At 65.3% G+C, this 225,096-nt stretch carries 219 protein-coding genes, 2 tRNA genes and 2 riboswitches (2 of these 223 running past the window's edge); of the genes, 112 read left to right on the top strand and 109 right to left on the bottom strand.

Going from position 1 to position 225,096, the window contains the following annotated elements:
- The 5 genes in view from AAE021_RS16100 to AAE021_RS16120 are tightly spaced (each overlapping or abutting the next) and all read right to left on the bottom strand, a layout consistent with a single transcriptional unit that may run on beyond the window.
- A protein-coding gene (locus tag AAE021_RS16100) for a D-sedoheptulose-7-phosphate isomerase (protein WP_425362412.1) crosses the window boundary here: on the bottom strand, positions 1-68 show its 5' portion. 604 nt of this gene lie to the left of the window's left edge; the window shows 68 of its 672 coding nt (coding positions 1-68); its start codon is at positions 66-68; its stop codon lies off the left edge, out of view.
- Entirely contained in the window at positions 65-1,333 is a 1,269-nt protein-coding gene (locus AAE021_RS16105; protein ID WP_342023304.1) for a glycosyltransferase, read from the bottom strand. The genes AAE021_RS16100 and AAE021_RS16105 overlap by 4 nt, the downstream gene beginning before the upstream one ends.
- Entirely contained in the window at positions 1,330-2,397 is a 1,068-nt protein-coding gene (locus AAE021_RS16110) for a glycosyltransferase (protein ID WP_342023305.1), read from the bottom strand. Before AAE021_RS16110 ends, AAE021_RS16105 begins: the two co-directional genes overlap by 4 nt.
- Positions 2,394-3,455: a glycosyltransferase family 9 protein gene (locus AAE021_RS16115; RefSeq protein ID WP_342023306.1), complete on the bottom strand. Its 1,062-nt coding sequence runs from the start codon at positions 3,453-3,455 to the stop codon at positions 2,394-2,396. Before AAE021_RS16115 ends, AAE021_RS16110 begins: the two co-directional genes overlap by 4 nt.
- Positions 3,452-3,988, bottom strand: coding sequence for an HAD family hydrolase (locus AAE021_RS16120; protein ID WP_342023307.1), 537 nt, complete (start codon positions 3,986-3,988; stop codon positions 3,452-3,454). The genes AAE021_RS16115 and AAE021_RS16120 overlap by 4 nt, the downstream gene beginning before the upstream one ends.
- Before the next feature lie 177 nt (positions 3,989-4,165).
- On the opposite strand from AAE021_RS16120, the gene AAE021_RS16125 reads away from it, so the two are divergent.
- Complete coding sequence (locus AAE021_RS16125; protein ID WP_342023308.1) at positions 4,166-5,149, top strand: glycosyltransferase family 9 protein; 984 nt, start codon at positions 4,166-4,168, stop codon at positions 5,147-5,149.
- An 18-nt stretch (positions 5,150-5,167) separates the two neighbouring features.
- Here the strand turns inward: AAE021_RS16125 and AAE021_RS16130 are convergent, their stop codons facing one another.
- From AAE021_RS16130 to AAE021_RS16150, 5 genes are all read right to left on the bottom strand, one after another.
- Positions 5,168-5,947 (bottom strand): sigma-70 family RNA polymerase sigma factor, encoded by a 780-nt coding sequence (locus tag AAE021_RS16130; protein ID WP_342023309.1) that lies wholly within the window; start codon positions 5,945-5,947, stop codon positions 5,168-5,170.
- Between the two features lie 209 nt (positions 5,948-6,156).
- Positions 6,157-6,624 (bottom strand): hypothetical protein, encoded by a 468-nt coding sequence (locus AAE021_RS16135; RefSeq protein WP_342023310.1) that lies wholly within the window; start codon positions 6,622-6,624, stop codon positions 6,157-6,159.
- A gap of 101 nt (positions 6,625-6,725) precedes the next feature.
- Positions 6,726-7,367 (bottom strand): hypothetical protein, encoded by a 642-nt coding sequence (locus AAE021_RS16140; RefSeq protein ID WP_342023311.1) that lies wholly within the window; start codon positions 7,365-7,367, stop codon positions 6,726-6,728.
- 182 nt (positions 7,368-7,549) lie between these two features.
- Positions 7,550-10,225 (bottom strand): hypothetical protein, encoded by a 2,676-nt coding sequence (locus AAE021_RS16145; RefSeq protein ID WP_342023312.1) that lies wholly within the window; start codon positions 10,223-10,225, stop codon positions 7,550-7,552.
- Positions 10,226-10,393: 168 nt separating this feature from the next.
- Complete coding sequence (locus AAE021_RS16150; RefSeq protein WP_342023313.1) at positions 10,394-10,960, bottom strand: CGNR zinc finger domain-containing protein; 567 nt, start codon at positions 10,958-10,960, stop codon at positions 10,394-10,396.
- Positions 10,961-11,068: 108 nt separating this feature from the next.
- Here AAE021_RS16150 and AAE021_RS16155 point away from each other — a divergent pair, with 108 nt between their 5' ends.
- On the top strand, positions 11,069-12,067 hold the full coding sequence (locus AAE021_RS16155) for a DMT family transporter (RefSeq protein ID WP_342023314.1): 999 nt from the start codon (positions 11,069-11,071) through the stop codon (positions 12,065-12,067).
- Between the two features lie 87 nt (positions 12,068-12,154).
- Here AAE021_RS16155 and AAE021_RS16160 read toward each other — a convergent pair whose 3' ends face one another.
- Entirely contained in the window at positions 12,155-13,723 is a 1,569-nt protein-coding gene (locus AAE021_RS16160; RefSeq protein ID WP_342023315.1) for a long-chain fatty acid--CoA ligase, read from the bottom strand.
- A gap of 406 nt (positions 13,724-14,129) precedes the next feature.
- Between AAE021_RS16160 and AAE021_RS16165 the strand changes: the two genes are divergently transcribed.
- Together AAE021_RS16165 and AAE021_RS16170 are read left to right on the top strand one after the other, a co-directional pair.
- Positions 14,130-15,632: a SulP family inorganic anion transporter gene (locus AAE021_RS16165; protein WP_342023316.1), complete on the top strand. Its 1,503-nt coding sequence runs from the start codon at positions 14,130-14,132 to the stop codon at positions 15,630-15,632.
- Between the two features lie 20 nt (positions 15,633-15,652).
- The gene (locus tag AAE021_RS16170; RefSeq protein ID WP_342023317.1) at positions 15,653-16,204 is read left to right on the top strand and encodes a methylated-DNA--[protein]-cysteine S-methyltransferase; all 552 of its coding nucleotides are present in this window, start codon (positions 15,653-15,655) and stop codon (positions 16,202-16,204) included.
- A gap of 71 nt (positions 16,205-16,275) precedes the next feature.
- On the opposite strand, the gene nagB is transcribed toward AAE021_RS16170, so the two are convergent.
- Positions 16,276-17,055: a glucosamine-6-phosphate deaminase gene (nagB, locus tag AAE021_RS16175; protein WP_342023318.1), complete on the bottom strand. Its 780-nt coding sequence runs from the start codon at positions 17,053-17,055 to the stop codon at positions 16,276-16,278.
- Positions 17,056-17,326: 271 nt separating this feature from the next.
- Here nagB and AAE021_RS16180 point away from each other — a divergent pair, with 271 nt between their 5' ends.
- The 9 genes from AAE021_RS16180 (at position 17,327) to AAE021_RS16220 (ending at position 26,195) form a co-directional block, all read left to right on the top strand.
- On the top strand, positions 17,327-18,361 hold the full coding sequence (locus AAE021_RS16180) for an ROK family transcriptional regulator (protein WP_342023319.1): 1,035 nt from the start codon (positions 17,327-17,329) through the stop codon (positions 18,359-18,361).
- Positions 18,358-19,341: an ROK family protein gene (locus AAE021_RS16185; RefSeq protein ID WP_342023320.1), complete on the top strand. Its 984-nt coding sequence runs from the start codon at positions 18,358-18,360 to the stop codon at positions 19,339-19,341. Before AAE021_RS16180 ends, AAE021_RS16185 begins: the two co-directional genes overlap by 4 nt.
- 53 nt (positions 19,342-19,394) lie before the next feature.
- On the top strand, positions 19,395-20,687 hold the full coding sequence (locus AAE021_RS16190) for an extracellular solute-binding protein (protein WP_342023321.1): 1,293 nt from the start codon (positions 19,395-19,397) through the stop codon (positions 20,685-20,687).
- A gap of 43 nt (positions 20,688-20,730) precedes the next feature.
- The gene (locus tag AAE021_RS16195) at positions 20,731-21,702 is read left to right on the top strand and encodes a sugar ABC transporter permease (protein WP_342023322.1); all 972 of its coding nucleotides are present in this window, start codon (positions 20,731-20,733) and stop codon (positions 21,700-21,702) included.
- On the top strand, positions 21,699-22,607 hold the full coding sequence (locus AAE021_RS16200) for a carbohydrate ABC transporter permease (protein WP_342023323.1): 909 nt from the start codon (positions 21,699-21,701) through the stop codon (positions 22,605-22,607). Before AAE021_RS16195 ends, AAE021_RS16200 begins: the two co-directional genes overlap by 4 nt.
- Positions 22,604-24,250, top strand: a complete 1,647-nt coding sequence (locus AAE021_RS16205; RefSeq protein ID WP_342023324.1) for a beta-N-acetylhexosaminidase — start codon at positions 22,604-22,606, stop codon at positions 24,248-24,250. Before AAE021_RS16200 ends, AAE021_RS16205 begins: the two co-directional genes overlap by 4 nt.
- Positions 24,251-24,367: 117 nt before the next feature.
- Entirely contained in the window at positions 24,368-24,877 is a 510-nt protein-coding gene (locus tag AAE021_RS16210; protein WP_342023325.1) for an RNA polymerase sigma factor, read from the top strand.
- Entirely contained in the window at positions 24,874-25,512 is a 639-nt protein-coding gene (locus tag AAE021_RS16215; RefSeq protein ID WP_342023326.1) for a methylated-DNA--[protein]-cysteine S-methyltransferase, read from the top strand. The genes AAE021_RS16210 and AAE021_RS16215 overlap by 4 nt, the downstream gene beginning before the upstream one ends.
- Positions 25,509-26,195, top strand: a complete 687-nt coding sequence (locus AAE021_RS16220; protein WP_342023327.1) for an alpha-ketoglutarate-dependent dioxygenase AlkB — start codon at positions 25,509-25,511, stop codon at positions 26,193-26,195. The genes AAE021_RS16215 and AAE021_RS16220 overlap by 4 nt, the downstream gene beginning before the upstream one ends.
- Positions 26,196-26,233: 38 nt before the next feature.
- Here AAE021_RS16220 and AAE021_RS16225 read toward each other — a convergent pair whose 3' ends face one another.
- Positions 26,234-26,617 carry a DUF1304 domain-containing protein gene (locus tag AAE021_RS16225; protein WP_342023328.1) on the bottom strand — a complete coding sequence of 128 codons (384 nt, stop codon included), beginning with the start codon at positions 26,615-26,617 and terminating at the stop codon, positions 26,234-26,236.
- Between the two features lie 191 nt (positions 26,618-26,808).
- On the opposite strand from AAE021_RS16225, the gene pstS reads away from it, so the two are divergent.
- The 3 genes from pstS to AAE021_RS16240 all read left to right on the top strand — a co-directional run bounded on the left by pstS (position 26,809) and on the right by AAE021_RS16240 (position 29,530).
- The gene (gene pstS / locus AAE021_RS16230) at positions 26,809-27,924 is read left to right on the top strand and encodes a phosphate ABC transporter substrate-binding protein PstS (RefSeq protein WP_342023329.1); all 1,116 of its coding nucleotides are present in this window, start codon (positions 26,809-26,811) and stop codon (positions 27,922-27,924) included.
- Between the two features lie 88 nt (positions 27,925-28,012).
- Entirely contained in the window at positions 28,013-28,213 is a 201-nt protein-coding gene (locus AAE021_RS16235; protein ID WP_342023330.1) for a hypothetical protein, read from the top strand.
- A 30-nt stretch (positions 28,214-28,243) separates the two neighbouring features.
- The gene (locus AAE021_RS16240) at positions 28,244-29,530 is read left to right on the top strand and encodes an AI-2E family transporter (protein ID WP_342023331.1); all 1,287 of its coding nucleotides are present in this window, start codon (positions 28,244-28,246) and stop codon (positions 29,528-29,530) included.
- A 138-nt stretch (positions 29,531-29,668) separates the two neighbouring features.
- Here the strand turns inward: AAE021_RS16240 and AAE021_RS16245 are convergent, their stop codons facing one another.
- Entirely contained in the window at positions 29,669-30,400 is a 732-nt protein-coding gene (locus AAE021_RS16245; RefSeq protein WP_342023332.1) for a GAF and ANTAR domain-containing protein, read from the bottom strand.
- 158 nt (positions 30,401-30,558) lie between these two features.
- Positions 30,559-31,515: a lantibiotic dehydratase C-terminal domain-containing protein gene (locus AAE021_RS16250; RefSeq protein ID WP_342023333.1), complete on the bottom strand. Its 957-nt coding sequence runs from the start codon at positions 31,513-31,515 to the stop codon at positions 30,559-30,561.
- A 603-nt stretch (positions 31,516-32,118) separates the two neighbouring features.
- On the opposite strand from AAE021_RS16250, the gene AAE021_RS16255 reads away from it, so the two are divergent.
- On the top strand, positions 32,119-32,619 hold the full coding sequence (locus AAE021_RS16255) for a hypothetical protein (RefSeq protein WP_342023334.1): 501 nt from the start codon (positions 32,119-32,121) through the stop codon (positions 32,617-32,619).
- Positions 32,620-32,766: 147 nt separating this feature from the next.
- Here AAE021_RS16255 and AAE021_RS16260 read toward each other — a convergent pair whose 3' ends face one another.
- Positions 32,767-34,041, bottom strand: a complete 1,275-nt coding sequence (locus tag AAE021_RS16260) for a multidrug effflux MFS transporter (RefSeq protein WP_342023335.1) — start codon at positions 34,039-34,041, stop codon at positions 32,767-32,769.
- Between the two features lie 84 nt (positions 34,042-34,125).
- On the opposite strand from AAE021_RS16260, the gene AAE021_RS16265 reads away from it, so the two are divergent.
- Positions 34,126-34,590 (top strand): MarR family winged helix-turn-helix transcriptional regulator, encoded by a 465-nt coding sequence (locus tag AAE021_RS16265; protein ID WP_342023336.1) that lies wholly within the window; start codon positions 34,126-34,128, stop codon positions 34,588-34,590.
- 3 nt (positions 34,591-34,593) lie between these two features.
- On the opposite strand, the gene AAE021_RS16270 is transcribed toward AAE021_RS16265, so the two are convergent.
- The 3 genes from AAE021_RS16270 to AAE021_RS16280 form a co-directional block, all read right to left on the bottom strand.
- Positions 34,594-35,067 (bottom strand): PGPGW domain-containing protein, encoded by a 474-nt coding sequence (locus AAE021_RS16270; protein ID WP_342023337.1) that lies wholly within the window; start codon positions 35,065-35,067, stop codon positions 34,594-34,596.
- Positions 35,068-35,160: 93 nt separating this feature from the next.
- On the bottom strand, positions 35,161-35,811 hold the full coding sequence (locus AAE021_RS16275; protein WP_342023338.1) for a hypothetical protein: 651 nt from the start codon (positions 35,809-35,811) through the stop codon (positions 35,161-35,163).
- Positions 35,812-35,900: 89 nt separating this feature from the next.
- A complete protein-coding gene (locus AAE021_RS16280; RefSeq protein WP_342023339.1) occupies positions 35,901-36,107 on the bottom strand; it encodes a hypothetical protein in 207 nt (68 codons plus the stop codon).
- Between the two features lie 577 nt (positions 36,108-36,684).
- Here AAE021_RS16280 and AAE021_RS16285 point away from each other — a divergent pair.
- The 4 genes from AAE021_RS16285 (at position 36,685) to AAE021_RS16300 (ending at position 42,550) form a co-directional block, all read left to right on the top strand.
- A complete protein-coding gene (locus AAE021_RS16285; RefSeq protein WP_342023340.1) occupies positions 36,685-37,512 on the top strand; it encodes an alpha/beta hydrolase in 828 nt (275 codons plus the stop codon).
- On the top strand, positions 37,499-39,136 hold the full coding sequence (locus AAE021_RS16290; protein WP_342023341.1) for a PAS domain-containing sensor histidine kinase: 1,638 nt from the start codon (positions 37,499-37,501) through the stop codon (positions 39,134-39,136). The genes AAE021_RS16285 and AAE021_RS16290 overlap by 14 nt, the downstream gene beginning before the upstream one ends.
- A 122-nt stretch (positions 39,137-39,258) precedes the next feature.
- The gene (locus tag AAE021_RS16295; RefSeq protein WP_342023342.1) at positions 39,259-39,912 is read left to right on the top strand and encodes a TetR/AcrR family transcriptional regulator; all 654 of its coding nucleotides are present in this window, start codon (positions 39,259-39,261) and stop codon (positions 39,910-39,912) included.
- A 46-nt stretch (positions 39,913-39,958) separates the two neighbouring features.
- Positions 39,959-42,550, top strand: a complete 2,592-nt coding sequence (locus AAE021_RS16300; RefSeq protein ID WP_342023343.1) for an MMPL family transporter — start codon at positions 39,959-39,961, stop codon at positions 42,548-42,550.
- Positions 42,551-42,687: 137 nt separating this feature from the next.
- On the opposite strand, the gene AAE021_RS16305 is transcribed toward AAE021_RS16300, so the two are convergent.
- Positions 42,688-43,167 carry a hypothetical protein gene (locus AAE021_RS16305; protein ID WP_342023344.1) on the bottom strand — a complete coding sequence of 160 codons (480 nt, stop codon included), beginning with the start codon at positions 43,165-43,167 and terminating at the stop codon, positions 42,688-42,690.
- A 216-nt stretch (positions 43,168-43,383) separates the two neighbouring features.
- On the opposite strand from AAE021_RS16305, the gene AAE021_RS16310 reads away from it, so the two are divergent.
- From AAE021_RS16310 to AAE021_RS16335, 6 genes are all read left to right on the top strand, one after another.
- The gene (locus AAE021_RS16310) at positions 43,384-44,361 is read left to right on the top strand and encodes an aldo/keto reductase (protein WP_342023345.1); all 978 of its coding nucleotides are present in this window, start codon (positions 43,384-43,386) and stop codon (positions 44,359-44,361) included.
- 203 nt (positions 44,362-44,564) lie between these two features.
- Entirely contained in the window at positions 44,565-45,473 is a 909-nt protein-coding gene (locus AAE021_RS16315; RefSeq protein WP_342023346.1) for a DUF2231 domain-containing protein, read from the top strand.
- A 23-nt stretch (positions 45,474-45,496) separates the two neighbouring features.
- Complete coding sequence (locus AAE021_RS16320; RefSeq protein ID WP_342023347.1) at positions 45,497-46,354, top strand: aminoglycoside phosphotransferase family protein; 858 nt, start codon at positions 45,497-45,499, stop codon at positions 46,352-46,354.
- A gap of 175 nt (positions 46,355-46,529) precedes the next feature.
- Positions 46,530-47,048: a GNAT family N-acetyltransferase gene (locus tag AAE021_RS16325; protein WP_342023348.1), complete on the top strand. Its 519-nt coding sequence runs from the start codon at positions 46,530-46,532 to the stop codon at positions 47,046-47,048.
- A gap of 78 nt (positions 47,049-47,126) precedes the next feature.
- Positions 47,127-47,495: a GntR family transcriptional regulator gene (locus AAE021_RS16330; RefSeq protein WP_342023349.1), complete on the top strand. Its 369-nt coding sequence runs from the start codon at positions 47,127-47,129 to the stop codon at positions 47,493-47,495.
- Complete coding sequence (locus AAE021_RS16335) at positions 47,492-48,493, top strand: hypothetical protein (RefSeq protein WP_342023350.1); 1,002 nt, start codon at positions 47,492-47,494, stop codon at positions 48,491-48,493. The genes AAE021_RS16330 and AAE021_RS16335 overlap by 4 nt, the downstream gene beginning before the upstream one ends.
- Before the next feature lie 25 nt (positions 48,494-48,518).
- On the opposite strand, the gene AAE021_RS16340 is transcribed toward AAE021_RS16335, so the two are convergent.
- On the bottom strand, positions 48,519-49,061 hold the full coding sequence (locus tag AAE021_RS16340; protein WP_342023351.1) for a GNAT family protein: 543 nt from the start codon (positions 49,059-49,061) through the stop codon (positions 48,519-48,521).
- A 64-nt stretch (positions 49,062-49,125) separates the two neighbouring features.
- Between AAE021_RS16340 and AAE021_RS16345 the strand changes: the two genes are divergently transcribed.
- From AAE021_RS16345 to AAE021_RS16355, 3 genes are all read left to right on the top strand, one after another.
- Complete coding sequence (locus tag AAE021_RS16345) at positions 49,126-49,947, top strand: DUF1295 domain-containing protein (RefSeq protein ID WP_342023352.1); 822 nt, start codon at positions 49,126-49,128, stop codon at positions 49,945-49,947.
- A 181-nt stretch (positions 49,948-50,128) separates the two neighbouring features.
- Positions 50,129-50,767: a TetR/AcrR family transcriptional regulator gene (locus AAE021_RS16350; protein ID WP_342023353.1), complete on the top strand. Its 639-nt coding sequence runs from the start codon at positions 50,129-50,131 to the stop codon at positions 50,765-50,767.
- A 108-nt stretch (positions 50,768-50,875) separates the two neighbouring features.
- Positions 50,876-51,499 (top strand): TetR/AcrR family transcriptional regulator, encoded by a 624-nt coding sequence (locus tag AAE021_RS16355; RefSeq protein ID WP_342023354.1) that lies wholly within the window; start codon positions 50,876-50,878, stop codon positions 51,497-51,499.
- Here the strand turns inward: AAE021_RS16355 and AAE021_RS16360 are convergent.
- Both AAE021_RS16360 and AAE021_RS16365 read right to left on the bottom strand, forming a co-directional pair.
- The gene (locus AAE021_RS16360; RefSeq protein WP_342023355.1) at positions 51,496-51,879 is read right to left on the bottom strand and encodes a DUF3021 domain-containing protein; all 384 of its coding nucleotides are present in this window, start codon (positions 51,877-51,879) and stop codon (positions 51,496-51,498) included. The two genes, AAE021_RS16355 and AAE021_RS16360, sit on opposite strands and share 4 nt — an antisense overlap.
- A gap of 94 nt (positions 51,880-51,973) precedes the next feature.
- Positions 51,974-52,047 (bottom strand) — tRNA-Met (locus tag AAE021_RS16365).
- A gap of 95 nt (positions 52,048-52,142) precedes the next feature.
- Between AAE021_RS16365 and AAE021_RS16370 the strand changes: the two genes are divergently transcribed.
- Entirely contained in the window at positions 52,143-53,027 is an 885-nt protein-coding gene (locus tag AAE021_RS16370; RefSeq protein ID WP_342023356.1) for a metal-dependent hydrolase, read from the top strand.
- A gap of 9 nt (positions 53,028-53,036) precedes the next feature.
- Here the strand turns inward: AAE021_RS16370 and AAE021_RS16375 are convergent, their stop codons facing one another.
- Positions 53,037-55,430: an excinuclease ABC subunit UvrA gene (locus AAE021_RS16375; RefSeq protein ID WP_342023357.1), complete on the bottom strand. Its 2,394-nt coding sequence runs from the start codon at positions 55,428-55,430 to the stop codon at positions 53,037-53,039.
- Between the two features lie 168 nt (positions 55,431-55,598).
- Here AAE021_RS16375 and AAE021_RS16380 point away from each other — a divergent pair, with 168 nt between their 5' ends.
- Positions 55,599-55,841 carry an acyl carrier protein gene (locus AAE021_RS16380; RefSeq protein WP_342023358.1) on the top strand — a complete coding sequence of 81 codons (243 nt, stop codon included), beginning with the start codon at positions 55,599-55,601 and terminating at the stop codon, positions 55,839-55,841.
- An 82-nt stretch (positions 55,842-55,923) separates the two neighbouring features.
- Here the strand turns inward: AAE021_RS16380 and AAE021_RS16385 are convergent, their stop codons facing one another.
- Positions 55,924-56,301, bottom strand: a complete 378-nt coding sequence (locus AAE021_RS16385) for a VOC family protein (RefSeq protein WP_342023359.1) — start codon at positions 56,299-56,301, stop codon at positions 55,924-55,926.
- Positions 56,302-56,316: 15 nt separating this feature from the next.
- Entirely contained in the window at positions 56,317-56,727 is a 411-nt protein-coding gene (locus AAE021_RS16390; RefSeq protein WP_342023360.1) for a VOC family protein, read from the bottom strand.
- A 137-nt stretch (positions 56,728-56,864) separates the two neighbouring features.
- On the opposite strand from AAE021_RS16390, the gene AAE021_RS16395 reads away from it, so the two are divergent.
- Positions 56,865-57,344, top strand: a complete 480-nt coding sequence (locus AAE021_RS16395) for a nucleoside deaminase (protein WP_342023361.1) — start codon at positions 56,865-56,867, stop codon at positions 57,342-57,344.
- Here AAE021_RS16395 and AAE021_RS16400 read toward each other — a convergent pair.
- On the bottom strand, positions 57,338-57,895 hold the full coding sequence (locus AAE021_RS16400) for a GNAT family N-acetyltransferase (RefSeq protein ID WP_342023362.1): 558 nt from the start codon (positions 57,893-57,895) through the stop codon (positions 57,338-57,340). The genes AAE021_RS16395 and AAE021_RS16400 overlap by 7 nt on opposite strands.
- Before the next feature lie 136 nt (positions 57,896-58,031).
- Between AAE021_RS16400 and rlmN the strand changes: the two genes are divergently transcribed.
- Positions 58,032-59,285, top strand: a complete 1,254-nt coding sequence (gene rlmN, locus AAE021_RS16405; protein WP_246173265.1) for a 23S rRNA (adenine(2503)-C(2))-methyltransferase RlmN — start codon at positions 58,032-58,034, stop codon at positions 59,283-59,285.
- Positions 59,286-59,366: 81 nt separating this feature from the next.
- On the opposite strand, the gene purB is transcribed toward rlmN, so the two are convergent.
- Positions 59,367-60,788, bottom strand: a complete 1,422-nt coding sequence (gene purB / locus AAE021_RS16410) for an adenylosuccinate lyase (protein WP_342023363.1) — start codon at positions 60,786-60,788, stop codon at positions 59,367-59,369.
- Between the two features lie 204 nt (positions 60,789-60,992).
- Here purB and AAE021_RS16415 point away from each other — a divergent pair, with 204 nt between their 5' ends.
- Both AAE021_RS16415 and AAE021_RS16420 read left to right on the top strand, forming a co-directional pair.
- Positions 60,993-61,268 carry a hypothetical protein gene (locus AAE021_RS16415; RefSeq protein ID WP_342023364.1) on the top strand — a complete coding sequence of 92 codons (276 nt, stop codon included), beginning with the start codon at positions 60,993-60,995 and terminating at the stop codon, positions 61,266-61,268.
- The gene (locus AAE021_RS16420; protein WP_342023365.1) at positions 61,265-62,713 is read left to right on the top strand and encodes a hypothetical protein; all 1,449 of its coding nucleotides are present in this window, start codon (positions 61,265-61,267) and stop codon (positions 62,711-62,713) included. The genes AAE021_RS16415 and AAE021_RS16420 overlap by 4 nt, the downstream gene beginning before the upstream one ends.
- A 43-nt stretch (positions 62,714-62,756) precedes the next feature.
- Here the strand turns inward: AAE021_RS16420 and AAE021_RS16425 are convergent, their stop codons facing one another.
- Positions 62,757-63,155: a phage holin family protein gene (locus tag AAE021_RS16425; RefSeq protein ID WP_342023366.1), complete on the bottom strand. Its 399-nt coding sequence runs from the start codon at positions 63,153-63,155 to the stop codon at positions 62,757-62,759.
- A 113-nt stretch (positions 63,156-63,268) separates the two neighbouring features.
- Here AAE021_RS16425 and AAE021_RS16430 point away from each other — a divergent pair, with 113 nt between their 5' ends.
- The 5 genes from AAE021_RS16430 to AAE021_RS16450 all read left to right on the top strand — a co-directional run bounded on the left by AAE021_RS16430 (position 63,269) and on the right by AAE021_RS16450 (position 68,755).
- On the top strand, positions 63,269-64,408 hold the full coding sequence (locus AAE021_RS16430) for a histidinol-phosphate transaminase (RefSeq protein ID WP_342023367.1): 1,140 nt from the start codon (positions 63,269-63,271) through the stop codon (positions 64,406-64,408).
- A gap of 144 nt (positions 64,409-64,552) precedes the next feature.
- Positions 64,553-65,761: a pyruvate dehydrogenase (acetyl-transferring) E1 component subunit alpha gene (gene pdhA, locus AAE021_RS16435; protein ID WP_425362413.1), complete on the top strand. Its 1,209-nt coding sequence runs from the start codon at positions 64,553-64,555 to the stop codon at positions 65,759-65,761.
- Positions 65,758-66,732, top strand: coding sequence for an alpha-ketoacid dehydrogenase subunit beta (locus tag AAE021_RS16440; RefSeq protein WP_342023368.1), 975 nt, complete (start codon positions 65,758-65,760; stop codon positions 66,730-66,732). Before pdhA ends, AAE021_RS16440 begins: the two co-directional genes overlap by 4 nt.
- A gap of 112 nt (positions 66,733-66,844) precedes the next feature.
- On the top strand, positions 66,845-68,431 hold the full coding sequence (locus AAE021_RS16445; RefSeq protein ID WP_342023369.1) for a 2-oxo acid dehydrogenase subunit E2: 1,587 nt from the start codon (positions 66,845-66,847) through the stop codon (positions 68,429-68,431).
- A gap of 114 nt (positions 68,432-68,545) precedes the next feature.
- Positions 68,546-68,755, top strand: a complete 210-nt coding sequence (locus tag AAE021_RS16450; RefSeq protein ID WP_342023370.1) for a hypothetical protein — start codon at positions 68,546-68,548, stop codon at positions 68,753-68,755.
- On the opposite strand, the gene AAE021_RS16455 is transcribed toward AAE021_RS16450, so the two are convergent.
- From AAE021_RS16455 to AAE021_RS16485, 7 genes are all read right to left on the bottom strand, one after another.
- Positions 68,752-70,044 (bottom strand): PLP-dependent aminotransferase family protein, encoded by a 1,293-nt coding sequence (locus tag AAE021_RS16455; protein WP_342023371.1) that lies wholly within the window; start codon positions 70,042-70,044, stop codon positions 68,752-68,754. The two genes, AAE021_RS16450 and AAE021_RS16455, sit on opposite strands and share 4 nt — an antisense overlap.
- A gap of 47 nt (positions 70,045-70,091) precedes the next feature.
- Positions 70,092-71,057 (bottom strand): helix-turn-helix transcriptional regulator, encoded by a 966-nt coding sequence (locus AAE021_RS16460; RefSeq protein ID WP_342023372.1) that lies wholly within the window; start codon positions 71,055-71,057, stop codon positions 70,092-70,094.
- 131 nt (positions 71,058-71,188) lie between these two features.
- Positions 71,189-71,656 (bottom strand): ribose-5-phosphate isomerase, encoded by a 468-nt coding sequence (locus AAE021_RS16465; protein WP_342025444.1) that lies wholly within the window; start codon positions 71,654-71,656, stop codon positions 71,189-71,191.
- A gap of 51 nt (positions 71,657-71,707) precedes the next feature.
- Positions 71,708-72,502 (bottom strand): triose-phosphate isomerase, encoded by a 795-nt coding sequence (locus AAE021_RS16470; RefSeq protein WP_342023373.1) that lies wholly within the window; start codon positions 72,500-72,502, stop codon positions 71,708-71,710.
- Entirely contained in the window at positions 72,499-74,247 is a 1,749-nt protein-coding gene (locus tag AAE021_RS16475; RefSeq protein WP_342023374.1) for a dihydroxyacetone kinase family protein, read from the bottom strand. The genes AAE021_RS16470 and AAE021_RS16475 overlap by 4 nt, the downstream gene beginning before the upstream one ends.
- 93 nt (positions 74,248-74,340) lie before the next feature.
- On the bottom strand, positions 74,341-75,297 hold the full coding sequence (locus AAE021_RS16480) for a 3-hydroxyacyl-CoA dehydrogenase family protein (protein ID WP_342025445.1): 957 nt from the start codon (positions 75,295-75,297) through the stop codon (positions 74,341-74,343).
- A gap of 224 nt (positions 75,298-75,521) precedes the next feature.
- Entirely contained in the window at positions 75,522-76,235 is a 714-nt protein-coding gene (locus tag AAE021_RS16485) for a GntR family transcriptional regulator (protein ID WP_342023375.1), read from the bottom strand.
- A gap of 268 nt (positions 76,236-76,503) precedes the next feature.
- Between AAE021_RS16485 and AAE021_RS16490 the strand changes: the two genes are divergently transcribed.
- The 5 genes from AAE021_RS16490 (at position 76,504) to AAE021_RS16510 (ending at position 81,345) form a co-directional block, all read left to right on the top strand.
- Complete coding sequence (locus AAE021_RS16490) at positions 76,504-77,922, top strand: GntP family permease (protein ID WP_342025446.1); 1,419 nt, start codon at positions 76,504-76,506, stop codon at positions 77,920-77,922.
- A 52-nt stretch (positions 77,923-77,974) separates the two neighbouring features.
- Positions 77,975-78,745: an SDR family NAD(P)-dependent oxidoreductase gene (locus tag AAE021_RS16495; RefSeq protein WP_342023376.1), complete on the top strand. Its 771-nt coding sequence runs from the start codon at positions 77,975-77,977 to the stop codon at positions 78,743-78,745.
- A 44-nt stretch (positions 78,746-78,789) separates the two neighbouring features.
- Positions 78,790-79,740: a sugar phosphate isomerase/epimerase family protein gene (locus AAE021_RS16500; protein WP_342023377.1), complete on the top strand. Its 951-nt coding sequence runs from the start codon at positions 78,790-78,792 to the stop codon at positions 79,738-79,740.
- 417 nt (positions 79,741-80,157) lie between these two features.
- On the top strand, positions 80,158-81,117 hold the full coding sequence (locus tag AAE021_RS16505; RefSeq protein WP_342023378.1) for a lantibiotic dehydratase C-terminal domain-containing protein: 960 nt from the start codon (positions 80,158-80,160) through the stop codon (positions 81,115-81,117).
- A 36-nt stretch (positions 81,118-81,153) separates the two neighbouring features.
- Positions 81,154-81,345 (top strand): hypothetical protein, encoded by a 192-nt coding sequence (locus tag AAE021_RS16510; RefSeq protein WP_170290178.1) that lies wholly within the window; start codon positions 81,154-81,156, stop codon positions 81,343-81,345.
- A 108-nt stretch (positions 81,346-81,453) separates the two neighbouring features.
- Here the strand turns inward: AAE021_RS16510 and AAE021_RS16515 are convergent, their stop codons facing one another.
- Positions 81,454-82,014, bottom strand: a complete 561-nt coding sequence (locus AAE021_RS16515; RefSeq protein ID WP_342023380.1) for an NADPH-dependent FMN reductase — start codon at positions 82,012-82,014, stop codon at positions 81,454-81,456.
- 105 nt (positions 82,015-82,119) lie between these two features.
- On the opposite strand from AAE021_RS16515, the gene AAE021_RS16520 reads away from it, so the two are divergent.
- A complete protein-coding gene (locus AAE021_RS16520) occupies positions 82,120-82,743 on the top strand; it encodes a helix-turn-helix domain-containing protein (RefSeq protein WP_342023381.1) in 624 nt (207 codons plus the stop codon).
- A gap of 94 nt (positions 82,744-82,837) precedes the next feature.
- On the top strand, positions 82,838-85,057 hold the full coding sequence (locus AAE021_RS16525; protein WP_342023382.1) for a catalase: 2,220 nt from the start codon (positions 82,838-82,840) through the stop codon (positions 85,055-85,057).
- 115 nt (positions 85,058-85,172) lie between these two features.
- On the opposite strand, the gene AAE021_RS16530 is transcribed toward AAE021_RS16525, so the two are convergent.
- Positions 85,173-85,595, bottom strand: coding sequence for a hypothetical protein (locus AAE021_RS16530; RefSeq protein WP_342023383.1), 423 nt, complete (start codon positions 85,593-85,595; stop codon positions 85,173-85,175).
- A 317-nt stretch (positions 85,596-85,912) separates the two neighbouring features.
- Between AAE021_RS16530 and AAE021_RS16535 the strand changes: the two genes are divergently transcribed.
- Positions 85,913-86,656: a GAF and ANTAR domain-containing protein gene (locus AAE021_RS16535; protein WP_342023384.1), complete on the top strand. Its 744-nt coding sequence runs from the start codon at positions 85,913-85,915 to the stop codon at positions 86,654-86,656.
- 56 nt (positions 86,657-86,712) lie between these two features.
- On the opposite strand, the gene ald is transcribed toward AAE021_RS16535, so the two are convergent.
- On the bottom strand, positions 86,713-87,831 hold the full coding sequence (gene ald, locus AAE021_RS16540; RefSeq protein WP_342023385.1) for an alanine dehydrogenase: 1,119 nt from the start codon (positions 87,829-87,831) through the stop codon (positions 86,713-86,715).
- Between the two features lie 89 nt (positions 87,832-87,920).
- The gene (locus AAE021_RS16545; protein WP_342023386.1) at positions 87,921-88,403 is read right to left on the bottom strand and encodes a helix-turn-helix domain-containing protein; all 483 of its coding nucleotides are present in this window, start codon (positions 88,401-88,403) and stop codon (positions 87,921-87,923) included.
- Between the two features lie 160 nt (positions 88,404-88,563).
- Here AAE021_RS16545 and AAE021_RS16550 point away from each other — a divergent pair, with 160 nt between their 5' ends.
- The gene (locus AAE021_RS16550; RefSeq protein ID WP_342023387.1) at positions 88,564-89,685 is read left to right on the top strand and encodes an alpha/beta hydrolase; all 1,122 of its coding nucleotides are present in this window, start codon (positions 88,564-88,566) and stop codon (positions 89,683-89,685) included.
- Here AAE021_RS16550 and AAE021_RS16555 read toward each other — a convergent pair.
- Genes AAE021_RS16555 through AAE021_RS16565 form a run of 3 tightly spaced genes read right to left on the bottom strand, consistent with a single transcriptional unit; the run spans position 89,663 to position 91,546 of the window.
- Positions 89,663-90,307 (bottom strand): hypothetical protein, encoded by a 645-nt coding sequence (locus AAE021_RS16555; protein ID WP_342023388.1) that lies wholly within the window; start codon positions 90,305-90,307, stop codon positions 89,663-89,665. The genes AAE021_RS16550 and AAE021_RS16555 overlap by 23 nt on opposite strands.
- A gap of 52 nt (positions 90,308-90,359) precedes the next feature.
- Entirely contained in the window at positions 90,360-90,920 is a 561-nt protein-coding gene (locus AAE021_RS16560; RefSeq protein ID WP_342023389.1) for a hypothetical protein, read from the bottom strand.
- Positions 90,911-91,546 (bottom strand): RNA polymerase sigma factor, encoded by a 636-nt coding sequence (locus tag AAE021_RS16565; protein WP_342023390.1) that lies wholly within the window; start codon positions 91,544-91,546, stop codon positions 90,911-90,913. The genes AAE021_RS16560 and AAE021_RS16565 overlap by 10 nt, the downstream gene beginning before the upstream one ends.
- Positions 91,547-91,856: 310 nt before the next feature.
- On the opposite strand from AAE021_RS16565, the gene AAE021_RS16570 reads away from it, so the two are divergent.
- The 6 genes from AAE021_RS16570 (at position 91,857) to AAE021_RS16595 (ending at position 95,037) form a co-directional block, all read left to right on the top strand.
- Positions 91,857-92,327 carry an Asp23/Gls24 family envelope stress response protein gene (locus tag AAE021_RS16570; RefSeq protein WP_342023391.1) on the top strand — a complete coding sequence of 157 codons (471 nt, stop codon included), beginning with the start codon at positions 91,857-91,859 and terminating at the stop codon, positions 92,325-92,327.
- A gap of 73 nt (positions 92,328-92,400) precedes the next feature.
- A complete protein-coding gene (locus tag AAE021_RS16575; protein ID WP_341394393.1) occupies positions 92,401-92,580 on the top strand; it encodes a hypothetical protein in 180 nt (59 codons plus the stop codon).
- Positions 92,577-92,996, top strand: a complete 420-nt coding sequence (locus AAE021_RS16580) for an Asp23/Gls24 family envelope stress response protein (RefSeq protein WP_342023392.1) — start codon at positions 92,577-92,579, stop codon at positions 92,994-92,996. The genes AAE021_RS16575 and AAE021_RS16580 overlap by 4 nt, the downstream gene beginning before the upstream one ends.
- A complete protein-coding gene (locus AAE021_RS16585) occupies positions 92,993-93,559 on the top strand; it encodes a DUF6286 domain-containing protein (RefSeq protein ID WP_342023393.1) in 567 nt (188 codons plus the stop codon). Before AAE021_RS16580 ends, AAE021_RS16585 begins: the two co-directional genes overlap by 4 nt.
- A gap of 25 nt (positions 93,560-93,584) precedes the next feature.
- Positions 93,585-94,184, top strand: a complete 600-nt coding sequence (locus AAE021_RS16590) for a hypothetical protein (protein WP_342023394.1) — start codon at positions 93,585-93,587, stop codon at positions 94,182-94,184.
- A 67-nt stretch (positions 94,185-94,251) separates the two neighbouring features.
- A complete protein-coding gene (locus tag AAE021_RS16595) occupies positions 94,252-95,037 on the top strand; it encodes an MBL fold metallo-hydrolase (protein WP_342023395.1) in 786 nt (261 codons plus the stop codon).
- Here AAE021_RS16595 and cycA read toward each other — a convergent pair.
- On the bottom strand, positions 95,034-96,542 hold the full coding sequence (gene cycA / locus AAE021_RS16600) for a D-serine/D-alanine/glycine transporter (protein ID WP_342023396.1): 1,509 nt from the start codon (positions 96,540-96,542) through the stop codon (positions 95,034-95,036). The genes AAE021_RS16595 and cycA overlap by 4 nt on opposite strands.
- 304 nt (positions 96,543-96,846) lie before the next feature.
- Positions 96,847-96,983: riboswitch (glycine riboswitch) on the top strand.
- A 151-nt stretch (positions 96,984-97,134) separates the two neighbouring features.
- Between cycA and gcvP the strand changes: the two genes are divergently transcribed.
- From gcvP to AAE021_RS16630, 6 genes are all read left to right on the top strand, one after another.
- Positions 97,135-100,029, top strand: coding sequence for an aminomethyl-transferring glycine dehydrogenase (gene gcvP, locus AAE021_RS16605; RefSeq protein WP_342023397.1), 2,895 nt, complete (start codon positions 97,135-97,137; stop codon positions 100,027-100,029).
- Positions 100,030-100,046: 17 nt separating this feature from the next.
- The gene (gcvT, locus tag AAE021_RS16610) at positions 100,047-101,180 is read left to right on the top strand and encodes a glycine cleavage system aminomethyltransferase GcvT (RefSeq protein ID WP_342023398.1); all 1,134 of its coding nucleotides are present in this window, start codon (positions 100,047-100,049) and stop codon (positions 101,178-101,180) included.
- Positions 101,181-101,386: 206 nt separating this feature from the next.
- Positions 101,387-101,764: a glycine cleavage system protein GcvH gene (gene gcvH, locus AAE021_RS16615; protein ID WP_342023399.1), complete on the top strand. Its 378-nt coding sequence runs from the start codon at positions 101,387-101,389 to the stop codon at positions 101,762-101,764.
- Positions 101,761-103,062 (top strand): serine hydroxymethyltransferase, encoded by a 1,302-nt coding sequence (gene glyA / locus AAE021_RS16620; protein ID WP_342023400.1) that lies wholly within the window; start codon positions 101,761-101,763, stop codon positions 103,060-103,062. The genes gcvH and glyA overlap by 4 nt, the downstream gene beginning before the upstream one ends.
- 9 nt (positions 103,063-103,071) lie before the next feature.
- Entirely contained in the window at positions 103,072-104,487 is a 1,416-nt protein-coding gene (locus AAE021_RS16625; RefSeq protein ID WP_342023401.1) for an L-serine ammonia-lyase, read from the top strand.
- Between the two features lie 131 nt (positions 104,488-104,618).
- A complete protein-coding gene (locus AAE021_RS16630) occupies positions 104,619-105,041 on the top strand; it encodes a ChaB family protein (RefSeq protein WP_342023402.1) in 423 nt (140 codons plus the stop codon).
- 45 nt (positions 105,042-105,086) lie between these two features.
- Here AAE021_RS16630 and AAE021_RS16635 read toward each other — a convergent pair whose 3' ends face one another.
- From AAE021_RS16635 to AAE021_RS16645, 3 genes are all read right to left on the bottom strand, one after another.
- Positions 105,087-105,917 carry a carbohydrate ABC transporter permease gene (locus tag AAE021_RS16635; RefSeq protein WP_342025447.1) on the bottom strand — a complete coding sequence of 277 codons (831 nt, stop codon included), beginning with the start codon at positions 105,915-105,917 and terminating at the stop codon, positions 105,087-105,089.
- A gap of 62 nt (positions 105,918-105,979) precedes the next feature.
- A complete protein-coding gene (locus AAE021_RS16640; RefSeq protein WP_342023403.1) occupies positions 105,980-106,924 on the bottom strand; it encodes a sugar ABC transporter permease in 945 nt (314 codons plus the stop codon).
- Positions 106,921-108,303, bottom strand: a complete 1,383-nt coding sequence (locus tag AAE021_RS16645; RefSeq protein ID WP_342023404.1) for a sugar ABC transporter substrate-binding protein — start codon at positions 108,301-108,303, stop codon at positions 106,921-106,923. The genes AAE021_RS16640 and AAE021_RS16645 overlap by 4 nt, the downstream gene beginning before the upstream one ends.
- 180 nt (positions 108,304-108,483) lie before the next feature.
- Between AAE021_RS16645 and AAE021_RS16650 the strand changes: the two genes are divergently transcribed.
- On the top strand, positions 108,484-109,368 hold the full coding sequence (locus tag AAE021_RS16650) for a sugar-binding transcriptional regulator (protein WP_342023405.1): 885 nt from the start codon (positions 108,484-108,486) through the stop codon (positions 109,366-109,368).
- Positions 109,369-109,392: 24 nt separating this feature from the next.
- On the opposite strand, the gene AAE021_RS16655 is transcribed toward AAE021_RS16650, so the two are convergent.
- A complete protein-coding gene (locus tag AAE021_RS16655) occupies positions 109,393-110,907 on the bottom strand; it encodes a mannitol dehydrogenase family protein (RefSeq protein WP_342023406.1) in 1,515 nt (504 codons plus the stop codon).
- 194 nt (positions 110,908-111,101) lie between these two features.
- Here AAE021_RS16655 and AAE021_RS16660 point away from each other — a divergent pair, with 194 nt between their 5' ends.
- The 3 genes from AAE021_RS16660 to AAE021_RS16670 all read left to right on the top strand — a co-directional run bounded on the left by AAE021_RS16660 (position 111,102) and on the right by AAE021_RS16670 (position 113,893).
- The gene (locus AAE021_RS16660; RefSeq protein WP_342023407.1) at positions 111,102-112,679 is read left to right on the top strand and encodes an alanine/glycine:cation symporter family protein; all 1,578 of its coding nucleotides are present in this window, start codon (positions 111,102-111,104) and stop codon (positions 112,677-112,679) included.
- A 98-nt stretch (positions 112,680-112,777) separates the two neighbouring features.
- Positions 112,778-112,951, top strand: coding sequence for a hypothetical protein (locus AAE021_RS16665; RefSeq protein ID WP_342023408.1), 174 nt, complete (start codon positions 112,778-112,780; stop codon positions 112,949-112,951).
- A 96-nt stretch (positions 112,952-113,047) separates the two neighbouring features.
- A complete protein-coding gene (locus AAE021_RS16670; RefSeq protein WP_342023409.1) occupies positions 113,048-113,893 on the top strand; it encodes a CoA ester lyase in 846 nt (281 codons plus the stop codon).
- A gap of 31 nt (positions 113,894-113,924) precedes the next feature.
- Here the strand turns inward: AAE021_RS16670 and AAE021_RS16675 are convergent, their stop codons facing one another.
- Complete coding sequence (locus AAE021_RS16675) at positions 113,925-114,506, bottom strand: dienelactone hydrolase family protein (protein ID WP_342023410.1); 582 nt, start codon at positions 114,504-114,506, stop codon at positions 113,925-113,927.
- A gap of 120 nt (positions 114,507-114,626) precedes the next feature.
- Between AAE021_RS16675 and AAE021_RS16680 the strand changes: the two genes are divergently transcribed.
- On the top strand, positions 114,627-115,013 hold the full coding sequence (locus AAE021_RS16680; protein WP_342023411.1) for a helix-turn-helix transcriptional regulator: 387 nt from the start codon (positions 114,627-114,629) through the stop codon (positions 115,011-115,013).
- An 18-nt stretch (positions 115,014-115,031) separates the two neighbouring features.
- On the opposite strand, the gene AAE021_RS16685 is transcribed toward AAE021_RS16680, so the two are convergent.
- From AAE021_RS16685 to AAE021_RS16700, 4 genes are all read right to left on the bottom strand, one after another.
- A complete protein-coding gene (locus tag AAE021_RS16685; RefSeq protein WP_342023412.1) occupies positions 115,032-115,619 on the bottom strand; it encodes a ClpP family protease in 588 nt (195 codons plus the stop codon).
- Positions 115,616-116,257 carry an ATP-dependent Clp protease proteolytic subunit gene (locus AAE021_RS16690; protein WP_342023413.1) on the bottom strand — a complete coding sequence of 214 codons (642 nt, stop codon included), beginning with the start codon at positions 116,255-116,257 and terminating at the stop codon, positions 115,616-115,618. Before AAE021_RS16690 ends, AAE021_RS16685 begins: the two co-directional genes overlap by 4 nt.
- A 77-nt stretch (positions 116,258-116,334) precedes the next feature.
- The gene (gene rraA / locus AAE021_RS16695; protein ID WP_342023414.1) at positions 116,335-116,802 is read right to left on the bottom strand and encodes a ribonuclease E activity regulator RraA; all 468 of its coding nucleotides are present in this window, start codon (positions 116,800-116,802) and stop codon (positions 116,335-116,337) included.
- 21 nt (positions 116,803-116,823) lie between these two features.
- Positions 116,824-117,396: a TetR/AcrR family transcriptional regulator gene (locus AAE021_RS16700; RefSeq protein ID WP_342023415.1), complete on the bottom strand. Its 573-nt coding sequence runs from the start codon at positions 117,394-117,396 to the stop codon at positions 116,824-116,826.
- Positions 117,397-117,504: 108 nt separating this feature from the next.
- On the opposite strand from AAE021_RS16700, the gene AAE021_RS16705 reads away from it, so the two are divergent.
- Positions 117,505-119,028 carry an MFS transporter gene (locus AAE021_RS16705; RefSeq protein WP_342023416.1) on the top strand — a complete coding sequence of 508 codons (1,524 nt, stop codon included), beginning with the start codon at positions 117,505-117,507 and terminating at the stop codon, positions 119,026-119,028.
- A 20-nt stretch (positions 119,029-119,048) separates the two neighbouring features.
- On the opposite strand, the gene AAE021_RS16710 is transcribed toward AAE021_RS16705, so the two are convergent.
- Positions 119,049-119,504 (bottom strand): universal stress protein, encoded by a 456-nt coding sequence (locus AAE021_RS16710; RefSeq protein WP_342023417.1) that lies wholly within the window; start codon positions 119,502-119,504, stop codon positions 119,049-119,051.
- A gap of 412 nt (positions 119,505-119,916) precedes the next feature.
- Here AAE021_RS16710 and AAE021_RS16715 point away from each other — a divergent pair, with 412 nt between their 5' ends.
- Positions 119,917-120,825, top strand: a complete 909-nt coding sequence (locus AAE021_RS16715) for an SDR family oxidoreductase (RefSeq protein ID WP_342023418.1) — start codon at positions 119,917-119,919, stop codon at positions 120,823-120,825.
- Positions 120,826-120,912: 87 nt separating this feature from the next.
- On the opposite strand, the gene AAE021_RS16720 is transcribed toward AAE021_RS16715, so the two are convergent.
- On the bottom strand, positions 120,913-121,920 hold the full coding sequence (locus tag AAE021_RS16720) for a hypothetical protein (protein WP_342023419.1): 1,008 nt from the start codon (positions 121,918-121,920) through the stop codon (positions 120,913-120,915).
- A gap of 141 nt (positions 121,921-122,061) precedes the next feature.
- On the opposite strand from AAE021_RS16720, the gene AAE021_RS16725 reads away from it, so the two are divergent.
- Positions 122,062-122,562: a DUF456 domain-containing protein gene (locus tag AAE021_RS16725; RefSeq protein ID WP_342023420.1), complete on the top strand. Its 501-nt coding sequence runs from the start codon at positions 122,062-122,064 to the stop codon at positions 122,560-122,562.
- Positions 122,563-122,568: 6 nt separating this feature from the next.
- Here the strand turns inward: AAE021_RS16725 and AAE021_RS16730 are convergent, their stop codons facing one another.
- Entirely contained in the window at positions 122,569-124,110 is a 1,542-nt protein-coding gene (locus AAE021_RS16730) for a S10 family peptidase (RefSeq protein WP_342023421.1), read from the bottom strand.
- A 138-nt stretch (positions 124,111-124,248) separates the two neighbouring features.
- Here AAE021_RS16730 and AAE021_RS16735 point away from each other — a divergent pair, with 138 nt between their 5' ends.
- The 11 genes from AAE021_RS16735 to AAE021_RS16785 all read left to right on the top strand — a co-directional run bounded on the left by AAE021_RS16735 (position 124,249) and on the right by AAE021_RS16785 (position 136,378).
- Entirely contained in the window at positions 124,249-124,923 is a 675-nt protein-coding gene (locus AAE021_RS16735; RefSeq protein WP_342023422.1) for a GntR family transcriptional regulator, read from the top strand.
- A 469-nt stretch (positions 124,924-125,392) separates the two neighbouring features.
- Positions 125,393-126,391: a TAXI family TRAP transporter solute-binding subunit gene (locus AAE021_RS16740; RefSeq protein ID WP_342023423.1), complete on the top strand. Its 999-nt coding sequence runs from the start codon at positions 125,393-125,395 to the stop codon at positions 126,389-126,391.
- A 5-nt stretch (positions 126,392-126,396) separates the two neighbouring features.
- The gene (locus AAE021_RS16745; protein WP_342023424.1) at positions 126,397-126,912 is read left to right on the top strand and encodes a hypothetical protein; all 516 of its coding nucleotides are present in this window, start codon (positions 126,397-126,399) and stop codon (positions 126,910-126,912) included.
- Positions 126,909-129,098 carry a TRAP transporter fused permease subunit gene (locus AAE021_RS16750; protein ID WP_342023425.1) on the top strand — a complete coding sequence of 730 codons (2,190 nt, stop codon included), beginning with the start codon at positions 126,909-126,911 and terminating at the stop codon, positions 129,096-129,098. Before AAE021_RS16745 ends, AAE021_RS16750 begins: the two co-directional genes overlap by 4 nt.
- Positions 129,099-129,143: 45 nt before the next feature.
- Positions 129,144-130,049 (top strand): dihydrodipicolinate synthase family protein, encoded by a 906-nt coding sequence (locus AAE021_RS16755; protein ID WP_342023426.1) that lies wholly within the window; start codon positions 129,144-129,146, stop codon positions 130,047-130,049.
- Positions 130,049-130,822 carry an SDR family oxidoreductase gene (locus AAE021_RS16760; protein WP_342023427.1) on the top strand — a complete coding sequence of 258 codons (774 nt, stop codon included), beginning with the start codon at positions 130,049-130,051 and terminating at the stop codon, positions 130,820-130,822. Before AAE021_RS16755 ends, AAE021_RS16760 begins: the two co-directional genes overlap by 1 nt.
- Positions 130,823-130,893: 71 nt before the next feature.
- A complete protein-coding gene (locus AAE021_RS16765) occupies positions 130,894-131,778 on the top strand; it encodes a fumarylacetoacetate hydrolase family protein (protein WP_342023428.1) in 885 nt (294 codons plus the stop codon).
- A gap of 28 nt (positions 131,779-131,806) precedes the next feature.
- Complete coding sequence (locus AAE021_RS16770; protein ID WP_342025448.1) at positions 131,807-133,000, top strand: CoA transferase; 1,194 nt, start codon at positions 131,807-131,809, stop codon at positions 132,998-133,000.
- Between the two features lie 5 nt (positions 133,001-133,005).
- On the top strand, positions 133,006-134,166 hold the full coding sequence (locus AAE021_RS16775) for an acyl-CoA dehydrogenase family protein (protein WP_342023429.1): 1,161 nt from the start codon (positions 133,006-133,008) through the stop codon (positions 134,164-134,166).
- Positions 134,167-134,170: 4 nt separating this feature from the next.
- Positions 134,171-135,379, top strand: a complete 1,209-nt coding sequence (lhgO, locus tag AAE021_RS16780; protein ID WP_342023430.1) for an L-2-hydroxyglutarate oxidase — start codon at positions 134,171-134,173, stop codon at positions 135,377-135,379.
- A 117-nt stretch (positions 135,380-135,496) separates the two neighbouring features.
- The gene (locus AAE021_RS16785; protein WP_342023431.1) at positions 135,497-136,378 is read left to right on the top strand and encodes a manganese catalase family protein; all 882 of its coding nucleotides are present in this window, start codon (positions 135,497-135,499) and stop codon (positions 136,376-136,378) included.
- 20 nt (positions 136,379-136,398) lie between these two features.
- On the opposite strand, the gene AAE021_RS16790 is transcribed toward AAE021_RS16785, so the two are convergent.
- The 4 genes from AAE021_RS16790 to AAE021_RS16805 form a co-directional block, all read right to left on the bottom strand.
- A complete protein-coding gene (locus AAE021_RS16790; RefSeq protein ID WP_342023432.1) occupies positions 136,399-136,773 on the bottom strand; it encodes a hypothetical protein in 375 nt (124 codons plus the stop codon).
- 11 nt (positions 136,774-136,784) lie between these two features.
- Positions 136,785-137,504 (bottom strand): GAF and ANTAR domain-containing protein, encoded by a 720-nt coding sequence (locus tag AAE021_RS16795; protein ID WP_342023433.1) that lies wholly within the window; start codon positions 137,502-137,504, stop codon positions 136,785-136,787.
- Positions 137,505-137,668: 164 nt separating this feature from the next.
- Entirely contained in the window at positions 137,669-137,917 is a 249-nt protein-coding gene (locus AAE021_RS16800; protein ID WP_342023434.1) for a hypothetical protein, read from the bottom strand.
- A gap of 198 nt (positions 137,918-138,115) precedes the next feature.
- Entirely contained in the window at positions 138,116-138,913 is a 798-nt protein-coding gene (locus AAE021_RS16805; protein WP_342023435.1) for an ANTAR domain-containing protein, read from the bottom strand.
- A 116-nt stretch (positions 138,914-139,029) separates the two neighbouring features.
- Here AAE021_RS16805 and AAE021_RS16810 point away from each other — a divergent pair, with 116 nt between their 5' ends.
- Both AAE021_RS16810 and AAE021_RS16815 read left to right on the top strand, forming a co-directional pair.
- Positions 139,030-139,911, top strand: coding sequence for a manganese catalase family protein (locus AAE021_RS16810; protein ID WP_342023436.1), 882 nt, complete (start codon positions 139,030-139,032; stop codon positions 139,909-139,911).
- Between the two features lie 63 nt (positions 139,912-139,974).
- The gene (locus tag AAE021_RS16815) at positions 139,975-141,132 is read left to right on the top strand and encodes a glycosyltransferase family 2 protein (protein WP_342023437.1); all 1,158 of its coding nucleotides are present in this window, start codon (positions 139,975-139,977) and stop codon (positions 141,130-141,132) included.
- On the opposite strand, the gene AAE021_RS16820 is transcribed toward AAE021_RS16815, so the two are convergent.
- Positions 141,015-142,544, bottom strand: coding sequence for a DHA2 family efflux MFS transporter permease subunit (locus AAE021_RS16820; RefSeq protein WP_342023438.1), 1,530 nt, complete (start codon positions 142,542-142,544; stop codon positions 141,015-141,017). The genes AAE021_RS16815 and AAE021_RS16820 overlap by 118 nt on opposite strands.
- 242 nt (positions 142,545-142,786) lie before the next feature.
- Here AAE021_RS16820 and AAE021_RS16825 point away from each other — a divergent pair, with 242 nt between their 5' ends.
- The gene (locus AAE021_RS16825; RefSeq protein WP_342023439.1) at positions 142,787-144,139 is read left to right on the top strand and encodes an MFS transporter; all 1,353 of its coding nucleotides are present in this window, start codon (positions 142,787-142,789) and stop codon (positions 144,137-144,139) included.
- Between the two features lie 49 nt (positions 144,140-144,188).
- Here the strand turns inward: AAE021_RS16825 and AAE021_RS16830 are convergent, their stop codons facing one another.
- Both AAE021_RS16830 and corA read right to left on the bottom strand, forming a co-directional pair.
- Positions 144,189-144,584 (bottom strand): META domain-containing protein, encoded by a 396-nt coding sequence (locus AAE021_RS16830; RefSeq protein WP_342023440.1) that lies wholly within the window; start codon positions 144,582-144,584, stop codon positions 144,189-144,191.
- Between the two features lie 32 nt (positions 144,585-144,616).
- Positions 144,617-145,612, bottom strand: a complete 996-nt coding sequence (corA, locus tag AAE021_RS16835; protein WP_342023441.1) for a magnesium/cobalt transporter CorA — start codon at positions 145,610-145,612, stop codon at positions 144,617-144,619.
- Positions 145,613-145,796: 184 nt separating this feature from the next.
- Here corA and AAE021_RS16840 point away from each other — a divergent pair, with 184 nt between their 5' ends.
- From AAE021_RS16840 to AAE021_RS16850, 3 genes are all read left to right on the top strand, one after another.
- Entirely contained in the window at positions 145,797-146,798 is a 1,002-nt protein-coding gene (locus AAE021_RS16840; RefSeq protein ID WP_342023443.1) for an acetamidase/formamidase family protein, read from the top strand.
- A 21-nt stretch (positions 146,799-146,819) separates the two neighbouring features.
- On the top strand, positions 146,820-147,581 hold the full coding sequence (locus AAE021_RS16845) for an SDR family oxidoreductase (protein WP_342023444.1): 762 nt from the start codon (positions 146,820-146,822) through the stop codon (positions 147,579-147,581).
- A 446-nt stretch (positions 147,582-148,027) separates the two neighbouring features.
- Entirely contained in the window at positions 148,028-148,231 is a 204-nt protein-coding gene (locus tag AAE021_RS16850) for a hypothetical protein (protein ID WP_342023445.1), read from the top strand.
- Between the two features lie 136 nt (positions 148,232-148,367).
- On the opposite strand, the gene AAE021_RS16855 is transcribed toward AAE021_RS16850, so the two are convergent.
- The 4 genes from AAE021_RS16855 to AAE021_RS16870 form a co-directional block, all read right to left on the bottom strand.
- Positions 148,368-151,178 carry a hypothetical protein gene (locus tag AAE021_RS16855; RefSeq protein WP_342023446.1) on the bottom strand — a complete coding sequence of 937 codons (2,811 nt, stop codon included), beginning with the start codon at positions 151,176-151,178 and terminating at the stop codon, positions 148,368-148,370.
- Between the two features lie 206 nt (positions 151,179-151,384).
- Positions 151,385-152,260, bottom strand: a complete 876-nt coding sequence (locus AAE021_RS16860) for a nucleotidyl transferase AbiEii/AbiGii toxin family protein (protein WP_342023447.1) — start codon at positions 152,258-152,260, stop codon at positions 151,385-151,387.
- Positions 152,257-153,576: a type IV toxin-antitoxin system AbiEi family antitoxin domain-containing protein gene (locus tag AAE021_RS16865; RefSeq protein ID WP_342023448.1), complete on the bottom strand. Its 1,320-nt coding sequence runs from the start codon at positions 153,574-153,576 to the stop codon at positions 152,257-152,259. Before AAE021_RS16865 ends, AAE021_RS16860 begins: the two co-directional genes overlap by 4 nt.
- 58 nt (positions 153,577-153,634) lie before the next feature.
- Complete coding sequence (locus tag AAE021_RS16870; RefSeq protein ID WP_342023449.1) at positions 153,635-156,184, bottom strand: hypothetical protein; 2,550 nt, start codon at positions 156,182-156,184, stop codon at positions 153,635-153,637.
- A gap of 310 nt (positions 156,185-156,494) precedes the next feature.
- On the opposite strand from AAE021_RS16870, the gene AAE021_RS16875 reads away from it, so the two are divergent.
- On the top strand, positions 156,495-157,007 hold the full coding sequence (locus AAE021_RS16875) for a GNAT family N-acetyltransferase (protein WP_342023450.1): 513 nt from the start codon (positions 156,495-156,497) through the stop codon (positions 157,005-157,007).
- Between the two features lie 85 nt (positions 157,008-157,092).
- Here the strand turns inward: AAE021_RS16875 and AAE021_RS16880 are convergent, their stop codons facing one another.
- Entirely contained in the window at positions 157,093-158,979 is a 1,887-nt protein-coding gene (locus AAE021_RS16880; protein ID WP_342023451.1) for a heavy metal translocating P-type ATPase, read from the bottom strand.
- 101 nt (positions 158,980-159,080) lie between these two features.
- Positions 159,081-159,305 carry a hypothetical protein gene (locus tag AAE021_RS16885; protein ID WP_342023452.1) on the bottom strand — a complete coding sequence of 75 codons (225 nt, stop codon included), beginning with the start codon at positions 159,303-159,305 and terminating at the stop codon, positions 159,081-159,083.
- A gap of 169 nt (positions 159,306-159,474) precedes the next feature.
- Between AAE021_RS16885 and AAE021_RS16890 the strand changes: the two genes are divergently transcribed.
- The gene (locus tag AAE021_RS16890) at positions 159,475-159,996 is read left to right on the top strand and encodes a mycothiol transferase (RefSeq protein ID WP_342023453.1); all 522 of its coding nucleotides are present in this window, start codon (positions 159,475-159,477) and stop codon (positions 159,994-159,996) included.
- Positions 159,997-160,007: 11 nt separating this feature from the next.
- Here AAE021_RS16890 and AAE021_RS16895 read toward each other — a convergent pair whose 3' ends face one another.
- A complete protein-coding gene (locus AAE021_RS16895; protein WP_342023454.1) occupies positions 160,008-160,427 on the bottom strand; it encodes a four-helix bundle copper-binding protein in 420 nt (139 codons plus the stop codon).
- Between the two features lie 223 nt (positions 160,428-160,650).
- Between AAE021_RS16895 and AAE021_RS16900 the strand changes: the two genes are divergently transcribed.
- A tRNA-Ala gene (locus AAE021_RS16900) sits at positions 160,651-160,723 on the top strand.
- Positions 160,724-160,800: 77 nt separating this feature from the next.
- On the opposite strand, the gene AAE021_RS16905 is transcribed toward AAE021_RS16900, so the two are convergent.
- From AAE021_RS16905 to AAE021_RS16950, 10 genes are all read right to left on the bottom strand, one after another.
- Entirely contained in the window at positions 160,801-161,568 is a 768-nt protein-coding gene (locus AAE021_RS16905; protein WP_342023455.1) for an amino acid ABC transporter ATP-binding protein, read from the bottom strand.
- A complete protein-coding gene (locus AAE021_RS16910; RefSeq protein ID WP_425362414.1) occupies positions 161,565-162,584 on the bottom strand; it encodes an amino acid ABC transporter permease in 1,020 nt (339 codons plus the stop codon). The genes AAE021_RS16905 and AAE021_RS16910 overlap by 4 nt, the downstream gene beginning before the upstream one ends.
- 6 nt (positions 162,585-162,590) lie before the next feature.
- The gene (locus AAE021_RS16915; RefSeq protein WP_342023456.1) at positions 162,591-163,502 is read right to left on the bottom strand and encodes an ABC transporter substrate-binding protein; all 912 of its coding nucleotides are present in this window, start codon (positions 163,500-163,502) and stop codon (positions 162,591-162,593) included.
- 213 nt (positions 163,503-163,715) lie between these two features.
- Complete coding sequence (gene arfB / locus AAE021_RS16920) at positions 163,716-164,138, bottom strand: alternative ribosome rescue aminoacyl-tRNA hydrolase ArfB (protein WP_342025450.1); 423 nt, start codon at positions 164,136-164,138, stop codon at positions 163,716-163,718.
- 49 nt (positions 164,139-164,187) lie between these two features.
- A complete protein-coding gene (locus AAE021_RS16925; protein ID WP_342023457.1) occupies positions 164,188-165,489 on the bottom strand; it encodes a Y-family DNA polymerase in 1,302 nt (433 codons plus the stop codon).
- Complete coding sequence (locus AAE021_RS16930) at positions 165,471-165,896, bottom strand: translesion error-prone DNA polymerase V autoproteolytic subunit (RefSeq protein WP_342023458.1); 426 nt, start codon at positions 165,894-165,896, stop codon at positions 165,471-165,473. Before AAE021_RS16930 ends, AAE021_RS16925 begins: the two co-directional genes overlap by 19 nt.
- 102 nt (positions 165,897-165,998) lie before the next feature.
- Positions 165,999-167,195 carry an ABC transporter permease gene (locus AAE021_RS16935; protein WP_342023459.1) on the bottom strand — a complete coding sequence of 399 codons (1,197 nt, stop codon included), beginning with the start codon at positions 167,193-167,195 and terminating at the stop codon, positions 165,999-166,001.
- A 128-nt stretch (positions 167,196-167,323) separates the two neighbouring features.
- Complete coding sequence (locus AAE021_RS16940) at positions 167,324-168,001, bottom strand: ABC transporter ATP-binding protein (RefSeq protein ID WP_342023460.1); 678 nt, start codon at positions 167,999-168,001, stop codon at positions 167,324-167,326.
- The gene (locus AAE021_RS16945; protein WP_342023461.1) at positions 167,998-169,599 is read right to left on the bottom strand and encodes a hypothetical protein; all 1,602 of its coding nucleotides are present in this window, start codon (positions 169,597-169,599) and stop codon (positions 167,998-168,000) included. The genes AAE021_RS16940 and AAE021_RS16945 overlap by 4 nt, the downstream gene beginning before the upstream one ends.
- Before the next feature lie 3 nt (positions 169,600-169,602).
- Complete coding sequence (locus tag AAE021_RS16950) at positions 169,603-170,580, bottom strand: hypothetical protein (protein WP_342023462.1); 978 nt, start codon at positions 170,578-170,580, stop codon at positions 169,603-169,605.
- A gap of 300 nt (positions 170,581-170,880) precedes the next feature.
- On the opposite strand from AAE021_RS16950, the gene AAE021_RS16955 reads away from it, so the two are divergent.
- From AAE021_RS16955 to AAE021_RS16965, 3 genes are all read left to right on the top strand, one after another.
- A complete protein-coding gene (locus AAE021_RS16955; RefSeq protein ID WP_342023463.1) occupies positions 170,881-171,819 on the top strand; it encodes an ABC transporter ATP-binding protein in 939 nt (312 codons plus the stop codon).
- Positions 171,816-173,459: a polyketide antibiotic transporter gene (locus AAE021_RS16960; RefSeq protein ID WP_342023464.1), complete on the top strand. Its 1,644-nt coding sequence runs from the start codon at positions 171,816-171,818 to the stop codon at positions 173,457-173,459. Before AAE021_RS16955 ends, AAE021_RS16960 begins: the two co-directional genes overlap by 4 nt.
- A 148-nt stretch (positions 173,460-173,607) precedes the next feature.
- Complete coding sequence (locus AAE021_RS16965; protein WP_342023465.1) at positions 173,608-174,753, top strand: glycerol dehydrogenase; 1,146 nt, start codon at positions 173,608-173,610, stop codon at positions 174,751-174,753.
- Positions 174,754-174,859: 106 nt separating this feature from the next.
- Here the strand turns inward: AAE021_RS16965 and AAE021_RS16970 are convergent, their stop codons facing one another.
- Positions 174,860-175,570, bottom strand: a complete 711-nt coding sequence (locus tag AAE021_RS16970) for a DUF6308 family protein (RefSeq protein WP_342023466.1) — start codon at positions 175,568-175,570, stop codon at positions 174,860-174,862.
- Between the two features lie 49 nt (positions 175,571-175,619).
- On the opposite strand from AAE021_RS16970, the gene AAE021_RS16975 reads away from it, so the two are divergent.
- Positions 175,620-176,165: a GNAT family protein gene (locus AAE021_RS16975; protein WP_342023467.1), complete on the top strand. Its 546-nt coding sequence runs from the start codon at positions 175,620-175,622 to the stop codon at positions 176,163-176,165.
- Positions 176,166-176,214: 49 nt separating this feature from the next.
- Here AAE021_RS16975 and AAE021_RS16980 read toward each other — a convergent pair whose 3' ends face one another.
- Positions 176,215-177,312, bottom strand: coding sequence for a tartrate dehydrogenase (locus AAE021_RS16980; RefSeq protein ID WP_342023468.1), 1,098 nt, complete (start codon positions 177,310-177,312; stop codon positions 176,215-176,217).
- Between the two features lie 247 nt (positions 177,313-177,559).
- Here AAE021_RS16980 and AAE021_RS16985 point away from each other — a divergent pair, with 247 nt between their 5' ends.
- Positions 177,560-178,495: an ABC transporter ATP-binding protein gene (locus tag AAE021_RS16985; RefSeq protein ID WP_342023469.1), complete on the top strand. Its 936-nt coding sequence runs from the start codon at positions 177,560-177,562 to the stop codon at positions 178,493-178,495.
- Positions 178,492-179,370 carry an ABC transporter permease gene (locus tag AAE021_RS16990; protein ID WP_342023470.1) on the top strand — a complete coding sequence of 293 codons (879 nt, stop codon included), beginning with the start codon at positions 178,492-178,494 and terminating at the stop codon, positions 179,368-179,370. Before AAE021_RS16985 ends, AAE021_RS16990 begins: the two co-directional genes overlap by 4 nt.
- Here AAE021_RS16990 and AAE021_RS16995 read toward each other — a convergent pair.
- On the bottom strand, positions 179,367-179,954 hold the full coding sequence (locus AAE021_RS16995) for a GNAT family protein (RefSeq protein WP_342023471.1): 588 nt from the start codon (positions 179,952-179,954) through the stop codon (positions 179,367-179,369). The two genes, AAE021_RS16990 and AAE021_RS16995, sit on opposite strands and share 4 nt — an antisense overlap.
- A 4-nt stretch (positions 179,955-179,958) precedes the next feature.
- Positions 179,959-180,486 carry a GNAT family protein gene (locus AAE021_RS17000; RefSeq protein WP_342023472.1) on the bottom strand — a complete coding sequence of 176 codons (528 nt, stop codon included), beginning with the start codon at positions 180,484-180,486 and terminating at the stop codon, positions 179,959-179,961.
- A gap of 48 nt (positions 180,487-180,534) precedes the next feature.
- Between AAE021_RS17000 and trxB the strand changes: the two genes are divergently transcribed.
- Positions 180,535-181,512: a thioredoxin-disulfide reductase gene (gene trxB, locus AAE021_RS17005; RefSeq protein ID WP_342023473.1), complete on the top strand. Its 978-nt coding sequence runs from the start codon at positions 180,535-180,537 to the stop codon at positions 181,510-181,512.
- Between the two features lie 39 nt (positions 181,513-181,551).
- Here trxB and AAE021_RS17010 read toward each other — a convergent pair whose 3' ends face one another.
- Positions 181,552-182,820 (bottom strand): Nramp family divalent metal transporter, encoded by a 1,269-nt coding sequence (locus tag AAE021_RS17010; protein WP_425362415.1) that lies wholly within the window; start codon positions 182,818-182,820, stop codon positions 181,552-181,554.
- A 322-nt stretch (positions 182,821-183,142) separates the two neighbouring features.
- Between AAE021_RS17010 and AAE021_RS17015 the strand changes: the two genes are divergently transcribed.
- The gene (locus tag AAE021_RS17015; protein WP_342023474.1) at positions 183,143-184,906 is read left to right on the top strand and encodes an HNH endonuclease signature motif containing protein; all 1,764 of its coding nucleotides are present in this window, start codon (positions 183,143-183,145) and stop codon (positions 184,904-184,906) included.
- Positions 184,907-185,043: 137 nt separating this feature from the next.
- On the opposite strand, the gene AAE021_RS17020 is transcribed toward AAE021_RS17015, so the two are convergent.
- Entirely contained in the window at positions 185,044-185,385 is a 342-nt protein-coding gene (locus tag AAE021_RS17020) for a PLD nuclease N-terminal domain-containing protein (protein WP_342023475.1), read from the bottom strand.
- 234 nt (positions 185,386-185,619) lie between these two features.
- Between AAE021_RS17020 and AAE021_RS17025 the strand changes: the two genes are divergently transcribed.
- Positions 185,620-186,093 carry a hypothetical protein gene (locus AAE021_RS17025; protein WP_342023476.1) on the top strand — a complete coding sequence of 158 codons (474 nt, stop codon included), beginning with the start codon at positions 185,620-185,622 and terminating at the stop codon, positions 186,091-186,093.
- Positions 186,094-186,162: 69 nt separating this feature from the next.
- Here the strand turns inward: AAE021_RS17025 and AAE021_RS17030 are convergent, their stop codons facing one another.
- The 8 genes from AAE021_RS17030 to AAE021_RS17065 all read right to left on the bottom strand — a co-directional run bounded on the left by AAE021_RS17030 (position 186,163) and on the right by AAE021_RS17065 (position 192,609).
- Complete coding sequence (locus AAE021_RS17030; RefSeq protein WP_342023477.1) at positions 186,163-186,534, bottom strand: DUF1622 domain-containing protein; 372 nt, start codon at positions 186,532-186,534, stop codon at positions 186,163-186,165.
- A gap of 123 nt (positions 186,535-186,657) precedes the next feature.
- On the bottom strand, positions 186,658-187,002 hold the full coding sequence (locus AAE021_RS17035; protein WP_342023478.1) for a hypothetical protein: 345 nt from the start codon (positions 187,000-187,002) through the stop codon (positions 186,658-186,660).
- Between the two features lie 82 nt (positions 187,003-187,084).
- On the bottom strand, positions 187,085-187,438 hold the full coding sequence (locus AAE021_RS17040) for a hypothetical protein (protein WP_342023479.1): 354 nt from the start codon (positions 187,436-187,438) through the stop codon (positions 187,085-187,087).
- A gap of 192 nt (positions 187,439-187,630) precedes the next feature.
- Entirely contained in the window at positions 187,631-188,635 is a 1,005-nt protein-coding gene (locus AAE021_RS17045) for a GAP family protein (RefSeq protein ID WP_342023480.1), read from the bottom strand.
- Between the two features lie 183 nt (positions 188,636-188,818).
- On the bottom strand, positions 188,819-190,282 hold the full coding sequence (locus AAE021_RS17050; RefSeq protein WP_342023481.1) for an amino acid permease: 1,464 nt from the start codon (positions 190,280-190,282) through the stop codon (positions 188,819-188,821).
- A gap of 130 nt (positions 190,283-190,412) precedes the next feature.
- Positions 190,413-190,799, bottom strand: coding sequence for a multidrug efflux SMR transporter (locus tag AAE021_RS17055; RefSeq protein ID WP_342023482.1), 387 nt, complete (start codon positions 190,797-190,799; stop codon positions 190,413-190,415).
- 2 nt (positions 190,800-190,801) lie between these two features.
- Positions 190,802-191,116, bottom strand: coding sequence for a multidrug efflux SMR transporter (locus AAE021_RS17060; protein ID WP_342023483.1), 315 nt, complete (start codon positions 191,114-191,116; stop codon positions 190,802-190,804).
- Between the two features lie 10 nt (positions 191,117-191,126).
- A riboswitch (guanidine-III (ykkC-III) riboswitch) is annotated at positions 191,127-191,191 on the bottom strand.
- A 95-nt stretch (positions 191,192-191,286) separates the two neighbouring features.
- Positions 191,287-192,609, bottom strand: a complete 1,323-nt coding sequence (locus tag AAE021_RS17065) for an MFS transporter (RefSeq protein ID WP_425362416.1) — start codon at positions 192,607-192,609, stop codon at positions 191,287-191,289.
- A gap of 393 nt (positions 192,610-193,002) precedes the next feature.
- Between AAE021_RS17065 and AAE021_RS17070 the strand changes: the two genes are divergently transcribed.
- The gene (locus AAE021_RS17070; protein ID WP_342023484.1) at positions 193,003-193,944 is read left to right on the top strand and encodes a LysR family transcriptional regulator; all 942 of its coding nucleotides are present in this window, start codon (positions 193,003-193,005) and stop codon (positions 193,942-193,944) included.
- A 56-nt stretch (positions 193,945-194,000) separates the two neighbouring features.
- On the opposite strand, the gene AAE021_RS17075 is transcribed toward AAE021_RS17070, so the two are convergent.
- Complete coding sequence (locus AAE021_RS17075) at positions 194,001-195,029, bottom strand: LacI family DNA-binding transcriptional regulator (RefSeq protein ID WP_342023485.1); 1,029 nt, start codon at positions 195,027-195,029, stop codon at positions 194,001-194,003.
- 162 nt (positions 195,030-195,191) lie between these two features.
- On the opposite strand from AAE021_RS17075, the gene AAE021_RS17080 reads away from it, so the two are divergent.
- From AAE021_RS17080 to AAE021_RS17090, 3 genes are all read left to right on the top strand, one after another.
- Positions 195,192-196,616 (top strand): Gfo/Idh/MocA family oxidoreductase, encoded by a 1,425-nt coding sequence (locus AAE021_RS17080; protein WP_342023486.1) that lies wholly within the window; start codon positions 195,192-195,194, stop codon positions 196,614-196,616.
- Positions 196,617-196,681: 65 nt separating this feature from the next.
- Positions 196,682-197,635, top strand: a complete 954-nt coding sequence (locus tag AAE021_RS17085) for an NAD(P)-dependent oxidoreductase (protein WP_342025452.1) — start codon at positions 196,682-196,684, stop codon at positions 197,633-197,635.
- Positions 197,632-198,714, top strand: coding sequence for a mandelate racemase/muconate lactonizing enzyme family protein (locus AAE021_RS17090; protein ID WP_342023487.1), 1,083 nt, complete (start codon positions 197,632-197,634; stop codon positions 198,712-198,714). Before AAE021_RS17085 ends, AAE021_RS17090 begins: the two co-directional genes overlap by 4 nt.
- 72 nt (positions 198,715-198,786) lie before the next feature.
- Here the strand turns inward: AAE021_RS17090 and AAE021_RS17095 are convergent, their stop codons facing one another.
- From AAE021_RS17095 to AAE021_RS17130, 8 genes are all read right to left on the bottom strand, one after another.
- Positions 198,787-199,896: a M24 family metallopeptidase gene (locus tag AAE021_RS17095; RefSeq protein WP_342023488.1), complete on the bottom strand. Its 1,110-nt coding sequence runs from the start codon at positions 199,894-199,896 to the stop codon at positions 198,787-198,789.
- Positions 199,893-201,947, bottom strand: a complete 2,055-nt coding sequence (locus AAE021_RS17100) for a DUF6807 family protein (protein ID WP_342023489.1) — start codon at positions 201,945-201,947, stop codon at positions 199,893-199,895. Before AAE021_RS17100 ends, AAE021_RS17095 begins: the two co-directional genes overlap by 4 nt.
- Positions 201,948-201,979: 32 nt before the next feature.
- A complete protein-coding gene (locus AAE021_RS17105; protein WP_342023490.1) occupies positions 201,980-203,179 on the bottom strand; it encodes an acetylesterase in 1,200 nt (399 codons plus the stop codon).
- Positions 203,180-203,330: 151 nt separating this feature from the next.
- The gene (locus tag AAE021_RS17110) at positions 203,331-204,635 is read right to left on the bottom strand and encodes an ABC transporter substrate-binding protein (protein WP_342023491.1); all 1,305 of its coding nucleotides are present in this window, start codon (positions 204,633-204,635) and stop codon (positions 203,331-203,333) included.
- A 131-nt stretch (positions 204,636-204,766) separates the two neighbouring features.
- On the bottom strand, positions 204,767-206,071 hold the full coding sequence (locus AAE021_RS17115) for an ABC transporter substrate-binding protein (RefSeq protein ID WP_342023492.1): 1,305 nt from the start codon (positions 206,069-206,071) through the stop codon (positions 204,767-204,769).
- 96 nt (positions 206,072-206,167) lie between these two features.
- A complete protein-coding gene (locus AAE021_RS17120; RefSeq protein WP_342023493.1) occupies positions 206,168-207,094 on the bottom strand; it encodes a carbohydrate ABC transporter permease in 927 nt (308 codons plus the stop codon).
- Entirely contained in the window at positions 207,084-208,028 is a 945-nt protein-coding gene (locus AAE021_RS17125) for a sugar ABC transporter permease (RefSeq protein ID WP_342023494.1), read from the bottom strand. Before AAE021_RS17125 ends, AAE021_RS17120 begins: the two co-directional genes overlap by 11 nt.
- Positions 208,029-208,262: 234 nt before the next feature.
- A complete protein-coding gene (locus tag AAE021_RS17130) occupies positions 208,263-209,321 on the bottom strand; it encodes a LacI family DNA-binding transcriptional regulator (protein ID WP_342023495.1) in 1,059 nt (352 codons plus the stop codon).
- 153 nt (positions 209,322-209,474) lie between these two features.
- Between AAE021_RS17130 and AAE021_RS17135 the strand changes: the two genes are divergently transcribed.
- The 5 genes from AAE021_RS17135 (at position 209,475) to AAE021_RS17155 (ending at position 215,069) form a co-directional block, all read left to right on the top strand.
- The gene (locus tag AAE021_RS17135; RefSeq protein WP_342023496.1) at positions 209,475-210,653 is read left to right on the top strand and encodes a Gfo/Idh/MocA family oxidoreductase; all 1,179 of its coding nucleotides are present in this window, start codon (positions 209,475-209,477) and stop codon (positions 210,651-210,653) included.
- Entirely contained in the window at positions 210,653-211,867 is a 1,215-nt protein-coding gene (locus tag AAE021_RS17140; protein ID WP_342023497.1) for a dihydrodipicolinate synthase family protein, read from the top strand. Before AAE021_RS17135 ends, AAE021_RS17140 begins: the two co-directional genes overlap by 1 nt.
- Complete coding sequence (locus AAE021_RS17145) at positions 211,864-212,709, top strand: sugar phosphate isomerase/epimerase family protein (RefSeq protein ID WP_342023498.1); 846 nt, start codon at positions 211,864-211,866, stop codon at positions 212,707-212,709. The genes AAE021_RS17140 and AAE021_RS17145 overlap by 4 nt, the downstream gene beginning before the upstream one ends.
- A 415-nt stretch (positions 212,710-213,124) precedes the next feature.
- Complete coding sequence (locus AAE021_RS17150; protein WP_342023499.1) at positions 213,125-214,003, top strand: NAD(P)H-binding protein; 879 nt, start codon at positions 213,125-213,127, stop codon at positions 214,001-214,003.
- A gap of 10 nt (positions 214,004-214,013) precedes the next feature.
- The gene (locus tag AAE021_RS17155) at positions 214,014-215,069 is read left to right on the top strand and encodes an FAD-dependent monooxygenase (protein ID WP_342023500.1); all 1,056 of its coding nucleotides are present in this window, start codon (positions 214,014-214,016) and stop codon (positions 215,067-215,069) included.
- Positions 215,070-215,082: 13 nt separating this feature from the next.
- On the opposite strand, the gene AAE021_RS17160 is transcribed toward AAE021_RS17155, so the two are convergent.
- On the bottom strand, positions 215,083-216,015 hold the full coding sequence (locus AAE021_RS17160; RefSeq protein ID WP_342023501.1) for an SMP-30/gluconolactonase/LRE family protein: 933 nt from the start codon (positions 216,013-216,015) through the stop codon (positions 215,083-215,085).
- 101 nt (positions 216,016-216,116) lie between these two features.
- Here AAE021_RS17160 and AAE021_RS17165 point away from each other — a divergent pair, with 101 nt between their 5' ends.
- Together AAE021_RS17165 and AAE021_RS17170 are read left to right on the top strand one after the other, a co-directional pair.
- Positions 216,117-216,416: a hypothetical protein gene (locus AAE021_RS17165; RefSeq protein ID WP_342023502.1), complete on the top strand. Its 300-nt coding sequence runs from the start codon at positions 216,117-216,119 to the stop codon at positions 216,414-216,416.
- Positions 216,417-216,752: 336 nt separating this feature from the next.
- Positions 216,753-218,111: an aromatic acid/H+ symport family MFS transporter gene (locus AAE021_RS17170; protein WP_342023503.1), complete on the top strand. Its 1,359-nt coding sequence runs from the start codon at positions 216,753-216,755 to the stop codon at positions 218,109-218,111.
- 217 nt (positions 218,112-218,328) lie between these two features.
- On the opposite strand, the gene AAE021_RS17175 is transcribed toward AAE021_RS17170, so the two are convergent.
- The 5 genes from AAE021_RS17175 to AAE021_RS17195 form a co-directional block, all read right to left on the bottom strand.
- Positions 218,329-220,731: a bifunctional salicylyl-CoA 5-hydroxylase/oxidoreductase gene (locus tag AAE021_RS17175; protein WP_342023504.1), complete on the bottom strand. Its 2,403-nt coding sequence runs from the start codon at positions 220,729-220,731 to the stop codon at positions 218,329-218,331.
- 36 nt (positions 220,732-220,767) lie between these two features.
- Positions 220,768-222,393 (bottom strand): AMP-binding protein, encoded by a 1,626-nt coding sequence (locus tag AAE021_RS17180; RefSeq protein WP_342023505.1) that lies wholly within the window; start codon positions 222,391-222,393, stop codon positions 220,768-220,770.
- A 34-nt stretch (positions 222,394-222,427) separates the two neighbouring features.
- Positions 222,428-223,297, bottom strand: coding sequence for an acyl-CoA thioesterase (locus tag AAE021_RS17185; protein WP_342023506.1), 870 nt, complete (start codon positions 223,295-223,297; stop codon positions 222,428-222,430).
- Positions 223,294-223,764: a cupin domain-containing protein gene (locus tag AAE021_RS17190; protein WP_342023507.1), complete on the bottom strand. Its 471-nt coding sequence runs from the start codon at positions 223,762-223,764 to the stop codon at positions 223,294-223,296. The genes AAE021_RS17185 and AAE021_RS17190 overlap by 4 nt, the downstream gene beginning before the upstream one ends.
- A gap of 78 nt (positions 223,765-223,842) precedes the next feature.
- On the bottom strand, positions 223,843-224,694 hold the full coding sequence (locus tag AAE021_RS17195; RefSeq protein ID WP_342023508.1) for a fumarylacetoacetate hydrolase family protein: 852 nt from the start codon (positions 224,692-224,694) through the stop codon (positions 223,843-223,845).
- Positions 224,695-224,889: 195 nt separating this feature from the next.
- Between AAE021_RS17195 and AAE021_RS17200 the strand changes: the two genes are divergently transcribed.
- Positions 224,890-225,096: the 5' portion of a RidA family protein gene (locus AAE021_RS17200; RefSeq protein ID WP_342023509.1), read on the top strand. The gene runs 195 nt beyond the window's last position; the window shows 207 of its 402 coding nt (coding positions 1-207); the start codon lies at positions 224,890-224,892; the stop codon falls past the right edge of the window.

The following is a 225,096-nucleotide window of genomic DNA, read 5'->3' on the forward strand; positions in this document are numbered from 1 at the left end:
CGGGCCGGCTGCCGGGTGTCAGCCACCAGGATGCCGGCCGCCGCGGTGTCCGGGATCTTAGGCTTCACAGTGCTTTCCCTCCCAACGGCTGGAGGCTGCCCTGCCGGACGGCCGACGTACTGTCGATGGCCACCTGGTAGGCCTTTTCGGTGTCTGCGGCCACCCTGTCCCAGGAGTATCGCGCCCGGGCCCGCTGCCGGCCGGCCGCACCCAAGCGGTGGGCGTACTCCGGGCTGCGCAGCAGTTCAGCCAGGGCTGCGGCCAGCGCCCGGGGGTCTCGCGGCGGCACGTGCAGCCCCGTTTTTCCATGAACGACGGTGTCAATCAGCCCGCCGACGGCTGACGCCACCACCGGAACGCCGCAGGCCATGGCCTCCAGCGGGACAATGCCGAACGGCTCGTACCAGGGCGCGCACACCACGGCGTCGGCGCTGCGGAGCACCGCAGGCATCTGTTCGCGCGGGACCTGTCCGCGCAGCACCACGCGGTCCGCCACGCCCAGGATGCGGGCCAGCGCCAACAGCCGCTGGGCTTCCGGATCGGACGCCATGCCGGCGGAGTCGGTGGCGCCGCCCACAATCAGCAGTTCGACGTCGTTCAGGCCCTTTTCCGCCAGCAGCGCCAGTGCCTGGACCGCCAAATCCACACCCTTGCGCGGCACAAGGCGGCCGACGGCGGCAATCCGGAAGCGCCGCCCCTTCGGCTCGGCCGGTCCGCCGGCTCCGAAAAGCTCCAGGTCCACACCGCAGGGGGCCACTGAAATCCGGCCCCCCGGCACGCCCATGGCCTTGAGCTCAAACACCTCGTCCGAGCAGGTGGCGATGACCCGGTCCGCCGTGCGGCCCACTGACGGTTCCAGCCAGGTGCGCTGCGGGGGACTGGTGTCCTCGGTCCCCTGATGGCGTTTTTTCACGGTGCCCAGGGCATGGAAGGTCTGCAGCACCGGGACGGGATACCCCGGGGCTTCGACCCGCCGGGCGGCTTCCAGCGCCGCGACTCCGGACATCCAAAAATGGGCGTGCACCACGTCCGGCGGAGCGGCGCCCCAATCAGCGGAAATGCCCTCGGCCAGTTCCCGCATGTACGGCAGCAGAAGATCCTTGGGCAGGGCACGGGCCGGTCCGGCGTCCACATGGACCACATCCAGTCCCTCGCACACCGGAACCACCCCGGGCAGGCCCGGGTCGTCGCGGCGGGTGTAGACCCGCACGGAATGCCCCCGCCGTGCCAGCGCCACTGAGAGTGCGGCCACGTGGACGTTCTGGCCGCCTGCATCCACGCCGCCCAGTGCGGCCAGCGGACTGGCGTGTTCGGACACCATTGATATTTTCACTGCATTCCCCCTCCGGCAGCTCCTGACAGTTCCGTTCGCCGCTGCAGCGGCAGTTCCCCGGTGGCCACCGGGTCGCTCAGCACGGGGAGCGTGCTGCCGCCCCGGGTGGTGATGTCGGACAGCGTGTTGTCCCACGCCGCCAGGAAAGCCGCCAGCCCGTAGTGCTCCAGCGCGAACTCCCGGGCGGCCATGCCCCGCGCCCGTGCTTCGCCCGGGTCGGCGAGCAGCTCGGCGGCCGTCTTCACCAAATCCGCAACATCCGCCGAGATCCGCCCGGCTTCCGGCGGAACAGCCCGGACGGCCTCGGTGGCGGCCAGCGCCAGGACCGGGAGTCCCAGGTGCATCGCTTCGAGCAGGGACAACCCCAGGGATGTCCAGCGCATGGGGTGGACATATGCGCGGCATCCGCTCAGTTCCGAGTGCAGCTCCTGCGCCGGCAGGTCTCCGCGGACCGTCAGCTCATCGCCGCCCAGGCCGGTGGCGGCGGCCAGCTCCCCGGTCCCCATTCCGAACACTTCCAGCCGGCCGGCGCGGGCAAAGCGGGGCAAAAGGTCGGTGCCGGTGACCCGCCAGCGACGCACGGGTTCATTGATCACCACGCCCAGATGCTCCCTCTCGCCGGTATACCGGTAGCCCGGGTCCGGAATGCCGTGCTCGATGACCCGCACGGGGGCACGTCCGCTGTCCCAGAACAGCTCGTTGAAGTGGGTCACGTGAACAATGGGGATGCTGCTTTGGTCCGCCAGCGGGTGGACGGAGGCCGGCACGCCGTCGCGGGGAGTGTTGTGTTCCAGGTACACGGCGGGCAGGTCCCTGCCGGGGCGCCGGCCCAGCAGGCGCTCGCAGGCCGCGATTTCCTCCGGGCGCTGGAGCACGACGGCGTCGATCCCGGCATCGCGCAGCTTCCCGGGCGCGCATTCAATGGCCGAGGCAGGCCATGTCCGTCCACCCCTGCCCAGTCCCCACGGACCGCCGTCGTCCGTGGCCGGCAGGATGTACTCGTGCTGTCCGCGGACGAATGCTTCCATCCAGCCGCCGTGCACATGCCAAAGCAGGATCCTCATGCAGTCCTCGTTTCTCTGCGCGTTCCCAGGGAAGTCACGCCGGTGGTCAAGCGATGCACGGCTTCCACCACCTGTTCCGGCGTCACGCCGGACAGGCAGGGGTGCCCGGGCACAGGGCAGTCGCGGGCGCGGCTGAGCCGGCAGGGGGCGTTCTGGTCGCCCAGCAGTTCCAGGGGAACCCGGTGCGGCGCCCACCGCACGGCCGGAACCACGGGGGCGAAAAGGCTCACCACGGGAGTTCCGACCGCCGCCGCCAGATGAGCCGGTCCAGTGTTGCCGACGACTACGGCCGAGGCTCCCGCAAGGACGCCGGCCAGAGTGCTCAGGTCGGTGCGTCCGCCCAGGTCCAGGCCGGCCACGCCCGCCACCGTGGCCGTGAGCCTGGTTTCTCCGGGCCCGCCGGTGACTACAACCCGGTATCCGGCCGCGGTCAGCAGCTCCACCGCGGCGGCGTGGTGCAGCGCCGGCCAGGCACGGGCGGGAACCGCGGCCCCGGGATGGACCACTACATAGGGGCCTTCACCCACCAGGTGCCGGACGTCGCCGGTGCCGCGCAGGCGCAGGCGTTTGTCGTCGTCGGCGGGGAGGCGGTAGCCGGCCGCCGCGGCGATCTGCAGGGCCCGCTCGGCTTCGGGCTGGTCCTCGGGAAAGTCCTCGCCGGGCCGTAGCCGGACATCCAGGAGGGAACCGGCATAGTCCACCGAGGCACCGGTGATCCGGGATACGCCGGCCAGGCGCAGCACCATGGCGAGGGGCAGCGGGGACTGGTGGAAGGAGGTCAGGATCACCGCTTCCTCGATCCCCGCGCCGCGGATGTCCTGTTCCAGGCTGTCGAGTGAGGCTTCGGCAACCGGTGGTGCCGGATCGCTGATCCAGGGTGCGTTCCAGGTGATGACGCTGTCCGCGCCGGGCAGGAGGCGGCCGGCGTCGGCGCCCCGGGGCCCGCAGAGCAGGATGACGCGGGTTTGCCCCCCTCCGGCAACGGCGCGCACGGCCGGACCTGCCAGCAGGACATCTCCGGCACTGTCCAGCCGGGCCACCAGGACGCCGCGTGTCACGGGCGGTCCAAAAGCAGTGCGACGGCGCCGGCCAGGTCCCGGGCCACCAGCGGTGCCGCGGCGGTCTCCTCGGGGCGGGTGACGGGTGTGGGGACCAGGACGGCGCGGGCACCCGCGGCTTCCGCCGCGGCCATGTCCGCACCAATGTCCCCGATCACGGCCACCTCGGCGGGCTGCAGTCCCAGCCGGGCGCAGGCGCTGTGAATCATACCCGGCTGCGGTTTGCGGCAGGCGCATCCGTCCCCGGGGCCGTGCGGGCATATTTCCCATACGTCGAAGCGGCCCAAGAGGTGTTGTATCCGGGAGTTGACGGCGGTCACCTGGGACGTTGTGAGCAGGCCGCGCGCAACCCCGGACTGGTTGGTGATGACGCCGGTCCGAATGCCGCGCCGGCGCAGCTTCCGCAGGACGGCGGCCGCCTGCGGAAAGGGATCAACGAGGGCTGGGTTGCCGTTGTAGGGGACATCACGGACCAGCGTTCCGTCACGGTCGAAGAGCACCGCGCGCGGCACGTCCATTTTCCAAGGTCCCATACGGAACTTTTTCCCCATCTGCATCGGACCTAAACACTTTTGCCCGTACTTCTTCTCCTTCTCCTCCTTCTTCTCCCCGCTTCGCTTAGCCTGCCGCCGGCACTCTGGCAGGATGATGACCACTCGGTCCGCGGCGGCGGACGGTTCGACGGCGGGAGGACTGGAATGGACGGTGGCATGGAAGGGGTCGGCGCTCTGGAACAGGACGGCGGTGTGGAACGGGACGGCGGGGGCCGGGATCGGCCGGAGCTCCTGGCCCTGAGGGCCCTGAAGCTGGGGGACCTGCTGGTGGCGGTTCCGGCGCTTCGGGCGCTGCGGCGGGCCTTTCCGGACCACCGCATTTCCTATGCGGCACAGGAGTGGCTGCTGCCGGTGGTGAAACTGGTGGGCAGTGTGGACGCGCTTCTGCCGCTGCACGGCCTGGACGTTCCCATTCCGCTGGAACCCGGACGGATTGACGTGGCAGTGAACCTGCACGGCAGCGGTCCGGAGAGCACCGGACGGCTTGAGGCGCTGATGCCGCGGCTCCTCCTCGGACACGCAGGGCCAGGGCTGGCCGGGCCGCAGTGGCGGGACGGCGTCCACGAGCGGGAGCGCTGGGCGGACCTCATGACCTGGCACGGAATCCCCGCCGATCCGCTGGACTATCTCCTGCTGCCTCCCTCCTCGCCCAGCCCGGCGCCGGATGCTGTGGTCATTCATGTGGGTGCTGCCTACGGCAGCAGGCTGTGGCCGGTGGAGCGCTTCGCCGCGGTGGCCGCCGAACTGCACCGGACCGGCCGGGACATACTGTTCACCGGCAGCGCCGGTGAACGCCCCAGGGCACTGGCGGTTGCTGACCTGGCGGGCATCCCCTCCGGTGCAGTTGCCGCCGGGAAGCTGGGACTTGACGAGTTTGCCGCCGCCGTGGCGGGAGCCTCGCTGGTGGTGTCCGCAGATACCGGTGCCGCCCATTTGGCCTCGGCGTATGCACGGCCGTCGGTGGTGATTTTCGGCCCGGCGCCCGTCGCGGAGTGGGGTCCGCCGGAGGGACCGCACATCGCCCTGACGGATGAGAGCCGGCGGCTGGGGGATACGTTCGCGGTGGAACCCGATCCGGCACTGCTGGCCGTTTCGGTGGAGGATGTGCTCGCGGCCGCCGAAAAACTGGATGTTCTCTAGGCGGTCCCGGGCCGTCAACTAGGCGCTCACAGCTTCGGGGCCCGCACCGGACTTCGCCGGCCGGCCAAGAATCTCGTGCTGAAGCTTGACCAGGATCCTGGCCAGTCGGCGCGACACCTGCATCTGGGTCATCCCCAGCCGCTCACCGATGACATGCTGCGGCTCCTCGTGAAAGTAACGGCGGAACAGGATGTCCCGTTCGCTGTCATCGAGCGTGCGGATGGCGGCCGCAAGAATCACCAGGTTTTCCGCCTGCTCCAGCCGGTTGTCGAGGCTTCCGTGGAACTCCGCCAAATTGCCGCCCTCAAAGGGAGCGTCCAGGGAGTCCGGCTGAAGGCTGCTCTGGCAGTTCAGCGCCTCGGATACCGTTTTTTCGTCCACTCCCAGCTCACTGGCGAGTTCCGGCACCGTGGGCTCCCGCACCAGCCGCTGGGTCAGGGCGGGATAGACCTTGGCAAGGGTGGTGCGCAGGTCCTGCACCTCCCGCGGCGGCCGTACCACCCAGGACAGGTCCCGCAGATAGCGCTTGATCTCGCCATGGATGGTTGGAACGGCAAAGGCCGGAAAGTGCCGCCCCACAGCGGGATCAAACCGCTGTACCGCCTTGATAAGCCCGATGTAGGCCACCTGGCGAAGGTCGGCGCGGTCGCGCCCCGGACCGCTGTAGGCCCCGGCAACGCTGTCGGCCAGGTCCCGGTGCGCCAGGATCAGTTCATGGTGGAGGGCCTGTTGCAGATCACCGCGGGCACTGCGTGCTTTCGTGAAATGGGCGAGGGAATCCAGCTCGGGAGGCGTCATGGGGCAGCATTTCGTCGTTCCTATGTAGCCCCCTGCTGGACTGCTACCTCAGGAAAACAGAAGTGCCCTTAGTAATCAAGGCTTGCGGCGTGAAAAACTCCAAAGGACGTCTTTACTTCTCCGCTGAGCAGAAGGTATACGAGAAGAAGTAGGGCGAAATGCAGCAGTTAGCGGCGCCGAACCGGCAGCAACTGGCGGCCGGCCGGGTGTCAACGACGCCGTGTGCGGCGTTTGCGGTGCGGTGTCTTGCGCGTCTGGGCCGGGGGCGAGGGCGGAGATGATGCTTCCGGCACCGCGACAGGGGATGCAGCAGTGAGGGAGTCGCTGCGCTCCGCCTGGTTTCCGGGGCCATCCAACATGCGGCCCAGCCCCGCCAGCTGGTCGGGTCCGCTGTCAGCGGCCGTTGCCGGGGCGGTCGCCGGATCGGCGGCGCCGGCCCGCACTCCGCCGCGTTTGAGCACCAGAACGGCGGCGGCACCGATAACGGCAAGGCCGGAAGCCAGCACCAGCATGAGCATGGTGTAGAACCACATAAGGGTAAGGCCGGGCGGGGCCGAAACCGGCGGAGTCAGGACGCCGGTGAGGCAAATGAGCCAGAACGCGGCGCAGCTGCCGACAATGATCCAGGCTGTCCGGGTTGGCAGGGAATACAGGAGGTTGTGCAGCTTCTGTTCCATGTGGGAGTCCTGGGAAGAGGCCGTGTTGCCGTCTGCTCGACGTCCCCAAGTCTAGGCAGCACCCGCGACGCCCGGACAGCTTATGCCCCCTTGTGGGGCCCTTATGGAGCGTTTGTCCCGAGGGGGGTTGCCGGACCGCTGGACTCCTCGACAATGACCTTGACTGCACCGGTGGGCTGCTGCTGGGCAACGGCATCGTTCAGCGGCTGGACCTGCTCGGCCGGGACCCGGACGTTGATGCTGCCGGTGCGCCCGTTTGTCGCCAGCCAGTGCAGCTGCACCTGCGGAGCCGCGTCGGTGCCGAGCCAGGCCTTGAAGGCATCCGCCGCTTCACGCAGCTGCTGGTCGCTGAATTCGGTCTTGGCGGGGATGGCTCCGGCGCCGGAGACCACTGCTTCGGCCTCCGGCGTGGTGACGGCGACGTGGAGCTGGCCGTCCTCAATCCACGCATCGGAATATTCGTCCCCCAGGTCAGTTTTCAGCTGGGCATGGAGCTGGAGGAGATCCGTCATTTGGTCTTCCGTCAGTGAGGTGGGGTCCGGGGCCGACGGCGTCGCTCCCGTATGTTCCGTTGGTTCAGGGCTGTTGGCTGACGTGCCGGCTGCGCTCTCCCCGGCGGTGTCCGGCGATTCGGGCGAGGACGAGGAGGCGGCATCCGGCGACTGCGCCGTCGGCGACGCGGCTTCCTGGCCGCAGCCGCCCAAGGCCAGCAGAGCCGCCAGCGAAAGGCCGGTAAGCGCCACCGGCACGGCGGGCCGACGTGGGGAAACCGGCCGGAAGCTTGTTGATAATGCGGTGCTGTCATTTGGTCGGAAGAGCGGGGCCATGGAGCCTCCTGATATCGGTCCAATACATGCACGTAATACCAAAGCGGGCCCCGGTACAAGACCAGGACCCGCTTCGGTTATGTCACGCTAGCTGCGGATTATGCATCCTGCATCTGGCGGCGGCGGTTGATCAGCAGGGCGCTGATTCCACCGGCGGTGAGCAGTGCGCCTGCTCCGGCGAACAGACCCATACCGGCTACACCGGTGTCGGGCAGGCCGTCACCGTTGTTGTCCGGCGCCGGGGTCGGCGTCGGAGTCGGGGTGGGGTTGCCCGGCTGAGGTGCCGGGGGCACCACCGGAGGAGCCTGCTCCTCAACTTCAACGGCAGTAACCGTGAAGTTCACCTGCGGAGACCATGCGGACTCTGCTCCGTTGAGGGTCTGGATCGAGCCGACTCCGTAGGTACCCGGAGCGAGGACCGGGAAGCCCGTGACCGTCCACTTGCCGGTGTCGGCAACGGTGGCCTTGAGCGTGGTCTCGCCGATGGTTACTGCTACCTCTGCGCCGGCGGTGCCGGTACCCGAGACGTCACTGGGGTTCTCGCCTTCAGTGAAGTCCTGGCCCTCGGTGATGGAGGTGATGGCCGGAGCCTCGAGGATAACGCTGAATGCAGCGGTGGCCTTGGGGGACTCAGACTTACCAGCGATGCCGTCCTGAGTTGCACTCACGGTGTATGCGCCGTAGGTGAGGGCCTCGTCGAGCTTGAGTTCCCATGTTCCGTCAGTGCCGACAGTGGCCGTACCGGTCTCTTCAACAGCAGCCAGCATGCCGGCAGTGTCTTCCTTGGCCTCTTCTGCGGTGTTGTTGCCGGTTACGGAGACGGTGACCTCAGCGCCTGCGTCGCCGGTGCCGGTGATGGTCGTGAGCGAGTCAGCGATCTGCGCACCATCTGCCGGGTTCGTGATGACCGGAGCTGCCAGCGGAGCTTCCTTGACGGTGAGCTCGTAGGAGACAGTCTTGGACTTGTTGAAGCCGTTGACAGCCTGGACCTTGAACTCCAGCTTTCCGTCTGCGGGAACGGTGGACGGAGCCGGGAAGCTCCAGGCGCCGTCTGCAACGTCAATGTTGACGGTGTCGTCGCCGCGGGTGAGCTTGACCGTGCTGCCGGCCGGAGCCGTACCGGTGATGGCCTCGCCCGTGAGAACGGTGCCCTTGTCCTCGTGCGAGGTCAGTTCCGGAGCAGCAACAAAGATCGCAACTGAATAACCCTTGAGGTAGGAGAGACCGTCGGAAAGCGAGGTGGAGAACATGCGCTCCACACCCTCGCGGACGCCGACGGCACTGTTGATGCCCATGGCGTTGTTACCCGAGATGGTTGATCCACCGGAGTCGCCCGGCTTAGCGTTCTCCGTCAGAGTCGACTCGAAACCGAAAACGCCGCGGATATCTTCCTCGGTGCCCTTGTGGCCACCCACGTAGAAATCACCGAGTGCGGTGACTTCACCGCAGCTCCAGCCGGTGGTGCGGCCGGACTTGCAGACTGGCGCGCCGATAACCGCATCCACGGTGCCGGTGATCTTGGTGGTTGCCGCGGTGAGATCCTTGGCGTCTTCCCACTGAGTGACCTCGGGCAACAGATCGAGTTCGCTGTTGATCTCGTTGATGACGGCAACATCTGTACCAACGTTGCCGCCGGTTTCCAGATCGATAGGTGAATTCTTCGCGCCGCCGAACTGGGAGAAACCCCAGGTGCCGAGCTCAGCAAGGAGGGCAGGATCATCCGTTCCGCTGGCCGGGTCGCCTGTGGGATCGGTGAGGAGTGCTTCAGTGACGTCGCCGTCCTGTGCACAGTGACCTGCAGTAATTACTGCGGCGTCGCCGTCTGCGTTGAAGCCGTTGAAACCAATGGAGCACAGTGCGGCCCCTTCGGGAACGGGGCTGGCGTAGCCCTGGCCGTTGACGACGTCTTCAACCGGAGTCGCCGTGCCCGATGCGTCCGCCACAGTCACATTGGCGTACTTTTTGGCGATGGCTTCGGCCGGAGATCCGGCGACCTCAGCCAGATTCTTCGCGAGAACGGAGTCCCCCAAAGTAGCCGCTTTATCGACACTGATGACGTAGCCCGAACCGTTCCACATGATGGACTGCAGGCCCTGCACACCGACGTTGGCAATGTAATCGGCGCGGATCTTTTCGATGTTCGCCCGGTAGTCTCCGGAGAGGCTGACCGGGGCTGCGGTTTCTTCCTCTGCAGCCGGCTCTTCGGCGGCTTCGGTAGCCTCGGCGCTCGGAGCGTCGGTGGCTTCCTCGGCGGGTGCCTCTGTTGGCTCGGCTTCTTCGGCGGGAGCCACCAGGGTGGCGTCCAGCTCGAGGGCCAGAGCCTCGAGGGCATCACCGGAACCGGTGATGACGATCTTCTCGTCTTCGATGGCGATGCCTACGAAGCCTTCGGTTGCCTGAAGCTCGGGAAGGGCATCCGCTGCCTTCTTGCCGAGCTCGCCGGCTGCTTCAAACTCTTCGACCGTCATGCCCAGGTCACGGAGGAGTGCCTCGGCCAGGCCGGGATCCACAGTTCCGGCTTCCTCGGAAGCCTCTGCCTCATCGGCAGCGGTCTCTTCCGGAGCAGCTTCCTCGGTGACGGTTTCGTCAACGGCGGGCTCGCTGGCCGGGGTCTCGGTGGCTGTGGTGACAGGTGCTTCAGTGGACGCGACGTCCGGCTCCCCTGTCGGTGAAGCAATGGCCGGGGAAGCAATGAATGCTCCGCTCACCGCCAGTGCTGTTGCGGCGCCTAGAGCGCCAACGCGTTTGTAAAACGCGCTCGTATTGTCCTGCATTGAAACCCCCATTTATGTGCTGGCACAGACCCCATCCCCACACTGGGCACAGGTGTACACCTGGCCGAAAAAATGCAGAGTCGAGACTGAGTGGAATGGCCGTCCACCAAGAAGGCAGACAAAGCTCACCCAGAGCATAGCCGCACGTGAGAAATCTAACAAGAGTACTTACTTGTTTCCGCTCACACCCCGGCGCAGATCCGCCTGTCTGTTCCGATACGAACGGACATGCTCCCTATTGGCGCAGTTTCCCGTGTCGCAGTAGCGCTTGGAGCGGTTCCTCGTCAGATCCAGGAGGACGGCGTCGCAATCCGCGGCAGCACAGGTTCCCAAGCGGTCAAGCTCCCCGCCGCGGAGGGCGTCGGCAAAGGCCATCGCCGCTTCGGTGGCCATTCGGTCCTCCAGTGGAGCCGCCGGCGAGGTGCAGTGCAGGTGCCAGTCCCATCCGTCATGGCGAACCACCTGGGGCAAGGCGCGGGCATTGCGCAGGAGCTGGTTGGCTCCGGCCGCAAGACTTTCCTCATCTGCGCTCCACAGCTGGTTCAAGCGGGCGCGCAGGTGGCGCACTGCCCGCAGTTCCCCCGAAGTGTGGGTGCGTGACCCGCTGAACCCCTGCTCGGTCAGGAATTCATCGAGGTCGCCGACTGTGAGAAGCCCGTCGACCTGGGCCACGCCAGTGTTGATCAAGGCGGCCACAGCCTGAAGGGCAATCTCCGTGTCATGTGTAAAAGCCATAATGACCCCTGACATCTTTGGAAAAAGTCTTTCCAGTGTAAGGCCCTATGGCACACAATGAACCTGACAGGTCCTCAGGGACAGGATCCGAATCCTCCAAGAGGTGCCATGAGACGCTCCGTGCAAAGCCCCCGCCCCCGGGAACGTAACCCCCTTGGCTCTTCCGGACAGGGAACATCCGCCCTGGCGGTGGCACTGCTCTCATCCGCGGTTTTTGGCCTCTCCGGATCCTTCGCCAAGTCCCTGTTGGAAACCGGCTGGACCTCCACCACCGCCGTCGCCGTGCGGATGGGTGGAGCTGCCCTGGTGCTGCTGGTTCCCGCTGTGATAGCCCTGCACGGCCGCTGGCACCAGGTGCGCGACAACTGGAAAACTTTACTGGCCTTCGGGTTTATCGGTGTGGCGGGCTGTCAGTTCTTTTACTTCAACGCGGTGGAGCGCCTGTCTGTTGGTGTGGCGCTGCTGCTGGAATTCCTCGCGCCGGTGCTGATGGTGCTGTGGATCTGGGCTTCGACGCGGCGCCGGCCCGGAGGAAAGACCATTGGTGGCGCGCTTGCCGCGATCGCAGGCCTGGTGCTGGTCCTGGACGTGACAGGTGACGTGCGGGTGGATCCGATTGGCGTGCTCTGGGGGTTGGCCGCCGCGGTATGCCTGGCCATCTACTTCTTTATCACCGCCCGGCAGAATGACTCCCTGCCCCCGCTGGTGCTGGCCACCGGAGGAATGCTTGTGGGAGCGGTAACCATGCTGCTGCTGGGTGCCACCGGGGTGCTGCCCACCGGGTTCAGCACCGACGACGTCGTGTTGGCAGGCTTTGTGACCTCCTGGTGGGTGCCGCTGGCCGGACTGGTGCTGTTGTCCACGGTGCTTGCCTACGTCACCGGAATTGTGGCGGCCCGCAGGCTGGGTTCACGCGTGGCGTCCTTCGTGTCCCTGACCGAAGTGCTCTTTGCTGTCCTCTGGGCGTGGCTGCTCCTTTCGGAACTGCCGCGTCCGATCCAGCTGGTTGGCGGCGCACTGATTGTCCTGGGTGTGATCCTGGTGCGCGCCGACAAACGGGCCGGCCTGCCGGGCGAAGTTTCGGTCGATCCCGGCCCCACCGCCTGAGCTCCACCGCCTAGTTCCACCGCCTGAGTCGCAGCGGCTGCGGCCCCGCAGGAGCGGTCCGGGCCGCCGCCGGCCGGGACCGCTGTCCTACCCCTGCGGCTCGGTCTGTTCCACCCGGTCCACGGGCGCCTCCGGAGCGGATCCGGCATCCACGCGGATCTCCCGCTTGAGGATTTTCCCGGTCGGACCCTTGGGCAGGGCATCGGTCAGGACCACCCGGCGCGGGTACTTGTAAGCCGCCAGCCGATCCTTGGCGAAGTCGCGGATCTCCCGCAGCAGCGACTCGCGGCCGGCGTCGTCCCCCGGCAGGATGTCCTCCTTGAGGCCCACCACTGCAACGATTTCCTCGCCGTGAAGTTCATCAGGCACGCCGATGACCGCTGCCTCGGCCACAGCCGGATGCTCGTACAGGACTTCTTCGACCTCCCGCGGATACACGTTGTAACCGCCGCGCAGGATGACGTCCTTTTTGCGGTCCACGATGTACAGGTTGCCCGCTTCGTCCGCACGGGCCAGATCCCCGCTGCGGAACCAGCCGTCCGGTATGGCGGCCTGCGTTGCTTCGGGGTTGTTCCAGTACCCCTTCATGACGCCCGTTCCGCGCACCGCCAGCTCCCCGACGTCGCCCACCGGCACTTCGGTCCCCTCCGGATCAACGATCCGCACCTCCATGCCCTCCACCGGCTTTCCGATGGAGCCTGCCATGCGGTCCGGCCCCGGAAGGTTGAAGGAGACCACCGGCGACGTTTCGGACAACCCGTAGCCTTCCAGCAGCTGGGTGCCGAACACCCGCTCGAATTCATGCAGAACCTCGAGGGGCATCGCCGAGCCGCCGGTGATGGCACCTCGGAGGGTGGACACATCGGTGGAGGACAGGTCGGGATGCCGCAGCATGCCCACATACATGGTGGGCACGCCCTCAAAGATGGTCACGCCGTCGCGCTCAATGATCTCCAGCGCCTTGCCGGCGTCAAACCGCGGAAGCAGGCTGATCGAGGCCCCCACCATGACCGCGGAGTTCAGCGCCGACGTCTGGCCGAAGACATGGAAAAACGGCAGGCCGCCGAAAATCACGTCGGATTCCAGGGTGTGCAGCAGGTTCCGCGAGATATCGGCATTGCTGCGCAGGTTGTTGTGCGTCAAGGCTGCACCCTTCGGGCGGCCGGTGGTTCCGGAGGTGTAGAGAATGACGGCGATGTCCTCGCCGTCCACTTCGGCAAGCCCCGGAGCCGGGTCCGTTTCAGCCAGCAGCTGCATAAACGCGCCGGAGTCCACGGGAATGACGGGGACACCGCCGGCCTCTTCGGCCCCGCCGAGTGCTTCGGCGAGGATGCCCTCCCAGGCGAAAACCAGCCGGGAGCCGGAATCGGAGAGGTGATAAGCCACCTCACGGGCCTTGAGCAGCGGATTCATGGGCACCACCACGGCGCCGTACCGAAGCACCCCGTAATACACGAACGCCATCTGCGGGATGTTGGGCATGATCAGCGCCACGCTTTCTCCGGGGGCGATGCCGCGGTCCCGCAACACTCCGGCCACCTTGGCGCTCATGGCGTCGAGCAGCGCATAGGTGATCCTGGTGTCGTCCAGTTTCAGGACCGTCCGGTCCGGAACCCGGGCCGCCGTGTCGGTGAGAATGCCGGCGAGGTTTTGCATGAAGATCTCCTTTGATCAGACATGGAACGAACGTTCAGCAGCAGGCGCCGGCTATGACCGGGCGGTGACCAGCATCACATACTGAGCGGTATGTATGCAGTGTAACCCCGGCCAGGCGCGTTCGGACGGGTGTTCGGTGGGAATTTCCCGCCCACCGCGTGCCACCAACTGATGAGGACAAACCGGAGGGTCTTCATCAGGGGGCCGGCCCGCCTGCGCGCCGTGCCGCCCCGCCCGCGCCCCGGTCCCTCCCGTTCATGGTCCCGCCTGCAGCTCAGCCCCGCACGCCGCCCGCCCCGGCTGCTGCGGATCAGGAGAGTAATCTGGAATCGGATTCTCCCGCAGCCCTCCGGGCGCCCCGCCGGCGGAGTGGATCCGCCCTTCGAAGAAGCCAAAGGAAACCTCCATGCCCTCCTCCGCGGCACCTGTCCTTACGCCTGCCGTCCGGCAGTCAGTGCTGGGCACCCTGAAGTCTCCGCGCCTGCTCAAGACGGAGGCGCTGGCCGGTTTGGTTGTGGCCCTCGCACTGATCCCGGAAGCGATCGCGTTCTCCGTCATTGCCGGGGTGGATCCCCGGGTGGGTCTGTTTGCCTCCTTCACGATGGCCGTCACCATTGCCTTCGTGGGCGGACGCCCGGCCATGATCTCCGCCGCCACCGGCGCCGTCGCGCTGGTCATCGCCCCGGTGGTGGCTGAACACGGCACCCGGTACCTGGTTCCCACCGTGATCCTGGCCGGTGTTTTCCAGATCCTGCTGGCCGTCGCCGGCGTTGCGAAGCTGATGCGGTTTATCCCGCGCTCGGTCATGGTCGGTTTCGTTAATGCCTTGGCCATCCTGGTGTTTTCCTCCCAGGTTCCCGAGCTGCTGGGCGTGCCATGGCTGGTGTATCCGATCACCGCCGTCGGGCTGTTTATTGTCTTCGGCCTGCCGAGGCTGACGACGGCGGTGCCCGCACCGCTGGTGGCCATTGTGGTCCTGACCGCCGCGGCCGTCCTCCTGGGCTGGAACGTGCCGACGGTGGGGGACAAGGGCGAGCTGCCCCAATCCCTGCCGGCACTGCTGTTTCCGGACATTCCGCTGACCATGGAGACCCTGCGGATCATCGCCCCGTACGCTGTGGCGATGGCGTTTGTGGGGCTGCTGGAATCACTGCTGACCGCCAAGCTGGTGGATGACATCACCGACACGCGCTCCTCCAAGGTCCGTGAGTCCTGGGGCCAGGGCGTGGCGAACATCGTCACCGGGTTCTTCGGCGGCATGGGCGGCTGCGCCGTTGTCGGGCAGACCATGATGAACGTGAAGGCCTCCGGCGCCCGCACCCGGATCTCCACCTTCCTCGCCGGCGTGTTCCTGCTGCTGCTGGTGGTGGTGCTCGGCGATGTGGTGGCCCTGATCCCCATGGCGGCGCTGGTGGCCGTGATGATCTACGTGTCCATCGCGACCTTCGACTGGCACAGCATCCGCCCGTCCACGCTGAAGCGCATGCCCAAATCGGAAACGTCGGTCATGGTCATTACCGTGGCCGTGGTGGTCCTGACGCACAACCTGGCCATCGGCGTCGGTGTGGGAGTGCTGGCCGCGATGGTGCTCTTCGCCCGCCGGGTAGCGCACTTTGTCACCGTCCGGCGAACGCTGGACGACGACGGCGCCGCCGTCACCTACGCGGTTACCGGCGAGTTGTTCTTCGCCTCCTCCAATGACCTCTACACGCAGTTCGAGTACGCACTGGACCCGGAGCGTGTGCTGATTGACATGAGCGGTTCCCACGTCTGGGATGCCTCCACCGTGGCGGCCCTGGATTCCATCACCGAGAAATACCGCACACACGGCAAAACGGTGCGGATCACCGGCCTGAACGAATCCTCCGAAACCATCCGGTCCCGGCTCAGCGGGCAGCTCGGCGGCTGAACGGGTTAGGCTCTTCGACCATGACCGCTGTCCACGCCGTAGTTCCATCGCCGATCGGCCTCCTGACCCTCGTGGCCGACGGTGGAGCGCTCACCGCGGTCTACATGGAAAACCACCAACGCGGTCCGGCCGCCGGAAGTCTCGGAACGGCGATTCTGCTGGACGCCTCCGCACCGGAACAGGCCCCGGCCGACAGCGCGGGCGGGGACGCCGCCGTCCTCCTCCGGACGCAGGTCCAGCTGGGCGAGTACTTTGCCGGCGAACGGCGGGCATTCGATCTGCCGCTGGCGCCGGTTGGCAATCCGTTCCGGCAGCGGGTCTGGTCACTGCTGCGCGAAATCCCGTACGGCCAGACGCGCTCTTACGGGGATCTGGCCCGGCAGCTGGGGGACCGGAACCTCGCGCAGGCGGTGGGGGCGGCCAACGCGCGCAACCCGATCTCGGTCATCGTGCCGTGCCACCGCGTGGTGGGATCGGCCGGCCAGCTCACCGGGTATGCCGGCGGGCTGGACCGCAAGCATTTCCTGCTGGGGCTGGAGGATCCGCGCCGGGTCCAGGACGCCCTGTTCTAATTCGCTGGCGTCATTCCACGCGCCGCGGATAAGCACTTCCGCTAGCCAGCGGTCGGCTTATGCTGCCACGGTCACAGGCCCTGCCACGCGGGTTTCCGCGTGAAGGTATCCAGATAGTACTCCCGATGGTTAAGCAGTGAAGCGGCAGCCTCGTCAATAATGACGGTGACGTGGGGATGGAGCTGGAGGGCCGAGGCCGGGCACACCGCCGCAACGGGCCCTTCCACTGCAGCGGCAACAGCCTCCGCCTTGGACTCGCCCACGGCCAGCAGCAGAAGGTGCCGGGCGCTGAGGATGGTCCCGAGGCCCTGGGTCAGCACATGGTCCGGAACAGCCTCACCGTCCTCGAAAAAGCGGGCGTTGTCCTGACGTGTCCCCTGAGTCAGGGTCTTTATCCTCGTCCGCGAAGCAAGCGAGGACATCGGCTCGTTGAAGCCAACGTGGCCGTCCGTACCGATCCCCAGAATCTGGATGTCCACGCCGCCCGATGCTTCGAGGACGTTTTCGTATCGCTCAGCTTCGGCTGCGAGATCCGCGGCAGTCCCCTTCAGTCCGTGCACGGCGTCTGCGCGGAAATCCACCCTGCCGGTGAATTCCCGTCGAATAACGGAGTGATATGACTGCGGATGCGTGGCCGGCAGGCCCACGTACTCGTCGAGAAGGAACGCCTTGGTGTTCGCGAAACTGAGGCCGCCGGTGCGGTGGCGCTCAATGAGTTCCTGATAGGTGGCCAGGGGCGTGAGCCCCGTGGCGAGCCCCAAGTTCGTGGGGCCGCTGCGGACCTGCTCCTCTATGGCGTCCGCTGCTTTCCCGGCGACATCCAGGTCGGTGGGAAGAATGATGATTTCCATGCGATAGCCACACTTTCAGCCGGGGTGTCAGGAAGGAGGACTGCTGGCCCGTCCGCGGGTGGATCGCTGGTTGTCAAACGTCCGGGCCGTCGGATCGCAGACATGTGAGGAAAAACACTTGCCAGGCGATAGTTAGTATAGTTTACTAACAAACATGACGAAAGTACCTGAAGGTGTCCTCAGCGCCGGTTCCGGAATCGGGACAGTCCCTTCGGACGGACGCGCAAGGAACCTTTCGGTAGTGCGTCAGACGCTCCACACACTGGGTGCAATGAGCCGCGCCGACCTCTCCCGCGCACTGGGCTTGACCCGCGTCACCGTGTCGGATCTGGTGTTGGACCTGATTGAACGCGGCCACGTCGTGGAGTTGGGGCATTCGGACAAAATCCGCCCCGGCAAACCGGGAATGCTGATTGATCTGAACCGCCGTGGACTGCAAATCGTTGGAATGGACCTCGCTGAGACCAGCGTGATGCGTGCCGCCGTCCTGGACCTTGACGGCAACATCGTTTCCCGGCTGGAGCGTTCTTTTACCGAGGAAAGCGGGGAGGCCTTAATCGGCCAAGTGCTGCAACTGGCCAGGGACGCCATGGCGCTGTCCACCGCCCCGCTGCTGGGGATTGGTGTTGGAACGCCGGGAATCGTCAGTCCTGAAGGCATCGTCGTCGAGGCCTCCAATCTGGGCTGGAAGAACGTCAACCTTCGCGACCTGCTGCAGGATCACACGGGTATGCCCGTGCTGGTGTCCAATGACGCAGCGGCGGCCGCCCACGCCGAGTACACCTTCGGCGACGGCGGCGACAACATGATCCTGGTGAAGATTGGCCGTGGCGTCGGCTCCGGAATTATCGTCGGAGGCGAGCGTGTCCGGGGTGCCCACTCCGGGGCCGGAGAAATCGGTCATGTAACTGTGGGCACTGATGGCGGCGCCCTCTGCAAGTGCGGGAAGACCGGCTGCCTGGAGACCTGGATGTCGGTTCCCAGCCTGGAGAAGAACCTGCGCGAGGCTGCGGGATCATCTGATCCGGAAGCATCCGCCCGCGCCATGCTGCAGGCCGCCGGGGACCGCCTGGCAGTGGCTCTCGCCCCCGTGGTCGGCGCCCTCGACCTTTCCGAAGTGGTCCTCAGCGGTCCGGCGCAACTTCTCGACGGAGTGCTGCTTGATGCCGCGCGCAGGACTCTGCTCTCCAGGCTGCTCCGGCAGGAGCCGGCGCCGGTGAGCGTCAGGCTTGCCGCGGACGCCCACGACATCGTTCTGCGTGGCGCCTCCGCGCTGGTACTCGGGAACCAGCTGGGTGTGGCATGAAACTTGGACTGGATATTGGCGGGACCAAAACAGCTGCAGCAGTACTGGGTGATGACGGCTCACTTGTAGTCCTGCGGACGGCACCCTCCGGGTACGGCGCGGAGGGCATCCTGCGTGTGGCATCCGCGTTAGCCCGGGATGCGGTGGCGGGAGCTGGTGGCCAGAGGATGGACTTTGTCGGCGCCTGCATGCCCGGACTTGTAGACCGGGAAAGCGGTGTCGTCCGCCATGCGGTCAACCTTGGCGTGGACTCGATCAACCTCGCAGCAGAGCTGGAGAGTGAGCTCGGCATGCCGGTCGTTGTCGAGAACGATGTGAAGGCCGCGGCTCTGGGCGCACATGGGATTGTCAGCGCCCGCGCCGGCGAACATCCAGCTGCCGGATCCAGCCATGGCCCGGAGTCAACGCTCGCATACCTGAACCTTGGCACCGGCATGGCGGCCGCCGTCGTCCTGAACGGTGAGGTCCTCCGCGGTGCGGACGGGATGCAGGGAGAAATCGGTCATTTTCCGGTCGGCGGAAAAGCTCTTTGCCCCTGCGGCCAGGTGGGTTGCCTTGAGACCCTTGCCTCAGGATCGGCGCTCTCCCGGATGTGGCCCAGGCCCAAGGACGCGGAGAAAGACCCCTTCGCCGCCGCCCTGTCGGGGGACGAGACGGCCCGGCGCGCTGCTTCTGAACTGTGCCGCGGCGTTGCCCTGGCGATCCAACTCCTCGCGCTTTCCACGGGAGCGGAGCGAATCCTCATCGGTGGGGGAATGGCCGCCCTGGGCGCCCCGCTGACAGAGGGAATCCGCAGCCACCTGAGGCGGCGGGCGCGTGGTTCCCGATTTGTGGAGTCCCTTGGCCTTCCGGAACGGTTTGAACTCTTCCCCTCCGACATCCCCCTCGCCGCCCTCGGCGCTGCTGCCCTGCCGCCGCACTCACGGGCACCAACGGCTGTGCCTGCCGGGCGACTATCGGCTCTCACCGCTATCCCCTGACCGGTAATCCCGCCGGCCAACCGTCAGCAATTCCACCCACCCTTGGAGGACTCTTGAAACTCGCACGCACCGTCGTGGCAGTCGCCCTGACCGCCCTCGCGCTCAGCTCCTGTGCCCCGCCCACCTCGAACAACGCAGCTGCCACTGAAGATGAAACCAGCGGAACAATCAGGGTCTGGCTTTTCTCCGAGGTGAACCAGGACCCCAAGTCCGCCGTGGTGGAAGAAGCCGTTACGGAATTCGAGGCTGCGCACAGCGGGGCTTCTGTCGACATTCAGTACATCCCGGTGGACAGCCGGGCGGAACGGTTCAAGGCTGCCTTCAATGATCCTTCCAGCGCGCCGGATGTTGCTGAATTCGGCAATACGGACCTGGCCAGCTATGTGGCTTCCGGCGGCCTGGCTGACGTAAGCGAAGACATCAAGAACTGGGACGAGTCCAAGGACCTGGACAGCAAGATTCTTGCCACCACTGAGGTGGACGGCAAGAACTACGGAGTGCCGTGGTTCGTTGGCGTCCGCGCCCTCTACTACCGCACGGACCTTCTGCAGCAGGCAGGCCTGGAGGTGCCCAAGACCCTGGATGAGGTGGAATCCGCTGCCCGCGCCATGCGGGCGGCCAACCCCAATATGCTGGGGATTTCCGTTGGTGGCGCGGCCCAGTTCGCGGCCATGCCCTACCTCTGGGCCCACGGTGGCAACATTGCAACCAAGGAAGGCGAAACGTTCGTCTCCGGCCTGGACTCGGCTGAATCCCGTGAAGGAGTGGCCGCCTACACCCGCCTCCTCCAAGACGATATTTGCCCCGCCCAGACCTGTGCTGAGTTCGGCGGCAATGCCAGCGTCCAGCAGTTTGTTGCCGGCACTTCTGCCATGACCATTGGCGGCGATTTCAACTACAAGGCTGTGGCGGAGAGCGCCATCAAGGACAACTTTGCCGTGGTGCCGCTCCCCGGCACCACCGAAGGAACCATTGCCCCCGCCTTTGCCGGCGGCAATAACCTGGGCGTCTTCAACAGCAGCACCCACCGCACACTTGCCACCGATTTCGTGAAGCTGCTGGCCAGCAAGAAATACCAGCAGAAGATGTTTGATGCCATGGGTAACCTGCCCACGTTCTCCGACGTCCAGGATGAAGTGGCATCGTCGAACCCGCAGGTGGCACCCTTCATCGAGACCCTCGGCGCCGGAACCAACTTTGTCCCGGTCACGGAAGCCTGGTCCACCATTGATGCCCAGGGCTTCTTCACCGGCATGTACCAGAAGATCGTTACCGGCAAAGCTGACGTGGAGACTGCGACCACCGAGGCTGCCAGTGCGATGAATGCAGCGTTCGGGTCCAAGTAATGAAAAATCCTCAATCCCTTAGGACTGCGCCGGGGTGGGCAGCATGACAGCCCTGGCCCCGGTGCAGGCCGGCGGCCAGCCGCTGAACACCCCAGAGCGAAAACTGGTTCGCCGCTCCACGTTCAAACGCCGGCTGGAGCCGTGGCTGTACCTGGCACCGGCGTTCATCGTGTTGATCGCGCTGTTGGGGTACCCCATCTTCCAGCTCATCAACATCTCGCTGTATGACTACCGTCAGGCCCAGGTCAGCGGCCAGGCACCGCTGCGGTTCACCGGCATGGAAAACTACCAGAAGCTCTTTGCCGACCCGCAGTTCTGGACGGTCCTGGGCAACACGGTGGTTTTTGCCACCGTCTGCGTGGTGCTCACCCTGCTGGTGGGCAGTGCGCTCGCGGTATTGGCCACCCGGCTCCGTCCCTGGGTCCGGACAACGCTGTTTGTCGTCTCCCTGGGGGCTTGGGCAACACCAGCCGTCACGGGAAGTGCCGTTTGGCTTTTCCTGTTCGAACCCACGCTCGGATTGGTCAACAAGACCCTTGTGTCCGTCGGCCTGACACAGTTTGCCGGCCACTCCTGGACTTACGACAAATGGTCCGGGTTTGGACTGGTGGCCAGCGAAGTGGTGTGGTGCTCGTTCCCGTTCGTGCTGATCACCGTATATGCGGGAATTCAGGCGATTCCCACCGAAGTCATTGAAGCAGCCCGCATCGATGGCGCAAGCATGCCGCGGATCGCCCGAAGCATCATGTTTCCCATGCTCCGTCCCATCGTCATGGTGGTGACCATCCAGTCGATTATTTGGAACTTCAAGATCTTCTCCCAGATTTACATCATGACCAACGGCGGAGGCATCGCCGGACAGAACCTGGTGCTGAACGTCTACGGATACCAGCAGGCGTTCGCAGCCAGCCTCTATGGACTTGGATCGGCTCTGGGCGTCATCATGACCGCCCTGCTGATGATCATTACCCTCGTGTACCTGCGCATCCTTAAGAGAACGGGCGAAGTACTGTGACCGCGATCGATATCTCCACCCGCAGTAACGAGGCATCCCCCGCAGTGCGCCAAAAGTTCCGTAAAAGCGGAAGGAAGCGTTTCGGCGCCGACGGCGCGGCCCTGGTTATCGCCTTGTGCGTCGCCTTTCCGCTGTTCTGGATGGTGCTATCTGCCCTGAAGCCCAAAACTGCGCTCGACTCGGGCGACGCGGCTCCGTTTACGTTGGAACCCTCCCTGGATTCCTTTATCCGGGTACTGTCCGTCAACAACTTCGCCCAGTACTTCCTCAACAGCGTCATCGTGGCCCTGACAGTGGTGGTCCTCTCCACCGTTCTGGCCTTTCTGGCAGCAGTTGCGCTGACCCGCTACGACTTCAAGATGCGCACCAAGCTCCTGATCATCATCCTGGTGTCGCAGATGGTGCCGGTGGAAGCCCTGACCATTCCGTTGTTCTTCCTGCTCCGGGACGCAGGCGGGGCGATCCCGCTGGTGGGCCTCAATCAACTGGGTTCACTGGTGCTGGTACACGTGTGTTTCAGCATTCCCTTCGCCATCTGGATGCTCCGCGGTTTCGTAGCCGCAGTGCCGGTGGAGATCGAGGAAGCGGCACGGCTGGACGGCGCCAGCAGCTTCCGGTTTGTCCGCTCGGTCCTCTTTCCGCTGGTTGCTCCCGGAGTGGTGGCATGCTCCGTTTTCTCCTTTATCTCCACCTGGAACGACTTTCTGTTCGCGAAGACTTTCATCATCTCCGCGCAGGAGAACCAAACGCTTCCCATGGCACTGTTGACCTTCTTTAAACCCGACCAAAACGATTGGGGTGCCATCATGGCCGGCTCCGTGATCATGACCATCCCGGTTCTGATCTTCTTCATTGCAGTGCAGCGCAAGCTGGTGTCCGGACTCGCCGGGGCGGTCAAGGGATGACGGCGCGAAGCCACAACCTGGTGCCCCAGCCGTGGACCGTCAAGGACGGCACCGGCGATCTTCAGCTCGGCTGCGCCACCACTCTGGGCTCTGATGCCGGGCTGGGCAGCGCGCGACGCTGGTTGGCCCGGGCGCTGGGTGCCGCTACCGGTTGGGATCTTCACCCTGCGCCGGCAGCAGACGCGACTATCCGCCTCCAGCTGGACCCGGAACTGGATGCCGAGGCGTACCGGCTGGACGTGGACACATCAGTGGTCATCCGTGCCGGGGGTCCGGCCGGGGCCTTCTACGCTGCGCAGACTCTCCTGCAGCTCATGGGGCCTGCGTCCTTCCGCCAAGCACCCGCAGTACCCTCGGGCCAAGCGGAAAAGCCGTGGAATGTCCCGCGGACGACTATCGAGGACCACCCCCGCTTCGGATACCGCGGCGCAATGCTTGACGTCGCCCGGCACTTCATGCCCAAAGAGGGCCTCCTGCGTTTCATCGAAGTGATGGCAATGCACAAGCTCAACATCCTGCAACTGCACCTCACCGATGACCAGGGGTGGCGGATCCAGATCCACCGCTATCCAAAGCTGACGGAGATCGGAGCGTGGCGCCGGGAATCCTCCCTTGGATCCTGGCGGACAGGTATCTACGACGCCCGCCCGCACGGCGGCTTCTACACCCAGGACGACCTGCGGGAAGTGGTGGCGTTCGCCGCGGAAAGGAACATCACGGTTATTCCGGAGGTGGACGTTCCCGGCCACAGCCAGGCTGCAATCGCGTCTTATCCGGAACTCGGCGCCGGCGGGACAGAGGTGGAAGTGTGGACCCGCTGGGGGGTCAGCGAAACGGTCTTGGAAGTTACCGACACATCGCTGGAGTTCTACCGGAACGTCCTTGACGAGGTGGTGGAGATCTTCCCGTCGCCATGGATTAGCCTGGGTGGCGATGAGGTGCCACTGACGCAATGGCAGGCCAGCTCCCAGGCGCACGGTAAGGCTGCCGAGCTGGGGCTGCCGGATGTTGCGGGGTTGCACAGCTGGTTCATTGGGCAGCTCGCCCTGCATCTCCAACAGCACGGACGTTCCACCTCGGTATGGGACGAAGTTGGAGACGGACAGCTGCCGCACGGAGCTCTCGTGACATCATGGCGGGGCTTCGAAGGCGGAATCGAGGCACTCCGAAAGGGCTACGATGTGGTCATGTGCCCTGAGCACCGCCTCTACCTGGACCACCGGCAGGCGGAGGGCGACGACGAACCCATACCGGTTGGGTTCGTGACCACGCTTCAATCCGTCTATGAGTTCGAGCCCCTCCCGCCGGAGGTCGAACAGGAATTTCCCGGACGGCTGCTGGGAGCCCAGGCCAATATCTGGACGGAGCAGCTGGACACGGCGAGGCGCGTGCAATATTCCGCGTATCCACGGTTGAGTGCCGCCGCTGAGGTCTTCTGGTCCCGCCCGGAGGACCGCGACTACCACGGGTTCTTGGCCCGGATTCAAGGAGGGCATTTGGCACGGCTGGACGCCCTGGGGGTGGAGTACCGGCCGTTGGACGGACCGCAGCCATGGCAGCAACGGCCCGGGGTGGAGGGCTGGAAACGCGACTACGAGGAAGAGCAGGCTGCGGTTGCAGGGGAGTCTGCAGGCAGCCTCTAGGAGCGCACCGCGAAACTCGTCGTGCCGAAGACGTGGAACCCGATAGCGGGTGAGAGCATGGGAGCGTAAACCGGCAGCTCACAAACCAGTTGCGCGAAACGTCTACCGGGTGTGGAAGTGAAACCGTTCGAAGCCATTGTCAGGGAGCACGGACCGGCCGTGCTGCGGGTCTGCCGTGCCGTGCTGGGCCCCCAGGACGCCGAGGACGCCTGGTCCGAGACATTCCTGGCCGCGCTGCGCGCATACCCCGGCCTTGATCCCGCCGCCAATGTCCAGGCGTGGCTGGTCACGATCGCCAAGCACAAGGCGATTGACCTCCACCGCGCGGCGGGGCGCCGGCCCGTTCCGGTCGCCGAGCTGCCGGAGGCCGCGGACGGGAACACCAGGGTCACCGGTGGATTCCGGAACGCACCAGCGGCTGTCAGCATCGAGGGGGATGATCCGCTGTGGGCGGCGTTAAAAACCCTTCCGCAGCGCCAGCGCGAAGCCCTGGCCTACCATCACCTTGGCGGTCTGCCCTACGCGGAGGTGGCGGTGCTGCTCGGCGGCACCGAGGCCGCATGCCGCCGGTCGGCCGCGGACGGCATGAAAAAACTGCGAGCCCTGAACCTGGAGGATTCCCGATGAGCGTGCCTCTTACGGAACAAACCCCGGACCAAATCCTGCCGCCGGGTCTGCTGTTCGCCCCGGATGGGGACGACGACGCCGTTTTGTCCCGCCTGCAGCGCCGTCTGGCCGCCGCGGCGGCGGACACCGGGATCCTGGACGTGGCCTACACGGTGGTCAACACGCCGGTGGGTGAACTGCTGCTGGCAGCCACCCCTGCCGGCCTGGTCCGGGTCGCCTTTGCCTGCGAGGACCACGACGCGGTGCTGGCCGCCCTTGCCGCACGCATCAGCCCGCGCATCCTCAATGCTCCGGACCGGCTCCGTGACGCCGCGGATCAGATCGGGGAGTACTTTGCCGGAACCCGCCGCCGCTTTGACCTGCCCCTGGACCTGCGGCTGACCGCCGGCTTCCGCCGCGCCGTCGTCGAGCACCTCCCGGACATTGGCTATGGATCCACAGCCAGCTACTCGGCGCTGGCGGCCCTGACCGGGAATCCCGGCGCGGTCCGCGCCGTCGGAACAGCCTGTGCGCTGAACCCGCTGCCCGTCGTCGTGCCCTGTCACCGGGTGGTGCGCTCGGACGGGACCACCGGAAACTACCGCGGGGGACCCGACGCCAAACGGCTGCTCCTGGATCTGGAGGCGGCAGCGTGACCGGCGCGCTTTTCCCACCCGCCAGGGCTGAGCTTGGCCCGGGAGCGGTCCATGTTCCCGGATGGCTTGATCCCGCCGCGCAGAGTGAAATTGTGGCGGCGTGCCGGCAGTGGGCCATTGGTCCGGTGCCAATGCGGGCCGCTGTCCTCCCCGGCGGGCATCCGATGTCCGTGCAGACGGTGTGTCTGGGCTGGCATTGGCAGCCCTACAAATACACCCGCACCGCCGACGACGCCGGGGGAGGGCGGGTTGCCGACGTCCCGGAGTGGCTGGTGCAGCTGGGGCGGCGGGCGCTGACCGAGGCCTACACCCTGCCCGGCGAGCCGGGCTACGCTCCCGACATCTGGAAGCCGGAGGACTACACGCCCGACACCGCGCTGATCAACTACTACGCGCACGGCGCCCACATGGGCATGCATCAGGACAAGGATGAGAAGTCCAGCGCTCCAGTGGTGTCGCTGAGCATCGGCGACACCTGCATATTCCGGTTCGGGAATACTTCAACCCGGACCCGCCCGTACACCGATGTTGAGCTGAATTCCGGGGACCTTTTCGTGTTCGGCGGGCCATCCCGGTTCGCCTATCACGGCGTCCCCAAAACATTGCCGGGCACAGCCGACCCGGACTCAGGCCTGCCCGCGGGACGGATTAACATCACCCTGCGGATGACCGGTTTGGCCTAGCCTCTCTCAGGCACCGGGCTTCTTAGGCACCGGGCGGTTCAGGCCCCGAGCAGGGTGAACGCGAGGCACACGGCGGGCGGACCGCCCTGGATAAGGGCCGGCCGGATCATGCTGCGGTTGCTGGCCGCCAGGACCAGGGCCGCCAGCACCATTGAAGCGGATGCAAAGCTCATCAGGGTCAGTCCGGCCACCCGGCTGCCGGCTGTCAGCAGGACCACACCCAACAGGACTCCCACGGCCAGGAACAGATTGTAGAAACCCTGGTTATAGGCCAGCGCCTGCGTGGAGGCGGCCTCCTGCGGTGTCGAAACCCGGAAAACCGCCATGGTTGCCGGCTCCGTCCAGCGCAGGGATTCCAGGATAAAAATGTAGAGGTGCACGGATGCGGCAATGACCGCGAAAACTGCTGCGGTGATGAGCATATTAACTCCTTATGCACCGGGTAGACCTCATCCTGTCACCCACTGTGCCCGCGGCCAAGGCTGGGCAGGCCTTTGAGTTGGCGGAGGACCGGGATCGGCGGCTAGCCTTGAAGAGGCGTCCGGTCTACCCTCCGGCGCCCCTCGGGCAGCCCGTCGTGCCCGCAGCCACAGTCCCCGGAAGGACCGCCTCCGTGCCCAAACCCCGTCCCGCACGCACCCTTGCCCTGGTTGCCGCCGCCGCCCTGGCACTGTCTGCCTGCGGCTCCGACTATCCGCTGGGCGATGAGCAGCGCCAGGCGGCGGAGAACAGCACCTCCACGCTGTCCGGGATTCTGTCCGGTTCCGGTTCCAGCGCCCAGGGGCCGGCCATGGATGCATGGATTGCCGGGTTCGGCGTCCTGCATCCAAACGTTCAGCTGCAGTACTCACCGGATGGCTCCGGTGCCGGCCGCAGCGCCCTGCTGGCAGGGGCAGTGCAGTTTGCCGGATCCGACGCCTATCTGCAGGACGAAGAGATCGCGGAGGCCAGGGAAGTGTGCGGTCCAGGCGGGGCCCTGGACATTCCCGCCTACATTTCGCCCATTGCCGTCGCCTTCAACCTCCCCGGCATCGACTCCCTCAACCTGGATGCAGCGACAATCGCAGCGATCTTCCGGGGCGAGATCAAGACCTGGAATGATCCGGCGATTGCCAGCCAGAACCCCGGAGTCGAGCTGCCGGACACTCCCGTCACAGCTGTCAGCCGCGCCGATGATTCCGGCACCACCGAGAACTTCACCGAATACCTGCATGAAGCGGCTCCGGATGAGTGGCCGGACGGCCCGTCGGGCACCTGGCCCGGCGGCCTGGCCGGTGAAAACGCGCAGGGAAACTCCGGCGTGGTCAGCACCGTGACCCGCACCGAGGGTGCCGTGACCTACGCCGATGATTCAGTTATTGACGACTCCATGGGCACCGCGAACCTGCTGGTGGGCGAGGAATACGTGCCAATCAGCGCCGATGGCGCGTCCATCGCCGTCGAGCAGGCAAAACGGGTCCCTGACCGTGCACCCCATGACATTGCCCTGCATCTGGACCGCACCACCACCGTCCCCGGGGCCTACCCACTGGTCCTTGTCTCCTATCAGATTTTCTGCAGCGCGTACGAGGATCCGGACACGGTTGAACTGGTGAAAACGTTCGGTGAATACGTGGTCAGCGACGAAGGGCAGGCGGCCTCTGAGGATGCCGCAAAGAGTGCTCCCATCCCGGGATCCCTTGCCGAGCAGGCCCGCGCTGCCATCGACAGCATCACCACGATGCCCTGACGGCAGCTGCTGCTTCCTGCAGAGTCCCCCTTGCGCGGCCCGGACAGCGGTGGCACCGTGGATCTACCGCAGATTTAAAGGGGGCGTTATGCAACCCATCCAGATTGAGCGCTGGTGGCCGTATCTCGACGCATCGGCCAAGACATGGTTACGGGAGAACCTCCGCGACGAGGGGATTCCGGGAAAGGTCCAGGACCGGATCGCCGAAGCGGGCGGCCCGGTGATGGAACCCATCCTCGAGGAACGGGACTGGGTTTTCATCGAAGGGCAGCCGCAGTTCGCTGAATAGTTCCCCTCACCCTTGAGGCAAGATGGAAGGGTGAACACGACCGAATCCGCACCCGCACCAGCCGCCGCCGGTCCCACCGGCCGTTACCCAGCGGAGGCGGGCGGGACCGGAACCTCGAGTCATCTCAAACCACGCGGAACTTTTGCCCGCGGATTGGCCGCATCCTCCGTCTGGGTGGCCCGGGGCCTGATTGTCCTGGCGGGCCTGGTGGTTCTCTGGTTCACCATCCGGTCCCTGTGGTCGATTGCGCTTCCCGGCCTTTTGGCCCTGCTCCTGTCCTCCATCCTGTGGCCGGTCAACCGCGTGATCCGCAAGGCGCTGCCCAAGGCCCTCGCCGCACTGATTTCGCTGGTGGGGCTGCTGGCCGCCATAGCAGCGGTGTCCACGCTCGTGCTGCCTTCCATTTCCTCGGGTTTCAAGGAACTGGTGGGCATGGCGGGGCGAAATCTGGAGGAGCTGACGGACTTTGTTGCCGGGCTGCCCTTCAGCGTCCAGGCGGTGGACTTCAACGAACTGCTCGACGCCGGTGTGGCTCAGCTGCGCGAGCACAGCAGCGACATTGTTTCCGGGATCACCGCAGGCCTGGGTACCGTCACCTCGGTCACCGTGGTGTTCCTGCTCACCCTGGTGTTCACTTTCTTCTGCCTCAAGGACGGGGATAAATTCCTGCCCTGGGCCAGCCGCTGGACCAATAACCGGGCGTTCGTCCACGCCGTGCGGGTGTCCGAGGAGGCTTGGCAGACCCTGTCGGCCTACATCCTGGCCCAGGCCACCGTTGCACTGGCCGACGCCGTCCTTATCGGCCTGGGCCTGCTGCTGCTGGATGTTCCCCTGGCGCTGGCACTGATGGTCCTGATCTTCTTCGCCAGCTTCATCCCCATTGTGGGCGCCGTGGGCACCGGAATCCTAGCCACCCTGGTGACGCTGGTGGCCCACGGCTGGGTGACGGCCCTGGTTGTCCTGGGCCTGGTGCTGGTGGTCCAGCAGCTCGAGTCGAACATCCTGCAGCCCTTCCTGGTGGGCAAAACGCTGAAGCTTCACCCCGCCGTCGTGCTGGGCTCGGTGACTGTGGGCAGCACTCTGTTCGGAATTGTTGGCGCTTTCCTTGCGGTCCCTGCCACCGCCGTCGCCATTGTGGTGCTGCGCTACCTGCGTGACCAGTCACTGACTTCGGCCAATGCCGCTGTTTCCGGAACGGTCCCCGAGTCGGACGACGAGTTTGAGCCGCCGTCCGGAGATGAGGCAGAGCTGCCGCAGCCGGTTCCAGCTGGGGGCCATCCGCCGGCGGGTGCGTCCCAGCCAAGCAGCGGTGTCTAGTCAGGCAGCGGCAAGGCAAAACAACGGGGCGCCTCCGGTGGTCTCACTTCCGGAAGCGCCCCTCGCGTTGCCCTATTAGTATTACCAATTGACCTGAAAGGATGCTGGCAACGGCCGCCTGCCACGGACGAACTCAGGCTATTCGGTGAAGTGAGTCTTGACCTTTGCCGTGGTCACGGACTCGACCACTCGTTCAGCCAGGCTCCGGAGTTTCACGTTCTGGTTGCTCGAAGCTCGGCGGAGGATGGAGAAGGCCTGCTCCTGGGTGCAGCGGTTCTGCCCGGCAACAATCCCCACTGCAACGTCAATTGCGGTTCTGGACTGCATGGCCGATCTCATATCATCATTTGTTTCCCGGTATCCGGCGATCTGGACGGCTACCCGAAGAGTGACCGCGGCTTCGGCGGCATAGTCCAGGACGCGGCGCACCAGGTCCTCGTCAAACGCCTCGGCATCCCTGGCGTACAAATCCAGGGCGGCTCCGCCGTCGTCGCCAATGATCAGGGGGACGGCCAAAACAGAGTAGTAGCCCCGATCCTGAACCGCATCGAAATACTCCGGCCACCGGGGGTCGGTGCGGGTGTCGGCAACCAGCGTCACATCACCCGTCAAGGCCGTATGCAGGCAGGGGCCGGCCCCGAAACCATACTGGACTTCATCCAATTCCTTGGCGGCGGCGCTGCTGCTGGCCACTGTTGCGCCGTGCCTCCCGCGCTTGAGGGTGATGCCGCAAAGGAGCTCGGACGTATCGCTGAAAACCTCCGCGGCGTGTCCGGCAAACGCCTCCAGGAACAGCTCCATGCTCTCTGTGCCGAGTATAAGCTGCTGAAGCTGCGCAGCCACTGAGGTCCCGCTGAGGATTGCCGTCATTAACCGAGTCTAGGCGTCTTTGCAAGGCCTGAACCGGGTTGCGGGCCGCCAATGTCCGGCCGCTGCCACCAGGCCTGACATCTCCGGCCGCAATGCCGGGTCACTGCGGCACCCGCGGCCGGTTCCGCACCAGGGGTCAGGTGTGGAACCGGCCCGGATTACTGGGGTGCCATCTTCAGGAAGTCTGCTTCCCGTTCCTTGCTCCAGGACCGTGCATAGAGCCCCAGCCCGGCCTCGTCGCGGACGGAGATGCCGAGGCGGTTCAGCATCAAGCGGCTTTGGTAAACCGTCAGCTGCTGAGCGCTGCGGCTTGCCCGTACTTTATCCGCCCTATACAGGTAGGTGTCGATCGCCCGGGACCAGCGCTTGCGCCAGTTATCCACAGCCGGTTCCGATGCGGTGGCGGCCATAAGGCGGTGTGCGGGAAGTATCCGGGGTGCCAGTTGGGACGTCAGCGCGTTACGCATGTGCGCGGCCTGCGGTCCGGAGGCGGCCGTGCAGCTGCGGAGATGGCTGTCCCAGTAGTAGTCCCAGGAGATGGCCCTGCGGTCCGCCCAGACCGGTGACCTGGGCCCGCGCATCATGGCGTAGCTGGCATCAAAGAGGAGCAGTGCCGCCAGGGAGGACCGGCTGTTGACCTTGGGAAAGCGTGAGGTTGCCCACGCCGCGAGGTCAGACGAGAGCTCGAAGACTTCCTCTGCCAGGGCAAGGCCGTCTGCGCCGCCGTACTTTGCCAAGTCCGATTCAGCCCGTGCGGATACCGGGCCGTAGTCCCAGCGGCTGGGAATCGGCTCTTCCCGGTATTCGGAAGTCTGCAGTTCCCCCAGATGTGGAACGGCTTGGTCCACAAGGGCCCGCATCAGGGATTCCAAGCGGTCCAGGACCCGGGGGGAGCCGAGAATGCGGACCTGGATAAAAGGATGTAAGGGGTCCATGCAGCGGGTATGAAACCATCGCTGCGCACCCCAAGAGCGGGCCTGGGCCGCCAGCGGAGTCACGACATCGCCAATGACTCCATCACATACGTCCTTTTCAGCGGGCTGGATGGTCAACGACCACCACTCTGTTCCCGTGGTTAGCGGCTTGGTGGGGTTTGCTGCAGCTAACTGGCTCATTGCGAGGTCCCTCCCGTTGGTGACGTGCCGACCGGTGACTTTCGGCAACGAAGAAATGAAAACCGAAGTGCTGTGCTGCCCTCAAGGCCGCGGGCTGGCGGACCGGAATCCGATGCGGCGGACCTGCGAAGACTGATTGTTGGGGGGAAAAATGTCATGGTCCGGCGGCCTTCTGCCGTGCGGGGTAGCCACCCGGCGGCAGTGGGTGAACTCGCACTCTGCCGCCATGAGATGGAGACTTGAAAGGTGTGCGGTGCTGATGCTGGCTCTTCCGGCGTCTGGGTGATGCCGTCAGGCTCATATACTTCCAGCAGACACGCCGTGAATACCAGAGGTTTACAGAAAACCCCTCGAAAACCGAGTTACTAGTTGCAACTGAAAGATTTTGGGGTATTGGTGGAGAGTGAGGCTCTTTCGGTTCAGTGCCGGGAAGCGTGGGGAGTTCACCTTTTCCCCACATCTTCGGCTGTACTCTGGCGGAGCGGACGGCAATGACCATAGAGTCTAATTCGTTGCCGACGGCGACAATCCATCGCCCTGGCGGAGCAGACCGGCCCGGGCAGCACCTGTCCCAATGACCGATCCACGGTCAGGGAAGGGCGAATGACAGATCACCTGTGGCCCGCTGAGGTCGCGGAACGGCTCCGCGAGTTCTTATCGGAGGCCTTCCCCGGCATACACTTCCAAGCTGTCCCGCTGGTTGCCTACGACATCGCCACCATTGACGTGGCGTGGACCGATGGGCCGTCCCTGCATGAGGTGGATCTCCTGGCGCTGGAATTTGTCCTGCGCATCCACCTGGACACCTGGGGGACGCCGGTCCAGTCGAGGATTGACCGCGTATCCAACCGACGAACGATGAGCCCCGTTGTCGAAGGAATGCTGCTGGAGGCGCTGGCGGCAGACATGGCGAGTGAGGTGCGCGAACTCGACATGGACCAGCTCTATTTACTGCCTCCAATCCTTGCCGCTTCGCGCTACCGTCCGGAAAAAGGCACCGTCCCCGAGTTCCTCGACCTTTTGTTCGAAGCAACCAGCTTCAGCATGGTGAGCCCGACCGGCAAACCGTCAAATCTCACCTGCACCTGCGCGTTGTGCGCGTGAGGCCCGGCCCGCAGACGGCGGCCTTCTGGGGGCGGGGTTGTCCTGCGGGCGGGATTAATGGCTGAAGACGGCTCTGTTTCCGGACGCAGAGCGTCCGGAAGCAGATGTCCCATGACTTGAAGGTGACTGGGGTGAGGGGATTGTTGGTTACGGGTGCAAAACCGGTTCGGCTGCCTTCCCGCGCAGCAGCTCGCCCTCCGGGCCTGCCGAAACGGCGGGCTTGCGGGTGAGGGTCAGGTAGGAAACTGCTGCCAGGACCGCAAACACGACCATGGTGATACCCATGGGCACCGCGGTGTCCTCTCCACCCAGGCCAACGATGGGAGCAACCGCAGCGGCCAGCACATACTGCAGGCAGCCCAGGAAGGCGGACCCCGTGCCGGCGTGGTGGCCGGCTTCGTCCAGGGCCAGTGCCGTCGCATTTCCGAAAATAAATCCGAGCGATCCCTGGAAGAGGGCAAACAGGACCAGCATGGGAACCATGGGGGTGGCATTGAGGGCGAAGGTCAGCAGTCCCGCGGCAGCCAGCACGGCCACAACCAACCCAATGGAGATCATGCGGCGGTAGGACACCCTGCCGGCCAGCGCCGCGGCAATAACGCTGACGATGGTGATGCAGAGTGCGTTCATAGCGAAGATCAGGGAGAACCGGGTCTCGGACAGGCCCATGATGTTCTGGATGATGAACGGTGAAGCGGAAATGTAGGCGAACAGCCCGGCAAAGGCAAAGCAGAAGGTCAGCAGGTATCCGGTGTAATTCCGGTTGCTGAGAACTACCTTGGCAACGTGCAGGGTGGTCTTGATTCCACCCTGGTTGCGGTCCCGGGCAGCCAGGGTTTCCCTGGCTCCGAAGACGGCCCATACGAAGAGAGCCAGAACCAGGACGGCAAGAACCCAGAACACGGCGCGCCATCCAGCTGTAGCGATAATTGCGCCGCCGGCCAGTGGAGCGATGACGGGGGCAACCACGCAGATGATCGTGAGCACGCCCAGAAGCTTGGCGGCGGCGGCACCCCGGGCGGTGTCGGAGACAATGGCGCGCGCGAGGACAACGCCGGCGGCGCCGCCCAGTCCCTGCAGGAAGCGAGCCGAGGCCAGAATCTCGACGTTGGGGGCAACCGCGCAGACCACGCTGGCTGCGGCGCAGACAAAGGTGCCGATCAGCAGGGGCTTGCGGCGACCGATGCCGTCAGAGAGCGGGCCGATGAAGAGCTGGCCCAGACCGAGCCCCACCAGGAAGGTCGTCATGGTGAGCTGGATGCCTGCTGCAGTGGTGCTCAGGTCTCCCGCCACGCCGGGGAAAGCCGGCAAGTACAGGTCAATGGACAGGGGTCCCACGGCCGTCAGCAGGGCCAAAAGGAGGATGAGTTGTCCGCTGGTGCGTTGCGCGGCGGATGGGGGTGTGGCGGTGGAATGGGGCATTGGAGCTTTCCTCGACGTGTCAGTGAGCCGTTAACTATATATATGAGAACATATGTATGTCAACATATGCGTTAGGATGGTCGCATGACGGAAGAAAGCGAAACAGCGGCCCGACGGCGGGAAGTGGCCGTTCTGCTTCGTGACCTCGCGTGGACCATCCACCGCAGGGTCCCGGATGTCACGGGCATAGATCCGCTGCCGTCCACGGAGCTGGCGGTGCTTAAGCACATTCTGGAAGCCCCCGGAATGACGGTTACTGAGCTTTCGCGGCGGATGGCGCTGAAACAGAGCAACACCAGCGCGGCTGTCCGTGTCCTGACGGAGCGCGGACTCGTCACGAGGGAAAGCAGTCCCTCCGACCGCCGGATCAGCCGGGTGGTTCCGACGGATGATGCGCTGGCGAAGGATGAGGCCATCGAGGATGCCTGGGCCGGTCCCATCCGCAGCGGACTCGCGGGGTTGAGTGAAGAGGAAGCTGAAGCCATGAATGCCGCTGCTTCGGCGCTGCAGTCACTCAATGCGCTTCTGCGCTCGAATCAGGGCGGCTGAGAGCTACCTCGGGTGCCGCTCGGTCCCTGCGGTCCGGCGGCCCCGGCCGCGGAACTTGCGGCAGCTGTAGATGATGAGGCTCAGGGCAATGAGGCCGGAGATGATTAGGCCGGTTCCGGTGCCCCAGCCGCCGGGAAGCCACAAGGCATCACTGTACGGCCACCAGCCCGGAGCCCTGGCCCAGACTCCCCAGACAACTCCCACCGCCATGATGGACATAGCCCCGATGATGCTGGCGCCGATCCGCGGCCAGGTCTGCACTCCCTTTTCCGCCGTTTCAAAGGCCTTCGCCCTGACGGGCCGCAGGAAGCGGCTGGCCCACCGGTAACGGAGCGAAAGCACCGCCAGTCCGGCCACCAGGGCCAGCAGTCCGGGGCCGGGAAGGATGAGGGCTGCCAGCCCGAGGACAATCAGCGTCCATCCAACGATCTCGATGCCGGTTCGCCGCAGCCATGGCGGGAGCGGGGGCATTTTCATGGATGCCCGTTGAGGTGCTCGTCCGCGGCTGCGCCGGCCGGGATGGCGACTGGGGGCGGTCTGTGGGGCGTTCCCGGAAGTATTGGCATAAAGTCAGTTGCCGAGTCCGGCCTTATCGACGCGGCGGTGGAAGCGCATGCCCGCAAGGCCTCCCAAGATGGCGCCGCCGAGAGCGACCAGGGCGGCAATTACTGCTGAAATGATGGCAGCCGCGGTGTTGTCTCCGGATAGCTGGGGGTATGTGTTGAGCTGGGCATTGATGTTGAGCTGGCTTCCGGCGATGGCGCCGATGACGGCCAGCACGACGGCAATGACGATGCCCCAGGCCCACACCGCCACTCCCTGTTTGACGCCGTTGAAGCGGGCCATGCGTCCGGCGACGTAACCGCCGCAGAAGTATGCAACGAAGAGGATCACCATCAGGATGATGACGCCTGCCAAGCCTGCCCCCTCCGGATTGGCGGTGGCCTCACCGGCTACGTCGACGTTGTTGGCGATCAGTGCTGCACCGAAGGCTGTGGCTATCGCACTCAGGAGAACAGTTGTTCCGGCGGCGGCGAGCCAGCCAAAGAAAGCCGAGCCGATCTTGACTCCGCCAAACTGTTCCTTTTGCCGGCCGACAATCTGTTCACGGCTTTCCGTGCCGCTGCCGGTGGTTTGATCTGCCCTCTGTTCGGGTTGGCCTGCCAAGCCCCGGTTTGGTTTGCGGGCTGGCTGTCCGGCCGCTCCTGCGCTGGTACTCATCAGAGTCTCCTTAGCTTCGCCTAATCTCAGATTTGGGAGACTGGACCCACAAAGACAGTGTACTTAGTAATTTTCCGAATTAGCTAGGCCTAGGACGAAGCCTCAGCATCGGAGGCGGGGCTGTCCTCGTCGGTCTCGAGGGCAGGCTGCTCCTCCCTCTCTTCCTCGCGTTCCTTGGACTTCGCCTCATTGATCAGGCGTGCGGTCACTTCGTCGTTGAATTCATCCCGCGTTCCGGCCAGGTTGTTGGTTGTGGCGTCGGCTCCGGGGTTGATGCTCTGGTCCTGGTTGCTCATGTGGTGCTCCTGTCCTGGGTAAACGGTCCGGTGGAAACCCCGCCCGAGTGGGGTCTTCGGTGTTCCCACCCTTGCATATTCGGTGCAAGCGGCGCACCCCGTTTTCACGCGTGCGGCACTGGGCCTGGGCACCGGACCGGAAAGGGAAGTGAAATGGAGCGAACCGCTGAGCGCCGTGCCGTTGGTCACACCCCCGGAGGGTTGCCCGCGGGCTTCCTTTTGGCAGCTTCCGGCTTATTTGCGTGCTGTGTCCCCGGCAGGGCGGGCAGTCGAACGGCAGGAGGCGCATTAACGGAAGGCTAAACCAGCACGGAAAGGACGGCTTTCGCGCTGTGAATAAGCGCAGTGGAAGTACTCCGCTCCTGGCCGCTGTTCCTTTTCTGTTAGATTTCGAAGGGAGTCACACAGCGCCGTAGCCTTCGTTCCCCCAGAACCGGTAACCGCCTGTTCGTCTTATCTTCAAAGGTCTCTCTCATGCTTGTTAATGTCTTTTTTTCTCAGGTTTCACGTCCATTCCGGACAGCAGTAATTCCCGGCGGTCCCCGCGCCGCCGCATCCGGCCGGATCTGAGGGCGGAGTGGAACAAGGAAACGTCCTGGTCCGGAATAATGTCCGCCTGCTGGGTCCAGCCAAAGGTCCGGTGCTGATGCTCGCTCAGGGTTTCGGCTGTGACCAGGTGGTGTGGCACCGGATTCTTCCCTTTCTGCGGGACTGCCGGATTGTCCTTTTCGACCATGCAGGGACGGGAGGTGCCGATTTAGCCGCCTATTCTTTCGAAAAATACTCCTCGCTGACCGGCTATCTGGATGATCTGACCGAAATCCTGGACGTCCTGGACCTGCGGGATGTGACGTTAGTGGGCCACACGGTGGCCGGAATGATGGGTATCTCCGCCGCTGCGGCCGGAAATCCCAGGATCAGCAGGTTGGTGCTCATCGGAACGTCTGCCTGTTACCGGAACGTCGTCGCCGATGGGTACATCGGTGGGCTGGCGGAGGGGGACATCAAACAGGTCCTGGACGCCGTCAGCATGAACTTCCCCCTGTGGGCGGCGGCCATGGCGCCGTCCATGATCGGACAGCCCGCCGGATCCGTCCTGACCGAAGAGTTCACTGCCAACATCTGCCGGCTGCAGCCGGAATACGTCCGTGACTTCCTGCAGGTATCGCTGCAAACGGACATCCGCCATCTGCTGCCCAACCTGCAGATCCCGGTTCTTTTGCTGCAGACGCCTGACGACCCGCTGACCCCTGCCTTCGCCGCCCGCTACCTCCACGAGCACCTGTCCAACAGTGTGACCCTCCATCTCCACGCCAAAGGCAACATGCCCCACGTCACTGCGCCCCGGGAAACCGCCGAGGCAGTTCTTCGCTATCTGTACAGCTCCACTCATGTCCTCCCCTGAACCGCGCAGGGAGGAAAAGCCAAACCACCACGGCCAGCCGTCTATCCACCTGGACTATGAAGCCCACTTCCATGCGTCCCCTTCGGGCTATTTGGTGGTGGAACCGGGCGGCAGGATCCTGGACATCAATGCGACCCTCGCACGCTGGCTGCGGCGCTCCCGCGAAGACGTCATCGGCTCAACGGTGCTTGATCTGATGCCGGCCGCCGATCGGGTGCTCTATTCCGCCTTCGCACTGCCGCAGCTGGGAGTTTCCGGCTCCTTTAATGAAATGGCGCTGAACCTCTCCGACGCGGACGGAGGTGTCCTTCCCATGCTTGTTTCGGGGGTCCGGGAACGCACGGGGGAGAGCACGGGGGAGAATACGGGGGAGAACGCCGGGGAGAACACCGGGGATGGAATCGACCGGCTGGTGTTTTTCAGTGCGCCCAAGCGCACCCGTTTTGAACGGGACCTGGCAGCGGCCCTGCAAAAGGCTGAGGCCTCGGAAGCCGCCAGAGTGCAGGCGGAGGAAGTCCTGCACGAGAAGCAGCGCGCCCTGGAGGAAAAGGACCGCACCCTGCAGGAGAACCTGAGAATCAGCCGGGAACGCGAGGTGCTGCTGGAAACGGTGCTTAACACCGCCGACGTCGGACTGCTGGTGGTGGACGGGGATGGCACCGCGATTCTGGCCAATTCACATTTGGAAAGCAGCTGGCACCGGGTTGCCAGCCGCCCCGGCGTACCGCTTGCCCCCGTGGAAGCATTCGGCGCGGACCGCGTTACGCCCATACCACCGGAAAGACTTCCGATTCCGCGGGCTGCAGCCGGTGAGACCTTTACCAACGAGGTGATGTGGGTTGGAACGGGTGAGGACCAGATGGCGGTGAGCGTTTCCGCCCGGCCGGTTCGCGGAATGGGCGAAGTCTTCGGCTCGGTCCTGTCCTTCTCCGATGTCACCCGGCTGGTGCGTGCAGTGGCCGCCCAGGATGATTTCGTGGCAAACGTTTCGCACGAACTGCGCACGCCGCTGACCTCGATCCTGGGTTACCTGGATTTGGCGCTGGATGCCGAGGAGCTGCCGGAGCATGTCAGCAGCGCGCTGTCCGTGGCCATGCGCAACGCTGAACGGCTCCTCGGACTGGTCTCGGATCTGTTGTCGGTGGCTTCGGGAACGAAAAAGCTGGAACCGAAAATGACCGATGTGGTGGAAATCGTGCGGGCCGGCGTCATTTCCGCTGCGCCGCGGGCGGCTGTCAGCGGCGTCGATATCACCGTGGATGTCCCCGTTTCCCTGCCGTGGGAGGTGGACCCCCAGCGAATGGCTCAGGTGGTCGACAACCTGCTGTCCAACGCCGTGAAATATTCGCCCGACGGCGGCACCATCGTGGTCCGCCTGCGGCACGACGGCGCGTCCCTCCTGCTCGAAGTGGAGGATACCGGCGTGGGGATGTCCAAGGACGAGCAGGAGAAAGTCTTCACCAAGTTTTTCCGTTCCCGCGCGGCGATTACCGCCGCAGTGCCGGGGGCGGGGCTGGGACTGGTCATTACCAAGAACATTGTCGAGCTGCACGGCGGGAGCCTGACCTTCCGCAGCAGCCTGGGGGAGGGGTCCGTCTTCACTGTCGTGCTCCCGGACGGATAATCGGATAACGGCGCCCGGATGCCCCTGCCCCGGCGGCGTCCGCCGCCTACGGCCAGCCCCAGCCCAACTGTCCCCAGCCCAACAAATTGCACTAAGTGCATGCCTGCACTTAGTGTAGAAACGTGCTTCAAGAACCCGCCATAGACCGACGCGCTGCCCTCAAGAACCGCCACCGGCAGGCAATCGTCGATGCTGCGGCTGCGCTGATGGACGAGCGGTCCGGCACTGACTTCACGGTGGAGGAGATCGCTGAACGCGCGGATGTTTCACGCCGCACCGTCTTCAACCATTTCGCCTCACTCGATGACGTGGTGGTGGAAGTGTGCAGCGGCGCCTTGGGTACTGTCATCGAAAGTCTGGCCAACGTCGACCTGGGCGACGGCACCAATGTCTCGACGATGGAGGAAATGGCGGACGTTCTCCGCGCCGCGGACCTGGTGGGGCCGCTGGCCTACCTGACCCGTGTGCTTGGACTTCCCCACGGCCAGCCCTCTCCGCGCCAGGCCCTGATGACTCTGCGCGTGTTCACGGAAGTCAGCAGCCTCCTCTCCGCTGCCATCCTGCTCCGCCGGCCGGGAGCGGACAGGCTTGCCCTGGACCTGCTGGTTGGATCCCTTGCCGGCGGTGTTGGGGTCCTCTATCACCACTGGGCCACGGAAACGGGCGCCATTGACACGCCCGGGTCACGCCAGGTCTGGTCCAGGCATCTTGAGCGGCTGATCCAATCCGTCCGGGACGGCCACTGCAACGAACCCCCGGCACAAGCCACCGCTTAGACCGACCAAACTTCATTTTTTCCTTCCCCTCCCTGTTAGGACTCTCATGGCTGAATTCCTCTACCGTCTAGGCCGGGCAGCAGCGCGCCGGGCGCGCACCGTGCTCGCGGTGTGGATAGCGGTGCTTGCGGTTGCTGGAGTAGCGTTCGCGCTCTTTGGCGGCACGCTTGCCACCGCATTTTCCATTCCCAATACGCCCACCACCCAGGTCACTGAGCGGCTGCAGGAAAAGCTTCCCCAGGCCTCCGGTGGATCAGGGTCAGTCATTGTCCAAACCGAGGACGGCTCCCGCTTCACGCAGGAACAGCAGCAGGAGATTTCCGCGCTGGTCACCAAGGCGGCGGAGGTCGACGGCGTGGAAAACGTCATCGACCCCTTCGCCACCGAGGCAGAGCGTGCCGCCCAGGCGCAGCAGCTGACTGAAGGCCAGGCGCAGATCGACGCCGGCCGTGCCCAGCTTGAGGAAGCCCGGGCACAGCTCGACGCGGGACAGGCCCAGCTTGATGCCGCCCGGACACAGGCTGAAGCCGCCGGTGCGCCGGCGGAAATGCTCGCCGGACTCGACGCGCAGCAGGCCCAGCTGGATGCCGGCCGCGCGGAACTGGAGGCAGGAGCCGCAGAGCTTGAAGCTCAGGCAGTGCCTGCCGAGCAGGGCGCCGAGCTGCTGGAGATGGCCAAGGAAATCCGTACGGTATCCGAAGACGGCAGCGCCGCAGTGGTGAACGTGGTCTTCAGCGAAACCCAGATGGAAATCACGCAGGAAACCAAGGACGCCCTCGTGGCGGCCTTCGAGGACTCCCCGATCGACGGCGTGAAAGTGAACTTCTCCGCGGACATCGCCGCCGCCGTCCCCAACCTCTTCGGGATTGGCGAGGTGGTGGGCCTGGTGGTCGCCGCCGTCGTTCTGGTGGTCATGCTTGGCAGCTTCATCGCCGCCGGCCTGCCCCTGCTGACTGCACTGATCGGCGTCGGCATTGGCGCCCTGGGCGCGCTGGCCTTCTCCGGCGTCGTCGAAATGGCCTCGATTACCCCCGTGCTGGGGCTGATGCTCGGCCTGGCCGTGGGCATTGACTACGCCCTCTTCATCGTCAACCGGCACCGGCGCCAGCTGAAGGCCGGTTACACCCTGCAGGAATCCATCGCGCTGGCCAACGGCACCTCCGGCAACGCCGTCGTGTTTGCCGGCGCCACGGTGTTCATTGCCCTGCTGGCTTTGAACGTCACCGGGATCCCGTTCCTGGGCCTGATGGGCACCGTGGGCGCGGCCTGCGTGGCCATCGCCGTACTGATCGCCGTCACGCTGACCCCAGCACTGCTGAAGATCGCCGGAATGCGCGTCCTCAGCCGCAAGGAACGCGCGGCCCTTGACGCCCACAACGCCGCCCATGCTGCTGCTGACGCTGCCGCCGGAAGCGGCCGTCCCGAAACGGTAAAGGCCAAGGCCATGGGGACCGGCCGTGCCGTCCTGACCGTGGTTGCCTCCATTGCTGCCCTGCTGCTCATTGCCATCCCGGCACTGGAACTGCGGCAGAATCTGCCGGACGGCTCGGCGGAAGCGCATGACTCCAGCCAGTACCAGGCCTACGCCGCCGTGTCCGAAAAGTTCGGCGAGGGACAGAACGGCACGCTGCTGGTGGTGGCCGAGCTGCCCGGTGAGCCCACCGAGGACGAAGCCCTGTCCGCGCAGGCGGAGATTGCCCGGACGCTCTTCGACCAGGAGGATGTGGCTGCGGTTGCTCCGATCGGTTCCTCCGAGGACCGGACCGTGTCCGCCTTCCAGGTCGTTCCGAAAGAGGGCCCCACCAGCGAATCGACGGAGGCCCTCGTGCACACGCTGCGCGACATGTCCCCGCTGAACGGTGAATACGAGATTGGCGTGGCCGGATCCGCCAGCGGCAACATCGACATCTCTGACAAGCTGTCCGACGCACTGCCGATCTACCTCGGCGTTGTGGTGGGTCTGTCGCTGCTGATTCTGATCCTGGTGTTCCGGTCCATCTTTGTGCCGGTGATCGCCACCCTCGGCTTCATCCTGTCCTACTTCGCGGCCCTTGGCGGCGTGGTGGCCATTTACCAGTGGGGCTGGCTCTCCGCCGTCTTTGGCGTGGAGACTCCCGGCCCGATCCTGAGCTTCCTGCCGACCATCCTGGTGGGCATCCTGTTTGGGCTGGCCATGGACTACATGCTGTTCCTGGGCTCGGGCATGCGCGAGGCGTACGCCCACGGCGCGCCGGCGCGCCTCGCCGTCGCACAGGGTGTCCGTGCGGGACGCTCGGTGGTTACGGCCGCCGCGATCATCATGGCCGCAGTGTTTGGCGGCTTCATCTTCTCGCACAGCACCATGATCCGGCCCATCGGCTTTGCGCTGGCGTTCGGTGTCCTTCTGGATGCCTTCGTGGTCCGCATGCTGCTGATCCCGGCGTTGATGCACCTGGCCGGGGACAAGGCCTGGTGGCTGCCGAAGTGGCTGGACCGGATCCTGCCGGACGTGGACGTTGAAGGCGCATCGCTGGAGCGCCGCCATCCGCACGCTGAGGCTGCGGCGGCCGAGGGCGAACCCGGCACTGAGGACGACGCTTCGGCGGAAGGTGGCGCCCACGGCGCGCATGACGCGCGTAATGGTGCTGCCACGCGCTGACGCCGCCGCAAAGGCGCTGACGCCGACGCGAGTCCGGCTGAACTGAAGGTGCCGCCTTTCTCCACACTGGAGGAGGGCGGCACCGCCCGTTAACCGTGGTTTACTCCTGGATTCCGGTGGGGGTTCCGGATGGGGTGCTATTTGCCGGCTGAAGTTTCCAGATGCGCCGTAATGCAGTCCAGGAGCTGGTCTGGTTCATTACAGGAAACCAGGACGGCAGTTTTCCCCGTCTCAATCCGCACCGACGGCCCACCCACCAAATACCCCGTGCCATCGGGCAGGATCCGCAGGCCCATGCCCTCCCTAAGGCCGGTCACCGGACCGGCGGTGACAGCTGTAATCTCCCGATAGGGGATCTCCGTGGCGAAAACCCCGGCCACCCGGATGCCGATGGCTTGCCCGCGGACGGAAACTTTGGCGCTCATCAGCAGGACGGGCACAAAAATGGCCGCAATCGCGGCTCCGGTGACCAGTGCAGCAGCTCCGCCTTCCAGGGCGCCAACCGCGCTTCCGCCCACGGCCGCAAATCCCAGGCCGCCCAGAATCATCCGGTATCGCGGCGGTATTGCTGTGCGGAACTCTGTCTTTGTTGTGGCTTCCCCCGGAGTCATGGCCACCAGCTTTCCATACGCCGGGTCCTGATCGAAGTGCGGTGCCTGCGGGCTTGGTCAATCCCGTTATCCCTCCACAGCCGGTTCTCCCGCCAAAGCCTTCGCGCCCCTCCCGCCCGGACGGGTGTCCTTCTAGCCTTGATCACAGGAAGCCGTACCGGATGCCTTCGCTGGACTCCGGAACCAGCCGCGGCACCCCGGAACAACCAGGAGGAGACGGTCATGCGCACAACCACGCTGGGAACCAACGGACCCGAGGTGGGCGTCATTGGGCTGGGCTGCATGGGCATGAGCTACGCCTATGACATGGATGCGGAGCACGACGACGGGACGTCCATCTCGGTGATCCGCGGCGCCATTGAACTGGGGGCCACTCTGATCGACACGGCTGATGTTTACGGGCCGTACACCAACGAGGAACTCGTGGGACGGGCGCTGCGGGACGGGTACCGGGAGCGTGCGGTGCTCTCCACAAAGGTGGGCCTGGAGGTCAGCACCGCACCCAAGGGAAGCGGCACCATGCCCGGCCTGACGCCCAACGGGCGCCCCGAACACATCCGGGAGTCCATCGACGGCAGCCTGCAGAGGCTGGGTACCGACCACGTTGACCTGTACCTGCTGCACCGGGTGGATCCGCAGGTTCCGCTGGAGGACTCCTGGGGCGCGATGGCCCAGACGGTGCAGGACGGCAAGGCCCGGGCCATCGGGCTGTCGGAAGCCGGCGTGGAGCAGATCCGGCTGGCGCAGGCGGTGCATCCGGTAACAGTGGTGCAGTCCGAGCTGTCGCTGTGGACCCGCGACCGGCTCGCCGACGTCGTGCCCTACTGCGAGGAACAGGGCATGGCGTTCCTGCCCTTTTCTCCGCTGGGACGCGGGTTCCTCACCGGACGGTTCACGTCCTTCGATGACCTGCCCGCGGGCGACATGCGGCGCAGGCTCCCGCGCTTCCAGCAGGAGAACATGCAGGCCAACCTGGCGATCGTTGAGCGGGTGCGCGACGTCGCGGAGCGGGTGGGTGCCACCCCGGCGCAGGTGGCACTGGCCTGGGTGGTGGCCCAGGGGCGGCGGGTGATCCCCATCCCGGGGACCAAGTCGCCAAAATACCTGCGCGAGAATGTGATGGCCGGGGACCTGGTGCTCAGCGATGAGGACCTGGTCATGCTGAACGGGGCGCCGGCGCCGGAGGGCAGCCGCTACTGAGACTCAGCGGGCCTGGAAAGCGCCCGACTGGCGGTACAGCGCGAAGAGCCGCAGCACCTCGATCGTCGGCGGATGGGTGGGCGCGGGCACCCGGGTCAGCGGAAAGAACCCGATCTCCGCGCCGCGGGTGCCTTTACTGTGGTGCCCGTCCGGCGGCGTGGCTACGCTATGGAGCAGTCAGCAGCCCCTCTGAGGAGAATGACATGCCACGTCTGCCTTTGGTCAGTACCGTCGACAAGCTTGAAGGCGCGGCATGGCTGGATCCCGCCGCCGGAACCGTGTCCCGCCTGGTTCGGAAGGCCCTGCCATGGCGGCGGGTCACGGATGCGCTGCACGGGGTCCCGCTGGGGCATCCGCTGCATCCGTTGATGGTGATCGTGCCGCTGGGAGCCTGGGTGTCCGCAGCCGTCCTGGACCTGCTGCCGGGCAACGAGCGGGCCGCCAAAACACTGGTGGGCCTGGGTGTGGTGACGGCGGTGCCTACCGCGCTGACCGGGGTTACCGATTTTTCCCAGCTGGACACTCCCCAGCAGCGGACCGGTGTGGTGCATCAGGGGGCCAACGCGGTTGCCACCGGGTTGTTCCTTGCTTCGTGGTTCGTCCGAAGCCAGGGAAACCACGGCCGCGGAAAGATCCTTTCCTTCGCCGGGCTGGGCATCTCAGGCATCGGCGGGTTCCTGGGCGGCCACCTCTCGTACCGTCAGGGAGCCGGTGTGAACCGCAATGAGGACCTGCCCGAGGAGGTGCAGGAGGGCTGGCATCCGCTGGGACCCGTGGACAGCTTTCCCCTTGGCCAGCTCAGGCGGGCCATGCTTGGCAGTGTTCCCCTGATGGTGCTGCGGCAGGCGGAGCAGGATGCCGGCGGCAGCCCGTCCTCACCGGACGTGTCGGTGCTGGCGGACACCTGTTCCCATTTGGGTGGCCCGCTGCACGAGGGGCATCTGCAGCAGGTCCGGGGAGAACTGTGTGTGGTGTGTCCCTGGCACGGCAGCACGTTTTCGGTCCGGCGCGGGGAAGTGATGCACGGGCCGGCCACCGCTCCGCAGCCGGTGTTCTCCACCCGGGTCCTGAACGGGCAGCTGGAGGTGAGCCTGACCGGAGCGCCGGAGTAGCCGGGCACCTGAGTGCCGACGCCATGGCTGTTTGGTCCGCCCTGCAGTCCGTCTGGCCGGACTTGGACTGGCGGCGGATGGAACTCCGGAGCGGCGCCTTCCACCAGGTTGCCGTGTTGGGGGAGACCACCGTTGTGCGCGTGGCATTCGGAGCCGGCCATGCCGAGCGGACCCGCACGGAAACGGCTAACTTGGCGGCCTTTGCCCAAGCGGGGCTGCCGTTCCACATCCCGGCGGTACTGTGCGAACCATTTCACGGGGATGGCTGGTCCGCTCAGGTCAACAGCTTTGTCCCGGGCGAGCATCGGCTGCTGGAACGCTGGGAAGCAGTCCGTGTTCCCCTGAAGCTGGTGCTGTCGGCCCTGGGGGAGATGGTTCCACCCGCCGGCCGCACCCTCCGCCCTGTGCGGCAGTGGTGCGGGGCAGGAGAATGGCCGGCCGTGGTGGCAGGGATCACCGCAGGACTGGCTCCCCGGGAGGCTCGGGCAGCAACAAAGGTGGTATCGCAGGTCCTGGCGGCCGAGGAAATGGTGCCTGCCGCCGTCGTGCACGGGGATTTTGGGCTGCACAATGTGCTCTGGTCGGGATCGGAGATTTCGGGGCTGGTGGATTTTGACAACGCATGCCTCGGAGACCCCGCAATGGACCTGGCGCCGCTGGTGGGTGCGTTCGGCGCCGCTGCCGTCATGGACATTGCCGGCCCTGAGCTGGTGGCACGCGCACAGCTGCACCGGGCATCGCTCTCGCTGCAGGTGGCTGCCGCGGGCCATCTGGCCGGTGATCATGAACTGCGGGAGTTCGCACTGGGTAACTTCAGCGACCGGTTCCGCCGCGGGACCCTCTATGATCCCGGACTGCGCCGGGGCGTCCCGGGACCATGAACCAGGGACCCCTGCCGGCCAGAGGTGGCCGACAGCGCCGGCGGAGGGTCAGTCCACCGGATGGGCACCTGGGTCCATTACCGTGGGGGCATGAAGAAGCTGCCCCTGTCACTGAGCGTTGCCGCGCCCGCCGGAGACCGGGTCTGCGGCCGTACATCGGATTCCCGGTAGCGGCATGCCGGCCCAGCACCTGAACTTCACGCTGAGGACGCCGGCCGCGGCGGATGCGCCGGCGCTCGCCGCCGTCCACCACCGCTGCTGGGTGGAAACATACACCGGACAGGTGGGCGGCAATTTCTGGAAAGATTTCACTGCTGCTTCCCTCGTTCCGATGTGGGAGCGCGCTGCCGCCAATGACAACCCGCTGCGCAGTGTTGCCATGGCCGAGACAGGCGGGGAAGTCGTGGGTCTGGCGCTGGCCGGGCCGTCGTCGGTCAGGGAACATCCGGCCTTCCCTCCGGTCCGCGAGCGTCAGCTGTTTATGCTCTATGTCCTTGCCGCCCACCACGGAACCGGTGCCGGACAGGCGCTCCTGGAAGCAGTGGTGGGGGAGGAGCCGTCCCAGCTGTGGGTGGCGGCGGAGAACCCGAGGGCGCAGGCCTTCTACCGGCGCAACGGATACCTGCCCGACGGCGCCCGGGTGGCCGGGAGCCCAACGGCGGAGGACATCCCGGTGCTCAGGATGGTTCGCTAAAGACGCGGCGGGCGGAACACGCCAGGGATCCCTCATTTACCTATTGTTATAGTTCAAACATAATAATAGGATGAGGCTATGTTGATCCGGCTGACCCCCTCCCACGACTCGCCGCTGCACGAGCAGATAGCAGGGTCCGTGAGGCAGGGAATTCTGGACGGATCACTGCGCAACGGGGAACGCCTTCCCGCTGCGAGGGACCTCGGGGAGTCACTCGGGGTAAGCCTGCACACCGTGCTGCACGCCTACCAAAACCTGCGCGATCAGGGGCTCATTGAGCTGCGGCGCGGACGGGGAGCGGTTGTCATTTCGCCGGCTCCCGCCGTCCGGGCGCACGCGCTGCACATCCTCGATGACGCCGCTTCGCAGCTGGCCGGACTCGGGCTGTCCACCGAAACGATCCTTGCCCTCTTCCGCCAACGTCTCGACAAGGAAACCTCCTCATGACGACGCACCAGCCAGACCGCCGTATCCCCGAGGACCCGGACCCTCGATTCTGGCTGGGGGTTTTCCTGCCGACTGCCGCTGCATTTTTTGCTGCCCTGGCGCTCGTTGCCGGCTGGAGTCCGCAGCTTCCCGCAGAGGTTGCGCAGCAGTGGGATTGGTCCACCGGGCAGGTCAGCACAGTGGGCCCGTTGTGGCTGATCGTGCTGTCCCTGGCCCTGCCTGCTGCGGCGGTGCTGTTTGTCCTCGCGGTGTTCAAATGGTCCGGCAAGCTGAACGGGTGGGGCCGCCGGCTCTCCGTTGCCCTTCCGGCAGGCATCGCCGTCTTCCTGTCCGCAGCACTCCCCGCGATGCTCAGTGGGCAGCTCGGGATCGCGGACCCGGCGCAGGCCCCGGATCCGCGGTCTGCAATGGCCCTCGCTGCTCTCCTGAGCGTCGGCTACGCGCTGCTCGCCGCTCTCATCGCCGGCAGCCGGCCGCTGGCGGCCCCGGATTCCGGCGGCACCCCGGTCCCGGCACTGGATCTGGCTCCGGGTGAACGCGCCGTATGGACCACCGCGGTCACCGCTTGGGTGTGCCTGCTGGGCGGCGGCATCCCGGGACTCACGCTGATCCTGCTTGGACTGTTCACCCCGCTGTGGGGGCTCACGGTGGCGGGAGCGGTTTTGCTGGTGCCCGCGGTGATTACCGGCCGTTGGAGAGTCACGGTGGATCACCGGGGACTGACCTGCACCACCCTGCTGGGGCTGGGCCGGTTCCACGTCCCGGCCGGGCCGGGGGCCACCGCCGAGGTGGTAAACGTCCGGGGGCTTTCCGAGTTCCTGGGGTGGGGAATCCGGGTTGGCGGAGCGGGCTCCGTGGGATTGATCTTCCGCAACGGCGAAGCCCTCCGGGTGTACGGGCGAGGCGGAAAGAGCCTGACCGTCACGGCACGGGATGCAGCGACGGCGGCGTCCCTCTTCACTGCAATGGCTTCCCGGGGCACCGCGGCGGGCCACTGACCACACAGAAGCGGCGGAACACTGGTTAGGGCAGCCGCAGCTCGATGCGCAGCAGTCCCGGGTCCGGATCCGTGGCCAGCCTGGCGTGGGTTTCCACATCGAAACGGTCGACGCCGTACCGCAGTTTTGCCCGCTGGATGCCTTCGGGCACAAAGCCGGCAGAACCCGCCACGCGGCAGGACGCCGCATTATTGGTGCGGTGCCCCAGTTCCAGCCGGTGCAGCTGCAGATCTCCGAACGCCCAGTGCGCCAGTGTGGCAAGGGCCTGCGACGCGAGGCCCCTCCCGCGCGCCTGCCCGGCCAGCCAGTAGTACGTCCAGGCGGTGCCGTGCCGACGGTCAATGCTGCTGATGCCGGCATTGCCCACAGCAACACCGTCCCATACGAGGGCCAGATTGCAGGCGCTGTCAACATCCCAGGCCAGCTCCTCGGCGATGATGCGCTCCGCGCCGGCGGCCGTGGCAGCATCCGCACCGAGCTGCCGCTCCAAGTCGGAACTGCCGCGGTAAGCCGCGGCCAGGGCGCCGGCGTCGGCGCTCTGCCAGGGCCGCAGGAAAACGGAAGTCATGCGCCGACGCTATCAGGAGGCCAGCAGCGTTCCGCGGCCGCGTGCGCGCGCGTAGTCTCCAAGGATGAACCCGGTCATGGTTTGCCTGTGGATTCTTGCCACTGTCACCGCCGGCACGTGGGTGCTGTCGCTCCTGACCCGCGAATACTCCTGGACCGACCGCATCTGGTCCCTGGTGCCGGCCGTCTACGTGTGGGTCTTTGCCGCGGCGTCGGGCTTCGACGGGCGCCTGCTGCTCATGGCGGTGCTGGTGACGCTCTGGGGAGCACGGCTGACGTTCAACTTTGCACGCAAGGGTGGGTACGCGCCGGGCGGCGAGGACTACCGGTGGGGCATCCTGAAAAAACGGATGAAACCGTGGCAATTTGCCGTCTTCAACCTCCTCTTTATCAGCATCTACCAGAACGCCATCATCTTCCTGATGACCCTTCCCGCCCTCACGGTGTATCAGAATCCCGGTCCGCTGACCGCCGGAGACTGGGCCCTGGCGGTCCTTTTTGCCGCAGCTCTGGCCGGGGAGACCATCGCTGACCAGCAGCAATGGGACTTTCACCGGTTCAAGGCCGCTGAGCAGGCGGCCGGGCGCACTCCGCACCCCGATTTCCTGCAGTCCGGGCTGTTCCGCTTTTCACGTCACCCCAATTTCTTTTTCGAGCAGGCGCAGTGGTGGCTGTTCTACGGCTTCGCCGTCACCGCCACCGGAACATGGCTCCACTGGACGGTCCTGGGGGCAGTGCTGCTGACACTGCTTTTTGCCGGATCCACGGTCTTCACCGAGAGTATCTCCCGCTCCCGGCATCCGGGTTACGCGCAGTATCAGCACCGCACATCGCCCATCATTCCGCTTCCTCCCCGGCACCGGGCGAGGACCGTTGAAGCCGGATAACCCCTGGATGGAAGGGCGTTACCCCGGGCCCGATTTGTGCCTCACCGGGGGGTCTCCGCTAGAGTCTCTTCTACAGGTGTTGAATAACCAAGAACACCATCCCAGCGGCGTCCCCCAGCGCCGCGCATGTGAGGACCCCGCTTCGGCGGGGTCCTTCCGTGTATCTGGGATGATGGAATCTATGCCAACACCGGAAACGCCACCGCACCCGGGCCGTCCGGCTCCGGATGAGCCGCGGACCGCGCGCACCCGGGAAGCACTTGAATCCGGTCTGTGGGAGCTGTTGCGGGACAGCGAGCTGTCCGAAATCAGCGTTGCCGCGCTGTGCCGGCAGGCGGGCGTGCACCGCACCACCTTCTACGGCCATCACCGCAGCATTTTCGAGTTCGCGGAATCCTTTTATGCCGACGCCGTGGACCGGCTGGGCGCCGTGGATGTGGATCTGGGCGGTGCGGGCCGGACCCGCGCGGAGGTGGGGCTCCTGTATGTGGATGCCGTCCGCCAGATCCTCCGGCACACCCGGGCGGAGCGGCGGGTCTACCGGGCACTGTTTTCCACCGGTTCCTTTCCCGGAGTTCTTGCTGATGGACTCCGGTGCCGTTTCCGCATTGCCCTGAAGGTCTGGGACGCACACGGGCTGGTGCCCGCTCTTGACCTGGATGTGGTGGCAGCCTTCCTGGGCGGCGCCTACGCGTCCTGGTTCGAACAGTGGGTTGCCGGGGAGGACGACGACGTCGAGGCCCAGCTGGCGACGCTGGTCCACCTGCTCCCGCCATGGTGGCCGCGGGACGGCTTCCCCGGGCGGTACAACAACGAGTAACCGGCAACCTGCTGCGTTTTTGGACGCCGGGCCTCGGAAGGGTCTCGCCCCGGCAAGGCCCCTCCGCGTGTCCGGGCCGACATTCCAAAGTGTCTGCAAAGATGAGTCATGCCTGGAACCACCAAGCCCCCGCGGCGCCTCCCGACCGATGAACCGCGGATGGCACGTACCCGGGAAGCGCTGGAAGCCGGTCTGTGGGAGCTGCTGCGGGATCATGAGCTGGCGGACATCAGCGTTGCGGCGCTTTGCCGGCAGGCCGCCGTCCACCGCACCACGTTCTACGGGCACTATCGAAACATCTTCGACTTTGCCGCGGCGGTGTACGCCGATCTCGTGGACCGGCTGGGAACCGTGGAACTGGACCAGCGCGGAACCGGCCGAACCGTCGCGGAGATCGGGGATCTGTACGTCGAGTCCATCCGTCAGATCCTGCAGCACACCAAGGCCGAGGAGCGGGTCTACCGGGCGCTCTTTCACACCGGGGCCTTCCTGGCAATCCTGGCCGAGCAGCTCAGGATGCGGATCCTCCTGGCACTGCATGTCTGGCAGGCCCACAAGGTGCCGCCCGACATAAACCTGGACACCACGGCCGCCTTTCTCAGCGGCGCCTACGCCTCCTGGTTCGAGGAGTGGGTTCTTAGTGACGACAACGACGTGGAGGCGCGCTTGGGCACCCTTCGGTATCTGCTGCCCGAGTGGTGGCCGCGGGACGGCTTCCCTCCGGCGCCCTAGACTGCTGTTTCCGCCCGGCGCTCCAGCCGGCTGAAGATCAGGAACAGCGTGCTCCACAGGACCGCCCCGACGGCCAGGAACATGCCGATCACCTTCAGGATGTCCACGGGCCCGTTGAGGGGAAACCAGCCGCTGAGGAACAGTGCCGGCAGCACCGTTAAGGCCATCACCGCGAAGTGCGCCACGGATTGCCGCCACAACGCCCAGCGCTCGATCCGGTAAATGGTTGCAGCCCCGGCCACTGCCCCGATAATCACCCCCATAGCCAGGGTGCTGCGGCCGTTCGCGGCATCCCCCTGGGCGTACAGTGCGCTTCCGATGGCGGTCATCGCCAGGACGGGAAGACCGGCCTGCAGGATGGCACGGCGTTTGAGACTCATGGCCACAGGCTACCTGCAGCCGGCACCGGACGGGAGAACCGGGCGGGCACACAAAAAATCCCGATCCGGGAACCGGATCGGGATTTTTCCTGAGTTGCGGGGGCAAGATTTGAACTTGCGACCTCTGGGTTATGAGCCCAGCGAGCTACCGAACTGCTCCACCCCGCGTCGTACTTAGAACTGTACCCCCATGTGAGCCCGGATGAAGAATCCAGTGACGGCTGTCACGATGCCAGGCCGAAATCAGTGGGTAGGGTGGGCTTGTGAGCCTGCCTACTGAACATACAACAGTCACCTATCCGTCCGGGGCCTTGGAATCCACCGGTACCGTCCTGCATGTCCAGGACATGCCCGACGGCGCCCGCGCGGTCCTGCTGGACACCACGGCGGTCCATCCCGTGGATGCCGGCTGGCCGGACCAGGGAGCGGACCGGGCCGTACTGAAGACCGCCGGGGGCGGCACGCACGAGGTGCAGGACGCCGTCGTCGCCGCCACTGATGGAACCGCACTGTTTATCGGCGCGGACATTCCGGTGAAGAAGGGCACCGAGGGGTGGGTCTTCACCGTCGCGCACATGCTTCCCGCCGACGCCGGGGTCAAGGAGGGGGACTCCGTGCGGATCGAGGTGGACGAGGCGTACCGGGCTGCGCTTTCCGCCGGGCACACCGCGTGCCATCTGGCTTCCCTGGCACTGAACCGGCAGCTCGCCGGGGCCTGGAAGAAGGACGTCCTGCCGGATGCCGCCGGCAATCCGAACTTTGACGCGCTGGCGATCGAGACCTCCACGATCACCGAACACGGTTCAACCGACGTGTACCGGCTGGGCAAGTCGCTGCGCCGGAAGGGTTTCCGTCCGGAGATCCTGCTGGATGACCTGCCGGCGGTCGAAGCCGGGATCAACGCGATTCTCGCCGATTGGACCGCCACCGGAGCCGAAGTGCGGATTGAGCGCGACGGCGACCGTCTGACGGACCTGCGGCGCTGGTGCGTGGACCTGCCCGAAGGAACGGTGAGCATCCCCTGCGGCGGAACCCATGCGGCCTCCCTCCAGGAAACCGGAGGCATCCAGGTCACCCTGACCGCTGTGGAGGGCGACGGTGCGGTGACCCTGACCATGGACACCATCTGCGTTTCTCCGGCCGGATAACCGGAACAGTCAGCTCCCCACGTAGGCGGCGAGGTGCTCACCGGTCAGGGTGGAGCGCCCCGCCACCAGATCCGCGGGGGTGCCTTCGAAAACGATGCTTCCGCCGTCGTGCCCGGCGCCCGGACCCAAATCGATAATCCAGTCCGCGTGCGCCATCACCGCCTGGTGGTGCTCGATGACGATCACCGATTTTCCGGAGTCCACCAGCCGGTCCAGCAGGCCAAGCAGCTGCGCCACGTCGGCCAGGTGCAGTCCGGTGGTGGGCTCGTCCAGGACATACACGCCGCCCTTTTCGGCCATTTGGGTGGCCAGCTTCAGGCGCTGCCGCTCGCCGCCGGAGAGCGTCGTGAGTGGCTGACCCAGATGCAGGTACCCGAGCCCGACGTCGGCCAGCCGGCCCAGGATTTTCTGCGCTGCCGGCAGGGAAGCGTCACCGGCATCGCTGCCGCTGAAAAAAGACTCAGCCTCCGTGACGGACATGCCGAGCACCTCGGCGATGTTCTTCCCGCCCAAGGTGTACTCCAGGACCGCTGCCTGGAACCGCTTGCCGCCGCACTCTTCGCAGGTGGATTCCACGGTGGCCATGACGCCCAGATCGGTGAAGATGACTCCCGCTCCGTTGCAGGCCGGGCATGCGCCCTCCGAATTGGAACTGAAGAGCGCCGGTTTGACGCCGTTTGCCTTGGCAAAGGCCTTGCGGATCGGCTCCAGCAGGCCGGTGTAGGTTGCGGGGTTGCTGCGCCGGGAGCCCTTAATGCCGCTCTGGTCAATCACCACGACGCCGTCCCGGCGCGCGACGGATCCATGAATCAGCGAACTCTTGCCGGAACCGGCCACTCCGGTCAGGACGCAGAACACCCCGAGTGGAATATCGACGTCGACGTCCCGCAGGTTGTTGGCGGCGGCGCCGCGCACCTCCAGTGCTCCGGAGGGCGCGCGGACTGTGTCCTTCAGGGTGGCACGGTCATCGAGGTGCCGCCCGGTGATGGTGCCACTGGCACGCAGGTCCGTTACGGTGCCCTCGAAACACACCGTCCCGCCTTCGGCGCCGGCGCCGGGGCCCAAATCGATGACGTGATCGGCAATGGCGATGGTCTCGGGTTTGTGCTCGACAACGAGCACGGTGTTGCCCTTGTCCCGCAGCTGCAGGAGGAGCCGGTTCATCCGCTGGATGTCATGCGGATGCAGGCCGATGGTCGGTTCGTCAAAAACGTAGGTGACGTCGGTTAAGGATGAGCCGAGGTGGCGGATCATCTTGGTCCGCTGTGATTCTCCGCCGGATAGTGTGCCGGAGGGCCGGCCAAGGCTGAGGTAGCCCAGCCCAATGGCGGCAAACGAGTCCAGCAGGTGCTGGAGCCCGGCCAGCAGCGGCGCCACCGACGGCTCCTTCAGTCCGCGGACCCATTCCGCCAGATCGGTGATCTGCAGGGAGCAGGCGTCGGCGATGTTCTTGCCGTTGATTTTCGAGGAGCGGGCTTCGGGGCTGAGCCGGGTGCCTTCACATTCGGGGCAGGTGGTGAACGTGACGGCGCGGTCCACGAAGGCCCGGATGTGCGGCTGCATCGCTTCCGGATCCTTGGACAGCATGGACTTTTGGATCTTCGGAATCAGGCCCTCGTACGTGATGTTGATGCCGTCGACCTTGATTTTGGTGGGTTCCTTGTACAGCAGGTCGTGCAGTTCGCGCTTGCCGAACTTGGCGATCGGCTTGTCCGGATCCAGGAAGCCGGTGCCCGTGTAAATCCGCCCGTACCAGCCGTCCATGCTGTAGCCGGGAATGGTGAGGGCTCCTTCGCGCAGTGTCTTGCTGTCGTCATACAGTGCGGACAAATCGAAATCGGTGACGGACCCCATGCCTTCACAGCGCGGACACATCCCGCCGAGCCGGTTGAAGGTGGCCTTTTCGGCCTTGCTCTTGCCCCCGCGCTCCACGGTGATGGCACCGGATGCCTTCACCGAGGGGACATTGAAGGAATAGGCGTTGGGAGATCCGATGGACGGTTTTCCGAGGCGGCTGAACAGGATGCGCAGCATCGCGTTGGCATCGGTCGCGGTTCCCACGGTGGAGCGGGGATTGGCGCCCATCCGCTCCTGGTCAACAATGATCGCCGTGGTCAGTCCCTCCAGCCGGTCCACCTCCGGGCGGGCCAGGTTCGGCATAAAACCCTGCACAAATGCACTGTAAGTTTCGTTGATCAGCCGCTGCGATTCCGCGGCAATGGTGCCGAACACCAGTGAGCTCTTACCTGAACCGGACACGCCGGTAAAGGCTGTGAGGCGGCGCTTCGGGATCTCCACGCTGATGTCCCTGAGGTTGTTTTCCCTGGCGCCCAGAACCCGGATGGCATCCTGCCGGTCCGCCGTGTGAAGGGCCTCCGCCGAAGTTTCGGTTGGTGTTGCCATGCTCTTTTGTCTCCATCCCTTGCACCGCCGGCCGTGACGGTATCTCTGATTCTCCGTCCCGCCCCGGCGGCGCACAACGCCTGTCCGCGGGCTGCGCCCACCGTTGTAGCCCGGGGATCCCGAGCGTACCCTGAAGGCGCTTTATCCCCATCCGATCGGAGGTGCACCATGGCAACGGGAGAGACCGGTTTTGACGATGTTTCCTTTGACCTGATTTCCGTGCAGTACCACTGCCTGAAAGCGGGCCACGATTACGGGCAGTATGTGCGGGATGCCCGCAATGCGGGAAAGGAAAACATCGCCGCATTCTTTGAGCAGATCATGGCGCAGGATTCAGAACGGGCCAAGCAGTGCCACGAATTCCTGAGGGAGCTGTCCGGTTCCGCGGAGTCCGGCCCGGCCATGTCCTAGGCTCGGCCGGATGCAGCTGTGCGGTTCGGGACGGTCCGGGCCGCGCAGCTGCTTTCGGTAACCGCCAGACGCAACTCCGCGCTCACAATCCGCTGTCCCCGCGGTCGCTGTCCAGGCACAGGAACTCCCAGGGGTGGCCGTCCGGATCGGTGGCTGTGCCGGAGTAGACCCCGTGCCTCCGCACCCGCGCCCGCGACGTGACAGCACCGCCTCCGGGTGCGCAGGCGGAGAGGATGTCATCCACGTCGGCACGGGTGGGAAAGGCCAGGGCCAGCCGGATGGCCGGCCCCAGGGGTTCGGGCACCAGCAGGAGCACAATGGCTGCCGAAATGTTCATGGCGGATCGTTCCGCCGAACTGAGTTTCTGGTTAAGGGAAAATCCCAGTTCCAGGTAGAAACCCGTGGACCGGTCCAGATTGGTGACCGGAAGGCGCGGATAGATGACCGGATACAAGCGCACCTCCCGTCCCTGTGGTCATTCCGGAATGGATGGATCCATCCAGAAGAACTCCCAAACGTGTCCGTCCGGGTCCGCGGCGGAACCCGAATACATGCCCGGCATTTGCTCTTTCGCCGGCTGGTACAGGGCGCCGCCGCCCTTGGCGCAGTTTGCGAGGAAGGTGTCCACCTCTTCGCGGCTGTCGCAGCTGACCGCGTTGAGCACCTCCTTGCCGGAGGAACCCAGATGCGGGGTGTCGCCTTCAGGGAGGAAGCCCTGAAAGAAATCCTGCCGGAGCAGCATCACTACAATGCTGTCAGAGATGACCACAGCCGTGCAGTCGTCGTTGCTGAATTGCCGGTTCTGCTCAAAACCCAGCCCCAGGTAGAACTCCGTCGCCTTGCGGAGATCGGAGACAGGCAGGTTGGGGAAAATCATGCGGGCCATGATGGCCTCCTTTCGATGAGGTGCTGCAGAGCCCGTGCAAGTGAGACCTGGATCACACTGTGTGCGCTCTTACATTAGACCTCAGCATGTCGGTGCTAGTCTCGTGACGCCTCATTCGAAGCTTCAAGGAGTTGCCGATGCCCACCACCGATGCAGATTTCCTGGCCCGCGCCCTGTCCCTGGCAACGGCCAACGTTGCCGACAACGGAGGTCCGTTTGGCGCCGTTATTGTCTCGGCTGACGGGCAGGCGTTTGACGGCGTCAACCGTGTTACGGCCGCCAACGATCCCACCGCGCACGCTGAAGTCAGTGCCATCCGCAACGCATGCGCGGCACTGGGGACTTTCAATCTCAGCGGAGCCGTCCTGTACACCAGCTGCGAACCGTGCCCGATGTGCCTCGCGGCCGCGCTGTGGGCCCGCGTGGAGCGGGTGGTGTTTGCCGCCAACCGGCACGATGCCGCCGGCGCGGGCTTTGACGATGCAGCGTTCTATGAATTCTTCGAAGTGCCGGCCCGCCGCAGCATGCTGCCCGTGGAACAGCTGGGCATCAATGAAGGCCAGGCCATGGCTCCGTTCAACGCGTGGAACGCCGCGGATCACCGCACCGATTACTGACAGCGGCTACTGATACCGGCGGACGGCGGCGCCCGGCGCCGGCCGAACGGTGCCTGCCGGCCCTGCACCGGGTTGTCGCCGATGCGCTTGGCAAAACAAACGGATTCCTCCCGTCCGGCATAGGGGCCGAAGTTCGGCACCACCGCATATCCGCCGTGTTCGTAAAAGCGGCGCCCGTCCGGCTGCGCTGATCCGGCCTCTGCCGTGACGACGTCGTAACCGGCGGCCCGCGCCCGATACTCCAGGGCCGTGAGGATGGCGGTGGCGACACCGGACCCCCGGGCGTAGGGCAGGACGTAGATGCGCTTGATTTCCGCGGCGCCGTCGTCAATCCGCCGCAGGCCGCCGCAGCCCAGCGGCTGCCCGGAACTCTTTTCATAGGCGACCAGGAACACCGCCGTGTCTTCGGCTGAGGGAGGCGACGGCTCGTGGTCCGTGGTGCCGAACCGGGAGTCGAGTTCGGACTGCTGGGCCGCGCGTAAATCGGCGCCCACCGGGTTGCTCCAGGGAACTTCACGGATGGTGAGGTTCGGCGGCTGGTCGGCAAGCATGGGAGACCTCCTGTGCGGTTACCCGGAGCGGGCTTTCCCCTCAACCTAGGGTCCGGCCGTTTCATTCGTGTTTCAGCGCCGTGGCCAGTTGGCTAACAGAAAGCAGAGCGGGCGGATGCATGCAAAAATGGAAGGGATGACTTCCCTCGATACTTCCTCCGCAACCCCGTCCAAGCCGGTCGGCACCTCCAAGGCGCAGCTGCAGGCGCGGAAGGCGCAGGTCCGCCCTGCCACGGAGGGCTGGGAACAGGCCAAGGAGCCGGACGGCCGTCCGCTGCTGCAGTTCAAGTCCCCGCGGGTTTCCCAGCCTCCGGTGCACCTTGCGGACCTGACCCTGCCCGAACGCCAGGCGAAGCTCAAGGAGCTGGGACTGCCGGCGTTCCGTGCGAAGCAGCTCTCGGTGCACTACTTCCAGCACTACACCACGGACCCCGAGGCCATGAGCGACCTCCCCAAGGAGCGCCGCGATGACCTGGTCAAGGAGATGTTCCCGACGCTGCTCACCGAGGTAAAGCGTCTGACCACCGACAACGGCGACACCATTAAGTTCCTGTGGCGCCTCTTCGACGGCTCCCTCGTGGAGTCCGTGCTGATGCGCTATCCCGGCCGCATCACGCTGTGTGTCTCCAGCCAGTGCGGCTGCGGCATGAACTGCCCGTTCTGCGCCACCGGCCAGGCCGGCCTGACCCGGAACATGTCCACCGCCGAAATCCTGGACCAGATTGTCCAGGCCAACCGCGTGATTAAGGAAGGCGGCCTGGGCGGTAAGCGCCGCGACGGCGGGCACGACGCCGAGCGCGTCACCAATATTGTCTTCATGGGCATGGGTGAGCCGCTGGCCAACTACAAGCGCGTCATGAACGCCGTGCACCGGATGGCCGCCGACGTACCCGAAGGCCTGGGGATGAGCGCCCGAAACATCACAGTGTCCACCGTGGGCCTGGTGCCGGCCATCAACAAGCTGGCCGAGGAAAACATCCCGGTCACCTTCGCCCTGAGCCTGCACGCCCCGGACGATGAACTGCGTGATGAGCTGATCCCGGTCAACAGCCGCTGGAAGGTGGACGAGGCCCTGGACGCCGCGTACAACTACTACCGCGTCACCGGACGGCGCGTATCGATCGAGTATGCGCTGATCAAGGACATGAACGACCATCCGTGGCGGGCCGACCTGCTGGCCAAGAAGCTCAACGCCCGCGGCCGCGGCTGGGTCCACGTGAACCCGATTCCGCTGAACCCCACTCCCGGTTCCATCTGGACCTCCCCGGAACCGCATGTCACGCGTGACTTCATCAACCACCTGATCGACGCCGGCATCCCCACCACGCTGCGCGATACCCGCGGCAAGGAAATCGACGGCGCCTGCGGCCAGCTGGCCGCCGCGGACTAGGGTCCGCCGGGCAATACGCAGAACGACGGCGGGAGGCCGGGTTTCAGAACCCGGCCTCCCGCCGTCGTTATCTGCTGGACGCTACTTGGTGACGTGATCCACCAGGGCATCGGCAATACCGATGTACTTGCCCGGAGTCAGGGCCAGCAGGCGCGCTTCGGCCTCGGCGGGAAGGCCCAGCCCGGAAACGAACTCGCGCATCCGTTCGGCGTCCACACGCTGCCCGCGGGTCAGGTCCTTCAGGCGTTCGTACGGGTTTTCCATGCCGGGGGCGCCGGCGATGGCCTCGGCGCGCATCACCATCTGGATGGCCTCGCCGAGCACCTCCCAGTTGGTGTCCAGATCCGCGGCCAGGACGTCGTCGGCCACGTCCAGGCGCTCAAGGCCCTTGGCCACGTTGGAAATTGCCAGCAGGGAGTGGCCAAAGGCAACGCCGATGTTGCGCTGCGACGACGAGTCAGTGAGGTCGCGCTGCCAGCGGGAGGTCACCAGGGTGGCGGCCAGGGTGTCCAGTAGGCCGTTGGAGATCTCCAGGTTAGCCTCGGCGTTCTCGAAGCGGATCGGGTTTACCTTATGCGGCATGGTGGATGAGCCGGTGGCGCCGGCCACCGGAATCTGCTTGAAGTAGCCAATGGAGATGTAGCTCCACACATCGGTGCAGAAGTTGTGCAGGATCCGGTTGAAACGGGCTATGTCGGCGTAGAGCTCGGCCTGCCAGTCGTGGGATTCGATCTGGGTGGTCAGGGGGTTCCAGGTCAGGCCCAGGCCCTCCACGAAGCTGCGGGAAACCTGCTGCCAGTCGGCACCGGGCACCGAGGCATAGTGCGCGGCGTAGGTGCCGGTGGCGCCGTTGATCTTGCCCAGATACTCGGTCTTTTCAATGCGGCGCAGCTGCCGGCCCAGGCGGTGGGCGGTGACGGCCAGTTCCTTGCCCAGCGTGGTGGGGGTGGCTGGCTGGCCGTGGGTGCGGGAGAGCATCGGAACGGCGCGGGTTTCCTCGGCCATGACGGTGATCCGGTCCACGAGGTCGTGGGCGGCGGGCAGCCACACGTTCTCCACGGCGCCCTTGACACCCAGGGCGTAGGAAAGGTTGTTCACGTCCTCGGACGTGCAGCCGAAGTGCACGAGTGCGGTCAGGCCCTCAATGCCGATCGCTTCCAGCCGACGGCCAATGTAGTACTCCACGGCCTTGACGTCGTGGACGGTGACCTGCTCGATCTCGGCCAGCTCGGTGATCGAGGCGCCGTCGAAGCCGGTGACGATCTCGCGCAGCTGTGCCTTCTGCTCCCCGCTGAGGGGAGAGGTTCCTGGAAGCACTGCGTTGGACGTGAGATGGATCAGCCACTCGACCTCAACGTGTGTCCGGTCGCGGTTCAGCGCGGCTTCGGAGAGATAGTCCACGAGCGGTGCCGTGGCGCCGCGGTAGCGGCCGTCCAGCGGGCCCAGCGCGATTGCGGGGGTGACGGATGCAAGGGGGACGCGGGGAGCAGCGGTTTCAGCCATGCGGCAATTCTTTCACGCTCCGGCGGCTTGTCCTGCTCTGTGACTTGTCCTCCCCGCTGGCTTGTCCTCCACAGCAGGGCCGTTGGCCTCCATGACCGAACTTTGTCCCCAGCCGAGCCGCAGCAGGGGCCGGAAACCGGGTGCGGGTGAAAGAACGGAGGAAACGGGAAGCACCGGGAGCACCAATCAGGAGGGGAAGAGCGGGTGGATGCGGTTGAAGCGAACCTGTCAGGCCTGTCGGAGGCCGCCGAGGGGCTGGACTACGTCCAGGCAGTGATTCTGGACCTGGACTCGGTCGAATCCGAGCTTCGGGCGCTGATGCGCATGGAGTGGCGCTCGGATGCTGCGGAAGAGTGTGCGGAGTACCTTCACGAGTGCGTTCGGCGTGTGGAACAGACCGTGGGGGAGTACCAAGCCGCAGCCGATCTCCTTGCCGATTACGCAACTGAAATACGCGCGGAAGCGGGGGCTCAACCATGAGCGTTGCGGCGGCGCCGCCCGCATCAGGTGACGGCGGGGGCATCAGCGTGAAGGGCGGTTCCCGGGGGCTGACAGTGGAGTACAGGGAGCTCCGGGCCGCGGGAGAGCAGCTGGAGCGAATCGCTGAACGCCTGAGGGACACGAGGACCCGCGGCGTGTTTATCTGCCTTCGGCTGTACGGGCTGCAGGGCGCCCCCGCCCTTCCCGCATCCGCCGGCAGGGCGGCGGATGCAGTGGATTCCGCCGCCCAGAGCCTGTCCCGGAATATCGCAGATCTCGAGGAAGCGGCAGCCTCCCTCCGGAAGGCCGTCGAAAACTACCTCGAGGTTGAAGGACGGCTGGAACAATCCATGAAGGCAGTGCCGGGCGCAGCCCCCCTGACCGCATTGATGTTCTGGAGTCTCGGAGGGTGGGGACGTCCGAGCCTGGCAGTGCCCGAACTGCTGGGACCGAGGCGTGACAGCTTGGCCGCCGGGTTGTTTGGCTTGCCCGGGCTTCTTGCGACGGCGGAGCTTCCTTCTCTTACGGTCAGCAAAGTTCCCGGCACTCACGGAAAGGTCACCGCGCCGAGGACGGCCTACGGGTTGCTGAAGCGTTCGCGCATCCTGCTGGAGGCCGACAGCAACGCGCACGTCGTCGAAATCCTGACCATTCACCAGGATGGTCAGGGCGTTCGGGTGGTCACGCTTCCCGGGACGGAGGGAGATCCCAGCCTGGAAGTGGGGGTAAACCCCTTCGATACCCTGGGCAATGCGGAGGCCCGGGCGCGGGACAGCCGGTATGTGGCCGACGCCGTCGCGGCGGCCCTGCGCCAGGCCGGAGCTTCGGCTGATGATGCCGTCATTCTGGTGGGCTACAGCCAGGGCGGGATCCACGCAGTGAACACCGGTGCGCGGCTGGCGGAGGACGGGGAATTCACCGTTGAAATGGTTCTGACTGCGGGAGCGCCGGCCGGTGACCGGAACGTCCCGGAGGGGATCAAGGTGCTGCACTTGGAGCACGGCCTGGATATGGTGCCAGGCCTGGATGGAAGCTCGAACCCGGATACCCCCGACCGCATTACGGTCACGGGGTCGGCGCCGGTGCCGGATGGCGGCGGACCACTGGGCCCCGCCCACGAACTCGACGTTTACCTGGAGATGGCAGCGCAGGCGGATGCCAGCAGTGATCCCTCACTGACCGAAATGCTGGGGCACCTGGCCCAAGTTATTGGTTCGGGCAGGGTAGCCGCGCGGAGTCTGTATAAATTCTCGCGGAAGTCCGGTGAAAAGCCGCCGCCCCGGCAGCCGGGCAGGCCGGTGCTCCCCGGAAACGGGCTGCCGCTGCCAAGCCCGGGGCAGGTGCCGCCGGTGCTGGTGAAACCCGTCGCGCCGGTTCTGGTTCCGCCTGCCCCACCGATCCCTGTTCCGCCTGTTGTGCCGCCAATTGGCCCCAGGGGATGGTGAGCAGCGGTGGGACCATGATGCCGGGTGCCGGAGGGAAGGGAAACTAGCGGCGGGTCCCCGTGAGTGATCCGGCCACCATGGACACCAGGCTGACGATGATGGACGCGAGGATGCCGGTCCAGAAGAAGCTGTCCACCCCGAACTCCACCGGGGTGTAGGTGCTGAGCCAGGAGGTGAGCATCAGCATGGCCGCGTTGATGATGATCGTGAAGAGACCCAGCGTCAGGATGGTCAACGGAAGGGACAGCAGCTTAACGACCGGGCGGACGAGGGCATTGACAAGACCGAAGATCAGTCCGATAAAAAGATAGGCAAGCACCAAGTCGAGAGTTGCGTCGCCGGTGACAGCACCCGCAGTTTCGGTGATGGTCAGTCCGGGCAGCAGCCAGCCCGCCACCCACAGTGCCAGGGCGTTGATGATGATCCGGATCAGAAAGCGCATGACACCATGCTGGCACAGGTCCCGGGCGGGAAGGCTCCGGCCGGGGTGTGTCTTCCAGGGCCTTGGCGGTGTCACACGTCACCCGGGTGGTTACGGCGATTAGGGTTAAGCACATGACGACTACCGAGAATGACATCAACGCCGCTGACGTTCCGGCGCCGGAGAACAGACCCCGCGGCGTAGTGGCCAGGCTGCCGCGCTACACGGCTGGAAAACCGCCAGTGGTCATCGAGGGACTCCAAAGCTACAAGCTGTCCTCCAACGAGAATCCGTACCCTCCGCTCCCGGCTGTGCTCGAAGCGATCAGCGGCCGGCAGGACATCAACCGCTACCCCGACCCGCTCTCCACGGCGCTGCGCATGGAGCTGGCCTCCTTCCTGGGCATCCCGGCGGATGACGTGGTCACCGGCGGGGGAAGCCTGGGGGTGCTGAACCAGCTTCTGGCAACCTTCGCGGGCCGGGATGAAAGCGGCATCCCGGACGAGGTCATCTACCCGTGGCGGTCCTTCGAGGCGTACCCCATCAGTGTTGGGCTGTCCGGCGCCGAAAGCGTCCAGGTGCCGCTGCTCGAGGACGGAACCCATGACCTTGACGCGATGGCGGCTGCCGTCACGGACCGCACCCGCGTGATCCTGCTGTGCACGCCGAATAATCCCACCGGCCCGGCTCTGACCGCTGCGCAGGTCGAAGACTTCCTGGGCCGGGTGCCCGCGGATGTGATTGTGGTGATTGATGAAGCCTACGAGGACTTTGTCCGGGATCCGGAGGCCGTCAACGGGATAGACATGTACCGCCGGTACCCCAATGTGGTGGTGCTGCGCACCTTCTCCAAGGGGGCGGGACTGGCCGGGCTGCGGGTGGGATACTCCGTTTCGCATCCGCCCATCACCGCCCACCTGCGGGTGGCCGCCGTGCCGTTTGCCGTGTCACAGCTTGCTGAAACAGCTGCAGTGGCCTCACTGCAGCATCACGGAGAACTTGTGGAAAGAATACAAGGACTGGTGAAGGAACGCTCACGGGTCGTTGATGGCTTGAAGGATCTCGGCTGGCGCATTCCGCAGGCCCAGGGGAACTTTGTTTGGCTTGCGCTGGGCGACGATACTCCCGAGTTTGCGGCCCTGGCGGAGCAGCAGGCCCTCGCCGTCCGTGCCTTCGGCAACGAGGGAGTGCGGGTAACCATCGGGGAGGAGGAAGCCAACACCCGGTTCCTCGCTCTATGTGCAACCTATACAAAGGGACCCCGCGTTTCCTAGCGTGTCATAAGTGCGGGTCGGGCCCCGGCCATCGTTAGGCTGAGGGAAGTAAGTTCCACATATATGCTTCCGGGGTGATCCATTCCCCGGCAGGAATATATCTAGCGCAGCTCGGTCAGGGAACTGGCCCGGCGAGGAGTAAGCATGGACCTCAAACATCTGCCTGCCCGGACGGTGGACGTTGATGCCCCGCGCCTGACCGGCCACGGCGTCACCGGCGCCGTGGAGGAAGCCGGCGCCGCCCTGAACGGCAGTGTCGCCATGGTGCAGCTGCTGACGCCGGAGGGGAAGCTTCTGGAGGACAGCACATACGGTGCCTACGCCGAACTGGGAGCCGATGAGCTGCGCGGGCTTTACCGGGACATGTTCACGATCCGCCGCTTTGACCAGGAGGCCACGGCCCTGCAGCGTCAGGGCGAGCTGGTGATGTGGGTTCCGATGACTGGCCAGGAAGGCGCCCAGATCGGTTCAGGCCGCGCCCTGCAGCCCCAGGACTACGTCTTCCCGACTTACCGCGAGCACGGAGTCGCGCTGACGCGCGGACTGGAACTGTCCCAGCTCCTGCGCAGGTTCCGCGGGATTTCGCATGGCGGATGGAACCCCACGGAAACCAATTTCCACCTCTACACGCTGGTCCTGGCCGCACAGCTGCCGCACGCCGTCGGCTACGCCATGGGGATGTCGCGGGATATCGCCGCGGATCCGCAGCTCCCCGGGGCAGCAACGGTGGCCTATTTCGGGGATGGCGCCAGCTCGGAGGGCGACGTCCACGAAGCCATGGTTTTCGCCGCATCCTATGATGCGCCCGTCGTCTTCTTCTGCCAGAACAATCACTGGGCCATTTCGGTGCCCACCGAGGTGCAGTCCCGCATCCCGCTCGCCAACCGCGCCAAGGGATACGGCTTCCCCGGAATCCGGGTGGACGGCAATGACGTGATCGCCGTGCAGACAGTAACCCGCTGGGCGCTGGAACATGCGCGGTCAGGGAAGGGACCGGTGCTCATCGAGGCGTTCACTTACCGGATGAGCGCCCACACCACCGCCGACGATCCCACCAAGTACCGCCTCAGCGCCGATGAGGAGGCTTGGGTTTCCCGGGATCCCCTGACCCGGCTGGAGAAGTACCTGCGCGCCGCCGGCCATGCCGATGACGCGTTCTTTGAGGCCCTGGCCAAGGAGGGCCAGGAGATGGCGGATAAGCTGCGCGAGGATGTGCTGGCGATGAAGGCGCCGGGCTTCGAAGACGCCTTCACTGACGTCTACGCCCAGGCACATCCGCTGGTCCAGGAGGAACTGGACTTCCACCGCCGGTACGAGGCCGGCTTTGCCGACTCCCAGGAGCCAACCGCATGAGCACCATGACCATGGCCAAGGCCATCAACGCCGGGCTGCGGGCCGGCCTGGACAACAACCCGAAATCACTGCTGATGGGTGAGGACATTGGTGATCTGGGTGGCGTATACCGGATTACCGAGGGGTTGAAGGCAGATTTTGGCGCCCACCGGGTCATGGACACTCCCTTGGCGGAGTCGGGCATCATCGGCACCGCCATCGGCCTCGCGCTTCGTGGTTACCGTCCGGTCTGTGAGATCCAGTTCGACGGCTTTGTGTTTCCCGGCTTCAACCAGATCACCACCCAGCTGGCCAAGATGCACTCCCGCAGTGAGGGCGCCCTCAGCGCCCCGGTGGTCATCCGCATTCCGTACGGCGGGGGCATCGGGTCCATCGAGCACCACTCCGAATCTCCGGAAGCATTGTTTGCCCACACCGCGGGCCTGCGCATCCTGACGCCGTCCAACCCACAGGACGCATATTGGATGATCCAGCAGGCCATGACCTGCCTGGACCCGGTGATCATTTTCGAACCCAAGCGCCGGTACTGGCTCAAGGGCGACGTTGATACCGAACAGCCAACCGGGGACCCCTTCTCCGCCCATGTGCTGCGCGAGGGCACTGACGCCACCATCGTGGCCTACGGGCCGCTGGTGCCGGTGGCCCTGGCCGCCGCCAAGGCAGCCGAGGAGGACGGCCGCAGTGTCGAGGTGGTGGACCTGCGCTCGATTTCCCCGATCGATTTTGACACGGTGACCGAATCGGTTAGGAAGACCGGCCGGCTGATCGTGGCCCACGAGGCTCCCACCTTCGGCGGCATCGGAGGCGAAATCGCGGCGCGGGTCACCGAGCGGGCCTTCCTCTCCTTGGAAGCTCCGGTCATCCGTGTCGGCGGTTTCCACATGCCCTATCCGGTGGCAAAGGTTGAAGAGCACTATCTGCCGGACATCGACAAGCTGATGGATGCATTGGACCGCTCCTTCGCCTATTAGCGGGCCCCGGCGCCGACCCTCCGGTCCGGCGCCGGGTTCCCCGTCCGTGAAGCGCGCCGCACCCCAGCTTCACGAACCTCCACAACCTGCCGCATCCAAAGATTGAGACGCCATGACTGAGAGAACATTCCACCTTCCCGACGTTGGAGAAGGCCTGACGGAGGCCGATATCGTCGAGTGGAAGGTTCAAATCGGAGACACGGTTGCCGTCAATGACGTCCTGGTCGAGATTGAAACCGCAAAGTCGTTGGTGGAACTGCCGTCGCCCTATGCAGGCACGGTCTCAAAATTGCTGGTCCGCGAAGGCGAGACCGTGGATGTGGGTTCGCCCATCATCGCTGTCAGCGCCGGTTCCGCAGCGGACGACGGCGGACAGCAGCCGGGCGCTCCCATGACTCCGGCGCCCGTCCCGGCTCCGGTACAGGACGATGAACAGCCCAGCGCCTCCCTCACAGGTACAGGCCCCAAAGCCGACGCCGTAAAGCGGCGGCCAAGGGTCAGCCGCCCGGATGCTGCTCCCGAAGCTGCAGCCTCCGGAAGCGAAGCAGCCAGCGCCCCCAGGAGTGAGGCCCCCGAGGCAGCAGCCCCGGCAGCCCCGGCAGCCCCGGCCGCACCCGCAGCTTCCAGCGCACCCATAACCTCCAGTGCGCCCACAGCTCCCAGCGCACCCGCCGAGCGTACTGCTCCCGGCGCACCCGCCGAGCGCACTGCTCCCGGCGCACCCGCCGAGCGCACTACTTCCAGCGCACCCGCCGAGCGCACTGCTCCCGGCGTAGCTGCCGCGGGCGCCGTCGTGCAGGACACCCTCAGCCGCCTGATCCAGCGGGTCCTGGCCAAACCGCCGGTGCGCAAGGCGGCCAAGGACCTGGGCATCAACCTTGCTGACGTGCCGGCAACCGGGGCCAGCGGCGAAGTGACCAAGCAGGACCTGATCAGCTACCAGGCACAGCGGGAATCCGAACAGGACTCGGCGGACACTTTCTGGGCCGGGCCTCAGCAGTCCCGGGATGACCGGATTGAACGGATTCCGGTCAAGGGAGTCCGGCGGGCCACCGCGAAGGCCATGGTGGAAAGTGCCTTCACCGCCCCGCACGTCAGTATTTTTGTGGATGTGGATGCTTCCCGCACCATGGAGTTCGTGAAGCGGCTCAAAGCATCACGCGATTTTGAGGGAATCAAGGTTTCTCCGCTGCTGATCCTGGCCAAGGCCGTGATCTGGGCGGCCGCCCGCAACCCGTCGGTCAACGCCACCTGGGCGGGCGATGAAATCCTGGTCAAGCACTACATGAACCTCGGCATTGCCGCGGCCACGCCCCGGGGCCTGATGGTGCCCAACATCAAGGACGCCCAGGATCTGTCCCTGAAGGAACTGGCGCTGGCGCTCAATGACCTGGCGGTCACCGCGCGCGCCGGAAAGACACCGCCCGCTGCCATGCGGGGCGGCACCCTCACGATCACCAACATCGGTGCGCTGGGAATCGACACCGGAACGCCCATCATCAATCCCGGCGAAGTGGCGATCGTCGCCTTCGGAACCATCAAGCAGAAGCCGTGGGTGCTCGACGGCGAAGTCATCCCGCGCTGGATCACCACCCTGGGCGGTTCCTTCGACCACCGCGTGGTGGACGGAGACCTCTCAGCACGGTTTATGGCAGACGTAGCCGCCATTCTTGAGGAACCCGCGCTGCTGCTCGAGTAGGCGGCGGACGACGGCGGCGAAGCCGGGGGCCGGGAAGCAATCCGCGGGTGCGGAGTGCCTCACCGGTGCCCGGCGCTGCGCTTCAGCCGCCGGTGACGATACGATCAGGGAACTATGACAAATCCCCGCGGTCCCCGGGACCACAGCGGAGCTCCGCGCGTTGACTGGAAGCGCACGCTGATTCTCCTGGCGGCAGCTTTCATCGTTTCGAGCCTGCTCATTATCCTGTTTCCGGACCTTGGCACCATCTGGCGCCTGCTGATCATCATCGCCCTGTTCGCCGTCGTCTTTCCCCTCCTGGAGCGGCGCAGGCGGGACCGCTAACCGGCTGCGGCGTCCAGGGCCCGGTGCAGCACCGGCGCCAGCCGCCGGACGCCTTCACGGATGTCCTCCTCCGACACGGCGCTGAACGCCAAACGAAGCTTGTTGGACGGTTCATCCGACGGGGTGAAGGCAGCCCCCGGAATGAACACGACACCGGCGTCGATGGCCTCGTAAAGCAGGGGATAGGTGTCCACGCCCTCCGGCATGGTCAGCCACACGAAGAACCCGCCGTCGGGCACCGTCCAGCTCACGCCGTCGGGCAGGTGTTCGGCCAGCGCCTGAAGCATCGCAGCGCACCGTGCCGCATACAGCACTCGGGAGTCGCGGATGTGCTGCATCCAGTCATAGTCCCGGAGATAGGCGGAAACCAGCATCTGCGTGAGGGGAGACGGACACAGGACCACTGCTTCGCAGGCAAGGTAGAAGCGGCGGTGCAGATGCTTGGGCACCAGCGCCCATCCCACGCGCACGCCGGGCGCAAAGATTTTTGAGAACGAGCCCAGATACAGGACGTCATGCGGATTTGCGGCACGCAGCGGCGTCAGCGGCCGCCCGTCAAAACGCAGCATTCCATAGGGATTGTCCTCGAGGACGAGGATATTCTCGCGGGCGCAGATGTCGACAATCCGCTGGCGCCGCCCGGCGGCAAGCGTGACACCGCTGGGGTTGTTGAAGCTGGGAATCGTGTACAGCATCTTGATCGGCTTTCCCTGCTCCCGCAGCGATGCGATCTTCTCCTCCAGCGCCTCGGGTATGAGCCCGTCACCGTCCATCGGAACGGACTGCAGATCCACCTCGTAAGCTTCGAAGGCGTTGAGCGCTCCCACATAGGTGGGGTCCTCGCAGAGAACCACGTCGCCGGGGTTGCAGAAGACCTTGGCGGCAACGTCCTGGGCTGACTGGGAGCCTGTGGTGATGACGACGTCGTCGGGATCGGCATCGAGGATTCCCTCAGCGGCCATGACTTCACACGCCTGGCGGCGCAGTTCCTCCATGCCCTGGCCGGCTCCGTACTGCAGGGACTCCAGGCCGTGCTCTGCGATGATGCGGCGGGCGGACTCGCCGAGCCCCTCGAGCGGCAGGGAGCGCAGCGAAGGGCTCCCGCCTGCCAGCGACACGAGCCCGGGCCGGATTGAAATGTCGAAGACATCCCGCACGGCCGACTGCTTGATGTGGAAGGCACGGTCCGAAAACAGCACCTCGTGCCGGTGGCTGGATGCGGCTGCCCGTTCCAGCGCCGTTTGGGTCTCCGCGGACTGGAGGCGCGCGGCGGTCTCCTCGAAAGTCATCCCCACATCCTAGCCCCACAAGTTCACTTGCAGGCAACATCCGTTGCCTAAATCCACCCCGCCCGGTGCGCTTTCACACCTGCCTGGAACCGGCTTTCCGCACCCAGATCCTCCAGCATCCTGGCAATATGGCGGCGGCAGGTCCGCACGCTGATGCCCAGCCGCCGGGCAATGACTTCATCCGACTGCCCGGCTGACAGTGCCCGAAGGATCGAGCGCTGGACACTGCCCAACTGCCCCGGCTGCGGTTCCTCGGCGAGGAACGGCTCGCCGAGTTCCCAGGCGAAGTCGAACATCCGCACGAACACATGGATCAGGTGGCGGTCATGGATGACCAGGCCCGCGCGGTCATCCGCGCAGCGCGCGCGCGGGACCACGGCAACCTTGCTGTCAAAAATCACGGCCCGGAGCGGCATGTGGGGCAGGGTGCGGAATTCACCGCCGGCGGCCGTCACGATCTCCACGGCCCTGCGGGTGGGGACGTGGTCCCGGATGCTGGAATGGTAAAGCGTCCGGCGCCGCACCCCCTGCTGCAGCATGTCGACATCTTTCTTGACGCTTTCCTCCTGCGCGTCCGCCGTGGCTCCCGGGCCGGGACGGGCCATCAGGACGCACTCGGAGGCGGCGCGGGCATATTCGATCAGGACGCTCATCACCTGGCCGGGGTCCTCCAGGACTTCAACGGACGCGTCCAGGGAGACCCGCCGGCTGGCTTCGGCAAAAACCGGCACCAGGGCCGCCAACTCACGCCGTTTGGCGCCGATCCGGGCCTTCAGGTCAAGGAGTGCGCGCTCGTCGGGGTCCACGAGCTCAGCCAGGGCAACGTCGGGGGACACCGCCGAGTAGCTGGCCCCATCAGAATTGATCTGCACCAACAGCCGGCGGTCCGTCAGCTGCGCGATGGCAGCTTCTATGGAGCGCGTGGTGAACCCGAGCGCTTCGGATGCTTGATCAACAGTCCATCCCGGGCTGCTGACAGCGTACCGGTACACAGCGAGGCATATATGGTCCACGGCGCCTGCTCCTCTCGACCCGTTGAGGCTACCTCATGCGCAGGCGTCCGGCGCATGCCTTGAAGGCCTGGCCGGGAAAACCCGTACCGCCCCCTGTGCAGGAGAGCGGTACGAGCGTCAGGCAGGGATGCTCACACGGTTTCATACCCGGTAATCGCGTCCACTTTGCCCGCCGAGGCACTGGCGGGATCGAAGACGTAACCGAGCCACTCTTTGGCGAGGCGGCGGGCCAGCTCGATGCCGACAACCCGCTGGCCCATGCACAGCACCTGGGCGTTGTTGCTGAGCACGGAGCGCTCCACCGAATAGGAATCATGGGCCGTCACGGCACGGATGCCGGGGACCTTGTTGGCCGAAATGGCCACACCCAGGCCCGTTCCGCAGATCAGCAGGGCACGGTCTGCCTCCCCTGCTGCCACCTTGCGGGCCGCGTCCACTGCGACGTGGGGGTAGGCGGTGTTTTCCGACTCGGAAACTCCCACGTCCACAACGCTTTCAACGCGGTCATCCGCCTCAAGGTCCCGGCGCAGGACCTCCTTGTAGTCAAATCCGGCGTCGTCTCCGCCGATGACAATCCGCAGTTTCCGGTTTTCACTCATCATGTCCTCAATTCCTTGCTGGCTGTTTCTGGTCTTGGCTCTCATGCTGGCTCAGTTGTTGGTCCGAACGTCCTGTGCCGGTCGGTTTCCGCTGCCCGTGGTTTCCGCGGCGATGTCCAGCAGACGCAGGTAACCGTCCACCTCCCAGGCGGCACGGCCCACGAACAGCCCGTCAACGTGCGGGATTCCGAGCAGTCCGGCTGCGTTGTCCGGCGCCACCGATCCGCCGTACAGAAGGCCCGCAACCTGTTCTCCCCAGGCTTCGGACAAGGCGGCAAACGGTTCGCGCAGTTCTTCGGGGTCAGCAGCGCGGCCGGCTGAACCGATGGACCAAATGGGTTCATAGGCAATCAGCACGCGGGACAGCTGCTCTTCACGCAGCCCTTCCAGTGCCCGGGCAACCTGCTGCAGGATAAAGCCGGAGGATCCGCCCGCGTCCTTGACCTCCGCGGGTTCCCCCACGCACAGCAGCGGAGTCAGCCCGTGCCGCAGGGCTGCGGCCACCTTGAGCCGGACTGTTTCATCAGTTTCCCCAAAGTTCCCGCGCCGCTCGGAGTGGCCAATCTCCACCAACCTCGCGCCGGCGTCGGCGACCTGGGGAACCGAGACCTCGCCGGTCCACGCGCCGTCGTCATCCCAATGGGCATTCTGCGCACCGAGCAGCACCCGGTCATCCCCGTTCAGGACCCCGGCCACGGCCGAAAGAGCAGTGGCCGGGGGGATGATGAAGGGCTGGACGGCACCAAGCTGCCGCCGGTCCAGGCCCTCGAGCAGCTCGGCGGCGTACCGCTTCGCCTCCGCGAGGGTCTTGTTCATTTTCCAGCTGGTGCCAACCCAGACGGTCACGGCTGCTCCGGAGTGCCGTCGGGGGAGGACGCGAGGAAAGTGCCCAAGGCGTCCATCAGGACCGAGAAGGAATATGCGCCCGGATCCGGGGTGCCCAGGCTCTTTTCGCCCAGGATGCGAGACCTGCCGCGGCGCGAGGTGATGTCCGCCGTGGCTTCGGCTGCTTCCCGGGCGACGGCGGCGGCCTTCTTGACCGCTCCCGCCACGTCTGCGCTGGAATCGAATTCCGCAGCGAGGGCATCGCGGAAGGGAAGGGCAGCGTCCACCATGGTCTTGTCGCCGGGCTGCGCTCCGCCGAGGCGGACGACGGCGTCGATGCCCGCGGACAGGGCCGCAACAATGTCGGGCGCCGAGACAGCGCGCTCGTCATCAAACACGCCGCCGGCCGCGGTCAGGGCCGCGCCCCAGAGTGCTCCGGATGTGCCGCCGGCTTCCTCGGACCAGGCGTCGCCGGCATGGAGCAGGACGGTCCGTGCGCCGGCGCCCTTGGCGGCCGCGCTGCTGCCGGCGGACGCCGCGCCCCTGGTTCCGTAGGCCATGCCCTGCCCGTGGTCGCCGTCGCCGGCCACTGCGTCCAGTCGGCCGAAATGCTCTTCGTGCTCCGCTGCGGTGTCGCGGAGCATCTCCAGCACCTGGACAATCCGGGCGGCGGAGTCCCGGGATTCGCCGGATGCCTCGGGAATCCGGTCTTCGCCGGGGGTGTGCACCGCGGTCCGGGGCGGTCCGGCCGGCAGGCCGGCGGCGGCACGGCGGAAAGCGGGTGTGTCGGCCGGGGCCAGCCACAGTTCCTCGAGTTCATCGTCGAGGAAGACGATGCTCAGGGACAGCCCGGCCATATTGAGGCTGGTGACATGCTCTCCGACCTCCGGGGCCACAACCGTGAGTCCCTTCTCGGCCAGCCGTTCGGCCACCCGACCGTAAACGACAAAGAGTTCCTCGTACTTGACGGTGCCCAGGCCGTTCAGCACCACGGCCACCCGGCCGCTGTAGGCGCCGTCGCTTTGTTCAGGTTCTTCCTCAAGGACGCCGTTCAGCAGGAGGTCGGCCACTTCCGCCGCTGTCCCCATGGGCACCTCGCGGATGCCCGGTTCGCCGTGGATCCCCAGCCCAATGGCCATTTCGCCGTCCGGTACATGGAACAGCGCCTCCCCGGCGCCGGGCAGGGTGCAGCCATCAAAGGCCACGCCAAATGAGCGGGTTGCGTCATTGGCCTTCCAGGCCACCCGCTCGGCCTCGTCAAGATCGGCTCCGGCGGCAATTGCGGCGCCGGCGATCTTGAAGACAACAAGGTCTCCGGCAATGCCGCGGCGGTCCCGGTGGGATTCCGCGGGACCTGAGGCAATGTCATCGGAAACCCGAATGATCCGAACATCAACTCCCTCGGCGCGCAGCTTTTCGGCTGCCTGGCCGAAGTGCAGGACATCGCCGGCATAGTTGCCGAAACCCAGAATCACTCCGCCGCCGTTCTCTGCGGAACGTGCCACGGAATAGACCTGGGAGGCGGAGGGGGAGGAAAAGATGTTGCCGCACGGCGCGCCGTGGGCGAGGCCGGGTCCGACCCACCCGGCAAAGGCCGGGTAGTGGCCGGACCCGCCGCCGATCACCAGGGCGGGCTGGTTCTCCGGGGTGTCGGTGGAGCGCACCACTCCGCCGTGGGCCAGCATCACGTGCTCCGGGTGGGCAGCGGCATATCCGCGCAGGGCATCGACGGCGAAGTCTGCGGGGTTGTTCAGGAGGTAGGTCATGTGTTCCAGCCTTGGTTGTCTGCGGTAACCGCCGGCATCGTCGTCAGCTTTGCCCGCCCGGCGGAACGGGCCTTACAGAGATGGAAACCGGGGTCAGCGGTTTTCCGGGGCGGCAGGGGCTTCCCCACGGCCCGCCTCTTCGGCCGGGCTGGGGCCGAGCTCCTTGAGCAGCTTGGACATGGCAACATACGCCTTGTTGCGGTAGGCCACAAGGTCCTGGGTTTTGTCAGCGGGGATGTCCAGGAACCCTGCGCCGGACTTCGTGCCAAGCTTTCCCGCATCGACAAGGTCCTTCAGGATTCCCGGGGTGGCGAAGCGTTCCGGGAAGGACGTCTGAAGGGACGCATAGCAGAAGGAGTACACGTCCAGGCCGGCCATGTCGGCGATGGCGAAAGGTCCGAAGAACGGAAGGCGGAAGCCAAAAGTGGTCCGGACCAGTGTGTCCACGTCCTCGGCGCTGGCAATGCCATCCTCGACCACCTGTGCGGCTTCGTGGAAAAGCGCGTACTGGAGCCGGTTGAGGACAAAGCCCGTAACATCTTTGACGACGGCCGCATGCTTGCCGGTCATGGCTACAATTTCCCGCGCGGTTTCAACGGTTTCCGCTGTGGTGCCGGCGTGCGGAATGACCTCGACGCCGGGAATGAAGGGCGCGGGGTTGGAAAAGTGCACTCCGAGGAAACGGCCCGAGTTGGATACGGCCTCCGCCAGGCTGGCAATCAAGATGGTTGAGGTGTTGGACCCGATGACGGCGTCCTGCGGTGCGGCGTCGCTGATCCGGCGCAGCGTGGCGTGCTTGATCTCGAGGATCTCGGGGACTGCCTCTTCGATGTAGGAGGCGTTGGCCACGGCTTCCTCGATGCTGGGAGCTGCCCACAGGTTGTCACGGAGCCGCTGCACGGCGTCCTCCGGGAACAGTCCGTCGGCTACAAACTGCTCCGCCTCGGTGAGGAGCCGCTCGAGGTTCTTTTCGGCCACTTCCTGCGACACATCGGACAGGGCAACCCGTGCCCCTCCGAGTGCGAGGACCTGCGCGATGCCTCCGCCCATGTATCCGGAACCTACTACGGCTACTGTTCGCTGTGTCACTGGCGAGTCCTCCGATGCACTGGTCAATGATGTCCCGGGCAGAGCGCCCGGAGCTATTTCATCTTTCCTATAGGATCATGCCCGGCGGTGGGTGTGATGTCAACCACTACGGCTGGCTGACTGTACTGAGTCACCTGGCGCGGGGGAGTCACCTGGCGTGGGGGACACCTGGCGCGGGAGGACAGCTAGCGCGGGGGTTGCGGCTCCGCGGCGCGGGATGCCTCGTGTTCACGTGCGGCGCGGTCCCGGACTCCGCACAGATGTGCAGCCATGGCCGCCTGCGCCTGAACCGCGTTGCCCTCGCGCATGGCGGCCAGAATCTCACCGTGCTCCCGGATGGCGCTGCCGGAGTCGCGGACACCTGTTCCGCCGAACAGGCGGAAACGGTGAACGTGCCCGCCCAGCGAGTTGTAGGCGCCGATCAGGAACTTGTTCCGGGTTTGTTCGGCAATCAGGTGGTGAAAACGCTCGTCGGCTTCCCAGTAGGAGCGGTAATCGGAGAACTGTGGGCCGTTGGGCGCCTGCTTGAGATCATCAATGGCGCGCTCGAGGTTCACTAGGAAGGGCTCGTCCGCCCGGACACATGCGACCTGGGCATTGTGCGGTTCGATCAGCAGCCGGGCATCCATCAAATCCAGCAGCTCGGTATGGCTGAGCATGGGCGCAACGCGGTAACCGCGCAGCGCGGCGCGTACCACCATCCCGGTGGCCTCGAGCCGGGCCAGGGCTTCCCGGACCGGAGTGGGGGAAACACCAAGGTCCCGAGCCGTTCCGTCAATGCTGAGCGGGTCCCCGGATTCCAGTTTCCCGTCCATGAGGCGGGCAAGAATCTCCGTGTACACCTGATCGGCCAGGACGCTGCGCTGTACCCATGCTCCACGCTCTGCATCAGCGCTCATGTTGCTCCTCTTACTCATTCTGCTGTGCATAAAGTCTCCCACAGCGGCGGGTTGGAGCCCTTGCCGAGCCTGCCTGAGGAGCCGAAGGGGTGCAACTCCCCGCACCTCGGTGGGCAATCCCCGCGGCCCCAAGCGGGCAACATCCCGCCATCAGGGGGATTCTGGACAGCTTCCAAATATCCTATAGGGTATAGCGAAAGTGGTGATGTGGCACCAGTCACACCCCTTGAAGGTATTCCCCGCGACCAAAGGTGTTCCTGCTATGTATATGCTTCCTGCCGCTGTCCCGGCGGAAACCCTCGTGCTGGCCGAACGGCCGTCCTGGGCCCTCATCTCCATTGCCGTTGCCGCCATTGCGGTGCTGCTGCTGCTGATTATCAAGCTGCGGGTCCACGCGTTCTTCGCCTTGATTATCATCAGCGTGCTCACGGCCCTGGCCGCCGGCATCGGTATCGGGGATGTCGTCACCGTTGTCGTCGCGGGCTTCAGCACCACGGTGGGAACCGTCGCCCTGCTCGTCGGTTTCGGCGCCGTCCTCGGCCGCCTGGTCGAGGTGTCCGGAGGTGCCCAGGTCCTGGCCGACGCGATGCTCCGCCGGTTCGGCGAGAAGCGGGCCCCGCTGGCTCTTTCCGTGGCCTCGCTGTTCTATGCCTTCCCGATTTTCCTTGACGCCGGCTTCATCGTGATGCTGCCGATCATCTACACCGTTGCCCGCCGCCTTGGCGGATCCTTCATGCTGTACGTGCTTCCCTCCATTGGCTCATTCCTGATGATGCACGCCCTGACGCCGCCGCACCCGGGGCCCACTGCCGCCGCGACAGTGATGGGGGCCGACGTCGGCATGGTTATCCTGGTTGCCCTGCTCGTGGGTCTTCCTGCGTGGTACCTCGCCGGCTACCGGCTGGCGCTGGTCATTGCCAAGCGCTACCCGAATATGCCGGTGCCGAGCCTGCTCGGCGAGGCGGACCTGGACGAGGACACGCCCCGCCCGGGTTTCTGGACCATCATCTTCGTCCTGCTGCTGCCGCTGTTCCTGATCTTCTTCAACACCTTGTTCAGCACGCTCGAAGCCGGCGGAACCGTGGACTCGGAGAACATCCTGTTCCAGCTGTCCCGGCTCGTCGGCAGCACCCCGATCGCCCTGCTGATTGCCGCCCTTGCCGCCATGTACCTGCTGTACATTCGCCCGCGCCGCGGACGCGGCTCCATTGGCAGCGCCCTCGAAGACCTCGTTGACAATGCGCTCGCCCCGGTCTGCTCCATCATCCTGATCACCGGCGCCGGCGGTGCCTTCGGCCGGGTCCTGACCGAAACCGGAATCGGCGGCACCATCGCGTCGGGGCTGGACGCCATGGGACTTCCCGTCATCCTGGCCGGATTCCTTGTCGCGATTGCCTTCCGTGTCGCCCAGGGTTCGGCAACCGTTGCTGCCACCACTGCCGGCTCGATCATGGCCCCGGCCGTCATGGAACTTGGCGTTTCAGGAGTTGGCCTGGCCGCCGTCGTCGTGGCCATCTGTGCAGGTTCCATCACCTTCTCCCACGTCAACGATTCCGGCTTCTGGCTGATCGGCAAGTTCTGCGGATTCGACACCGTCACCACCCTGAAGACCTGGACAGTGATCGGCACGGCGATCGGCTTCCTGTCCTTCGCCCTGGCCTGGGTTGTCTACGCCGTCGCCGCGTAACAGCCGCCCTGTCCTGATCTGATCCCGTTTCCAAAACCTGCAGGAGCTCAAAATGCCACCCTTCCCCGACCAGCGGACCGCCGTCGTTACCGGAGCCGGAGGTGAACGCGGCATCGGCCGCCACGTGGCCCGCCGCCTTGCCCGGGAGGGCTGGGCCCTCGCGGTGCTGGACGTCAACGCTGACGCCGTGATGTCCTTCGCCGAGGAACTGGGCGCGGCATCGCAGCAGCCGGTTCTCGGAATAGCGGTCGACGTCGCGGACCCCGCCTCGGTGGATGCAGCCTTCGCCCTGATCGATGCTCAACTGCCCCCGGTGCTCGCGCTGGTGAACCTCGCCGGCATTGCCAGTCCGCACACGCTGTTTGAACTGACCAAGGAGATCTGGACCAGCGTCATCGACGTTAATGCCACCGGCACGCTGCTGATGATGCAGGCGGCTGCCCGCCGCATGATCGACGGCGGGCATGGCGGGCGCATCGTGAATACCTCGTCCATCACTGCATACGACGGCGGGGGAACGTTCTCCAAAACCGGGTATGCCGCCGCAAAAGCCGCTGTCCTGGGCCTCACCCGGGGTGCCGCCCGCGAACTTGGACCCCACGGCATCACCTGTAACGCCATCGTCCCCGGACCCATCGACACCGACATCATGGGTGGTCCGCTCAGTGATGACCGCAAGGCCTCCATGTCCGGGGACATCCCGGTGCAGCGGGTCGGGCACCCGTCCGACGTTGCCGCCCTGGTTAATTTCCTCGTCGGAGCGGAGGCGGGCTTCATCAACGGCGGCTCATACTTCATCGACGGCGGCAAGCACATGGTGTGACTCCGCCGGACTTTCAGCATCCCAGCAAACGCAAGGAGAGATTCATGACCCACACACCCCAGACATGGCCCATCGGCGCCGCCCTGCTCAACTTCACCGGAGTGACGCCGGACGGCCGGGACCGGACCACCGCCGGGCCGGAGGCCTGGAAGCAGACCCTGCGCGAAGTGAGCCTGGCCGGCTTCGACCACGTGGACCTGACGGATTCCTGGGTTCGGGCGGGAGACCTGGACGCCGGCGGGCGCCGTCAGCTGCTGGAAACGGCACGCTCCTACGGGCTCGCGTTCAGTGATCTGGCCGTCACCCGCAAGAGCGTGATCACCCCCGATGAGGAGCAGGCGCAGCGGAACATTGCCTACACCAAGCGGACCATCGACGCCGCAGCGGACCTGGAGGCGCCCATGGTCTGCCTGGGGCTGCACGACCCCTTCACTCCCGAGCAGAAGGAGGCGACCTGGTTCTGGCTCGCGCAGGGCGCCGAGGATGAGGACACACCCCTGAACCGGGAGAAGGCGGCATCGCGGTTCCGTGAGCTGGGTGAGTACGCGGCCCAGCGTGGGGTTAGCCTGTCGCTGGAGATGTACGAGGGGACGTTCCTGGGCACGGCGGACAGCTCAGTGCAGCTCGTGAAGGCCGTGGACCTGCCCAATGTGGGCCTATGCCCCGATATCGGCAATATTGTCCGGCTGCACCGCCCCGTCGAGGACTGGCGCGAGATGCTGGTCAAGATGCTCCCGCACACAAACTACTGGCAGCTGAAAAACTACTTCAGGGATTTCGATCCCGCCACCGGAGCCTATGCCTCGGCGCCGGCGCCCCTTGCCCTGGGGTTCATCAACTACCGCGAAGCCATCGGCATGGCGCTGGAGGCCGGTTTTGAGGGTCCCATGTGCGTGGAGCACTACGGCGGCGACGGCCTGACGGTGACGGCCATGAACCGCGATTACATCCGGGACATCCTCCGCGCAAAGCTGCCCGAGGAACAGGCTGGCTGAGGCCGGCCGCGGCTCCGCGTAAAAGAAAAGCTGACATGACCGCTTAATGCCACTGTCCGGGTCCTCTCTGCAGGCGGCCGGAAAAGACCCTGCGCCTGCGCCGATCCCGGGGAATTGAACCTGCCGTGGCGGCAGCAGCCCCGGCATCAAGCGTGAAACGGGCCATGACAGGAACAGGGCAACGGAAACTGTAGACGGGGCCTTGCGGCCCGGGGGAAGCTTTCGGAGTCAATCAACCGCACAGGCTGGGGAACAGCCGCAGGTACAGGAGGGGAATAAAGATGACCAGCAAGGTTTGGGACTGGCTCTAAGAAATTGCCCTTCACAGGGGTAACACGCCACGAAATTGGACAACAGAAAACAGCAGGACCCGCCAGCGGCGGTAGCCAAGTCATAACCCCGGAAGGGACGTACGCCATGAGTCAGCTGACAGCGGTTCGAAACGCCTCACGAACCCGCTCAACCGCAAAATGGTGGACACTATCCTTCTACACCGGGGGCTTCGATGTAGCGGACGGCATCATTGGAGAACTGGTTACCCCGCTGGCGGCCCATGCTCAGGCCAACGGCGGCCAGCGCTGGTATTTCACGAGGTGCATGGAGCCGGCCAACGCTCACGTCCGGCTTCGGATTTTGGCCGAGCCGGAGCTTCTGGAGAAGCTGCAGTGCCTTCTCGGGGCGCTGAGGGAACAGGCCTCCGGCGTCATTGGGCACCTGGAGCTGGCTCAGGATTTCTCGGAACCGGTGGCGGACCGCATGAGCCCCGGTGGAACCGAACAGCAGAATCTGCGGGTGGAAGCCGATCTGGCGAAGTATGGCGGGGTTGAAGGACTTGCGCTCGCGGAAGAAGTTTTTGAGCTGTCTTCCGAACTTGGCGCATGGGCTGCCGTACGGTTCCCCAAGGCACAGAACAGGTGGGCCCTGGGGTCGCTGCTCCTGTTTGATTCGGCAAGAAGCATGATGAAGGGCCCGCGCTCGGCCAGCTGGCCGGACCGCCGGCGGGTCTCCTGGGATTACTACTGGGACAGCCACCTGCGCAGCTGTACCGCTGCCTTTGGTCCGCGTGCGGCAAGCGTGCGGCAAGCCATGACGGTTCAGGTGGCCGCAAAAGTCATGCCCGCCCAGCGCCTGATGGCTGCGACGGCGGCGGAATCGGCGGTGGAGAACTGGCGGCGCCGGTGGTTCCGGACCCTGGACACGTATTTGTACCGTGCGGACAAGGTGCGGCTCAGCCGCAGCGCCCAGCACCTAACGGTCTACCAGGCCCACATGCTCCTCAACCGCCTTGGGGTTTCGCTTCGGGAAGAGGCGGCGTTGGGACTCTATGCGCGCAGCTGGAGCACTGAGCGCGAAGCAGCACTGTCGGACCGGCGCTAGGCCGGACGAACGGACGGCACGAGGAAGGGAAGCCCTGTGGAACATCGCGACGAGCTGGTTGTGGCGGCGGACTCTGCGGATCTGTCGGAAGTGCTGGGGTGCTCCGAAGACGTCGTGGACGTGCTGCGGGGCCAGGGAGTGGTCGAATCCCACGGAGAGGTGTGGAACGTCGGCCCCGCACGGGATTATCTGCGGGACGCCGCGTGGGCCGGAGGTTTCTGGGACTAGCGCGTCCTCCGCAGCGGCCGTAAAAAAGTAGGGGAACGCCATCAGCAGCTGATGGCGTTCCCCTACTTTGTGCAGAGCCCTTGGTGCAGCGGCCGGTGCCGCGTGCGGTCAGGCTGCGGAGGGCGCGGCTTCTCCGGCAAGGGTGGACATGACCTCGCGGAGCTGCTCCACAACCTCGGCGTCGTCCTTGGGGTGAATTTCGGCGAAGCGCGTCACCGAGCCGCCGATGGACAGGCGGACGTCCTCGACAACACGCGCGCCGGCAATTCCCAGCGACTTGCGGGCATCGTCGTGAGCCCAGACTCCGCCGAACTGGCCAAACGCGGATCCGATAACGGCCGCAGGAGTGCCGGAAATGGCGCTCGTGCCGAAGGGGCGGGAAAGCCAATCGATGGCGTTTTTCAGGACTGCGGGCATGGTGCCGTTGTATTCCGGGCACACCAGCAGCAGGGCATCCGAGGAGGCCGCGGCTGCGCGCAGCTCCGCTGCGGCCTCAGGAACGGATCCGTCCACGTCAATGTCCTCGTTGTAGAACGGGATGTGGCCGATGCGGTCGAAGATGTTGATCTCCACGTCATCGCCGGACGCCAGTACGGCGGTTTCGGCAAGCTGGCGGTTAACGGAACCGGCGCGGAGGCTGCCGACCAGGGTCAGTACTTTGGTGCTCAAGAAAACTCCTCAGGGGGGCGCGCCCGAAGGGGCGCGGATGGTTCATCTATAACTCTAAACGGACTATGGTCCGGTTATATTCCCGGGCGGGTTAGACTGGCCGGCATGCAGGCGGGCACGCGGGGTGGAGAGATCGACGGCGGGGAGCGCCTTGACGCTGCCCGGAACAGGCGGCGGCTGCTGGAAACCGCTCTGGACATCGTGTCGGAACGGGGCGCCGACGCCCTGACCCTGGATGATCTGGCCCGCCGGGCGGGCGTCGGGAAGGGCACCATCTTCCGCCGCTTCGGCAGCCGCTCCGGATTGATGCAGGCGCTCCTCGACCACGCCCAGCGCGATTTTCAGCACAGCTACATGAGCGGGCCCGCTCCGCTGGGACCGGGAGCGCCTCCACTGGAACGTCTCCATGCTTTTGGCGGTGCGCGGATCCGGGGGCTGGAAATCACCGGGGAGCTGCGCCGTGCCGCCAGCGTGGATGAATTTACCCACTACCGCCACCCCACGCGCAGGCTGGAGCTCGCGCACCTCACCATGCTGTTGTCTGCGCTGCCGTCCGTCCGCGACCCGGAACTGACCGCCTATCAGCTGGAGTCCTTCCTGGACGCCGGACTGCTGCTGCATCTGCACCGGACAGCGGGGATGCCGCTGGAGCGCATCATCGCGGGCTGGCAGGGTCTTGTGGCCTCCGTGACCGGTTCCGCCTCGGCGGCCGGTTCAGCCGCGGAGTGAGGCCGAAGTGTCAGTAGGCTTACTAATTTAGTAGGGTGGGGAAACGGCCGCTGCAGTCCGGCGGTTCCCTCGTCCCGAAAATGATGGAGGCTACATGTCTGAGAAGAACGCATCCGCACCCGACCTGCCCATCCCGGGGGCGCCGGCACCGGCAGCCCCGGAGCTTGCAGAGCCCACGGAACCACGCGAGCCGCTGCCGCCCAAGCCGGACCAGGACGGGCCGGAAACGGTCTCACCGACAGGTGTTCCCACTGGAGCGCCGAAAGCCTCCAACGCCCAGAGCGGCCGCTACCTGACCACTGCGCAGGGCGTCCGGCTGCAGGACACGGACCATTCCCTGAAGGCAGGCCCCCGCGGTCCGGTGCTGCTGCAGGACCACCACCTGCGGGAAAAGATCACCCATTTTGACCATGAGCGCATTCCGGAGCGCGTGGTACACGCCCGCGGTGCGGCCGCCCACGGCGTCTTTGTGGCCAACGGTGCAGCCGAGGGCGTCACCCGGGCAGGATTCCTCGCCAAAGGTACGGAAACCCCGGTGTTTGTCCGTTTCTCCACGGTCCTGGGTTCCCGCGGCTCAGCTGACACCGTCCGCGACACCCGCGGCTTCAGCACCAAGTTCTACACGGATGAGGGCAACTACGACTTGGTTGCCAACAACATCCCGGTGTTCTTCATCCAGGACGCCATTAAGTTCCCCGACGTGATCCACGCCGGCAAGCCGCATCCGGACCGCGAAATTCCGCAGGCCCAGAGCGCCCACGACACCTTCTGGGACTTCGTTTCCCTGCACACCGAAGCCCAGCACCACACGATGTGGAACATGTCGGACCGCGGCATCCCGCGTTCCTACCGCACCATGGAAGGCTTTGGCGTCCACACCTTCCGCTTGGTCAACGCCAAGGGCGAGACCACGCTGGTGAAGTTCCATTGGAAGCCGCGTCAGGGCGTGCACTCCCTCGTGTGGGAAGAAGCGCAGATCATCAACGGCATGGACCCCGACTTCCACCGCCGCGATCTCGCCGACGCGATTGAAGCCGGCGCCTTCCCGCAGTGGGACCTTGGCATCCAGGTCTTCCCGGACACCGAGGAGGAAATGTTCGAGGGAATCGACCTGCTGGATCCCACCAAGCTGGTTCCCGAGGAGCTGGCCCCGGTCCAGATCATCGGCACCATGACCCTAAACGCCAATGTCACCAATTACTTTGCCGAAACCGAGCAGGTGGCCTTCCATCCGGGACACCTGGTGCCGGGCATCGACGTCACGAACGATCCGCTGCTGCAGGGCCGGCTGTTCTCCTACATCGATACGCAGCTGACCCGCCTGGGCGGTCCGAACTTCAGCCAGATTCCCATCAACCGCCCCCATGCTCCGGTCAATGACATGCTTCGGGACGGCTTCCACCAGGACGCCGACCATTCCGGCGTTGCACCGTACCAGCCCAACTCGCTCGACGGCGGCTGCCCCTTCATGGCCGGCGCGGACATGGGTGCCTTCATCGATGTTCCCGCCGAGGTTCCCGCAGCCCGGAAGGTGCGCGAAAACCCGGCCACCTTCGATGACCACTACAGCCAGGTCCGGATGTTCTTCCGCTCCCTGACCCCGGTGGAACAGGATCACGTGGTCCAGGCCTACACCTTTGAACTTGGCAAGTGCTACGAGGAGAACATCCGGCTGCGCCAGCTGCAGTCCCTGGCGAACATCGACGGGCGCCTTGCCGAGGAAGTGGCAACCGGCCTGGGCCTGGAAGCCCCGGCTCCCACTGTCGCCGTCGAAGACACCGAGCCCAGCCCGGCGCTGAGCCAGCTGGGCGGAACGTGGCCGGTGGCCGGCCGCATCGTTGGCGTGGTTGCCGACGAGGCCACGGATCTGGCTGCGCTCACCGAGGTGCTGGCCGCCATCGACGCCGAGGGCATGGTGCCGCTGGTGGTGGCACCGCACGCCGGCAAGCTGGGCGGTGAGGTGGCCATCCAGCGGACCTACCTGACGGCACGGTCCACGGAGTTCGACGCCGTGGTCGTGGCGGCTTCCGGTGCTGCGGCCACCGACGCCGTCGACAGCCTCGATGCCAAGGCGGGCAATCCCGAGGGCCACCCGTCACTCGATCCGCGCGTAACGCTGCTCCTGGCCGAGGCGTTCCGCCATGCCAAGGCCATCGGTGCCTGGGGCGACGGCGCTGCCGTCCTGCAGGCGGCGGGTCTTCCCATCGACGCACCCGGCGTCGTCGTGGGCAATGCCGCGGACGTGACAGCGGGCCTGACCGGCCTGCTGGGAGCGCACCGCGTCTGGGAGCGTTTCCCGACAGCGGCCGCCTAACCGGGCCGGCTGCCGCAACAGCGAAGGGGAGATTCCGGGTGCAGCACCCAGAATCTCCCCTTTTTCGTGGCCGGCCTGTGTTCACTGCTTTTCACTGCCGGTTTGTATTACCGTCCTACGCCCCGTCAGTTCCGGTGCGCGGAGGCGCCAGTGCCCGGATCAGGGCCGACAGCTCCCGGCGGAGGGCGTCATCATTGGCCCCGGCGAGGAGGCGGGCTTCAGCCTGTTCAGCCTGTGCCTGGATCCGGGCGCCGGAGGCGGTAATGGTCCACACGCCGGCGGGGGTGGAGGCAGCGTAACCGCAGCACTCCAAAGCCACGACGCAGTCGTGAACGCATCCGGGCTCCAAACCGGAGGCGCCGGACAGCGCAGCCACATCTGCGCACACGGATGAAAGCAAACCCAGGATTGCCGCGCGCTCATGGGTGAGGCGAAGCTCGGAAAGGGAGTCGTCGGTGGCCCGCTGGGTCACAAAGGCTGCCGCGGCCAGCAAGCGGGGAACGTATCCTGCATCGGCGGATGCCTGTTCAGGACTCAAATGCGCCATCCCGGCGGGGTCCACCCGGACGGAACCCCGTGGCCGGCGAAACTCTCACAGGCGGAGCATGTATAGCTCACCACTCCCGGTCCGTCATCGGCGGCGGGAGTGAAGGATTCAAAAATGAGGAAGTCGTCAACGCCGCATTGAAGGCAGACGGGACGGTGAACTGCGGACTCCATGGATATCCTCTGCTAAAAATGGTGCGCAGAAAGACAGGGCCGCGTCTTGACCGTGAAGTTTTTATCGTAATATCGAACGGCACACCAGACAATTCCGGGCGGGACCACCATCGCCGGAGCCAGGGCGGGGAAAACATGCAAGACCGGAAAACAGAAGCTGAAACTGCCCCATGGGCGCAGCTGCAGGACCTGCTGGTCCATCATGAAGACGTGCAGGACTTCCTCCGGGCACTCGCTGGGCTGACGGCGTCGTCCCTGTCCATCCGCGGGACCACATATTGCGGCATCACCTTCCAAAACTCGCGGGATCACCGGTTCACCGTGGCAAGCAGCGACCGGGAAGCGCTGCAGATGGATGAGATTCAGTACGAGTTCGGCGACGGACCGTGCCTGGAGGCCATCCGGATCCAGGATGAGGTGCATGTCGGCAACGCCGCTGAAGACCAGCGCTGGCCGGAATACATGGAGTCCATCAGGGATTACGGCATCCGGTCGATGTATTCAGTTCCGCTGGAGCTGGGCGGACAGGCCAAGGCGGCGATGAACCTCTATGCCAAGGACCCGGATGTCTTCGACGAAGAGTTCCGCCGGGTGGCCCGGACATATGCCGCTGAGGCTTCCCATGCCCTCTTGCTGGCGGTGCGCATTTCCCAGCATGCTGCCACCGTTGAGGATCTCCAGGCCGTGCTTGCGTCCCGCACCGACATCGACCTTGCGGTGGGGATCATCATGGGGCAGAACCGCTGCACGCAGCAGGAGGCGTTCGACACCCTGCGCCGGGCTTCCAACGGCCGGAACGTCAAGCTCAGGGACCTGGCCGCAGAGATTGTCGGACGCCTGAACGGGGAGCCGGGAACCACCCACTTCGCCGCAGGCTGACGCCCTGACGCCCTGACACCGGGTGGTGGCAAGCCGCCGCCACCCGGCCGGGTCCGCTAAGCGGGCACCAGTTCCGTCCAGTCCCCGGCGAGCTCCAATCCGTGTGCCTGGGAAACGGATGCGTGTGCAACTCTTCCGCCGGCAATGTTCAGGCCGCGGGCCAGTGCCGCCGATGAGCTGAAGGCGCCGCGGACGCCGCGGTCCGCCAGGGCGGCGGCGTAGGGAAGCGTGACGTTGGTCAGTGCGTAGGTGGAGGTGTTCGGTACGGCGCCGGGCATGTTGGCCACGCAGTAAAACAGGGAACCGTGGACCCGGTATGTCGGGTCCTGATGCGTGGTGGGGCGGGTGTCCTCAAAGCACCCGCCCTGGTCCACTGCGATGTCCACCAGGACGCTGCCGTGCTTCATCCGGGACACCATCTCGTTGCTCACGAGTTTGGGTGCACGGGCACCGGGGATGAGCACCGAGCCGATCACCAGGTCGGCGTCGAGCATGGCCCGTTCAATCTCGAAGGCGTTGGACGCCACGGTCCTGATGCGTCCGGCGTACTGTGCGTCGAGCTGGCGCAGCCGGTCAATGTTGATATCCAGGACGGAGACATCGGCGTGGGAGCCAACGGCAGCGGCCACCGCGTTGGTGCCGGCCACTCCGGCGCCGAGCACCACGACTTTTGCGGGGCGGACGCCGGGCACTCCGCCAATCAGCAGTCCGGGACCGCCCGCCGGAGATGTCAGGCACTGCGCGCCCACCTGCACCGACAGCCGGCCGGCCACTTCAGACATGGGTGCCAGCAGCGGCAGCAGGCGCCCCTCCTGCACCGTTTCATAGGCGATGGCCGTCATCCCGGATTCCATCAGGGCCCGGGTCAGCTCGGGGGCCGCAGCAAGGTGCAAATAGGTGAAGAGCACCAGGTCCGGCCGGAAGTACCGGTATTCGGACGGGATCGGTTCCTTCACCTTCAGGATGAGTGATGCCTCATTCCAGACGTCGTCGGCGGAATCGAGGATGCGGGCGCCGGCGGCGGCGTACTCGGCGTCGCTGATGCTTGAGCCGGTGCCGGCCCCGGCCTCAATGAGCACCGTGTGTCCGCGCGTAGTGAACTCATGGACTCCGGAAGCCGTGATGGCGACACGAAACTCGTTGTTCTTGATTTCCTTGGGGATACCGATGATCACAGCTGGCTCCAAAACAATCGCAGGCCGGCGGGATCTCCACCGGGTTCCCACCAGCATAGGGGAGTGACGCCGCTCACTGCTCCGGCAGGTCAGCCCTGCTGTCCGCGGGCGGATTTGGCCTGCTGCTCTTCCAGCCACGCCTCGACGTCGGACAGGCGGATACGGCGGTGGGTGCCGCGGTATTCGACGGGAATGATGCCGGCATCGGTCAGGTTCCGCAGGTACGTGTGTGAAATTCCCGCGGCGGCTGCAGCCTGCGACGTCGTCAGGAGGGGCACGTTCGAGCCGTTGCGGGCGGTGGGTTCACGGGTTCCTGCTGCTGCGGGAGCCACCTTCGCGGCAGGAACGCCGGCGGGAGGCGTGTCCGGTCCTGCGGCGCCGGAGGATACGGAGATGGCCTCCCCGCGGCCCAGCCGGGCCAGCACATCAAGGACGGCGTCGCGCGCCGCGGAGGGCAGGCGCAGCGCCGTCCCGTCGACAAAAACCGTGACATCCCCGGCGGAAAGGGCGCGGGCCAGGGCCCGTACTTCCTGGGCCGGAAGAGCAGGGGTGTGGTGAGGGCTCTGGGTCATGCTGCCATCTTGCCAAAGATCCGCGGATCAGGGTGCATGCGCCGGTGGAGTGCGCCCCGTGCCCGCTCCCGACCCGCCGTGTTGACCGGGGAAGCAGCCGCACGCAAGCATGGGGAGTAACTGTCCGGGCTTCCGCCCGCAGGCAGGTGAAGGGAATTCAGTGCCAGACGCAGAACAGGCCGCAGACGGCGGGCCGGCCGGATGGTGCCCGGACATTCTCGGGACCGGATACGAGCAGCTGACCCTCGAACTTCCCGGCGGCGCTCCGGCCACCTTGGTCCGTTACACGCCGGCCCCGGCCCCGGGCGCAGCCACGGCAGACGTTCTCTACGTGCACGGATGGTCGGATTACTTTTTCCAACGGGAACTGGCGGAGTACTGGGCCAACAGCGGCGCCCGCTTCTACGCCCTGGACCTGCACAACTACGGCCGAAGCCTGCGGCCGGGCCAAAGCCCCGGCTACGTGAGTGACCTGTCGGAGTACGACGACGACATCGCCGCCGCGCTCGCCGCGATGGGACAACCACCGCCCGCACAGCCACAGCCGGCACAGTCAGCACCGCCACCGCCCGCACAGGTACCGCCCGGGCAGCCCGCCGCCGCTCCCGCGGATTCCACCGGACGGCGGCCGCTGATCCTGGTCGGCCACTCCACGGGCGGGCTGACGCTGAGCCTGTGGGCCGCCCGGTTTCCCTTTGCGGCGTCCGCGCTGGTGCTCAACAGCCCCTGGCTGGAATTCCAGGCCACGGAGCTGGGCCGGCGTGTCATATCACCGCTGATCGGGCTGGAAGCGCAGCGCCGTCCGCTGGCACCCCTGCCTCCCGTTGACGTGGGCAATTATTCGCGGGCGGTGTTTTCGGCCTTCGGTGGGGAATGGACCTACAACCTCGAATGGCGCCCGCTCCGGGGGTTTCCCGTCACCCTGGCCTTCCTTAACGCGGTCTTCCGCGCCCAGGCTTCGGTGGCGGATGGACTTGGCCTCGAGATCCCGGTGCTGGTGCTGCTGTCGGACAAAAGCTATCTGCAGCCCCGATGGTCGGCCGATGCGGGCACGTCCGACGTCGCGCTGGACGTCAACGTGGTGGCCCACCGGGCACTGTCCCTGGGATCCACCGTGACCGTTGCCCGGATAACCAACGCCATGCACGACGTTTTCCTGTCCGCAGCCCCGGTCCGGCACCGGGCTTATGCCGCGATCGACCGGTGGCGCGGCGGATATGCCCCCGCCGTTCGCCGTCAACCCCGCGCGCCTGCGGCGGTCAGGCGTCAGCGGCGCGCATAAAGGTCAGGACATCCGCCGTGGGGCTCCACCCCTGCCGGCCGTACCAAAGGGCGGACTTGGGCAGCGCCGGCATCAGGATCATCGGCGCGTCCCGGGCGGCAGCTTCTCCGGCCAGGGCGGCAAGCACCGCGGATTCCATCGTGTGGTCAGGGTCCGCCCGCCGAATGTCCAGGCCGCCGAAGACGGCGAATCCGCGGACCGGCGCCATCCGGCCCAGTGCCACAACGTCCCCAAACGCCCTGATCTCCACCACGGAGCAGCTTTCCGTTAACGTCATCGTCAAATCTGCGTCCTCGGGCAGCTGTGGAGCCTGGGGCAGGTCCGAAGGGTAGGCGGACAGCAGTGCGAGCCGGGACAGCGGGGAAAGGTCCTGCCGGGCGGCAAAGGACTGTGCTGTTTCAGCGTCATCCGTCACCATCGTCAAGCGGGCACCCCGCCGGCCAGCCACCTCGGCTGCTGCCCGGGGCGTGTCCCGGCCGGGCCAGGTGACAACATACTGCGGGGGGTCCAGTCCCCGTGACGGCGCCATTTTCACGGCATCACCGTCCTGCGTGCTGGACAGCCCGCGCACCGCCGCCCACGCCGAAACCCATTGGGTAAAATCGCTCTGCCAGGATCCCAAGGGTCACCGTCCGCTGCGCAGGGGCACGGGCCGGGGTGCCAGCCTCCGCGCGTCAGTCATCGTAAAGGTCCTCCACCGTCAGGTGGACCGTTTGCGGGACGATACCCACGGATTCAGCCACCGCGGCGCGGATGTTTCGGCGCAGGAAATCCATGGTGCGGCAAATGTCCACGCCGGGCGCCACGGCGGTGCGCAAATGGATCCGCAGGCCCGCGCCGCCGTCGGGGACCACATCAATGCGGCAGCGGCGGGCGCGGACCCCGCCCACATCACGGGCCGCGTCCCGCACGACGGCGGCGAGGGCCGACTCGCTGATTTCCGCGGTGCCAAACACGTTTCCCGGAACCGGCATCCGTGCACCGGATCCGCTCTGGCGTCCGGCGACTTCCAGGACCTTTCGCTTCAATCCGCGCGGCGGACGGAACGCCGGGTGCCGCAGGTCGTGTTCGCGCAGTGCTGCGGTGGCAGCGTGCAGCGGTTCCAGCCGGCTCCTGGCCTGCCGGCACTCCCCGCATTGGAGAGTGTGCGGATCCGGAGGGAGGCCCATCCCCTGCCACACACGGGTGAGGGTGCGTCCGCAGGCCAGCGCGGGCTGCGGGTTCTCTAGTGCCATGGGGTCATTGCCTCCGCCAGTTTTTCCCTTGCCCGTGCCAGCCGTCCCCGCACAGTAACCGGGCTGATGCCCAGTGCGGCGCCAATTTCCGCATAACTTTGATCATGTAGTTCGCGCAGCAGCCAGCATGCACGCTGTCCGGGGGGAAGCTCGGCCAGGGCGCGGGACAGGCACTCGAGTTCGGCCGTGATTTCCGCGGAGTGGTGCGGATCCCCGGATGGCACCGCAAGCGCCGGCCACAGCCAGCCGGCGTCCATGCTCGCCTCAGGGTGGGCGGAACGCCGGCGCAGGATGTCGAGGCAGCGGTTCGTGGCCGTCCGGTACACCCAGCCGCCGAAGGCACTGGAGCGGTCCAGCCCCGGAAGCGCGCGCCATCCGGCCGTCAGGGTGTCCTGGACAACGTCCTCCGCCTCGCCCCGGTCATTGAGCATGCGGTAGGCCAACCGAAACAACCGCCCCTGATACGTCTCCACCAAATACTCAAAGGCGGACAGGTCTCCGTCCTGGGCCCGTGCAACGATGCCGGCTTCGTCCAGGCCCTCCGCCGGGGCGGCGGGACCCGGCCACGCCCGCGTCCGGGACTGAGGAAAGCTGCCGGACTCTTCCGGCGATTCGGCCGTGGCCATGGGCGCCCCTGTCCGGTCCGGCTGAAGCCGGCCCGTCTCCAATATTGCAGACGCTCCAGTTCCGCGGAACACTTCCCGTCCACGGCCGGCCCGGGAAGGCGAACTTTGCCGATGGGCGTGACGATTGCGTGCCGGCAGCGTCATTAATCCCGTACGAGAACTTCGTGCGGCCCCGGCGGGGCCGGGTTCCCAGCAGGAGACGAGCGCCATGGCAGATGCCCAAAAACCATCAGGATCATCCACCGGTTCAGTGCCGGCGGCTTCAGCTCCGCCGCCGCAGGGCAGACCGCCCGTCGGAAGGACCGGGAGCGTGGAGGCGAGCCCCGTAACCACCGCCGGCGGCGCGGATCCGGTGCGGAAATCAGGTCCGCTGCACACCCCGCACGGCGACACCACCATTGAGGAAACAGTGGTGCAGAAGCTGGCCGGCATGGCGACGCGGGAAGTGCCCGGAGTCTATGCCATGGGAAACGCGGCCCGCCGCGCGTTCAGTTCCATGACCGACCGCATTCCCGGGTCCCAAACGAACGCCAGCAACGGCGTCAGCGTGGAGAAGGGGGAACGGCAGGCGGCCATCGACGTGAGCATCGTGGTCGAGTACGGATACTCGATTGTCGAGATCAGCCAAAACATCCGCCGCAACGTCATCCGGTCCGTGGAAAATGCCACCGGACTGGAAGTGCTCGAGGTCAACGTCAACGTCACCGATGTGCATTTGCCGGAAGAAGACTCCGGTGAGGACGAGGACCAGGCCCGCAAACCGTCGGGCCGGCTGGACTAGGGGCGCCCGGAGAAATAGCCATCTGCCGGACGGCGGTGTCGAGCCGCCGGCGGCTTTACTGAAGGAGAACTCCATGTCCGCAACAAAATGGTGCTTGGCGGTAGGTCTGGTCCTGGGAATCGTGCTGGCTTTCGGAGGCTGGTATGCCTTCCTGCTGGCAGTGCTGTTCGGCCTGATTGGGCTGCTGGTGGGCTTGGCAGCCGACGGGAAACTTGACCTTCAGTCGATGTTCGGCAGAGCGTCGAGCAGATGAGCGCACCCGGGATTGAAGGTACCCGCCCGCCTGCGGGCCGGCGGCCCCTCCGCGATGTCGGGGACCGGGGCGCAACAGCTCTGTCCCGAAAAGTCCTCGAGAAGATCGCGGGCCAGGTAGCGAAGGACGAGACGTTCGCGGGAGGCAGCTCCGGCGGATTCCTGGGAATCGGTGCCCAGCCGGATGTGTCGGCGCGGCCAAAAACCGACGTTGAACTGGCCGGCAACATCGCATCACTCCGAATAGAAGTTGGACTGCCGTACCCGGTGCCGATCCGCCAAGCGGCTGATCAGCTGAGGGACCGGATTTCACACCGGATCACGGAACTGACGGGTGTGGAGGTGCGCCAGGTGGATGTGAGCGTTTCCTGGTTGTGGCCCGGCACTCCCGATGACGGCCGGCGGAGGCTGCAGTGAACGGCGGACCTCCGGTTTCCCTGCGTCCGCGGCCAAGCCGTGCCGTGCCGTCGATCATCTGCGGCCTGATCCTGCTGGCAGCCGGGGTTCTGCTGGTGTGGGCGGCGGTCGCCCGGCTGACCTTGGACCAATGGCCACCTTTTTTCACCGCGGTATCCGACTGGCTTGCGTCACTGAGCTGGAACAGCACGGGAAGCTGGACCGCGGGCATCATCCTCGTTCTGGCCGGGGTGGTGCTGTTGCTGACCGTTCTGATCCCCGGCCGGTTCCACTCGCTGCCCCTGCAGCTGGAGCATCCCGGGGAAGTGGCCGGGACAAGCCAAGCCGTGATGTCCCGCCGGGCCGCTGCGCGTCTGGCCGCGGCAACCTGTGAACACATAGACGGCGTGTCCTCGGCCTCCGCAACGGCGTCGGACCGCGAGATCCGGGTCATCGTCAACACTGCTCTGCGGGATACGGCGGATCTGCAGCACTGGGTCACGGACGGCGTCCGGTCACGGCTTCAGGCTTCGGGGCTGGACCCCGTTCCAGCTGTGTCCGTCTTCATCAGATCCAGCAGGTAACGCACTCACTACGGAAAGGTAAACCATGCGGCAGCACCCCGGCACAACCAACCGCGTGTGGCTGGCCATTCTTGGCCTGCTGTGTTTGGCAGCGGGTATCTGGGCCCTGCTGCTGGCCACCGGAACAGTGGGCCCGGCGGCGGATCCGGTTCTGGGCGGCCCTCCGGAGGCCGTCACCGGGCCGGACTACGCCCCCGTCGTCGCCCTGATCGCAGGACTGCTGCTGGGCCTGCTGGGCCTGTGGTGGATCCTGGCCCAGATTCCGCGCAGCCTCGCTTCCGGGCCGTTTCGGCTGCAGGAGGACGCCGCCCGGGGCATCACGGTGTGCGATCCGTCCGTCCTGGCGTCCGCCGTGCAGCACGAGACTGAACAGATCCCGGGGGTAGTGGGGGCATCGGCCATGCTGCGGGGATCAGCCGAGGAACCTGACCTGACGCTGAAGGTGACGGTGAACGCCCGCGCCGATATCAGGGCTGTGCTCGACCGGATCCAGGGCACAGTGGTGCCGAATCTCGCCGGATCCCTGGAAACACCGCTGCACAGCTTGGGGGTCCACCTTGAAGCCAGCAACAAGCCGGCTTTGGGCGGAAGCACTGTCAGCTCCACCGGAACCGTGGTTTATTAGGGCCCATGCCACGTGAATCCCAAGGGCCGGGCGCAGCCTTTCCGGCCCCCGCCGAAGTGCTTCCGGTGTGCGTCACCTGCGGAACCCAGTACTCCGCGCCGCGCTCCAACTGCCCCATTGCGACGACGAGCGCCAGTACATGCCCGTCACCGGCCAGGCCTGGACCACCCTGGAGAAGCTGCGCGGACCGTCGCACCGCGGCAGCATGCACGCCCAGGGGCCCGGAGTGCTGGGCATCGGCTGCGAGCCGGCCTTCGCCATCGGACAGCGTCCACTGCTGGTCAAGGCCGCCGGCGGGAATATTCTCTGGGACTGCCAGGCGTACCTGGACGATGAACTTGCCGCGCTCATCCGTGCCGAGGGAGGTATCCGGGCGATCGCCGTCAGCCATCCGCACTTCTACACCACCATGGTGGAATGGGCGCACGAATTTGACGCCCCCGTGTACCTGCACGCAGCGGACCGGCAGTGGGTGGGGCGGGAGGACGCTGCCCTGGAGTTCTGGGACGGGAACAGCCGGAGCATCGGCGCGGACCTGACGCTGTACCGGGCCGGCGTGCACTTTCCGGGTGGCACCGTGCTGCACTGGACCGGTGATCCGGAGGGCGCCGGCGTCCTTTTCACCGGCGACATCGTCAACGTCATTCCGGACCGCACCCACGTGTCCTTCCTCTACAGCTACCCGAACCAGATCCCGGAACGCCCGGCGGTGGTGGAGGAAGCCGCCGCGCGGCTGGAACGGCTGCGGTACGGGCGGCTTTACGGCGGCTGGTGGGACCGGATTCTTCCGCACGGTGCGGACCGCATCGTCCAGGAGTCAGCGGCCCGCTACCTCGCCTTTACCCGGGGCTAGCGGACCAGCTCGGCACGCTCCGCGGCCACCATGGCCTTGTGCTCGGCCACCCGGGCCTGGTGCAGCGGGGTCCGGCGCAGGAAGGCGTAGACCACGCCCAGCAGGGCAAACCAGATTGGCGTGACCAGCAGCGCCTGCAGCGTGTCAGGCTGCGTGGTCAGGGCCCAGAGCAGGAATCCGAAGAACGCGAGCACCACGTAAACCATCACCACGCCGCCGGGCATCTTGAAGGATGACGCCTCGTGCAGCTGCGGCCGGCGGCGCCGGTACACCAGGTAGCTGGCCAGGATGATCGTCCAGACAAACATGAAGCACAGTGCGGAAATGGTGCTGACGAGGGTGAACGCGGCGCTGACCGACTCGCCCGCGTACAGCAGCACAACGCCCGCCAGCAGGAAGGTGCAGGAGAAGAACAGGGCGTTCTGCGGCACTTTGCGCCGCGACAGGCGGCCGAACGCCTTGGGGGCATCGCCGTCGTGCGCCAAACCGAAAACCATGCGCGAGGTGGAATATATCCCGGAATTCGCTGATGACGCCGCGGACGTCAGGACCACGAAGTTCACGACGGCGGCTGCCGCACCCAGTCCCGCGAGGGCGAACATGCCCACGAACGGGCTCTCGTCCGCGCTGAACCTGTCCCAGGGAACCACGGAAATGAGCACCACCAGGGCGCCTACATAGAAGAGCATGATGCGCAGCGGGATGGAGTTGATGGCCCGGGGAAGGTTCTTCTCCGGATCCTTCGTTTCAGCCGCCGCGGTACCCACCAGTTCAATGCCCACGAAGGCGAACACGGCAATCTGGAAACCGGCCACGAACCCCATCGGGCCCGTGGGGAAGAGCCCGCCGTGCGCCCAGAGGTTGTCGAACCCGGCGACATCGTTGTCACCGGACGTAAAGCGGGTGAAGATCATGACCAGGCCCACCACGATCAGCGTGACGATCGCCAGGATCTTGATCAGGGCAAACCAGAACTCAGCCTCGCCGAAGGCCTTCACGCTGGGCAGATTCAGGGCCAGCAGCACCAGGATGCAGGCCAGAGCCGGGATCCACAGCGGCGCGTCGCCCCACCAGAAGGTCACATAGTGGGAAATGGCCACCACATCCGCTATTCCGGTGACCACCCAGCAGAACCAATAGGTCCACCCGGTAAAGAACCCCGCCCAGGGACCCAGCAGGTCCGCGGAGAAGTCGCTGAAGGACTTGTACTTCAGATTCGACAGCAGGAGTTCGCCCATGGCCCGCATGACGAAGAACAGCATGAAGCCGATGATCATGTAGACGAAAATCACCGACGGTCCGGCCACGGAAATGGTCTTTCCCGACCCCATGAACAGGCCGGTTCCAATCGCGCCGCCGATGGCCAGGAGCTGGATATGGCGGTTGGACAGCGAACGGGAGAGTTCCGGCTCCGAGGAGCTTGGAGCTCCGGCCGGTGTCTTCCCCGCTAAAGGCGCCGGGGAGGGGGAAGGAGCAGGGGAGGGGCTGGTCGTACGGTCGGGCATGGGGCTCTTTCTCAGTAGACACCAGCCGGCGCTCGTGACGCCGCGCGAAGCCGGAACGGGCCTTCCGATGGAGGCCCCCTGAGGTTGTTGGCGCCACCGCCGACATTCAAGTTTGGAAGCCGGGCGCGGATGATGTCAATTTGGCGCCACTGCGGTCGACGCACGGCATACTGGCCCCTTAATGTGCGTCACCCCGGCGCGGAGTCCGGCGTCACAGAGGTGCGGGGCCACCGTCACTCTCTTGATGAGGCACCGGGCACAAGGTAGGGTCACTGGTGGAAATACACAAGTGAATACGCCTTTATCAGCCGTGGCGGGAGAGTTCCGCACCGTGCAGCCGTATATTGCAGTTCCAACTGCAGCCATGACACTGCACCGGCGGGCGCCGTAGGAGCAAACCCTCCCCGGGAATCTCTCAGGCCCCTGTACCGCCACAGCGAGGCAACTCTGGAAAGCAGCCGGCGCGCCATTGCGCGCAAGCTCACCGACGGTGCAAGCGGGGCCACCCCCGCGGAATCTCTCAGGTCCAATACAGAGCGGGGAGGACGCAACCTTCGTTGGCGTACCCCGTCTGACTTTCCTGGAGCCCTTCATGACTGCTGATTTGTCCACTGCCCAAACCGCCATCACCGACAACGATGCCGCTGGTGCCGCCGCGTTTGTTGACCGTCATATTGGTGCCCGTGCCGGGTCGGCCGCCGCGATGCTCAAGGCCGTCGGATATGACTCCCTGGATGCCCTTGCGGATATGGCCGTGCCCGCCGCCATCCGCCAGGGGCACCCCCTGATCCTTGACCCGGCCCGTTCGGAAGAGGAAACACTGGCGCAGCTGCGCTCCATTGCCGGCAGGAACAAGACCGCCGTGCAGATGATCGGCCAGGGCTACTACGGCACGCACACCCCGCCGGTGATCCTGCGCAACGTCGTGGAGGACCCCGCCTGGTACACCGCCTACACCCCGTACCAGCCCGAAATCTCCCAGGGGCGCCTTGAGGCGCTGTTGAACTTCCAGACCATGGTCCAGGACCTCACCGCCCTGCCCATCGCCAACGCCTCACTGCTGGATGAAGCCACCGCGGTGGCTGAGGCGGTGCTGCTCATGCGCCGCTCCAACAAGTCCAAGTCCAACGGCGCCATCGTCCTGGACTCCGAGGCACTTCCCCAGACCATCGCCGTGGTCAAGGGCCGGGCCAAGGCCCTGGGTTTTGACGTGATCGTCGCAGACCTCGCCAACGGACTGCCCGACGGCGAGGTCACCGGTCTCGTTCTGCAGCAGCCGGGCGTCTCCGGCGTGGTCCGCAACCAGGCCGCACTGATCGCAGAAGCAAAGGACCGCGGGGCCCTCGTCACCGTCGCCGCGGACCTGCTGGCCCTGACCCTGATCACCCCTCCCGGTGAGCAGGGCGCGGACATCGCCGTCGGCTCCGTCCAGCGCTTCGGCGTTCCGCTGTTCTTCGGCGGCCCGCACGCCGCGTACATGGCGGTCCGCAAGGGCCTGGAGCGCTCGCTGCCCGGCCGCCTGGTGGGCGTCTCCAAGGACTCCGCCGGCACCCCCGCCTACCGGTTGGCGCTGCAGACCCGTGAGCAGCACATTCGCCGCGAGAAGGCCACGTCCAACATCTGCACCGCGCAGGCGCTGCTGGCCATCGTGGCCTCCATGTACGCGGTGTACCACGGCCCGCAGGGACTGACCGCGATTGCCCGCCGCGCCCATAACTCAGCGCGGTCCCTGGCCGCCGCACTGACAGGTGCCGGGATCGAGCTGCTGCACGGGTCCTTCTTCGACACGGTTACCGCGCGCGTCCCGGGCAAGGCCGCCGACGTCGTGGCCGCCGCCGAGGCACGCGGCATCAACCTGCGCTCCATTGATGCGGACACTGTGGGCATTTCCTGCGACGAAACCACCACGCCCGCCGTGCTGGCCGACGTCGCGGCCGCTTTCGGTGTTCCCGCCGGAGCCGTGGCTTCCGCGGCAGGTCCCGCCGAGGGCTTTGAGCTGGCAGCCGACCTGCTGCGCAGCTCAGAGTTCATGACCCACCCGGTGTTCCACACGCACCGCTCCGAAACCCAGATGCTGCGCTACCTGCGCCGCCTCTCGGACCGGGACCTGGCCCTGGACCGCACCATGATTCCGCTGGGCTCGTGCACCATGAAGCTCAACGCCACCGCCGAAATGCAGGCCATGACCTGGCCCGAGTTCGCCTCCATCCATCCCTTTGCCCCGGATTCCCAGACCGAGGGCTGGCGGGAACTGATCGGTGACCTGGAGGCCAAGCTGGCCACCATCACCGGCTATGACAAGGTGTCCATCCAGCCCAACGCCGGCTCCCAGGGCGAACTGGCCGGCCTGCTCGCCATCCGCGGCTACCACCACTCCCGCGGGGACGAGCAGCGCACCGTCTGCCTGATTCCGGCATCGGCCCATGGCACCAACGCCGCGTCCGCCGTCCTGGCCGGCATGAAGGTGGTGGTGGTGGCAACCGCCTCCGACGGCGCCATTGACCACGCGGACCTGCGCGCCAAGATCGACGCGCACCGCGAGAACCTCGCCGCGATCATGATCACCTACCCCTCCACCCATGGCGTGTTCGACGACGACGTCCGCGACGTCTGCGACGCCGTCCACGAAGCCGGCGGCCAGGTCTACATTGACGGCGCCAACCTCAACGCGCTCGTCGGCCTGGCCCAGCCGGGCGACTTCGGCGGCGACGTCTCGCACCTGAACCTGCACAAGACCTTCTGCATCCCGCACGGCGGCGGCGGTCCCGGCGTCGGCCCGGTGGCCGTGAAGTCCCACCTGGCACCGTTCCTGCCCGGCGATGCCGCCACCTGGACCGAAGGCGAGGACATCCCGGTGTCCGCATCGCGCTTTGGATCCGCCGGCGTCCTGCCGATCTCCTGGGCCTACGTGAACCTGATGGGTGGCGAAGGCCTGACCGAAGCCACCAAGAGCGCGCTGCTGTCGGCCAACTACGTCGCCGCGCGGCTCAACGAGTACTTCCCGGTTCTCTACACGGGCAAGGGTGGACTCGTGGCGCACGAGTGCATCCTGGACCTGCGCGAGCTGACGGCCCGCACCGGCGTCAGCGCCGAAGACGTGGCCAAGCGTCTGGTCGACTACGGTTTCCACGCCCCCACGCTGTCCTTCCCGGTGGCCGGAACCCTGATGGTCGAGCCCACCGAGTCCGAGGACCTGGGCGAAATTGACCGCTTCATCGACGCCATGATCGCCATCCGCGCCGAAATCGACCAGGTGGCCGCCGGCGACTTCTCCCTGGAGGAGAGCCCGCTGCGCAACGCGCCGCACACCGCCGTCGTCGTGGCCGGAAACGAATGGGACCGCGTCTACCCGCGCGAGCAGGCGGCCTTCCCGATGAAGAGCCAGCGGATGGACAAGTACTTCCCGCCGGTGGGCCGGATTGACGGCGCCGCCGGCGACCGCAACCTCATCTGCTCCTGCCCGCCCATCGAAGACTTCGAAAACTAGAGCGCAAGGGATCCACCATGACTGAGAAATTCACCGCGCTCTACGAAGAGCACAAACGCCTCGGCGCCTCCTTCACCGACTTCGGCGGCTGGCAAATGCCGCTGAAATACAGCTCGGAACTGGCCGAACACCATGCGGTCCGCAAGGCTGCCGGCCTCTTTGACCTCTCCCACATGGGCGAAGTCGAGGTCACCGGCCCGGACGCCGGCGCCTTCCTGGATTACGCCCTCACCGGCAAGCTGTCCGCCGTGAAGCTTGGCCGGGCCAAGTACTCGCTGATCACCAACGAGGCCGGCGGGATCATTGATGACCTCATCAGCTACCGGCTCGCCGACGACTCCTATCTGGTGGTGCCCAACGCCGGCAACGCGCCGGTGGTGGCCGCGGAACTGGCCGCCCGCGCGTCGGGCTTTGACGTCCGGGTGCACGATGCCTCTGCCGACACATCGCTGGTTGCCGTGCAGGGCCCGAATGCCGAGGCCATTGTCCTGTCACTGGTTCCGGCGGCCCAGGCCGAGAAGGTGACCGGAATGAAGTACTACGCGGCGGACACCGTGGACCTGGCCGTGGGCAGCGAGGCGGGGGAGCGCACGCTGAATTTGCTGCTGGCCCGCACCGGGTACACCGGCGAAGACGGCTTCGAGATTTACGTCCCGAACGACGACGCCGCCGCCCTGTGGGGTGCGCTGCTCGCCGCCGGCGCGGACTCGGGCCTGATTCCCGCCGGCCTGGCCTGCCGGGATTCGCTCCGGCTGGAGGCCGGCATGCCGCTGTACGGCAACGAGCTCTCGCTGGACCTGGATCCCTACGCCGCGGGCCTTGGCCCTGTCGTCGCGCTGTCCAAGGAAGGCGACTTTGTGGGCCGCGCCGCCCTGGAAGCCAAGAAGGAGCAGGCTCCGGCCCGCCGCCTGGTGGGGCTGAAGGGGACCGGCCGCCGTGCCGGCCGCTCGCACTACCCGGTGCTGAGGGACGGTGCAGTGATCGGTGAAGTCACCTCCGGTGCTCCGAGTCCCACGCTCGGCTACCCGGTTGCCCTCGCCTACGTCGACGCCGCCTTCACTGAGCCGGGCACCACCGTTGACGTTGACCTCCGCGGCAAGCCCGAACCTTTCGAGGTCGTCTCCCTCCCGTTCTACAAACGCGAAAAATAGCGCTAGCCGCTTAACCTTGGTGGCATTTGGGTGACGTCGCTGGGCGGCTGCGATATTCCTTTAGTCCCGCATCGCCGAGCGAGGAACGAGCGAGGTGTCTAAGGGACGTTGGAATACCGCCGCCGCTCCCAACGCACGCGGCCCACGCAGCAACCTAGACTTTGAACTAAACCGAAGCATGCAGCAGATCTAGAAAGGCACACCCCATGAGCAAAGTTGATGCAGGACTCCGCTATTCCGCTGAACACGAGTGGGTGGACGGCGCCAGCCCCATGAAGGTCGGCATCTCCGCCGTGGCCGCCGACGCGCTCGGCGACGTGGTGTACGTGGACCTGCCCGAGGTCGGCACCGTGATCACCGCGGGCGAAACCTGCGGTGAAGTTGAATCCACCAAGTCCGTGTCGGACCTGTACGCACCGGTCTCGGGCGAAATCGTGGAGATCAACCAGGAGGCCATCGACAACCCGGCCCTGCTGAACGAGGACCCGTACGGCGCCGGCTGGCTCTTCACGGTCAACACCACCTCAGAGGGCGCCCTGCTCAGCGCCGAGGAGTACGCAGAGAAGAACGGCGGCGAGCTGTGACCGATTACCTGAACTCCCACCTCGCGCAGATTGATCCGGAGGTGGCGGAGCAGATCGACAACGAGCGCCGCCGCCAGCAGTCCGGCCTGGAAATGATCGCTTCCGAGAACCACACTTCCGTGGCTGTCATGGAATCCCAGGGCTCGGTGCTGACCAACAAGTACGCCGAGGGTTACCCGGGCCGGCGCTACTACGGCGGCTGCGAGTACGTGGACGTCATTGAGCAGCTCGCAATTGACCGGGCCAAGGACCTCTTCGGCGCGGGCTTCGCCAACGTGCAGCCGCACTCCGGCGCGCAGGCCAACGCCTCCGTCATGCACGCCCTGATCCGTCCGGGCGACACCATTCTGGGCCTGTCCCTGGCACACGGCGGACACCTCACCCACGGCATGAAGATCAACTTCTCCGGCCGGCTGTACAACGTGGTGCCGTACAACGTTGCCGAAGACACCCAGCGGATCGACATGGCCGAGGTGGAACGTCTGGCACAGGAGCACCAGCCCAAGCTGATCGTCGCCGGCTGGTCCGCCTACGCCCGGCAGCTGGACTTCGCCGAGTTCCGCCGCATTGCCGACTCCGTGGGCGCCTACCTGATGGTGGACATGGCCCACTTCGCCGGCCTCGTGGCCGCCGGGCTGCACCCCAGCCCGGTCCCGCACGCCCACGTGGTCACCTCCACCACGCACAAGACCCTGGCCGGTCCGCGCGGCGGCATCATCCTCTCCAACGACGCCGACATCGCGAAGAAGATCAACTCCGCTGTCTTCCCCGGCCAGCAGGGCGGCCCGCTGGAACACGTTATTGCCGGCAAGGCCACGGCCTTCAAGATCGCGGCAACGCCGGAGTTCAAGGAGCGCCAGGAGCGCACCCTGGCCGGCGCGCGGATCCTGGCCGAGCGCCTGCTCGCCGACGACGTCGCCGCCAAGGGCATTTCCGTGATCTCCGGCGGCACCGACGTGCACCTGGTGCTGGTGGACCTGCGCAACGCCGCCCTCAACGGGCAGGAAGGCGAGGACCGTCTGGCGCAGATCGACATCACCGTCAACCGCAACGCGGTTCCGTTTGATCCCCGCCCGCCGATGGTGACCTCCGGCCTGCGGATCGGCACCCCTGCCCTGGCGACCCGCGGGTTCGGCGAGGACGCATTCCGCGAGGTGGCTGACATCATTGCGCTGGCGCTCATTGCCGGCGAAGACGATGACCTGTCGCCGCTGAAGGACCGCGTTTCCGCGCTGGCCTCCGCGCATCCGCTGTACACCGGGGTTGCCGACCTGGCCTCCTCACCGGCGCACGTTTAAGGAATCCCATTGGCTGTCGGCGTTTTTGACCTGTTCTCCGTAGGCATCGGCCCATCGAGCTCACACACAGTGGGCCCGATGCGGGCCGCTGCCGTTTTTGCGGGCGAGCTGGTTGACGCCGGCGTCCTGTCCGCCGTGGCCGGCCTCCGCGTTGACCTGTACGGGTCGCTCGCGGCGACCGGCCGCGGCCACGGCACCATGACCGCGGTCCTGCTGGGGCTCGAAGGTTTTGCCCCGGAAAAAATCCTCCCCGAGGAGGTTGAAGAACGCCTCGCCGCCATCGAGGCAACCCGGAAACTGCGCCTGTGTTCGCAGGTCCCCGGTGCCGACTCCCGGATCCTGGAATACGGCGAAGCGGACATTGTCCTGCACCCGCTCACCGTGCTGCCGCGGCACACCAACGGGATGAAGTTCGCCGCCTCGGGCGTCGACGGCACGGTGCTGCACGAGGCCACGTTCTTCTCCGTGGGCGGCGGCTTTATTGTCCGCGACGGCGAGGAGGACGCCGCCCGGGAGGAACTGGAGTCCACCAAGGCGGCACTGCCGTTTCCGTTCCGCACCGCCGTCGGGCTCCTGCGGCACTGCACTGACAACGGGCTCAGCATCAGCGAAGTCATGCTGGCCAATGAAAAAGCGTCCCGCACCGAGCCTGACATTCGCTCTGGACTGCTGCACATCCGCGACGTCATGGAGGAGTGCAAAAACTCGGCGATCGCGCGCACCGGCCTGCTCCCGGGCGGGCTGAAGGTCCGCCGGCGGGCACCGGCCTGGCACACCCGGCTTCGCGCCGAAGACCCGGACCGGGACCCGAAGTTCTGGCAGGAATGGGTGAACCTCGTGGCGCTGGCCGTCAACGAGGAAAACGCCTCCGGGGGCCGCGTGGTCACCGCACCCACCAACGGTGCGGCCGGCATCATTCCCGCCGTCATGTTCTATGCCACGCACTACGGCCCGGGCATGGACACCGCCACGCAGGAGCAGAAGGACGACGTCGTCGTGCGCTTCCTGCTCACGGCCGGCGCCGTGGGGGTCCTGTACAAGGAGCAGGCCTCCATCTCCGGTGCGGAGGTGGGCTGCCAGGGCGAGGTGGGATCAGCGTCCTCGATGGCCGCCGCCGGGCTGGCTGAAATCCTGGGCGGCACGCCTGAGCAGGTGGAAAACGCCGCCGAAATCGCCATGGAACACAACCTGGGCCTGACCTGCGATCCGATCGGCGGCCTGGTGCAGGTGCCCTGCATCGAACGCAACGCCATCGGCGCCGCCAAAGCCGTCAACGCCGCCAAAATGGCGCTGTGGGGCGACGGCGACCACCGTGTTTCGCTGGATGAGGTCATTGTGACCATGCGGGAAACCGGCCGCGACATGAGTTCCAAGTACAAGGAAACCGCGCTCGGCGGCCTCGCCGTGAACGTGGTGGAGTGCTGACTTTCGGCACCGGGACGGGTTGAGCCGGAATCGCTCCTTTGATAGACAGTAAGTGCCCTTAGCAAAGGCACCTGCTGTTTCTGTCTTCCGATGCCGGCGAGTCCGGCCGCAACTTACGGAAAGGATGCGTCATGCCCAAGACCGGCAAGAATGATTCCGCCAAGAAGAGTGAACTGCCCTCAACGCTGCAGCGGTCCGGGAAGTTGGCCCAGGATACCTTCGCGAAGACCTACGATTCTGCCGTTGAGGAGTACGGCGACGGGGAACGCGCGGCCCGGACGGCCTACGCCGCCCTGAAGCACACGCATGAAAAGGTGGGCGATCACTGGGAGCCCAAGGAAGAATCCGGGCCCTCCGATGCCAAGGCGGCAGGGGGCCGGAACTCTTCCGGGGACACGGCCGGCGGAGTGGATGCCAATGCCTCCAAGGAGCACCTGTATGAGGTCGCATCAAAGCTGGACATCTCCGGACGCTCCACCATGAACAAGGACGAACTGGTGAAGGCCATCCAAAAGGCCAACGAGAAGGAAACCCGCAAAGCCCGCGAAGGCTAGGCCTGCGCCGGACTCCCTGCCCGGATGGTCTCCGCTACTTCCCCGCTACTTCACCGCGCCCATCGACAGGCCGCGCACCAGCTGCTTCTGGGCCACCCATCCCGCGATCACCACCGGCAGCGATGCGAGGACCGAGGCCGCTGACAGCTGGGCCAGGTACAGGCCCTCGCTGGTCATTTGCGAGACCAGGAACACCGGCACCGTGGCGGACCGTGCGGCCGTGAGGTTCAGGGCGAAGAAGAATTCGTTCCAGGCGAAGATGACGCAGATCAGGGCTGTGGCGGCCAGGCCGGGGGCGACCATGGGCATCAGCACCCGCCACAGGGTTTTCAGCAGGCCTGCGCCGTCCATCTGTGCCGCTTCCAGCACCTCTCCGGGCACCTCCTGGAAGAAGGAGCGCATCATCCACACGGCGATGGGCAGGTTCATGGAGGTGTAAAGGACCACCAGGGTCCAAATGTTGTCCAGGACTTTCAGCTGGCCCGCAATGACGTAGATGGGCATGATGACGGCGACGACGGGGAGCATGCGGGTGGAAATGAAGAAGAACAGCACGTCCTGCGTCTTTTTGACCGGCCGGATGCTGAGGGCGTAGGAGGCCGGCACCGCCATGATCACCACCAGGATCGTGGAAACGCCGGTGGCGATCATCGAGTTCACGAAGTATGAACCCGCCCCCGCGTCCAGCACGGCCCGATACTGGTCCAGGGTGGGGGAGAAAAAGAACGTGGGAGGATTCGACGCCGCCGCAGACTCCTGCTTGAACGATGTGAGCACCATCCACAGCACCGGGGAGAAGAACCCGATGGCGATGATCCAGGTCAGTGCCGTCAGCAGTGACCCGCCGGTCCGGGACCGACCGCGGCGTGCCGGCACCGGTGATTTGCTTGCGGGAGGGGTGCTTCCGGTGGAAGCCGATTCTGTCTGCGTGGCCACGGCTAGTCCTTTACGTCGAAGCTGCGGAAGATCAGGCGGAGGGCGAAGGTGGCCACGATGATCGTGGCAATAACCACCACTACGCCCATGGCGGCGGCCTGCCCGATGTCGAAGCCCAGGAACGCCCGCTGGTAGATGTAGAAGGGCAGGTTGGCGCTGGCCGTGCCGGGACCGCCCGCCGTCATGAGGTAGATCTGGTCGAAGGTGTTCACCACGTAAATGGCGCCGAGCAGGATGCCCAGTTCAATGTAGCGGCGCAGCTGCGGAAGGGTGACGGAGATGAACGTCCGCCACCAGCCGGCGCCGTCCACCTGGGCCGCTTCCAGCACATCCTTGGGTTGGGCCTGCAGGCCGGCCAGGACCAGCAGCATCATGAACGGCGTCCACTGCCACACCAGGGACATCAGGATGGAGGCAATCGGGTGGGTGGACGTCCAGTCCACCGGCGAAATGCCCACCAGTCCAATCAGCCAGTTCAGCAGGCCGTAGCTGGGGTTCAGGATGGACACGGACCACAGCAGGGAACCGGCCACCGGCATGATCAGGAACGGAGTGATGAGCAGGGTCCGGACCACGCCGCGCCCGGCAAAGGACCGGTCCAGCAGCAGGGCAAAGACAATCCCGAGGAGCATGGCGAAAAAGACGCAGCCCAGCGTGAAGATCACGCTGTTCAGCGCGGCCTGCCGGAAGGTGGAATCAGCGAAGATCTCCACGTAGTTGCCCAGCCCCACAAACCTGTCGCCCTCGGGGTTGAGCAGGTTCCAGTTCTGCAGGGAATACCAAATGGTGAACAGGAAGGGCACCTGGGTCACTATCAGGGTGAAGACCAGAGCCGGCAGCAGTGGTCCCCGCCGCCGCCAGCCCTCTGCGCGGGAGATGCCCCGGGACTGGCGCTGTTCGGCGCCGCGGCGCACCTTCTGGTGGTGCTTGTCTACCAGGCTGGTCATTGGTTTTCTCCTGACTGGTAGCTTTCCGCGACGGTTTCGGCGTAGCGCTGCGATTGTTCCAGTGCTTCGGCCACTGTTTTTTGTCCGGCAATGGCGGCGGATATCTGCTGCGCCACCCGGGTGCCGAGGTCCTGGAACTCGGGGATCCCGACAAACTGCAGGCCGGGGTACGGAACTCCGCCCACCATGCTGGTTTCCTGGGATGCACCGGCCATGGCCGACAGCGTGGGTTCGGCGTAGTTTTCCGCCACTTCGGCATATTCGGGAATCTCATAGGTGGACAGCCGGCTGCCCGGCGGGACACGTTCCCAACTGATTTCCTCGCCCACCAGCTTGATGTAGTCCTTGTTGGTCATCCAAGAGATGAAGTCCCAGGCGGCATCCTTCTTCTGGCTCGTTTCGGGAATCGCCAGCGACCAGCTGTACAGCCAGCCGGAGGATTCCGTTTCCTCCACCGGGGCCTGGGCGTAACCGGTTTTTCCCACCACCAGCGATGATGCGGGGTCCTCCACTGAGGAGACCATGGAGGTTGCGTCGTACCACATGGCCGCGGTGCCCTGGCTGTACTGGGTCAGGCAGTCGCCGAATCCGCTGGTGGCCGCCCCCGGCTGGCCTGACGTGCGGACCAGGTCCACGTAATCGGTCACGGCGGCCTCCACCTCCGGCGAATCCAGCGTGGCGTTCCAGTCCTCATCAAACCAGCCTCCGCCGTAGGTGTTCATCATGGTGCTCAGCGGTGCCATCACCTCGCCCCAGCCGGCCAAGCCCCGCAGGCAGATGCCGGAGAAGCCGTTGTCCGGGTCATGCAGCCGCTCCGCGAAATTTGCCACATCCTCCCAGGTGGGCCGCTCAGGCATCACCAGGCCCTCCGCCTCGAAAATATCCTCGCGGTAGGCGAGGAAGGAGGATTCGCCGTAGAACGGAACGGAATACAGGTCCCCCTCGTAGCTCAGGGCCTCACGGATGTTGGGAACAAAGTCATCCGGATCGTAGCCTTCGGTGGAGTCGGCGTACTCCTGCAGGTTGGTGATCCACCCGTTTTCGGCCCACATGGGCGTCTCATAGTTGGAGATCATGACGACGTCGAACTCGCCGCCGCCCGTGGCCACGGACGCCGTGATCTTGGCCCTGGCCTCGTTCTCCGGCAGGGAGACAAAGCGGGCGTCAACGTCGGGATACTGCTCGCGGAAATTATCCTCGAGGGAAATGGCGTCAGTCATCTGCGGGTTGGAAACGATGGCCACCACTATTTCCTCGGGCCCCGCCGCGCTGTCGCCGCCGCACCCGGAGAGTGCAAGGGCAAGCGCCGCCACTGAGGCTGCCGCGGCTTTGCGGCCGGCCCGTCGAGTGCGGACCGAGCCGCTGCGTCCAAGTCTCATACGTCACCCTTGCTCATGTGAGAACTGCCTTGCGCTCATTTGTGGAGTAACTGTAAGCAGATAGACTCAAATGAGCAAACCGTAAACGTCTTAATCGAGAAGGGTCAGGGTCAGGTCATCGCTGCGACAGACTGGTCCCACGAGGAACTCCTGGCCCGGATTGGCCGGGATTATTACCTCTTGCACCACTCCAAGGTGGAGATTGCCCGCGCCTACGGAATTTCACGATTCCAGGTGGCGCGGCACTTGGAAGAGGCCCTGGCCCTGGGCATTGTGCACATTGATGTGCACTTTCCCGCTCCGGGTTCGGGGGTCGAGCCGGGCCGGCTGGCGGACATCCTCGGCGTCGAACACGTCAGAATCACTCCCACCGGCGCTGATGACCTGACTACCCGTGAAGCCATGGCCCACAGGGCTGCCGCGGAACTGATGGCAGTGGCATTCCCCAATGCCACGCTCGGTATTTCCTGGTCCCGCACCCTGGATCTCGCGGCCCGGCACGTGACGGACCTGCCTCCGTCCAACATCGTCCAGCTGGCCGGGGCGCTTCCGGTTCCCGGAAGCGGCAACTCCCTGGAGCTCATTCAGAGCCTGGGCAGGCACCCCGGGGTTAAGACATGGCCGCTGTGGGCTCCGCTGGTCGTGGAGAATGCTGACACTGCGGAGAGCCTGCGCCGGCAGCCGGAAATCGCGGACACGCTGGGCCGCGCAGACGGGCTGGACGCCGCCGTCGTTGCCGTAGGTGCATGGATGCCCGGACTGTCGACGGTCTGGAACAGGGTGGATAACCGGCTGCGGCTGCAGGCTGCCCGGGCCGGCGCCGTCGCCGAATGTTCCGGCCGGCTGCTCGACGCGGCCGGGCAGCCCGTCAACTCCGAACTGGAGGACCGTGTCCTGGCGGTAACGGTGTCCCAGCTGCAGCACACGCCCAAGGTGGTGGCCGTGGCCCAGGGCGCCGCCCGCGCTGACGCCGTCCGCGCGGTGCTGAAGGCCGGGTTCGTCACCACTCTGCTGGTGGACGAGGAGCTGGCGGCCGCACTGTCCGGCGAGGCCGGGACGGTCTAGCGGCCCGCGCGAACCTGCGGCGGCCTACCGGTCCGGGTCCGTGGCCCAGTCCGTGTCCGTGGCCGGGTCCGTGACCAGGGACTGGACGGTGGCCCGGGCGCCGTCGTCGTGCAGGGTGTCCAGCGCGCCCGTGTAGGCGCGGACAAAGCGGTCATTGGAAGCCAAGTCGCCGAACAGCTCCCGGTTGGAGACAAAGGCCAGCGGCTCTTCCCGGTTGTGCGCGGCTGCCGCCATCAGGGGCTCCCGCAGCCGGTCCACAACAGTGATGGGTTCGCCCTGCTCATCGATGCCTTCGGCATACCGGGCCCAGCTCGCAACGATGGCGGCGGAGCGGTGGATCTCGCCGCCGGCAGCCAGGTTCTCGCGGATCACCGGCAGCAGCCACTTGGGAATCCGGTCCGAGCTCTCGGCGCACAGCCGGGCGAGCGTGTCACGGACGTATTCGTTGGAGAACCGCTCAATCAGCTTGTGCTTGTAGCCGGCCAGGTCCACACCGGGCAGCGGCTTGAGCGTTGGCGTGGCCTCCTTGTCCATGTAATCCAGCAGGAACCTGGCGAACAGCGGGTCCTGGCACACCTCGTGCGCGTACCGGTAGCCGGCAAGGTAGCCGAAATAGCACAGGCCCTGGTGGCTGGCGTTGAGCAGGCGCAGCTTCATGAGTTCATAGGGTTCGACGTCGTCCACCACCTGGACGCCCACCTCGTCAAAGGCCGGACGCCCGAGCGGGAATTCATCCTCCAGCACCCACTGCTCAAAGTCCTCGCACACCACCGGCCAGGCGTCCTCCACCCCGAAGTCCTCCGCCACCATGGCCCGGTCCCCGTCAGTGGTAACGGGCGTGATCCGGTCCACCATGGAGTTGGGGAAGGCGACATTCTCCTGCACCCATTGGCCAAGTTCCGGATCCCGGAGGCGTGCAAAGGCCGTGAACATTTTGGCGGCAACGTCTCCGTTGCCCTGGATGTTGTCGCAGGACATAACCGTGAACGGCGGCAGGCCGCGGTCCCGGCGCCGCACGAGGGCCTCGGTGACAAGCCCGAACACTGTGGATGGAACCGCCCCGGGAGCCAGATCGGCCGCTACGGCGGGGTTGTCGGCGTCGAATTCACCGGTGACATGGTGGAAGTTGTACCCGCCCTCAGTGATGCTCAGGGAGACAATCCGCGTCCCGGGCGCCGCCATCTTTTCGATCACGGCTTCCGGATCCTCCGGTGCCAGGAGGTATTCGATGATGGAGCCGATCACCCGGCCCTCCCGGATGCCGTCAGGGTTCTTGACCACCAGCGTGTACAGGCAGTCCTGGTTTTCCATCACCGTTTTCATGGCCGCATCGGCAGGCAGGACTCCCACTCCGCAGATGCCCCAGTCACTTGCGCCGCCGGCGTTCATCAGGCGGTCCACGTACATGGCCTGGTGTGCGCGGTGGAATCCGCCCACGCCAAAGTGGACAATTCCGACGGTGATGTTCGACCGGTCATAGGACGGGACGGACAGGTTTGGGGAGAGGCCGGACAAAGTGGCGGCACTGAGTTTGCTCATGATCACACCTGGGGACGGGGCGGATAGGTGCGGATAAATCTAGCATGTGAGCGCCGCGGTGCCGATCATATGAGCGCACTCCGCGAAGTCCGTCCGGCACGCTGCCAAGGGTGTGATTTGGATTACATCCATCGTTAAGTAAGGCTGGCTCTATTCATTCGGCAGCAGACTTACTACTCACCGGGGATTGAATAATGAACACAGCACGGGCAGTTGTTCCCATGGCACCGGCATCCGAGGAGGTTGGCTGGCTCGGATCCGTGGATTCCGCAATCAACTCCGTGTTTGAGCCGATCTCGGACCTTTTCAACGCAGTCGTGTTTTTCCCTGTCACCATCGGCGATCTCAGTTTTCCGATTGTTGTCGCGTGGCTCATCGTGGCCGGCGTGGTTTTCACCTTCTACTTTGGCTTCATCCAGTTCCGCGGATTGAGGGTCGCCGCGCAGGTGGTCCGCGGAAAATTCTCCTCCAAGGATGATCCGGGTGAAGTGCCGCATTTCCAGGCCCTCACCTCCGCCCTGTCCGGCACGGTGGGGCTGGGTAACATCGCCGGTGTTGGTGCGGCCATGGCCCTGGGCGGACCGGGCGCAACGTTCTGGATGATCCTTGCCGGGCTGCTGGGCATGGCCTCAAAGTTCGCGGAATGCACGCTCGGCGTGAAGTACCGCGAGGTCCATGAAGACGGCTCCATCAGCGGCGGTCCCTTCAAGTACCTGCCGGTGGCCTTTAGGCGGCTGGGCCGGTGGCCGGCCAGGATCCTCACCGGGACCTTTGCGGTGGCCATCCTGATTTTTGGAATTGCCGGCGGCAATATGTTCCAGGCCAACCAAACGTTCGCGCAGATCCAGAATGTCACCGGCGGTGACGACGGCCTGCTCGGCAGTGCCGGGGCTGCTCTGATATTCGGACTGGTGCTGGCTGCCATGGTGGCAGTGGTCATCCTTGGCGGGATCAAATCCATTGGCGCCACCACCTCCAAACTGGTGCCGGCCATGGGCGGCGTCTACATCCTGGCCTGCCTGTTTGTCATCATCGTCAACTTCGAGAACGTTCCGGCAGCGTTCGGAGCCATTGTGGAGGGCGCCTTCCGGCCTGAGGGTTTTGCCGGTGGCATTCTCGGCGTGATGATCGTCGGCTTCCAGCGCGCGTCCTTCTCGAACGAAGCCGGAGTCGGATCCGCCGCCATCGCCCACTCGGCGGTCAAGACCCGCCGTCCGGTCAGCGAAGGATTCGTGGCGCTCTTCGAGCCGCTCGTGGACACCGTCCTTATCTGCACCATGACCGCACTGGCCATCATCATGGCGTCCACCCCGAGCCTGCAGGCAGGCATTGACCAGGTGCAGGGCGGCGGGGATGCGCCCGACGGCGTGATCCTCACCTCCGACGCCTTCGCCACCGTCCTGCCATGGTTCCCGGTTGTCCTCTCCATCGCCGTCGCGCTCTTCGCATACTCCACCCTGATCACGTGGTCCTACTACGGGCTGAAGTCCTGGGAATACCTCTTTGGTCGCGGCCGGCGCCGGGAAATCGCCTATAAGGTCATCTTCCTGACCTTCACCGTGGCGGGCTGCGTGCTCTCCTTCAGCCAGGTCATCAGCTTCGCCGACGCCGCGCTGTTTGTCTGCGCGTTCGTGAACCTGCTCGGCGTGTACCTGCTGCTGCCGGTTATCAAGCGGGAAATGAAGGAATACCTGGCGGACCGCAGGAGCGGCAAGCTGGAGCTGCTCGGCATAGATGAGCAGGACATCAAGGACGCAGCCCCTGCCGGTTGAGTTCCGCCGGTCCCGGCCTCAGGGCCTCCTGAGCCGCCGCGAGTCAATACCCGTGTAGCCTCGGAGCAACGTGCCGGGCAACAGTGGGGGACATCATCATGGCTGCATCTGGAATTGGTGTGATTTTCGGTCTTCTCTACTTTCTGGCCGTGGCCGCGGTGGCGGTCCTGGTGGTGTGGGCGCTGGTGCTGCTGATCATCTTCCTGAGGCTGCTGATCGCTGAAATGCGCGCTGCCGCGGGTTCGGCCGGAAGTCCCGGCCTCCCCGGCTAGGCCGCGGCGCCCACGGGCGGAACCGGGCAGGTGACGGTCGACACAATCCGGCTGTCCCATTTTAGGAACCGCCGCCGTGAAAGTAGTGTCTTATCCATGGCCCCCTTTCGAAACAGCCGCGCCGCGTCGCTGCCCGCAAAACTGTCCCGTTCCTGGCTGCTTGCATCTGCGGCAAACGAAGCGAATTTTGCTCCCGCGCTGGTGTCCGAAGCGGACTCAGTGGTGTTCGACATGGAAGATGCAGTTCCCGCAGCCGGCAAGGCGGAGGCCCGCGAACGCGTCGTTGAAGCCCTCTCCACCGGCATGACCGCCTGGGTGCGCGTCAACGGCATCGAAACCGACTACTGGGCTGATGACCTGGCCGCACTGTCTAAGGCTCCGGGCCTGCGCGGCGTCATGCTGGCAATGACCGAAAAGCCTGAACAGGTGACCCACACCGCCATGCGGCTGCAGGCCGGCACCCCGGTCCTCGCCCTGGTGGAGTCCGCCCTGGGCATCGAGAACGCGACGGCGATTGCCTCCGCTCCCGGCACCTTCCGCCTCGCCTTCGGCGTCGGCGACTTCCGCCGCGACACCGGCGCCTCCGACGATCCGATGGCGCTGGCCTACGCCCGTTCCAAGCTGGTGGTTGCCTCCCGCGTCGGCCAGCTGCCCGGTCCCATTGACGGCCCCACCGTTGGCGCCCTGGGCGAGAAGCTGCTTGAAGCCTGCAAGGTCACCCAGTCCATGGGCATGACCGGCAAGCTGTGCCTGATGCCCGACGCCGCCGACACCATCAACCAAGGGCTGTCGCCGAGCGAGTCGGAAGTCCAGTGGGCCCATGAACTGCTCGAAGCGCACGCCGCCGGCGCAGTGGTGGGAGACGGTTCCTACCTGCCGCGCCTGGCGCGCGCGCAGAAAATCTCATCGCTGGCAGACTCCTACGGACTCTGGAACGCCTAAGAGCTGCAGGACGCCGGGCGCTGCTGCGGTCTTATGCGTCCGTCCGGGCCAGTAATTCCAGCACCCGCGCCGTGAGCGCGGGTGCTGCTGTTTCGTCGTAGTCATCCAAGCTGATGTCGGCGAACAGGTGGGAGCTGCCCGGGTAGAGGAACAGCTCCGCTTCCGCAGTGGTGTCCATCAGGTTCTCCGCGGCGGCGAGGTCTCCCTCATCCACGAAAATGGGATCTTTGTCCATGCCGTGAATCTGCACGGGAACACCCGCGGGCCAGGAATCCGCAAAGACGCCGAGCGGAACGCAGGAGCTGACCAGCACGGCGCCGCGGGCGCCGGGCCGGGTCTGCGCCAGCCGCTGGGCCGGCAGGACGCCGAGGGAGAATCCGATGTAGACCATCCCCGGCGGAAAGCGTCCGGCAATCCGCACTCCGGCGTCCTCCAGTTCCTGAAAACCGACCTCTTCGGCGTAAGCCATGCCGTCGGCAAGCTCGGGAAAAGTCCGCCCGTCAAAGAGGTCGGGGACGGTGACGGTATGCCCGGCTTCACGCAGCACATCGGCAAAGGCATCCATGCCGGGCGTCAGCCCCAGGACGTGGTGGAACATCAGGACATTGGCCACGGGAGTGCTCCTAGCGCGCTGTGAAATAGCAGTCCGGCCCATCATATGAGTCAGCATCTGCTTCCTCTGCTCACAGCAGAGACCCTGTTGCCGGCCGGCATCTCCGTTTTACGATCAAGCATGGCTGACATCGCTGCATTCAGAGTTTCAGAACCGGTGCGTGACCGTGACGCCGGTGTGGACGCACCCCGCACACCGCCGGAGCCCCTGTGGCGGGAGGTCCTCGGTGAGCTGCTGAGACGGCTCCGTCACAACCGCGGTATGACGCTGGGAGAAATCGCCGCTCGGGCCGGCCTCTCCCCGCAGTACCTCTCGGAGATCGAGCGGGGACTCAAGGAACCCTCGAGCGAAATGATCGAGGCCGTTGCCGGTGCCCTTGGCGTCAAGCTGGTTGACCTGACCCTGGCCGTAGCTGAAACGCTGATCCTTGCCAGCGGCAGCGCAACTGCTGTGCAGGCGCCGGCCAGCCCCGCCGTCGGCCGCGGTTCCTTTACCCTGGCTGCCTGAAAAACCCGGGCCCGCGGCTCAGGCTTTATCAATGACATGGTCAATCAGCCCGTAGTCCCTGGCTGCCGCCGCAGTGAAGAGCCGGTCGCGGTCGGTGTCCGCACGCAGCGCCGAAACGCTCTGACCGGAGTGCCGGGAGAGGATGGCCTCCATGTCCGAACGGACGCGCACCAGCTCGTCAGCCTGCAAAATCAGGTCGGGTATGGTGCCGCGGCCCTGCGCCGCGGGCTGGTGAAGAACAATCCGTGCGTGCGGCAGGGCAGCGCGCTTTCCTTCGGCGCCGGCGGCGAGCAGCACGGCGCCGACGGCGACGGCCTGGCCAACAACGGTGGTCGCGACGTCCGGGCGGATAAAGCGAATCGTGTCATACACGGCGAGCATGGCACTGGGATCGCCGCCCTCACAGTTGATGTACAGGTCAATGTCGGAATCGGGCGAGGCCGAGTGCAGGTACAGCAGCTGGGCGATCAGGGCGTTCGCCACTCCGGCGTCAAGGGGCGTGCCAAGGTAGACAATCCGCTCCGTGAGCAGATGCGAGTAAATGTCCATGATCCGTTCGCCGCGCGGATGCTGCGCGATCACGTTGGGGATGGTGTAACTGCTCATCGGACCTCCTCCGCAATGGCGGGCGCGGCGGCGCGGCCGAATCCCGCGGCCACCCGGTGCCGGGGCCGGAAATCGTCAAAGCCCTGCACAATGGAATCGACAAACCCGTAATCCAGCGCCTCCCGGGCCGTGTACCAGTGATCATGCAGCGAGTCCTCGAAAATCCGCTCCACCGGTTGTCCGGTGTCTTCGGAAATGAGCCGCAGCACGGTGTCCCGGGTGTGCCGCAGGTCATCGGCCTGCAGCTCAATGTCGACGGCGGTGCCCGCAATGCCGGCCGATCCCTGGTGCATCAGGATGCGGGCATGCGGCAGTGCCCGGCGCTTGCCGTGCGTTCCGGCGGAGAGCAGGAACTGGCCGGCGGAGCACGCGATGCCAAACGCCAGGGTTGAGACATCATTCGGGATCGTCCGCATAAGGTCGCGGATGGCCAGCATCGCCGGGACGGAACCTCCGGGGGAGTGGATCCACAGGGCTATGTCGGTCAGCGGGTCCTCCGCGGCCAGACTGATGAGCTGCGCGGCGAGCAGCGTTCCATTGTCGTCATCCAGCGGACCGTCCAAAACCAGGACGCGGCGCTCGTAGAATTCCCGGCGGATGCTTTCGGTGAACAGCGGTGTTTTCTCGGAATCATTCATGACTCCACCGTGCTCCCGGAATCCGCTGCCGGATAGACGGATCTGCCGGCAGCGGATCCGCCCTCAGCAGCGCGGGATCAGCGCTCGACCAGGATGCCGTCGCCGTCGGCGTAGAGAACGGCACCGGGCCGGAAGGCTACACCGCCAAATTCCACGGTGACGTCCACTTCTCCGGCGGAGTCCTTGGCGCTCTTGCGCGGGTTGGAACCCAGGGCCTTCACTCCCAGCGGCAGCCCGGCTATTGCACCACGGTCGCGGATGGCGCCGTTGATGACGACGCCGGCCCACCCGTTGGCCACCGCAGCCCCGGCGATCATGTCCCCCATGAGGGCGCTGTTCAGCGACCCGCCGCCGTCCACCACAAGCACCGCGCCGTCGCCGGGGGAGTTCAGGGTGGACTTGACCAGCCCGTTGTCCTCCATGCACCGGATGGTGCGGATGGGCCCGGTGAAGGCGGTATGGCCGCCAAGGTTCTGAAACTGCAGGGGCACGGACGCGAGGTTCTCGCCGTGCTGGTCGTAAAGGTCTGCTGTGCTGATGTCCATGGCCCTACTCTGGCACAGGCCTCAGCTCGAGCGTTGCAGGGATGCTGCGTGGGCCTTGAGGACTTCCACCACCTCCAGCAGCTCTGCCACGGATTCCGCGGTTGACGTGCTCTTTTCCCGCGGCCAGCCGCCGGCGAGGCCCTGGTTGTAATACAGTCCGTCGCCCAGGAGCAGGATGGCGCGCGCGATGGCCGGATTGCCGACCTCCCCGAGAATCAGCTGCATCCAGTTGTGGTGGATCCGTTCCAGCATTGCCGATGCCTCAGGGTCCGAGGCCTGGGCCAGGCGGACGACGCCGATCAGCGCGCGGTCCAGTGCGCTGCCCACGTACACGGACTCGCGGACCAGGTACCGGGCCGGGCCCTCGGGGTCCGCGCTCATCGCCTTCATATCGATGTCCGCCAGTTCCCCCAGCCTGGTGATGAGGGCGGCGGCCAGGGCTTCCTTGTTCTTGAAGTGATACAGCAGCCCGCCTTTGGACACGCCGGCCAGCGCGATAACGGCGTCCATTGTGGCGCCGCGGGGACCTTCATTGATCAGCAGCTCCTCATAGGCGAAGAGGATGCGGTCCCGGGTGGAAGTGTGCTCAGGCATACGTTTACGCTACGCCATCTATTGCTGTACAGTCTAGACGGTACAGTAAGCGAACGGACTCGATCCGCACCTGCTGACACACCCCAACGATGAGCGAAGGAGACAGCTGTGCCCGCGGTACAGGAAGCACCCCACATCCAACGAGCCGGCCGGCGTGAATGGCTGGGACTGGCTGTGCTCATGCTGCCGGTGCTGCTGATTTCCGTCGACAACACCGTCCTGAGCTTTGCCATCCCGTCTCTGTCGCGCGCCCTGGCGCCGAGCGGCACCGAGCTGCTGTGGATCGTGGACATCTACGCCCTGGTGCTCGCCGGACTGTTGGTTCCGATGGGTGCCCTGGGCGACCGCATCGGCCGGCGGCGGCTGCTGCTGATCGGCAGCGCCGGCTTTGGTTTGGTCTCCGCCGCAGCGGCGTTTGTGCCCTCCGCCGAAGCCCTGATTGGCGCCCGCGCACTGCTCGGCCTGTTCGGCGCAATGCTGATGCCGGCCACGCTGTCCCTGATCCGGAACATCTTCACGGTTCCGTCCCAGCGGAGGATCGCCATTGCCGTCTGGGCCGCGGGCTTCTCCGGCGGCGCGGCACTGGGGCCCATTGTCGGCGGACTGCTGCTGGAGCACTTCTGGTGGGGCTCGGTGTTCCTGCTGTCCGTTCCGGTGCTGATTCCGCTGCTGGTCCTGGGCCCGGTGCTGCTGCCCGAATCACGCGACCCCAACCCCGGCCCGGTGGACGTGTGGAGCATCCTGCTGGTCATGGCCGCCATGTTCCCGGTGGTTTACGGCATCAAGGCGATTTCGACGTCGGGGGTTGGCGCCGAGTCGCTGCTGCCGATCGCCGTCGGGCTGGTGTTCGGCATCCTCTTTGTCCGCCGCCAGCTCCGCCGTCTGCATCCGATGCTGGATGTGCGATTGTTCCGCAATCCCACCTTCAGCGGCTCCATCGGCGCCAACCTGCTCAGCGTCTTTTCCCTGGTCGGGTTCATCTTCTTCCTGTCCCAGCACCTGCAGCTGGTGCTGGAAAAGTCTCCGCAGCAGGCCGGGCTGATCATGCTGCCGGGGCTGCTGCTGACCATCATTGCCGGACTGGCGGTGGTGCGCGTGGTTCGGCACGTACGGCCCGGCTACATTATTGCCGGCGGCCTGCTCCTGAATGCGGTGGGCTACACCATCATCCTGATGACCGGAGGCGGCGGCGTGGGTGAGCTCATGCTGGCTTTCATGGTGCTCGGCCTGGGGGTCGGCGCTGCGGAAACCATCTCCAATGACCTCATCCTCTCGTCCGTGCCCCCCACCAAGGCCGGCGCCGCCTCGGCGATCTCCGAGACCGCCTATGAAGTCGGTGCGGTCCTGGGCACGGCGGTGCTTGGCAGCATCCTGACGGCCGACTACCGGAACGGCGTGGTGCTGCCCGCCGGGCTCACCCCGGCCGACGCCGAAGCCGCCTCCGAAACCCTGGGCGGAGCCGTCGAAGCGGCCCAGCGGCTGCCGGAAGGTGCTGCCCAGCAGCTGCTGGAATCCGCCCGGGCGGCCTTTGACTCCGGCGTGTTCACCACGTCGTTTATTGGCGTGGTCCTGATGGTGGTTGCCGCCGCCGGTGCGCTCATTATCCTGCGGCGGGCCTCCGCGGACAGCTGACCTGCGACAGTTCTTCCAACCTAGGAGGGTTCTTCGGATTCTCCGCGGTGCACGATGAGGACGGGGCAGCGGGCGTGGGCGGCCAGGACCGAGCTGACGGAGCCGAGCAGCAGCCCGGCGAACCCGCCCCGCCCCCGGTTTCCCACCACGAGCATTTCCGCTCCCCGGCTGGCCTCAATCAGCAGTTCCACCGCCCGGCCCACCAGCGGAGTCTGCGTCAGGTCCGGCGGAATCGCGGAGCCGAATGCTTCCTCCAGCACCTCGGCCATGATGTGTTCGGCCTCCACCTGGGGGGACCAGACGTCGGTGGGGACGGGGGCGGTCAGGGAAACGGCCTGCTCCCACACCGTGACCACCTGCAGCGGGCAGCCGAGAACCGCAGCCAGCCGCTGGGCTTTCCACAGGGCTTCAATGGACAGCCGGGACCCGTCCACGCCCACGACTATCCGCTTGCGGTCCTCATCGGGTGTGCTCATTTGCTCATCCGTTCTCTCGGGATTAACTCTCATCCTGCCCGTCATGGGGTCCGTGGGGGAGGGGCGGCACCGCGCCCGGCGCTGATTAGAGGCATTTCCGTGCCGGCAGCCCTGTCCGCTCCTGCCTGGACCGGGGACCGGAGGCGCCCGCTGGGTAGACTCGTGGAACTATGCGAACCATGAATAAGTACCGAACCGTCATTGTCTGGCTCCTGATTATCGCGCTGGTTGCCAGCGTCAGCGTGGGCTTCCTCAGCATGCTGTTCTAGCCGCCGCGACACGGAACTTGAGGCAGCAAGCCCCTCCGGTCTAGGATAGTAAGCATACTTACGCTTGTTGCTTCCGGCGGGAATCCGCCCGCCCGGGACGGGCGTACCGCATGCAGAATGACCTACCGAAAGTGGGAAACTCCATGACCAACGGCAGCACCAATGACCAGTACACCTTCCAGAACCCGGTGGACCGCTTCCCGACGATTACGCCGCCGAAGCAGGACCAGCCGGAGCCCGGCCTGGACGCGGACCTGGAGCCGAAGACGGACCGCGGTGAGGAGTCCTACCGCGGCACCGGCCGCCTGGAAGGGCGCAAAGCGCTCATTACCGGAGCCGACTCCGGCATCGGCGCGGCCGTGGCCATCGCCTACGCCCGTGAGGGTGCCGACGTCGCACTGGCTTACCTGCCCGAGGAAGAAGAGGACGCACAGGAAATTGTCCGCCTCATTGAGGCCGCCGGCCGCAAGGCCGTGGCGCTTCCCGGTGACGTCCGCGACGCCGCATACTGCGCGCAGCTGGTGTCCGACGCCGTCGAGGCCCTGGGCGGGCTGGACATCCTGGTGAACAACGCGGGCAAGCAGGTTGCCGTGGAAAACCTCGAGGACCTCTCCGACGAGCAGCTCGATGACACGTTCAAGACCAACATCTACGCGTTCTTCCGCATCACCAAGGCCGCGCTGCCGCACCTGCCGGCCGGCTCCAGCATCATCAACACCACATCAATCCAGGCCTACAACCCGTCGCCCTTCCTGCTGGACTATGCCAGCACCAAGGCCGCCATCAACAACTTCACCAAGGGCCTGGCCCAGCAGCTGGCGCCCAAGGGCATCCGCGTCAACGCGGTGGCTCCGGGACCGTTCTGGACGCCGCTGCAGGTATCCGACGGCCAGCCCAAGGAGATGCTGCCTGAGTTCGGCAAGGACACCCCGCTGGGCCGCGCCGGCCAGCCGACCGAGCTCGCTCCGGCCTACGTTTTCCTGGCGTCGCCCGAATCCAGCTACGTCATCGGCGAAACGCTGAACGTCAACGGCGGCACTCCCTCGCCGTAAAGGTAAACCCCACCAGCAGGCTGGCCCGCACACTTACGAAAAGTGTGCGGGCCGGCCTGTTTGTGCGTGGCGAGTGGCGCGGGACGGCTAGGCGCGGACGTCGGCCTCGCTGTAATCCGCCCGGTCGATGCGGCGGTGATAGCGCATGCCGGCCAAGCCGCCGAGCAGCGCACCGATCAGCGTTGCCGCCAGCGTGGCGGCAATGGCGAGCCAGGTTACGGCGGTTGCTCCGTCAAGGTCCTCCGGCAGCGGCGCAACGGTGTTCAGCTGGTTGATGCTGCGGATATCGTCGCCGAAGATTAGTCCCAGCACCACCACAACCACTCCGGCGATCAGGGCCCAGAGCCATACCGCCAGACCCTGCTTCAGGCCATTGAAGCGAGCCATCCGGCCGGCCACATAGCCGCCCGCGAAGTATGCGAGCAGGAGGACGACCAGCAGGATGACCGTGCCGATGATCCCTGCACTCTGGTTAGCCATCGCCTGATCAAGGGACTGGCCCAGGTCATTGTCGGTGGAGAAGTCGACGGCGGCACCAATGGCTGCGGCCAGCGCCGAGAGGAGGACCACCATGCCGGTGGCGGTCAGCCAGCCGAAAAAGGCAGCTCCGAACTTCATGCCGCCGAACCGCTCCTTTTCCATGGCCAGCAGGGCCTCGCGGTTGGCCTTGCCGGGCAGTGCCGTGCGGCTGTGATCGGCAGTGCCGCTGCCCGTTGCGGAATCCTCATCAAATCCGCGGCCAGCGCGGGAATCGGTGGTGTCGTAGTCTGGCCCCGGATCCTTCGTGGCGCTGACCGGCAGCGTGCGGGTGGAGCCGTCGTCGTCGTGCTGCTGATCGCCGGACCGCCGCTGGTCGGGCTGCTGCTGGTCGGGCTGCTGGTCGCCGGGAGCTGCTCCCGCGGCGGTTGCGCCGGCCGCGGAGCCAGTGTCGGCGCGTCCGGTCCCGGAGGGGATGACCTGCGTTTCGTCGGCCGTGGGAGTCCTGGCGGAGCGGTCACGCAGCCGGCCGCCGTCCGGTCCCACGGGATTGCCGGCGTTGTCGCTGGGGCCGTTGGGTGCTCCGGGCCGGCCGTTGTTGCCTGGGTCGGTGCTCATCTGTCTCTCCTGATGCCGTTGGGTGCAGACCGGGGTCGCCGCTCTGTAAGCAACCTTAGTATCGGTACCGGGGGATTGGCGACAGCTGCGCCACCGCCGTGCCGCGGCCGGTCACCGCGGTCCGGATGGAAGACTGGGTGCATGGACCCCGACATCATCATTACCGTCATCGCTGCGCTGGCCATAGCCGTGGGCATGACGGGAATAGTCATTCCGGTCCTGCCGGGCAGCATCCTCATTATCGCCGCGCTGCTCGGGTGGGCCCTGGGCCTGCAGAGTGCAGCTGCGTGGTGGGCTTTTGGCGTGGGTGCCGCACTGGCGCTGTGCGGCCTGCTGGCCAGTGCGGTGCTGACCGGACGGCGGCTGAAACAACGCCAAGTTCCCAACACCTCGGTCATGGCCGGGGTGGCGGTGGGAATTGTCGGGATGTTCCTGATTCCCGTGGTCGGCCTTATTGTGGGGTTCGCCGCAGGGCTGCTGCTGAGCGAGTTCCTTCGCCGGCGCAGCCTGCCGGAGGCATGGTCAGCCAGCTATGCGGCGCTGAAGGCCATGGGAGTGGGCATCCTGGTGGAGCTGGCGCTCGCCTTCGCCGCCGGCACCGTGTTTGTCGGCGGGATCTGGTGGCACTTCGCCGCCCGCTAGCTGCGGTCAGCCGGCGGTGACAAACCCGCTCAGTGCGGCCAGCTGGTCCAGCCGGCACTGCGGTTTCAGGTACATCATGTGCCCGGCCTCGTGATAGTGGTGCGAGAACCGAGCCCGCGCGCCATCATCCAACCTCATGTGCGCCCAGACGTATTCGGCGGCAAAATGGGGCGTCGCGCCGTCGTGGTACCCATAGTCCACATGAATCCGCAGTGATGGGTTGTGGGCCAGGAGCCGTTCCAATGTGCCGGTGACATCCACCGGCACCCCCTCAAAACTCTTGTAGCTCCACGGCTGCACCCGGCCGGTGAGGATCTCGTACGGCAGGTCGTTCTCATAACCGAGCTCAGCCCGCACATAGTGGTTCACGGCCGCCGAATAGGGTCCGTTGATGGCGCGCAGGCTGGGATCATCCCAGTTGGTCGATTCCTGCTGGTCCGCCGGCGGAGCCGTGAACCGGCCGTCGATCCGACCCACCACCAGATTCTGCTCCCGCAGCAGCTCGGCGGAGAACTGGGCATAGTCCCAGCGCAGGTTGGTGCGCCGGATAAACCCGGGGTCCAGCGTGGTGATGGCAGCCAGCCGGCCGACGGCGGCGTCGAACTCGTCCGTGCCCAGCCGCGCTCCCTGCGTGAGGGCGTAGCCAAACTCCCGGCCCGCGTACTCCTCGGCTTCGCGCACCACGTCAGCTAGTTCACGGTCCCCGTGCCGGCCGTGGAAATGTGCAATGGCTGCATACGTGGGCAGATGAAGGGCATAGGGCGTGTCGCGGCCGGGGGCGAAATTCAGCGTCGCCATGTTCAGGACCGTGGAGATCAGCCCGAGTCCGTTCACTGCCATGCCGTACGCGTCGAACAGTCGACCGGCGACAGCGACGGCGCGGAGCGTCCCGTAGGACTCTCCCACCAGGTACTTGGGGCTCAGCCAGCGGTTATTGCGGGTGGTCCACAGCCGGATCACCTCGGCCACGAGGTCGCGGTCCGCTTCGAAGCCATGGAATTCGCCGGACTCGGTGCCGTCAACCACCCGGGAAAACCCGGTGTTCACGGGATCGATCATCACCAGGTCCGCATGCTGCAGCAGCGTTTCCGGGTTGTCCGTCAATCCGAACGGAGGAGGGGTCAGTGACCCCACGTCTCCGGAATCCACCATGCGCGGCCCCAGCAGGCCCATGTGGAGCCACACCGAGGATGAGCCCGGCCCGCCATTGAAGGCAAAGACCACCGGCCGCCGGTTGGCCGGGTTTGGCACGGCTGAGCCACTGTCCGCAGGGCCGTTACCCGCTGAGCCGCCGCCCGCCGGGTCCGGTGCCGGGGTCGAAGGCTGCTGGTCGGCGGTGTAGGCCACCAGAAAGATCTCGGCCTTGGGCCGGAATCCGTTGGCCTTGCCGTCCTTGGTTTCCTCGGTGCGCAGCACCATGCGTCCGGTGGTGGTGGTGTAGTGCAGACCGGAGGGCAGTGTATGGCTGCGGACAACAAAATCGTCGGTGGCCTTTTCGCCGGAGGTGGGCTGGTGTTCGCCGTCCCGGGGCTGATCATCTTGGGGCATCCGGGTAGTCTAGCGACTCCTTTGAGTGGTCCCCGCCACAAGGGCCCTGAACTCCCTGCGGGATCGGGCGGGTCGGGAGGCCCCCGCGGTTCGGGCTAGGATTTGCGGTGTGAGCGCATATCCAGCGCGGGAGTGCCCGTGACCGATGGTTCGGATAACGGGCAGGCGCGCCCTCCGACGGCTCAGGCCTTTGTCCTGACCCAGCTTCGCCGGGCCATCAGCGCGGGTGAATTTGTGCCGGGCCAGCCCCTGCGCCAAGACGCCCTGGCCAAACGGTTCGGGGTGAGCCGGGTCCCGCTGCGCGAGGCCTTCAAGGTGCTCGAAAGCGAAGGCCAGGTGGTCTACGAACCCCACCGCGGACACAAGGTTGCCACCCTGTCCCTGGATGACCTGCTGGAGGTTTACCGCCTGCGGCAGCTGCTGGAAACCGAAGCGGCCCGCTCCGCTCTGAAGACGGTTCCTTCCCCCGGCGTCCTGCAGGCACTGCACCACGCCGCCGCCGAGGTTGAAGCCGCATCGGCCGCGGGGGACCTGCTGCGGATGACCGAAGCAAACCGCCGTTTCCACTTTGTCCTGGTGGAGGCCGCGGGCATGCCGCGGCTGGACCGGATTGTGCAGGTGCTGTGGGACGCCACCGAGGCTTACCGCTTTGTGTACTACGGAGTGGAAAGCAACCGGGAGCGGGTGGAGCGTGAACACCTGCTGATTATTGACGCCTTTGAGCAGCAGGATACTGCCCGCCTGATACGGCTCCTGGACGAGCACCGGGAACACGCCGTTGAGGCCCTGCGCGCCTTTCTCGAGGCCCGCTAAGCACCGTTGGCCCAGGCTGTGGCCGACCGCGGAAACCGCTTAATGTGACATGGGTTACATTAAGCGTGGAAATTGGATACAGTCTCCAAATGATCCCGGAAAACCAGCAGTGTTGCTGGTCACCGCTACTGCCCTGCACCCGGCGCAGCGGCACGCGTACCTCGGACGGCAGCACTGCTGCGCCGTACTGCGGCACGCTTGACGCGCCCGGCCCACCGGCGTTGGGTCAGATAATAATTCCGCCCCAACTAGCAGCCGCCGGTTCCCGACCCCGCACAAACAGCCGGGCGGATCGGCTTCCCCGCAGCACAAACGCTTCGCTCAGCACCACCCTCCGTTCCTCCTGAACCCGCTCCTCCTGCTCCAGCACCTCCTGAACCTGCTCCTCCTGCTCCAGCACAGCACCGCACCGCACCCGCTCCACCAGCACTGCATCCGCACCCCTGTGAACCTACCCAAGGAGAAATCCATGAGTTCCATCAACCGGAACTGGCTGCGCGCAGGCGCCGCAGTCCTTTTGGCACCAGCACTCCTCCTCTCCGCCTGCGGCAGCCCCGACACCTCCGGAGACTCCGGTGCCGGCGCCGACGGCAGCGGCGGCACCCTGTCCATTGCCACCGGCGGAACCGGCGGCGTTTACTACCCCCTTGGCGGTGGTTTCGCCACGGTCATCCGCGAGAACATCGACGGCTACGACGCCACGGTCCAGGAGACCAACGCATCGGTGGACAACGTCCTGCTGATCGCCAACGGATCGGCCCAGATTGCCTTCTCGGTGGGCGACGTGGTGTCCGACGCTGTGGAAGGCGTGGGGGAATTCGAGGGCAAGCCGCAGGAGATCTGCTCGCTGGGCAACATCTACAACAACTACCTCCAGGCCGTCACCGTTGACGGAACCGGCATCACCACGGCTGAGCAGCTGGAGGGCAAGGTGGTCTCCGTGGGCGCCCCGGGCTCCGCCACCGAAGTCGGTGCCCTGCGCATTCTCGAGGCCGCCGGCGTCGATCCGGACAGCGTGGAGCGCCGCCAGCTCGGCGTCGCGGAAACCGTGGCCGCCCTGCGCGACGGAACCATCGACGCCGGATTCTGGTCCGGCGGGCTGCCCACCGGCGCGCTGATCGACCTGGCCAGCGACGGCGACATGGTCCTGCTGCCCATCGGCCAGTACGCCGAAACCATGGCGGATTCCTACGGTGAGTACTACCTGGCCGAGGAAATTCCGGCCAACACGTACGAAGGCCAGACCGAAGCAGTCCAGGCCATCGCATCACCGAACCTGCTGGTCGCCAGCCCCAAGATGGACGAGCAGCTGCAGCAGGACATCGCGGCAGCGCTGTTCGACAACGTAGAAGAGCTGGAGAAGGTCCACCCCTCGGCGAAGGAAATGGATGCCTCCACCGCCGGAGACGTCTCCTACGTCGATACCTGCCCCGGCGCTAAGACCTACTTCGACCAGGCGGGAAGCTAGGCACCATGCGCCGGCCGGCCGCCGTCGTCCTGGTGCTGGGCCTGCTCGGAGCCGGAGCCGCCGCGGGAATCGCGGCGGCTGCCGGCCAGCAGGACCGCCCTGCTGAGTGGACCCTGAGCATCAGCAACGACGACGGCGAGCTGGCCGCGGTGCCCGTTGACGGCGGCTCCTTTGCGCTCAGCTACCGGAACTCCATTTACGGAACCGTGGCCGAGGAACGCTACGACATCCAGCCCGGGGGCAGCTATCTGCTGGTGCAGCTTGCCGCCGACCAACTGGCCGTACTGGAAGAGTATTACGCCGTTCCCGGGGCTCCGGAACCTGCGCAATCCGGGGACCGGAGAAGCTGGGTCGCAGCACCGGACCCCTCGCACCCCGCCGCCTTCACCCGGCTCTCCGTCGCCGCGACGGACCTCGGCCGGCGAACGGTCCACGCTGACGGCGCACCTCCGCTGGAACTGTGGACGCTGGTCGATGACGGCGATCCCTTCGTGACGCTAGAACTCAAGGAGAACCCATGAACAAGCGAGAACGCGGCAACGGCGCCGTCCAGGCCCGGGGCGGCACCGCCCGGCGCACCACGGATGACCCGCTTCGCCGGTCCGAGCAGCTCGGCCATGAGGGCGACGACGAAATCGTCAACCCCCTCGAACGCGGAAGCGTGGTTGACGAAGAGGCCCTGATTGCCGAATTCGAAGCGGAAAAACCTGCCCGGCAGCTCAGCGGCGTTCCCGCCACCGTCATCAAGGCCCTCGGAGTGGGGCTGTCCCTGTTTGCGCTGTACTGGGTGTTCCGCCCGATGCCCACCCAGTTCTATCTGCCGATGTTCCTGGGGCTGGGGCTGGCCATGACCTTCCTCGTGTACCGAGGCTGGGGCCGGTCCGAAAAGGCCAAGGAACAGGGCCGCTCCGATAACCCGCACATTGCGGACTGGCTGCTGGCAGTCATTGCCCTGGTTCCGTTTGTCTACATTGCCTCCGATTGGGACGGGTTTTTCCGCCGGGCCATCACCCCCACGTACCTGGACCTGTTCATGGGGATCATCGCCATCCTGGTTACCCTGGAAGCATCCCGGCGCACGGTCGGCATCCTGGTTCCGCTGGTGGTGCTGGCCTTCTTCGCCTATGCCTCCTTCGGCAGCATGGTGCCCGCGCCCTTCAACACGTCGGACTTCAGCTGGATCCGCCTGGTGGGCCACAACGTCATGGGAACGCAGGGCCTCTTCGGGGTGCCCACCGACGTGGCGGCGTCGTACATCATCCTCTTCACCATTTACGGCGCCGTGCTTGCCTCCTCCGGCGCCACCAAGTTCTTTATTGACCTCTCCTTCTCGGCCTTCGGGCAGTCCAAGTCAGGTCCGGGCCGGACCGTAACCCTGGCCGGGTTCCTCCTGGGCACCGTGTCGGGATCCGGCGTGGCCACCACGGTGACGCTTGGCGGTATTTCCTGGCCGCTCCTGCGCAAAGCCGGATACCCGAAGGAGCACGGCGGCGCCATCCTGGCCGCGGCCGGCATCGGAGCCATCATGTCCCCGCCCACGCTGGGCGCTGCGGCGTTCATCATCGCGGCGCTGCTGGGCGTGTCCTACCTGCAGGTCCTCATCTGGGCGACCATTCCCACGCTGCTGTACTACTTCGGCATCATCCTGGCCATCGAGATGGACGCCCGCCGGTTCAAGACCAAGGCGGTGGACTTCGAGGTCAAGCCGATCGGGCGGCTCCTGCTGCGCTTCGGATACCACTTCAGCTCCCTGGCCGCGATTGTGGTGTTCATGATGATGGGCATGACGCCCTTCCGCGCCGTCGTTTATGCCACCGGGCTGGCCTTCGTGCTGAGCTTCCTGGACAAGCAGTCATGGATGACCCCGCGGCGCATCTGGGATGCCCTGGCCGCCGGCGCCACCGGCGCGCTGTCCGTCATCCCGGTCATGGCCGCCGCCGGACTGATCGTTGGCGTGATGACCCTGACCGGGCTGGGCCTGAAGCTGGCGAACATCATCGTGGACTTCGCCGGAGGCAGCCTGCTGCTGACCGCGGTGTTCTCCGCGATCTCGGTGACCCTGCTCGGACTGGCCGTTCCCGTAACCGCCAGCTTCATCATCTCCTGGGTCATCATCGGGCCGGCGCTGCAGGACGTTGGTGTTCCGGCCTTCGCCGCGGCCATGTTCATCTTCTACTACTCAGTCCTCAGCGAAGTTTCTCCGCCCACTGCGCTGTCCCCGTTCGCGGCGTCGGCGATCACGGGCGGCAAGCCGATCCAAACCATGTGGCTGACGTGGCGCTACACGCTCTCGGCGTTCCTGGTCCCGTTCATCTTCGTGATGTCAGGACCCGGCATCGGACTCCTGATGCAGGGTGGGCCGGCCACGGTCCTGCTCGCGCTCGCCGTTTCCCTCGTGGCCGTTGCCGCACTGGCGGTGGCCACCGGCGGCTGGCTGTTTGGGCTGGCCCGCTGGCCCGAGCGCGTGCTGCTGGGCCTGGGTTCGCTGCCGATGCTGGTCATGGAACCGATGTACATCGGAATCGGCCTGGGCATCATCGGTGTCGGCGTCCTGGTGCACCTGATCGGGCTGCGGTCCCGGGGGGACGATCCGGAGGCGCCGCAGCGCGAGCGTGCCGGCACGCCGCCGGCCGCCGTCGTACGCCGGGGCAGCCACAAGGCCCCTGCGCCGCCTGCCCCGCTGGCTCCGCCCGCCGCGGAACTGTAGAAGCACCGCTGAACTGTGGAACCATCCCCGAAAGGATTCCCGCCCATGACCGCTCTTCCTCCGCCCCTGTCACCCGGGCTGTGGGGCGTGCTCGCCACGCCGTTCACCGGCAGCAGCTGTGCCGTGGACACCGATTCGCTGCGCCGGGAAGTGCAGCTGTACACCGGGTTGGGTGCTGCCGGAATGGTGGTGCTGGGCGTCTTCGGGGAGGGTGCCGCGCTCAGCTCGGATGAACAGGAACTGACCGTCCGCACCGCCGCCAGCGCCGCCGGAACAACTCCGCTGGTGGTGGGACTATCAGCGCGCAGCACCGCACCGGCCCTGGAACAGGCGGCCGTCGCCTGCCGTGCGGCAGGCAACAACCTGGCAGCACTGATGGTGCAGGCCAACAGTTCCAACCCGGACATGTTAACCGCGCACCTGACCGCCATCCACAACGCCACCGGAGCCGGCATTGTCCTGCAGGATTACCCGGTGGCATCCGGGGTGACGGTCAGCGCGGATCAGATCCTCGCCGTCGTCGAGCGGTGTCCCTTCATTACCGCGGTGAAATCCGAGGCGCCGCCCACAGCCGTTGCCATAGCCCGGCTGACCCGGGGCACAACGGTGCCGGTATTCGGCGGGCTGGGCGGCGTGGGGCTGCTGGACGAGCTGGCGGCGGGTGCCGCCGGAGCCATGACCGGTTTCTCGCATCCGGAGGGCCTGCTGGCGGCTCTGGACGCTTTTGGAAGTGGCGGCTTTGACCAGGCCCGGGCCGCCTTTGCGCCGTGGCTGCCGCTGGCGAACTTTGAGGCCCAGCCCGGTGTGGGCCTTGCCCTGCGCAAGGAGGTGCTGCGCCGGCGCGGAATTATCGACGAAGCGCTCGTGCGCCCGCCGGCGCCAAAACTGCCGCCTGAACTGGCCGCACTCATCGACGGCCACCTGGCCGCAGTCCGAACGGAGACCGTCTGATGGATCTGGGTTTAGCGGGAAAAAATGTCCTTATTCCGGGATCAAGCTCCGGAATCGGGCTGGCAATCGCCCGTGCGCTCGGCGGTGAGGGCGCAAACGTGGTCCTGGCCGCCAGGCGCCGGGAGACTGTGGAAGCCGAAGCCGCCCGGCTGCCGTCCGCCGTCGGCCTCCATGTGGACCTGACCAGCGATGGTGCCCCCGAGGATCTGGTCCGCCGCGCCGAGGAAGCCTTTGGCCCGGTGGACGTGCTCGTCCTGAACAGCGGCGGCCCACCGCCCGGCGGTGCCGCGGACATGAGCGCCGAGCAGGCCGCCGCAGCCGTCAACCAGCTGCTGCTCCAGCACATCCGGCTGACATCCCTCGTGCTGCCGGGCATGCGCCGCCGCGGCTGGGGACGGATCATCGCCGTGGGATCCTCCGGGGTGCAGCAGCCGCTGCCCAACCTGGCGCTGTCCAACATGGCCCGTGCCGGACTGGCCGGGTATCTGAAGACGCTGGCAGCCGAAGTGGCGGGGGACGGCGTGACCGTGAACATGGTCCTGCCCGGACGGATCGACACGGACCGGGTGGCATCCCTGGACGCAGCGGCCGCGGGCCGGTCCGGGAAGCAGCCCGATGAGGTCCGGGCAGCATCCGAAGCCGCCATCCCCGCCGGACGCTACGGGCGGCCGGAGGAATTCGCCGCCGTCGTGGCCTTCCTGGCGGGCAACCCGGCGTCCTATGTCACCGGCGAGCAAATCCGCTGCGACGGCGGCATGGTCCGCTCCTACTAGCCATCCCGGCGGAGGCGCTCCGCCCGGCACTCCTGATGACCCGCACTGATGATCCCGAAAGGACAGCTTCGATGAACTCCCGCATCCTGGAACTGTGTTCGATCCATGAAGCAACCTCCACCTTTGAACACCCGCAGGAGGCTGCCGCCGCCGTGCATCCGGAGCGCGGGGTTGCCCTGGTCCGTAACCTGCTGCCGGGGTTCACCGGGGATCTGCTGGCGGTGCTCACCGGTGATCTTCTCGATGATTTGGAAGAAGCCGCCGGGAAGGCGGACGACGGCGTCTTCACCGACCCGGCATCCGTCACCTTCGGCGCCCCGTACCGGCACCCACGCATGCTGTGGGGCATCGGGCTGAACTACGTGGAGCACGCATCGGACCTGTCCGAGGCAGTTCCCGATGAACCGGCGTCCTTCATCAAGGGCGACCACACCGTGATCGGCCCCGGTGAAGCCATCCCCATCCCGGAGCAGAGCAACCGCACCACCGCGGAGGCGGAAGTGGGCGTGGTAATCGGCCGGTACTGCCGCAACGTGGAACCCGACGACGCGCTGTCCTACGCGGCAGGTTTGGTCCCGGTCCTGGACCAGACGGCGGAGGACATCCTGGAGCGCAACCCGCGCTTCCTCACCCGGTCCAAGAACTTCCCCGGCTTCTTTTCGTTTGGGCCGCGGATTGTTCCGCTCGGAACAGCCGTGGGGGATGGGTCTCTGGGAGACATGGTGGTGTCCACCGTTATCAACGGGGAGGTGCTGTGCACCAACTCCGTTTCCCACATGCGCTACGACCCGGCGTTCCTGATCAGCTTTCACAGCAAGGTCATGCCGCTTTATCCGGGAGACATTATTTCCACGGGAACTCCGGGCGCCATCCGGATCCAGCCCGGAGACACCGCCGAATGCCGCGTGAGCGGTCTGCCGGCGCTGTCCAATCCGGTGACCGGCTCAGCCCAGTAGTTCCACAGCAAGGAGATCTCCATTGACCATGAACCCCAAGGCCCCGGACCCCGGTCCGGCCGGTCCGCTGCATGGCCTGAAAATTGCCGACTTTTCCCGCGTCCTCGCCGGACCGTACGCATCCATGATGCTGGCCGATTTCGGCGCTGACGTCATCAAGGTGGAAAGCCCCGCCGGAGACGACACCCGGTCCTGGGTTCCGCCGGTGGACGAGCACGGGGTGGGCACCTATTTTTCCAGCGTCAACCGCAACAAGCGGTCCGTGGTGTGTGACCTGCGCACGGAGGAGGGGCTTGCCGCGGCCAGGGAAACCGCGCTCGCCGCCGACGTCGTCGTGGAGAATTTCCGCCCCGGCGTCATGGAGCGGTTCGGGCTGGACTATGAATCGCTGCGCAAACACCGGCCCGGCCTTATCTACTGCTCCATCACCGGTTTTGGCGGAACCGGTGGTGCACACCTGCCCGGTTATGACCTGCTGGTCCAGGCCGTGGGCGGGCTGATGAGTGTCACCGGAACCCGCGACGCCGAACCCAGCAAGGTGGGCGTGGCCCTAGTGGATGTGGTCACTGGACAGAACGCGGTGGTGGGCATCCTGGCCGCGCTGCGCTCCCGGGAGGAAACCGGGGCCGGCCAGCTGGTTGAGGTCAATCTGCTCTCCTCGCTCCTGTCGGCGCTGGTGAACCAGGCATCGAGCACCCTGGCCACCGGTGAACCGCCGCAGCGGATGGGCAATGCGCATCCCAGCATTGCTCCCTACGAAACCCTCGATACAGCCGACGGCCCGCTGGCCGTAGCCGTGGGAACGGACCGCCAGTTTGAGGCCCTGACCCGGCTGCTCGGCGTCCCGGAACTGGCGGTGGATGAACGCTTCCGGACCAACGTGGTCCGGGTGGCCAACCGGGCCGAACTCAAGGATCTGCTCGAGGGCCGGCTGCGCCGAAAGCCGGCGGCAGGCTGGGCGGCCATCCTCAATGAGCAGGGTGTTCCCGCCGGCAAGGTCAACACCATCTCCGAGGCGCTGCAGCTCGCCGGGGACCTGGGCCTGGATCCCGTGGTCAGCATCACCGATCCCGCAAGCGGACGGACCAGCCGGCAGGTGGCCAACCCCATCAGGCTGTCCGCCACGCCCGCCGGCTACCGCCTCCCGCCGCCCGGACTCGGCGAGCACCCCAACGCACGTTTTGACAGTGTGGCCCTGGCCGCCGCTCCTACCCGAAAGTGAAGACCATGACCGACAGCACCGATCTCCTGGATATCGATTCCCTCCTCAGCGCCGGGGAACTGGCCCTGCGCGGCCGTGTGCGGGCCTTCGTGGACGCCGAGATCCGCCCCAACATTGCGCGCTGGTATGACAACGCGGAATTCCCGCTGGAAATCGTTCCGCACATGGCGGAGCTGGGGCTGCTGGGCATGCACCTGCAGGGCTATGGCTGCCCCGGACGGAGCTCAGTGGAGTACGGGTTGGCGGCCCTGGAGCTGGAGGCGGGGGATTCGGGGCTGCGCACTTTCGTCTCCGTGCAGGGATCGCTGGCCATGAGTGCCATCCACAAGCATGGTTCCGAGGAACAGAAAAATGAATGGCTGCCGCGCATGGCTGCCGGAACCGCCATTGGCTGCTTCGCGCTGACCGAACCGACGGCGGGATCCGATCCCGGCAACATGCTCACCTACGCCAGGCGCGACGGAGATGACTGGATCATCAACGGCGCCAAGCGCTGGATCGGCCTGGCCTCTGTCGCCCAGGTGGCAGTGGTGTGGGCAATGACCGACGACGGCGTCCGCGGCTTTGTGGTGCCAACCGACACCCCGGGCTTCAAAGCCACGGCCATTACGCAGAAACTGTCGATGCGCGCCTCCATCCAGTGCGACATCGAAATCACCGACCTGCGCCTGCCCGGAAGCGCCATGCTGCCCAAGGCGAAAGGACTGCGCGGGCCGTTCGAATGCCTGAACGAAGCGCGCTACGGCATCATCTGGGGAGCCATGGGCGCCGCCCGGGACAGCTACGAGGCTGCACTGGGGTACGCCACGGAACGCCTGCAGTTCGAAAAGCCGCTGGCCGGATACCAGCTCACGCAGGAGAAGCTGGTGAACATGGCGCTGGAAATCAACAAGGGAACCCTCATGGCCCTGCAGATTGGACGGCTCAAGGATGCCGGACGGCTCCAAAAACACCAGATTTCCGTAGGCAAGCTCAACAACTGCCGCGAAGCAATCGCCATTTGCCGGGAAGCGCGCACCATTCTGGGCGGCAACGGCATCACGCTGGACTACTCGCCGCTTCGGCACGCGAACAACCTGGAATCAGTGCGTACCTATGAAGGCACCGATGAGGTCCATCTGCTGATCCTGGGCCAGCACATCACGGGCATCCCGGCGTTCCGGTAACGGGATGAGTTCTCCTGTTTCAGGCAACCGGGTCATCATCGCCGGTGCGGGCATTGTCGGGCTGGCCACTGCCTATGAACTGGGCCGTCGCGGTTACCGCGTTACGGTGCTGGACAAAGAAGGGTCGGCAGCCGTCCACCAGACCGGCAACAACTCCGGCGTCATTCACTCCGGGCTTTACTACGCCCCCGGCAGCCTGAAGGCGACGCTGGGCACGGCCGGCGCCGCATCGATGAAGGAGTTCGCGCAGGCCCATGGCGTGGACGTCGAGATCACCGGCAAACTCGTTGTCGCGACCAAGGAAAGCCAGCTGCCCGCGCTGAAAGAGCTTCTTCGCCGCGGAATCCAGAACGGAGTCCCGTGCCGCCTCATTGACCCGGATGAAGCCCGCAGCTATGAACCCCATGTCCAGTGCGTCGCGGCGCTCCGGGTCGAGACCACCGGCATCGTGGACTACCGGGGTGTTTGCGCTGTGCTGATGCGGCTGATCAGGGAGGCCGGCGGCGAGATCCGCTTCAACAGCGAGGTCAGGGGAGTGCGGTCGGACGCCTCGGGAGTGAGCGTGGAAACGACGTCGGGCACTCACCGCGCCCACGGCTTCGTCAACTGCGCCGGGCTCCACAGCGACCGCATCGCCCGGCTCGCCGGGCTTCGGCCCGATGTCCGGATCATTCCGTTCCGCGGCGAATACTTTGAACTCGCGCCGGAGCTGGAGCACCTGGTGAACGGGCTGATCTATCCTGTCCCGGACCCTGCCTTTCCGTTCCTGGGCGTCCATCTCACCAAGATGACCACCGGTGCGGTACATGCGGGGCCGAATGCCATTTTCGCCTTTGCGCGCGAAGGCTACAGCTGGCTGAACATCAATCCCCGGGATCTGGTGGACAGTGCGGCCTGGCCGGGGCTTTGGCGGCTGGGGGCTAAATTCTGGCGGGTGGGTTTATCGGAGACGGCGCGGTCCTTGTCACGCCGCCGGTTCCTCGCCGGACTGCGGGAACTGGTCCCGGCGCTGCCGGACGACTGCCTCGTACCGGCCCATGCCGGGGTCCGCGCCCAAGCCCTGCGGCGCGACGGAACCCTGGTGGACGACTTTCTCTACGAGCGGGCACCGCGTCAAATCCATGTCCTGAACTCGCCGTCGCCGGCGGCCACTGCGGGACTGGAGATCGGCCGCCTGATCGCCGATGAGCTGGAAAAGGAAATTGATAAGTAGGCTGATTACTCTTCCATGGGCAGGGTCATCCGGACTACCTTGGGCAGACGTGCACTGGCTTGCCGGCCCCTGACGGAGGCGCGGAACCGGGTGCTCCAATCCCTCCCGGAGGTACTTATGTTTTTCCACAAGCAGGAACTTCAATTCAAGTCCACCCCGGACCAGCCGGATGCCGTCTACGCCCGCAAACTCCAGGAAGTCCTGGGCGGGCAGTACGGCGAAATCACGGTGGCCCTGCAGTACGGATTCCAGGCCTGGAACTCGCACGTTCCCGGCAAATACCGCGATCTGCTCTTTGGGATCGGCGCCGAGGAAATGGGCCATGTGGAGATGCTGGCCACCATGATTGCCCAGCTGCTGGAGAAAGCGCCGCTGGGAATTACCTCTGACGCACTGCAGGACGATCCCACAGTCGCGGCTGTGGTTGGCGGCATGGACGTCCAGCATGCCATCGTGGCCGGCGCCGGCGCCCGCGCCGTGGATTCCAACGGGAACCCCTGGCAGGGCAGCTACATCACCGCCAGCGGCAACCTGCTGGCGGACTTCACCGCCAACGCGAATGCGGAAATGCAGGGCCGCGTGCAGGTGGCCCGGCTCTACCATATGACCGATGACCACGGCGTCCGGGACCTGCTGTCGTTCCTGCTGGCGCGCGACACCATGCACCAGAATCAATGGACCACCGCGGCGCTGGAACTGCAGGCTGAGGGTGCTGAGCAGCTCCCCGTCCCCTCCAACTTCCCGCTGAACAAGGAATACCGCGAGGTTTCCTACCAGTACCTGAACTTCTCGGACGGCAAAGCGGCGTCCGAGGGATCCTGGGCCTCCGGACCCACGCCGGATGGACACGGCGAGTTCAGCTACCACGACGGACCGACGACGTCGGCTCCCATGCCGCCACCCACCCGTCCCGATGCCCGCTACTACGGCACCACCGATCTGCCGAATGTGGTGGAAAAGACGGCCGGTGCGGTCCAGGACAAGCTAAACAAGGAGTAGGGAGCCGCTGCCGGCCTGGATCATTCCTGGTCCGGGCCGGCATCCCTGCGTGGACGCCGGGATTCTTCCCCGCTCGGCCCGTGCCGGTCCCGGGGCGCATTGGACCCCTGTTCGCGGTTGTTGTTCCGGCTGCCCAGATCGTCGTCGTCGCAGTACGGGGCACGCAGCCGGGGCGGCAGATCGTCAATAAGTTCGTTGGCGGCGTGGGCGAGGATGTCACGCTGCAGCGGGGGTAGGGAAAATGACCCATTAAGGTAGGCATCCACTTCATATTCGCCTGCCTCACCACCGATGCTGAAGTACTTCATCCACAGCTGCGAAGTCTCGATGCCCGCCTGGGATAACGCCTCCCTCAGCCGCCTGCGCTGTTCCGGCTCCACCGCATCAAAGCCCATTGTCCCCGTCCTTAGCCCTGGTGCTTTCCACTGCCCGAGACAACAGAGCCTGCAGCGGTACGGAGGGTTACCCTGTTGCTGCGAGCGATCTCGAGAAGCCGTGCCATTGATTCATCCTCGCCCAGTCCTTCACGTTCCATCAGGATGCCGCGGGCGAAAGCAACGTTGTCGCGGCTGGCGATGGCATCCTTCAACTGCTGGCTGAGCCGGCGGGGGGCTTGAGAGGACTGAACATTGGCCAGCAGAGTGGCGGCCGGTCCGGCAAAGAGCGTCAGCAGGCGTTCGCTGCGTGCGTCAAAAGCGCCGGGTTTGTCCGAGTACACCTTGATTGCCCCCACCGATTCGGTCCGGAAGACCAGGGGCGCGCTGAGAACTGACCGCAGCCCCAAGTCGGCTGCCCGGGGACTCCAGCGGCTCCACCGGTTCTCGGTGGTCACATCGTTGGTGCGCACCGTCCCGGTGGTTGCCCAGGCCGTGATGCACGGTCCCTCGCCGAGTTGATATTGCAGGGCGTCGGCCTGCTTCACAATCTCATCGGTCGCCCCCCAGCTGGTACGCCGCCCCTGCTCGTCCATTAGCGAAACGCCGGCCCCCAAGGTGCCGGGAATGGACTCCTTGGCCGCATCAGCCAGAAGATCCACCGCTTTGCTGACGGTTTCCTCGCTCAGCAGGAGGCCCTGAATGCGGGCAAAAGTTGTGGATAATTCTTCGAGCGGAAGGTCGGCAGTCATGCTGGGCCTCGCATTCGTTTCGGGGCCAGTGCATGCCGGTCCGGCGGGGGCCGCTTGAGGGGAGACAAGATCCGTGCCGCGGCTCGGATATATACCCGATACTACACACGATGGCGGGTGTTTGACCCGTCAATCAGCGGCACAGCGCAGCCCCCGCGCTGCCGCTATGCGGGCCGTTCCAAAACTTCCGGTCCGTTTGCCCGCTCCCGAAGCGCATCGTGCAAGGCGTTGTACCAATCCGCGGCTTCCATCGACGGATAGTCCGAGTCCAGCTGCTCATAGACGCGGCTAATGAGTCCCTGAAGCGTGCCGGTGGACAACAACGCGAGGCCCTGGGTGTCCGTTGGATCGGTTGGCAGGCCCAGCGAAGTCAGCTGGTTCGGGTCAAAGGGCTTGTAATAGCGGATCCTCATCCCCTTGCCTCGCTCTCGGCCAAGCCGGGCATGCGGCGCCAAAAAAATGCAGTCGTGTGTCCCATGATTTTTCCAACCCAAGGCTAGGTGGTGGAAAGCGTGGCGCACTTCTGGACCGCCCATTAACCCTAGTCGCCGCAGGGGCTGGCCACAATCCCTTTTACTCTGATTTATCGGGGTGGGCTGCGCGGCACCTGCTCAGGGACTGAAGTGCGTTTCGGCGACGGATCCCCCCACCGTTGCAACGATGTTTGCCGCGAGGTCCCTCAGTTTGAGATTTCTTCGGCTGGACGCGGAACGGAGCATTGTGAAGGCCTCGTGCTGGGAGCACCTGTTCTGGCCCATGATGATTCCCAGTGCCTGGTCAATCACCGTCCGCGATTCCAGGGCCGCCCTCAGATCGTGAGCTGTGTCCGCAAGCCCGTAAAACCGAACCGCGAGGCGGAGGGAGGGCTCAGCCCGCCGGGCAAAGTCCTCGATGCCCCGCAAAACGGGGCCATCAAAGTCTCCGGCCCGCGTTGAGTGAAGGAGGAGCCCGGAACCAACATCCGGGAAGAGATCGAAGGGGGCATAGGCAACCGCGGCAGCACCGTGCCGGCGGGCCAAATCAGCGTACTCCGGCCAGGGGGAACCAGGTCCGAGGTCAGCGGCATGGACGCCGACCCGCAGGTTTGCGCCGGGAAACTGCGCGCCGGGAAGGCTTGGCGTGTCCCAGGCAGTGAGCTGCAGCTGCCCCAGCAGGCGGGCACGGTGGTCGCTGAATCCGGTGCTGGCCGGCCGGCGGCCAGGCACTATCGTGATACCGCAGCCAACCTCATTCCCGGCGGCTGCGAAGTGCCGTGCGGCCAGCGTTGTGAACGCCTCGAGGAATTCCCCCAAGTCGGCGCTGTCCAGTATCAGGCGCGGCAGCTCATCAGCGGTAAGGGCATCAAACGCCGCCGCAGGTGCCGGCCGCCGACCTGGATCTGTGGATGAAACCCCGGGACTGCGTTTCATGGCGACCATCCTAATAGAAAGCTTGCTGATAAGTCAGCCCTTAAGTTATTTTGCTGGCACCAGACGAGGTCCCTTCAGCGGGACCGTGTAGGCACAAACGTCACCGGAGGTGCAGATTGTTCTTTCACAAACAGGAGCTCCAGTTCAAGGCCACGCCTGAAAAACCCGACGCAGTCTATGCCCGGAAGCTCCAGGAAGTCCTGGGTGGCCAGTACGGTGAAATCACAGTGGCCATGCAGTATGGCTTCCAAGCCTGGAACTCGCACATCCCGGGCAAATACCGCGACCTGCTGTACGGGATCGGCGCGGAGGAAATGGGCCACGTGGAGATGCTGGCCATCATGATCGCCCAGCTCCTGGAGAAGGCACCGCTGGGCATTACCGAGGACGCAGTGCAGTCCGACCCGACGGTAGCCGCCGTGGTGGGCGGCATGGATGTCCAGCAGGCCATTGTGGCTGGGGCCGGAGCACGCCCGGTGGACTCCAACGGAAATCCCTGGCAGGGCAGCTACATCACCGCCAGCGGCAACCTTCTGGCGGACTTCACGGCCAATGCCAACGCGGAAATGCAGGGCAGGCTCCAAGTGGCCCGGCTCTATCACATGACGGATGATCACGGCGTGCGGGACATGCTCTCGTTCCTGCTGGCACGGGACACCATGCATCAGAACCAGTGGCTGGCAGCGGCGAAGGAACTGCAGGCTGAGGGCGCCGAATCACTGCCCGTGCCCTCCAACTTCCCGATCAGGAAGGAAGAACGCTCCGTGTCTTACCAGTACCTGAACTTCTCTGACGGCAAGGCGGCGTCCGAGGGATCCTGGGCCTCCGGACCCACGCCGGATGGACACGGCGAGTTCAGCTACCACGACGGACCGACGACGTCGGCTCCCATGCCGCCGCCCACCCGTCCCGATGCGCGCTACTACGGCACCACTGATCTGCCGAACGTGGTGGAAAAGATGGCCGGGAGCGTCCAGGACAAGCTGCACAAGGAATAGCGGTTACCGGTTCCGCGGCCGTCCCTTCACGGCGGCCGCGGAACCGCTGCGGAGGAGTGGACGGTGAACCAAGGCAGTTGGAAGAACGGTGCGCGTCCTGCCGGGTTGCCCCCGGCTGCGCCCGAATCGTGCCCGGCCACGCCGCGTCGTTCGGACGCCGCCTACATTCTGCCGCTGAAATGGACCGACGACACGGAGCTGAACGGTCTCTGCGCCTACCTGGAGGAACTCACACGGTGGCTCCCCGTCCTTGTTGTTGACGGCTCCCCGCCTGATCTCTTTGCGGCCCACGCCCGGGCCTTTCCGCCCGCAGTGCGCCACTTCAGGCCCTGTCGGCTGGGGTACGCCAACGGAAAGGTGGAGGGCGTCCTGACGGGTGTGCAGCTAAGCGGGCACGAATTTCTCGTCATTGCCGACGACGACGTCCGCTACACCCGGGACGCGCTGGAACGTGCGGTGTCGCTGCTCGGCGGGGCCGACGTCGTCCGCCCCCAGAACTACTTTCCTGCTCCGTTGCCCTGGCACGCCCGCTGGGACACGGCCCGGACCCTGCTCAACCGGGCCTTCGGATCGGACTATCCCGGAACGCTCGCCCTGCGGCGGTCAACGCTGCTGGCCGCCGGCGGATACAGCGGGGACGTACTGTTCGAGAACCTCGAGTTGCTGCGGACCATCCGCGCAGCGGGAGGCCGCGAGGTCCGGGCCGATAATCTGTTCGTGGCCAGGATCCCGTGTTCGGCCAGGCACTTTTGGCGCCAGCGGGTGCGGCAGGCCTACGACGATTTTGCTCAGCCCGCACGCCTGGCCGCTGAACTGGTGCTGCTGCCGGTGATACTGCTGTCGCTGCGGAAGCCGGCACGGCTGGCGATGCTCGCCGGGGCTGCCGTCCTTGCGGCGGAAGCGGGCCGCAGGCGCGCCGGCGGCTCCAGCGTCTTTCACGCCGACGCCGCGCTCTGGGCCCCGCTGTGGGCACTGGAACGCGCGGTCTGCGTATGGTTCGCGGTGGGCTGGCGCCTGCGCGGCGGCATTCCCTACAGCGGGACGCGCCTGCGCACGGCGGGGCACTCGCTGCGCCGGATCCGCCGTCACCTTCCTGAACCGGATTACCGGCTGCGGGCAGGATTCTCGGTTGCGTTCCCTGTCCCCGATCCCGCTTCGGTCCCGGTCGCGGGAGCGGAGACGCGGGATGCCGGAAGTGTTCCCTCGTGGGGACGTGCGTAAAAGAGCGCTGCGGCCAGGCCGATCAGAATCACGGCGCCGGGCAGGTACAGGGACTGGCCCATGGCCGTCGCATAACCGGCGGCCAGCGACTCCGGCAGGGCACCGCCGGAAGGCTCTCCGCTCTCCACGCCCGCACCCAGCTGTGCCGAGAGGCGGGACTGCATCATGGCGGCAATCGCGCTGCTGCCGATAACTGCGCCAAACTGGCGTGTGGTGTTGTAGACGCCGGAGCCGGCTCCGGCGACGGCGGGAGCAAGATTGCGGGTGGCGGTCAGCGACACCGGCGACCAGATGCAGGAATTGGCCAGGCCCATCAGTGCGACGGGCAGCATCAGCAGCCAGTATGGCGTATCCGGTGTCAGGATACTCCCGAGCCAGAACAGGGATACGGACAGGGCAGCGAAGCCGGCGATGGCCATGAACTTCGGGTTGCTTCGCTGGGCCATTTTGCCCGCAAGCGGCGCCAGGACACCCGAAAGCACCGCCATGGGTGTCAGCAGCAGGGCAGCCTGCGTGGGGGAGAGGCCTCGGACGGTCTGCGCGTAAAGGATCAGCGGCAGGGAGAATGCCGTAATGGCGAACCCCATCGCGGTGATGGAAGCGTTGGCGAGGGAGAAATTGCGGTCCCGGAACAAACTCAGCGGCAGGAGCGGTTCGCTGCGGTTCAGGCGCTGCCAGAGAACAAAGAGTGCCAGCAGGACGAGGCCCGTGATGATCAGCGACCAGACGGACAGCGGGCCGGTGATGGTGCCCCAGTTGTAGGATTCACCCTCCTGGATGCCGAACACGAGGCAGAACATTCCGGCAGCGCTGAGGAAGACGCCAAGCAGATCAAACCGGTGCACGGCCGTGGGGAGCTTCGGCACGAGGCGGAAGGCCAGGATGAATCCGACAATTCCCACCGGGACATTGATGAAGAAGATCCATTCCCAGCCCAGTGTGTCCACCAGGACCCCGCCGAGGACCGGCCCCACCAGGGTGGCCATACCCGCCGTCGCGCCCCATAACCCCAGTGCGGTGCCGCGGTTCTGCGGCGGGAAAATCCGGGTGATCACCGACATCGTCTGGGGCGTCATCAGCGCTGCACCGAGGCCCTGGATGACCCGGGCCAGAATCAGCATGTCGACCGATTCGGCAAAACCGCACCAGGCGCTGGAACCGGTGAAGACCACCAGCCCCACCAAGTAAATGCGCCGCGGCCCGAAACGGTCGCCGAGCCGGCCGGTGACCAGCAGCGGCACTGCATAGGCCAGGAGGTAGGCGCTGATGACCCAGATGACCTTGTCGATGTCGGCGTCCAAGTCGGCCATGATGGCCGGGGTCGCCACGTTCACGATCGTGGAATCGACAAGGATCATGAAAAAGCCGATGACGAGCGACCACAGGGCGGGCCAGGGTTTGATGTTGTCCACGGGAACCGTTCAGTGCGGGGGAGGGGGCGGGAAGGGGGAGGAAGACCGAATCCCATTCTGGACTGCTTTTCCCACCCTTCCAACCCCTTTCCCCTAGCGTGCCGCGCCGCTGTGGACGTGCTGCCTTCGCTGGTGCCGGGCAGCAAACGCCGTTCCAGCCCCTGCTGCTGTGATCCGGGCCGCGTTGGGTGTATTTTGGCCGCAGGCAGCACCGGCCTACCTCAGACAACAATGGAGTTTTCATGAGTAATTACACTGCCGCGCAGCCTCACGACCGGATGACTCGGGAGGAACGGAAGGTCCTCGCCGGCACCCTGGTGGGCACCACCATCGAGTGGTACGACTTTTTCATTTACGCGCAGGCGGCCGGGCTTGTCCTTGCCGCCCTCTACTTCGGCCCGGTCAGCGAAGGCCCGTTGGGTCAGGTGGTCTCCTTCGCAACCATCGGCATCAGTTTCCTCTTCCGCCCACTGGGCGCCGTCGTCGCCGGCCACCTCGGCGACAGGCTGGGCCGGAAGAAGATGCTGGTCTTCACCCTTCTGATGATGGGAGCCTCCACGGCCCTGATCGGGCTGGTGCCCACCTACGCCCAGATCGGCGTCGCCGCGCCCATCCTGCTGGTCCTGCTGCGCATCCTGCAGGGCTTTTCCGCCGGCGGGGAATGGGGCGGCGCCGCCCTGCTGTCGGTGGAGCACGCCCCGGTGAACAAACGCGGACTCTTCGGCGCGTACCCGCAAATTGGGGTTCCGATCGGGATGATCCTGGCAACCTTCGTGATGTACGTGCTGAGCACGAGCCTCAGCGAGGAGCAGTTCCTGTCCTGGGGCTGGCGGATTCCGTTCCTGTTCTCGGTGGTGCTGATCGGCGTCGGGTACTTTATCCGCCGCTCCGTGGCTGAAAGCCCGGTCTTCAAGGAAATCCAGGAGCGCAGGAAGGAATCCTCGGCACCGCTGGCGCAGCTGTTCAAGCACAACACCCGGGAAGTGGTCCTGAGCGCCCTGATCTTTATTGCCAACAACGCGGCCGGGTATCTGGTCATCGCTTTTTTTGCTTCCTATGCCACGGGAAAGCCCGACGCCGGCGGGCTGGGAATGGACCGGCCATCGGTGTTGCTGGCCACCACGCTGGGATCGTTCGGCTGGCTGATCTTCACGCTCTACGGCGGGATCCTCTCCGACCGGATCGGCCGGATCCGTACCTTCCAGATTGGTTATGCCTGGGTGTTCCTGTGGTCGGTCCCGATGTTCCTGCTGATCGACACCACCAACATTGTCCTGTTTGCGGTGGCGATTTTTGTCCTGACCATCGGCCTGGGCCTGTCCTACGGACCGCAGTCGGCCATGTATGCGGAGATGTTCCCGGCCCGGGTGCGGTACTCGGGCGTGTCCATCGGGTACGCACTCGGGGCCATCCTGGGCGGGGCGTTCGCGCCAACCATTGCGCAGGCGCTGTTGAACGAGACCGGCTGGTCTCCGTCCATCGGCATTTACATCATGGTGCTGTGCGTGATCTCGTTTACCGCTGTGTCCATGGTCAAGGAAACCAAGGGAACGGACCTGCACGTGGAAGCGGTCCAGAAGCAGGGGCGCGCCTGATCCATTTGACCGGCCGGGCTCTCGTCCGGCCGGTTAGGGCAGCCGGCACCTAGCGCTGGAGGGTGCCGATCGGGTCACCGTTGCCGTTGAACAGGGCCAGCGTGTCGCCGTCGATTTCGGCGGTGGCGGCAGCGGACAGCCAGGTGTCCACCCCCTGGCATGCCATCAGAGTGGAGGCCATATCCTTCAGGGTCACTGCCGCGCCGTCCTGAGTCCAAAACCCCATCAGGCGGTTGCAGCCGTCAGTCCCGCTAACCCGGCCGTCGGAAGCGAAGTCCAGCGAGGGGGCACTGGAATTATCCGTGTCGCCCCAACTGCCCTCCACCGAGGGCGTCCCGGAGCCAGGGCTGTCAGCGCAGGACACCAAAGCAACCACCGCCAGCAGGGCCGCTGCCAGCCGGAGGGCGCCGGGCAACCGCCGGCCCAAGGGTGCCCTTGAACGCATGATGACCGTCCTGTTCTTTTCCGGTGAAAAGGCTAAAGCCACTTGTTCCGTTTGAAGGTGACGTACAGCGCCGCACCCATAACCACCATAGCCACCAGCGCCAGCGGATAGCCCCACTCCCAGGCCAGCTCAGGCATGTGCTCAAAGTTCATGCCGTAAATGGTTCCCACCAGGGTGGGGGCAAAAAGAATGGCAGCCCAGGAGGAGATCCGCTTGACCTGTTCGTTCTGCTCAATGCTGGTTTCCGCCAGCCGGTTGGAGGCCAGCGTGGAGGCCAGATTCAGGGCGTTCTCCAGCAGCGCGCGGTAGGCATTGACCCGGTCGATCAGCCGCAGGACGTGGTCCAGCACGTCGCCGAGGTTGTCCCGCAGCTCGGCGGGAACACCAAACTGGTCCGCGTTGCGCTGCAGGGCTCCCACCACGCCCTCCAGCGGGGACAGCGCCCGCTGGAACTGGATGACCTCCCGGGACAGTTCATAGATGCGGCGTGACACCTCCACGTCGCCGCCAAAGAGCTGATCCTCGATTTCGTCAATGTCATTCTCCAATCCGGCGGCCACCGGCGCGTATTCATCCACCACCTGGTCCAGCACCGCGTACAGCACGGCGTGCGGGCCAAGGGCCAGCAGGTCCGGTTCCTGTTCCAGCCGTTTGCGCACACGCCCCAGGTCCGGAGACTCGGCGTGGCGGACGGTGACAACAAAGTTGGGGCCGACAAAAACGTGCAGTTCACCGAACTCCACCCGCTCCACGTCGTCGAGATAGCGCGCCGGGCGCAGCACCGCAAACAGGGTGTCGTCGTAATGCTCCAGCTTGGCCCGCTGATGTCCCGCCAGAGCATCTTCCACCGTCAGCAGGTTCAGGCCGAACTCCTCCGCGACGGCCAGCAGCTCGACGTCGTCCGGCCGGTACAGGCCAATCCACGCCATCCCACCGGAGGTGCGCGTCAGTTCGAAGGTCTCGTCGAGGTTGTCCGGAGTGTGCTGCCGCTTACCGTCCACATACACGCCGTTGTCGATCAAGGTCATGGACGTCCCCTAGCTGGTTGCGCTGCTCGCGGCCGCGGCGGTGTCCGGACCGTTGTCCATTATCCCTCCCGCCGGCAGCGGGTTGGCGACCCGGTGGGCGTGCGGAGTGGCCGGAGGTCCACTTGTGGCTGACCGGTGGTAAGCGAGCCTGTTGTTTGCGAGCCAGCGCCGATAGGATCCCGGCATGGAATCCGTGGAATACAGGCCCCGCCGTGACCAGCTGGTTTATACGTTCGGAGGAGTTGCTCCGGTGCTGCGGATAAAACCGGGCACGGCACTGAAGTTGTGGTCCGAGGATGCCTTCAACAATGCGCTGACATCAATAGAGGACATTTCCAGCGAAAAGGTAAATCTCAACTTCGTGAATCCGCAGACCGGCCCCTTCTATGTGGAGGGGGCTGAGCCCGGGGATACGCTGGCCCTGCATATCGTGGATCTGACTCCTGCACGCAGTTACGGCGCGTCAGCCACCATTCCCTTTTTCGGCGGTCTGACAAGTACCGACCGGACGGCTTTCCTGCAGGATCCGCTGCCGGACACCACCTGGATTTACCACGTTGACTCCGCGAACCAGACGGTGGGTTTCTCGGCCCGGTTCGGGGACTTTGAGATTGCCCTTCCCCTTGAACCGATGCTCGGCACCGTGGGTGTCGCACCGCCGGGCGGGGAGGTGCGGTCCTCGCTGGTGCCGGAGCGATTCGGCGGCAACATGGACTCTCCGGAGGTCAAGGCAGGGACAACGGTCTATCTCGGGGTGAACCAGGAAGGTGCCCTGTTCTCGGTTGGGGACGGCCACTACCGCCAGGGCGAAGGGGAAGCGTGCGGCACCGCCGTCGAAGGCGCGATGAATTCCACGATCATCGTGGAACTGATCAAGGGTGGAGCCCCGGCCTGGCCGCGGCTGGAGACCGACTCCGAGTGGATGGCGGTGGGATCCTCGCGTCCCATGGAGGACTCGTGGCGGATTGGACAGGTGGAAATGGTCCGCTGGTTTGGTGAGCTCTTTGGCCTCCACCAGATGGACGCCTACCAGTTGCTGACCCAGACTGCCCTTGCCCCGATCGCCAATGCGGTTGACGCCAATTACAGCGTGGTGGTCAAGGCGCGAAAAGCGCTCTTTCCTCCGGCCGACGCCTACGCGGGTCTGCACGCCGACCTCCGCCGCCGCAGCGCCGAACTGATCTAACACCGAACCGGAAGGTACGTCATGGACCTGCAGCTGACTGGAAAAACCGCCCTTGTTACCGGAGGTACGCGGGGAATTGGCCGGGCCATCGTGGAAACGTTCCTGGCGGAGGGCGCCAACGTGGCTTTCTGCGCGCGCAGCGCTGAGCAGGTGGCGGAGGCCGAGGAGATCCTGTCGGCTGTGGGACCGCGCGTGGAGGGAACGGCCGTGGATATGGCAGACGCCGACGCCGTGGCACGGTGGGTGGACGGCGTGGCCGAACGCTTTACCGGAATTGACGCCGTGGTCAGCAACGTCAGCGCCCTGGCCATCGATGACTCCGATGCGGGATGGCAGGCCTCGCTCGAAGTGGATCTGCTGGGAACAGTACGCCTGATGAAGGCGGCGCTTCCGCATGTCCAGGGCAGTTCCTCTCCCTCCCTGGTGGCCATATCCAGCGTCTCCGGCCGGGAAGTGGACTTCACCTCCGGACCCTACGGAACGGTGAAGTCAGCGCTCATCGCGTACATGGCCGGCCTGGCTTTCCAGCTGGCGGACCAGGGCATCCGGGCCAACACCGTGTCGCCAGGGAATACTTATCACGACGGCGGTGTCTGGCAGAGCATCGAGGCCAACAACCCCGAACTCTTCGCGGAGTCCATGGGGCTGAACCCCACCGGGCGGATGGGGGTGCCGCAGGAAGTGGCCGACGCCGTCGTCTTCCTCTCCAGCCCTGTCTCCAGCCGAACAACCGGCGCCAATCTCCTGGTGGACGGCGGACTTTCGCGCGGCATCCAGTTCTAGGCGCTGACTCCCTGGGTACTGGTTTCATGTGAACGGAACTCGCAACGGCAGTACGAAACGGTCAGGAGAATTTCGTTGTCCCTAGAGGCGAAGGGGCAGCAGCGCGTCTCAATGGGGGCACCGCTATTTGAGCATGGCCAGTTATCTGCCTTCAGCTGTCGGATGCAGGGAGCCAGCCCAGCTATTCCAGTACTGGGCGGTTTGGCTCTCCTGACGAATCACGTGCTCGGGCGCCGCGCGCTCAGCGGACCAGAAGATGAGCTGATAGCTGTCGAGGGGCTCCCCTGATTCAAAGGTAGTGTCGGCTGCGCGGCCTGAGTCCATTCCCTTTGCCGAGTACCGGACGCGGTAGGTGCCAGGTACTAGATCGATTGGATATGAGGCCTGCCCTGCCCACTCCTCCAGGAGCATCACCGCCGCGCGGCTGGATGCTAGATGCCTATATCTTGAGCGAAGTCGAGAGTGTGACGGAGGTTTACCAGTGGATAGGAGAAAACGCTCATGGACGCCGATTTGAGCTCTTCGTTGAGACGCAGGAGGAGCCCCTGGGTCCTTTCACCAGCCCACGCAAGAGCGACCTCATCCGGCTGGCCGGAAGCAACCCCAACGCTGAGGAAGCGGTCAACATCGCCACTTTGCTCACCAGCTGAGGAGACGCTGAGGCCAACCTTTTTCATCGCTCAACCGCGCACACTGAGGGATCGGCTACGACACTAGGCAGTCGGCCACGAAACTGTCCTGAAGTTCCTCCTGTGTCAAACAAGGGGGTCTACCCGCCAGCATGGCCTAGAAACTGAAGTCCAAACTTGAACGGTCGATCGCTCGATGACTGACTAATTGCAAAAATTCCATGCAGATGACGTCAGAGACCATCACGTCGGTACCAGAACTCATACGCGCGATGTCGACAATCCGAAGCATCGCCGGTGACTCATTGATTTTTTCCAACAGTGACGCAGAGAGCGTCGGCGGACCGAGCAGGAGAAGTCGGCCTCCATCCCCATCCATAACTGCCGCAGCACGCAATCCGTCTTTGAAGTCACTGAGTAGCGCTGCCTCATCATCATCCAACTCTTCGAAGTCATCTGCAGAGGCCACCTGCTGTTCGACCGTCGCGAAGTGGTGTGAAAGGGATGTGATGACCGTCTCGACGAATCCATCGGTCGCGGGCGCAAGCCCACTCGCTCTTTCGGCCGCCTCGAGCGAAGGCAAAATCTGTCGGCAGAACGCGGGAATCGGTCCGGTGAAAGTATCTGCCCACATGCGCATTGTTGCAATGCTCCGTACCCGAATAGAGCCTCCGCCGCCGAGGTTCGCCCGAAAAATCTCTTTTACCGACGTTGTTAGTACAAAGTTCTCCTTTGTCGCCCGGTTGAGGACATCGAACAGGTCGAACCGGACCCCATAGCGGCCTAGCACCCTGATTGCCTCATTGAGCAACTTATTCCTGAACTGAGGAAGGGATGACGCGAGCCCGTAAATTAACATGTCGGCCGCCAACCTGGCACCAGGAAGGGTCATTTGGTTTGCGAGATCTCTAGTATCTAGGTCCCTAACGATCCCCATCACGTCGTTCCGGAGGTGTGGCCGTTCTTTGAAAAGTCTTCCGACGGCAAAGAGCCATACATTGCGCCAATGAGCGCTCGGCGCGAGTTCCCATAGACGCTTGATGATTAGTTCCTCAGGCGCATCCAGAAGATACCTTGACGCTGTGAACTCTTGAAAGCTCCTGATTTCATATCCCCAACGGTCCGGAGAAGCCTCGACCAACAACACAAGGCGATGGGTTGCCAGAGATACGATATCGGAAGCCTTCGTCAACGCTTCACCCGTAGAATAGGTCTGGACTTCTTCGAAATATTTGGCAGCCATCGCCTCTAGTTCGGCTTTGGTTATATGAATGTCTGCTTTTCCAGCAGACTCAGAATCACTTTGCAGGCGAGCACCAACAACATTGTGGATGGCAGAGATCTCTGCGCTTAGGCCCGTCATCTTCTCACCCAAACGGCCCTCTTTATTGGACTCCCGACGCAGAACCGTGTCGTAATAGCTCTCGAACAATTCATGGCGAGTGGTGGGGGCCTTGACCTGGTCCCGCATAAGAGAGGTCATGATGCTGACCTGAAGCGGGGTATTTAGAAGAGCTGCAGTAGCGGCGTCTTCGGCCGAAACAGTCAACCGTTTGAGAACGTCCCTCGCAGTGTCTTCGTCCTCAGGGAAACGAGCGGCGACGAGTTTTTCTGCGTATGAGAGCGCCTGAGGCTTCTCCAATGAAATTAGTTTATATTCTCCATGCCCCAACATCTCCAAGTCACGTTCGTAACCCTGCTCGCGAGTTGTGGCCAGTATGTACACGTCAGCCTTTGCCTGCGCAATGTCCGTTGTGAAGTCAGAAATTTTTTCCAGCAGGTTCGACCGCGTCAGCGCGTCTGGCACCTCATCCAACCCATCGAGCACTACAACCCACGGCCACTTAACCAGCCAAGACTGCAGCTGGTGTGCTGTGATATTAGTTGAAGTCCGCTCAGTCACGAGCTGAGCGATATAACGCAGCATGGAGATATCCCTCGCGCCAGAGAGCTCCTGGCTGTACTGGTTAAGCCTTAGATAAATTGGCCAACGATGCATCGTTGGCAGGCTGAACCCTATGGCGCTGAAATGCCTCTCCAGAGCCACCATGTTCTGTTGGGTTTGCTTACTCTGACCGCTGATCGAGCCTTTTAGGAGTGCCAGCCGGTATGCCTGGCAGATCATCTGAGTGATCGTAGATTTTCCTTGCCCTGGTCCTCCCACAATGACTGAGCTGTTATCGTCGGTATTTTTCGTCAGAACATGGTTGCCTGCTTGGATAAGGGTCTCCCCTACTGATAAGACATCGTCGGATTGTAGGTCTTGGGAAACTCGGCGCGCGGGTAGGTCGATTCCGATGTCAGATATTTTCTCTGATTCTGGACCGTCCCCTGCCCGTGTCAGACGCACATTGGCCTGTGACACCAATTCTTTCGCAACGAAGTTTTGAAGGATGGCGAAATCATCGGCCTTCTGAGCGCTGTAATGGTCAGTTAGTGTTGCGATGAGGTCACCGGTTGTAACCAAGCCCAGGTACGTTTGCCTCACACCTGGGTGATCATCCAAGAGCCTGGAGATGTGAGCCGCATGCCAGACCTTCCAGTCCTTCAAGCCAAGCGTTTCTGCGTGGCTTTTCATCTTCTCTGTTACTTGGTCGATGCCTCCGCGTTGAGGAACTCCACTCAAATCGACGTTAGTGATGATGAGAAGATTGTCCGGTTTCTGCCCCCGGTTGGAATCTTCATCCATCCAGTCGTTAACTTCTAGCTGGATCTGCTTTAGCAGCCAGGGGACATCCTTCATGCCTCCCGGCGACTTGTGCTTTGCCTGAGCGACCGAGTACCCGGTCCATGATTCCTCCGGACCAGATTCGTAAGGGAGTGGTAGTGATCCTTTGTAGATCCATTCACGACCACCATCGGAGCCACGACCGAAGCTGTCTCCGCCAGATCCAAACTCTGCGCTACAAAGAGCGACTGCCATCTGTTCGAAGTTAGTCGAGCCCATTCTGACCAGGTCATAATCCATACGTCGATGCTACGTGCACGTTGTACTCTGTTTTGCCGCACTGCATCAGCCACAATGCATGGCCACTCTGCGGTTCTTCTTGCCGACCGAGTAAACCTGAGCCGCGGGGAGGGACCCTCTACCGTGCTACTCCCATTCACTCCTTGAGCAGGAAATTCCCCAGCCCCCAGAGCACGAACGACCCCTTTTGAATCCCTCGTGAAGCGTTAGGAATTTCGTCCCGCTGCAACGATACGCGGAATGTATTCATCGTTGAGCCATTTGATGGCGCCGCCGACTGTTGGAAGCACTACTTGTTCCAGGCCGAGGGCCGCATCGGCGTATAGAGTCTCCCACTCCTTAGTAGAGACGGCGTGGGCTGGCCACTCGTGTTGGCGTCGGAATCGGAAGAGCCTTTCCACCGTCTCGGCCACCAAGACGTCGTCGGCAAGATCTTCCATCAGCTGCAGGTCGACCAGATCGTGAGCCCGCTGGCTGCCCGGTTCGGTACAGGCATGCAGTTTCTGTGAGACTTGATGGTGGAGGGGAAGTACAGGCACGGGGTTCGGCTGGGGGAGCCCCAAGGCCACGAAGGTCTCGACCAATTCCGCGGAGAGTGCTGTCTCCGTGAGTTCTTCGGTTGCCTCAAGTTCGTCGAAGCCGACTTCAAGCTCCACAGTCGTGAAAGGCTTCTTCCGATACTGCAGTTTCACGGCAAAAGGCCGCATGACGTAGGCGGCGGGCACGCTCGCTGGCGCGCGAGGGATACCTGAAATTACCGCGCCAGTGAAGTCTCCCCAGCCGGAGTTAAGATTCTCTCGTAACTGCTCCTCGAACTCCTTCATGTTCCCACGAAAGGCTGTGTCCAGGTCCGGAGTTTGACGGGTGAGGTTCTCGCCGAGCCGTAGCTTCAGACCAGTGCCGCCCTTCACAGCCGATGGCGGTAACATCTGGCACACCACCAGGTTGGCTACCAAGGACTTGAGCTTGCCAACGGTGGATCTCTCAGCCCTTGCCCGCTCTGCGATATTTCTCTCTAAATACCGGACATTCTTGGGAGGAATGATTTCTTCAGGCTGATTTTCTTCGAGTGGTGTGCTCAAGATGTCTCTAATTCTCTAATGACGCGGGTTGCGGCTGCTGAGTCGAGTAAACCATGTTGTTCCGCCTTCCGAGCCGCATCGACCAAGCGTTCAGTCATGATTCGTCCTCGTGAACCCAATAATGCGCTTTCCACACTCATCGCCGGGATTCCATCAATGTAGTCCCGGACTCCGAGAGGCAGTTTCCGTTGTTCAATCACGACGGTGTTCGGGAGCCGGCTACGAACCCGCCGAGGAGTTGCAACCCTGATTTTGCGGAGGTTGACCTGACCCAGCCCGTAGGCCGCGAGCACCGACTCGTCGGCGAGTACTGCCCCTTCTCCCCCGAGAGCGACAGCTTCAGCGAACTCGGCGAGGTTGTTCGAAGGAGCTTCGATCATCCGATAAACGCCATGCCCGATCCGTCGTAGAGCCCCACGTGCGGTGAGCTTCCGGAGCTCGACGGGCGGGACTCCTGCTTCCCTTGCATCGGCTACTGTTATGACGCCATGGGTGTCGTAGGCAATTTCCCTCAGGGTCTGCCGGTAAGAACTATTCGATCTCATGTCAAAAGCGTACCGTTTTCGGTACGCTTTTGCCATCACCGCGACCATCGTGGCCGTCACCCTCGTGACGACCGTAGTTCCGTTCGGAACCTTCAGGGTCTCTGCCAAGCGGGAATTTGTAGGTCCAGACTCCGTATCCGCGTTGTAGTTAGACGCCCAGTGCACAGGCAGTGACGTTGGCGTTCCAACCACACAGTGAGGATTTTTTCCCGAGGTATCTACGCCCGTCGTGTACAGCGAATACCTGCCGCGTTCACGGACGAACTTCTCCAACTCGCCAAGCTGTTGGTCCCAAAGTTCACGCTCTCTTTCCAACTTTGGGACTGTCAGCCATCCAGGCACCCTGTCATCCAAATAGTCCTTCCGGGATTCGAGGAGTTTTCCGGCCCGGTACCGGCCGCGTTGGCTTTGCAGGAAGCTGTACAGCGAGCTTTCCCTCTCGAGGTATCCGCGGGGGAAGGTTACATAGACCTGTCGGAAGTCCATCAGGTCGGCGGCCCGTTCTTCCCCTGTGGGCTTCGGCTTCTTCAGACCGCCCGGCGGCAGGGCCGACTGCTCATGGACCATGAGCCGCTGCCCGAACAGTTCGGGGTGATGGATGATCCAGGTGCGGACTTGGTCGTAGACCTTCCGGTACGGCACCCGGCGCAGCACGGCGATGCGCCACGGATCCAGGCCCTTGGTCCACATATAGAACCACTCTTCACGGGACCAGTGCTGCGGGGTCCAGGACTCCGGGTCGGCGGGATCCAAGGTTGACTTACTGGTCATAACCGGAGTCAACCAAGGACAACCGATCCTGGGCCGCTGGTCACCGGCATTCTGGGGACTAGGCCTCGCGTTCGGCGTCGAGCAGGGCTTGGGCGCGCCAGGCATCATCGGCATCGCGCACCGAAAGCACCGAGACCAGGTATTCGAACCTGCGGATCTGATCCGTGTAATCCGGGCCGAGACGCTGGGCCAACGGGCGGGACGCGAGTTCCTCGGCCATCCGCCAAGCCACGGCCAAGGCACTTTCGAAGAGCCGTTGGTCGCTATCGGCCGCCAGCGGTGCTGAACCCTGATCCGCCATGAACACCGCGTTGAGCCGTGAATCGTCCAGCCCCATCGTCAAAGCCTCCAGATCCTTGCGGACCGTGCGCAGCCTGGCAGCGTCCTTGCCGAAGCGGCCGAGACGCATGGACATGCTGCCGCCGTAGCGCAGCACCTGGTAACCGATGAACAGGACAATCCCGAAGATCGGGATCAGGAACAGGATTAGGCCGTCCGAGGTGGAGGAAATCCCCCACGTGTAGCCGTTCCACTTCTGGGCTTTCGAAATTGCTTCCAGAGCATCGGACACCGATTCCACGGGCTTACTAATGAAGAATTCGCTGGTATCCCAGTTGAATCGACCCATCCGGCGGGCATCTGCGTAGTAGACCTCCGAACTTAACCACGCGGGCACCGTTGTGTACCCGTTATCAAAGAAATAGACGGGCACCACCGCCTGCCCGGGGAGCAGTTCCCCGGTACTCTCGTCAACCAAATGGGGGTATTGGGCCTTGAGTTTCCACATGGTTTCCAGCAGATGGCTGGCGTCGACGCGATGGCTCGCGAAGGGATCCTGCGGGTCGTACTTCCGGGAATTCACCTCAGGGTCCATGCTGAGCAGCAGGTCGTCCTCCGCGTCACCGGCAACCACCGTCACTTCGACGTCTTCAAGGAAATTGTCTTCTACGTTGCGGCGGATCTTTTCCACATCGAACCTGCTGTCGTCCGGATCTACGTGCAACGCCTTTAGCGGCCGGTTTCCGGTTGGCAAATTTCCAGTACCTTCATCGATGGCGAAAGTGACAATCAGGCTTAGGACTAGAGCGGCGAACGCCAGGGCGATTCCAGCCAGCACCTTCGCGCCCTGACCGATGCCTTTGCGAAGTTTGGGATTCACCGGGAGCTTGCGCTGTGTCTGTTCGGGAGCAGCATCATCGAATTCAGGGAGCCTGCCGAAAACTTCGCGGGCCATGGCATTCGCCTCGTCCAGCGCAGTCAGGGAACGGCGGGACCCCTGGGGTGTCAGGCCGAGGCTCAGGCGCAACACGCTCAGGTCTTCGGTGGGCCTTGGGATCACGGCAGGACGCGCCGGCATGCGGCGCAGCCTGCGCCGGGGCAGCATATGGCGCAGCTTTCGGGAGAGGGTCTGCCCTTGGCGTTTAAGTCCGCGCTCCGCCCGTTCCCAGGCACGCACGGCAGGCTCGGCACCGCCGGTCGTGCCGGCGCCGGCCTCAAGGAGCGAGTCCAGCGCGGATTCGAGGCTGGTGATGACTTGGGGCTCGACGGCGCCGGCAGGGGCGGCGCGCAGGCGCGTCAACAGTTCCCTGGCGGCGAATGCCAGAGGTGCGCTCAGCCGCTGGAAAGTAGTTTCACCACTGCCGAAATCTCCAATGACGGAGCCGGCCCCCATCACTGCATCGGCTGCTGCCACCAAGTCCGAGACTTGGGTTTCGAATTCTTCCACCTTTTTGGCGGTCCGCGCTGTCATGCCGCTGCTGCGCGCCCGCACAGCAGCAACAACTTTTTTCTCGGTGCGGGCCAAGTCCAAAGACGCATCACGCACCTTGGTCCACGCTTCGGTGAACCCGGCCGGGCGCTGTTCCGGATCGATGGTGCGGTAGGTGACTTCCAGAGCCTCGAGATCCAAGACCACCCCGGCCAGACGGCGTTGAGCGGCGGTCAGCCGACGGAAGCGGGCTTCCCACTTAGAGCGGCGCTTCAAAGCTAGTGACATGGCGAACGCCGTCAGCACCAACCCAAGGACGGTACCCATGAGCCATGGCCAGATTGATTGCTCAGGCGCGTCGGAGAGCTGCAAGGAGGCTTCCTGTGCCGCGGCGATCACGGCCAGCGGGCCGTGGCCCAGCCCGACATTAACCTGGTAGGCATCGTGGACTTCCTCGACGGCGGTGCGGTTTTGAGCCGGATCATCGAAGACCGGGCGGATTCCCACCTTGCCGACGGCCTGTACCTGCCTGACCGTGTCGTAGGGGGCGCGTTCCTTGTTGGGTACCGGGAGTTGGGTACTCAGCAGGATATCGGTGCCCGGATCAAGGTTCCCCTGCTGTTCCTCAGGGCTCAAGGTCCGGTCGGTGACCACGAGGGTAAGCGGCTGCCAGGAAGCAACCGGTTCATCAAGCGCCGCTTCGACCGTTTCCTGGGAGATATTCCACGGTTGCTGGCCCTCAACAACGATCTTGACCTCGGAGGCCGGTTGCATCGTGGTGACCACGAGCCCGGAGGTTCCGACGACCAAGGTGGCAACCCCGAGGAGGATCGGAATCCAAGGCAGACCGAAGTCCGGCCTGATACGGGAACGGACCAGCTGTTTACTTTTGCGGCTCATGGACTCAATCCGGGGTGCTTGGATGGGAACCAGCCAATCCTAACGACAATTCATTAATTGCCCGGACGAGAATTACCCATGCCCAGCTTTTGGAAACCTCAGAACTGTTGCTATCTCTGTTTCAACGCTTGACCGCTCCGAATTCGAGATAAACCTGACGAGGATACAAACAAACGTCCCCGTTAGTACTTTCCTGCACCTTGGAGGAGGTCAGTGCAGCACGGTCTTTGGCTGTCCAGCTGAACACGATCTGGCGGTAGTCGAGCCCTGTTCGGACAGGTTGTCGGATTGGTAGTGGCACACTACGAGGATGATCAGAACCTTGAACTTGCCAGCCACTCTGAATGCCAAGGGCCGGGACTTCACTCTGCGGAGAGCTTCCGAAGATGATCTCGAATCACTCATGCTTCTACTCGCCGATGATCCGATTAGCGCTAATCGAGGTGACAAGGCTTTGACCTCTGATGCTCCCGCATACCGTTCTGCTCTGACGGCGATCATCGAAGATCCATCCAACGAGCTCATCGTTGTCGTCGACGATGAGGACGAGCTTCTGGCGACCATGCAGCTGACCCGAATTCCGGGAATGGCAAGACGCGGTGCGACTCGGCTTCTTGTCGAGGCAGTTAGAGTGCGAAGCGACAACAGGTCAAGCGGGGTAGGATCCGCGATGATGTGCTGGGTTACCGGCACAGCAGCACCCCTGATCGAGGCTGATCTCGTGCAACTCACCTCTGACGAGGCGCGGCACGACGCGCACCGCTTTTATGAACGCCTGGGATTTGTTGGGACGCATCGCGGATTCAAGTACAAAGTGGGGTGAGGTCGCCTCCCCACGGACGCGACGTGCGAATAAGGATGGTCGGTGGTCCGCCTACACCTGGAAAAGCCTTGGCCGCCGTTCTTCCCTAGGCACTGGGTTCGGGAACTTTGCGGGACTCCGGCGGAACAGCGGCAGCCGGCGCCGCGCTTCTTCCGCCGCCCAGCGCCCGCAGCGCGTTCAGGATGGCGGCCAGATCCACCAGCTCCTGGGTCAGGGCGCCGGCGACGGCGGGAATGAACCCGAAAGCCGCCGTGAGCATCAGCGCGACGCTGAGGCTGATGCCCAGCCAGATGCTGCCCAGGGCCACGCGCATGGTCCGCCTGCCGATGTCGACGGCGTCCGCCACCTTCGAGATGTCATCGGCAACGATCACGGCGTCGGCCGACTCTCCGGCCGCTGTGGATCCGCGCGCACCCATGGCAATGCCGACGTCGGCGGCCGCCAGCACCGGCGCGTCATTCACGCCGTCGCCCACCATGATCACCGGCCGCTGCGGCATGGCCGCCACCAGCCTGACCTTGTCCTCCGGCAGCAGCTCGGCATGAACGGTCCCGATGCCCAGCACGGCGGCCGTGCTTTCCGCTGACGCCCGGCCGTCGCCGGTGAGCATGACAGGACGGGCCAGCCCCAGCCCGGCCAGACGGTCCAGGGTGGCGCGGGCGTTTTCCCGCGGGGTGTCGCTCAGGGCCAGGATGCCGGCGAAACGTCCGTCAACTCCGACGTACACCATGAGCTGCCCAGCGGCCGGTGCGGTCACCGTGCCGGAAACCGCCGCGGCCACAAACCGCTGTTTGCCCACCAGCACGGTGCGGCCGTTGACCTGTGCCAGCACCCCGTTGGTGGCCACCTCGGATGCGGAGTCAGCCGGGCTCAGGGTCAGGCCGCGCTCCACGGCCGCAGCCTGCACGGCGGCGGCGAGCACATGGGAGGAATATTGCTCGGCCGAGGCAGCGAGCTGCAGCACCTCATCGGCGGAGAACGGTGGCTCGGGGTTCACGGCCACCAGCCGGGGCCTGCCGTAGGTCAGGGTGCCGGTCTTGTCGAAGGCAACGCTGCGGGCCCGGGCCAGCTGCTGCAGGGTGGCCCCGCCCTTGACGATGATGCCGTTGCGCGCGGACCGGCTCATGCCGCCCAAAAAAGCCACCGGGGCAGCAATGAGCAGCGGGCAGGGGGTGGCCAGGACCAGCACCTCGGCGAATCGCACCGGATCGCCGCTGAGGAGCCAGGCGGCCCCGGCGATGACCAGCGACACGGCGGTGAACGGAACCGCGAACCGGTCCGCCAGCCGGACCACCGGTGCCCTGGACTCCGATGCTTCGCGGACCAGGGCCACAATCCGCTGGTACTGGCTGTTCGCCGTCGTCGCCGTGGCACGGATGCGCACAGCCTGTGACCCGTTCACCGAACCGCTCAGCACGTTCTCTCCGGCAGTGCGCGTGACCGGCAGGGATTCACCGGTCAGTGACGATTCATCAAAGGACGCTTCGGCGCTGAGCAGCACGCCGTCCACGGGAACCAGCTCCGCGGGTTTGACGAGCAGAACGTCTCCGGCGGCGACGTCGTCCGCGGGAATGTCGGTGGGTGTCCCGCTCCCGGCATCGAGCCGGTGCGCCGTCTGCGGTGTCCGTTCCAGCAGGGCATCGAGTTCGCTGCGGGCGCGTCTGCCCGCATAGTCTTCCAGCGCCTGTCCGCCGGAGAGCATCAGCACAATGATCAGGGCGGCAACGTACTCGCCCACCGCCACTGTGGCGAGGATGGCGAGCACGGCCAGGACATCTAGCCCCCAGTGGCCCTGCCGGATGTCGCGGACCATGCCGACGGCAGTGCGGGCGGCAATGACCAGGGCATACCCGGAGGCAGTCCAGGCGGCGGCGGTGGGAAATCCGGTTCCCAGCAGCACGGCAACCGCAAGCCCGACGACGACGGTCGCGGCCACCTCCGGATACGTCCGCACCAACGAGAGCCTCTTCATGCTTTTGTTATAGGCCTGTCTGGAGGCCTTTGCCAGCAAGTGAAAGCTTGCCTAACTCCGGGTCGGGCTGGGTTGCAGTCCCCCCGCGCGGGAGTGGGCGGTTACGGCATCCGGCGCCGGCTGAGCAGGCCGGACATGAGGAACGCCAGGCCGATGGCCAGCGGCCACCAGCTGTACATGCTGAGTGTCTCGCCCAGGAAGGCCACCACCAGCACGCCGAGCATGACGCTGATAATCAGGACCATGCCCACGACAATCCGAACCCTCCCGCGGTTGGGTGACGGCAGGGGCGGAAGCCAGGGAGGACGCTCGTCAGTCCAGCTCATCTGGCAATTTTAGGGCCGCAGGCCACGGATGGAACCCGGCCGCGGCTGGTTCTTTCCCCGGGAACCGAGTCGGCCCCTCTGCCCTTTCCCGGCGGTGCGGAGCGTGAAAGGATGACGGCGATCCCGTCCGCAATGCGGCGCCGGAACGCGACCTATGGAGATAACCAGCATGGAACAGAGTGACCTGATTATTGATGCCTTTGGCCGTCTGCCCCAGGCGGTGCGCGGGGCTGTGCACGGACTGGATGCCGCAGCCCTGAACCACCGTCCCTATCCGGCGGGGAATTCCATCTCCTGGCTGATTTGGCACCTGGCCCGGAGCGAGGATGCCCAGGTTGCGCCCCTGGCCGGACATGAGCAGGCGTGGACCGCCGAAGGCTGGTACAAGCGGGTCGGCTTACCGTTTGCGGTGGATGACACGGGGTATGGGCATGATTCCGAGCAGGTTGCCCTCGTTCAGGTGCAGTCGGCAGAAGTGCTGTTGGGCTATTACGAGGCGGTGCATTCGCGGACCGCCGCCTTCGTCTCCGGGGTGAGCGGCAGCGATCTGGACCAGGTGGTGGACACGGCGTGGGATCCGCCCGTCACCCTGGGCGTCCGGCTGGTCAGTGTCCTGGCCGATGGGCTGGAGCACGCCGGTCAGGCGGCCTACCTGCGCGGCATGGTTCTGGCGGTGGGCACGGGCACATAGCCGGCCGGCATCTAGCCGCGTTCCATAACCACCAGCAGTTCCTCACACATGGCGGCGCAGCGGCGGCAGGTCTCGGCGCAGATCCGGCAGTGGCCGTGCTCGGATGCATGCTGCTCGCACTCTTCGGCGCACTGGTGGCATGCAGCGGCGCAGGCGCGCAACAAGGCCGCCGTGCTTCCGTCATATCCGCTGTACCGGGTTCCGGTGCGTGCCACGGTGGCGCCGGTGGCTGCGCAGATGTCCGCGCAGTTCAGGTCCTTGCGGATGCATTCCACCATGTCCCCGAGCATGTCTTCGCTCAGGCACGCGTCGGCACAGGCGTTGCAGACCTGCACGCAGTCAAAGCATGCGATAACGCAGGTGGACACCGCCAACAGATCCGTTCCGGCGCCGTCGGGCCGTTCGCTGAGCATATCTTCGATGAGGGACATGGCACTGCTCCTTTTCGCCTGCGGAATAGAGGTGCTGTTCCGGCCGGCGGCGTGCCTGTGGCCGGGCTGTCAGGATAGCCCGGGGTACGGTTCCGGAGGCAGGGTCGGGAGCCGGTTCGAGGCTTGAGTGCACAGGTTTGGCAGCTGCGATTTGCGCCGGGGCATGGGCGCGGGTCTAGAATCGGGGTTAGCTCTCCGGAGCCGCCCGGCTGGTGCCGGGGAAGGGGCTTTAGCTCAGTTGGTAGAGCGTTTCGTTCGCAATGAAAAGGTCAGGGGTTCGATTCCCCTAAGCTCCACAGGAATAAGGAAAAGCCGAAGGCTGCCCCACCAATAGGTGGGGCAGCCTTTTGCATAACGTCCGTGAGAGTTACACCTACAGCACCTTGGAAAGAAATGCCTGGGTGCGTTCGTGCTGGGGCGCTGTCAGAACCTGTTGCGGGTTCCCGGCTTCCACCACAACTCCGACGTCCATGAAGACCAAAGAATCGGCCACCTCGCGGGCAAAACCCATCTCGTGGGTAACCACGATCATGGTCATTCCGGTTGATGCGAGTTCCTTCATGACGTCCAGGACCTCTCCGACGAGTTCCGGGTCAAGGGCGCTGGTGGGTTCATCGAACAGCATGAGCTTCGGTTCCATGGCAAGGGCACGGGCAATGGCCACGCGCTGCTGCTGGCCGCCCGAGAGGTGCGCCGGATAATAGTCGGCCTTGTCCCCAAGCCCTACCCGGTCCAGCAATTCCACCGCCTGGCGGGTCGCAGCCGCCTTGGACAGACGCTTGACCCGCATGGGTGCCAACGCAATATTTTCCAGGGCAGTGAGGTGCGGAAAGAGGTTGAACCGCTGGAATACCATGCCGATGTCCCGGCGCTGGTAGGAGGCTTCGGCAGGTCGAAGCTCGTAGAGCTTGTCACCCTTCTGCCGGTAGCCAACGAGCTTTCCCTCGACGGAAAGCCGGCCGGCATCAATCTGTTCGAGGTGGTTGATGCAACGCAGGAAAGTGGACTTGCCGGACCCGCTTGGCCCCACGATGCACAGGACCTCTCCGGCGTGGACGGTCAGGCTGATGCTGCGCAGGACAACATTGCTGCCGAAGCTCTTGGACACGCGGTCCGCGTGAACCATTGGGGTGCCGGTCATCCGTTGCCTCCTATTCCTTTGCCGGGGGGCGTTTCGAGGGCAACGGCGGCTCCGCCGCCGGCCGGAGTTCCGGCACCAGGGGCGGCGGCGCGGGATGCCCCGCGCACCGCGGTCCTCTCAGTGCGGCGGCCGCTTCCGCGTGAGAAACGCTTCTCAATGAAGTGCTGGCCGACCATGAGCACCGAGGTGAAGAGCAGGTACCAGATTGAAGCGACAATGAGCAGCGGGACCGGAGTGAAAGTAACCGCCGAGATGCCCCGCGATACTCCGTAAAGGTCGACGCTCAGTGGAATTGCGGCGACCAGGGACGTGGTTTTCAGCATCGAGATAACCTCGTTGCCTGTGGGCGGAACAATGACCTTCATTGCTTGCGGAATAACCACAAAGCGCATTGTTTGCGCCCAGGACAGGGCCAGCGCCTTCGATGCTTCCTCCTGTCCGTCATCAACTGAGAGCAGCCCGGCACGGACGATTTCGGACATGTACGCCGCCTCATTCAGTGCCAGTCCGATAACAGCCGTCACGAAAAGATTGGTGAAAACGCCGTTGTTGACCGTGATCCACGGATCCATGAAAGGGATTCCTATGGTGAACACGGGGTAGATCAGGGCGACGATTCCCCAGAACACCAACTGTACGTAGACGGGCGTGCCGCGGAAGATCCATAGATACAGCCAAGCGATATTCCGGACAACGGGGTTTGGGGAAAGGCGCATGATGGCCAGCAGCAGTCCCAGCAGAATTGCTGCCGCCATCGAGTACACAGTCAGCTGCAGGGTGGTCAGGGCGGCCTGACTGATGCGCTGGTCGAAGAGATACTTGCCAACCTCGGACCATCCGTACTGTTCACGCTGGGCGGCGTCGATAATGAAGATGCCCAGCGCGATGACAAGGGCCACCGCGGCAATGTTCCTCCACGGGTGGCGCAACGGAATGGCCCGCAGCTGCGCGCCGTCCGGATAATCGGATTCCGCCGTGGCCCGGCCATCTGTTGATCCGCTCAGGGGCGGCGTCACAGTCTGCTAGCCTGCCGCAGCGACATTGAGTGTGGCTGTTTCGACCCCGCCGCTTTCAACGCCCCATACGGAAAGAATCTCGTTGTAGGTGCCGTCGTCGATAAGGGCTTGAAGTGCCTTCTGCAGGACCGGTGTCAGCTCGGACCCCTTCGCCATGGGGATTCCATAGGGTGCAACCTCGGACGGATCACCGGCGGTCTGCAGTTTCCCCTCACTTTTGGAAATGGCGTAAAGCGTCACGGGCGAGTCCGCACTCATGGCGTCGACCTGGCCGATGACCAGCGCATTGGTCGCCTGGTCCTGGGAGTCATAACGGAAGATCTCGATCGCCGCGTTCCCGGCATCTGTGCAGGCCTTGGACTTGGCCGGCACCTCGTGGGTGTCCTCGTAGGTGGTCGCCTGAACCGCAACCCGAAGTCCGCACGAGTTGTCGGGGTCAACGTCCTTCCCCTCCGGTGACGCCCACTGGATGCCTGCCGAGTAATAGTTGATGAAGTCGGCCTGCTTTTCCCGTTCGATGGTATCCGTGAAGGAAGACATGCCCATATCGGCTTTTCCGCCATTTACGGAGGGAATAATGTTGTCAAAGGTTCCGATGTCGAAATTCACGCTCAACCCCAGAGACTGGCCCAAGGCATTAGTCAGGTCCACGGACCAGCCCGCGGGATCCCCCTCCGGATTTTTGAACTCGTTAGGGGGGTAGTTGTTGGCCATGCCGACATTAAGCACTCCGGCCGCCTTGATGTCTTCCGGCAACATTGCCGCCAGCTCTTCGTTCTTCTCGACGGAGATAGTTTCTCCGTCCGTGCTGCCGGTTCCCCCGGTGGGTGACTCTGCGGCACTGTTGTCGACGCAGCCCGTTAGCAACAGGCCTGCGGTGAGTGCGGTTAGCGCGGTGAGTGTGTAGGTGGCACGCATAATTGGTCCTCGGTTTGAAGTGGACTGAATAATTCATGGCGTGCTTTTGACCGGGTTAATGCGAGTTTTCTTAATATCTGGGGGGTACCGGTCTTAGGAAAGCGATCCTAGCCCACTTTTGCGGTGCCGCTGCCGGGGCGAATACTCGAATCCATGGATATCCCCTGGCAATTGGGGTCCAACCACCGTTCGGGTCCAGGCGGTGCTGTCCGCTTAGTCAGCGCTGGGGCGCTGCCGCTGCTGTTTTGTTGCTGACCGCTGCTTTTTGGCATCGAGGCGCCGAAAGTTCGAACCCCGCGTCCGTTTGGTCTTCCTGCGCAGGGCAGCCTCGGGAGCCAGACCATCCGCCACCAACTCAGCGAGCTTGGTCAGGGCTATTTCCCGGTTGCGCAGCTGTGAACGCTGCTCCGATGCCGTCACCGTCACCACGCCGTCGATCAGGCGACGCTGCAGGCGGGTAAGCAGCAGTTCCCGCTGGTTGTCGGACAGGACCGCCGATTCGGCGATGTTCCAGGACACCGAGGCGCGGCTGTCGGAGGTGTTCACATGCTGGCCGCCCGGCCCCGAGGAGCGGGAAAAGCGCCAGCTCAATTCCGACGCCGGGATCGTGAGCGCGGGTGAGACCAACAAATCCATATCTCCAGCGTCCCACGGCTCGGCTGCGAGCCCCTCCATCAGAGGGATATTAGACCGCCTTCACCACGGGCAGGTCCGACCACTCGGTGGTGAAGCGGGGCGAGGCGAAGTTCCGGGCCATCGTCCAGTCGGGTTTGGCGGAGGCCATTCCGGCCAATCCCAGGCCGATACTGGCGGCACCGTACTTGTCCGTGACCTGCGCCAGCAGCGGTCCGATGTCCGGCTGCTCCGGGCCGGCGTCAAAGAGGTCAAACACCGGCTCTGCCCCGGCTGGGGACAGGCCGGTGAGCATGATGCCGGCCTTGGCGTAGGGAGCGCCCTCCACCACCTGCGGGTCCATGGTCGTGATGGCCGCCCGCGTGAGCAGCAGGGGATCGGCGGTGGGCCGCTCCAGCCGCACTGTCGCCGAGGGGGAGGACGGCGCCGTCGTACTAAACCGGGAGGTGGCAGCGAAAACCGTCATCACGGTGGCGAGCTGGCCCTCCTTCGCCAGCCGGATGGCCGCTTTTTGCGCGTAGAGGCTCATGACCTGCCGCATGGAGTCGCGGGTGGTGACCGGCGTCGCGAAGCTGCGCGAAAAGAGCACCTGCTGCTTGTCCGCGGATTCGGTTTCCATCGGGATGCACGCGGTCCCGTTCAGCTCCAGCACGGTCCGTTGCAGGACCACGGAGAACTTCGCGCGGATCAGAGTGGGATCGGCGTCGCGCAGGTCCGCAATTGTGTGGATGCCCAGCGCGTTCAGCCGGGTTCCGTTGCGCGCGCCCACGCCCCACAGTCCGGTGACGGGAACCCGGGACATGATGGTGTCGACGGCGGCGGGGCCGAGGGTGTCAAGGTTGCAGACCCCGCCCAGGTGGGGATTCTGCTTGGCAATCCGGTTGGCGAACTTGGCCAGGGTTTTTGTGCTGCCGATGCCCACGCAGACCGGCAGGCCGATGTTCCGCGCCACCGCCGCCCGAATCTCGGTTCCGCGGCTGCGCAGCTGTTCGTCGGTTCCGAACAGGTGCAGGAAGCACTCATCGATGGAATAGATTTCCTGCTCCGAGGAAAACCGCGCCAGCAGCTGCATCACCCGCGAACTCAGGTCTCCGTACAGCTCGTAGTTGCTGGAGCGCTGCACCAGGCCCAGCTTCGGAGCCGCCTCGGCCAGCTTGAACCACGGCTCCCCGGTCTTGATGCCCAGGGCCTTGGCCTCGTCGGAGCGCGCCACCACGCAGCCGTCATTGTTGGAGAGCACCACCACGGGAATGCCGGCCAGCTTCGGATCGAAGACGCGCTCGCAGGAGACATAGAAGCTGTTGACGTCCACCAGGGCGAAACGCTGCTGTTCAGCTAGACGTGGTGCAGGCACCGGGTCACCACGCCCCATACGGACAGTTCGGCCGGATCCGGCACGGGAATATCGGTCGAACCGGGGCTGTCGGCATGCAGGAAGATTCCGTGTCCGGTGAGCAGCAGGCGCCGGATGGTCAGTTCACCGTTCAGGACGGCGACGACGACGGATCCGTCCTTGGGCGTCAGGGACCGGTCCACGATAATCTCGTCACCGTCGCTGATGCCGGCGCCGTCCATGGCGTCGCCGGAGACCCGCATGATGAAGGTGGACGTGGCATCCCGGATCAGGTGCCGGTTCAGGTCTATCCCGGCGTCGTAATAATCCTGGGCCGGGGAGGCGAAGCCGGCCGGCAGAGTGGACCGGTTTGCAGCGGCCTCCCCGCCCCCGGAGCGCGGGGAAGGGTTCGCGGAAAAGACTGCCATGACCCGCCTCTCCTAGAACACACTTTCGAATGCCTTCAGGTTAGCACCGTGCCCCCGAGGGCAGCGGACGCCCGGCCGGGGATCTTCGGGACAGCGGCGGTTCTATGATCCGCGCAGGGCGGCGACGGGTTCAATCCGGGTGGCTCTCCGCGCCGGGAAGCTGCCGGCGGCCAGCCCCACCAGCGCTCCCAGCAGCGCCCCTCCGCAGGCCACCAGCGGATTAACGACGGGGATCCACTGCTGGGACGCCGAGATCGCGATGACGGCGAAAACTCCCGTGGCCGCGCCAAGGATTCCTCCGAGGAGGCCGACGATGACGGACTCGGTGACAAACTGCGCGGCAATTTGGCGGCCGGTCGCTCCGATGGCCCGACGCAGCCCAATTTCTCCGGTGCGCTCCATGACGGAGAGCATGGTGACGTTCGCGATCCCCACGCCACCGGCGAGAAGGACCACTACGGAGAGGACAACAAAAATCAGGTTGACGTCGGCTTGGACATTATCCGCAAGCTGGGACCGCCCCCGGGGCGCAGCAACGTCGATCTGCTCGGGCGCATCAGGGGAGAGGGCAAGGGCGGCCTGCTCCGCAATCTGGGGACCCGCACCGATGACGATGCGGCTCTGGAGTTCTCCCGGTGCGCTGAGGCCAAAATCAGCGCGCGCCGCCCCGGTGGAAATGACCACGCTGTCGAGAAGCTCGGGCCGCTGCTGGACATCGCCGAAGACGCCGACGACGGCGTAGGGCAGGCCGTCGATAAAGATGGACGGTTGCGAATCAACACGGGTGATGCCCAGCCGGTCGGCGAGCCTGTCGCCCAGGACAGCCACGCGGTCGCGCCTTTGGTCATGTCCCTGGTCGAAGAGGCGGCCGTGGCGGACCTTTCCCTCGAGCGTCTCAACGAGCCCGGACGAAGCGGCAAATACCCGCGGTGGTGCGCTGATGGGTGCCGAAGGATCGTTGACGGGCACCGCGGTCACTGTGCCTTCGCGGAGTTTCACTTCAGTGACCAGAGCCGCCTGCTCAATTCCAGCGAGGCGCTCCATCCGGTCCACGGCGTCCCAGGGAAGCGACGCTGTGGCAACACTGTTGCCGTCAGCGTTCCGGGCCTCCGCAGGGGACGCGACTATCTGGGTGGCAGCGAAGGAATCGAACTGCCTGGCCAGTTGGCCCGCAGTGGTCTGGGCGAACCCCAGCGTTGCCACCAGTGCGCCGATGCCCAGGACGGTCCCTGCCAGGGTCATCAGGAGCCGTCCGGGCCGGGTGCCGAAATCCGACGTCGCTTCGGTCAACAGGTCCATAAAGCTGAACCGGTCGGAGGCCGGTACGGAGCGGAGAAGCTCGGGCTGTTCCCCGCCGTCCGGGAGGCCGGGCCGGCCATCGGGGGAAGGGGAGCTAACCGGGGCCGGGCGTCGTCGTCTCTGTCCTCTCATGCGGGCAAGCCCACCCGTCCGTCAGCGATGCGGACGCAGTGGGCGGCGCGCTGAGCCACGGCTTGGTCGTGGGTGATGATGACCAGCGCGAGACCATCGGTGACGAGGTCTTCGAACAATTCCATGACGTCCTGCGTGGTGCCCCCGTCGAGGTTGCCGGTCGGCTCGTCCGCCAGGAGCACGCTGGGGCGGGTGACGACGGCGCGGGCCACGGCAACCCGCTGGCGCTCGCCGCCGGAGAGTGTTCCGGGCAGGAAACCGATGCGGTGGCCCAGGCCCACGCGGAGGAGTGCTTCCCGTGCCCTCTCCACCCGTTCACCACGAGGGGTTCCGCTGTAGAGCATGGGCATCATGACGTTCTCCAGGACCGACCGGCGCGGCAGGAGGTGGAAAGCCTGGAAAACGAATCCGATGCGCTGGGCCCGGACGGCGGCACGGGTGTCCTCGTCGAGGTCGCCAGTGAGGTGCCCGTCAAACCGGTATTCGCCCACGCTGGGCCGGTCCAGCAGGCCCAGGATATTGAGCATCGTGGACTTGCCCGATCCGCTCGGTCCCACAATCGACACGTAGTCACCCTGCTGCACGGAGAGGTTGATGCCCTTCAGCGCCTGCACTTCCGGCGGGCCGGGAAAAGACCGGGTGACATCACGCAGTTCCAGGAGGGGCTGGTTCACTTACCCACCACAACCAGATCGCCTTCGGCCAGTTCCCCCTCAACCGGGGTCACTTCCACCGCGCCCGGCGTGGCCAGGCCGCTGCGGACGACGACGAGCCGGGTGGCCGCCGCTTCGCCGTCACGGGGATCACCTTCAGCAACTTCCACCCGGGTCTCGCCGCCCGGGCCGGCGGTGAGGGCCGCATAGGGGACGGACAAAACCTCGCCGTCCGAGGCGCCGACGGCGATCGACACCCGAACGTTGGAGCCCTGCAGCTCCTGGATCTGCTCCGGGGACAACGGATCCGGCTGCAGCTGGACGTTCCAGCGCTGGGAGTCCCCTTCCCCCGGCGTCACGGCCGTGATGGTCGCTGAATGGGCGGTGCCGTCCGGCAGGTCAAAGGTCGCGGTGTCTCCGGCTTTGAGCAGGCGGGCATCCGCTTCAGCGGCGGAGCCGGACAACCCCAGAGTGGCACCTGACACGGTCATGGCTGAACCTTCGAGGATGGAACCCCGCTGAGTGGTGATGGCGTCAACGCGCCGGGGAAGATCAGCCAGGTACAGCACCTCACCCGCCGGCAGAGTGGGCAGAGCAGCCTGCTCGGCCCGGCCCAGGTCCTCCTGCGCCTGTGCAAGCTGCGCGGCTGCTGCGTCAACGGCAGCCCGCTGAGGAGTATCGGTGCGGTCGGCGCCGACCTGCTGCCGGCGCAGTTCCGCAAGTCCGAGGGCATCAACCAGGCCTGCGATCTGCAGCGGATCCTGGGGCTTGGCCTGCCGGGCTGCCGCAAGCTCACGCTGTGCGCTGCTGACTGCGTTGTCGGCTTCCCGGATTTCCACCGGCGTGGCACCAACCGGCGTGGCTGCAAGATCGCTTTGGGCGGACAACAGTCCCTGCTCGGCCGCCCGGACCGACTCCTGCGCCCCGCGGAGCATATCCGCGCTTCCGTCCTCGGCTGCGGGCACGGAGTACCCCGCTGCGGCATACAGGGTGGATACGGCAGCGGCAGCGTCCAGGCCGAAGACGGGGTCCGCCGGATCGCCGGCATCAATCCCCACGGTTCGGACAGCTGTCTTGAACTGGGCAACATCGGGGCCGGAAACTCCAAAGTACAGGGTGCGGTAGGCCGGCAGCTCGCCGGGCAGCACGATGACGGGCCGGCCCGCAACCTCAAGGGCTATCGAAAGGCCCTTAAATTCCGTGCCCGCTTCCGGCACCTGGCCGGTGACCACGGCAGGACCGGAAATCGAAGTGGTGTCGATGCGTACTTCGACGGGATCGGCGTAGGCAACTTCGCCGCGGATGGTCACGTCGTTGCTGAGCTGTCCGTAGTTAACGGGGACTGTCACCAGGCCGGGCTCCGGCGGTGCCGCGGCGCCGGCTGCATCGGCAGGGGAGAACAGGAACCTTCCGACCAGGAGGCCGGCGACCAGGCTCAGAACGGCAGCGGCAGTCACAATCCACAGCGTCCGGTTGCGCTGGAAGAGCGCGCCGGCTGCTGCCCGCAGCGACGGCCCGGCTGCAGCTTTCCGGGGCTCCTGCCCGTCTGTTTCCTCCAGGAGCAGGCCCAAGCCGACGGCGTCGTCCGCCGTAGGTGCGGAGCGGTTACGTCCAGGCATCAATCAGTTTCCCTGCTCAGCATCAGCCCGGAATGCTTCCAGTTCAGCCTTGTGATCATCGATGAACTGCTGCTCAAGCTTGAACTGCACGCTTTCCATGGTGTCCTGGTAATCGGTCTCTTCGCGGCAGTCGAGATCAACGAGGGCGAGTTCGATTTCTTCCTCTGCCACAGCGTCCATCGCCGCCTCGTCCACGGAACCGGAATCGTCGTACATCGTATTCATCTTGTCGCTGATACTGCTCCGCGCGTCATTCTGCACCGAGAACCCCGGCTGCCCGGCGTCGGCCATGCAGGCGGACCACTCGGCATCAACATCGACGAGCTCCGGGTCAGCCATCATGTCTTCATACAGGGTGTTCATTGCATCGATGAGGGGCTGGTGTTCCTCCGAGGAGTAGGGGTCCTCTCCGCTGATTTCATTCTCAGACCAGCCGTAGCACCCGGCGGTGGTCCAATCCCACTCGATGACTTCGCCCTCGGCCGGCATGTCCGCCTCATCGGGCATCGGGCCGTTCAAAGCCTCATAAAAAGCCGTTTGTTCCGATTCGGACAAACTCGCAACGTAGTCGGCGTTGAGATCCACGTATTCAGTGGCTTCAGCGGTCGGCTGATCGTCCGAGCCCGGGTAGTTGATCATTCCGTATCCGTACTGCGCGACCCATTCCCGGGAATCAGGTTTATAGTCGTCGACCGACCCCATGGAAAAGGAGACATCCTGCACATTGGGCGTGTATTCGAAGCCCTCCTCGGACATGCACTGAGCCACCAGGTCTTCGCGCTTCCGCTCCCGCTCCGCGTACTCCTTCTCCTGCTCCTCGGGACTCATATCGCTGCCGTATACCGAGGACATGAATTCCGTCAGGGGCGACTCTTTTGCCGCCGGTTCGGCAGAGTCGTCAGCTTGGCTGCAGCCGCCCAGCAGGAAGGCGGCAGCAATAGAAGCGGCAAGGAGCGCTGAGGCGCGCTGGGAATATGGCACGGAGAACCTCTTTTGAAGGGGCGGGCGTTTCTAGGGGCGGGTTGTGAGCCTTCCGGGCCACGTATGTCAAAGAATGCCCTACCCCGACTCGAAATAGGCTGTGGGCCTATAACATTTCAATTTCATCTGCGCGCGTCCCCGAGGAAGCAGGAATTGCGGGTTGGTGTTCCTATGGGAGCGCGGCTGGATCATGGCGCACCTCCTCGAGGATGTTCTCGGCATGTAATGCACCTCGCAACGCATGGATGTACCGTCTGGTACATCGACGCCTGAAGTGTCCCCACCACCCGGAGCTCTGCGATGAACCAGCTCGCCATCGAAACCGTCAACCTCGTCAAGACGTTTGGCCCCACCCGGGCCCTGGACGGCTTCTCGCTGGCCGTCGAAGCAGGGCAGGTGGCCGGTTTCCTGGGACCGAACGGGGCCGGGAAGTCCACAGCCATCCGGGTGCTTCTTGGTGTCCTGCGCGCCGACGCCGGCACGGCACGCGTCCTCGGCGCCGATCCCTGGTCCGACGCCGTCGCCGTCCACCGGCGAATCGCGTACGTTCCCGGAGACACCAGCCTTTGGCCCAACCTCACCGGCGGCGAAGCGATCGACATCTTCACCCGGCTGCACAATGGAGGCGGCCGCAGCAGCAAGGGGAAAGGGCGCAGCAGCATCCGGCGCGCTGAGCTGCTGGAACGCTTCGAACTGGATCCCACCAAAAAGGCCCGCACCTATTCCAAGGGCAACCGGCAAAAAGTTGCCCTGGTGGCGGCGCTGGCGTCCGACGCCGAACTGTTCCTCCTAGATGAGCCCACCTCCGGGCTGGATCCGCTGATGGAGGCAGTCTTCACTGACGAGATCCGTGCCCTCCGGGATCAGGGCCGCACCGTTCTGCTTTCCAGCCACATCCTGGCTGAGGTGGAAAAACTCTGCGACACGGTAACCATCATCCGTGCCGGACGCGACGTCGAAACCGGCACTCTTTCTCAGCTGCGGCACCTGACGCGTTCCGCCGTCACCGCGACGACGACGGCGGATCCTGCAGCGCTCTTAGCTGCGGAGGGCGTGCACAACCTCAGCGTCGAGGACCGATACCTGCGCTTCGACGTCGACAACGCCCGCGTCAATGAGGTGCTGCTGCTCCTGGCCCGCGCCGGGGTCGAGAACCTGACCATCACGCCGCCGTCGCTGGAGGAACTGTTCCTGCGCCACTACGGTGATGCGGGAGCGGTGGAAGAGGCGGCACAATGAGCACCGCCGTCGCGCACAGTGGGACCGCCGAGCAACACGCCACCACCCCCTGGGCTGCCACCGGAGGGCTGCTGCGCCTGAACCTGCGCCTGGACCGGATCCGCATCCTGGTGTGGACCGCCGCCGTGGGTCTCGGCGTCGCCGGTTCCATGGCCACTTTCGAGACCACCTATACGACGCCTGAATCACTGCAGGCCCGGGCCAGCCTGCTGGCCAACCCTGCGACCGTCATGATGACCGGACCGGCGTTCGGGCTCCAGGACTACACGTTTGGTGCCATGGTGGCCAATGAGCTGTCGCTGTACCTCTATCTGGCCGCGGCCATCATGAGCATCCTCCTCGTGGTGCGGCACACGCGCGGCGAGGAGGAATCCGGGCGGATGGAAATGCTGCGCGCCCAGCCGGTGGGACGCTTTGCCTCGGCTGCTGCCGCCGTCACCACCGTTGCCATCGCCAATGCCGCAGTGGGAACGGCCACCGCCGCAGCCCTTGCGGGTTTCGGGCTGGAGGCCGCCAGTTCCCTGGCCCTCGGTGCCGGCACAGCGCTCACCGGTTTGGTGTTCGCCGGTGTCGCCGCGGTGGCGGCACAGCTGACCGAACACGCCCGCGGGGCGGTGGGCATGGCCATGGCGGTGCTGGCCGCAGCCTTCCTGGTCCGCGGAATCGGTGACGTCATCAACAACCAGGGTTCCTGGCTGTCCTGGTTCTCGCCCTTTGCCTGGGCGCAGCAAACCCGTCTCTATGTTGACCTGCGCTGGTGGCCGCTCGCGGTCTCCGTGGTGGTGACCGCCGGGCTCCTGCTGCTGGCCGTGCTGCTGGCCGGACGGCGGGACCTGGGTGCCGGACTGCGTGCGCCGAAGCCCGGTCCCGCTGCGGCTCCCCGGTCCCTGCTTTCCCCGGCCGGACTGGCGAACCGGCTGCTGCGCGGTTCCTTCACGGTCTGGACGGCGTCGGCGTTTCTGTTTGCCGCGGCTTTCGGCACACTGGCCAACTCACTGGAGGATTCCTTTGCCGACATCCCTGAACTGGCGGAGTGGATCACGGTGGATCTGGCGAACCTGACCACCAGCTTCGCCTCCGCCATCCTCTCGTTCCTGATGGTGGCTCCGCTGATTTTCAGTGTCACCGCGGTGCTTCGGCTCCGCGCCGAGGAGGATGCCGGCCGCGCGGAACAAATGCTGGTGACCGGCAGCTCACGGTCCGGGCTGTTCGCCGGCTGGCTGGCAGTGGTGGCGCTGCAGACCGTCGCCATGACGGTGCTGGTTGGACTCGGTACGGGACTGGGTGTGACCGCCGGTACCGGTGACGCCGGGTGGGCCGGGGACCTGGCAGTGGCCTCGCTTGCCTACCTCCCGGCAATCGCCCTGGTGGCGGCCATCGCCGTCGCACTCTTCGGGCTTGCCCCGCGGATCACGGCGCTGGCCTGGGCTGTGGTGGTGTGGACGGCGATCGTGCTGTTTCTGGGATCGCTGCTTGGCCTGCCCGAGTGGGCCATGGACCTTTCCCCGCTGACGCACGTATCGCTGGTTCCCAGCGCCGAACCGGACCCCGCACCGCTGGTGATCATGAGCGCTTTTGCCGCGGTGCTCGTGGCGGCCGGATTTGCGGGGTTCCGCGGCCGGGATGTCGGTTCCGCCTGAGGATCACCTGCGTGCGGCGGCCCCGCGGCTGCAGCCGTAGGCGTCCCGGGCTCCAGCCCGCGGGACCCTAGCCGTTCTCCGGCACCGCCGCCTACGCTGAAGTCCGGCGGCACTGCAGCCGTCCCCCGACGTGGACCAGGAGCTCAACATGAAGCAGGCACCAGTTCGTACCGTGATCAGTCCCGGCCGCTACGTCCAGGGGGTGGGGGCGATTCACCGCCTGGGTGAGTTCCTGGCACAGATTGGCACGAAGCCACTGTTGGTGGCCGACGACGTCGTCTGGGGTTTCGTGGGCCACGACGTAACCCGCTCGCTGCAGGTGCAGGAACTGCCGGTAACCCGGGAAGTCTTCAACGGCATCCCCACCGCCGCGGAGATCGACCGCCTGACCCAGGCCATTCGAACAGCGGAAGCCGATGTTGTGGTGGGTGTTGGCGGCGGCAGCACCATTGATGCGTGCAAGGCTGCCGGGGATGCGGCCGGGATCCGTTGGGCATCCGTGCCGACGGTTGCATCAACCGACGCGCCCACCTCCGCCCTCGCCGTCGTCTACACCGCCGACGGCGCGTTCGAGGAGTACCGGTTCTTTTCCCGCAACCCGGATTTGGTGCTGGTGGACTCACAGATTGTGGCCAATGCGCCGGCGTCGTTCCTCGCCCATGGGGTGGGGGATGCGCTTGCCACCTGGCTCGAAGCGCGGGCTACGGCAGCGTCCTTCTCCCTGACCATGGCCGGTGGGCTTCCGACTGAGACCGGCACTGCCCTGGCCCGGTTGAGCTGGGACGTGCTGTGGGAATTCGCGCTGCCGGCGCTGGATGCGGCCCGGGACCATGTGGTGACGCCGGCATTGGAGAAGGTCATAGAAGCGAACACCCTGCTCTCAGGCCTTGGTTTTGAATCCGGGGGACTGGCGGCAGCGCACGCCATCCACAACGGGCTGACCGCGGCGCCGCAGACGCACGGACTTGCCCACGGGCAGAAGGTGAACATCGGGTCCTTGACGCAGCTGGTGCTTGAAGGCGCTCCAACCGCAGATTTCAGGGATTTCGTCGAGTTCACCACCCGGGTGGGCCTGCCGAACACGCTGACCGAAGTGGGCCTGTCCGTGGACGACGCGCGGGAGCTGGATTTGGTTGCTGAGGCCTCCACCGTGCCGGGTGAAACCATGAAGTCCATGCCGTTCGACGTCGGTCCCGGCGACGTGGTGGCGGCCCTGAAATCCATCGAACGGTTCTCGCGGCGGGTGCGGCGGGAAGCGGGCCTCCCCGAGCCCGTTCCGTACAAGGCGCATTAAGGCTGCTGCTTTTTGGTGCCCCGGGTCCGGCACCTTCATATTTCCGTGACCATCTGTCAATCAAGCTTTGCTGCAGTGACTGCCCGGCGTTCAGCTTGGGGCCAGCTCAGGTTTCGAGGTCCTCGGCCTGCGGCTCGAAACCCTGCCGCTTGCCGTGCATCCACAGCACGATGTCCAGCTCCCGCAGGTCCGTAATCGGCTCGGTGATCCCGGACTTGGCACGGATCTCGGCCAGCCGCTCGGCCAGCACGCCGTCGGCATAGGACGTGTGCCAGTAAAGCCACTGATCCTTCGGGCCGGGGACCGCCGTCACCCGCCGGATGATGGAGTCATACACGGGGATCAGCCGCGGCCTCTTCCGGGCCATGATCTTACTGGTGGTGCTCGGACCGACTCCCCACCCGGCGTCGTCAGCCTTGCCGCGGAGCAGATTCCACAACTGGCGGGCAGGGCTGTCAACGCCCAGGTCCCGCACCGGATCGGCGTCGGGCAGGTCCACGTCGGCGGGGATCTGGGCCAGGAGATCCGAGATCTCCTTCGCCCGGGTCTCCAAAACGGCGATGGCGGTCCGGGGCGGAATCTTTACCGACCGGAAGGAGGCGGCCACCAGGTCATCGGCGGTAATCCGGTTCACCGTTTCAGGGGCATCCCCGCCGCCGGCCCAGGAATCAAACCGTGAGCTGCTGCGGACCAGTCCGGTGCGCGGCATAGTCTCGGTAAAGAAGTCCCGCAGATTCTGCGCCGCTGTATCAACGGTGATTTCGCCCGTCGAAATAACGCGTTTCATGGTTCCCCCGTCGGTGGGTCGGAAAGTCATAAAGCAGGTGTTGTTTCCACACCCTACTGTCGTTCCCTAGAGTTCGACCATGCCCATATCCTTCACTCCCCTGGCCAATTCCGAGCAGGACACCAGTGACCTGGTGGAGTTCCTGACAACCAACCGGTTTCCGTTCCATGTGCTGCCCCGGCATTCGGAGGAGTCAGCGCGTCAGTCCGTGGCCAGCGGTCGCTTCTGGTCCACCGAATCCCTCGGTTATTGGGTTAACGACGACGGCTCCCGGATTGGGCTGGTGGTCCTGGACGATCTCGAGGATGACACCCCCATGTTTGATTTACGGCTGGCCGAGGAGTTCCGCGGCAAAGGCCTAGGGCCGAAGGTGCTTACCGCGCTGTGCGCCATGGTGTTTGACCAGTTCCCGGAGCCGGTGCGGTTTGAGGGCCAAACGAGGGAGGACAACATTGCCATGCGCAAGACTTTCCTCCGCGCCGGATTCCTGAAGGAAGCCCACTACCGCCTGGGCTGGCCCACCGCAGACGGAACCAGGGTTGCATCGGTGGCCTACGCCATTCTGCGCCAGGACTGGGAGAACAACCACACCACGTATTTTGAATGGGATGACCTGCCGGCCTGAAAAGCAGGGGCCAAACGCGGTTCAGGACCGGGCGGAGACTGGCGGGCATCTACCCTGCGTCAACCCTGGTGTTCAGGGCGGCGATGATCGCGTCGGTGACCTCGGCCGTGTTGGACTCCCCGCCAATATCGCGGGTGAGATGGCCGGAGGCCGTTGCGGCCTCGACAGCTGCCTCCACTCGGCGGGCCTGTTCGGGGAGCCCGAAGTGGTCCAGCATCAGGGCGGCGCTGGCGATCGCGCCGATGGGGTTGCAGATGCCCATGCCGGCAATGTCCGGGGCGGTGCCGTGGACCGGCTCGAACATGCTGGGGAACCGGCGCTCGGGATTCAGGTTGGCGCTGGCCGCCAGGCCCAGGCTTCCGGCCAGGGCCGATCCGAGGTCCGAGAGGATGTCGGCGTTCAGGTTTGAGGCCACGACGACGGACAGGTCCTCGGGCTTCAGTACGAACTTGGCGCTCATGGCGTCCACCAGGACGCTTTCGGTCTGCACATCGGGGTAGTCGGCGGCGACCCGCTGGAAAACCTCGTCCCACAGCACCATGCCGTATTGCTGGGCGTTGGATTTGGTCACCGAGGAAACTTTCCTGACGGTGCGGGTGCGGGCCAGATCGAAGGCGAACCGCATAATGCGTTCGCAGCCTTTCTCGGTGAAGAGGGCGGTCTGCAGGGCAACTTCGTTACCCGGCCCGCGGCCGCTCAGGTTCCGGCCGCCGATCCCCGCGTATTCGCCCTCGCTGTTTTCCCGCACCACAATCCAGTCGAGTTCGGTGTCATCGGCCTTGCGGAGCGGAGACTGGACCCCGGGGAGGAACTTCACCGGGCGGATATTGGCCCACTGGTCAAAGTTCTGGGTGATGTTCAGGCGCAGGCCCCACAGGCTGACGTGGTCCGGGACGTTTTCCCATCCCACAGCGCCGAAGTAGATGGCGTCGAAGTCCTGCAGGATCTCCAGCCCTTTCGGATCCATCATGACGCCGTGCTCGGCGTAGTACTCACATCCCCACGGAAATTCGCTCCAGCTGAAGCCAAATTTGTCGCCGGACTGTTCGGCAAGACTATCCAGGACCCGGCGTCCGGCGGCTACCACCTCCTTGCCCACGCCGTCGGCCGGTATTGAGGCGATCCGAAAAACCCGAGTCTCGTCCATGCGCCTGTCCCTTCAGAATATTCTCTGCACCTGCGGCTTGGGCTCAATTAGACCGGCCGGCCACTGGACCTGTCCAAGGTTTCCTCTGCATCTGGTCAATAGGAGAAAGCTATGGATCCGGACCATCTGACAGGGTCATATTGCTTCGGCCTATGCGAACCGGGGTGTCTGCTGCCGTCTACAGAACGGCGCCGATAGACTCGCCCCAACTAACCCGGCCACGCAGGCCGAGAAAATTGGGGAAATCTTGAGTGCGAGCACGGGAACGGCCATCTCTGTCCGGGGATTGACCAAAAAATACGGGGCCACCACCGCCGTCGACGACCTGTCCTTTGACGTTCAATCCGGCAGCGTCTTCGCTTTCCTGGGGACTAACGGCGCCGGCAAATCCACCACCATTTCCTGCCTGACCACCGTCATTCCCTTTAATTCCGGTGAAGCCTCCGTTGACGGCGACGACGTCCGGACCGCCGGCGGAGCCGTCCGGAAGAATATAGGGGTGGTTTTTCAAGACTCCGTGCTGGACCCGCTGCTCACCGGCCGGGAGAACCTGCGGACACGCGCCCGGTTCTACGCCGCCGATGCCCGGGCCAACGAGGCCCGGATTACGGAGCTGAGCGCGCTGATTGGCCTCGATGAGTTTGTGGACCGACCCTACGGCACGTATTCCGGTGGCCAGCGTCGGCGCGTGGACATCGCGCGCGCACTGCTGCACTCGCCGTCGATCCTCTTTCTTGACGAACCCACCGCCGGCCTGGACCCCGCCAGCCGCGCGCTGGTGTGGTTCACCATCCGCGAGCTGCGGGACCGGCACGGCCTCACCGTCTTCCTGACCACGCACTACATGGAGGAAACCGAGGAAGCGGACCGGGTCTGCATCATTGAACGCGGCCGGATCATCGCCGACGGCACTCCCGCGCAGCTGCGCGCCCAGCACAGCAGCTCAATCCTCAGCATCACCACCGACAACCGCCCGGCGCTGCTGGAGCTGGCCGCGGAGGAGGGTGCCGGGATCCGGGATGAGGACGACGGCGGCGTGGTGCGGCTGGTGGCCGGCGACGCAGCCACGGCTCTCCGAATCTTGAACCGGCACGGCGGCCACGTCCTGGACTTCGAGTTCCGCCATGGCACCATGGATGACGTTTTCCTCGCCCTGACCGGCCGCGAGGGGGAAGCGGCATGAGCGTGGTCCTCACCCTGATGTCCCGCAACCTCCGCCTGTTTTTCCGCGACCGGCTGGGTGTGTTCTTTTCGCTGCTGTCGGCACTGATTCTGTTTCTGCTCTACACGCTCTTCCTCGGCAGCGGGCAGGTTGATGACCTGCAAGAATCCTTCCCCGGTGCCACCGAAGAAGAGGTCAAGGGATTTGTGGACACCTGGATGTTTGCCGGCATTGTCGGCATCACCTCCATCACCACCGGTCTGGGCGCCATGAACGTCTTTGTGGAGGATTCGGCGTCGGGCCGGTTCCGTGACTTCCTGGTATCGCCGATCCGCCGCGAAAAACTGATCCTCGGCTACCTGCTGTCGGCCGGCGTCGTTGCCCTGATCATGACCACAGTGGTGCTGATCATCAGCCTCGTGTACCTCTATCTGGTGGACGGGGTCAGCTTCGAGCCGGGGCAGATCGCCACCGTGTATGGCTTTTTGGCACTGAGCTGTCTGGCTTTCGCGGCGCTGAGTGCCTTTGTGGTGTCGTTTGTGCGCACCGCCGGGGCCTATTCCGCGCTGTCCACCATTGTGGGAACGATCCTGGGCTTCCTTGCCGGCGCCTATATTCCGGTCGGCGCGCTGCCCGACGGCGTCCGGGCAGTCATCAACGCGCTGCCGTTTATGCAGGCGTCAGTGCCGGTCCGGCAGGAAATGACGGCTGACTCCCTGCAGGCCATGGCAGGTGACCAGCCCGGCGCCGTGGCCGAACTGCAGGAGCTTTTCGGCATCACCGCATCCATGGGGGACTGGGACATCAGCAACGGCTACGTCGTGGCTGTCCTGAGCGTTATGGCTGTGGTCTTTACCCTGCTGGCTGCCCTGCAGATCCGCCGCCGCATCGCCTAGGGCCGCGGGTCAGTCGCGAGCATTGCCATGCTGATGGCATCCACCCACTCACCGTCCCACTGCAGCGCGTCGCGTTGCCGGCCCTCGGTGGTGAAGCCCGCCTTTTCGTACGCACGCTGCGCCCGCGGATTGAAGGCGAAAACCTCCAGTGCCACCCGGTGCAGGCCCAGATCATCAAACGCGTGTGCGACGACGGCGCGGGTCGCCTCAGTGCCGTACCCCTGGCCCAGCACTTCAGCTGGCGCCAGCGCGATCCGGAAGCCGACTGACTCGTTGTCCGGGTCCAAATCGTTCAGGACCACTTCGCCCAGGTACCGCTCTTTCCGGTGGTGTTCCTCCGGGTGCTGGTCGTCAGCCAGCCGGATGACGGCCCAGTCGGCGCGGTCGTGCTGCCCGGCCAGTCCGGCGAGCCAGGCGCGGATCTGGTCTGGAGTGAATTCCGCGTGGGTTCCGGTCAGGCGCGTGGCTTCCGGATCCTGCAGGGACGCCCAGGCGCCGTCGAAATGCTCCGGCCCCAGCGGTTCCAGGCGCAGCCGCTCGGTGGTCAGAGTGGCCTGGTCGGCGAAGAGGTTTTCGGAAATCACCGGGTCAGCCTAGCCGAAGGGCCAGCTCAAAGATGATTTCCAGGCCGTCCTCCTCATCCCACTGCGTGCCTTTTTCCTCGAATCCGTACTGCAGCACGAGGTTCAGCGACGCTTCATTGTCCGGGCTGATGGTCGCCCGCACGGTGCTGACTGCCGGTTCACGGTTGGCCCGGGCAAGCATCAGTTCCAGCGCTGCTCGGGCATACCCGCGGCGGCGCAGAGCGGGATCCACGGAGTACCCCAGCTCAACCATCCCGGCCGCATCCGGCGGACCATGGAATCCGGCACAGCCCACCGCCAGTCCGCTGGCACTGTCCACAATCGCTCCGGTGACCCAGCCGGCGTCGTCGGGCGCTGTGGCCAGCTGCAGGCTGCGGATTTTCCACACGGCTTGCCGGTCTGCGGAAAAATGCGGCGTCAGGGGTACGGGGGAGTGCTGGTTGGCGGTGGCCAGGTCCCCGGAGGCGAGGGCGTCAATGGCAGCCAGCGGCAGCTGCATCAGCTCGACGGCGGGAAGGGGGAGGGTAGTCACCGCTCAAGTATGCCCTCACACTGGAAACCAACCGGAAGGAGCGCTTTTATGAGCACTGATCAGGTCATCATCATCGGCTCCGGTCCGGCCGGTTACACGGCAGCCGTTTATGCCGCCCGGGCCGGGCTCACCCCGCGGGTCCTGGCCGGTTCGGTCACCGCCGGAGGGGCCCTGATGAACACCACCGAGGTGGAAAACTTTCCCGGCTTCCCGGACGGCATCCAGGGCCCGGACCTGATGGATAACCTGCGCAAGCAGGCAGAAAAGTTCGGCGCCGTGGTCCAGTACGACGACGTCGTGTCAGTGGAGCTGGGCGGTCACATCAAGCGGGTGGAAACCGGGGGCGGCGGCAAATACAAGGCGCGCAGCGTCATTCTGGCGACCGGCTCCGCCTACAAGGAACTGGGGCTGCCGGAAGAGAAACGGCTCAACGGCCGCGGCATTTCCTGGTGTGCCACCTGCGACGGATTTTTCTTCCGCAACCAGGACGTCCTTGTGGTGGGAGGCGGGGATTCGGCCATGGAGGAGGCGCTGTTCCTGAGCCGGTTTGGCAAAACGGTCACGGTGATTGTGCGGCGCGGCGAGCTGCGGGCCTCCCGGATTATGGCGATGCGGGCCAAAAGCCACGAGAAAATCCGGTTTGAGTGGAACAGCGAGGTGACCGCCGTGCACGGCACGGACAAGGCCACGGGTGTGACCCTCACCGATACGGTCACGGGAGAAAAACGGGAGCTGCACGCCGACGGCATCTTTGTTGCCATTGGACATGTTCCGCGCACGGAACTGCTGCACGGACAGGTGGATCTGGACCCGGAGGGCTACATTTCCGTGGCCGCACCCACCACCGCCACGTCCGCCGACGGCGTTTTTGCCTGCGGCGACGCCGTGGACCACCGCTACCGGCAGGCCATCACGGCCGCCGGCACCGGCTGTGCAGCGGCCCTCGACGCCGAACGCTACCTTGCCACGCTGCAGGATGCGGACAGCATCGCAACGGCACTCGTTGAAGGATCCCTGAAGGATTGAGGAGCCTTCGGGGCTGGCCGGCGGGCGGCAGCGGGGAAGCTAAGCTGCCCCGCTGAAGGTCAGCACCAGCAGCGTGATGTTCAGGCCCACCAGAAGCAGCGCGACCACCACGCCCAGCGCCGTCGTCCACCAGCGGTTGCAGTAGACCCCCATGAGGTCTTTGCGGGATGTGAGCCAAACCAGTGGAATCAGGGCAAACGGAATGCCGAAGGACAGGATGACCTGACTCAGGACCAGCGCCCAGGTGGGATCGATGCCGGCAGCAAGGATCAGCAGCGCCGGAATCAGTGTGATCAGCCGGCGCAGGAGCATCGGAATGCGGATCCTTAGCAGGCCCTGCATGATTTCGGCTCCGGCATAGGCGCCTACCGACGTCGACGCCAGGCCCGAAGCGAGAAGCCCCACCGCAAAAAGGGTTGCGACGGCGGCACCCAGCGATGCGGCGATCGCGGCGTGGGCGCCCTCAAGGGTGTCGGTGCCATCCACTCCCTGCAGGGAGCTGGCGGCCAGCAGCAGAATAGCCAGGTTCACCGTTCCCGCGACGGCCAGTGCAATCGTCACGTCCCAGCGGGTTGCGCGGATCAGCATGGGAGTGGTCAGGCTGGCGCTGCGGTCCGGGAACCGGTCGCGGGTCAGGGCCGAATGCGCATAGATTGCGTGCGGCATGACGGTGGCGCCGAGAATGGACGCCGCCAACAGCACGGATTCGCTGCCCTCGAAGCGCGGGACCAGCCCGCCCGCCAGTGCGCCGGCGTCGGGCGGCGAAATGACGACCCCGGCGGTGAAGCCGACGGCGATGATCGCCATCATGGACACGATCACGTATTCAAAAGTCCGGTGCCGGCCGCTGCCCTGCAGGCCCAGCACGGCCAGGGAAACCACGCCGGTGATGACTCCGCCAAGCAGCAGCGGCAGGTCAAACAGCAGCCAGAGGGCCACGGCTCCGCCGATGACTTCGGCCACGTCGGTGGCCATGGCCACCAGTTCTGCCTGGAGCCAGTACAGCCGCCGCGCCGACTTACGGCCTATCCGCTCTCCCAGGAGCTGGGGCAGGGACTTTCCGGTGACCAGCCCCAGCTTGGCGGAGAGGTACTGGATGAGCCAGGCCATGGTGTTTGCGGCAACCACTACCCAAACCAGCAGGTAGCCAAAGCGGGCCCCTGCGGTCATGTTACTGGCGACGTTTCCCGGATCAAGGTAGGCGACTCCGGCCACCAGGGCCGGTCCGAGCATCCATAGCAGTCGCTTTGGTGCGGGTGTATTAGGCGGGGATCCTGCGGACTCCAGGATGGTCATGTCGCGGCTCATGACAGCAACGTAACACGAAAGTTCGGGTGCCCGAACATTAAAGGCCGATCCGGCGAACATTCTGGCGGAAATTGATCGCGGGCGTTCTCATCCTGTCCTCCCCACCAGCCACATCTGGGTCGGCGCACCAATCCGTAGAGGTCTTTCGCACCGACCCGACGGACCCTCGACAACAGCATCTGAGTCCGACATCCGCACAGGGCCGGCCCAGGTAGTTGGGCGGAAAAGTAGGGTATTTGAATCACCCGGGAAGGGCCGGTTTAGGGCCGTTTCGGCCTGTTTTGGAGCCGGAAACGTCAGTGCCGGGTGAAAGCCTGAAGACATGGATCAGAACGGATCTTTTCCCGGCAAGACTGCCGGCAGCGGACAGGACGCAGTGGGCCTTGGACAGGACGCAGTGGCCAGTGGACAGGGCGCAGCCGCCAGGCAGACGGCACTCAGCCTGTCAATTTACGCTGCTGATCCTGTTGCTGCCCGGGATGTTCCTTCGCCCGTTCCTGTTCCTTCCGTTCCGGGTTCTGCGGTTGATCCTGCGGTTCCGGGGTCCGATGCTCCGGTGACCGGTACCGGTCACCGGGACGGGTTGACCGGGTCCCTGGCCCTGCAAGCTGTGGAGTCCCTGACCCAGGACCAGGCCGGGGCCGTCCTGTCCCGCCTGGATCACCTGATCCGGTGGGCGCAGGCCCAGCAGGCCAAAACACTGACCCGCATACAGGTCCTGTTCCGGGATGAATACCTGAAGGACACCGGCCTGCTCGATCCCGGTCTGGCGTTCAGCCTCGCCGCGGAGGAAGCAGCAGCCATCTTGCACGTACCCACGAACACCGCCATGATGCTCATGAGCGAGGCCGGAACCCTGTGCACCACCCACACCGCCACCCTGCACACCCTGGAAACCGGGCACATCAGTTACGGACACGTCCAGACCATCGTGGATCAGTCCCAGAACATCCCGCCCGCCGAACTGCCCGGCTTCGAGGCCCGGCTGCTGGGCCTGGCCCCGGAGCAAACCCACACCCAGTTCCGGGTCCGGGCCAGGCAGCTGCGGGAAACCACGTATCCGGAAACCATCGTGGTGCGTCAGCGCAGTGCTTTTGACCGGCGCCGGGTAACCCTGCAGCCCGAGTGCGACGGGATGTCCTGGCTCTCGGCACTGCTGCCGGCCCAGAAAGCGCAGGCGTTTTTCCACCAGCTCAGCCTCGCCGCCCGCGGCGAGCAGGCCGCCGGAGACCCGCGCACGGTGGATCAGCTGCGGGCGGACATCATGGACAGCCTCCTCGAGGGCCACAACGACCCGGAGGACCACGAGGACCGCGAAGAGGCGGACCAACATGATGAGGCGGGCGGCCGCGGGAGCCACCGGACAGGCAGCCACAACCAGGGACGGACGCGTGCTCGGGCCCGGGCCCGGGCCCGGGCCCGGACAGAGATCCTGGTCCTGATTAGCGCCGAAACCCTCTTCGGCGCCGACGAACAACCCGCCGAACTGCACGGCTACGGACCCATCAGCCCGGTCACGGCACGAAAGATGGCCCGGGACGCTGCGAAATGGACACCGGTGGAGCGGGACCCGGAAACCGAAGAGTTCCTGCGGATCGGCCGGAAACGGAAAGTACCGGATCGCCTCAAGCAGGTGCTGCGGGTCCGGGACGGGACCTGCCGGTTCCCGGGCTGCCGGACCAACGCGGTCATTTCCGAAATCGACCACACCACACCCTGGGCCCAGGGCGGGGCCACCGATCATGACAATTTGGAGCATTTATGCCGGCGGCACCACATGTTCAAAACCAAAGGCTTCTGGAAAGCCTGCCAACCCAGCCCGGGAATCATTGAATGGACCTCTCCGGGAGGACGCAAGTACCGCACCGAACCCCACCTCACCCTGAATTCTGCCAGCGTGGGTCCAGTAGGTAGCGTGGGTGCGGTAGGTAGCTCGGGCGGTGCAGGAGCGGTTAGTAGCTTGGGCGACGTGTGTGAAGCGGGAGCTCTGAAATCTGCGAACTCGGTGGATTCCCAGGGCACCGCAAGCACCGCAATCTCCACAAGCGACCCAGACGACTATGGAGACGACCCGCCGCCCTTCTAGGGCGACCAAAACCCTTCAAGCTCTTCTCAACAGCCTGACCCGTCTCAACAGCCTGACCCGTCTAAACAGTCAAGCGCCTCTGACAGCCTGCCTTCTAAATACTAAATATGCTGGCTCTTCTAGATGCCCCCGCCTGTCTAGATACCCTCACTCTTGCGGACGCGTTGCACGGAGGGGAGTTGGCCGGTATTTCCGCCGGCCGCCGTCTTGCCCGTTTCCGCTGTGCCTGGTTCGGTCTGCGGGTGCCCGGCCAACCCGCCGTCGTCGCGGTGGGCCGTGTTGTATCGATGGGACGCAGCCAGCCATAACACGGAGCCGACGATGGGCAGCAGAATTACCACCGCTGCCCAGAGGCGACGGGAAGAAGGGGAAACCCAGCCTGAATTGGCAATGCTGAAGAGCGCACCCAGCGCCAGAGTGATGTACAAAATCACAGAGGTACACACCAGGGGAGCCCACATAAGGTATTCGATAGGCATAGGGCAAACCTTGCTCCTTCTTCATGAACAGAGGCCAAACAAGCGATGAAGGGGAATCACCACCCCAGCGGGCGCATCCCCTGTCTGTGCTTTAACCCCGCCAGTCCAGAATAGGATCTGCTGCCACGTCAGCACCTCATACCCAGTGATGACATCTCGAGCCGCCGCCTCCACCTTCCGCAGGGTGCAGGGCGGAATGCATGCAGTCATGAGGCCGAACCATAGTGTGTAGGCATGAGTACCATCGCACGCCCATCCGGCCTCCACCCAAGCACAATCTTCCGCGGTGCGGTGGCAGCTCTGAGCATCCCCATGGCGCTGGTGGTCCCCCTGTGGATTACGGCGGGACGCACCCTTTTTGGTGTCGAGGGACCGCTGGTGGTGATCTTCACGGCCACGGTGGGACCACTTCTGGCAGTGCTCCTGCTGGTTTCAGCTGTTCGCATCACGGTCGCCGCAACCCGGCGCCGAACCTTCGGCGCACCGCTGCGGACGTCCTTCCTGCTGTTGGGCACTTGGCTGGCCGGCGGTGCGTTTGGGTTCCTGGTGCCCGACGTCGGTGGCCCACCCGGGAGGGAAGGCTCGGTTATGTCGGTGCTGCTGGGCGAAGAGGTAGTGGGGATGTCGGCAGCGCTGGCCAACCCGACGGGGATTCTCACGCTGGGTCTGAGCGTGTGCCTGATAGTCGTGTCCCGGCGGAATGCGTAAGGGCCGCTAACTGATTCCTCCCGCCGGACCTTAGCCGCCCGTCCGCACCTCAACCGCCCGAACCGCACCTCAACCAGGCGGGGCAGGGGAGATTCCGGATGTTCCGCGTGACTGCCAGGGCAGCCTGCCCGTAACCTCCAGCTGCAGCGTGTAGCTGAGGAAGGTTCGGATCAGGACGATGAGGGCCAGTACGCCCAGCGATTCAAAAGTGGGAGTAACGGCAACGGTGCGGATAATGTCTGCGGCCACCAGCAGCTCCAAGCCCAGAAGGATGGATCTGCCCAGCTGCTGCCGGTAGGGCTCGTACACCGGTTGCCCGGTGCGGCGCAGGAGTGTGCGGACAACGGACACCGTGGCAATCACGGCACCGGCAATAATCACCGCCACCCCTGCCAAATCCACAATTTCCCCGGCGACCTCGATGATGCCCTTGAATTCCATTCAGTGCTCCACTCCAGGGGTGTAACTGCTGGATCCTGCGGGCGCTCCGCCCTCCCTCCATAAGCCTGCGCGGTGCGCATCATGTCAAGGAAATGCAGGCCGCGGAACTGCAGACGTGGACACTTACGCAGCGAAGGGCATGGCTGCAGCAGTTTCCGGGTAGTAGAAGGACCAGTCGTCATAAGGGTCCTGCCACGCCGAATCATCCCGGCGTATACGCTGCACAGCCACCGCCGGAACCCAGCGGTTGTGTGCGCGCCCGCCGTCGTCGATCCAGTGCAGAAGGACCGCGGTGCGCGTCCACGCTGCCGCCTTCCCGTCAATAACTGACGACGGCGTGCGGCACCGGACGTAGGGCTCGCGGCGGTACGGGGCGTGCGTGATTGTCCCAGGAGGGCGGGAGGCAACCGGGCCGGAGGCAGCAGGCAGGGAGATAACCGGCGGGACCGGCGGGGATGCAGGAGGCATGGGATAACCATGCCGCGCGGCTCTGACACTTTGGACCGTCCCGCTGGGGACGGCTCAGATCAGGTGGCCAGATCCCGTCAGATCAGGAGGCCAGATCCCGCCATTTCGCGGCGGCCTTGTTGGACAGCGCGACACTGTGGTCCGCAACCCGGCGCGGAACCAGGCGGATCACGGGTGCCAGCTCCGAGAAGCTTGGGCGGGCCGCTTCACGCTCGGGAAGCTTGGTGTCGGAAGGGCGGTTAGCCACGAGATAGAAAACGGAGACCGTGGCGACCAGCAGGGAAATGAGCGTTAGGACACCCAGCCCGTACAGAGCCAGCAGGGCATACACGGGGGACTCAAAGAGGCTGGCAATGAAGTTGGCGCTGCCCAGCAGCAGCCACAGCCAGAACACCGCCACGATCACCAGCATGGTGCGACCGCGACGGAAAAGCATTGCGGATTTCTTCCGCGCAATAGGCACTTCTTGAGACTCCCCGCCCATTTCTATTCCCCCAGCTACCGGACCAGCCCAGCAGGTCCTCAAGCAGATAATAGCTCCTTTATGCGGGAATCTTACTCACCGGTGCGCCGGAAAATACTGTGTCGCCGCACGAACGACTAATTTGAACGTAAGATTCGGTCCCCGTCATCCGCTAAAGACGTGTCCGGCGGTGTTGATAACCAGCACCACACCCAGAATCCCCGTCACCCAGGACAACGTGTTGGTGGATGTCCGGCTCAGGAAGCCGTCCAGTTTTTTCAGGACTGGATCCACCCGCCGGGCAGCGGTCAAACGCGCGGCCAGAAGCACCAGCGCGGGTGCAATCATGAGCGTGCAATAGGCCGCGAGGACGACGCCGGGGAGGGGCCAGGCCAGGTCGGCCGTGCTGATCAAACCGATGGCGCCCAGATAAGGCAGCATGGTGGCGAGCTCGAGGGTGGCAGCCGCAAGAGCCAGGCCGACCAGGGCTGCGGCCCCACCACTTTGAGAGTCGGAGCCCACCGCCCGGTACCGCCATCGAGCGAGCCGCCCCGAGGGAAGGGTGCCTGCCGCGGTCCCGGCGGCAGCAGGGCCGTCGCCGCTAACTCCGTGCTGTATGCCAGAATCGGGTCCCGGAACACTACCTGCACCCTTCGGAACGCTGCCAACACCGCCCGGAACACTGCCTACACCCTTCGGAACGCTGCCAACACCGCCCGGAACACTGCCAGCAATGTTCGGAACGCTGCCAACACCGTTTGGAACACTGCCAGCCCGGCCTGGAAAATCGGCACCGGAGCCATTGGCTCCCGGCTGGTCAGCCAGGGTTGGCATTTGCGCCGGAACCCGGGCGGCCTTCTCCCGTTTTGCCTTGGCCTCGAGCTGGAAGCTCCATGCCAGCAGGGCTATGCCAGCGCCGAGCAGGAGGACGGAGAACCCGCGTGATTCAAAGAACGTTCCATAGTTTTCGACGACAAAGCCGGCGCCGAACAGGATGGCCAGCCCTGCCGCAAAGTAGAAAACCGCCACTGTCGTTAGAAACAGCAGTATCCGGCCGGGACGCAGCCTGCCCGGAGCCAGCAGCAGCCAGACCGGAATGAGCAGCGTGCCAAAGCTGGTGGAGTCCACGAGCGCGAGGACGGCCAAAGCACCAAAATGAGCAAGTTCCATGGCAGCAACAGTAGGAGGCCGCATCATCGCCGTCGTCCGCCGAAAGGAGGATCCAGGGTGGAGCGGGACGTCCGAACGGACCACTTCAGGGGTGTCCCATGACAGCTTGCGGCTGCGCCTCCGGTGACGGGAGGGCGGGTGCGGACCGAGACATGGGCCGCGCCCGGTGACGTTGCCCGGCGGCTACGCAGTGCCCGTCGCGGGCGGCGGGGCGAGCCGTGGGCTTCCCGGGTTCAGCAGCGAATGCCGCCGTCCGTAGAACCAGTAGATCAAGAGCCCAATGACGAGCCAGACGCCGAAGCGCAGCCACGTTTCCCAGTGCAGCTGCAGCATCAGGAACCCGGAGGAGAGCACGCCAAAGGCCGGAATCCACGGCATCAACGGCAGGCGGAACTCACGGGGTGCATCGGGCTGGCGGTAGCGCAGGACGATGACGGCAACGCTCACCACTACGAAGGCCGCGAGGATGCCGATGTTCGTGAGGTCGGCGACGGCCCGGATGGGAAAGACACCAGCGAGCAGAGCTGAGGCAATGCCGGCTATCCAGGTCACCCGCTGCGGAGTGTCACGCCGGTCGGTGCCGGAGAACCAGCCGGGCAGCAGCCCGTCGCGGCTCATCGAGAACCAGACGCGGGTAACTCCCAGAAGGAATGTCAGCATGACAGTGAGGATGGACAGTACGGCAAAGGCCGAAATCACCGTGGCGATGACCGGCAGTCCGACGGATTGGAAGGCGGAGGCAAACCCGGCGGTGGGGCTGATGTCGGTGTATTTCTGCATGCCGGTCAGGACCAGTGTGGCCAGGATGTACAGCACCATGGCCACACCGAGCGACAGCAGGATCGCCTTGGGCATGTGCTTCTTGCCGTCGGTGGCCTCCTCGGCGGCCGTACTCATGGCGTCGTATCCAAACACCGCAAAAAACACAGTGGCAGCGCCGGTGAACACCGCACCGAAGCCATTGGGCAGGAACGGCGAGTAGTTCTCCGGATTGATATAGAAGAAGCCAAGACCCACGATGAACAGGATCAGCACCACTTTGATGGCCACCGCCACGAGCTCAAACCGGCCAAAGGTCTTGGTGCCGCGGCTCAGGATCCAGGTGATGAACAGGCAGACCACCAGGGCTGGGACATTGATGACGCCGCCCTCCACGGTGTCTCCCGTGCCCTGCATCCAGGCCGGAACATTGATGCCGATGCCGGCCATGAACTCAGTGAAATAGCCGGAAATGCCGATGGCGACCACCGCCACAATGGCCGTGTATTCCAGCAGCAGATCCCAGCCGATAAACCAGCCGATGATCTCGCCCAGGGCCACGTACCCGTAGGTGTAGGCCGAGCCGGCGCGTGGAACCATACCTGCAAACTCGGCGTAGGACAGGGCTGCAGCCGCGCTGGCGAGGCCAGCGATCAGGAAGGAAATCAGTACGCCGGGCCCGACGCCGGGGGCATCAGGCCCGCCGTTGGCCACCAGGCCGGCGAGGGTAAAGATGCCGATGCCGATAATGCCGCCAACGCCGATGGCAGTGAGCTGCCACAGGCCAAGGCTTTTGAAGAGCTTATTGCCGGTTGTTTCGTCTTCCACCTCGTCGATGGGCTTGCGCCGGAAAAGGGAAGAGGAGGACGAGCTTTCTGCCGTGGCCATGGGAGGCTCCGATCGTCGCTGCCGGTGTACCTGGGGTCACCGGAGCGTCACGCCGGCGACCAGAGCAGTATCGTCCCGGTTAAACCCCCTTGGAAAGAGCCGCCGCAAAAAGAGCAGGCAGGGGGTGCTCCTATTGTCCGGTTTCGGGCTCCGCCGGGGACTGCCCGCCGTCGGCGTCTTCTTGTCCCTGAGCCTTGGCGGGCGATTCAACGAACTTCAATCCGACCACGCAGCCGATGATGCCGGCCAGGAAGAGGATTTTCAGCAGGCCGGGTTGTTCGTTGCCGAAGACCATGGCGTAGGCCACGGTGAGCACCGCGCCCAGCCCGGTCCACACCGCGTAGGCGGTGGATATGGGAATGAAGTTCATGGCGTAGGAGAGACCCACCATGGAAAGAATGCCGGCGGCGAGGAAGATCAGGGACGGCACAAGAACCGTGAAGCCTGCCGAAGCGTCCAGGGCGGTTGCCCACACGGCTTCCAGGACGGCGCTGAGGAGCAAAACAATCCACGGCATGCTTAGCCCACCACTTTCAGGCCGACGACGCAGCCAACCACACCGAGCAGCAGCAGGACCTTGATGACCGTGGCTTTCTCACCGCCGAACAGCATTGCGTACGCGGCGGTCAGGACGGCGCCGATCCCCACCCACACGGCGTATGCGGTGCCCACCGGGATGGACTGCATGGCGACGGCGAGGCCGGCCATGCTGAGAACGATGCCCGCGGCGAAAATGACGGTGGGCCAGAGGCGCCGAAAGTTTTGTGACTTGCCGAGCGCCGTCGCCCAGACGGCCTCCAACATGCCGGAAAGAACAAGAATGACCCATGCCATGACAGATTCCTTTGGCCAGTCTTGTCGCTGTCCGGGTACTGAACCGTCGTCCGGAGACCGGGATCCGGTCTTGACCTCCTACGGTAGCAAATCCGAAACGGGACTGCTGCTACCGCTGGATCATCCCTTCCACTTCCTTCGTGAAGACCTCGGCCGCGCCCTGGGGGCTCTCATGCTTCCGGCGGGGACTTCCTGCCCGCAGTCCTAACCCGGGACCTGCTCCAGCTCATGGTTCCGGCCACGGCTCTGGCCGGGATCCGTAACAGCGGCTTGGTCCAGCCCCCGGGCCGCGGCTGGACCTGCCGTGCCAGGATCAGGCCGATGCATGCCGCAGCCAGCGCCGGTACGGCGCCGGCAACAAAGATCGCTGCCTGCGGTCCGAGGACTTCGGCAAACCATCCGGTCAGGGGTCCGCCCACTGCCTGCCCGCCAATGAGCACCATGATGTACAGGCTCATCACGCGCCCGCGGATCGGCACTGCTGTGGTGGACTGCACCAGCTGGTTGGCACTGGTGATGAACTGCATGGAGCAGAAGCCGGCCACGATCATGGCTGCACCAAAGACCGGCAGCGACGGCGAAAAGGCGGACACGGCCAGCGCGCAGCCGTAACCGGCCGCACTGACAATGACTGTCCGCAGCCGCAGTGTCCGCCGCCGGGTTGACGCGATTGCACCGGCGAGGGCGCCGGTGGCGACCAGGGTGTTCAGGAGCCCGAAACCGTTGGCGCCGCTGCGGAACACCTGGTCCGCGAAGGCAGCCATAAGCACCGGCGTGCTCAAGGCAAAGACTGACACGAACGCGCACATGGCCATGGGCCAGAACACGGTGGGTGTGGTGCGTGCGTACCGCACGCCTTCCCGGAGCATTCCCTTGGTGCGCGGCGCCGGATCGGTCTTGAACAGCTGGTCAGTGCGCAGCCGTCCCAGCATGAAGACGGTGAAGCTGCAGGCTGCGGCATTAATGGCGAAGGCCCAGCCTCCGCCCACCGCACCGATCAGCACGCCGGCCACCGCGGGCCCGACCATGGCGCCGAGCTGGAAGACGGAGGAGCTGACGCTCAGGGCATTGCGCAGGTGTTTTGGCCCCACCATCTCGTGGACAAAAACCTGGCGTGCGGGTTGGTCAATGACGGTGACCAAACCCAGTGCCAGTGCCACAAGGTAGACGTGCCACACCTGCACGGCGCCGGTCAGGGCCAGGACTGCAAGGCCCAGGGCAAGCACTGCGGCGGCGGATTGGCTCACCATGAGCAGGATCCGTTTGGAGTACCGGTCCGCAACCATTCCGCCGAGCGGCCCAAGGAGCAGAGTGGGCAGGAACTGGAAGGCCGTGGTGACGCCAACCGCGGTGACGCTCCCGGACAGCTCCAGAACAAGCCAGTCCTGGGCAATGCGCTGCATCCAAATGGCCACCACTGCTACCAGGTGGGCAGCAGTGAACAGGCGGAAGTTCAGGATCCTCAGCGATGCGAAAGTGTCGCGCCACGGCACAGGCTCGGAACGGGTTGTTGTGTGGCCGGATGGATTCCCGGGCGAAGCGTGGGGAGGATCCTGGCGCGAAGCGTCGGAAGAGATCCTGGATGAAGCGTGAGAAGGGTCTCGAGGGGAAGGGTCCTGCGGTGAAGGGGGCTGGAGTGTGCGGTGTGCCAAGGAACGTCCTGTGAGCGAAGAAGCGGGTGCCGTGCGCGGTGCGGTGATGCGATTCAGCCTAGTTCGGGACAAGCAGGAATGGACGGAGTAGGCTCCCTATCAACCTCATTGCGGTTTGTTATGAGCACGGCCTGGTTTGATGCGGTGGGATATAGGCCTGGTAATGGCAGTAATGGCAGTAATGGCAGTAATGGCAGTAATGGCAGTAATGGCAACGGAGCAACCGGAGGCAAAATGTACGAGCCCGCACAGCTGCTGAGTTTCCTTACCGTGGCGGAAACCCTGAGCTTCACCGGAGCAGCCGCCCGGTTGAACCTGGCCCAGCCCACCGTCAGCCAGCACGTGCGCAAGCTCGAAGCCGCATGCGGCCGGATCCTCCTGGAGCGCGACACCCAGACAGTGCGCCTGACCGACAACGGCGATGCCATGGCTGGTTTTGCCCGGAACATCCTGGCCGCGCACCAGAGCGCTGAATCATATTTTTCCGGTTCCGCCATGCGCGGCCGCATCCGCTTCGGAAGCGCCGATGACCTGTCTCTGACCCGTCTACCGGACATCCTGCGCCGCTTCCGCCGGCTGTATCCGCAGATCAACCTCGAGCTGACCGTCAGCCAGAGCGACCGCTTGCACCGCCGGCTGCAGGCCGGACAGCTTGATCTGGTGTTCATCAAGACTGCCGTCAACGCCGATCAAGGGACGCGCGCTGATCAGGGGTCCCATGCTGGTCAAGGGTCCCACGCTGGTCAAGGGGCCCACTCGGGTCAGGGTACGAACGCCGGTCAGGGGACGGATGTCCGCCGTGACCGGTTTGTCTGGGTGGGGCTGAAAGAAACAGTTTTGGAACAGGGTGCTCCGGTTCCGCTCGTGGCCTATCCGCATCCCAGCCTGAGCCGCCGCTTTGCCATTGAGGCGCTGGAAGCCGCAGGCCGGACCTGGCGGGTCACCTGCAACACCCGGGAGGTCAACGGCATCCTGGCTGCAACCCGTGCCGGAATTGGGCTGTCGGTGCTGCCGTCATCCCTGGTCCCGGCCGATTTGGAAAAGGTGGGCAGGCGGCTGGAGCTGCCGCCGTTGGGTGAAGTGGATTTCACCCTGATGAGCAATCCGCTGGCCAACCGGGACGTCGTCGACGTGCTCGCAGCAGCCATCGCCGACAACGTTGTGGCCGGCGTCTAGGACCGGGGCCTCTTGGCCGGGTCCTCCCAAAGAAGCGTTACCGGGCGCCTCACGGCTTAAGCCCCGGGAACCGGACCCGTGCTGCCCCGAACCTGCAGGGTGGTGGGAAAAACGGTCCCGGCCGCTGCACCGGATTCGACGGCCGTACCCTCCGCAGACGGATGCAGCATTTCGTGGAGCCGTTGCCAGGCCTGTTCTCCGAGCTCGTTGAGTGGCACCGTAGCCGTGGTCAGCGGAGGTGAGGTGTACGCGGAGAATTCAATGTCATCGAACCCAGTGACCGACATTTCGCCGGGTACTGAAACCTCCTGCTCATGCAGTCCGCTAAGCAGACCCATGGCCACCAGGTCATTGAACGCCAGAACGCCTGTGGCTTGGGTGGCCAGCACGTCGTGGACGGCACCGTGGCCCGATGCAAAACTCACGCCGCCGGGCAGGATCTGCAGACTGACCTCCGGATGTTCCGCCGTAAACTGCTCCAGCCCCTGCAGGCGCAGACGGTTGGACGCGCTGCTTTCGGGCCCGGAGAGGAAAACCAATTTGCGGTGTCCCTGGGCGAACAGGTGCTCGGCGAGGGCCCGGATCCCGTCGGCATAGTCCACCGTCAAGGTGGGAGCGGCGCCGGACAACGTCCGGTTGATGAGCACCATGGGCTGCAGGGTGGGGGCTAAAGCCTCGAGTTCCTCATCGCTCATGCGCGGAGCACAGAGGACGACGCCGTCGCCCCGCCGCCGCGCGTCGGAGGCCAGGACGTGCTCCTCGCTCGAGGTTTCCGACGAATCGGCGATCAGCACGCGGTATCCGTCCCGTGCGGCAGCCATGCTGACGCCGCGCAGCACGGCCTGGAACATCGGGTTGGCCAAATCGGGAACCAGGATGCCAATCGTCTCGCTCTTGCCCAGTGCCAGGCTGCGGCCCAGGGGGTTCGGGTGGTACTGCAGATCCTCGGCCGCTGCCCGGACCCGGGCCGCGATGCCACGGTCCACGGTAAAGCTCCCGTTCATGACGCGTGAGACAGTGGCGAGGGAAACGCCGGCCCTGCTGGCGACATCGGCAATTCCGATGCGGCGTGGCTGCTTTGTCATTTGTGGGGCTGACCTCTCAGGGTGAATGGATCATTGACGCGGTCACTGCGGTTTGATAAGCATATGCCAGAGAGAAAGCGTTTTCTCATGCGGCCCGCCACCAGTCTTCAGGGCACTGCCCCGCGGTGCGGACACTTCCGCCCGCCCTCGAAAGGAATAGTCATGACTCCCGCAGTTAGCAACGGCGCTACCTCCTCCGCCGAATCCACGTCCGGAGCCGCCGTGGAAGAACGGCCTGCCAAAGCCCGGCTGGCACTGGTGGGTACCGGCGCACGGTCGGAGATGTACATCCGCGCTGTCCTGACCGACCACGCTGATGCCGCCGAACTGGCAGGCCTGAGCGACGTCAACCCCGGCCGGGTGGAGTACTACCAGCGGCTCGTGAAGGAGATTGGTGCCGGTTCCGTGCAGGCACCCCAGGTGTTTGATCCTGCGGATCTTACGGCCTTTATCCGCGGCAACGGCATCACCCGCGTCATTATTACCACCCCCGATTACACTCACGCCGACTACGTGGTCGAAGCACTGCACGCAGGTGCCGACGTGGTGGTGGAAAAGCCGCTGACGATCGACGCCGAGGGCTGCCGCCGCATCAACGAGGCCGTTGCCGAAACCGGCCGCAGCGTTGTGGTGACCTTCAACTACCGTTACTCCCCACGCAACAGCGCCCTGAAGGAGATCGTTTCCAGCGGTGTCATTGGGACCGTCACCTCCGTCGACTTCACCTGGGTCCTGGACACCGTCCACGGTGCCGACTACTTCCGCCGCTGGCACCGCCAAAAGGAGAACTCCGGCGGTCTGCTGGTGCATAAGGCTTCCCACCACTTTGACCTGGTGAACTGGTGGATTGATGATTCACCGGCGCGCGTTTATGCCTCCGGAGGGCTGCGGTTTTACGGAGCCGAGAACGCCGCGGGCCGCGGACTGGGAGAGCGCCCCGAGCGCGGCACCGTTGACGCCGACACCAAGGATCCCTTTGCCCTGGACCTGCGGGACGATCCGCGGCTGCGGGAGCTGTACCTGGACACCGAGCACCTGGACGGCTACCGCCGGGACCTGGACGTCTTTTCCGACGGCATCACCATCGAGGACAACCTGGCGCTGGTGGTGGATTACGACGGCGGCCCCACGCTCAGCTACTCGCTGAACGCCCACAGCCCGTGGGAGGGCTACCGCGTGGCCATCAACGGCACGGAAGGCCGCGCCGAACTCGAGGTGGTGGAGCGCGCCGCAGTCACCGGCAGCACCGACACCAAAAACGTCCTGGACCCCTCCGCAACACCCGTCACCGAGGATGACGCCGTGCGCGTGAACGGTGAACGCCTGGTGGTGCAGCGGCACTGGGAGCCGGCCTACGAAGTGCCGATTCTCAACGGCGCCGGCAGCCACGGCGGCGGCGACGCCCTCCTGCTCTCGGATCTGTTCAACGGACCCGGCGAGGATCCGCTGGGCCGGCCGTCCGGTTATCTGGACGGGCTGCGTGCCGTGGCCGTGGGAATCGCGGGGAATGAATCCCTGGCCACGGGACTGCCGGTGCGGATCAGCGAACTGGGCCTTGGCGCAGACCTCCGCCGGGATGCGCTCTAATGCGTGATGAGGCGGCAGGACCCAAGGAAACAGCCGCCCGCAGCAAGGGAGAGACGGCCCTGAATATGGAAGAAACCGCCCATAACAGGGAAAAGACAGCCCCGAACCGGGAAGTGGTGCTGGTGACCGGAGGCTCCGGACGGCTGGGCCGCAGCGTGGTCGCCGGACTCGCGGAAGCCGGCTACGCGGTCATTTCCGCGGACCGGGAGGCCCTCGCCGAGGTGGCCGACGGCGTCGTGCAGGAAGCGGTTGATTTGGCCGCCCCAGGCGAGGCGGCCCGCCTAATGGCCGCGTATGAACCCGACGCCGTGATTCATCTGGCCGCCATCGCGGTTCCGTTCAGCGCACCCGAAGACGTCATCCTGCAGACCAACGCCAAATTGGCGTTCGCGGTGCTCGAAGCGGCCACCAATGCCGGGGTGGAGCGCATCATCACCGCCAGCAGCCCCACAGTTCTGGGCTACGGTAACCCGGCGGGATGGCTGCCGGAACGGCTGCCGCTGGACGAGACCACCACGCCCCGGCCATGGAATGCCTACGCCCTGTCCAAGCTGCTCGCGGAGCAGACCATGCAGATGTTCGCGGCCGCCAACGGGGAACGGATCCGGTATGCGGCCTTCCGGCCATGCTTCGTGATTTCACCGGAGGAATGGGATGGCGCACCCACGCAGCAGGGGCACACCCTGTCTGAGCGCCTGCAGGATCCGGCGCTGTCCGCTCCAGCCCTGTTCAACTATCTCGACGCACGGGACGCAGCCGATTTCCTGGTTGTCCTGCTGCGGAAACTGCCGGAAATCCCGAACGCGCAGGTCTTTTTCGTGGGCGCCGCCGATGCCCTGGCAGAGGCGCCGCTGGCCGAATTGCTGCCAAGGTTCGTGCCGGGAAGCGGGGACCTTGCCGCCGGCCTGACCGGTGCCTCGCCGGCCTTCTCCATCGACAAGGCCCGGGACCTGCTGGGCTGGGAGCCGCGCCGGTCTTGGCGCTCAGAGCTGCGGGTCTGCTCGGAGAGCGCACAGTGACCGCTCCGAAGATCACCGGGCTGAGCACGCGCCTGCTGACGCTTCCGCTGCACCGGCCGTGGGGGGCCGGTGCAGCGGAGAACCACGTCATAGTCACCAAAATCGCCACCGAGGCCGGCACCGGTTACGGCTTCTCCTGGACGCCAACCATCGGGCCGCACGCCGTGCAGGCCCTGCTGGATCACGACATCAGGGAATTTGTGCTCGGCCGCCCGGCCGAGCCCGAGGTCCTGTGGGATCTCCTGTGGAAGCACCTGCACGAAGCCGGCGGCGGTGGACTGACCACCATAGCGATGGCCGGCGTCGATCTGGCGCTGTGGGACCTGCAGGCGCGGACCGCCGGGCGCTCCGTGGCCGACCACTTGGGCCGGCGGCACGAAAGCGCCGCCGTGTACGGGTCCGGAGTGAACCTGCACTATTCCCAGGCGGAGCTGGTGGAGCAGGTTCAGCGCTGGGTTGCCGAGGGCAAGCAGGCCGTCAAAATCAAGGTGGGGAAACCTGACCTGGCCGAGGACGTTGACCGGGTGTCCGCGGTCCGCGACGTCCTGGGCCCGCACCGCAAACTCATGATCGACGCCAATCAGCGCTGGGACCTGCCCGCCGCGCTGCAGGCGGTGGAAGCGCTGACGCCCTTTGGCCTGGAATGGCTCGAGGAGCCGCTTCGTGCCGATGATCTGTGGGCCTACAAGCAGCTGCGCCGCAGCACCTCGGTGCCGATAGCCCTGGGCGAGAACGTGCACAACATCTACCGGTTCCGCGACTTCATCACCGCCGGCGCCGTCGACGTCGTTCAGCCCAATATCGTCCGCGTCGGCGGAATTACCCCGTTCCGCCGGATCGTGGAACTTGCCCGGACGCACAGCCTCAGGGTTGCTCCGCACCTGCTGCCGGAGCTGTCCGGACAGCTTGCGCTCACGCTGGCGGAACCGGTCTGGGTGGAAGACGTGGAAGACGCCTCGTTCGGCCAGTTGGGGGCGCTCCGGGCGGATGCGCCTGTGCGGATAGCCGGCGGCGTCCTGACGGCGTCCGGAACCCCGGGGCTGGGCCTGGACTTCGTCCACGCCATGCCCCGGGGCTAAGCAGCCCGGAGTCTCACCGGCCGGGATCCCGAAAAGCGCTAGATACCGACGAGCGCGGGAGCCCGAAAAGCGCTAGAGCTCCAGGGTGGCCGGCCGCAACCGGCCGGCCACCGTGAAGGCGGGCCAGCGCTCGTCGATGCTCAGGGCCCTGATGCCGCCGTCCTCCAACAGGACGGTGTCCTCAACCTTCACCCCGGGGCCGGACGGATTCCAGGCAAAGGCCTGACGTGGAACGATGACGTCATCCGTGGCTTCCGTGGCCCTCGGGTCCCTGCCGGAATAGCCGGCCGCACCGCCCTGATGATGCAGCCGCCACTGGTCCGAACCGAAACCATGCGTTTCATAGCCCGTGCGCAGCGCCTGCAGGACATCGGATAGCCGGGCACCCGGAACGGTGGCGGCAAAGGCTGCCGCTTCCACCTCGGCGATGCGGGCCTCGCCGTCGGCCTCCGCCGCATCGGCCGGACCAAACCGCACCCAGCGGGTGACATTGGCGATCAACCCGTCGCGCCGTGCACAGACAACAGCCATGGCGCGGCGTCCCAGCGGAGCGTCAGTGGGCAGCGGGTGCCGGTATTCGGCGCGGGAAGCGCCGCTGCACAGCAGCACCACCGGGTCCGCGCCGATTTCGACCAGCCGTCCGGCCAGCCCGGCGGCGACCTGCCGCTCGGTCATCTGCGGCTCCGCAACGGCAAGGACATCCGTCAGGACCGCGGCCGCATCCCGTGACAGCTCTTCATACCGTGCAGTTTCGGCCGGCAGCAGGGACCGGCGGGCATCCCGCAGTTCCCGGGCCACATCAGCCTCCATCATCGGTGGTCCGTCGCCCTCAAACCAGTCCGCGGTTTGGTGAAGATTGGCATACCAGGGCAGCTCCAGCAGCGCCATGCCCTCGGGCACCTCCTCGGCCGCCAGCCGTTCCGCCTCGTTGTTGAAGGTGACCATATGATCGCCGTCGCGCTCCACGAGCACTGCGGCCACCGGGTCTCCGGCGAGGCTGATGTGCACGCGGCTGCCGTCCAGGTACCAGGACAGCGCGGCCTGCGAGGTCAACAGCACTGACTCAGCTTCCGCGCGGTCCAGGATGTCCAGGACGCGGCGTCGCTTGACCCGCCGGTCAGCGGCCGACGACGGCGGGACGCGGCGGGCAGCCGTGGCAGCCTCCGGAAGGATGCCGGTCATCGGACCGCTCCCTGCGCCTGGAGGTCTGCCACCAGCCGGGCCACGCCGTCGTCGTCCACCCGTCCGTCCACGACCACCACGCTCACCGAGCGGGAGATGGGAGCGGAGGAAGAGGTCCGGACCGGGGTATCCCAGGCCAGGGACAGACCCACCCCGGGATAACCGCTGCAGCGGACAAACCACGGGTCGTCTTCCTGCGGATCCGGCACGAACACCAGGGTTGCCGGTCCGTCGGGGAACTGAGCGGTCCAAGCCAGCCACGGGGCGATGCTGCCGTGCACCGCGTCCTCGCCCTCGGCGTCCGCCGTGCGCACCCGCACGTCCGTGCAGGCCGGAAGGCGCCAGAAGAACCCGCCGTACCCGCCGCCGTCGCGCCCGTTGGATCCGGGGCTGCCCAGCAGTACCGGGTCCGAGGCCGCCGTCAGCGTGAAGTTCAGGTCAAGCAGCCAGCTGTCCCCGTCCAATTCCGTGAAGTGCCAGTTCCGCTGTTCCGTCAGCAGCACGCTGCCATCCGGTCCGCACCATTCCAGGGCCTGGGCCAGGGCGTTGGGCGACGCATCGGTTTCGCGGTCCCTGATGTGCCCGTGGTCATCGCGCCACACATACCCCGCAGCTTCCCGGCGGTAGGTGCGGCCGCCCCAGAAATTCACGCCGTTGACATCCTGCAGGGTTACCCCGGCGCCGAGGTGCCACACGTGATCGGACGGGAGATGGTCGGTGACCTGCACGCCGGACAACGTGGTGACCGGATGCAGGTAGGGGCGCGGAGATGCGTCGGCCCGGATGCCGTCACCGGAGCGAAGCTCGGCCACGGTGGACCCGGCCAGGACAAATGATTCGGCCGGTGCCACGGGGCGGGCCCACGGCACCAGCAGTTCGCTGAACGTTGATTGGGACCGGACGGCACGCAGGATGATGTCTTCGATGCCGTGGATCACCGGGTGGGCTGCTCCGCCACTGCCCACCCACGTGACGTGGCTGTCGCTGATCGGATGGACCGGGCCGGCGCTGCGCACTGCTTCCAGCACGGTCATGAAAGCGCCGGAGTCGGCCAGCGAGCTCAGCAGCGGCGTGCCGTTCCGCCGGTGGTCCAGGAGGTTCTCCAGCAGATCGGTCCGGGCATGGGTGCTTCGGGATGTGCCGGCTGCCGTGGTCAGTTCCAGCTCGTCGGTGGTGTAGGAAAGGACAGCCTGGCCCTGTGTGCCGTGCACCGTGACCAGCGGTTCCTTCTGTTCGGGAGCGCAAACAGTCAGCGCGCACATGATGGTTGTCCCGGCGCCGGTGCGCAGCCGGACCACCGACGTGTCATCACCCTCAATGTCATGGGCGCGGTAGGCATCCACTTCCACGCTGTCGACGTCGGATGTTCCACGGGCGCCGCCAATGCGCAGCGCGGTGGCAACCGCGTGGGCCAGGGGATTGGTGATGACCCCGTCCACCACGTCCACGCCGTCCAGGATCCGTTTTCCGGCCCAGCGGGAGCGGTTGAAGTAGTCCCGGTCCCGCACCCACAGCCCGGTGGCCGAGATGCCGCGCACCGTGCCCAGTTCTCCCCGTCCGATGGTCCCGGCGAGGACGTCCAGGGCCTTGGAGCCCAGGCTCTGAAACCCCACCTGGACTGCGCGCCCGGTCCGTTCCGACACTGCCAGGATCCGGTGGTACTGCTCCATGGACGCCGCCGCCGGCTTTTCCAGATAAACATCGGCACCGGCTTCGAGGGCCGCAACGGCAAGGTCGGCATGGGTGTGGATGGGGGTGGCGATGATGACGACGTCCGGTGCGGTTCCAGCCGAAAGCAGCTCCTGCGCGGTGTCGAACACGGCAACTGACGGATCCAGCTCGCCCGGCTCCGGGGGCCGCGGGTCGGCCACGGCGGCCAGCGTCAGCACCCCTGACGCCTCCAGATGGCGCAGCCGCTGCAGGTGGCGCGCGCCGAAACCATGGATTCCCACCAGGGCGATCCGGGGAAGGGCACCGGGACTGCCGGAGTTCCGGGAGCTGCGGGAAGTGACCGGGGCGGGGGATGGGTGCTGCTCAGGATGGGGCGTCAAAGCATTTTCCGTTCTTGGTCTTGTGATGTGGCTTACACTCTAGGCGAGAAAGCGGTTTCCGGCGAGGTCGTGGCGGCGGAAGCGGCCAGTTTGGTGGGGGAGCGGCCCGCCGGAGGACGCAGCACTTCCAACAGATGGGAGCGCGCCGCGTCCAGCAGGGCGCGGTCAAAGACGTGACCGCTGTCGTGCCACTGCGCGCGGTACTGTCCGGGATTGTCCAGAACCCGCCGCAGGGCGGTGTCGGCGTCCTGCATTCCCGCCAGCGGAAAGAGCGGGTCGGACGTGGCGTACTGAACGAGAAAGCGCGTGGCCGGGGCCAGTGCGGCGAGGTCTGGCCAGTCGAATTCGGCCGCCAGCCCCGGGGTGTTCATCAGCCACGAGTGATAGTCCAGATGGGACGGAAACAGCGCGCTGATGGTGGTCATCATGCAGGCCACCACGCATGCCTTGATGTCCGGATCCAGGGCGGACAGCAGGAGGGCGCGGCCGCCTCCGCCGGAAAAGCCGCCGGTGCCTATCCGGGCCGGGTTCACCCGCGGCATGCTCCGCAGGATTGCCAGGGCCGTGAGGTCTTCGAAAGCCACCATTCCGGCGTAACTGGTGCCGAGCATGCCGGCGGCCTTGGCGACCGTGTTTTCGTGGTCGGCTGCCGCTGCGTCGTAGGTCATGGCTTCGGTGGGAATGGTTCCCTCCGCGGCCCAGGCAGCCCGGCGCGCTTCGAGGGCGCGCGCCGTCCGCTGCGGCGTCGGGTCCAGCACGAAGCGGCGGCTGCCCCAGCTGAAGGCGTCATGGGTCAGGACGGCAAAACCGGCTTTGGCCAGCGCATTGGCGGGCGCCTGGCCGGAGTAAAGGGTCTCCTGCAGGGTGGAGGCTTCGGGCTGCGTTTCCGGGCCGAGGTCCAGGATGCGTTCACAGCCCAGCCACTTGTTGCCGGCATGGCAATGCAGCCACAGCAGGCCGGGCAAGGTGCCTCTGGCCCGTGTCGGTGCGGCGAGGTATCCGGTGGTCGGCGGCCCATACGGCAGCTGCCAGCGCAGTTCGGTAATCCGGACGCCGTCGACCACGCGCACCGACTGGACTGATGTTTCCGGAGCGGAGCGCGAAAGGGCGGGCACCCCCAGGAGGCCGGCAAGTTTGTTGGATGCCGGACTGTGGCCAGTGTAGCCGGGGCTCGAACGGATGAATCCGGGCCAGTCCTCGAATCCGCCGATTGCGCTGACAGGAGTTTCCATGGCTGACTTCCTCGAGTGCTGCGTGCAGGTACGGGCTGGACTTCAGGGTTGGCATTTAGCTGCGGATGGCGGCGGAACGTTGGGGAAGAATTCCCCGGACTACGCGTGCGGTCCGGGGAATTCCTCGGTGCTGCCTCCGAAGGCCCGGTACTTAGCCGGCCTTGATCATTGAGGAGATCTCCTGGGTCATTTGCTCCGTTGCTTCCTCCGGCGTCAGCTTCTCGAACAGGACCTCGGAGACATAGCGCAGGATGACATCCTGGACGCCGCCGGCGCCCACCGGCGACGGTTTGGGCGCATCCGCCACCTCCGGACGGATTTCATCCAGGAAGGCCACCACGGTCTGGTCCGATTCGCTCAGCTCCGGCTTGATGGCTTCGGCCATGTCCGGGTTGACGGGAACGCCGCGGTCCACGAGCATCTGCTTGGCCGCCTCCTCGTTGTTGGCGAGGTAATTCACGAAGGTTGCGGCAGCCGCCGGGTCACTGGCCTTGGCTGAAACGGACCAGTACATGGAGGCTTTGAAATACATGCCGTTATCCTCGGCATTGCCGGTGGCCGACGGCGCCCGCAGCATGCGCACGTTGGCGTCCGTCGCCGTGCGGAGGGCGGACAGCTGGTTGGACCAGTACCAGCCCATGGCCGCCTTGTTGGTGGCAAAGGCCTCGGCTTCGAACGTTCCCGCAATGCTCTCGGAGTATTGGGCTGCCGTGGGGCCTTTCGCTACGTCACGCACGTCAAGGAGGTGCTGGAACCATGAGGTGACGTTCTCGTTGCTGTAGCCAACCTCGCCGGCTTCCTCGTTGTAGAGGGACTCACCCTGCTGGCGCAGCCAGATGCGCAGATCCACGTCCAACGCGCCGTAGTCGGTGCCGGCGACGCCGTCGAGCTTGGAGCTGATGGCTGCGGACGTCTTGTAGTAGTCATCCCAGGTCCAGGTGGTGTCGTCCGGGATGTCCACGCCGGCCTGTGCAAAGAGGTCCTCATTAACCATGACCGTGTAGGCGTTCTGTCCGGTGCTCAGGCCGTACAGCCCGTCCTCGAACTCGCCCAGGGCCAGTGCGGAGTCATCGAACTTGGACAGGTCCAGGCCCTCCATGGTGGTGAGGTCCGCCAGAGCGCCGCGGCCGGCATACTCCTGCAGGTACTTTTCATCCATGGTGATGACATCCGGGGAATCGCCGCCGGCCGTGGTGGTGGCCAGCTTGTCCCAGTATCCGCTGAAGTCGCTGTAGTCGCCCTTGACCGTGATGTCCTCGTTGGCTGCCATGAAGGAGTCCATGATGGCCCCGTTGGTCTTATGCCGGGGATCGGATCCCCACCAGGAGAAGGTGATGTTGCCGTCGCCCTCGGCAGCGTCGCCGCTGCTGCTGCCGCAGGCGCCCAGCGTCAGCCCCAGGGCCATTGCCATGCCGGCGGCCGTCACGGCGCGGGACTTTCGGGAAAGCTTCTTCATTGAATTCTTCCTTTGACTTCGTCATGGGACCGGGTGTGAAAAAGGGGAGTCCCCGGACCGGGCAAACGGTCCGGGAACTCCCCTCAAACCCGAAGGTTTTGCCGGCCAGGGAGCCCTGGCCGAAGGGGTTCCTAGCCGGCCTTGATCATTCCGGCAATTTCGTTGGTCATCTGCTCCGTGGCTTCCTCGGGAGTCATCGTGTCGAAGAGGACATTGGAGACGTAGCGCTTGACGACGTCCTGGACGCCGCCTGCGCCCACGGGTGAGGGCTTGGGCGCATCCGCCATGTCCGGACGGATTTCATCCAGGAAGGCCACCACGGTCTGGTCCGATTCGCTCAGCTCCGGCTTGATGGCTTCGGCCATGTCCGGGTTGACCGGAACACCACGGTCCACCAGCATCTTCTTTGCTGCGTCCTCGTTGTTGGCGAGGTAATTCACGAAGGTCGCGGCAGCTTCCGGATCGCTGGCCTTGGCCGAAACGGACCAGTACATGGATGCCTTGTAGTACATGCCGTTGTCCTCAGCCTTGCCGGAGTCCGACGGCGCGCGGAGCATGCTGATGTTGGAACCGGACGCGGTGCGCAGGGCGGACAGCTGGTTGGACCAGTACCAGCCCATGGCCGCCTTGTTGGTCGGCACTGCGCCGGCTTCGAAGGTGCCGGAGATGCCTTCCGTATATTCCGCGGCGCTGGGGCCCTTGGCGACGTCGCGCACATCGAGCAGGTGCTGGAACCATGACTCGACGTTCTCGTTGCTGTAGCCAACCTCGCCGGCTTCCTCGTTGTAGAGGGACTCACCCTGCTGGCGCAGCCAGACGCGCAGATCCACGTCCTGGGCGCCGTAATCGGTGCCGGCGACGCCGTCGAGCTTGGAGCTGATCTCGGCGGAAATCTTGTAGTAGTCGTCCCAGGTCCACGTGGTGTCGTCCGGGATCTCCACGCCTGCCTGCTTGAAAAGATCCTCATTGATCATGACCACGTAGGCGTTCTGTCCGGTGCTCAGGCCGTACAGCCCGTCCTCGAACTCACCCAGGGCCAGCGAGGCGTCGTCAAACTTGGACAGGTCCAGGCCGTCCATGGCGGAGAGGTCCGCCAGCGCACCGCGGCCGGCATACTCCTGCAGGTACTTTTCATCCATGGTGATGACGTCGGGAGCGTCGCCGCCGGCCGTGGTGGTGGCCAGCTTGTCCCAGTATCCGCTGAAGTCGCTGTAATCGCCCTTGACCGTGATGCCCTCGTTGGCTGCCATGAAGGACTCCATGATGGCCTCATTGGCTTTGTGCCGCGGATCGGATCCCCACCAGGAGAAGGTGATGTTGCCGTCGCCCTCGGCGGCGGCGTCGCCGCTGTTGCTGCCGCAGGCGCCCAGAGTCAGGCCCAGGGTAATTGCCAGTCCGGCTGCCGTGGCGGCTCGCGAACGTCGTGAAAGTTTCATCATTGAATGCTTCCTGTCGGATGGGGAGGTGCGGTCGGTGATGGACGGTTTCGCCGAACAACTTTCCGGCTGGTGGTGCGGTTACTCGTGGTGCGTTTACTTGCCGCCGGTGGTGGCGATGCCCTTGACCAGGTACTTCTGTCCGAAGAGGAAGACCAGGAAGACGGGCAGGAGGGAGACAATCGACATGGCAAACATGGATCCCCATGAAGACGTGGCCGTTGAGTCGTTGAAGGAGCGCAGCGCCACCGGAACCGTGTACATGTCCGGATCCGTCAGGAAGATCAGCTGGCTGAAGAAGTCGTTCCAGGTCCAGATGAAGGTGAAGATGGCCGTGGTGGCCAGGGCGGGCATCATCAGGGGCAGGATGATCTTCGTGAAGATCCGCACGTGGCCGCAGCCGTCAATGCGCGCCGCCTCGTCCAATTCCCGGGGCAGGCCGCGGATGAACTGGACCATGAGGAACACGAAGAACGCGTCGGTGGCCAGGAGCTTGGGCAGGATCAGCGGAATGAAGGTGTTCACCCAGCCGAGCTGAGAGAAAATGATGTACTGCGGAACGATCACCACATGGATCGGCAGCATCACCGTCATGAGCATGATCGCAAAAAGCAGGTTGCGCTTGCGGAACCGAAGGCGGGCGAAGGCATAGGCGGCCATGGAGCAGGAGATCAGGTTGCCGGCAATGGATCCGAACACGATGATCAGCGAGTTCATCATGTAATGGCCGAAGGGGGAGCGCAACGCGTTCCAGCCCTCCGTGTAGTTGGAGAATTCGAACGTGGTCAGCAGCAGGCCCGACTGCCGGAAGATTTCGTTGTTGGGCCGCAGGGAGCTGACAAGCATCCACAGCAGCGGGTACAGCATTATCAGGCCGAAGACAATCAGCACGATGTGCTTGAGGAGGCGTGAACCGCTGCCCTTGCGGTTGCGGTTACGGGGAGTGGCGCGGCGTGCGGGGCGGAGTCCGGTGGCTGCACCGGGGGGAACTGCTGTGGCCGCGGCTTCTGTGTTAGTCGTCATAGAACACCCAGAACTTCGAAGCCATGAAGTTGATCAGCGTGAAGATGGCGATGATCACCAGCAGGAGCCAGGCCATGGCGGACGCATAGCCCATGTCGAAGTTTCCGAAGCCTTTCTGGTAGAGGTACAGCGTGTAGAACATGGTGGAGTCGGCGGGGCCCCCGGTTCCGCCCGAGACCACGAAGGCCTGGGTGAAGGACTGGAAGGCGCCGATGATCTGCAGCACCAGGTTGAAGAAGATGATCGGTGTCAGCAGGGGGATCGTGATGGTCCACAGCTGGCGGAGCTTGGAGGCGCCGTCCATGGACGCGGCCTCGTAGTACATGACCGGAATTTGGCGCAGCCCGGCGAGGAAGATGATCATGGGAGCGCCGAAGGTCCAGATGTTGAGGATCATCAGGGTGCCCAGAGCGGTGGACGGGTCTGAAATCCAGCCCTGGCCCTGGATTCCGAAGAACCCGAGGACCTGGTTGATCAGGCCCTCGGTGCCGAAGATCTGGCGCCACAGAACGGCGATGGCTACCGAGCCGCCCAGCAGGGACGGCAGGTAGTAGATGGAGCGGTACAGGTTCATGCCGCGGAGCCCGCGGTCCAGAACCAGTGCCAGGACCAGGGCTGCCAGCAACTGGAGAGGGACGGAGATAAACACGAACAGGAATGTCACCTTGAGCGAGTTCAGCAGCCGTGCATCGTCCATCATGCGGGTGAAGTTCTCCAGGCCGGTCCATTGCGGCGGCTGGAGCATGTTGTAGTCAGTGAAGGACAAATACAGCGAAGCCGCCATGGGGCCAATGGTGATGGCCACCAGGCCCACGATCCACGGGCTCAGGAACAGGAAGCCTGCCCGCTCCTCCTGCTTTTCGGCCCGGGTCAGCTTGCGTTTGACAGTACCTTTGGATCGTTTCAGGCTGGATAGCTCACTCAGTACCGACATGGCTGTCCTTTACTGCCGGTACGCTGCCGGGCCTCGCGGGGAACCGCATCGTTGCGGAAGGGCACGGGTTGCATTCCGTTTCTCCGTTTCTCGTAGGGCGTCTGCTCCGAACTCCTGAGAGCATACGTGAGAAAGCGGTTTCCCGAAACCCCTCTTTGTGCACTGCGTCACATCGGCTGCGCTGCGTGTCATGTTGGCGAACGGCTGCGGATTCCTCCGGCAGCCCCGCCGCGGTTAGGACGTTTCGGTGCTGTGGCGCAGGATGATGTGCCCCTGGGCCACGAAAGGATCCTGTGGCGGGTCCTCGGCCAGGACCCGGGCCACGGCCTCGCTGCCGAGGCTCGAGAGCGGCAGCTGCGCCGTCGTCAGGGCCGGGGTGAAGTCGCGCAGCGTCTCGATATCGTCAAAACCCGCCACTGCAACATCCTCGGGAATGCGCAGTCCGTGTTCCCGCAGGCCAGCGATCGCTCCGATCGCCATCACATCGCTGGCTGCGAAGACACAGACGGCCGGCCCGTCGCCGGCGCCGGTCCGGGCGGAGGGCGTTCCGGAGTTCAGATCCTCTGCCAGCGTGACCGCGGCGTCGTATCCGCCGTCACGGTTGAACCCGGTGCGGCGCACCTCTGCGGGATCCAGTCCGGCTTGCTTCAACCCTTCCTGGAAGCCGGCCAGGCGTTCATCGGATGTCACCAGGCCCTCGGGTCCGGCCAGAATCAGGAAGCGGCGATGGCCGGCACAGGCAAGATCTGCGGCGAGTTGAAGGCTCAGCTGCCGGTTGGGCACTGGGACGGTATGGAAGCCGTCGTCGGGCACCGAGCCCACCACCGGCTGCCCGATCACCGCCACCTTGCCGCCGTTGGCCTTATAGCGCCGCAGTTCGGTGAGCAGCAGTTCATTTTCGCCGGCGGCCTTCTCGGTGTCGGTGCGGGTGCCGGCAATGACAATGGCATCGGCACGCCGTGCGGCAAAGGTGGCGACGGCGCGGCGCTCGCTGGCGGGCCCGCCGCCGGTGCTGGCCAGCAGGACCACCTTCTGCTGATCCTGGACGGACCCCTGGACCCCGCGCGCAATCGTGGAGAAGTAGGGGTCGCTGATGTCGTGCAGGATCAGCCCCAGCATCCCGCTGTTTTTCTTGGCCAGGCCCTGGGCCTGTGCATTGGCGATGTAGCCGAGTTCCGCCGCGGAGGCTTTGACCCGTTCGGAGATTGCATCGCCGGGGCGGCGGCTGGAGCCGTTGAGAACCCGTGATGCGGTGGCCAGGGAAACCCCGGCATGGCGGGCTACTTCATACAAGGTGCAAGCGGGCACGGTTCCTCCACGGTAGTCAGACGGCAATTATGGCACCCCCTGGAAAGTGCTTGCCAGAACCCGCAAGCTGGGGCAGGATGGGACCTGTCCGGAATGCGCTTTCCCGCATTTCCCCACCAGTCAATGGAGACCGACCCCATGGAGAACACCCCCGCCAAGCCCCGGACCATCCGGATTGCCATGAACGGCATCACCGGACGGATGGGCTACCGCCAGCACCTGCTGCGCTCGATCCTGCCCATCGTCGAAGCCGGAGGCTTCCTGCTGGAAGACGGCACGCGGGTTCAGGTGGAGCCCATCCTGGTGGGCCGCAACGAAGCCAAGCTCCGCGAACTGGCCGAAAAGCACAAGGTTTCGGAATGGACCACGGATCTGGACGCCGTAATCGCCGATCCCACCGTCGACGTCGTTTTTGATGCTTCGATGACCAACCTCCGCGCCGCCACGCTGAAGAAGGCCATGCTCGCGGGCAAGCACATCTTCACGGAAAAGCCCACGGCGGAGACCCTGGAGGAGGCCATCGAACTGGCCCGCATCGGCCGCGAAACCGGGGTTACGGCAGGCGTTGTGCATGACAAGCTGTACCTGCCGGGGCTGGTCAAGCTCCGCCGCCTGGTTGACGAAGGGTTCTTTGGACGCATCCTCTCCATCCGCGGCGAATTCGGCTACTGGGTTTTTGAGGGCGACCACCAGGCGGCCCAGCGCCCGTCCTGGAACTACCGCAAGGAGGACGGCGGCGGCATGGCCACTGACATGTTCTGCCACTGGAGCTACGTGCTCGAAGGCATCATTGGCAAGGTCCGCACGGTCAATGCCAAGACGGTCACCCACATTCCCACCCGCTGGGACGAGGACAGCCACGAATACGCTGCAACGGCAGACGACGCCGCCTACGGCATCTTTGAACTGGAAACCCCGGCCGGGGATCCCGTGGTTGGCCAGATCAATTCCTCCTGGGCCGTGCGCGTGTACCGCGATGAGCTGGTGGAGTTCCAGGTGGACGGCACGCACGGATCCGCCGTTGCCGGGCTGAACAAGTGCGTGTCCCAGCACCGGGTCAACACGCCCAAGCCCGTATGGAACCCGGACCTGCCGGTCACCGAATCCTTCCGCAGTCAGTGGCAGGAAGTGCCCGCCAACGCGGAACTGGACAACGGATTCAAGCTGCAGTGGGAAGAATTCCTGCGCGACGTCGTCGCCGGCCGGGAGCACCGCTTTGGCCTGCTGTCCGCGGCCCGCGGCGTGCAGCTGGCCGAACTTGGCCTGCAGTCCTCCGCGGAGCGGCGCACCCTGGACATCGAGGAGATCACCCTCTGATGGCAGAGCTAACGCTGCCCGCCGACGACGGCGGCACCCGTGCGTACACCACCGCGCCGGCCATGGTGTGGAACCGCCCGACGGCGCCGCTTCAGGCCCGCCGCGCTTATGCCGCCGCGCACGTCATTCCACGGACCACCGGAAACAATGTTCCCGGCGCACCCGCGGACATGGACTGGGATGCGACGCTGGGCTACCGGCACGAACTGTGGTCCTACGGACTGGGCGTCGCCGACGCAATGGACACCGCACAGCGCGGGATGGGCCTGGACTGGGCCGCGACCCAGGAACTGATCAAGCGCTCCGCCGCCGAGGCTGCGTCAGTGGCAGCCTCGGGTGCTCCCGCCGTCGCGGGCAAAACGGTCCGTGACCTGATTGCGGCCGGAGCCGGTACCGATCACCTGGACCTGGCCGCGCTGCCCTCGGGACGGGCCGGCGTGGATGCCGTCCTGGCCGCATACCGCGAACAGATTTCAGTGGTTGAGGGTTCCGGCGCCAAGGTCATCCTGATGGCCTCGCGCGCCCTGGCCCGGGTGGCGTCCGGGCCGGAGGATTACCTCCGGGTGTACTCCACCCTGCTGGATGAGGTCAGCGAACCGGTCATCCTGCACTGGCTGGGCGACATGTTTGACCCGGCGCTTGCCGGTTACTGGGGCGGGGCTGACGTGGACGCCGCCACTGCCACCTTCCGGGAGCTGATCGAAGGGTCCGCGGCGAAGGTTGACGGCGTGAAGGTGTCGCTGCTGGATGCCGCCCATGAGAAGGCACTGCGCGCGGCGCTGCCCGAAGGAGTCCGCCTGTACACCGGAGATGACTTCAACTATCCGGAACTGATAGACGGCGACGGCACGCACTATTCCGACGCCCTGCTGGGGATTTTTGCGGCCATCTATCCCGCGGCGTCAGTGGCGCTGCAGAAGTACGACGCCGGCCGGCCGGCGGAGGCGCGGGCCATCCTGGACTCCACGCGGGAGCTTGGCCTGCACATCTTCAGCGCCCCCACGTTCTACTACAAGACCGGCATTGCCTTCATGTCCTGGCTCAACGGCCGGCAGCCCGGCTTCTCCATGGTGGGCGGGCTGCAGAACGGCCGGTCCGTCCCGCATTTGGTGCGGACCTTTGAGCTGGCGGACAAGGCGGGCCTGCTCGCCGATCCGGACCTCGCGGCGGCACGGATGCGTTCCTGGCTGAGCGTGAACGGAGTGGGAGCATGAGTGATTTCTCGCGGCTGTCCCTGAACAGCGCCACCACTAAGTACTGGACCCTGGAGCAGGTGATCGACGGCTGCGTGCGCACCGGCATCCCGGCGATCGGCCCCTGGCGGGACCGGGTGGCTGAGGTGGGCACGGAACGGGCGGCGAAACTCATCAGCAATGCCGGGCTGCGGGTGTCATCCCTGTGCCGCGGCGGATTCCTGACCGCCTCGGACCAGGAGGGCCGCGAGGCCGCCGTGCAGGACAACCGGGCAGCCATTCTGGAGGCCGAAATCCTGGGGACGGGGGAGCTGTTCCTGGTGGTCGGCGGGCTTCCTGCCGGAGACAGGGACATTGTTGCGGCCCGGCAGCGGGTGGCGGACAGGCTCGGGGAACTCGTTCCCTTTGCCACGGAGCACGGGGTGCGCCTGGTACTGGAACCGCTGCATCCCATGTATGCCGCGGACCGGGCACTGCTGTCCACCCTGGGGCAGGCGCTGGACCTGGCGGCGCCATACCCGGCCGCCGCCGTCGGCGTGGCAGTGGACACCTTCCATGTGTGGTGGGATCCGCAGCTGCGGGAGCAAATTGCGCGTGCCGGCCGGGAAAACCGGATTGCGTCCTATCAGGTCTGTGACTTCAACATGCCGATCGCGGCCGATGCGCTGCTCTCGCGCGGAATCATGGGCGACGGCGTGATCGACTTTGCCACGATCACCGGCTGGGTGGCGGACGCCGGCTACACCGGCGACATTGAGGTGGAGATCTTCAACCAGCAGATCTGGGACAACCCCGGCGACGAACTCCTGGAGACCATCAAGAACCGGTACGCCTCACTGGTGCTGCCCTGGGCCAAGAGGTAAGGGGCAAGGCAGACACTAAGACAGGTACCAGGGGGTAAGACCCACAACTGTGCCATGGTCCGGCGCCGCTTCGGGATTAGCTCCCGGGGCGGCGCCGGTGTTTAACGCAGGTGGGTCAAACAGCTTTAGGCGTAGACGGTTTTTTCCACAGTCCACTGGGTCATGCGCGGATAGACCCAGAACGAGTAGAGTTCGCAGTGTGATCAGCGTCAGCAGCATCCACTTGAGCCAGAGGCCAAAAATGCCCCAGCCGGTGCTGGCGGGAGCCGGTGGTCCCGGCGGAACTGCGGGTTGGATGGTGCTCAAGTAAGTGATTCCCCCTTGCTGAATGAATGCAAGCAGGCTAACCCTAGTGGCGGAGAATGCGGTGTGTTGCATTGTGCGCCGGGCCGGGAACAGCGGGGACGGAGCTTCCATGAGAATTGTGGTGACAACACCGACGGGCCGGGTGGGATCCCGGGTCCTCCAGCTGCTGGTGCAGGCCGGGATGCGGCCAACCGTCCTGGTGCGGGACGCGTCCCGGCTGAATCCCGGACTGGCCCCGCACTGTGACGTCGTGGAGGGAGATTCCGGGGACCCGAATGCGGTCCTGCGGGCCACTGAACATGCCGACGCCCTGTATTGGGTGAGTCCGGCACCGCAGGACGATGACCCGGTGGCGGGCTATCTTCGGCTTGGCAGCGTTGCCGCCGAGGCAGTCTCCGTCAATAAGGTTCCGCGGGTGGTGTTTCAGAGCAGCGTCGGCGCCGAGGCCCGAAGCGGTTTCGGGGACATTGACGGGCTGGGCGGCACCGAGGACCTGTTCAACAACACCGGCGCGTACGTGACGCATTTGCGCTGCGGGTATTTCTTCACCAATCTCCTGATGGATCTGGAGTCGCTGCGGGCCGGAGTGCTCGCCACTACCCTTCCGGTGGACCACCGGATGCCTTGGGTGGATCCGCGGGATATTGGTGATGTGGCCGCTGCCAGACTGCTGGCACCAGACTGGACCGGGGTCCGCTCGCTGGGCGTCCTCGGGCCGCGGGACCTGTCCTTTACAGAGGTGGCGCGGATTGTGGCAGATGCCGTTGGCCGCCCGCTGGCCGCAGAGCAGGTGCCGGAGAACGACGTCGCCGACGGGCTGCGCGCAGCGGGCCTCACCGAGGCGCAGATCAACGGGGTGCTGGGAATGTCCCGTGGACAGCTGGGCTTTTCGCCGGAAAATCCGCGGAACAGCCTCTCAGGTACGCCCACCACCCTGGGCGCGTGGGCGTACGAAAATCTGCGGCCGCTGCTGGCAGCCGGGGATTGAGGAGGACCGCATGCGCGGATCAGCACTCGTCATCGGGGCGGGAATTGCGGGAACGGCTGCCGCGCGGGGATTGCTCCGCGCCGGCTGGTCAGTCCAGGTTCTGGAGCGCAACGCGGCCATGCCCGGCAGCGGAACCGCACTGGGCATGTGGCCGGAAGCCATGCGGGCGCTGGACGCGCTGGGCGCCGGGAGCACGGTCCGTGCCGGATCGGTGGAACGGAGCGGTGCGCGGATCCTCCGTCCCGACGGCAGCGAAATAGCGGCGCTTGGCAAAGGGCGCGCCGCCCGGCTGGTGCCGCGGACCGTCCTGCTGGAGGCGCTGGCCGATGAACTGCCCGCGGAGACAATCCAGTGGAACTTCCCGGTGACCGGGCCGGAATCCCTGCCGCACGCTGATGTGGTTATTGCTGCTGACGGGATCTCGAGCCGGCTGCGCACCGCCCAGTTCGGCATCCGCCCCCGACCGCTCGGAACCGTGGCCTTCCGCGGTACGGTGCCGGGCCCCACCGGCGAAGTGAGTGAGACCTGGGGGCCGGGCCGGCTGTTCGGCATCACGCCGCTCGATCATCAAAACACCAACTGGTTCGCGTGTTTTCGTTCCGGGGACCCGATGCTGTCCGGCCTCGGAACAGATCTGTCTCCGGAAGCACTCCAGTCCCGGGCAGGAGAAATCCTGGGGCGCCTGTACCGGAACTGGCATCCGGAAGTTGGCCGGGTACTCGGGCAATTGGACGGCAATCCAGTGGACTACCGCGAGCTGTCCGATATACCGCGTCTGCCATCCTACGTTTTCGGCAGGACAGCCCTGCTGGGAGATGCCGCACACGGCATGGCCCCGAATCTTGGCCGGGGCGCCTGCGAAGCGCTTTTGGACGCGGCTGCACTGGTGGAAGCACTAGCGGCGGCCCCCGATGCCGGCACCGCCCTGCACCGCTACGACGCCAACCGCCGCCGCCGCGGCACGCGCATGGTGCTGATGGCCCGCCTGCTGAACCGGGCCAGCACGGCCGGGAAGTTCACCACAGTCCGCAACGCCGCGGTGTCCGCCGCCGCGCGGTTTAGCTAGCCACGCGGTTTAGCTAGGCGCGCAGAGCTGCCGCCGCGTCGGTCACCGTGGTGGCGATCCGGTACAGGCTGGTGGACGCGGTCAGATACAGGGTGGTCCCGTCATCGCCCCCGAAGCACACGTTGCTGACGGTCTCCGGCACCGGGATCTGCAGGATTCGGGTGCCGTCCGGGGAGAACACCTGCACACCGTCCTGCGACGAGGACCAGATATTACCGTGCACGTCCACCCGGAAACCGTCCGGAACGCCCGGATCCACCTCGGCGAAAACCCGTCCGTTGCGCGCAAAACGGCCCCCGACGACGTCGTACGCGTGAATCGCGTGGCCATTCAGGCGCTCGCCGCCGTCCATGGCCGGGGTGCCCCGGGAAGTGTCAGAGACGTAGAGGATGGATTCATCGGGGGAGAACGCCAGCCCGTTGGGCACCTCCACATCGATAACCGCCGGCGTCAGCTCGCCGCTGGCCGGATCGAAGCGGAAGACGTAACGGTCGCCGTATTCCTCCTCGCCCGGGTGGCCCTCCGTTTCCTTCTGGATTCCGTAGGAGGGGTCAGTGAACCAGATGGTTCCGTCGGACTTCACCACCACGTCATTGGGGGAGTTCAGCCGGTGCCCGTTGTAGGAGTCCACCAGCGTGGTGACGGCGGGGACGGCGTCGTCCGCAGTGCCGGTGTCCCGCTCAATGGCCCGCCGCCCGTGCGAGCACTGGATCACCGCTCCGGCTTGGTCCAGCGCCCGGCCGTTAGTGAACTCAGCCTCTGCCGCGTAAACCTCCAGATCACCCGTGGCCTCGCGGTATTCCAGGATTCGGTTGCCGGGGATGTCGCTGAAACGCACCGCGGACCGTGCCGGAATCCAGACCGGACCCTCCGCCCAGGCCGCGCCGGTGGCCACCTTCTCCAGAGTTGCGTCGTCAGCAAGCAGATTTACGGGCGTCGTCGTCATGCGCAGTCCTTTGGCGGGAGGGGAACGGATGTGGCCCCAGCTTAGACGCTGGCGCCGCGCTAGGCTGGAATCTGTTCCCAAGCCTTTAGGAGAAAACCACAGTGAGTGCCCTTCTGTCCTCCATCGTTTCCAGCGCCGGCCTGATCGGCGGCTACAAAACCGCCCGCGACACCGGCAACCGCCAGCTCGGCGGAGCGGTCCTCGCCGCCGCGGGTGCGGCCGCCTTCACGCTCTGGAAGCGCGACGCCGGCACCGGCACAGCCGCAGCGCTGACCGCCGGTTATGTGGCAGCCTTCGGCCTGTCCCACCCGCTGGCAAAGAAGCTCGGCGCCTGGCCGTCGGTTTTCACGGTCACTGCCGCCACGGCTGCCGCTTCCCTCATTTTTGGCCGCCGCCGCTAGAGCGCGCCGCCACTAGAGCGCGCCGCCACTAGAGCGCGCCGCCACGCAGCGGCACTGCGCTTGAAGGCAATGCAGTTAAATAGGCAGCCGCTGAAAATGCCGCTGCTGAAACGTCGGCCGCCTGAAAAGCCAGGCCGCTGCCAAGAGCAGCCGATCTCTACCCGGGGCCGGACAGGTTCGCTTGTCCGGCCCTTGGCCTGTCCTGGGACGGGAAGCGGGAGCCGCGGAACTGCCACGAAAAGAAGTCGCCCAAGATAAATCTGTTTATCTATTGTGACGATCGTCATAGTAGGTCAATATGGAGAGCGTCCCAGCACTGCGAGTTCGAGGAGCACCGTGGCTAAACAGGTATCGCCATCAACTGAATGGAACATTCCCCGCCGTACAACCGGCCTGGTGCTCTTTGCCTGCTGGCTGGCGATCCTCGCCGAGGGATACGACGTCGGCGTCCTCGGCGCCGTCTTGCCGGCGCTGGCCGAATACAAGGAATGGGATCTCTCGCCGCTTGAGCTGGGAGGCCTCGGCGCCTACGCCCTGGTGGGCATGCTCTTTGGCGCACTGTTCATCGGTACGCTCAGCGACATCATTGGGCGCAAAAAAATGCTCCTGCTGTCCATGGCCATTTTCACGGTCACCCAGGCGGGTGCCGCCATGGCGCCCACCCCCGAAATCTTCGGTCTCTTCCGCTTCCTGGGCGGCCTCGGCATGGGCGGAGTCATCCCCGTTGCGGCCGCGCTGACCATTGAATATTCCGCGCCCAAAAAGCGGTCCTTCAACTACGGCCTCATGTATTCGGGATATTCGCTGGGCATTGTCGCGTCGGCACTCGTCGCCATGGCGCTGCTGCCCAACTTCGGCTGGCGCGCAGTGGTGGCCGTGGGTGCCCTGCCCGTTCTCATCCTGCCGGTGGTTGCCTATCTGCTGCCGGAATCCCTGGAGTACCTGGTGTCGAAGGGGCGCATTACGCAGGCCAAGGCACTGGCCGCACGCCAGAACATCCCCAACTACAACCCCACGCCCCCGGCCCGCGGCGGGGCATCGATCCCCTGGCGCGAAGTCATGGCCACCATGTTCTCCCGCAAGTTCCTGCGTTCCACGGTGTTCTTCTGGATCTCCCTCTTCTGCGGAATGGTCCTGGTCTACGGACTGAACACCTGGCTGCCGCAGATCATGCGCAAGGCCGGTTATGACCTGGGTTCCTCGCTGACCTTCCTCCTGGTCTTCAGCCTCGCATCCGCAATTGGCGGCCTGGCCCTGGGCTATGCTGCGGACCGGGTTGGCCAGAAACTGATCCTGGTGGTCTTCTACGTCCTGGGTGCGGCCGGAATCCTGCTGCTGATGTTCCCGAACTCCATGGTGGTGAACCTGGCCTTTGTGGCGTTTGCCGGCATCGGCTCCATCTCCACATCCCTGGTCCTGACCGGCTACATCGCGGATTACTACCCCGCAGCCACCCGGGCCACGGCCACCGGCTGGGCGCTGAGTTTCGCCCGGATCGGTGCCATCTCCGGACCGATTATCGGCGGCTGGATTGCTGCTTCGGGCGTGCCGTTCGAGTGGAACTTTGCCGTCTTCGCCATTGTCGGCCTGATTGCCGCGGGAGCGGTGGCCCTGATTCCCAAGCGGGTTCCGCAGCTGGACGGGCTCGCAGCTGACGCCGGTGCAGCTCCCTCCGCCGAGGCAATGAAAGCCTAGAGCTTCGGGCCAAGCTGCAAGCCACGAAACAGGCCTCCGGGCGGCGACTCATTTCGAGCCGCCGCCCGGAGGCCTGTTGCGCTGCATCCACTCATCCCGGCAGTGCACCGGCAGTACTGAGACTGCACAAAGGGAAGTGCCCGCCCCGTGAGAGGCGGGCACTTCCCTTTGTGTACTGCTCCTTAGCCTGCCAGCAGCTTCTTCGCTTGTTCGTTTGTTAGCGTCTCGGCGTCAGCACCCCGGGCTGGACAGCACGGGCCTTCTGCGGCGTCCACCGCAGGTGCGTCGGCCCGGACTCCGCATCCGGCTCGCGGAGCAGCGACAGCCTCGGCCGGACGGCATCGGTGCGGGCGCTCGGCGGCTTCCGCCGACCCGCCTTGAACGGCAGCGGCCAGTCAGCGCCCGGACCCCGGTAGTCCTGCTCGGCAGCTGCCTGCAGGGTCCACTGCGGATTGTAGAGGTGGGTGCGGCCCAGGGCGCAGAAGTCGGCCCGCCCCGCGAGGAGGATGGAGTTGACATCGTCGTACGAGGACACGGCGCCGACGGCGATGACCGCAACACCGTCCGCCGCCGCCGCCTGGTTGCGGATCTTGTCCGCAAAGGGCGTCTGGTAGCTGCGGCCGAACGCGGGCTTCTCCTCTTTCGAAACCTGCCCGGAGGACACATCGATGCCGTCCGCACCGTGTCCGATAAACGCCCGGGCGATGTCCACGGCGTCGTCGTCGGTGTTGCCGCCTTCCACCCAGTCGGTTGCCGAAAGCCGGACCGTGAGCGGCCGTTCCGCCGGCCAGACGGCGCGCACCGCGTCGAAGACCTCCAGGGGATAGCGCAGCCGGTTTTCCAGGCTGCCGCCGTACTCGTCGGTGCGGCGGTTGGACAGCGGGGAGAGGAAGGAGGAGAGCAGGTAGCCGTGGGCTGCGTGCAGCTCCAGAAGGTCAAAGCCGGCATCCGCCGCCCGCCGCGCAGAGTCGGTGAACTCGGCCAGAATCCGGTCCATGTCGTCGCGGGTCATTTCGCGCGGCACGTTGCATCCATCCCCGTACGGCATGGCCGACGGGCCCACCACTTCCCAGCTGTCCTCGAGCGGAACGTCAATGCCCTCCCACATGAGGCGGGTGGAGCCCTTGCGCCCCGAGTGGCCAATCTGGGCACCAATCTTGGCCGTGGACTGCTGGTGGACAAAGTCCACGATCCGGCGCCATCCGTCACGCTGCTCATCCGAATACAGCCCGGTGCAACCCGGGGTAATGCGGCCAACGTCTGACACACAGACCATTTCGGTCATCACCAGCCCGGCACCGCCCAGCGCTTTGCTGCCCAGATGGGTGAGGTGGAAATCACCGGGATAACCGTCGACGGCGGAATACATGTCCATGGGCGAAACCACAATCCGGTTCTTGAGCTCCAAATTGCCGATCCGGCCCGCCTGGAACATCGCCGGGGCCACGTCTGCGGAACCGGCGGATTCCGCGAAGGACCGGTCCACCAGGGCAGCGAAGTCCGGATCACGCAGCTTGAGGTTGTCATAGGTGATGCGGCGGCTGCGGGTGAGCAGGTTGAAGCAGAACTGGACCGGTTCCTGCTGGGCGTACTGCCCGATGTTCTCGAACCACTCCAGCGAAGCCTGGGCCGCGCGCTGCGTGGACTCCACAACGGGGCGCCGCTCGGTTTCGTAGGCGGCCAAAGCAGCTTCCACATCGGGATGTTCATGCAGGCATGCGGCAAGTGCGAGGGAATCCTCCATGGCCAGTTTCGTGCCGGATCCAATGGAGAAGTGCGCGGTGTGGGCGGCATCGCCGAGCAGGACAATGTTGTTGTGCCGCCAGTTCTCATTCCGCACCGTGGTGAAGTTCAGCCACTTGGAGTTGTTGGACAGGACCTTGTATCCCTGGAGCTCGTCCCGGAAGATGTCCCGGATCCGGGCTATGGCCGCTTCGTCGCTGACTCCGGGCGGGAAAACATCGCCCTCGGTTTCGTCGAAGCCTGCTGCGCGCCAGACGTCCTCATGCATTTCCACGATGAAGGTGGAGCCTTCATCGGAGTAGGGGTAGCCGTGGATCTGCATGACCCCGTGCTCGGTGTCCTTGATGAAAAACTTGAAGGCCTCAAACACCTGATCGGTGCCCAGCCACATGTACTTGGAGCGGCGGAGGTCCAGGGACGGCTTGAAGGATTCGGCGTGGGCGGTGCGGACGGCGGAATTGAGTCCGTCAGCGGCCAGGACCAGGTCATGCGTGGCGCTCAGTTCCGCGACGTCGGGGGCGAGGGTGGAAAAGCGCAGGTCCACGCCCAGTTCGGCGCAGCGGCGCTGCAGCAGTTCCAGCAGTTCCTTGCGGCTCATGGCTGCGAAGCCCTGTCCGCCGATGGTGTGCTGTTCGCCGCGGAAATGAATGTCAATGTCCGTCCAGCGCGCGAACCGCCGGGACATGTAGTCGGCAATCGTGGTGTCCGCATTGCCGATCCCGCCGAGCGTCTCGTCCGAGAAGACGACGCCGAAGCCAAAGGTGTCGCTCGCGGCGTTGCGTTCCCACACCGTCACCTGGTGCGTGGGATCAAGCTGTTTCATGAGTGCGGCGAAGTACAGCCCTCCGGGGCCGCCGCCAACAACTGCGATCTTCATGGTGTGTCCTTTCTGGGCCGGAGAACCGGCGTGGAACTAAGCCTGGGCGGCGGTAAAGCCTTCACGGAGCTTGAAGTGCTGGAGTTTTCCGCTGGGGTTGCGGGGGAGTTCGGTGACAAAGTTGATGGCGCGGGGGTACTTATAGGGGGCAATGGTCTGCTTGACGAAGTCCTGCAGCTCCCGGGCCTTGGCATCATCAGCCGGCACCCCGTCCCGCAGGACCACAAAGGCACAGACAACGGTGCCGCGCTCCGGGTCGGGCCGGCCGATGACGGCGTTTTCCACGACGTCGGGGTGCTGGTTCAGGGCTGCCTCAACCTCGGGGGCGCCAATGTTGTAGCCGGAGGAGACAATCATGTCGTCCGAGCGTGCCTGGTAGAAGAAGTAGCCGTCCTCGTCCATGAGGAAGGTGTCGCCCGTGACGTTCCAGCCATTGACCACGTAGTTGGCCTGCCGCGGGTCATCGAGGTACCGGCACCCGGTGGGGCCAATGACGGCCAGGCGGCCCACTTTGCCGGGTTCGAGCTCCTCGTCGTTGTTCCCGAGAATGGTGGCCCGGAAACCGGGGATGGCCCGGCCGGTGGCGCCGGGACGGATGTCCGAGCCCGCCGCCGAGATGAACACGTGCAGCATTTCGGTGGAGCCAATGCCGTTGACCAGTTCCAGGCCCGTTGCCCGCTTCACTTCCTGCCAGGTGGCTTCGGGCAGGTGCTCGCCGGCGGAAACGGCAATGCGCAGCGGGGCCAGCAGGTGCCCCAGCCCTTCCTTGATGATGGCCCGGTACGCCGTGGGCGCCGTGAACAGAATGGTTGCACCCGCTTCCCGGCTCAGTTCGGCCAGCTCGGCCGGGGTGGTCCGCTCCGTCAGCAGCGTGGAGGCCCCAAACCGCAGGGGAAAGACCACCAGCCCGCCCAAACCAAAGGTGAACGCCAGCGGCGGCGAACCGGCAAAAACGTCATCCGCCGTGGGCTTGAGGATGTGCCGGGCAAAGGTGTCGGCATTGGCCAGGATGTCGCGGTGGAAATGGATGGTGACCTTGGGTGTGCCGGTGGTGCCCGACGTCGGGCCCAGGAGCGCGACGTCGTCGGCCGCCGTCTGCACGTTGGCGAACTCGCCGGATTTGGCCGCCGCTAGCGCCACCAGATCATCCTCACCGCCACCGCCGACCGCCGTCACCGGCAGGTCCTCGGCCGCCGCCTGCATATCAGTCAGGAACCGGTGGTCGCACAGCACAGCGGAGGGACGCGTCAGATCCACCAGCGTCCTGATTTCTCCGGCCCGCAGGGCGGGCATGGTGGTGACCACCACTGCGCCTGCCTTCAGGACGCCGAGCCAGCAGGCCACCAGCCACGGATTATTCGGTGCCCGCAGCATCACCCGGTTTCCCGGCACTACCCCGAGATCCTCGGTCAGGACCTGAGCCACCTGGTTGGCGCGCTGCAGCAGAAGGGCGTAGCTCCATTGAACTCCGTCCGGAGCGAGCAGCGCGGTCCGGCTGCCGCCGTGGACGGCAATCGTATCGTCGAGAAGCGCCTGGGCGGCATTGAGCCGATCCGGGTACTGCAGTTCGGGCAGGGGAAACTCCAGAACCGGCCACTGCTCCCTGGGCGGAAGGTGGTCGCGGGCAAAGGTGTCCTGGTGGGCCGAGGGGGAGAGTTCCATGGCGTCTCTTTCCATGTGGAGGGCTCGGGCAGGGTCAGCCACGGGGGCCGCGGATCATGCCTTCCTGGGCCACCGTGGCCAGGAGGTTTCCATCCCGGGTGAAAAAGCGGCCGGTGGCCAGCCCCCGGTTGTTTTGGGAGGAGACGGCATCCTGGGCATAGAGCACCCAGTCATCCACCCGCCCGTCGCGGTGGAACCACATGGAGTGGTCGAGGCTTGCGGTGGTCAGTCCCGGTGTGGCCCAGGCCAGTCCGTGCACCCGAAGCAGCGGCTCCAGGATGGTGTAGTCGCAGACGTAGGCCAGGGCGGCGCGCTGAATGGCCGGATCATCGGGCAGGGCGGCGAAGGCCTTGATCCACACGGCCTGCTGCGGTGCGGAGTTCCCGTCAAATTCCAGGTACAGCGGACCCGGAACATGGCGCATGTCGAAGCTGCGGCCCGTGGACCAGTACCGGGCGTTGTCGGTGTTCTGTTCTGCCAGGACCTCGGCGGCGCTGGACAGGGATTCCGGGTCGATGGCCGCGTACTCCGCTGGCATGTCCGGTGCGTAGGAGGGCCCCTGTTCGGGCACATGGAAGGAACCCAGGGCGGCGTAAACAGGTTTGCCGTTCTGGAACCCGCGCACCTGGCGGGTGGAGTAGCCGCGGCCGTCCCGCAGCAGTTCCACTTCGTACCGCACCGGAAGGCCAATATCCACCGGGCGGAGGAAATAGCTGTGCATGGAATGCAACCGGCGGTCTTCGGAAGCCGAGCGCATCATGGCCAGCGCGCCCTGCGCCACCATGTCTCCGCCGTAGGCCTTCGGCCACGGAACATACTGCGGCACTGCCGTGTAGGCCTGGTCAAAGACCTCAGCCTCCGTTGGCTTGAGTTCTATGGCCTGCAGGAAGATATCGGAGTTCATGACCGGCGGTATCCGTCCAGGGTTTCGTCCGGGACATCCTCCAGGTTGACCACAATGTTCTCGGGGGTGCGCGCCGTGAGCCAGACCAGCTCCTCGGTGACTGACATGTTGGCCTCCACATGGGGCATGAACGGCGGCACAAACACCCAGTCTCCGGCCTTCATGTCCAGGAACTGGCTGTAGTCCTCACCGAAGTAGATCCGCCCGTGGCCGCGCAGCACGTACCCGCCGGTCTCCGCCTCTCCGTGGTGGTGCGGCAGGGACCGGTAGCCCGGAACGTTGGAGACCTGGCCGAACCAGATCTTGGTGGCTGGGGTGTGCTGGATGCTGACGCCGGACACCCGGACGCAGTCCCCGGACTGCGCTGTGTTGGTGTCCTCCTCGCCGGCACGGGTGACTACGGGAACAACCTGCCCATCGGCGCCGGCGTAGATGGAGTTGTCTCCCTCGGTGCTGTACTCAATCATGGTGTCCTCTCGTGGCAGCGTGCTGCCGGTGGGTTGGAGCGGAGCCGGGGTTATGAGGCCACGCTGGTGGCGGTGCTTTTATGGCGTGTTCTTGATGCGGATGCGGTTTTCGAGCCGGCCGATACCGCCGACTTCAGTGGTGACGACGTCGCCGTCGGCCAGGTAGCGCGGAGGTTTCATCCCCATGCCCACACCGCCCGGCGTGCCGGTCAGGACGATGTCGCCGGGGCGGAGCACCGTGAACGTGGAGATATAGGAGAGCAGCTGCGCGGCGCTGAAGACCAGGTTGGCGGTGCTGCCGTGCTGCATGCGCTCGCCGTTGAGGAAGCAGCTGACGTCCACGCCCGCTTCGGGGTCCAGCTCGTCGGGGGTTACCAGGACGGGCCCCAGCGGAGTGGTGCGGTCAAACGCCTTGCCCTGGAACCACTGCAGGGTCCGGTTCTGCCAGTCCCGCATCGAGATGTCGTTGGCGGCCGTGTAGCCGGCGATGCCGGCTGCGGCTTCCGCCTCATCAGCTCCGCTGAGCATGGTGCCGACGACGACGGCAAGTTCGGCCTCCCAGTCAACGCTTTCACTGGCGGAGATCTCCAGGTCAGCCTCCGGGTCGGTGAGGGTGTCAGCGAACTTGACGAAAAGCGTGGGGTATTCCGGCAGATCGCGTCCCATTTCCAGGATGTGGTCGCTGTAATTCAGGCCACAGCAGATGACCTTGGCCGGAGTGGGCAGGGGATTGAGGAGCTCGACGTCGGCTTCGGATACCTTCCGCGAGCCGGCTTCCGGGGCTGCCGCCTGCCGGGCAGCCTCTTCCTGCCAGCCTTCGCGCTGCAGCAGGGAGCTGAGATCCGGTGCGTCCAGCAGCAGATAGTCTCCGTCCGGCAGGACGACGGCGGCCGTGCTGCTGTCGTGGATCCTGATCGTTGCAAGTTTCATGTGCTCTCCTCCGCAGGATGTCGCCGGCCGGCTGTCCGCCGGCGGGCCACGCTGCCCCTGTACCGAATATTTGCCCTGCTGAACGTATGTCGACTTTATGACCGGCGTCACGTACGCTCAATGTAGCACGGCTCACGTGGCTTGAACAGAGGTTTTCGGCGCGGATCAGCGCCCGCTCAGGAGGACAAAAACGTCATGGTTAACAAGGTCATCAATCCCGCGTCCCTGCCCAAGCCTTCGGGGTACGCCCACGGTGTTCTTGCCGGAAAAACCGTTTACCTCGGCGGCCAGACGGCACTGGACGCGGACATGCGGATTGTCGGGGGCGGGGTGGTGGAACAGTTCAAGCAGGCGTTCGGCAACGTCCTGGCCACCCTGGCGGAGGCCGGCGGCCGGCCGGAG

It is taken from the genome of Arthrobacter citreus (assembly GCF_038405225.1).
Taxonomy (GTDB): Bacteria; Actinomycetota; Actinomycetes; order Actinomycetales; family Micrococcaceae; genus Arthrobacter_B; species Arthrobacter_B citreus_A.

Excerpts from the sequence above, each read along its gene's own strand:
- AAE021_RS16110 (WP_342023305.1), bottom strand. The coding sequence starts at position 2,397 with ATGAGGATCCTGCTTTGGCATGTGCACGGCGGCTGGATGGAAGCATTC.
- AAE021_RS16120 (WP_342023307.1), bottom strand. The coding sequence starts at position 3,988 with ATGGGACCTTGGAAAATGGACGTGCCGCGCGCGGTGCTCTTCGACCGT.
- AAE021_RS16125 (WP_342023308.1), top strand. The coding sequence starts at position 4,166 with ATGGAAGGGGTCGGCGCTCTGGAACAGGACGGCGGTGTGGAACGGGAC.
- AAE021_RS16130 (WP_342023309.1), bottom strand. The coding sequence starts at position 5,947 with ATGACGCCTCCCGAGCTGGATTCCCTCGCCCATTTCACGAAAGCACGC.
- AAE021_RS16135 (WP_342023310.1), bottom strand. The coding sequence starts at position 6,624 with ATGGAACAGAAGCTGCACAACCTCCTGTATTCCCTGCCAACCCGGACA.
- AAE021_RS16145 (WP_342023312.1), bottom strand. The coding sequence starts at position 10,225 with ATGCAGGACAATACGAGCGCGTTTTACAAACGCGTTGGCGCTCTAGGC.
- AAE021_RS16150 (WP_342023313.1), bottom strand. The coding sequence starts at position 10,960 with ATGGCTTTTACACATGACACGGAGATTGCCCTTCAGGCTGTGGCCGCC.
- AAE021_RS16155 (WP_342023314.1), top strand. The coding sequence starts at position 11,069 with ATGAGACGCTCCGTGCAAAGCCCCCGCCCCCGGGAACGTAACCCCCTT.
- AAE021_RS16160 (WP_342023315.1), bottom strand. The coding sequence starts at position 13,723 with ATGCAAAACCTCGCCGGCATTCTCACCGACACGGCGGCCCGGGTTCCG.
- AAE021_RS16165 (WP_342023316.1), top strand. The coding sequence starts at position 14,130 with ATGCCCTCCTCCGCGGCACCTGTCCTTACGCCTGCCGTCCGGCAGTCA.
- AAE021_RS16170 (WP_342023317.1), top strand. The coding sequence starts at position 15,653 with ATGACCGCTGTCCACGCCGTAGTTCCATCGCCGATCGGCCTCCTGACC.
- nagB (WP_342023318.1), bottom strand. The coding sequence starts at position 17,055 with ATGGAAATCATCATTCTTCCCACCGACCTGGATGTCGCCGGGAAAGCA.
- AAE021_RS16180 (WP_342023319.1), top strand. The coding sequence starts at position 17,327 with ATGAGCCGCGCCGACCTCTCCCGCGCACTGGGCTTGACCCGCGTCACC.
- AAE021_RS16185 (WP_342023320.1), top strand. The coding sequence starts at position 18,358 with ATGAAACTTGGACTGGATATTGGCGGGACCAAAACAGCTGCAGCAGTA.
- AAE021_RS16195 (WP_342023322.1), top strand. The coding sequence starts at position 20,731 with ATGACAGCCCTGGCCCCGGTGCAGGCCGGCGGCCAGCCGCTGAACACC.
- AAE021_RS16205 (WP_342023324.1), top strand. The coding sequence starts at position 22,604 with ATGACGGCGCGAAGCCACAACCTGGTGCCCCAGCCGTGGACCGTCAAG.
- AAE021_RS16215 (WP_342023326.1), top strand. The coding sequence starts at position 24,874 with ATGAGCGTGCCTCTTACGGAACAAACCCCGGACCAAATCCTGCCGCCG.
- AAE021_RS16225 (WP_342023328.1), bottom strand. The coding sequence starts at position 26,617 with ATGCTCATCACCGCAGCAGTTTTCGCGGTCATTGCCGCATCCGTGCAC.
- AAE021_RS16235 (WP_342023330.1), top strand. The coding sequence starts at position 28,013 with ATGCAACCCATCCAGATTGAGCGCTGGTGGCCGTATCTCGACGCATCG.
- AAE021_RS16245 (WP_342023332.1), bottom strand. The coding sequence starts at position 30,400 with ATGACGGCAATCCTCAGCGGGACCTCAGTGGCTGCGCAGCTTCAGCAG.
- AAE021_RS16250 (WP_342023333.1), bottom strand. The coding sequence starts at position 31,515 with ATGAGCCAGTTAGCTGCAGCAAACCCCACCAAGCCGCTAACCACGGGA.
- AAE021_RS16255 (WP_342023334.1), top strand. The coding sequence starts at position 32,119 with ATGACAGATCACCTGTGGCCCGCTGAGGTCGCGGAACGGCTCCGCGAG.
- AAE021_RS16260 (WP_342023335.1), bottom strand. The coding sequence starts at position 34,041 with ATGCCCCATTCCACCGCCACACCCCCATCCGCCGCGCAACGCACCAGC.
- AAE021_RS16265 (WP_342023336.1), top strand. The coding sequence starts at position 34,126 with ATGACGGAAGAAAGCGAAACAGCGGCCCGACGGCGGGAAGTGGCCGTT.
- AAE021_RS16270 (WP_342023337.1), bottom strand. The coding sequence starts at position 35,067 with ATGAAAATGCCCCCGCTCCCGCCATGGCTGCGGCGAACCGGCATCGAG.
- AAE021_RS16275 (WP_342023338.1), bottom strand. The coding sequence starts at position 35,811 with ATGAGTACCAGCGCAGGAGCGGCCGGACAGCCAGCCCGCAAACCAAAC.
- AAE021_RS16280 (WP_342023339.1), bottom strand. The coding sequence starts at position 36,107 with ATGAGCAACCAGGACCAGAGCATCAACCCCGGAGCCGACGCCACAACC.
- AAE021_RS16290 (WP_342023341.1), top strand. The coding sequence starts at position 37,499 with ATGTCCTCCCCTGAACCGCGCAGGGAGGAAAAGCCAAACCACCACGGC.
- AAE021_RS16300 (WP_342023343.1), top strand. The coding sequence starts at position 39,959 with ATGGCTGAATTCCTCTACCGTCTAGGCCGGGCAGCAGCGCGCCGGGCG.
- AAE021_RS16310 (WP_342023345.1), top strand. The coding sequence starts at position 43,384 with ATGCGCACAACCACGCTGGGAACCAACGGACCCGAGGTGGGCGTCATT.
- AAE021_RS16315 (WP_342023346.1), top strand. The coding sequence starts at position 44,565 with ATGCCACGTCTGCCTTTGGTCAGTACCGTCGACAAGCTTGAAGGCGCG.
- AAE021_RS16320 (WP_342023347.1), top strand. The coding sequence starts at position 45,497 with ATGGCTGTTTGGTCCGCCCTGCAGTCCGTCTGGCCGGACTTGGACTGG.
- AAE021_RS16325 (WP_342023348.1), top strand. The coding sequence starts at position 46,530 with ATGCCGGCCCAGCACCTGAACTTCACGCTGAGGACGCCGGCCGCGGCG.
- AAE021_RS16330 (WP_342023349.1), top strand. The coding sequence starts at position 47,127 with ATGTTGATCCGGCTGACCCCCTCCCACGACTCGCCGCTGCACGAGCAG.
- AAE021_RS16335 (WP_342023350.1), top strand. The coding sequence starts at position 47,492 with ATGACGACGCACCAGCCAGACCGCCGTATCCCCGAGGACCCGGACCCT.
- AAE021_RS16340 (WP_342023351.1), bottom strand. The coding sequence starts at position 49,061 with ATGACTTCCGTTTTCCTGCGGCCCTGGCAGAGCGCCGACGCCGGCGCC.
- AAE021_RS16345 (WP_342023352.1), top strand. The coding sequence starts at position 49,126 with ATGAACCCGGTCATGGTTTGCCTGTGGATTCTTGCCACTGTCACCGCC.
- AAE021_RS16350 (WP_342023353.1), top strand. The coding sequence starts at position 50,129 with ATGCCAACACCGGAAACGCCACCGCACCCGGGCCGTCCGGCTCCGGAT.
- AAE021_RS16355 (WP_342023354.1), top strand. The coding sequence starts at position 50,876 with ATGCCTGGAACCACCAAGCCCCCGCGGCGCCTCCCGACCGATGAACCG.
- AAE021_RS16360 (WP_342023355.1), bottom strand. The coding sequence starts at position 51,879 with ATGAGTCTCAAACGCCGTGCCATCCTGCAGGCCGGTCTTCCCGTCCTG.
- AAE021_RS16375 (WP_342023357.1), bottom strand. The coding sequence starts at position 55,430 with ATGGCAACACCAACCGAAACTTCGGCGGAGGCCCTTCACACGGCGGAC.
- AAE021_RS16380 (WP_342023358.1), top strand. The coding sequence starts at position 55,599 with ATGGCAACGGGAGAGACCGGTTTTGACGATGTTTCCTTTGACCTGATT.
- AAE021_RS16390 (WP_342023360.1), bottom strand. The coding sequence starts at position 56,727 with ATGGCCCGCATGATTTTCCCCAACCTGCCTGTCTCCGATCTCCGCAAG.
- AAE021_RS16395 (WP_342023361.1), top strand. The coding sequence starts at position 56,865 with ATGCCCACCACCGATGCAGATTTCCTGGCCCGCGCCCTGTCCCTGGCA.
- AAE021_RS16400 (WP_342023362.1), bottom strand. The coding sequence starts at position 57,895 with ATGCTTGCCGACCAGCCGCCGAACCTCACCATCCGTGAAGTTCCCTGG.
- rlmN (WP_246173265.1), top strand. The coding sequence starts at position 58,032 with ATGACTTCCCTCGATACTTCCTCCGCAACCCCGTCCAAGCCGGTCGGC.
- purB (WP_342023363.1), bottom strand. The coding sequence starts at position 60,788 with ATGGCTGAAACCGCTGCTCCCCGCGTCCCCCTTGCATCCGTCACCCCC.
- AAE021_RS16420 (WP_342023365.1), top strand. The coding sequence starts at position 61,265 with ATGAGCGTTGCGGCGGCGCCGCCCGCATCAGGTGACGGCGGGGGCATC.
- AAE021_RS16425 (WP_342023366.1), bottom strand. The coding sequence starts at position 63,155 with ATGCGCTTTCTGATCCGGATCATCATCAACGCCCTGGCACTGTGGGTG.
- AAE021_RS16430 (WP_342023367.1), top strand. The coding sequence starts at position 63,269 with ATGACGACTACCGAGAATGACATCAACGCCGCTGACGTTCCGGCGCCG.
- pdhA (WP_425362413.1), top strand. The coding sequence starts at position 64,553 with ATGGACCTCAAACATCTGCCTGCCCGGACGGTGGACGTTGATGCCCCG.
- AAE021_RS16440 (WP_342023368.1), top strand. The coding sequence starts at position 65,758 with ATGAGCACCATGACCATGGCCAAGGCCATCAACGCCGGGCTGCGGGCC.
- AAE021_RS16445 (WP_342023369.1), top strand. The coding sequence starts at position 66,845 with ATGACTGAGAGAACATTCCACCTTCCCGACGTTGGAGAAGGCCTGACG.
- AAE021_RS16450 (WP_342023370.1), top strand. The coding sequence starts at position 68,546 with ATGACAAATCCCCGCGGTCCCCGGGACCACAGCGGAGCTCCGCGCGTT.
- AAE021_RS16455 (WP_342023371.1), bottom strand. The coding sequence starts at position 70,044 with ATGACTTTCGAGGAGACCGCCGCGCGCCTCCAGTCCGCGGAGACCCAA.
- AAE021_RS16465 (WP_342025444.1), bottom strand. The coding sequence starts at position 71,656 with ATGAGTGAAAACCGGAAACTGCGGATTGTCATCGGCGGAGACGACGCC.
- AAE021_RS16475 (WP_342023374.1), bottom strand. The coding sequence starts at position 74,247 with ATGACCTACCTCCTGAACAACCCCGCAGACTTCGCCGTCGATGCCCTG.
- AAE021_RS16480 (WP_342025445.1), bottom strand. The coding sequence starts at position 75,297 with ATGGGCGGAGGCATCGCGCAGGTCCTCGCACTCGGAGGGGCACGGGTT.
- AAE021_RS16485 (WP_342023375.1), bottom strand. The coding sequence starts at position 76,235 with ATGAGCGCTGATGCAGAGCGTGGAGCATGGGTACAGCGCAGCGTCCTG.
- AAE021_RS16490 (WP_342025446.1), top strand. The coding sequence starts at position 76,504 with ATGCTTCCTGCCGCTGTCCCGGCGGAAACCCTCGTGCTGGCCGAACGG.
- AAE021_RS16495 (WP_342023376.1), top strand. The coding sequence starts at position 77,975 with ATGCCACCCTTCCCCGACCAGCGGACCGCCGTCGTTACCGGAGCCGGA.
- AAE021_RS16500 (WP_342023377.1), top strand. The coding sequence starts at position 78,790 with ATGACCCACACACCCCAGACATGGCCCATCGGCGCCGCCCTGCTCAAC.
- AAE021_RS16505 (WP_342023378.1), top strand. The coding sequence starts at position 80,158 with ATGAGTCAGCTGACAGCGGTTCGAAACGCCTCACGAACCCGCTCAACC.
- AAE021_RS16520 (WP_342023381.1), top strand. The coding sequence starts at position 82,120 with ATGCAGGCGGGCACGCGGGGTGGAGAGATCGACGGCGGGGAGCGCCTT.
- AAE021_RS16525 (WP_342023382.1), top strand. The coding sequence starts at position 82,838 with ATGTCTGAGAAGAACGCATCCGCACCCGACCTGCCCATCCCGGGGGCG.
- AAE021_RS16535 (WP_342023384.1), top strand. The coding sequence starts at position 85,913 with ATGCAAGACCGGAAAACAGAAGCTGAAACTGCCCCATGGGCGCAGCTG.
- AAE021_RS16545 (WP_342023386.1), bottom strand. The coding sequence starts at position 88,403 with ATGACCCAGAGCCCTCACCACACCCCTGCTCTTCCGGCCCAGGAAGTA.
- AAE021_RS16560 (WP_342023389.1), bottom strand. The coding sequence starts at position 90,920 with ATGGCACTAGAGAACCCGCAGCCCGCGCTGGCCTGCGGACGCACCCTC.
- AAE021_RS16565 (WP_342023390.1), bottom strand. The coding sequence starts at position 91,546 with ATGGCCACGGCCGAATCGCCGGAAGAGTCCGGCAGCTTTCCTCAGTCC.
- AAE021_RS16575 (WP_341394393.1), top strand. The coding sequence starts at position 92,401 with ATGTCCGCAACAAAATGGTGCTTGGCGGTAGGTCTGGTCCTGGGAATC.
- AAE021_RS16580 (WP_342023392.1), top strand. The coding sequence starts at position 92,577 with ATGAGCGCACCCGGGATTGAAGGTACCCGCCCGCCTGCGGGCCGGCGG.
- AAE021_RS16590 (WP_342023394.1), top strand. The coding sequence starts at position 93,585 with ATGCGGCAGCACCCCGGCACAACCAACCGCGTGTGGCTGGCCATTCTT.
- cycA (WP_342023396.1), bottom strand. The coding sequence starts at position 96,542 with ATGCCCGACCGTACGACCAGCCCCTCCCCTGCTCCTTCCCCCTCCCCG.
- gcvP (WP_342023397.1), top strand. The coding sequence starts at position 97,135 with ATGACTGCTGATTTGTCCACTGCCCAAACCGCCATCACCGACAACGAT.
- gcvT (WP_342023398.1), top strand. The coding sequence starts at position 100,047 with ATGACTGAGAAATTCACCGCGCTCTACGAAGAGCACAAACGCCTCGGC.
- gcvH (WP_342023399.1), top strand. The coding sequence starts at position 101,387 with ATGAGCAAAGTTGATGCAGGACTCCGCTATTCCGCTGAACACGAGTGG.
- AAE021_RS16630 (WP_342023402.1), top strand. The coding sequence starts at position 104,619 with ATGCCCAAGACCGGCAAGAATGATTCCGCCAAGAAGAGTGAACTGCCC.
- AAE021_RS16640 (WP_342023403.1), bottom strand. The coding sequence starts at position 106,924 with ATGACCAGCCTGGTAGACAAGCACCACCAGAAGGTGCGCCGCGGCGCC.
- AAE021_RS16645 (WP_342023404.1), bottom strand. The coding sequence starts at position 108,303 with ATGAGACTTGGACGCAGCGGCTCGGTCCGCACTCGACGGGCCGGCCGC.
- AAE021_RS16655 (WP_342023406.1), bottom strand. The coding sequence starts at position 110,907 with ATGAGCAAACTCAGTGCCGCCACTTTGTCCGGCCTCTCCCCAAACCTG.
- AAE021_RS16660 (WP_342023407.1), top strand. The coding sequence starts at position 111,102 with ATGAACACAGCACGGGCAGTTGTTCCCATGGCACCGGCATCCGAGGAG.
- AAE021_RS16665 (WP_342023408.1), top strand. The coding sequence starts at position 112,778 with ATGGCTGCATCTGGAATTGGTGTGATTTTCGGTCTTCTCTACTTTCTG.
- AAE021_RS16670 (WP_342023409.1), top strand. The coding sequence starts at position 113,048 with ATGGCCCCCTTTCGAAACAGCCGCGCCGCGTCGCTGCCCGCAAAACTG.
- AAE021_RS16680 (WP_342023411.1), top strand. The coding sequence starts at position 114,627 with ATGGCTGACATCGCTGCATTCAGAGTTTCAGAACCGGTGCGTGACCGT.
- AAE021_RS16685 (WP_342023412.1), bottom strand. The coding sequence starts at position 115,619 with ATGAGCAGTTACACCATCCCCAACGTGATCGCGCAGCATCCGCGCGGC.
- AAE021_RS16690 (WP_342023413.1), bottom strand. The coding sequence starts at position 116,257 with ATGAATGATTCCGAGAAAACACCGCTGTTCACCGAAAGCATCCGCCGG.
- rraA (WP_342023414.1), bottom strand. The coding sequence starts at position 116,802 with ATGGACATCAGCACAGCAGACCTTTACGACCAGCACGGCGAGAACCTC.
- AAE021_RS16700 (WP_342023415.1), bottom strand. The coding sequence starts at position 117,396 with ATGCCTGAGCACACTTCCACCCGGGACCGCATCCTCTTCGCCTATGAG.
- AAE021_RS16710 (WP_342023417.1), bottom strand. The coding sequence starts at position 119,504 with ATGAGCACACCCGATGAGGACCGCAAGCGGATAGTCGTGGGCGTGGAC.
- AAE021_RS16715 (WP_342023418.1), top strand. The coding sequence starts at position 119,917 with ATGACCAACGGCAGCACCAATGACCAGTACACCTTCCAGAACCCGGTG.
- AAE021_RS16720 (WP_342023419.1), bottom strand. The coding sequence starts at position 121,920 with ATGAGCACCGACCCAGGCAACAACGGCCGGCCCGGAGCACCCAACGGC.
- AAE021_RS16725 (WP_342023420.1), top strand. The coding sequence starts at position 122,062 with ATGGACCCCGACATCATCATTACCGTCATCGCTGCGCTGGCCATAGCC.
- AAE021_RS16730 (WP_342023421.1), bottom strand. The coding sequence starts at position 124,110 with ATGCCCCAAGATGATCAGCCCCGGGACGGCGAACACCAGCCCACCTCC.
- AAE021_RS16740 (WP_342023423.1), top strand. The coding sequence starts at position 125,393 with ATGAGTTCCATCAACCGGAACTGGCTGCGCGCAGGCGCCGCAGTCCTT.
- AAE021_RS16745 (WP_342023424.1), top strand. The coding sequence starts at position 126,397 with ATGCGCCGGCCGGCCGCCGTCGTCCTGGTGCTGGGCCTGCTCGGAGCC.
- AAE021_RS16750 (WP_342023425.1), top strand. The coding sequence starts at position 126,909 with ATGAACAAGCGAGAACGCGGCAACGGCGCCGTCCAGGCCCGGGGCGGC.
- AAE021_RS16755 (WP_342023426.1), top strand. The coding sequence starts at position 129,144 with ATGACCGCTCTTCCTCCGCCCCTGTCACCCGGGCTGTGGGGCGTGCTC.
- AAE021_RS16760 (WP_342023427.1), top strand. The coding sequence starts at position 130,049 with ATGGATCTGGGTTTAGCGGGAAAAAATGTCCTTATTCCGGGATCAAGC.
- AAE021_RS16765 (WP_342023428.1), top strand. The coding sequence starts at position 130,894 with ATGAACTCCCGCATCCTGGAACTGTGTTCGATCCATGAAGCAACCTCC.
- AAE021_RS16770 (WP_342025448.1), top strand. The coding sequence starts at position 131,807 with ATGAACCCCAAGGCCCCGGACCCCGGTCCGGCCGGTCCGCTGCATGGC.
- AAE021_RS16775 (WP_342023429.1), top strand. The coding sequence starts at position 133,006 with ATGACCGACAGCACCGATCTCCTGGATATCGATTCCCTCCTCAGCGCC.
- lhgO (WP_342023430.1), top strand. The coding sequence starts at position 134,171 with ATGAGTTCTCCTGTTTCAGGCAACCGGGTCATCATCGCCGGTGCGGGC.
- AAE021_RS16785 (WP_342023431.1), top strand. The coding sequence starts at position 135,497 with ATGTTTTTCCACAAGCAGGAACTTCAATTCAAGTCCACCCCGGACCAG.
- AAE021_RS16790 (WP_342023432.1), bottom strand. The coding sequence starts at position 136,773 with ATGGGCTTTGATGCGGTGGAGCCGGAACAGCGCAGGCGGCTGAGGGAG.
- AAE021_RS16795 (WP_342023433.1), bottom strand. The coding sequence starts at position 137,504 with ATGACTGCCGACCTTCCGCTCGAAGAATTATCCACAACTTTTGCCCGC.
- AAE021_RS16800 (WP_342023434.1), bottom strand. The coding sequence starts at position 137,917 with ATGAGGATCCGCTATTACAAGCCCTTTGACCCGAACCAGCTGACTTCG.
- AAE021_RS16805 (WP_342023435.1), bottom strand. The coding sequence starts at position 138,913 with ATGAAACGCAGTCCCGGGGTTTCATCCACAGATCCAGGTCGGCGGCCG.
- AAE021_RS16825 (WP_342023439.1), top strand. The coding sequence starts at position 142,787 with ATGAGTAATTACACTGCCGCGCAGCCTCACGACCGGATGACTCGGGAG.
- AAE021_RS16830 (WP_342023440.1), bottom strand. The coding sequence starts at position 144,584 with ATGCGTTCAAGGGCACCCTTGGGCCGGCGGTTGCCCGGCGCCCTCCGG.
- corA (WP_342023441.1), bottom strand. The coding sequence starts at position 145,612 with ATGACCTTGATCGACAACGGCGTGTATGTGGACGGTAAGCGGCAGCAC.
- AAE021_RS16840 (WP_342023443.1), top strand. The coding sequence starts at position 145,797 with ATGGAATCCGTGGAATACAGGCCCCGCCGTGACCAGCTGGTTTATACG.
- AAE021_RS16845 (WP_342023444.1), top strand. The coding sequence starts at position 146,820 with ATGGACCTGCAGCTGACTGGAAAAACCGCCCTTGTTACCGGAGGTACG.
- AAE021_RS16855 (WP_342023446.1), bottom strand. The coding sequence starts at position 151,178 with ATGGATTATGACCTGGTCAGAATGGGCTCGACTAACTTCGAACAGATG.
- AAE021_RS16865 (WP_342023448.1), bottom strand. The coding sequence starts at position 153,576 with ATGACCAGTAAGTCAACCTTGGATCCCGCCGACCCGGAGTCCTGGACC.
- AAE021_RS16870 (WP_342023449.1), bottom strand. The coding sequence starts at position 156,184 with ATGAGCCGCAAAAGTAAACAGCTGGTCCGTTCCCGTATCAGGCCGGAC.
- AAE021_RS16875 (WP_342023450.1), top strand. The coding sequence starts at position 156,495 with ATGATCAGAACCTTGAACTTGCCAGCCACTCTGAATGCCAAGGGCCGG.
- AAE021_RS16880 (WP_342023451.1), bottom strand. The coding sequence starts at position 158,979 with ATGAAGAGGCTCTCGTTGGTGCGGACGTATCCGGAGGTGGCCGCGACC.
- AAE021_RS16885 (WP_342023452.1), bottom strand. The coding sequence starts at position 159,305 with ATGAGCTGGACTGACGAGCGTCCTCCCTGGCTTCCGCCCCTGCCGTCA.
- AAE021_RS16890 (WP_342023453.1), top strand. The coding sequence starts at position 159,475 with ATGGAACAGAGTGACCTGATTATTGATGCCTTTGGCCGTCTGCCCCAG.
- AAE021_RS16895 (WP_342023454.1), bottom strand. The coding sequence starts at position 160,427 with ATGTCCCTCATCGAAGATATGCTCAGCGAACGGCCCGACGGCGCCGGA.
- AAE021_RS16905 (WP_342023455.1), bottom strand. The coding sequence starts at position 161,568 with ATGACCGGCACCCCAATGGTTCACGCGGACCGCGTGTCCAAGAGCTTC.
- AAE021_RS16915 (WP_342023456.1), bottom strand. The coding sequence starts at position 163,502 with ATGCGTGCCACCTACACACTCACCGCGCTAACCGCACTCACCGCAGGC.
- arfB (WP_342025450.1), bottom strand. The coding sequence starts at position 164,138 with ATGGATTTGTTGGTCTCACCCGCGCTCACGATCCCGGCGTCGGAATTG.
- AAE021_RS16930 (WP_342023458.1), bottom strand. The coding sequence starts at position 165,896 with ATGGCAGTCTTTTCCGCGAACCCTTCCCCGCGCTCCGGGGGCGGGGAG.
- AAE021_RS16935 (WP_342023459.1), bottom strand. The coding sequence starts at position 167,195 with ATGGACCTGTTGACCGAAGCGACGTCGGATTTCGGCACCCGGCCCGGA.
- AAE021_RS16945 (WP_342023461.1), bottom strand. The coding sequence starts at position 169,599 with ATGCCTGGACGTAACCGCTCCGCACCTACGGCGGACGACGCCGTCGGC.
- AAE021_RS16955 (WP_342023463.1), top strand. The coding sequence starts at position 170,881 with ATGAACCAGCTCGCCATCGAAACCGTCAACCTCGTCAAGACGTTTGGC.
- AAE021_RS16960 (WP_342023464.1), top strand. The coding sequence starts at position 171,816 with ATGAGCACCGCCGTCGCGCACAGTGGGACCGCCGAGCAACACGCCACC.
- AAE021_RS16965 (WP_342023465.1), top strand. The coding sequence starts at position 173,608 with ATGAAGCAGGCACCAGTTCGTACCGTGATCAGTCCCGGCCGCTACGTC.
- AAE021_RS16970 (WP_342023466.1), bottom strand. The coding sequence starts at position 175,570 with ATGACTTTCCGACCCACCGACGGGGGAACCATGAAACGCGTTATTTCG.
- AAE021_RS16975 (WP_342023467.1), top strand. The coding sequence starts at position 175,620 with ATGCCCATATCCTTCACTCCCCTGGCCAATTCCGAGCAGGACACCAGT.
- AAE021_RS16980 (WP_342023468.1), bottom strand. The coding sequence starts at position 177,312 with ATGGACGAGACTCGGGTTTTTCGGATCGCCTCAATACCGGCCGACGGC.
- AAE021_RS16990 (WP_342023470.1), top strand. The coding sequence starts at position 178,492 with ATGAGCGTGGTCCTCACCCTGATGTCCCGCAACCTCCGCCTGTTTTTC.
- trxB (WP_342023473.1), top strand. The coding sequence starts at position 180,535 with ATGAGCACTGATCAGGTCATCATCATCGGCTCCGGTCCGGCCGGTTAC.
- AAE021_RS17010 (WP_425362415.1), bottom strand. The coding sequence starts at position 182,820 with ATGAGCCGCGACATGACCATCCTGGAGTCCGCAGGATCCCCGCCTAAT.
- AAE021_RS17015 (WP_342023474.1), top strand. The coding sequence starts at position 183,143 with ATGGATCAGAACGGATCTTTTCCCGGCAAGACTGCCGGCAGCGGACAG.
- AAE021_RS17020 (WP_342023475.1), bottom strand. The coding sequence starts at position 185,385 with ATGCCTATCGAATACCTTATGTGGGCTCCCCTGGTGTGTACCTCTGTG.
- AAE021_RS17025 (WP_342023476.1), top strand. The coding sequence starts at position 185,620 with ATGAGTACCATCGCACGCCCATCCGGCCTCCACCCAAGCACAATCTTC.
- AAE021_RS17030 (WP_342023477.1), bottom strand. The coding sequence starts at position 186,534 with ATGGAATTCAAGGGCATCATCGAGGTCGCCGGGGAAATTGTGGATTTG.
- AAE021_RS17035 (WP_342023478.1), bottom strand. The coding sequence starts at position 187,002 with ATGCCTCCTGCATCCCCGCCGGTCCCGCCGGTTATCTCCCTGCCTGCT.
- AAE021_RS17040 (WP_342023479.1), bottom strand. The coding sequence starts at position 187,438 with ATGCTTTTCCGTCGCGGTCGCACCATGCTGGTGATCGTGGCGGTGTTC.
- AAE021_RS17045 (WP_342023480.1), bottom strand. The coding sequence starts at position 188,635 with ATGGAACTTGCTCATTTTGGTGCTTTGGCCGTCCTCGCGCTCGTGGAC.
- AAE021_RS17050 (WP_342023481.1), bottom strand. The coding sequence starts at position 190,282 with ATGGCCACGGCAGAAAGCTCGTCCTCCTCTTCCCTTTTCCGGCGCAAG.
- AAE021_RS17055 (WP_342023482.1), bottom strand. The coding sequence starts at position 190,799 with ATGCCGTGGATTGTTTTGCTCCTCAGCGCCGTCCTGGAAGCCGTGTGG.
- AAE021_RS17060 (WP_342023483.1), bottom strand. The coding sequence starts at position 191,116 with ATGGCATGGGTCATTCTTGTTCTTTCCGGCATGTTGGAGGCCGTCTGG.
- AAE021_RS17070 (WP_342023484.1), top strand. The coding sequence starts at position 193,003 with ATGTACGAGCCCGCACAGCTGCTGAGTTTCCTTACCGTGGCGGAAACC.
- AAE021_RS17075 (WP_342023485.1), bottom strand. The coding sequence starts at position 195,029 with ATGACAAAGCAGCCACGCCGCATCGGAATTGCCGATGTCGCCAGCAGG.
- AAE021_RS17080 (WP_342023486.1), top strand. The coding sequence starts at position 195,192 with ATGACTCCCGCAGTTAGCAACGGCGCTACCTCCTCCGCCGAATCCACG.
- AAE021_RS17085 (WP_342025452.1), top strand. The coding sequence starts at position 196,682 with ATGGAAGAAACCGCCCATAACAGGGAAAAGACAGCCCCGAACCGGGAA.
- AAE021_RS17095 (WP_342023488.1), bottom strand. The coding sequence starts at position 199,896 with ATGACCGGCATCCTTCCGGAGGCTGCCACGGCTGCCCGCCGCGTCCCG.
- AAE021_RS17105 (WP_342023490.1), bottom strand. The coding sequence starts at position 203,179 with ATGGAAACTCCTGTCAGCGCAATCGGCGGATTCGAGGACTGGCCCGGA.
- AAE021_RS17110 (WP_342023491.1), bottom strand. The coding sequence starts at position 204,635 with ATGAAGAAGCTTTCCCGAAAGTCCCGCGCCGTGACGGCCGCCGGCATG.
- AAE021_RS17115 (WP_342023492.1), bottom strand. The coding sequence starts at position 206,071 with ATGAAACTTTCACGACGTTCGCGAGCCGCCACGGCAGCCGGACTGGCA.
- AAE021_RS17120 (WP_342023493.1), bottom strand. The coding sequence starts at position 207,094 with ATGACGACTAACACAGAAGCCGCGGCCACAGCAGTTCCCCCCGGTGCA.
- AAE021_RS17125 (WP_342023494.1), bottom strand. The coding sequence starts at position 208,028 with ATGTCGGTACTGAGTGAGCTATCCAGCCTGAAACGATCCAAAGGTACT.
- AAE021_RS17135 (WP_342023496.1), top strand. The coding sequence starts at position 209,475 with ATGGAGAACACCCCCGCCAAGCCCCGGACCATCCGGATTGCCATGAAC.
- AAE021_RS17140 (WP_342023497.1), top strand. The coding sequence starts at position 210,653 with ATGGCAGAGCTAACGCTGCCCGCCGACGACGGCGGCACCCGTGCGTAC.
- AAE021_RS17145 (WP_342023498.1), top strand. The coding sequence starts at position 211,864 with ATGAGTGATTTCTCGCGGCTGTCCCTGAACAGCGCCACCACTAAGTAC.
- AAE021_RS17150 (WP_342023499.1), top strand. The coding sequence starts at position 213,125 with ATGAGAATTGTGGTGACAACACCGACGGGCCGGGTGGGATCCCGGGTC.
- AAE021_RS17155 (WP_342023500.1), top strand. The coding sequence starts at position 214,014 with ATGCGCGGATCAGCACTCGTCATCGGGGCGGGAATTGCGGGAACGGCT.
- AAE021_RS17160 (WP_342023501.1), bottom strand. The coding sequence starts at position 216,015 with ATGACGACGACGCCCGTAAATCTGCTTGCTGACGACGCAACTCTGGAG.
- AAE021_RS17175 (WP_342023504.1), bottom strand. The coding sequence starts at position 220,731 with ATGAAGATCGCAGTTGTTGGCGGCGGCCCCGGAGGGCTGTACTTCGCC.
- AAE021_RS17180 (WP_342023505.1), bottom strand. The coding sequence starts at position 222,393 with ATGGAACTCTCCCCCTCGGCCCACCAGGACACCTTTGCCCGCGACCAC.
- AAE021_RS17185 (WP_342023506.1), bottom strand. The coding sequence starts at position 223,297 with ATGAACTCCGATATCTTCCTGCAGGCCATAGAACTCAAGCCAACGGAG.
- AAE021_RS17190 (WP_342023507.1), bottom strand. The coding sequence starts at position 223,764 with ATGATTGAGTACAGCACCGAGGGAGACAACTCCATCTACGCCGGCGCC.
- AAE021_RS17195 (WP_342023508.1), bottom strand. The coding sequence starts at position 224,694 with ATGAAACTTGCAACGATCAGGATCCACGACAGCAGCACGGCCGCCGTC.